This is a genomic window from Caloranaerobacter ferrireducens, assembly GCF_001730685.1.
Taxonomy (GTDB): Bacteria; Bacillota; Clostridia; order Tissierellales; family Thermohalobacteraceae; genus Caloranaerobacter; species Caloranaerobacter ferrireducens.
In genome coordinates, this window is sequence record NZ_MDJR01000003.1 from 1 (window position 1) to 230,686 (window position 230,686).

Genomic DNA, 230,686 nt, shown 5'->3' on the forward strand with positions numbered 1-230,686 from the left:
CTCTGGGCACCAAAGAAACTCCTATCGTACTATTTACGATAGGAGTTTTTTTATAATCCAACTGTGGATAATTTTAAATATAATTTTCGTAATGGATATAGGCAAAATCTTCCTTGATTTATTTAAATCGAAGATTTTGTTCCAATCCATTTTTTATTTCACTATATTTGTTAATATTTCACAAACAACATTTTGTAAGTTTTGTTTGATTATTTTATCTTCTATTTTTAGTAAAATATAGTTTTCTGGGATATTATAGTTAGTTTTATCTGTAGATGTAATATTGAAAGAGTAATCGTTTTTATTTAAATAATAACATTTTTTGTTATCTGTTAACATTCCGACATTAACAATGAAAGCTATATTTATATTTCCTTCATTTGTAATCCATTCAAGTTTGAAACCATCTTCATAGTATATATAGTTAGGTAGTGTGCATTTAGTTGTTATACCTGTAAGAGTAAAATTATTTCCTTTAATAGATATGTTATTTAAATCAAAACTAAAGTTAATATTATAATCATTAAAGTTAATAGTTAAGTTTAAATTACTTAAATTATCTATTGTTTCATATATCTTAAGTAACTTATGAAGATAGTAAATATCTTCATAGTTGTGCTTAAGAATTATTTTTTTAATTCTATCATCTTTTGTTTTTAAGTATTTAAAATACATTTTAACACTTTCTTTACCTGAAATTTTGTCTTCTCTATTAATTCCAAGATATTTTTCAACAGTTTTTAATCTGCAGTTGTTTAAACCTAGAACGTTTTTATATTTTCTTACTACTTTCAATAAATCGATACTTTTATTTATTTCAATTAAATATTCTAGTCCATATTGTTTAAGTTTACTATTAATGAAGGGTATATCAAATACATTGCCATTAAAGGTGAAAAATAAGTCAAATTGAATGATGAATTTTATAAATTCATTTAGAATTTCTTTTTCTTCTTCTAACGAATTAGCAAAAAATTGAGTAATTTTAATTTCATTATTTTTGAAATACATTATTCCTATTAAAATGATTTTATCTTTTTCACGATTGAACCCTGTTGTTTCAATATCTAAGAAACAGAAATTTTTATTGTATGTAATAGTTTTTAAATAATCAGGTATTTTTAATTGTTCTTGAAAAGAATTTGTGATAATTTCCATGTAAACCTCCTTAAGAATCAAAAATTAAACATATTTAAATAAAAAAGTAGAATAATGATATAACTACACTTTTATATTATAATATAGGTATAAGAAATTTTGGTATATGAATTTAAAAGGGGGATTTGGGCATGCCATTCGATGTTTATGATATTAATAATAGGCATATGGGGGTAATTACATCTTTATTTCCAAACAATACAGATATATTAATGGTTGGTATAACAAATTTGAAAATATCAGATATTGAGTTGGATTTAACTGGTCTAAAAAATTACATAGCAGAATTATATGGTTGTAAGAATATATTTGGGAAAATAAAAGAAGACAAGCTAGTTGAGACTTTACGAAATGTTTGGGAAAATAAATATAAAAGCTATGGGGAGTATAATGAAAAGTTACTTTTTAGGCTATTATTATTAGAACAGTTATGTGATATTGAAAGTTTTATTAAAATTGATAAAAGTAAAATTTATGGCTATTTATTATTAGACAGAAAAAATATTGAAATGAATGGCGAAAATATTATTATAAAAGAGAATATTGACTATATAGAAGCAAACGATGGACATAACGGAACTCCCATTTATGGTAAAGTAATTGATTATCCGATTATTACTGTTGAAAATATAGGGGTAGGAGAAGGCCTTTTATTACGAACTGATTTTTCACATTTTGGAGGTAGAAATCATATACACAAAACTAAATTCAAAATACTTTCAGGAAATGCAATTTTGCCTATAACCGTTCCTATAAGTTTGATGATAAAAAAAGATATGATAGTTCAAATTTATTTAGAAAAAAGAAATATAAAAAAAATTTTTTGTGATGGCGTATTTTATATGTATTATAATTTTTAAAATTAAGATAGAAATGAGGCTTTTGGCCTCATTTTTTCAAGTGGAGGTAGAATGATGAAAAATAAAGCTTATGAAAAAGAATTAATAAAAATTACTAAAGAGTACCTATATAAATACAAGAATGAAGGACTAGATAGTTACATAAATAATTTAAAGGGTATTCTTTATTATATAGGTAAAATAATTTTATCAATTGCATACTATAAATCAGAAAAAATAACAAAGAAAGATTTAAATAACATATTAAACAATAATTCTATAGAAAAACTCCCTGAAAAGTTTAAGGAATTTGAAATAACTTTTGGCGAGAAAGTGATGCTTACAAGCAAAGAGAAAGCTGAAATAGTATCTTTGTTAAATAAACTTGAGAACGAAGAATTGTGCGAATTTTCATTAGGCAAGCTTTATGAAGAACTTATAACGAGCAAAGAAAGAAAACAATTAGGACAGGTATATACACCAAAGAGTATTATAAAATATATGATTGAAGAAGGAATAAAAGAAGAATATATTATTGAAAATCCTTATTTTAAGGTGATAGATCCAGCTTGTGGCGGTGGTTATTTTTTAATTGAGGCTTATGAAAAGATTAAATTTATAATAAAAAATAATTATAAAGAAATAATTCGCAAAAATCCAGGAGTTAAAATGCATTTAGATAAGAGTGTACATGAATTTATATTAAAAAATAACATTTGGGGGACAGATATAGACGAATTTGCAGTATATATGACGACTATTTCGCTTTTATTAAAAGATACAACAGGTAATAGTTTTAGTTTGAATATATATAAGAGAGATATTTTATTAGATGAGGAAGAGAATTTATTTAAATTACTTTCAGATAAAAATTCTTTAAATGGTATTAAATTTGATTTAGTAATAGGTAATCCTCCCTATATAGGGCATAAAAAAATTAGTAAAATTTATAGGCAGAGATTAATACATTATTATTATGATGTGTTTTCTGATAAAGCAGATATTTCATTTTGTTTTATAAAAAAAGGATATGACTTATTAAAGGAAAATGGAAGACTAATTTTGATTACATCTAGGTATTTTATTGAATCTCCATCAGGAAAGTTTTTAAGGAAATTTATTAAGGATAGCTTTACTATAGAGTCATTAATTGACTTTAATGGATATAAAGTATTTAAAGGAATTGGAATAAGTCCACTAATAATAAAATGTATAAAAAGAAAGATGAATAATACGGAGTTTGATGTTTACAAGTTGAAGAAAAAGATAAATCCAAATGATGATTTTAATGTAGCAAACGAAAGTATTTATGAAAACTTTAAAGTAAAACTTATTGACTTAGATGATAAGGGGTGGATATTTATAAATCCTTTAGAAAAATTAGTTTTTCAGAAAATAGATTCTCAAGGAGACTATAAATTAGAGGATATTTGTGAAAGTTATCAAGGTATAATAACTGGTTGTGATGATGCATTTATTATAGATGCAGAAGAAGTTAATAAAGGTAATTTAGAGCATGATATTTTGAAGCCGTGGATAAAGAACAGTTATATACAGAAATACACAAGAACTGCAGTAAATAAATATATATTATATACGGATTCAATCAAGAATATAGACGATTATCCTAATACATTAAAGCATATATTGCCATATAAAGAGAGGCTAGAAAAACGCAGAGAATGTATAAAAGGTATTAGAAAATGGTATGAGCTTCAATGGGGTAGGAATTTAGAAGTTTTTAAGTCACCTAAGATAATTTTTCCATTCAAATCTGAATCAAGCAGGTTCATGATAGATTATGATAATTTATTTTGTAGTGCTGATGTCTATATTATAAAAATAAAAGATATATTCTTAAATGAAGTTACAATGGAGTATTTGACAGCTTTTTTAAACTCATCAATTTTTGAATTCTATTTTAAGACGGTTGCAAAAAAAGTAGGAGATAATATATATGATTTTTATCCTAATAAACTGATGAAATTAAAGATAAAGATAGAAGATAATGTTAGTTTTATTTCTGAAAAAGTTAAGAAAATAATAAGTTACTATAATGATATTAATCAATTAATAAAAAACAAATCAAATGCTGAAAGAGTTGAGGAGTTACAAACTAAAATATTTAAAGAGAAAGAGATAATTGATGAATACTTTTTTACACTATACAAATTGAAACCTGATGAAATTGAAATAATTAAGAATAAAATTTAATTTAACATTTAAAACAATTTTCTCATGTAACCCAATAGGGGGCGTATAAAATGTGTATTTTGAAATTAACCGAGTATAAAGCTGAAATAGCTGAAAAAATATGCATTGATAGATTTGAGAATGATCTAATGCTTGTATTAAATAATTTTAGTGAACATGATATCAAATTAACTATTCAATTGATTAAAAACAGCATAATAAAATTAGAAGAAAAAGGAGTTATTTTTGATTCAAGATTAATCAATCTTTACTGTACAATGAATTTAGGATTAGCTTGGAGCATGTATAGAAAAGGCAAAATAATCCAAAAAGAAGAGTCAGTAATAGGTAGAATTTTTGAAATTGATGATGTGGAACTAAAAGAAAAGTTGATATTTTATTTAACCGATCAAAAAAATTATAAATTGTTAATAGATGATATTTCATATAGATATTTTACTTTATATTTAAGTAGGCATATCGAGGATATAATGAGCAGAATGGAAGTAGGAGTTCATCCTAGTATATTGAATGAAGAGGACCTTAAAAACGTATTTCTTAATTTTCTTAAGAAATTTGGTGTAGATTTGTTAATTATGGGTATAATTGATGAGTATCAAAGATATAATGGTTAATTATATGTTATAATAAATATGAGAAAAGATATGGGAATAAAGTAGATATAGGTTGGCTGCGTAAAGGGGGGTTACTATGAAGAAAATCAAAGCAACTTTATTTATACTGGTCATAATTTTATTTTTTGTAAATTATAGTATTGTAATGGCTGGGACTTTTTATTTAGATATTTTTGGTCACTGGGCAGAATATACGATATTATGGGCTACTAATGAAGCCAACCTTTTTAATGGTTATCCTGATGGTACTTTTAGACCAGATGACAGTATTACTAGAGCTGAATATATTACAATACTATATAGAGCAGCGATGGAAAAGAAAATACTTAGTAATAATATTATAGGTGAAGAGAAAAATGATTATGAAGTAGCAAATGAAAGTACTGATAATACAGATATTAACAATGAAGTTGATGAAAGTAAATTTGTTGTAGCAGACGATAATGTTGATAGCACCAATAATATGCCTAAAGAAAATAATGAATATACTTTGCAGTATGATGACTTGGACAGTAATTTCTGGGCTTATAAAGAAATTTTATCAGTAGCAGAGTTTATTGATAAATATAGTGTTAATATGAAATTTAAAGATATTTTTCCTGGAAATAAGTTTGAGCCTGATAAATATATCACTAGGGAAGAAGCTGCAATTTTATCAAGTTTTTTTACTACACTATCAATAGATGAAAATACTAAGGAATTTATGGATATTGATCAAAACTATAAATACTTTGATATAATCAAAAATTTAGTAAATAATGGAATAATCGAAGGCTATGAGGACAGTACTTTTAGACCTTATAGGAACATAACAAGGGCTGAGTCGGCAACTTTAATAAAAAGAATATATTATGATATGGATTATTTAAGTGGAAAATATCTGAATGATATAGAACTTATTGATTATACTTTGGAAGATAACTTTAGTTTATTTGGAGATTACTACAATAGAGAATTAGATGACCAAGATATATTGTATAAGAAAGCTGTTTCAACATTAGAATATATTAATTTGATGGGTTATATCCCTTTTGAAGAACAGCATTTGTATCTTAAAGATCCAATTAAGGCGCTTAGAGATCTTAAAGAAGCTGGTTACTATAATATTGTAGGAGTTAATTACTATTTAATAAAATTTGATACTATAAGCGAAGAGGAGAAAGAAATGTTACTTCTTGAGCTTTTAGATAACTATCAATTAAGAGATGATATTGGCGATATTGAATCTTTATTAATTTTTAAAGAATGCTTGAATTATAATATTGAAATGGATAAATTAATAAGAGGCTTAGATAAGTGGTATGCTATTGCAGAAGAAAATATAACTAAATTAAATATACAATTTATAAAATCAAAAATATATGCCAATAACAATGATTATGAAAAAGCAATAGAAATATACGAACAAGATTTACCAACTGATGATATAGAGATTTTAAAATGTTTTATAATGAACAAAGCTTATTTACAATATAAAATAAATGAATTTGAAAATGCAGAATTTATTTTAAGAGACGGTTGGGAAGTTGTAAAGACAAATAGGCACTATCTTTCATATAAGAGTATGTATGATAAGGAGTTTATTGGAGCAATTAAAAAAATTCTTATGGTTCAGTCTGAATACTATTCTAAAATAATTCAGCAATAGAGATATACAAATATTTGAAAGGAAGATTCTATGTTTAGAGTACTTACTAAAGCAATTATCAGAAAAGGAGAAGAAGTTCTATTATTGAAACGAAAAGATGGTTCATTCGGGAGCGGATTATGGGATATTCCTGGAGGTAAATTAGAATTTGGAGAGTTTCCTAGAGAAAGTTTAGAAAGGGAAATCTTTGAGGAAACTTCGTTAAAGGTTAAAGTTATAAGACCATTAAGTATTAGTTCAGGTATTAATGAAACAAGGACTAAACAGTATATTACTATAGTGTTTTTATGTGATTATCAAGGTGGAGATATTAAATTAAATGATGAACATAGTGAATATGAATGGGTTAGTATAAATGAAATAAATGATTTTGAAAAGATTTATTATGTAGATGAAGCAATTAATGAGCTTTCATCTGACTAATGTGGCCTTTGGCCACTTTTTCTTTTTTGCAAAACTAAATAGCGAATGACTAAAACCAAAATAAACTGTTCCCTGTTAGATATACCCTGTTCTCTAACAAATCTTATTTGACATTACAGAAACTTTGAAATATTATAAAATTACAGAAAATTCTACAAGAGGTGATTTTTATGTTTGAAGATGTTAGCCAGGTAATTAGTTTTTGCGAAAAAGAAGGGATAAAAATAATTGATTTTAAAGTAGTAGATCTAGCAGGAAGATGGCATCATTTGTCGATACCAGTAGAAAGATTTGATGAAAAGATACTAGAAGATGGCATAGGTTTTGATGGGTCAAGCTATGGTTTTTTAAGTGTTGAAAAATCAGATATGATTTTTAAACCTGATATTAGTACAGCCTTTGTAGATCCATTTTGTGAAGTACCAACATTAAGTATGATTGCTGATATATATCAAATTACAGATAAAAGTGAGAGATTTCAATCAGACCCTAGATATATTGCCGAGAAGGCGGAAAAATACTTAAAAGAAACTGGGATTGCAGATGAAAATGTTATTGGTCCTGAATTTGAATTTTATGTATTTGATCATATATCATTTATTAACAAAAGTAATCATCAAGAGATATATATAGATACTGAACAAGCATATTGGAATAATGGCAACAAAGATTATCAAAATCTAGGATATAAAGTAGAATTTCAAAAAGGTTATCATGTAGATTTACCAAAGGATGTTACTAATGATTTAAGGTCTAAAATTACTAGACAATTAGAAGATTTAGGTATACCTGTTAAGTATCATCATCATGAAGTTGGAGGATCAGGCCAGGTAGAAATAGAAACTCAATTTGGTAGACTAAAAGAAATGGCAGACAAAACTTTGATTTTAAAATATGTGGTTAAGAATTTAGCTATGCAAGAAGGTAAGACTGTTACTTTTATGCCAAAACCTTTGTATGGAGAAGCTGGTAGCGGAATGCATGTACATATGCAACTTTTTAAAGAAGGTAAACCAATTTTCTATGATGAGAAAGGATATTCCGGATTAAGTGATATAGCTCTATATTATATTGGCGGTATTTTAAGACATGCTCCAGCAATACTTGCATTTACAAATCCTAGTACAAATTCTTATAAAAGGTTAGTTCCTGGATATGAAGCACCTGTTAGTATATGTTTTGCTACTGCGAATAGAAGTTCAGTAATAAGGATACCAGGTTATGCTAAAAAACCAGAGAAAAAGAGATTTGAATTTAGACCTTCAGATGCAACAGCTAATCCATATTTGGCTTTTTCTGCGCTTTTATTAGCAGGTATTGATGGAGTAATAAATAAAATAGACCCAGTAAAGGAAGGTTATGGACCTTATGATGTAAATATTTTTGATTTATCCGAGGAAGAAAGAAAGAAAATTAAGAGCTTACCAAAATCATTAGATGAAGCAGCTGACGCATTAGAAAAAGACCATGAGTTTTTACTTGCAGGTGGTGTTTTTACTAAAGAGCTTATAAATGATCATATAAAAAGAATTAGAGAAGAAGCAAGGAAAATAAATATTATTCCTCATCCTATGGAATATAGATTGTATTATGATTTATAAGCAGCATTAGATATGCTGCTTTTTTTCTTGAAATAGATTAAATATATAGTTAAACTATAAACATAGCATAAACGAAAGGAGAAGAAATATGAAAGACATAAAAGTTGAATCTGTAGATTTTAATGATTTAATAGGTGGTCAAACAGAAAATTATTTACATAATTTATATATTAATTTCTTGAAAGATGCTGGTATTATAGCTTTTTATGATATAGTTAGAGATATAATATTGATTAATAGATATATAGATGAGAAACAGGAAATATTTAAGAATCTTGAAAAAGAAGGAGAAGATGTTTTAGACTATTTTAAGAAGATTAATGATAAAGCATTAAACATAGAAATAATATTAGGTCTAAGTGATATTGAAGATAACTTAGGAGAAGAGTATTTTAGAAATTTTAAAGATAAAGTTGTTGATTTAATCAAATGTTTAAATAGTTATGCTACTGAGATGTCATATTCCTTAGAAATAGCTAATGAATTATTAAATAAAAAATTGATAGAAGAGAGTAATGACTATGAGAATATGACAGTAAATTTTGAAAAATTTTATAATGATATATTTAAATTCTTAGTAGCAGATAAAAACACATTACAGGAGAAAATTTCTGAAATTATACGATTAGTGCCTTTTAGAATATCTAAGCATAAATTTTATGATATTGTAAGAACTGCATTATTAGATTATTTAAAGGATTTTAGTGAAAGCAGCGTCAATGATTATATAGAAGAACTAAAGAGTATATTTAATGGTTCATTAAACTTACAATATGGAAAAAGCTTTGATCATTACTTTGCAAAGGCACAAGGTTATAAAAAATTTGATTTTAAATTTGTTGATTTAAAGGAAGTGGAAGCATTAAAAGGCGAAATTTCAAAATTGCTTTTAGAAATATATGATTTGACGACGATGTTAAGTAGACTTGGGGTAATAATAAATAAATTTATAGTTATTGAAAAGACTAAAAAATATTTAATTAAAGATTTAGATAGAGAAAACATAAAAAAAATAATAAAACAGCTTAAAGAAGTAATGAGTGAAAAAAATTTAGAAAAAGGCCAAGAATTATTATTAATTTGTGAAGAAAAAATTGACTATATAATTGCTTCTTTAAATGAATCAGTTAAATTGATAGAAGAAGCTGATAAAAAATTGATGAATGAGGATTATGAAGATTACTTGAATAGTTTTTACTTTGAAATGATAGAAGTTTTTTCTTACTTAAAGGATTCAGGTTATGAGAAAGTTAAATCATTAAATGCAGATGATTTTAAAACTGTAACCAATGATTATCTGGAACAGGCAGTTGATAGTTTTATTCAATATATAGATCGAAACCTAAAAGATATGGCAAACATTTATAGAAAGGTTAGAATGAGAAGATTATTAAGTACCTTAAATGAACAGTTCAGTAGTATGGAAGAGTTTTTCGAATATCTGGAAAACTCACTTGAAATAAATACCTCTAAAAAAGATTTACAATTGGCTTTATATAATATTGCCGAATTAATGTTAAGTTATGAACAAAATACTAGCTTTAAAAAAGACTCCGATTAAGGAGTCTTTTTTTATAAGCCGTAAGAAATTATATACCTTATTAAATTGTTGATAATTTTAAATATAATTTCCGTAATGGATATAGGCAAAATCTTCCTTGATTTATTTAAATTGAAGATTTTGTTTAACTTATTTTATGTTTATTTATAAATCTATTTGACCATAATAATAGTTGGATAGGAGGTGTTTTATGTCTTGTAAAGTCGGTATACCACAGGCATTACTTTATTATGAATATTATCCTTTGTGGAAAGAGTTCTTTACTGAATTAGGAGCAGAAATAGTATTATCTTCAAGTACAAATAAATCTATATTAAATGCTGGAGTGTCTAGTTGTGTTGATGAAGCGTGTTTACCTGTAAAAGTATTTCATGGTCATGTAGAGGAACTTAAGAATAAAGTTGATTATTTGTTTATACCTAAGTTTATTAGCGTTTGTAAAAAAGAATATTTATGTCCTAAATTATTAGGATTACCCGAAATGGTAAAGAATTCGATTGATAATTTACCAACAATAATAGATGTTGAGATTAATTTATTAAAATCGAATTCTAATTTGCGTAAGTCAGTAATAGAAATTGGTAAGTATTTTACATCTAATAATAAAAAGATAGACTTAGCTTTTAATAAAGCTATTAATAGATTTAATGAATATAGAAAGTTGTTAGCTAATGGAGTAATACCTATTGAAGCAATTAAAGTTTACAATAAATATATTAATAGCATTACAACGTTAAAAAATAGCAAATATAAAATTCTTGTTTTAGGACATTCTTATAATTTATATGATGAATTTTTAAGTATGAAACTTATTGAAAAACTGCAGAAAGAGAATATGAGAGTGATAACTCCAGATACTGTAAGTATAGATAAGATAAATTATTATGCATCAAAATTACCTAAAAGAATGTTTTGGAGTTTTGGAAGAAAGATTGTAGGTGCTTCTTTTTATTTAATTGAGGAAAATGCAGTTGATGGGATAATTTATATTTCTTCATTTGGCTGTGGTTTAGATTCTGTTTTAATTGATTTAGTTTACAGAAAGGCAAAAAAATTTAAGGTTCCATTCACATTAGTAACTCTTGATGAACATTCAGGGGAGGCTGGAGTTAATACAAGACTAGAGGCATTTATAGATATGATTATATGGAGGGACAATAATGAAAATCACATTTCCACACATGGGTAATACTTACATCGCAGTTAAAGCAATGCTTGAAGATTTAGGACTAGAAGTAATTGTACCACCAAAATGCAGTAAGCGTACACTTGAATTAGGTACCAAATATTCGCCAGAATCAATTTGTCTACCTTTAAAAATCAATATAGGTAATTATATAGAGAGTATAGAGAGAGGAGCAGATACAATATTAATAACTGGTAGTTGTGGTCCCTGTAGATTTGGCTTTTATTCAGTAATTGAAAAAGAGATTTTAAAAGATTTGGGATATGATATAGATATTATAGTATTTGATCCTCCAGATGGTAATTATAAAGAATTGATGAATAGCATAACAAAAGCAGTAAATACAAAGAATCCGATTAAGATATTAAAAAGTTTTAATAGGGGAAGAATTATACTGAAAGAAGTAGATAAATTATTTGAATTTTCAAATAAAAAACGTGCATTTGCTGTGAATAGTTATGAAGTAGATAGGATTATGCAAAAGTTCAGCGAAGATGTTCTAAAAGTCAAAGGTATCACAGAGACTAAAAAACTGATAAAAAGAACTTTTAAAGAGCTCAAAAAAATAGAGGTTGATAATACAAAACGTCCATTAAAAGTTGGAATTGTAGGCGAAATATATACCGTTATTGAGCCATATGTTAATTTAGATATCGAGAGAAAACTTGGTCATATGGGAGTTTGGGTAGATAAGTTTTTAACTCCATCCAGATGGGTAGAGCATAATCTTACACTTGGTCATTTAGGGTTAAGTGAAGAAAGGAAAGCTTGGAAGGCAGCAAAGCCGTACATAAGCACTCTAGTTGGTGGGCATGGAAGAGAGACTGTTGGAAGTACAATTATGTATGCAGAAAAAGGTTATGATGGTGTTATACAACTTTTACCATTTACTTGTATGCCAGAAATAGTGGCTGAAACAATACTTAAGACTGTTGGAAAGGATTATGATATTCCAATATTAACTCTGATAGTAGATGAGTTAACTGGGGAAGCAGGTTATATTACAAGACTGGAAGCGTTTGTTGATCTATTAAAGAAAAGAAGGGAGGAAAAGAAATTTGAAAGAGTGTTATCTAGGAGTTGATGTAGGTTCGGTAAGTACGAATATTGTTATTATAGATGAAAATAATGATGTTATAGCAAAAAAATATATAAGGACCAAAGGAAAACCAATAAAAGCTATTCAGTTTGGTTTTAAAGAAATAAAAGAGGAAATTGGTGAAATAGAAATAAAGGGTGTAGGAACAACGGGTAGTGGAAGATATTTAGCAAGTATATTAATAGGTGCTGATATTGTCAAAAATGAAATTACAGCTCATGCTGTAGCAGCATTAAATTATGTACCTGACGTTAAAACAATATTGGAGATAGGAGGACAGGATTCTAAAATTATTATTTTGAGGGATGGCATAGTAACTGATTTTGCTATGAATACAGTATGTGCAGCTGGTACTGGTTCATTTTTAGATAGGCAGGCTGCTAGATTGGGAATAGACATAAAAGAATTTGGCGAATTAGCTTTGAAATCAAATAATCCTATTAGAATTGCTGGAAGATGTGCAGTATTTGCAGAATCAGATATGATTCATAAGCAGCAATTAGGACATAATCAAGAGGATATTATAAATGGATTATGTGAGGCTTTAGTAAGAAATTATCTAAGCAATGTAGGAAAAGGAAAGGAAATACTTGCTCCAGTTGTATTTCAAGGAGGAGTCGCAGCAAATGTAGGAATAAAAAGGGCTTTTGAAAAAGCTCTTGATATGGAAGTATATGTACCAAAGCATTATGATGTAATGGGAGCGATTGGGTCAGCAATATTGGCTAGGGAAGAAGTCAAGTCAAAAGAAGTATCAAAGTTTAAAGGATTTGAAGTTGCTGATATTGATTATAAAGTTAAAGGGTTTGAATGTAATGACTGTGCGAATATGTGTGAAGTTATTCAAATATTGGCTGAAGATAAAGTTATAGCTAGATGGGGAGACAAATGTGGAAAATGGACGAATCTATCAGATATTAATTTACAGAGATTAGCGTAACCTGAGTTAAAAAACTCAGGTTTTTTCTTTATAATCCATAGGAAATTATATACCTTATTAAATTGAGGATGATTTTAAATATAATTTCCGTAATGGATATAGGTAAAATCTACATTGTAGTTGATTTTAAATTAAAGATTTTGTTCTAAAACTTTTAGTTATGATATAATAAAAATCAGTAAATTATGAAACAGATGAAAGGGAGTTATTATGGAAAAAAGAGCTACAGGTCATATAGGAAATACTCTGTTTAATGGTTTAAAAAGTGGTTTACAAACAACATTTTTTCTTTCAAAAATCATTATAACTGTTTATTTTATTATAACATTTCTAAAATATACACCTTTTATAGATTGGATTTCTAATCTTTTTTCACCTTTCATGAATATTTTCGGATTGCCTGGAGAAGCAGCTATAGTATTAGTTCTTGGAAATGTGTTAAATTTATATGCAGCTTTAGGTGCTGTATCTACTTTAACATTAACAGCTAAACAATATACAATAATAGCTGTAATGCTTTCTTTTTCTCACAGTCTATTTATGGAAACTGCTGTAGCCAAAAAAATTGGAATTAGTGTTTTAGGTGTTGTTTTATTAAGATTGACTTTAGCTATATTATCTGGAATTATGTTAAACTTGGTAATTTAGGAGGGGATCAAACTGGATATAATTTTGATATTTAAAGAAGCAGTTAATGGTAGTATTAATTCAATATTAACTATTGCTAAGGTAATAATACCTTTAATGATACTTATGGAGATACTTAGAGATTTTAAATTTCTTGATAAGTTATCTGATTTATTGAAACCATTAGCAAGATTTTTAGGATTATCAAAAAATTCTATTTTCCCTCTGTTAATAGGTTTGATTTTTGGCTTAGCATATGGGGCAGGTGTAATAATTAAATCTGCGAAAGAAGGCGAGTTACAGAAAAAAGATTTATATTTGCTTATGATTTTTTTGGTTTCTTGCCATTCAGTTTTTGAAGATACACTGCTATTCGTAGCGATTGGTGCTAACGGATGGTTACTTTTAAGCTTTAGATTAATTACAGCTATAATTTTAACTATAGCTGTAGCTAAAGTTTTTGATAAGTTATTCAAAACTCAAGAAGACACGATGAAAAGTTGAAGGATTTAAAGTAATATTATAGAAAATATAAATATGGTATTTGTTTAGTGTTATTTGAATTTTAAAAAGTGGGGGATAGTATGAGTATTATAAAAATTGATGAAGTTATACCAGGAATGGTTTTAATTGAGGATGTTGAAGATTTAGATACTGGTAATATATTACTTAAAAGTGGAACTGTTTTAAATAAGAAAAATATACTGCATTTAAAAAATATGAATATTAGTTACATAAATGTTCTTGAAATAACAGGTGAAATAAAAGAAGTAAATAAAAATAAACAGAAATCATTTATTAATAAATATGATAATTTAGCAAATAAAACAAAAAAGATTTTAAAAGATATAAAGTTAGGAAAAAAAATTATAGTTTCAGAAATAAGTGATGAAGTAGATGATATTATAGATGAAATAACTAATAGTAACAATATATTAGGTAGATTGAGACAAATCGAGCAGAGTGATGATTATACTTTTCAACATTCTTTAAATGTTTGTATGTTGTCAATTATGTTAGGTAAATGGCTGGGGTATACAGAGATAGAATTAAAACAATTAGCGATTTCAGGTTTATTTCATGATATTGGTAAGTTGAAAATATCAAAAGATATAATTGAAAAACCTAGTAAATTAAGTGAAATGGAATTTAATATTGTAAAAAAACATACTATATTTGGATATAATATTCTTAGAGAGACTGTAGGGATTAGTCAAAGCACAGCTTTTGGAGCTTTGCAGCATCATGAAAGAGAAGACGGTAGTGGATATCCTTTAAGGCTTAAGTCAGATAAGATACATGAATTTGGTAAGATAATTGCGATTTGTGATATTTTTGACGCAATGACTTCCAAAAGGGTATATAAAGATAAAAAATCACCGTTTAGGGTAGCTGAACTTATTGCTGAAAATAGATTTGGCGTTTTAGATGCAAGAATTTCTACTGTTTTTTTGGATAATATTTCGAAGTTTTATATAGGTAATTTAGTTAAGTTAAGTAATGGCTTTATAGGTGAAATTGTATATGTAAACAAAAATATTCCTACTAGACCAGTTGTAAAAGTAGAAAATGATTTTATTGATTTAATGAAAGTGAATGATATAGAGATAATTGATATTATAGAATAGAGGCTTAAGTCCTCTTTTTTTTAGCAGAATTAAATAGGAGGAATTTACATGAGAAATAAGGAGTTCTTAAGAAAAAAGTTACATCAATTAGATAATAAAGGCTATAAATTATATAAGGAAATACAAGGTGAATATGATTTTAATGATTTTATACTTTACATAGATTATGTGCAAGGAGATCCATTTGCTTCGCCGAGTAGAATGAGAGTAAGAATTCCTATTGAAAAAGCTAAGATACCAAAGAAATATTTCGATACTAAATATAAAAAAATAGCTTTAGAGGATTTTTTAATAAGAAGCTTTCATAAAGAAATTAAAAGCAGTTCAAAAGGGATTAGAGGAACTGGAAAGAGTGGTCTTATATATATAGATGTAGGAGGACAAGAAATATTAGAAAGAACAGCAGCTAAAGTAAATGAAAATTACATAGAAATAAGGTTTTTTGTCGGACTTCCTGCAAGGGGAAGAAAAATACTTGGAAAAATTGCAATTGAAATGTTATTTAATGAGATACCTAAAATAGTTGAAAACTCTTTAATATATGATAATTTTAATAAAACTTTGATGGTTGATTATGTGAATCTTATAGAAGATCAAATATTTTTGAGAGAAGAAATGAGAAAAAGAGGATTGATAACTTTTGTAGCTAATGATTCAATCCTACCAAGAGAAAGTGGTATAAGTGATAGACCTATGAAGGGTAGAAAAGTTATACCTTTCAAGTCACCAGAATCTTTAGAAGTAGAGTTTAATTTACCTAATAGGGGTCATATTAAGGGAATGGGAATAAAACGTGGTGTAACATTAATTGTAGGAGGAGGTTATCATGGAAAATCTACACTATTAAAAGCTATTGAAAGAGGAGTATATAATCATATACCAGGTGATGGAAGAGAGTTTGTACTCACAATAGAAGATGCTGTTAAAATTAGAGCTGAAGATGGAAGAAATGTTGAGAATGTGGATATATCACCATTTATTAGCAATTTGCCCTTTGGCTTGACAACAGAAGATTTTACGACTGAAAACGCTAGCGGAAGTACTTCGCAGGCTGCTAATATAATGGAAGCATTAGAAATAGGAACTAGTTTGCTATTATTAGATGAAGATACTAGTGCAACTAATTTTATGATAAGAGATGGAAGAATGCAAAACTTAGTTGCAAAGGAAAAAGAACCTATAACTCCTTTTATTGACAGAGTCAGACAATTATACGAGGAGATGGATATTTCTACAATACTAGTAGTTGGAGGTTCAGGTGATTATTTTGATGTCGCAGATTATGTAATTATGATGGAAAATTATGAACCAAAAGATGTAACCGATAAAGCAAAAAAGATTAGTGAAGAGTATAAAAGTTCAAGAAAGATAGAAGTGAATGGTGACTTTGGAAAAATAAAAAATAGAACTCCAATTAAAAAAAGTTTAGAAATAAAGGGAAAAGAGAAAATCAAAGCAAAAGGTATAGACAAGATTATGTATGGTAAAACTTTAATAGATTTATCCTTTATTGAACAGCTTGTTGATTCAAGTCAGACTGAGGCAATAGCAAATATTATTAAGTTTATTAAAAATAAGTACATAAATGATAAAACTCCTTTAACAGATATTATTAAAAAATTATATAAAGATATTGAAGAAAAGGGTTTAGATGTTATTTCTCCTAATACAGGAAGCCCTGCTGGAAATTTGGCTATGCCTCGTCCTTATGAAGTTGCAGCTGCTATAAATAGACTTAGAGTAATAAAAATGAAATAGGGCAATTAAATGCCCTATTTATATATGTCTTTTTCAAATATTTCTTTTATTTTATTCATGTCTTTAGTTATGCTTAAAGCTAACATTAGCTTAATTCTAGCTTTTTGACCTGGAAGGTTATTACCAAATATAGCACCTAATTGCCTAAGCGTTTTACCAGCACCAGGATATCCATAAGTGTCTAAAACTCTACCAGTTGGACATCTTGAGACAATAACAACTGGGATATCGTTTTCTATGGCTTTCTTAATACCTTCTACCATGTTTGGTGGAACATTTCCTCTACCTAAAGCTTCAATAACTATTCCTTTATATCCTGTTTCAATACAAAAATTAATAATGTCATCATCCATACCAGCAGCACATTTTATTAAAGCTACTTTAGGTTCGATTGAATCGGTTTCAATATGTTCATGATTTATTATATCCCTATAGAATATTACTTCATCATTGTCTACAATTCCTAAAGGTCCAAATTCTGGTGATTTGAAAGTGTTCAATGAAAGTGTGTTTGTTTTTGTTACTTCACTTGCAGCATTGACTTCATTATTCATAACTACAAGAACGCCTCTGCCTCTAGCTTCTTCAGATATAGCTGTACATATTGAAGCTGATAAATTGCTTGGGCCATCGTAACCTAATTCAGAACCATTCCTCATGGCTCCAACAACTATGATTGGTTTTTCAGATTTTATTGTTAAATCTAGTAAATATGCAGTTTCTTCTAAAGTATCTGTTCCATGAGTTACTACAACGCCTGTTATATCATCTCTTTTAATTGTTTCTTTTACTAATTTTGCTAATTCCATCATTTTATATGGAGTCATATGTGGCCCTGGAAGTTTAGCGAAGTTTATAATTTCAACTTCAGCAAATTTTTCAATATTTGTAACCATAGCTAAAATTTCTTCGCTTGATAATGCAGGGATTGCAGCATCAATACGAGGATCAATTTTCATCGAAATAGTACCGCCTGTAAAAATAACTGCAACTTTTTTCTTCATTTCGGTCCCCCCTAAAAAATAATGACAATACTATTTTACCATATACCAGTCCTACAAAGTATAAAAAGTTGTTTATTTAATAAAATTGAATAATTTTTTAATAGTTATAATTTCTTATGTGTATAAAAAAATAAAGCATAAAATTAAATTTTGATAATAGTATTATATAAACAGGCTGTTGGCAAATTTAGACTATTACCAAGTACCTATATAGAAAACAGTAAAGGATTGGTTAGTATGGTTTTTAGATTGAATTATCCTGTTGACAGTAAAAAAAGAGAAAATAAAAAAGAGGAAAAAGATTATGAAAGGATTCTGAGTATATATGAAAGATGTACTTATAATAAGAAAAAAACATTGATTAAAACACTTAAAACAATAAAAGATAAAGCAAAAAGGCTCTATAATTAGAGCCTTTTAGCACAAAATAATAAATGGGAATAGAGGTAATTGAGGTTACCAGGGGGATAACTACCTAAATTGTAACAAAATCCGACAAAATACGCAATATTTTTTGAAATTTTTTTAAAAAAAATTAATATATGATAAACAGAGTGTTGGCAAATTTGTGTTTTTGTATTTAGGTACTAAATACCGGACACTGTAATTGGCTATTTGTTGTTCGCTATTCGTTTTTCGAGTATTAATAGTCGATAGTCAATAGACTAGAAACTATTGACTATCAATTATTCGCTCTTTTTTCTTTTAAATTAAAATATATTTATATATAATATGGATATAGTATATGTTAGCAAGAAACTTATGATGAACGAGGTGATTTAATGGAAGTTTACTTAGACAATAGTGCTACAACAAGACCAAGAGATGAAGTTATTGATGCTATGATATATATGTTAAAAAGTGCATATGGAAATCCATCATCTTTGCATAGAAAAGGATTGGAAGCAGAGAAAGAAATAGAAAAATCAAGAAAGATAATTAGTAAATTTTTAGGTGTAGACAGTAAAGAAATCTTCTTTACTTCAGGTGGGACAGAAAGCAATAACATAGCTATACAGGGATTGATAAAAAAATATGCAAAGCGAGGAAAACATATCATAACTACCAAAATTGAACATCCATCAGTATTAAACATATTTAAACACTATGAAGAAAAAGGATTTGAAGTTACATACTTAGACGTTAACGAAAAGGGGATTGTTGACTTAAAACAGTTAGAAAGAAGTATAAATGATAAAACAATTTTAGTATCTATTATGATGGTTAATAATGAGATAGGAACAATACAGCCTATTAAAGAAATAACTGAAATAATTAAGAAAAAAAATAAAAGTGTAAAGCTGCATGTTGATGGAGTACAGGCTTTTGGGAAAATAGATGTACCGCTTAAAAACTTAGGAATAGATACTTTTTCTTTTAGTGGACACAAAATTCATGGACCAAAAGGTGTAGGCGGACTATATATTAGAAATGGTATTACATTAGAACCGATTATTTTTGGTGGTAATCAAGAAAAAGGTTTAAAATCAGGAACAGAAAATACACCAGGGGTTATAGGATTAGGTAAAGCTGTTGAAATTATTAAAAATAATTTTAAAGACGAAAAAAATTATATAAAAGAGTTGAAACAATATTTTATTGATAAAGTTGTAGAAAGAATTGATAATATTAAGATAAATAGCTATACTGATGATAGATGTGCTCCACATATAGTAAATATATCATTCATCGGAGTTAAAGGTGAAGTGTTATTGCATTATTTAGAAGAAGATGGTATATTTGTATCCACAGGATCTGCGTGTTCTTCACACAAAAAGGGAAGGAGTCATGTGCTTAAAAGTATAGGTTTAAAAGAAAAAGAAATTGAGGGAGCAATAAGATTTAGCTTAGCTTATTACAATACAAAGGAAGAAATTGAATACGTAGTTGATAAACTTGAAAAGTCAGTTAGAGACATAAGAAAAATTACAATGAGGTGATGAGATTTGCAAAGAATAGTGAGTATAAGTTTTGGAGAGATTGCCTTAAAAGGCTTAAATAGGTCATATTTTGAAAAGAAATTGTTGAATCAAATTAAGTATTCTATAAAGGGATTGGGTGCACCTAAGGTCTATAGAGATCAAGGGAAAATATATGTTATTACAGATGATGAAAATATAGATGATATAGTTGAAAAGCTTAAAAAAGTTTTTGGTATAGTTTATATAAGCCCAGGATATAGAGTCGAAAAAGATATGGAAAAAATGATTGAAAAAGCTATAGAGTCTGTTAAACAGACTATTGAACACAAAGAAGTTAGAACTTTTAAGGTTCAAGTGAAAAGAGCAGATAAAAGGTTTCCAATAAAATCAATGGACGTTGCCAGAGAAATTGGAGCTGCAATATTAAGAGAATTGAAAGTATTAAAAGTAGATGTTAATAATCCAGATTTATTAGTAAAGGTGGATATTAGAGATTATTGTTATATATATACAGATAAGATAAGAGGCTATGGAGGATTGCCAGTAGGTACTAATGGTAAAGCACTTTTATTATTATCTGGAGGAATAGACAGTCCAGTTGCAGGATTTATGATAGCAAAAAGAGGAGTTTCAATAAATGCAGTTCATTTTCATAGTTATCCATTTACAAGTGAGCGAGCAGAAGAAAAAGTTAAAAAGTTAGCTAGTTTACTAGCCGAATACTGTGGTAAGATGAAGCTTTATAGTGTAAATATTTTGCCTATACAAAGAGAAATAAATGAAAAATGCCCAGAAGATGAAATGACTATTATATCTAGAAGATTTATGATGCGAATAGCAGAAAGAATTGCTGAAAAAGAGGGAATAGATGCACTTATTACAGGTGAAAGCTTAGGGCAAGTTGCAAGTCAGACGATAAAAAGTCTTAATGTAACTAATTCAGTAGTAAAAAGACCTGTATTTAGACCTTTAATTGGTATGGATAAAGTAGAAATTACTGAAATTGCTATGGATATAGGTACTTATGAAACATCTATTTTACCATATGAGGATTGCTGTACAGTCTTTTTACCAAAACATCCAGTAACTAGGCCAAAATTAGAAGATATTGAAAAATCAGAAGAAGCGCTTGATATTGAGAGTTTGGTTGAAGATGCTATTGAAAAAATGGAAATAATCGAAATAAATTCTCAGGAAAATGTGGAGTAAATTTTAACAGCAAAATAATTTTGTTTAATTTCTGTAACGAATTATAAGAATAATCCTTATTAAAAAGTGTATAGAATAGCAAATATAAAGAGTAGACTGACTGTCTACTCTTTATATTTGTTCGATACTATCTCTGCGGTCAATATATAATTCAAACATTAATACATCAAAGAATAATTGGAATATGATAGATATTAATATACCTAAGATTAGCATAGCAGGTTTAATATTTGTGCTATTGAAGAAGTAAGGAAGACTAATCAATTTAGTATTTTTAAATAAAAATTTATTAGAACTTTTAAAGTTTAAACCTCTATTATTACCAGTAAAAATACTCTTCAATATTTCAATGAGTAAAATTATACCAAAATGTTTTTTTGCAAAATTTACACTTTTACTTAAAGCTTCAAAAATAGTACAGTCTTCATATATTATAATAACTTCCCACATACTTATGAAAATGAAAAAAACGAGTACCACTATAAACGCTATTATAACAGATATTATTTTTAATCCAGTTGAAATTAATATAATCATTGGTAAAATCAATACTAAACATAGAGCAATGGTTAGAGCAAAAATTGCAAGAAATCCTAAAAGTATTCTTAAAAAGAATTTTTTTGCACCAATAATAATATCGTTAATAGATGTATTCCCTTTTGTTAGCGATTGTTTAATCATATACATTTTACCTGTTTCTAAAAATAAGTTAATTAAAACAAACAGTATTATTACTACAGTAGTTCTTCCCATTATGTAACTAAAGTTATGAATAGCTATATTTTTTACCGACAAAATCCATAAAGCTAAAAAAATAGTAATTGCAATTTGTATAATTATTGGTGTAAATAGGATAGGTTTTGAGAAAATTTGTTTAAAACTTTTTTTGCTGTAGCCAAAAAAATTATCGTACATTGAAATCCCCCTTAAATTACTTATATATACTATTTTATTATATAAATCCATAAAATACCATAATGAATTTGATTTTTTTAATAAATTGATTTCAATAAGTGTTATATTATAGGAACGAAATCTTTGATTTAATAAATTATAAGGATGGTTTGGTTGAAATATATACAGATAGATTATAAAATATGATTAGTTTAAGTAAGGAGGTTTTCTATGGAACGCAGAAAAATAGGTATATTATTAATTCTATTATCATCACTATTCTTTGCACTAATGGCAGCTACAGTAAAATCATTAAATAATATTCCAGTAGCAGAAAAAATCTTTTTTAGAAATTTACTTGGACTTATTGTTGCAACATACATAATTCTAAAGAAAGGCAAGAAAGTATCTGGAAATAATAAGAAGTTATTATTCTTAAGAAGTATATTTGGATTATTAGGTGTAGCTTGTTATTTTTTTGCGTTATCAAAAATTCCTTTAGCAGATGCAGTAATACTTAATAAATTATCACCATTTTTTGTAATCATATTATCGTCGATTTTTCTAAAAGAAAGGTTTAATAAAATACAAATGTTATCTTTGGCAATTGCTTTAATTGGAGCTGCTTTTGTTATTAAACCACAATTTAGTTATACTATTATACCAGCTTTTATAGGTCTTTTATCTGCATTTTTCGCTGGTGCTGCTTATACAACAATAAGGCATTTAAGACATACAGATTCACCAGAAATTATAGTTTTCTATTTTACATTATTTTCAACATTAACTATGATACCTGTTATGAGTTCAGGGTATTTTGTTTTACCAACTTTAACTGAAATAATAAGATTAATTTTATTGGGGATATTTGCAACAACTGCACAATTTTTGATGACTAATGCATACAGATTTGCCCCTGCAGGTGAGCTTTCAATTTATACTTATATGAATATTGTTTTTTCTATGATATTGGGAATTGTAATTTGGTTTGAAATACCTGATATTCTTAGTTTAATGGGAGCTTTATTAATAATTACAGCTGGAGCAATTAATTATTTTTCAAATAAAAGAGGAAATGTTTTACAAAATTAAAAATGTATTTACTTACAAACAAATTTTAATTTAGTACTTACGTTGTATATTATTTTTCCAGCATCAAATACTAACAATGAGGTGATTGGATGATAAGGAAGAATAATATACAGCAAATTGAGTGGAAATTTGCAGATCCAGGTGTAGTAGAAGATATTCCAGAGCTAAAATTTAGACTTGAAGAATCTAGAAGTGAAAAAATTAAATCGCAAACTATATCAGGAACTGAAAATTTAATAAGTGCAGGTGCTACAGGAAGTAAACCAAAAGAAAGAGAGTGAAAGCTCTCTTTTTTTTGAACAAATTTGCAATGTTGAAAAAAATATAGTAAAATTATACAAAAACGATTTAGAATAGTTATATCTATTTTAGAGATAGAAGGATGTGGTTATATTGGGAAAGTAAGAAATGTAACAATAAAAGATGTTGCGAAAGAAGCTGGAGTATCAATTAGTACAGTATCTAGAGCTTTTAACGATTATAGTGATATAAAACCTGAAACACGAAAAAAGATACTAAAAATAGCTGAAGATATAGGGTATAGTCCAAGTCTTTTAGCTAGAGGGATTAGAACTACTAATAGTAGGAGAATAGCAATTGGTATAGAAGAATATGACGAGAAAAAACAAATTAATTCTTTTCTTTATAAAGTAATTATGGGTTTTAAGGAATACGCTTCTGAACAAGGTTATGAAGTTGTTTTTCTTCCTAATTTAACAAAGAATAATAAAAATAAATTACCTAAAATAGTACAGGATAACCATTTAGAGGGAATATTTCTAATGGGACTTAAATTAAGTGATGAATTTTACAAACAAGTTCTTAAAGGTGACATACCGTGTGTTCTATTTGATATCCCCATAAGTAAAGGTAAAGTAGGTTTTGTAGGAACAGATAATGTTAAAGGGACAGGTTTAGCAATGGACTATTTAATTCGTAATGGACATAGAAAAATTGCATTTATTAATGGTCATGAAAATGCATATGTAAGTCTTCAAAGATTAGATGGATATTATTTATCTTTAATGAAGAATGAAATTCCTATAGATAAGACTTTAATTTATTTTGGCGATTTTACTGAAAAAAGTGGTAGACAAGGGATTAGAAAATTATTTAATGAACATAATGATATAACAGCTGTTTTTGCTGCTAGTGATCTAATGGCTATAGGTGCAATTGCCGAATTAAAGGAGATGGGTAAAAAAATTCCAGATGAAGTTGAAGTTATTGGATTTGATGATATTGAATTAAGCTCTTATATAAGTCCTAAGCTCTCAACTATAAGACAAGATACTTATAAGTTAGGAGTCTCGGCTGCTACGCTCCTAATTAATATAATAAATGGTCAGCAAATAAACCAGATAGTTATAGAACCAGAATTAGTTTTAAGAGAATCTACTAGAAAAGAAAAAATATAAAAGCCCCTTGATGCGTTGAGAATCAAAGGGCTTTTATATTTTTTAAAAATTAATAATGTCGATTGTTAAACTATTAGTATCAGGTATAACTTTATCTGCTTCTTTTAGAATTTCCTTAGAACCAATACCAATAGCGTACATTCCAGCTTTTTTAGCAGCTTTTATGCCCGATTCTGCATCTTCAAATACAATACATTCATTAGGTTTTACACCTAAAGCTTCTGCACCTAAAAGAAATACCTCAGGGTTTGGTTTAGCTTTAGTTATTTTGTTACCATCAATAATAACATCAAAAATATCTGCCATTTTGATACTATTTAAGATAGTCATAGTATTTTTACTTGAAGATCCTATTGCAACTTTGATATTTGAATTTTTTAGTTCATTGATAAATTCTTTAACTTTTGGTAGTATTTCGGATTCATCCATTTTTGATATTAATTCTCTATACCAGTTATTTTTCTTTTCAGCTAATTTCAATTTTGTTTCTGTGTCAACCTTAACATTACCTAAATCAAGAAGTATCTCAAGTGATTCCATTCTGCTAACACCTTTTAATTTTTCATTATCTTTTTCAGTGAAATCAAAACCAAGTTCATTGGCAAGCTTTTTCCAAGCTAAATAATGATATTTTGCAGTGTCAACAATTACACCATCTAAATCGAATATACAAGCCTTAATTTTAACCATAAAAATTCCTCCTTTTCATAAAATCTTATCTTATTATATCAGAAACGATTTTGATATTAAAGAGTTATGTGTTCTTTTATGAAACTTAGGTGTAGACCTAGTTTATAAGAAAAAATATTTTTGTTGTTGTCAAATAGTAATGTTTGTTATATAATAAAATTACCGAAAACGTTTACGAAAATATTTTTGGAGGTATGACATGGAGAAAAAACTGTGGCTTATCGAACAGAATTATTATGATGTGAAAGATAGTCCGAAATACGAAACTATATTTACATTAGCAAATGGTTACAGGGGACTCAGAGGTTGGTTAGAGTTTTCTAAATATGGTTTTTGTGGTAATTTTATTGCAGGAGTATTTGATAAAGCTCAAGCTCAAGTTACTGAAATTGTTAATGCTCAAAATCCTTTAGTTTTTAATTTATATATTGATGATGAGTTAATTGACATTGACAGAAGTGAAATTTTATATTTTAAAAGATATTTAGACATGAAGAATGGGATACTATATACTGATGTAGAAATAAAAACACCGAAAGGAAAAATTACTAAAATATTTTCAAGACGATTTGTAAGTAGAAATAATGTACATAGATGGGGTGCTGAATATAAAATAACACCTGTAAACTATTCAGGTAAAATTTTTGTTGAGAATATAATTGATGCTACTGTAACTAACGGTAATTATCATCCAGCTGATAAAGCTAAACATATTAGAGTTAAAGAAAGCTATGATTTTAATCCAGGTATAGCTTTGGAAACTTGCACTATTGATAAGCACATAACTATAATAGAGGGAACAGCTATTAAAGTTTTAGACGAGTCAGCTTTAAGAAATAGAAAGTATGGAGTTTTTGGTGAAATAGTTAGAGAACTTTTAGAGTTAAGAGTAGAAGAAGGGAAAGAGTATACATTACAAAAATTTGGTGTAACATATACATCAAGAGATACAGATGATGCTCTTAAAGATATTTTAGCATGTGAATTAAAAAGCTTTTATGAACAGGGATTACAAAATGAAATAAGAGCTCATATTAAAGCTTGGCAAGAGATTTGGGATAAGATTGATATTGAAATAAAAGGAGATGACCTAGCTCAATTAGGTATAAGATTTAACATATTTCAATTATCTTCATCAGCGTATGACCAAGATGATAGAGTAAGTATTGCAGCTAAAGCACTGCATGGGGAAGGTTATAAAGGACATGTTTTTTGGGACACAGAGATTTTTATGCTTCCATTTTTTATATATACTCAACCTGAAATTGCACGAAATTTATTAATGTATAGATACAATACTCTAGATGGGGCTAGGAGAAATGCAAAGCTTAACGATTACGAAGGAGCTCAATTCCCATGGGAGTCAGCTGATGATGGTTTAGAAGTAACACCTAAGTGGGGAATGGATTATGATGGTAATCCGGTAAGAATATGGACTGGTGATGAAGAGTTCCATATCAACTCAGATATTGCATTCGGTATTTGGGAATATTACAGAGCTACAAGAGATAAAGACTTTCTAATAAATTATGGTATAGAAACACTTCTTGAAACATCTAAATTTTGGAAAAGCAGAGTAGAGTATAATGAGGAAAAGGATAGATATGAAATAAATAGAGTAATAGGCCCAGATGAATTTCATGAACACGTGAATAATAATTTTTATACAAACTATTTAGCTAAATGGAACATTGAAAAGACATTAGAGCTTGCTGAATGGTTAAAAAGAGAAGATAATAAGGTTTATAACGATTTACTTAATAAATTAGATATTAAGGAAGAAGATTTTAAAGAATGGAAAATAATAAAGGATAAGATTTATATACCATATTCAGAAGATGGGAAGCTAATCGAACAGTTTGAAGGATATTTTGATTTAAAAGATATAAAAATTACAGAACATGACGAAAATGGTATGCCTTTATGGCCAGATTTACAAGGTTATAAACTAGGACAAACTCAATTAATTAAGCAGCCAGATGTTGTTATGTTGATGCTCTTGTTAGGTGACGAATTTGACTTAGAAACAAGAAGAATTAACTATGAATACTACGAAAAAAGAACAATGCATAAGTCCTCATTGAGTCCATCAATGTATTCGATAATGGGACTTACAGTAGGGGATACACACAATGCTTATAAGTATTTTATGAAAACTATATTAACAGATTTAGAAGATAATCAAGGCAATGCTGAGTTTGGATTGCATGCTGCATCTACTGGTGGTTCTTGGCAAAGTGTAGTGTTTGGCTTTGGAGGATTACATGTAGATAAAGAACATCACCTTTGCCTAAATCCGTGGATACCAGAACATTGGGACGAATTAACTTTTAATATTACTTGGCAAGATGCTAAAGTGAAAATTGTAGTTACTCAGACTGAAGTTAGAGTAGTAAGCACAAAAGATATTGATGTTAGAATATATGATGAGAAATTGAAAGTTAATAAAAACAAAGAGTTGGTATATAGAAAATAATAGGTATTAAAACAGGTCGATAATTTAAATATTTTACAAATCGGGAATAATTTTTTATTTTTTAGTAATTTCTTATTCAGTAATTACATTAGGACCATTTATATGGAGGTAATAACTTCATTAAAACCAACTAGTGAAGTTAATAATTTTACTGTAAATCTATCAACATTATCTTTCGATAATTATATATTCTTATGGGAAAGATACCCTTTTGCAAGATGGACTTTTAACAGTTTAATAGTTGCTAGTATTGTTACATTAGGTAATTTACTGTTTAACTCAATGGCGGGATATGCATTAGCAAGAATTGATTTTCCTGGGGAAAAACTCTATATTTAGCTATACTAGCAATGATGATGGTACCTGGACAAGTTGTTCTGGTTCCTACCTTTATTTTGCTTACTAAACTAAATTGGATAAATACTTATCAGGGGCTAACGATTCCTTTTTTATGTAGTCTATTTGGGATTTTTTAATGAGACAATTTTTCTTAAGTATACCGAAGTCTGTTGAAGAAGCAGCTATTATAGATGGTCTTAGTAGGTTTGGAGTATTTTTTAGAATAGTGCTACCAATGGCTAAACCTGTACTTTCTACACAATTTATACTAATGTTTACAGGCAATTGGAATAGCTTTTTGTGGCCAAGTTTATTAGCTACTAGAGATAATATGTATACGCTACCAGTTGGTTTAAACTCTTTTTATGGACAGTATTTTCAATTTTGGGACCAAGTATTAGCTGGAGTTATGATACTTTCAGTGCCTGCAATAATCATTTTTTTGATTTCCCAAAGAAATTTTATAAAAGGGATTTCAACTACAGGGATGAAAGGTTAATGCTATTAATTTAGTTAAGTTAAAATAACTCTAGTCGTTTTTTTATATGACTAGAGTTTTATTATAATCCATAGGAAATTATAAACTACTTTAAATTGTGGATAATTTTAAATATAATTTCCGTTTATGGATTTCAACAAAATCTTCAATTGTGTTATAAGAAATTTTCAGAAAAATATTGACAATTAATAGATTTGTTGATAGAATAGTCTACGTAAAGATGTAAACGATTACATAAGGTGATGAAAATGAGTGTAAGTATAAAAGATGTAGCGAAAATATCAGGCGTTTCAGTAGCAACTGTTTCGAGAGTTTTAAATAAAAGTGGTTACGTGAGTGAAGAAACTAAAAAAAGAGTTTTAGAAGCAATAGAAAAGACAGGCTATAAACCAAATGCAATCGCTAGAAGTTTAAAAGTTAAAAATACTAGAACTATCGGTATAATGATACCAGATATCTCTAGTCATTTTTTTCCTGAGGTTGTTAGAGGGATAGAGGATATTGCAAATCTTTATAACTATAATATTATACTTTGTAATACTGATTTGGATAGAGAAAAAGAGGAAAAATATCTAGATGTTTTAGCAGAGAAACAGACTGATGGAATTATATTTATGAGCAATACGGTAACCGATACTTTAGCTGAAAAAATCAAAAAAACGGGAATTGATGTTGTTTTAATTTCTACTGATTATGAGGATATGCCATCAGTAACTATAAATAATATGAAAGCTTCAGAGGATGCAGTTAAATATATTATAAAAAAGGGATATAAAAAGATAGCCTTCATTGGTGGACCGATGGACGACCCAAATGCTGGTCTACCAAGATTTAATGGGTTTGTAAAAGCTCTTACAGAAGGTGGACTACTCCTAAATAGAGAGTATATATGTGAAGGTGATTATCGATTCAAGTCAGGCTATAAAGAAGCAAAAAAATTATTTAATTTACCTGATAGGCCTGATGCGATTTTTGCCGCTAGTGATGAAATGGCTTTAGGTGTTATAAAAGCAGCTTTTGAGATGAAAATAAGAGTGCCAGAAGATTTAGGTGTAGTAGGTTTTGATGATATCAATATATCTGAAATGTCATTTCCATCACTTACTACCATTGCACAGCCTTTATATGATATGGGGGCAATAGGGATGAGACTTTTAACAAAGATTTTAAATAAAGAGAAGATAGATTCTTATAAAATAACGTTGGAGCATAAACTTATAGTTAGAGAAAGCTGCTGAAATTTTTTTAAAGCATATGTAAACGATTACACAAAGGAGGGCATGAATTGAAAAGGTTCTTTAAAAAATATCATCTAGAAATATTGTTAATTCTACCTCTTGCTCTATACATTTTCTATTTTACATTAATTCCAATTTTACAGACTATTAAGATGGGCTTTACAAATCCTATAACAGGCAATTTAAGTCTAGAGAACTACAGATACTTGCTTGAGAGAGAAGATTTTAGAAAGGCATTTGTTAATACTTTTATAATATCTATCTTAGGTCTTATAATGCAGCTTGCAGCTGGTTTAATACTAGCACTTATGCTGAAAAAAGAGTTTAAAACTAAAGGAATATTTAGAGCAATAATTTTGACTCCTATGGGAGTTCCTACTTTGGTTTCAGGTGTAGCATTACTATATATATTCGATACTCAAGGATATTTTAATGAGTTATTATACAGGATTACTGAATGTTTGAAATACATTGGATTAATTGCTAATACGTACAGATTTGTTCCTATTGACTGGGCAAGTGGTGGTATAAGGACAATACTTATGATAGCATTCGGAGATATGTGGAAAGTAACTCCTATAGTAACTTTATTATTGTTAGCTGGATTAGAATCAATACCTTTAGATGTATATGAGGCAGCACAAATAGATGGAGCTTCCAAATGGCAAACATTTAAAAATATAACATTACCATTACTTAAACCATCTATTACAATGGCTGTAATTTTAAGATCAGTTGATTTGTTTAGAATTTTTGAACTTCCAATGATATTAGCAGGGAAAACAGTTCCTGTACTTGCGACATATGCATTTGAGGAATACCGTGTTTACAATAATCCAAATATATCTGGAGCTGTTTCAACTATTCTACTTGTTATTATAATGATATTTGTATTATTATATCTGAAATATGTCGATAAAGGTGAGGGATTAGCATGATGAGTTCAGTTAAAAAAGATAGATTAGGCAAAATTATTGATGCTTCTTTTTTCCCCCTTCTTATATTTTTTTCATTGATAATGTTAATACCTGTGTATATATTGGTTAAAGTTTCAATCAGTCAACCAGTAGATGTACTTACACAACATCCAACATTTTTAATTAGGAATTTTACTTGGGATCATTGGATAAAGGTATTAACTTCTGGTAAATTGTGGCCAGCTTTTAGAAAAAGTTTTACAGTAGCGACTTTAACTGCAATATTTGCAATAATTATAGCAACACCTGCTTCATATGTGATTTCAAGATTACCTAAAAAAGTAAAGTACGTTGTTATATTAGGACTTTTTTTCACTAGAATGTTTCCCAATGTGGGTATAGCTTTACCAATAGCTGTAAAGTTTTTGAAATGGAACCTTATGGATACTTATATAGGCCTTGTATTAGCTCACTTGATTGAACAATTACCTTTTATTACATGGATACTTGTAGGTACTTTTGAAGTTATACCTGTTGATTTAGAGAAAAGTGCAATGATTGATGGAGCTTCGAGATTAAGAGCTCTTATGAGTATAGTAATACCAAATGCAGCTCCTGGAATTGCAGTAGCGACTTTGTTTGTATGGCTGAATTCATGGAATGAATTTACTTATGCATTATATTTATCACTGTCTGAAAATACCTTACCTTTGCAAGTTTACTATTATGTTAATAGAGGTGGGTTCTTTCAAACTGCAACATATGCAACAATATTAACTATTCCTGTGGCTGTTGTTACTTATGCTCTACAAAGGTATCTTAAATCAGATTACCTTGGAGGAGCAATTAAATAAAAATATAAATATAAAAGGGGAGGATATTTATATGAATTTTAAAAAAGTAATTTCGTTATTTCTTATTATGGTACTTACTTTTGCAATTTTATCTGGATGTACAGGAACAAAAGAACAAGCTAGTAAAGGACAAAAAGTACTAAGAGTTAGTATGGCTCTAGGTGAATCAGAGTGGGAAGTAATGAAAAATAAAGTTTTCCCTATTTTTGAAAAAGAAAATAACGTTAAAATAGAAGCAGTACAAATTGAAGCTTCTGATCTTATTACTAAGCTAGAAGCTATGCATAAAGCAGGTAAGATGGAAATAGACATTATTACTCAAGACAATATGCAATTAGCACAACTTGTAGAGAAAGGATTAGTAGAAGACTTAAGCGAATACAGAGATATGATACCTGAAAATGTTATTAAGGCATTAATTCCAGTTGGTGAGTTTAATGGAAAATTATATTTTATGCCATATAGACCAAATGTTGAAATTAACTTCTATAACGAGAAGAAATTTAATGAATATGGAATTAAACCACCAACTAATTGGGATGAATTATTAAAAGTTGCAAAAACTTTCAAAGAAAAGGAAGGTATTGGTAGAGTAGCTATAAAAGGAACATTAGATGGGAATACAACTGTACAATTATTTGAATTCATAAGACAAGCTGGTGGAGATCCACTAGTACTAAATGATGAAGGTTCAATTAAAGCTTATACTTTCTTAAAAAAATTATGGCCTTATTTATCACCAGATAGCAAGAAAGCAGATTGGAATACTATGAACAAATACTTAGCAACTGAGTCTGTATATTATGGTGCTAACTGGCCATTTGGAGTTAATGTAATAGTTAGAGACGGTGGTAAAAAAGAAATAAAAGCACATGCTGGATTTGCAGGACCTGTGAAAAAGTCAAAAGTTCTTGGTGGAGAAGTAATAGGTATACCAGTAGGTTCACCTAATAAAGAATTAGCAGTAAAATTCATGCAATTCTTAATGAGCAAAGAAACTCAAGAATTATTAGTTACAGAGATGGGCTGGCCTTCATGCAGAACTGATGCATATGGTAAAGTAGAAGAGTGGCAAAAACCTTACTTTGAAGCAGTTAAAGAAGCTCTTAAAGTGTCACAGCCTAGACCAAATGTAACATATTGGGATACAGTTGATAAAGCTTTAAATGATGCATTCAGAGAAATTGTAATTGAAGGTAAAGATGTAAAAGCAACACTTGATAAATATGCTAAAGCTATTGCAGATGCTAAGAAGTAAGGGAAGGGGCATATCTTGCGATATGCCCATAGTATTGTTTTATTGCCAATATATGTAAACGATTACACATTCATAAGGTTAAAGCTATATTTAAAGTTTATATGTAATAAGAACTAGGAGAGGAGGCAAATTATGAGAGAGTTTCACAAAAATAAAACAGCAATATATGAATATGATGAATGGAGAATTATAGAAAAAGAATTTAGTGAAAAATTAAATCAGAGAAGTGAAACTATTTTTTCGTTAGGTAATGGTTATTTAGGTATTAGAGGTAATTTAGAAGAAGGTTATTCTGGTGACCCTAAAACTAGCTTGGTAGGTACTTATATTAATGGAATCTATGAATCAGAACCAATAATGTATGGAGAGTATCATTTTGGGTATCCTCTTTGGGGACAGACAATGATAAATATTACGGATTGGAGACTTATAAGCTTATGGATTGATGATGAAAAATTTGATATGTTAAAAGGTTCAATTAAGGATTATAGTCGTATCCTTGATATGAAAAATGGAAAACTTATAAGGGAGCTAATTTGGAAAAGTCCTAAGGGTAAGGAAGTATATATAAAAATAGAAAGATTTGTTTCACTTACAAATAAACACCTAGCCGTAATAAGATTTATGGTAAAACCGTTAAATTTTGATGGAGAGATTACTTTTATTTCTGAATTAGATGGAGATGTTAAAAATAAAAACTTAAGAGAACAAGCATTAAGAGTTATTGATAAATGGACAGATGGGAGATTAGGATATATTCAACAGAAAACTAATAGAACGGAATTTACTATAGGTTGTTCGATGTATAATGATTTTTATTGTAAAGATCAAGATATAGAATATTCGTTAGAAAAAATAGAGGAAGACAAAAAGATTGGAATTAAAATAGTTTTTAAAGGTGAAAGAAACCAAACATATATCTTGGATAAATATGTAAATTTCTACACTTCCAGAGATGTATCTGAAAATGAAATCATGAATTATGCTAAAGAAGGAGTTCTAGAGGCTAAGACCGCAGGTTACGATAATCTATATAATGAACATAGAAAATATCTGCTTAAATTCTGGGAAGATGCTGACATTAAGATAAAAGGAGATATAGCTTTACAACAAGGGATAAGATTTAACAGTTTTCAATTATTGCAATCTGTCGGAAAAGATGGCATTACTAATATAGGGGCAAAGGGTTTAACAGGTGAAGGATATGAAGGTCACTATTTCTGGGACTCGGAGATTTATATACTACCATTTTTCTTATACAGCAGACCAGAAATTTCTAAAGCTTTGCTAATATATAGATATAACACTTTAGACAAGGCACGTGAGAGAGCAAAAGAGATGAGAAGTAAAGGAGCATTATTCCCTTGGAGAACAATTAATGGTGAAGAAGCATCTTCATATTTCCCAGCATCTACAGCGCAATATCATATTGATGCAGATATAACATATGCTATTCATAAATATGTTGAAGCAACTGATGATATTGACTTTCTAATAAATTATGGAGCAGAAATTGTGTTTGAAACAGCAAGAATGTGGGCAGATAGAGGAGGATATATACCTCTTAAGGATAATAAATTCTGTATTAATGAAGTTACGGGACCAGATGAATACAAACCTTGTGTTGACAACAATTGCTATACTAACTATATGGCTCGTTTTAATTTGAATTATGGAGTATATGTTGCTGAACTGTTGAAAGCTAAATATCCACAAAAATATGAGGAGTTAAAGGAAAAGATCAATCTAAAAGAAGAAGAACTTGTAGAATGGAAAAAAGCAGCAGATAATATGTATTTACCTTATGATGAAAAGTTAGGAATAAATCCTCAAGATGATAGTTTTCTTTACAAAGAACCATATGATGTAGATTCGATTCCTGTTGAGGAAACACCACTGGTTACAAATTGGCATCAATTAAATATTATGAGATATCAAATATGTAAACAGGCTGACGTTATTTTACTAATGTTCTTGCTTGGAAATGAATTTGATATTGAGTTAAAAAAGAGAAATTATGATTTTTATGAACCTAAAACGACTCATGATTCATCTTTATCAGCGTGCGTATTTAGCATTATTGCTTCAGAGATAGGATACAAGGAACAAGCATATAATTATTTTATGCAAACAGCTAGAATGGATTTAGATGATTATAATAATAATGCACATGAAGGAATTCACACTGCTTGTATGGCTGGAACATGGGCAAGTGTTGTAAATGGATTTGCTGGGATGAGGGTATATAATAGTGAATTACACTTCAAACCGTATCTGCCTGAGAAATGGGAAAGTTATGAGTTTAGAATAAAATATAAGAATAGACAAATAAATGTTAAAGTTGAAGGAAACTTGACTACTTATAAATTACTTAATGGTGATAATATAGTGATTTGGCATAAAGGGAATAAGGTAGAGTTATCAAAAATGAAAGATGTAATTCTAGTGTGATTTTTAAGTAGAATGATGACAGTTTTTGCTAAAGGGGATAGATATCCCTTATTTTTTTAATGATTAAAAAAACTATTGCAAAGTTAAATTAATTGTATTATAATTAACCATGACAACGTTGTCATACAGAGGGACGAATAAACATAAAAATGGTAAATCGGGCGATTATTTCTGATACCATTAAAAATGATATAAAATTAATTATTGGGAAGATAATGAAATTCCATTTGTAATTATTGGTAAAGATGTTATTTATTCAGATGTTTGAAAAGAGAATATTGTATTAAACAGTATATTAATTATGACAAATATGACAACGAAAGACAAATTGATTTAGCCAATTATAATTGGCTATAAACTAAAAAGAAGGGAGAAGGGTTATGAAAAGAATACTATCGTTATTATTAGTTCTAACTATGATTTTTACTTTAACTGCTTGTTCTGGTAAAAATACAGCTGATGATGTTAAAAATCAAGATGTTAAAGCTAATGAGCCTGTAGAGATCAAAATGCAAATAGTTTGGGCTGAAGATTCAGGAAGAGGTATGGCAATAAGAGAAATATTAGATGAATTTGAAAAAGAAAATCCTGGAATAAAAGTTAAACTTCTTGGAGGAAGCCAAGAAGAACAAAAACTTTTAACTATGATTTTAAGTGGAGAAGCTCCAGAAGTAATTCAAGTGCCATATAGATATGTACAGGCTTTAGGTGGACAAGGTGCCTTTGTTGATTTAACAAAAGATTTTTCAAAGAATAAAGATAATTTTTATGAACAATTGTGGAATTTAGCTGAAGTTGATGGTAAATTATACGGATATCCATGGATGGGACATACTATTCAACTAGTTTATAACAAGACATTATTTGAAAAAGCTGGATTAACAAAAGCACCTGAAACTTGGGAAGAACTTTATGAATACGCAAAAAAATTAACAATTGACAAAGATGGTGACGGTAAAATTGACCAATACGGTATAGGGCTAGTAGGTAAACAACATCATGATATCACATGGTTGTTCAATATGTTTGCACATCAAGCAGGAGCAAAATTAGTTAAGGAAGAAAATGGTGAGTATAAGGTAGCTATTAATTCACCAGAAGGTAAGAAAGCATTAGAATATTATATAAAGCTTATAAGAGAGTGTGCTCCTCCAGATACAGCTAATAAAGCAGGTGGAGATGTTATGGCTGACTTTAGAAATCAAGTTACTGCTATGGAATTCCAAGGCCCTTGGGGAATAACAGATATTTGGAAAAATGGAAAGCCATTTGAAGTGTCAGCAGCACCAGTACCTGCTGGACCAGCTGGAAGAGCAGCTGATATTGGACCTTATATGTTGACAGTACCTGTTGGGGTTGAAGGTAAAAAATTAGAAGCTAGTAAGAAGTTGATAGAGTTTTTAGGAAGCAAAAAAGGTCAAGAGATGCTAATGAAGGGCGAAAAAGCAGATGATGGAAATTACTATCCATTTAGAGTACCAATTAGAAAAGATATGGAAGATACAGATTACTTCAAGAAACATCCTGAGTTTTTAGTATTTATTGAAGGGTTAAAATACCCAAGTATTTCTACACCTATAAAAGAGTGGGTAAAAGTTGAAGAGGAAGTATATAGAAGCCAGTTAAACAAAGCTGTAATTGGAGAAGTTAGCGTTGAAGAAGCATTGAAAAACATTGAAAAATTAGGCAATGAAATTCTTAAAAATCAATAAAAGAGGCACATTTTGTGTGTCTCTTTTATTGATTTACCTATTGGTTTTTAAATAAGGAAGGTGAGAACCATGAAGAAAGCATTTAATTTGGAAACTTTAAAATGGAAATTGAGGAAAAATGACTGGTCAGCTTATCTTTTTATTCTTCCTGCAATGATAATAGTTACAATGTTTATTTTATATCCTGCTATTTGGTCGCTAGTTTCAAGTTTTAAAGATGTAAAGCCATTGATGTTAAGAAATAGTGGGTTGTTTGAAGTGCCAGGGAAATGGATAGGATTTAAAAATTATTTGCTAACATTTAAAGATCATCTTTTCTTAAAGAGCGTTGTCAACACATTGTATTTTAGTGTTATTTTTATTCCTTTAACTATGTTCTGTTCAGTGGCTTTAGCAGTTTTACTTGATAGAAAAATTAAGGGAATTAATTTTATGAGGACAGTATTTTTTATACCATATGTTATTTCAATAATAAGTGCAAGTTTAATTTTTATGATGTTGTTTAACGGGGACAAAGGCTTAGTGAATGGTGTATTAAATTTATTAAATATTAAAGGGCCAAATTGGTTATCAGATACAAAATTAGCTATGCCAATAATTGCTATTATGTCATCTTGGAGAAGAATAGGTTATTTTATGCTTATATACCTTGCAGGACTTCAAAATATACCTAAAAGCTTATATGAAGCAGCAGATATTGACGGAGCATCAACTTTTCAGCAATTTCGTACTATTACTTGGCCACTATTAAGAAGAATAACAATGGTTGTATTTATTTTACTTCTAATAAACTGTTTCAATGTATTCCAAGAGATATTTGTAATGACAGGTGGAGGCCCTGCAGATTCAACAATTACGATACCTTTTTTAATATACAACGAAGCATTCAAATATTTTCATATAGGTAAGGCTTCAGCAATGTCATATATATTGTTCGTTGTAGTAGTAATTATAAGCTTAACTCAAAATAAAATTAATTCAAAAAAACTAGATTATTAGAGGTGTTACTATGAAAAGGAAAAAGGAGTTTTATGCTAAAGTTTCTCTTTATATATTAACAGTAATATTTTTAGTGCCTCTATATTGGCTTATTGTATCTAGCTTAAAGACAGATGCGGAGATTACAATGTTTCCACCAACGCTTTGGCCGCATCAAATAAATCTTAAAAACTTTCCTTATGTGTGGAAGTATTTGCATTTTACAAGGACATTCTTAAATTCATTAATAGTTTCAATATCAACTACTGTACTAATAGTTATTTTTTCAACTATGGCTGGTTATGCATTTGCAAAGAAGAAGTTTATAGGTAGTAAGTTTCTTATGACTGTATTAATCGGAACAATGACTATACCAGCTACAGTTTTACTGTTACCATTATTCTTTATAATAACTAAGCTGGGAATGTATGACAAACTTGTTAGTTTGATATTACCATTTGGAGTAACGGTATTTGGAATTTTCTTTATGAAACAATATATTGAAGATATACCAGATGCTTTAATTGAAGCTGCGAGGATAGATGGTTGTGGTGAATTTAAAATTTTCTTTACAATAATTTTGCCTTTATTAAAACCTGCTATAACTTCATTAGCAATAATCGAGTTTGTTAATAACTGGAACTCATTTACAATGCCATTAGTTTTGTTAAAGAGCCCAGAAAAATATACGTTACCGTTAAGGCTTGGTATGCTATCAAAAGAGACTGTTGCAATACCTTGGTCACAGATAATGGCAGCTAATGTTTTAACTATATTGCCAGTAGTTATAATTTTCTTATTGTTGCAGAAATATTTTGTTAAAGGTATTATGTCAGGTTCAGTAAAAGGTTAATTTTTGAGGAGGTATTACTTTGAATATAGCATTATGTCATTTCAGAGTTGGGGAAACAGATGGAGTTTCATTAGAGATGGAGAAATGGAAAAAAGTCTTAGAAAAAATGGGTCATAATGTTTATTTATTGGCTGGAAGTTTAGGAACAACTGAAGGTTATGTAATTCCAGAGTTGCATTATAAACATGAGTTAAATGACAAATTTGTAAGAAATGCTTACGATAGTCTTGTAGATTATAAAGATGAGGAAGATTTCAAAAAAGAAGTTATGGATTTTGCTAAAAAAATTGAGGATGGTTTAAAGAAATTTATTGAAGAATATAAAATAGAAGTCTTAGTTCCTAATAATATTTGGTCATTAGGCTGGGGTATACCAGCAGCAATTGCTATAAATAATGTTGTGAAAGAAATGGGTATAAAATGTGTTGCACATCATCATGATTTTTATTGGGAAAGAGAAAGATATTCTAAACCTACTTGTAAATTTGTTGAGGAAGTTTTAGAGGAATATTTTCCTCCTAAGCATAATTTAATAAAACATGTTGTTATTAATGAAATTGCAAAAGAAGAGATTAAAAAGAGAAAAGGATTAGATGCAACGATAGTACCAAACGTATTTGACTTTGATGTTCCTACTTGGAAAGTTGATGAGTATAATAAAGATTTTAGAAAAAGTATTGGTTTGAAAGATAATGATATATTAGTTTTACAAGCTACACGAATAACTGAAAGAAAGGCTATAGAGCTTGCGATAGATGTTGTTAGTGAACTTAAGAAGGAAGAAAATTTAAAGGAATTATATGAGAAGGGTTTATTTGATGGAAGAAAACTTGATGAAGAAAGCAGAATTATACTTGTTCTAGCAGGACTTCCTGAATCTGAAGGTAAATATGTTGAGTTGCTTAAGGAAAGAGCACATAAGAAGAATGTAGAACTTCTATTTATAAATGATGTTATAGAACATTCAAGATGCGAAATAGATGGAAAGAAATGTTATTCTTTGTGGGATGCATATGTATTTGCAGACCTTATAACTTATCCAAGTATTTTAGAAGGTTGGGGCAACCAATTTTTAGAAGGGTTATTTGCAAAAGTACCTATGATTGTATATGAATATCCAGTTTACAAAACAGATATAAAAGAAAAAGGGTTTAATATTGTATCTCTAGGTGATACACATGAGGTAAAAGATAATGGACTTGCAAGTATTGATGAAAGTGCCATTAAAAAAGCAGCTAAAGAATGTCTAGAATTACTTACAAATAGTGAGTATAGAAATAATTTTATTGAAGAAAATTTTAAACTAGGTAAGGAATATTTTTCATATAAAAGTTTAGAAAAAATACTTTCAGAACTTTTTTAAATGTTTAAGTAAGTGAAGTATAGCACTTAATTGAATAAAATGAGGTGGGATTATATGAAAAATAATATTATAGAAGAAAAAAAGAAAAGTATATTGGATAAACTTATATTTTTATACGGTAAAGAAAAAAGCAATGAGATTTTTGAAAATATAATAAAGTTAACTGAGAGATATCAAAATAATATCCATAATGATTCAGATAAAGAGTGGGTTAATGAAGAAGATGTTTTCTTAATTACCTACGGAGATAATATAAAAGAAGAAGGGAAAGGTGCACTTAAAACATTACATGAGTTTCTAAACAAATATTTAAAGGGTATAATTACCAATGTGCATATACTTCCTTTTTATCCATATTCATCAGATGACGGATTTTCAGTTATAGACTATTTTGAAGTAAATCCTGAGTTAGGTAATTGGGATGATATAGAAAATATGTCTAAAGATTTTAAATTAATGTTTGATGCAGTTATAAACCATATTTCAGCTAAAAGTGAATGGTTCCAAGGATATTTAAAAGGACAAGAAGAATACAAAAACTTTTTTATAGAAACCAAGCCTTGCGAAGAACTTTCAAAAGTTACTAGACCGAGAGCATTACCTTTACTTACTAAGTTTGAAACTTCAGAAGGTGAAAAATACATTTGGACAACTTTTAGTGAAGACCAAATAGATTTAAACTTTAAAAACGAAAAAGTACTATTAAAAATAATTGAGTTAATATTATTTTATGTATCTAAAGGAGCTAAAACACTTAGATTGGATGCCATAGGATATTTATGGAAAGAAATTGGAACAAGTTGTATACATTTAGAGCAAACACATAAAGTGATACAACTATTTAGGGATATACTTGATATAGTAGCACCAGAAACTATATTAATAACAGAAACAAATGTACCTCATAAAGATAATATAAGCTATTTTGGTGATGGGTATAATGAAGCTCAAATGGTTTATCAGTTTCCACTGCCACCATTAGTATTAAATGCATATCAAACAGGTAACGCTAGCCATTTATTAAAATGGGCAGATTCTTTAGAACAAATATCTGACAGAACTACATTTTTTAATTTCTTAGCATCACATGACGGTATAGGAGTAATGCCAGCTAAAGGTATTTTATCTGAAGAAGAGATAAATGAAATGGTAAAGAAAGCAAAAGAGTATGGTGGGTATGTATCATATAAAAATAATGGTGATGGAACTAAGAGTCCATATGAGCTTAATATAAATTATTTTGATGCACTTTCACATCCAGATGATGAAGAAGATATTAAAATAAAAAGATTTATGGGTTCACAAGCTATACTTCTATCGTTGATGGGAGTCCCAGCAATTTATATACACAGTTTATTAGGCTCAAAAAATTACAATGAAGGTGTAAAAGAGAGCGGTATATACAGAAGAATTAATAGAGAGAAGTTATTATTAGAAAAATTAGAAAAAGAGCTAAATGATAAAAATGCATTAAGAAATAAGATTTTCAGTAAATATGTGGAGTTAATCAGAATAAGAAAAGCAGAGAAAGCATTCCATCCAAACGCAAAACAAAAAGTAATTTTTGCAAATGAATTTGTATTTTCATTTGTACGAACTTCTTTAGATAATGAAGAAGCTATAATAGTATTAAATAACGTATCAAATGAAGAGCAAAAAGTTAAAATAGAGTTAAAAGAATATGGATTAGAGAAAGTAAATGTTTTAAGAGATCTTATATCTAAAGAAAAGGTTAATGTAGATAATGGAATAATAGAAATCACACTTAAACCTTATCAATTTATGTGGTTAAAAGGTTAAAAAAACCGTCTACCTCTTAAGTTTCAACTAGAGGTAGACGGTTTTTCTATAATCCATAGGAAATTATATATCTCGTTAAATTGTGGATAATTTTAAATATAATTTCCGTTTATGGATTTCAACAAAATCTACCTTGATTTGTTTAAATCGAAGATTTTGTTCATTAAGTAAACAAAGTTTACATGTAAACTTTATATACACTTTTGTGAAATGTTTAAATATCTATGTTTGACAAGATTGAAGAAATTAAGTGTAAATATTTTGTTCATAGAATAATTTTCAAAGCATTAGTTTAATAGCAAATAAGGGGGTTTATATTTGCTTTTAAGGTGTCAAAGTTATTTTAAAACTTGGCATAGAATTTGCTATTCCATTTAAGTAAAAAATTTTTTTTTAAACCCAAATGTTAAAATATTAACAAAAGCAAATTAAAATTTTATAAATTGAAGGAGGATAAAGAATGGATTTTCGTATTCCAAAAGAGCATGAAATGCTACGAGAAATGTATAGGGAGTTTGCTGAAAAGGAAGTGAAGCCTCTTGCAGAAGAAGTTGATGAAAAAGAAATGTTTCCAGTAGAGACAGTAAAAAAATTAGCTAAGTATGGTTTTTTAGGCATACCATTTCCTAAAGAATATGGTGGGCAAGGTGGAGATAATTTAGCTTACATTATGGCTGTTGAAGAAATATCGAAAGCATGCGCTACAACAGGAGTTATTGTATCAGCACATACCTCTTTATGCGCAGCACCGATATTTGAGTTTGGTACAGAAGAGCAGAAGCAAAAATATCTAGTTCCACTTGCGAAAGGTGAAAAGTTAGGAGCATTTGCACTAACTGAGCCAAATGCAGGTACTGATGCAGCTGCACAACAGACTAAAGCTGTATTGGATGGTGATTATTATATATTAAATGGTTCAAAAATTTTCATAACAAATGCTGGATTTGCAGATGTATATATAGTTATGGCAATGACAGATAAAAAGAAAGGGGTTAAGGGAATATCAGCTTTTATTGTAGAGAAAGATTTTGAAGGATTTAGTGTTGGAAAGAAAGAGGCGAAAATGGGTATAAGAGGTTCTTCTACATGTGAGCTTATTTTTGAAAATTGTAGAGTGCCTAAGGAAAATTTACTTGGCAAAGAAGGACAAGGATTTAAGATTGCTATGAAAACACTTGATGGTGGACGTATTGGTATAGCAGCACAAGCTTTGGGTATTGCTCAGGGAGCAATTGATGAAACTGTAAAGTATGTGAAAGAAAGAAAACAGTTTGGTAGAGCTTTAGCAAAGTTTCAAAATACACAGTTCAGTTTGGCTGATATGCAGACTAAAACTGATGCAGCCAGATTGCTTGTATATAGAGCAGCAAAGGCTAAAGATAACAACGAAAGCTATGGTGTATATGCAGCTATGGCTAAGCTCTTTGCATCGGAAATAGCAATGGAAGTTACAACAAAAGCTGTCCAGTTACATGGAGGTTATGGATATACAAGAGAATATCCAGTTGAGAGAATGATGAGAGATGCAAAGATAACTGAGATATATGAAGGTACTTCAGAAGTCCAAAGAATGGTTATTGCTGCTAGTATGTTAAGATAGGAGGGTTTTAAGGTGAGAATAATAGTTTGTATTAAACAGGTTCCTGATACTACTGAAGTAAGACTAGACCCAATAACAGGAACATTAATAAGGGAAGGTGTACCTAGTATAATAAATCCAGATGATAAAAGTGGATTAGAAGCAGCTTTGAGGTTAAAAGATGAAATTGGTGCTGAAGTAACAGTATTGACTATGGGACCACCACAAGCAGAAAAAGCATTGAGGGAAGCTTTAGCAATGGGAGCAGATAGAGCAATATTATTAAGTGATAGAGCGTTTGCAGGTGCAGATACTTGGGCTACATCCTCGACACTTGCAGCAGCTATAAGAAAGTTGGATTATGACTTGATAATCGCTGGAAGACAAGCTATAGATGGCGATACTGCCCAAGTTGGGCCTCAAATAGCAGAACATTTAGGGCTTCCTCAAGTCAGTTATGTAGCAGATTTAAAATTGGATAATGATAGATTAATTTTAAAGAGAATGTTTGAAGATGGATACTATTTAATTAGAGTAAAAATGCCTTGTTTAATAACTACTCTAAGTGAGATGAATACTCCTAGATATATGTCAGTAAGTGGAGTATTTGATGCTTTTAGAGAAAAAGAAATAATAAAATGGACTTTAAAAGATATAGATGTTGAACTTTCAAATATTGGTTTAAGAGGTTCTCCGACAAAAGTTAAGAAATCTTTTACGAAGGGAGCAAAAACAGCCGGTAAGGTATATGATGTGGATCCAAAAGAGGCTGCACAAATAATAGTGGAAAAGTTAAAGGAGAAGTTTTTTATCTAAATTTGGTATAGATTAAGGAGGGAGTACCTTGAATATTAAAGAATTTAGAGGTGTGTATGTTTTTGTTGAGCAGAGAGAGGGTGAAATTCAGAGAGTTTCATTGGAGTTAATTGGAAAGGGTAGAGAGATTGCAAAAAAAATAGGCGAGTCTGTTACGGCTGTTATACTTGGGTATAATATAAAAGACAAAATAGATACTCTAATTTACTATGGAGCTGATGAAGTTATTTATATAGATGATGAAATATTAGATGTTTATATGACTGAACCTTATACTAAAGCTTTAACAGAAGTAATAAAATCAAGAAAGCCAGAAATATTTTTAATTGGTGCTACGGCAATAGGTAGAGATTTAGCACCTAGAGTTTCAGCTAGAATACATACAGGGCTTACAGCAGACTGTACTTCTTTAGATATAGAAGAAGAAACTAGAAATCTTTTAATGACAAGACCAGCTTTTGGTGGCAATTTAATGGCTACAATTGTCTGTCCAGACCATAGACCTCAAATGTCTACAGTAAGACCTGGAGTTATGCCATTGCTTGAAAAAGATGAAAACAGAGTTGGAAAGATTGAAGAGTTTAAAGTTAATTTTTCTAAAGAAGATATAAATGTTGAAATATTGGAAATAGTAAAAGAGAAAAAGCAGAAAATAAAAATTGAAGAAGCAAGTGTATTAGTTGCAGGGGGAAGAGGTATTGGTAAACCAGAGAAATTTGAATTGCTTAAAAAACTTGCAGATAAGCTTGATGGATTAATTGCAGCCTCACGTGCAGTAGTTGATGCTGGATGGATTGATAGAGAACATCAAGTAGGACAGACTGGGAAAACAGTTAGACCTGATTTATATATAGCATGTGGTATTTCAGGAGCAATTCAACATTTAGCTGGAATGGAAGAATCAGATTTTATTATTGCAATAAATAAAGACCCTGAAGCTCCTATTTTTGAAGTTGCTGATATTGGTATTGTTGGAGATGTAAATAAAGTAATTCCTGCATTAATTGAAGAAATAGAAGCTGTGAAAAAATCAAAAGAAATGCAAAACTCTCTTGACTAAAAGTCAAGAGAGTTTTTTTATAGTAAAATTACTGATGTTTTGTTTTTAAAATGCTAATATGATATAATTTTAACAAAGTCTATTTATATAAAGGGTGAGAGTGCAATGGAATTTGCAAGTAGTTTTAGAGAAGTTTTTAAAAATATGACTGACGCAGTAATAGGAATAGATAAATTAGGTAATGTTGTTATAATTAATGAAGCTGCAAAGAAAATATTTGGATTTGAAACTATAAAAAAGAAAAAAATAGAAGATTTTATATTGAGTATTAAGCTCAATATAGTATTAGAAACTGGAAAAGAAGAACTAGAGAATAATTTTATATATAATGGAAGAAAATTTGTTTTAAACAAAATACCTGTATTTAAAGATGAAAAAGTTGAAGGAGCAATAGCTTTATTTCGTGAAGTTACAGATTATAGTAAATTGATAAAAATAATTAAAGAAGATAAAGTACATTTAGAAATACTCAATACAATTTTAGATGTATTAAATGAAAAAGTTGTTGTAGTAGATGAAAAAGGAATAATTACTATGATGAGTAAAGCATATAAAGAATTTATTGGTAGCCCTAACCCTGAAGGTAAGCACGTCACTGAAGTTATAGAAAATACAAGAATGCATATTATTTTAAAAACAGGAGTAATGGAAATTGGTGAGATTCAAGAAGTACAAGGTAATAAAATGGTAGCTATGCGTATTCCGATAAAAAAGAATGGAAAAGTAATTGGTGCTGTTGGAAAAGTTATGTTTAAAGATGTGAGTGATTTAGTTACTTTGACTAATAAAGTTAATAGATTAGAGCAAGAATTAGAATATTATAAGAGTGAATTAAACAAAGAAAGAACTGCAAAATATTCATTTAAAGATATAATTGGCAGTAGTGCTAGTATTCAAGCAGTAAAAGAATTGGCTATGAAAGTAGCAAAAACAGATTCGAACGTTTTGATTACAGGAGAAAGTGGAACAGGAAAAGAGCTTTTTGCACATGCTATTCATAATGCTAGTAAAAGATATTTAGGTCCGTTTATTAGAATAAATTGTGCTGCAATACCAGATGAACTACTTGAATCTGAATTGTTTGGATATGAAGAAGGTGCGTTTACTGGTGCTAAAAAAGGTGGAAAGAAAGGAAAATTTGAACTAGCTAATGGAGGGACGATTTTACTTGATGAAATAGGGGATATGCCTATCAAAATGCAGGCTAAACTTTTAAGAGTAATCCAAGAAAAAGAGATTGAAAGATTAGGAGGAAATGTTGTAAGAAATATAGATGTTAGAATAATAGCGTCTACAAATAAAGATTTGGAGATACTTGTAAAACAAGGATTATTTAGAGAAGATCTCTATTTTAGACTTAATGTAATGCCTATTAAAATACTTCCTTTAAGAGAAAGAAAAGAAGATATCAGTATGCTTGCAAAAAAACTTCTTGTAAAAGTATCTAGTAGACTAGGAAAATATGTGGAAGGTATTTCGGATGATGCAATAAAATGTCTTGAAAGTTATGATTGGCCTGGAAATATTAGAGAGTTAGAAAATGTTATTGAAAGGGCAGTAAATTTATTAGATTCAGATTTGATTATAAAGCCTGAGCATTTGCCTGAAAAAATAACTAAAAAAAGATCAAAGAAATACGTTTGTGAAGAAAAAAGTTTAAAAAAAATAATAGAAGAAATAGAGAAAGAAATTATTTTCGAATGTTTAGAAAAAAACAATTGGAATAAAAATAAAGTTGCTAAAATACTAGGAATTAGTAGAATTGGTTTATATAAGAAGATAGAAAGATATAATTTACAAAGTGTGCATTAGATAATTAGTTTATCTATTGAAATATATAAATATTAAGCGATAAAATAATTATAACTAATAGAATCAAGGGGAGGAGTTTTGTGAATAGAAAAAAAGTTTATATAACACGAAAAATACCTGATATAGGAATCAACCTTCTAAAGCAGCATTTTGAAGTTGAAATTAATATGGAAGATAGACCTTTAACTAAAGAAGAATTAATAAGCAATATTGAAGATAAAGATGCTGTGTTGTGTCAATTAACAGATTTGATTGATAAGGAAGTATATGATAGGGCTAAGAATGTAAAGATATTTGCAAATTATGCAGTAGGATTTAATAATATAGATGTTGATGAGGCTACAAAAAGAGGTATTATTATTACAAATACGCCTGGTGTGCTATCAGATGCAACTGCTGATTTAGCTTGGACTCTTTTATTAAGTGTTGCAAGAAGAATAGTTGAAGCTGATAAATATACTAGAGCTGGAAAGTTTAAATGTTGGTCTCCGACTCTTTTTTTAGGGCAAGATTTGGTTGGAAAGACTTTAGGCATAATTGGTGCTGGTAGAATAGGTAAGACGCTAGCTAAGAGGAGTATTGGGTTTGAGATGAAGATTTTGTATCATAATAGAAAAAGAGATGAGGAAATGGAAAAAATGTTTAATGCTAAGTGGGTTGATAAAGATACTTTGTTAAAAGAATCAGACTTCATTTCTCTTCATGTTCCACTTACAAAAGAAACTTATCATATGATTGGAGAACGTGAATTCAAATTAATGAAAGAGACTGCAATTCTAATAAATACAGCTAGAGGTCCTGTGGTAGATGAAAAAGCACTAGTAAAGGCTTTAAAAGAAAAAGAAATCTGGGGAGCGGGATTGGATGTTTATGAAAAAGAACCAGAAGTAGAGGAAGATTTAAAGAAAATGGATAACGTTGTTTTAGTGCCACATATAGGTAGTGCAACTATTAATACGAGAGATAATATGGCGAAAATAGCTGCAAAAAACATAATAGCTGTATTAAACAATGAAAAACCATTAACTCCTGTAAATGATATATAAGTTAAAATATAGGCTTAACAATATGTTAAGCCTATATTTTATCCTCCTAATGTTATGTCCTGTTTATCGTACCATTCAAGAGCTTGGTAAAAATGCTCTTCTCTAAAATCAGGCCAGTAATCATCAATGAAATAGAAGTCTGAATAAACTGTTTGTAAAGGTAAAAAACCACTTAATCTTTTTCTACCTCCCCAGCGTATAACTAGGTCTATTCTTGAAATATCTTTTGAATGCAATAAGCCTATTACATTATTGGAGATATTTTTCTGATTTATTAAATTTTTTATATCCCATTGCCAACCATAGTTAACTAAAAAATTAACTTTTATACCTCCTTTACCAAATGTTTTTCTATTATTAGTATAAGGCAGTAATTCTTTAGGAAACATAGGAGAATCAGTATTACCTACTACTAACAAAGAAGCATCTTTATTTGAAAGTAATTCTACAGCTTTTATACATGCTTTAGTAAACGCTCTAGTTTGTATTGAAGGCCTTTTAGTATTATCCACAGTAAAACCATAAAATGTAAGCTCTTTAACTCCTATTTTTTTGCATAATTCAAACACTTTAATACCAGGGTCAAGACCTTTTTCATAGCCCATTTCTTTTGAAAGTCCTTTCCCGACGGCCCATCTTCTATTTCCATCAGGAATTATTCCGATATGTTTTGGTATTCTCATAAGTTTACCTCCGATTTTAATTTCAATTCTATTATTGCCATTTAATAATAAACTATAATCAATTTCTTGAGTATTGGAGATTTTTTGGCAAGAATATTATTGTTATTTCTTATTTCATACTTTAAAATATTAATTAAGCAATTAAATCAATTTAAAAAACAGAAAGAGTGGATAAATTGTTTGGCTATGTAACACCATATAAAGATGAATTGAAAGTTAGAGAATACAATACATTTAAAGCATATTATTGCGGATTATGTAAGACTCTTGGAAGTGAATTTAATCAAGTAGTTAGATTTGGACTAAATTATGATTTTACTTTTTTAGGTCTTTTGTTATCATCTTTAGACGAAGAAAGAGACAAGATAAAATTTGAAGGCTGTATTGCTAATCCATTTAAGAAAAAGCCTATTATAGTGAAAAATAAAAATCTTAGTTATAGTGCTTATATTAGTGTTATTCTAGTTTATTATAAATTGTTAGATGATTGGAAAGATGAAAGAAATTTACTTTCTTTAATGGGTATGATACCCTTTATTTTTCCCAAAAATAAAGCTAAAAACGTTTTTGAAGATAAATATTTAGCTGTTGTAAATAATTTAGACAAGCTAGCAAAACTAGAAAAAGAAAAATGTGATATTATTGATGAGAGTGCTGATGTTTTTGGTAAGCTAATGGAAGAGATAGCTGCATCGCCGTTTATTAGTGATGATAGGACGATAAGAGTTTTAAGATGGCTTGGGTATAATTTAGGACGCTTTATTTACGTATTAGATGCATTTAATGATATTGAAAAAGATGTTAAAGAGGGGAATTATAACCCTATTCTTTTACAATATAAATATAACTTAGAAGAAGGATTAGAAAGTTTTATTAATAGAGTAAGAGAACCTATAGAATTTACTCTGACATTTACGCTAGACAATTTGGCAAAAAGTTACGAATTACTTGATATAAAATATAATAGAAGTATAATTGAAAATATAGTTTACATGGGAACAAGGCAGAAAATGATGCAGATTCTTAAGAAAAGGAGTTGTAAAAAATGAAAAATCCTTATGAGGTATTAGGTCTTAGAGAAGGTGCAAGTGAAGAAGAAATAAAGAGAGCATATAAGAGACTTGTGAGAAAATATCATCCAGACCAATATGTTAACAACCCTCTTGCTGATCTTGCTGAAGAAAAACTAAAAGAAATTAATGAAGCATATAACATTCTTATGAATAAAAGGAATAGAAATAATGAAGATAATAATAACTGGAATTACTATCGATATGAAAGCGATAGTTATAATGAGTTCAATAAGGTTCGCAGATTAATTGATATGGGAAGACTTAAAGAAGCATATGATATATTAGAAAACAGTACGAATAGAGGAGCAGAATGGTATTTCTTAAAAGGAGTAATATTGTTGAAAAAAGGCTGGTATGAGCAAGGATATCAGCATGTTAGGAGAGCTGTAAATTTGGATCCAAACAACGTTGAGTATAGAAATGTATTAAACAATATTTCTTTTAGAAATGAAACTTATAGAGATGTAGGGCGAAATATGGGTTATGGGGGCGATACTTCTCTTTGTGAAATTTGTCAGTGTTTAATATGTACTGATTGTTGTTGTGAATGTATGGGAGGAGATTTTATTACTTGCTGTTAATGGGGGCAAATAATATGAGTAATTCAAGCAAGTCAAAAAAAGTAGCTCTAGGTGGTATTGTTGTATTATTATCTGTTTTGTGCCTATATTTAGCTTCGATATTACCTACTAATAAAATTTTTTTCTTTTGTTTGAGTACTGTTTTTATCGCTGTTATTATAATAGAATTTAAAACTTACTTTTCATTAATAACTTATGGAGCTGTCTCTATTTTAGGATTTATAGTTATACCTAACAAATTAATAATGATACCATATGTAATTTATTTTGGGTATTATGGAATAATAAAATATTATATTGAAAAAATAAATAATATTTTAGTTGAATGGGTAATAAAAATAGTCCTTTTCAACTTATTTGTCTATGTAACTTATATAATTACAGTAAACTTATTTGTTAGTAATTTATATATAAAACTTCCAATATGGCTTATCTTATTGTTATTACAAGTATTATTTATTATTTATGATATATGTTATAGCTTAGCTATCAATTATTATAAATATAAATTAAGGAAGTTATTAAGGGTTTGATGTGAAATTAACATTGAGTATTTAAAATATTTATGCTATACTTAATCAGCAAAATTGAATAAGACAGTTCGAAACCATCCTGTCTTTAAACAAAACTACGGGCCAGCTACCGATATAGGTAGTTTTAATAGAGAGGGCACGTATGCCCTTTTTTTGTACTTTTTGGATTTAATTGTTTAGGAGGTACTTAAGATGAAAACAATAGGGATAACTACAACCGTTCCAATAGAAGTTTTATTAGCTGCTGGATACAGAGTTATTGACTTAAATAATCTTTTTATTACTTCAGAGGATTATGGAAAATATATAGAGATAGCAGAAAGAGATGGTTTTCCAAAAAGCTCATGTGCTTGGATTAAAGGTATCTATGGGGCAGTTTTGGAAAATGAGATTACTGAAGTAATAGGTGTAATAGAAGGAGATTGTTCAAATACTAAAGTGTTGATAGAAGTATTAAAACAAAAGGGCATAAAGGTATATCCTTTTTCATATCCACATAGTCATAGCTTAAGTGATGTAAAGAAAGCAATAAAAGATTTTATGTCTTTATTTGGAGTTTATGAAACTCAAGTTGAGTTAATCAGAAAAAGACTAAACGATATTAGAAAAATTGCAAAGAGGATAGATGAGCTTACGTATATAGAAGGAAAAGTAAATGGGTTTGAAAATCATTTATATCAAGTAAGTTTGAGTGATTTTAATGGAAATATAGACGAATTTGAGGAAATGCTATTAAAAAAATTGCATGAAATTGAAAAAAGAAGTCCAGTAATGAGGAAAGTAAGATTAGGGTATATAGGTGTACCACCTATGACTGGTGATTTATATGAATTTGTAGAGAAATTTGACTCACATATAATTTACAATGAAGTTCAAAGAGAGTTTGCTTTTCCAAGGGCTGAAAATGCTAAAGATATTTATGAGCAGTATTATGATTATACTTATCCATATGATATTGGGTTTAGATTAGAAAAGATAAAAGAAGAAATTAAGAAGAGAAAAATAGATGGTATTATACATTATACTCAAGCTTTTTGTTATAGAGCAATCGAAGATATTATTATAAAAAAAGAATTAGATGTTCCAGTTTTAAATATAGAAGGTGATAAATTAAATCATCTAGATGCTAGAACTAAATTTAGAATAGAAGCATTTTTAGATATGCTTAGTGACTTGAAGGGGTGCTGAAGTTGAGAATTTTAGGAATAGATTTAGGAAGTAGAGAAGTAAAGGTTGTGTTAATGGAAGATGAAAAGATAATAAAAATGTTTAAAGTTAGTACAATGTCTTTTTATAGAGATTATTGCAACTTTGATGGAAAGATAGTAGTAGACTTGCAAAAGCTTAGTATTAAAGATGTAGATATAGCAATTTCAACTGGATACGGAAGAAATAATACTGATTTAAGAAAGTTTGAGCCCATCAATGAAATAAAGGCTCATGTATATGGTGCAATTTATCAGAGTGGTTTAAAGGATTTTATTTTATTGGACGTTGGTGGTCAAGATGTTAAAATTGTGAAAGTTGAAAAGGGAATTATAAGTGATTTGGAGCTGAATGACAAATGTGCAGCTTCATGTGGTAGATATTTAGAAAATATGGCTAATGTTTTAGAGGTTTCTTTAGATGAATTATTTAAACATTATAAAGATCCAGTTGAGCTTAATTCAACTTGTGCAGTTTTTTCTGAATCTGAACTAATAGGGAAAATTGCAGAAGGAGTTAATTTAGAATCGCTATGTTCTAGTGTTAATTTTTCTTTATACAAGAGATTGAAGCCGCTTTTGACAAGATTTAAAGGCAGAAAGCTAGTACTTTCAGGTGGCGTAGCTCGTAATAGTGCACTAATAAAATACTTAAGTGCAGATTATGATGAAGTAATTTCATTAGATTATCCTCAGTTTAATGGTGCCATAGGCTGCTGTTATTATGGAAGAATAAGATCGAAAAAAGAATAGCAATTATGGATGATAAGAAAGCATAAATTATTGATAAAGCAAGACAAGTTCAAATAAGGAAAGTATAAATATATATCTATCCAATAGGCTGATAACTGGTGGCTGACAGCTAATAATCTGCAGCCATCAGTTATTTATTTTTTGTCATTTGATAATCGAAAAACAAATGGCGAAGTCGTTATATCTATTTATGTTATAATTATATTAACAATGATAATATTTCTGCATCTAGGGAGGTATGACAATGATGAAGTTTATAAAAGCAACAAAAATGAAACTTTTAGTATTAATCTTATTGATTGTATTTCTTTTTGGTTGTACTGGAGTTGATGTATCGAATCAAAATGTATCAAATAATAGCTATAGTTTATTAAAAGTTCATTTTCTTGATGTTGGGCAGGCAGATAGTATACTTATACAATTTCCTAATGGTGAGACTGCATTAATAGACGGTGGCAATAGAGAAGATGGAAGATTTGTAGTTGAATACATAGAAAAAATGGGTATTAGTAGGATTAATTATATTATTGCAACTCATCCACATGAAGATCATATTGGTGGATTGCCAGAAGTTATAAAAAGTTTCGATATCGGAAAAGTGTATATGCCAAATAAGACAAGTAATACAAGAATATTTAAAAACTTATTGGAAGAAATAAAAAACAAAGGTCTAAAGATTATACAAGCAAAAGGCGGCTTAAGTATTATAGATACAGAGGACTTGAAGTTTACAATAATTGCTCCAAATTCTGAAAAGTATGATGAAACTAATGAATATTCAATAGTAAATAAGTTAATTTATAAAAATACTTCTTTTATTTTTACAGGTGATGCTGAAAAGGATTCTGAAGAAGAAATGATAAAGCTAGGTTATAATTTAAAGGCAGATGTTTTAAAGGTTGGACATCATGGTGGTAGGACTTCAACAAATTATGAATTTTTAAAAAGAGTTAATCCTAAATTTGCGGTTATATCAGTTGGTAAAGATAATGATTATGGGCATCCTCATAAAGAAGTTTTAAAAAGACTAGATAAAATGGGAATAAAAGTATTTAGAACAGATGAATTAGGAACTATAATTGCAACTTCTGATGGATATAAAATCAACTTTAATAAAGAAATTGTGAAAAATAATGATGATGCAACAAAAAATGAAAGAGATAAAAAAATAATTTATATAGGAAATAAAAAAACAAAGGTTTACCATACTACAACGTGCAAAAGTTTACCAAAACAAGAAAACAGGGTAATATTCAATAGTAAAGAAGAAGCAGAAAAAGCAGGATATAGGCCTCATAAAAATTGTATAGAATAGGGGGTATTTTTATTAAGGGTATAATTGATAGATTTGAAGGAGAATATGCTCTAATTGAGCTAGAGAATTTAAAAGTTATTAATATACTTAAAGATAACCTTCCACAGAATGCTAAGGAAGGAGATGTAGTAGTAATTAAAGATAATGAGTGTTATATAGATATAGAAGAAACACAAAGAAGAAAGGAGCAAATAGAAAAAATTTTCGAAGATTTATTTGAAGGTTAGGGAGTGGAATTTATGGAAAATGTATTAAATATTATTAAAGATAAAACATTAACATTTGAGCAAAAAGTGTTACAGTTAGCAAGAGAAGCTGAAAATTCAATAAATGTATTAAATATTAGTTCTGAAGCAAAAGAGTTTATGGATAAAGGCATTATATGTGACTTGTTTGAAGGTAATGCACCTTATAGACCTAGATATATATTGCCTGATTATAAAAAATTTATGGAGAATGGCAGTAGATTTTTAGGTTTAAAACCTGCCGAAAATCTGTTGGAAGCTGTTAATAACCTATTGATTTTATATAAACATGTACCTTCAATAACATCGTTTCCAGTATATTTAGGTGAAATAGATAAATTATTAGAGCCTTATGCAGCAGATGAAGATGAAGAATATGTATTAAGTATAATAAAATTGTTTTTAACTCATATAGATAGGACTTTAACTGATTCTTTTGTTCATGCCAATATTGGGCCAGAAGCTACTAAGGTGGGAAGAGCGATATTAATTGCAGAAAGGGAATTAAGAAATGCAGTACCTAATTTAACGCTAAAATATAGTAAAGACACACCTAGAGATTTTGCAATAGAGGCTGTAAGAACTGGATTAGAGGTTTCTAAACCGTATTTTGCAAATCATAAAATGTTTCAAAAGGATTTTGGTGATAGATATGGAATAGCAAGTTGTTATAATGGATTGCCTATAGGTGGAGGAAGTTATACATTAGTAAGATTAAATTTAAAGCGACTTGCTGAAATAAGTTCAGGAATTGACGATTTTCTTAATAGAGTAATTCCTTATACAGTAAAATTAATGGTTGAAGTAATGGATGAAAGAATAAGATTTTTGGTTGAAGAAAGTAATTTCTTTGAAAGCAGTTTTCTTGTTGATGAAGGTTTGATTTTAAAGGATAGATTTACAGCAATGTTTGGAATTTTTGGATTAGCAGAATGTGTTAACATATTATTAAATGCAGTGGACAAAATGGAGAAATATGGTCATTCTGAAAAAGCTAATAATCTTGGTATTAAGATAATCGAGAAGTTAAATAAAGAAGTTAATAATTATCATAATCCATATTGTAAGATTACTAAAGGTAAATTTCTTCTACATGCACAATCAGGTATATCTTCAGATATAGATGCTAGTCCTGGTTGTAGAATACCAATAGGTGATGAACCAGAAATTTATGAGCATATTTTACAAGCATCTATGTTTCATAAGTATTTTCCATCTGGGATAAGTGATATATTTACTTTCGATAGTACAGCGAAAAATAATCCAGAATACGTATTAAATATTATAGATGGTGCAATGGAAAGTGGTTTAAGAATGTTTTCTTTCTATTGCAGTGATAGTAATTTGATAAGAATTACAGGATATTTAGTTAAAAAATCAGATATGGATAGGCTAAAAAATGGATGCCAAGCGCTACAAGATACAGTTTCTTTAGGATTGGAAGCAGTTGAAAAGCAAGATCTTCTAAATAGAAAGGTAAGAAGATATGACTAAAGGTTATGTAAATAAAATTTTACCCTTTAGCTCTGTGGATGGGCCTGGAAATAGAACGGTAATATTTTTGCAAGGTTGTAATTTTGATTGTTTGTATTGTCATAATCCAGAAACTATTAACTATTGTATAAATTGCGGAATATGTGTCTATAAATGTCCATATAATGCACTTAGTATAATAAATAATAAAGTTATATGGGATGAAAAGTACTGTAAAAACTGTGATTTATGTATAAAAACTTGCCCAAATTCAAGTTCACCAAAAGTAAAATTGATGACTGTAGACGAAGTAATTGATTTTGTAAGAAAAATGAAGCCCTTTATTTCTGGTGTTACTATTTCTGGTGGAGAGTGCACATTACAGTATAATTTTGTTAGTGAAATATTTAAGGAAACAAAGGAAATAGGATTAACTACTTTTTTAGATTCCAATGGTTATATACCTTTAAAAAATCTAAGATTATTAGTTGAAAATATGGATATGGCAATGATAGATCTGAAATCGTTTGATAGAGATGAGCATTTAAAACTTACTGGAAAAGATAATGAAACTGTAATTGAAAACGTAAAGTATTTAGCAAAGATTAATAAACTGTATGAGGTCAGAACTGTAATAGTACCAGATATTTTAGATAATTACTATAATGTTGATAATATAAGCAAATTAATAGCCAGTTTAAATCCAAATATAAGATATAAGATTATCAAATATAGACCAATCGGAGTACGTGAGGGAGTACACTGCTTTGTACCAGATGATGAGCTGATGGAGAAATTATTTAATATAGCATCAAGAAATGGATGTAAGAATGTAATTTTGATTTAAATAAAGCCATATCTAGTGATATGGCTCCGATTGCCTACAAAACCTTTGCTATATTAAATATTTGCACGGGTTTTGTTGACAATCTGTGGCAACTGAAAGCCGCTTGATGTTAGTTATGCTTTGAAAATTAAGTTTTAAAGAGATTTTTATAAATTAATCAATTGTAAATAAATTACCTAAGTTTATTATTTTAATTTTTTTAAAGTTATTATCGATTTTTTTAATAATGTTTTTTGTGTCAAATATTATTGGTGTACGCATCTTTTTTACTAATTTTACGTAATTAATATTCTTAAACTCGTTATGATCTGCTAGAAGTAAAATCATATCGGCATTTTCTATAGATTGATTAATTGTTGAGGTTGCTATAATATCTGTTTTTACATATGGATCATATATTGTAACGATAAAGCCCTCATTTTTGAGGAGTTCTATGATTTTTAATGCTGGACTTTCCCTAATATCATCAACATTACCTTTGTAAGCAATTCCAAACACAGCTATTTTGGGCTTATTTATGTCTTTTGTAAGTTGTTTAACTTGTGATACTATATAATAAGGCATATTAGAGTTAATTTCCCTTGCTAAAGAAATGATTCTTGCTAGATAAGGGGTTTTTTGGATGATAAAATAAGGATCAACAGCTAAACAGTGTCCACCTACCCCTGGGCCAGGTAGATGTAGATTAACCCTTGGATGTTTGTTTGCAAGTTTGATTACTTCAAGCACATTAATCCGCAGTTTGTTACAGATTTTAACTAATTCGTTCACTAAAGCTATATTTACGTCTCTAAAAGTATTTTCTATTAGTTTTGTCATTTCTGCAGTTTTTGCATCTGTTATTAAAATTTCTCCTTTAATAAAGGATTTATAAATTTCAGCTGCTTTTTTTGCACAAATTGATGTGCAACCTCCAATTATTCTGTTATTATTCACCAATTCGTCCATTATCCTTCCTGGGAGGACCCTCTCAGGACAATATGCTAAATATATATCTTTGCCAACATTAAAACCAGCTTTTTCTATGATAGGTTTAATAATATCTTCAACTGTATGTGGTGGAATCGTTGATTCAATAATTATAATATTTTCTTTTTCTATATATGGTATAATCGATTTTATTGCTGTTATTACAAAACTTAAATCGCAGCATTTATTTTTGTTAAGCGGAGTTGGAACGGATATAATAAAAATATCTGCTTTTTCAGGCTTTGTTTTGGCAACTAAACGTTTTTTAGCTACCATATCGCTTACAATGTTACATAATTTTGGTTCGTTAATATGGATTTTTCCTTTGTTAACTGTCTCAACAATCTCTTTATTTATATCAATGCCAATTACTTGATATCCATTTAATGCTAGAATTGCTGAAGTGGGCAATCCTATATAACCAAGTCCTAATACGCAAATTTTTTTCATAACAAACCTCCTTTTAGCATTTAGGGGCTTTTATAACTTATGGTAAATATAACACGAAAATAATAAATGCTATCCTACACAGTAACCTTGCTTTTATAATCCTCTATATTACTATTAATAATGATACATTCTTTTAACAAATCTTTGTTTTGAATTTTCCAAGTATGTTCATTAGTACAATTATGTCGAATATATACATAGTTAAATCTATCAGTAGAATAGATTTTGAAACTATTATTTATACAATTTTTTAAGAATTGTATATCCTCATTACTGGATTTGTTTGGAAATTTTACTTTGTTAAATATTTCTTTTTTAAAAGTTAGTGTTGATCCTTTAATGAATTTAGTGTACATATTTTCATTGTTTGGATGCTTTATTGCTAATATTTTACTATCTTCAAAATAAATATAATAAGAGCATTTACCGATTATTTCTGCGTCAGTATATGAATATGCATTAATGATATCAACGAGATAATCTGGAGCATAATAATCAGAGTCATCAAATTTTGATATTATTTCAAATTTTGACTGTTCAATTCCAAAATTTAAACATTCACCTGACGAAATTTCTTCATTCAATTGAAATACTCTAATATTTTCATACTGTTTTGCAATTTGTTCTGCTTCGCATAGGTTTATGTTATTATTGTTTAAAATAATTATTAACTCTTTTTTGACATATTTTTGTCTATTAAAATTTTCAATAATATTGCTAATAAAATCAAATCGTTTGGTACAAGTAATAATTGACACACCTGGATCATTCGTATTTATGGTATTAACACCAATAGATACTAAAATAGTCTTTAATCTATGTTTATAAGTATGTTTTTTAAAAATTTCTCTTTGACCAAGTAATGATAATTTATCTCTTAATTCTTTGTCTTTTAATAAAATCTTTAAATATTTTTTTGTATCTTCTTGCGTTTTGCACATTTTAACAATATTTGGGAAAAAAATTTCTATTCCTTTAGAATAACTACTAATAATATTAGTTCCGCATGCCAGTAATTCGAATACTCTTCTTGAAAACATTGTAGAGCTATTTTCAACTGAATTAACATTTAAAAACACATCGTATCTTTTATAGATTTTACTCATTTCTTTATAAGGGAGGCCCTTTATTATATACGGTTGGTACTCATAGGGGAATTTAAATAAACTATGTTTATTATTATAATTTCTATCGTAAATGTGCAAATCGTATTGGAAAGCTGGTTTTAAAATTATATTCATATATTCTTTTCTTTTTTCATGTCCTTTAGCATACCAAGAACCTGCAAAAGCAACTTTTCCAAGTTTTTCTGTATCTTTATTAATTGGATTGTGGATTTTAGGTTGTGCAGCAAATGGTAAAGTATATACATGGTTGTTTCCTATTAGCTCTTTATACTTAGGAATACTTTCTGCATCTGTGGTAAAAATATAATCGAAAAGCTTTGCAGCATTAATAAATCTTTTGAAATTTACAGGATCCTCTTTGTTCCAGAAAACTGTTGGAATTTTGTTTTTTTTACACCAATCAACTATTTTTTTTAAAGTAGTATCACCAAATCTGTGCAAATCAGCGATTTTGTTTATCCATTGATTATTAATACCATTCCATGCTGACTCTACTAATAAAAGGTCAGGTTTTTCACATTCTAGTGTATTTTTCCAATCATATACTCCTAAGGGGATAAGTTTGCATTCATATTTGAAACATTCGTAACTAATTTCGTCTAAAATACATGCTATTTTTAAATTTGGGTTAGTTATTTTACAAGCTTTGTTATACACAATATTTTTAGTTTTATTTTGATCTGAAATATTTTTTATTATATTTAGTTTTTTTTTAGTATTTCAACAAGTGAATAGTTGACAGTCTTTATCATTTTTATATTACGATTAGACATTTTTGCACCCCTTTCTGGAGTTTATTATAATTTTAAAGTGTTTGCTTGTTACTTACATTTAAAATGAGAAATAAATAAAGAAATGCTAGTTATAAATTTTTATTTCCTATCTTATTTATATGATTTTATTTATTTTATGTGAAGAAATTATGGAGGGGCGTATTATTTTGTATAATTGATAATTGTGGAATAAAACTAATAAGCTGACTATTAGCCTAGAGTGATTTTCAGAAGACTATCGATATTTTTTGAAACGAAGAAGTATGAAGAGAGGAAAATTGACGAATTAACATCAAACCATAAAATGTATTTCAAAATAATATGATTATATAAAGTAGTATCTTTTAATTCAACGTATGTTTGTACTAGGTTATCCAAGTCTAAATTAATTTGTTGGATTAATTTGTGTTTCCCATAAATTCTTTTAAAATTTCTTTTATTTTAAATTCGTCTATTATTATATCCTTATCTTTAACGAGTTTAAATGAGGTTGAATCATTGTTAGAATGAATAACGACAACATAATTAGCCTTATCTAAAATTTCATGAGGGACTTTAATAACATCTGTATGGCCACCAGGTAATTTATACCTTTTTCCTTCTATATAATCTTTAACTTTATATATTAACGTATAGAAAGGGGGAGAGGTAAAATGAATTTTTGCTAATCGGTTTTGTAGTGAATCATATAAATAACCGTTTTGGTTAATTAACGCTATAGTATTTTCTTTAGGCTTATATTCATGCAATTGTTGTATAAAAGATTTGTGATACATGTCATCAGAATCTAACCGTACCAAATATAAATATTCGTATCCCCTTATACATTCTAAAATTTGATAGCGGTGTTCACTTTGACTAACAAATTTAACGTTGTGTGGAAGGGTATCATAATTAGTAAGTGCTTGTTTCACTAATTCTCTCGTACTATCATCATATTGAATAAGGGCAATAAAATCCTGGTTAGTTTGAATTTTCAAGCTTTGCAAAGTGAACTTCATAAATATTAAGATTCGCTGGTTAATCCATTCTTTAGTTAATCTTTTATTACTAAATGTGCAGACATTGAATGGAATATCTATAATGATCTTTTTTCTATCCATATACTATTTCACCTCATATATTCAATTTTTTTATTTGGAGTAGATACTTAAATAGTTCCATTAATTAGTCAAATTCAATATTTTGGTTTCCTACTGTTTGATTATCAAATTTTAGACATTCAACCTTAAGAATGTTAATATTGTCTATTGTTGGCAATTGTTTGAGTTAGTATTTCAAAGTATTTTTTTCCAACTTTCTCTATACTGTACTTATCTTTAACTATTTTTTCTCCAATTTTTAATAAATTATTGCGTTTTTCAAGGTTATCTAAGAGTATAAAAATTTTTGAAATAGCTTCATTTTCATTATTTGCTTCGTATAGATAATAAGAAAGTTTATCATCTAATATTTCAGGTATAGCACCTACATTTGGCGCGACAACTGGGCATTTACATGCTAAGGCTTCTACTATTGTCATACCAAATGATTCATTCAAAGATGTGCTTATATATAAACCACCACTTTCAGCAGTTATAGAATATAGTCTTGGCATATCACTATATTCTACACGCGGTAACCATTTAAAATCATTAAATAAGTCAAAATAATTTACTTTACTCAATAGTTCATTTACTACTTTATCAGGTGCTGTATATCCACCAACTAACCAAAATTCACAATCTTGCCTTCTTTGCTTTATTGAATGAGCAATTGAAAGGAATGATTTCCAATTTTTATGATTATCCAGTTTCCCAACCCATAATATTATCTTTTTATTACTTTTTCTTTCTATTTTTTGGTATTTAAACAACTCAGTATCTAAGCAATTTTCTACAACATAAACAGGCTTAATATCATCAAATTTAAATTCGGATGAAATACGTTTTTTTAAATATTTTGATGGGGTAATTATCGCATCCATTGGAGCGTTTTCTCGTAAATCATTCAACGCTTTTAAATTAGATGTTGTTGTATGAACTTCATTTATTACTACACCATCAAAATTAGACATTTTGATTGCTTTATACACTTCATTTGTATCAATGACAATTATTACATCAAACTTGTTTTTATTTATATATTCAACTATAGCATCCAAATTTTCTAATATAGCTACATAGGGGTAGTTACCAAATGTAATTCTTACCCCATAGTCTTTTAAAAAACCAAAATGTGGCTCGCAAAACTTTTTAAGGTATTTTAGCCTATTTGCTAATTGTGTGCTAACTCCACCTAATATACCATATCTATATAAATAAAGAATTTTCATTATTAAACCTCCTTTTTTATATCCCATTATTTCTTGATATAAGCTTAATTAAATCTGGATTATCTAATGTTTTATTTCCCCAAATTAAAAATTGCTTAGCTCTATTTTCCCATCTATTATTTGCCAAAAACTTTTCTATAACTTTGACATCCATAGAAACGGTTAAAGCCTTCTGAATTTGCAAAATAAATTCATTAACATTATTTGCAATAAATACATATGGATAATCATGGATCTGTGGCATTCTAAAAGAAACAACTGGCAAACCTAATCCTAGATATTCATATACTTTAATTGGATCAACGGCATTACTAAGTTTACCAATTTTAAAAGGTATAATGGCAACTCTCCATTTTTTTGTAATTTCTCTTATCTCATTATGAATTTTCGGCCCCATATATTTGATATTAGATGGTAAATTTAAATTATTAGGCATATGATGACCTATTATTTCAAAAGTCCAATCAGTTTTTAATTTTGCTATTTTTATTAATGATTCCCAATCAAACCATGAATCTGTTAAATGTCCAAAATAACCGATTACTGCTTTTCCATCTCTAGGAGCTATTTTTATTTTACTGTCTTTTATAAATTTGCTATCAAACGCATTCGGGGATAATTGAATTATTTTGTTTTTAGTATAGTTCTGTATTTTCTTTTGTAATGGCCGAGAGATTGCACATACAATATCACAATTGTTAACTATATACTTTTCGGCATTAATATCGAACCATTTTGCTTGTTTTACTTTATGAAATTCTTCCCAATCATCTCTTACATCATATATAGTTACCCATCCATTCATATTAAGTTGGTTAACAATTCTTACCAAATAAGGATATGGAAACGATACAACAAATATCTTTTTCTTATCCTTAAAATTAAACTTGATTATTTCGTCCATATATTCTAGTGTTTTGTCAATAGGTGATTGAAACAACCTATTATCTGGATAACTAGGAATTTCTTCATTCTTATGCCATCTCCAATACGAAAAAAAAACTGGTACATTCATTTCTAATAAAGTTTTTGTTAGTTTGATTGGCCTGTTACCACGCAGTTCTTGAACGTAAGTTGTTCCAGAAAACATGAAAATAATGTATTTAAAATTTCCGTTTGCGATTTGTTTTAGATATTTATCTATTTTTTCTTTGAACTTATCAACATTTTTAGTTTGGATAATGTTATTTTTATTTTGTTTTCTTGAAATATTTTTTTTTATTAACTCATTAGGTGAATTATTAAGAGGTTTAGCTGGTATAAGTTTTCTATGTTGTTCTTTCTTTATTACATCATTATTTTTCAACTTGAATTTCCCCCTTCATTTCCCTTTTTAATTATTCTAATAAATGAATATTTAAACTGATGACCTCAAAATAGATATTTTCTATTATATAGTATGAATGAATATTTTTATTGTGTTATAAAGACTTTTATTAATAGTTTTTTAATTTTAAATTTAGTAATAATTGAGTGTAAATAGCTAATATAAGATTTGATAATGTTAGTATAAAGCCATGGAAAAATTAATTAAACAATATAGAATTAAGTTAAGTGAGACAACGAGTTCATATGAATAAAAGATATAAAAAGAATTCAAACAAATAATGTTTTAATTACAGACTGTAGGCAAAATAGCAAAGAATCTTTTGAATCAAAAAGGATTCTCTTTCTTTTATGTCTAATATAATATATGAAAATAAATATAAGAGGTGGAGGAAAAAAGCTAGGTAAACAAAAAGAAGATAACAGAAAACAAATACAAATGGTTTCAGTAGATGAAGTAGTTTCAGAAGATCACTGAGTACATTAAGAAAAAATTATTAAGAGAAATGATTAACGAAGGTAATCTAAGTACAGCAGAAGATCTTCATTCATTTCTAAAAGACCTTTTTAAGAATGCACTTCAAGAAATGCTTGAAGCAGAATTAGAAGTAGAATTATGCTATGCTAAAGGAGGCAGAAAAAACAAATAGACAAATAATCGTAGAAATGGATATACAGATAAAAAAGTAAAAACACAATTTTGAGAAATGGAAATAGAAATCTCAAGAGATAGAAATGGAGAATTTGAACCAATAGTAGTTCCTAAAAACAAAAGAGATATATCAGGAATAGAAGAAAAAGTAACATTTTTATATGTAAGAGGAATGTCAACAAGAGATACATGATCAAATAAAAGATATACATGGAATAGAAATATCAGCTGAAATGGTAAGTAAAATAACTGATAAATTAATGCTTAAAATAAAAGAATGACAAAATAGACCTCTTCATCCAATATATCTACTTGTATTTATGGATGCTATACACTATAAAGTAAGAGAAGATGGACAAATTTAAAAAAGCAGCTTATGTTGTATTAGGAATAAGTATCCATTTGCCATAAAAAGCTGGTATGCTAACTCGGATGTGTTATTATCTTTCTTTCAGATAAAGCTCTATACAAGATTCTTTATTTAGCAAGTCAAAACGTGATGAAAAAATGGACTGCCCGTTATAAAGACTGGGATATAGTAATTAATCAATTAATGATATTCTTTGAAGGAAGGATAGAACCATATCTTTAAAAATAACTAATAACTTTTAATTCAGACCAAAATTATAAAGGAAATTTTTTGAGTGTTATTTTAATAAAAAGCAAACTTTTTCTATCATACAATTTGCTTCCAAAATTATACAGTTTTATACATATTACCTTATAATTTTGGCAATCATAGAAATAAATTTAAATAGTATTTATTACTATTTAGTTAATTATTTCTTGTCAGATTGGAGTTGTACTTTCTTAAAGCACAAATTTATTTACAGATTCCTTTTTCAGGGAATTTAATGATTATATTACAAAACCCCTGCATATATTAAATATTTGCAGGGGTTTTGCCGACAATCTGAAGCCATATCTAGTGATATGGCTTATTTTTCTCTTATTCGAATCTTATTAATAACTTTCCTTACCCCTTCAACACTCATAGCCAATTCTTTTGCTATTTCTGCATCTCTTCTAGTTTGTGCATATCCAGATAATGAGGCAATACCTCCTGTAACTGTACAAGCAATATCTTCTCCACTAAAATCAGCTCTATTTAATTTATCTCTAATCATATTAGTTATAGTAACATCATCAATTACTCCTAAAGTAGAGATTTGTGTATTATTTACAACATCCTTTACACCTCTGACTTCAGAGGCAATTTTCATTGCAATATGTGAATCTTTTAATGTGTCTACATGACCAACTAGATTTACAACACCATCTTTTACCTTAACTCCAATACCATTTATTTTTTCAGAATAACTGTTATTACGAAGTCTGTCGATAACTTCTTTTTCGATATGCTTATCTGTAATTTGCCCTTCAATACCTATAGTTATGTTGTTTTCTACTTTTCTAACTCCGTCAATATTATAAGCGATTTGCTCTGCGTATTTTTTTTCTGCTAGTACATCAACAAATCCAGAAAGATGAACGACTCCATCTCTGCAGGTTACGTTAATATCCATACTAGATGCTTGCATTTTCTCTTCTAATTGGTCTTTGATGTAATCAACTAATAATTCATCTTTTGTAAGATTTTCTTTCTTATCTTTAATATTCAAATTAAACACCCCTTTTAAACTATTTATATTAGTTTTACACATCATTGATAGAAATATGAATACTTGCTATTGCTTATATGAATTTTTCAAAACATTGATAAAATTTATTGCTTTAGTATTTTGTATCTTATATAATATGATTATCTTGGGTTAATCAACTTATTTAGAAGGGGTGTATAAACGATGCATAAAATGACGACGGGAAGAACTAGGAAAACGATTCCGTATTTGGATACTATTATTTTTTTAGGAATTATTTCTTTATTTTTTGGCTATTTAGGGGCGAATATGGGAATTAGTAATATGTTTTCGACTATTATGTCAACAGCTTACAAATTACTAGTTGATACTGTATTTTATATTATGGCAATAGCAGTATTAACTGGAGCTTTTGGTAAGCTTGCAACTGAATTTGGTTTAGTTAAATTATTAAATAAGATATTTTCTCCTCTAATGAAACCTCTATTCAATATGCCTGGAGTAGCTTTTTTAGGAGTAATAACAACTTATCTTTCTGATAACCCAGCGATTATATCATTATCTAAGGATGATGATTTTTTAAGTTATTTTAAGAAGCATCAAGTACCCTGCTTATGCAATTTAGGTACTGCATTTGGAATGGGTCTTATAGTTACAACCTTCATGACAGGCTTAGGGTATTTCAAAGAGGCATTAATAGGAAATATTGGTGCTATAATAGGAAGTATTATTAGCGTTAGAATAATGGCTCACAGAACTAAAAAAGTATTACCTGAAGAGCCAGAAAAAGAGATAAAAAACAAGAAAGATATAGATATTGAAGATAATATTATAGAACATGCACAAGGCAGCTTTTTTGAAAGGTTTTTGACAGCTTTCTTAGAAGGAGGTAAGCTAGGCGTAGATATTGGACTTAGTATAATTCCAGGTGTTTTAGTAATTTGTACTGTTATAATGGTTTTAACTTTTGGACCAGCTGATCCTTCTATTGGATATCAAGGAAAGGCTTTTGAAGGAGTTAGATTATTGCCAAGAATAGGAGAGTTTTTGTCACCTATTATAAAGCCTTTATTTGGATTTAAGAGCCCTGAGGCTATAGCATTTCCTATAACTGCATTGGGGGCTGTTGGAGCAGCTTTAAGTCTTGTTCCAAAGTTTTTAGAAAGTGGTATTATAGGTCCAAATGAAATAGCCGTTTTTACTGCGATGGGAATGTGTTGGAGCGGGTTTTTAAGTACACATGTTGCTATGTTAGATGCATTGGGACATAGAAAACTTATATCAAAAGCGATAACGAGCCATGTAATAGGTGGTATTGCTGCTGGAATTTCTGCTCACTTAATTATTTTGCTTTTGAATTTCATATAAAAATGTTAGACAAGGTGGTAATATGATGCATGATTTAGAAACAGCAAAAAAAATATTATTTGAGAAAAATTATTCTCTAGTTGTAGTTAAAAATGGTGAAGTAATATTTGTAAGTAGAGAAAAAGGGATAAAACCACTATTAAGTGTTGTTTTAGAAAAAGAAGAAACTATAAAAGAAGGAAGTTTAGCTGATAAAGTTATAGGTAAAGCAGCAGCGATGCTTTGCATAAAAGCAGGGTTTACATCTGTTTTTGCAGATATTATGAGTGAAAGTGCTATTAAAACATTAAAAGAATCTAATATAAAATACGAATACAACACGAAGGTGCAATATATATTAAATAGAGATAAGAGTGATATGTGCCCTGTTGAAAAGATAGCTCAAAGTCATGAAGATACAGCAAAATTAATAGAAGAGGTAAAAAAGTTTCTTAATGTAATTATTGATAAATAATATATAATTGTATTATAATTATTGTGATGTCCTAAAAAGGGGAGATGATATGAAAATCGCAGTTGTAGATGGGCAGGGTGGAGGTTTAGGGAAGTCGATTGTAGAAAAGATTAGAAGTGAAATTAAAGATGATATAGAAATCATCGCATTGGGAACGAATTCTTTGGCAACCTCCAATATGTTGAAGGCAGGAGCTAATGCAGGGGCAACTGGTGAAAATGCTGTAAAGGTAATGAGTCAAAAAGTTGATATAATTATCGGGCCAATAGCAATATTGATTGCGAATTCTATGATGGGAGAAATAACTCCAGTAATGGCTGAAGCCATATCGACAAGTGAAGCAAGAAAAATTATTTTGCCTCTTAATAGATGCAATGTCTATATAGCAGGTACACAAGAACTAAATATCAATCAAATGCTTGATTATATTATTGAGGAAATAAATAAAGCTAGGAAGTAAAACCATGAAGGTAATCTTATAGAAAAGATTATTTTCATGGTTATTTTTTTAAGGAGGGATTGAATATGAATTTAAACAGTAAAACTAGAGAAATTGTTTTAGCAGGATTATTTATTGCCATGGGTATAGTATTACCATCTTTATTCCACTTAACAGGTATTAGTGGGAAAGTTTTCTTACCAATGCATATCCCTGCATTAATAGCTGGATTTTTTGTATCATCTCCAACTGCATTTATTATTGGTTTTATATTGCCTTATTTAAATTCAATGATTACAGGAATGCCACCTTTATTCCCAATAGCTTTGATTATGTCTTTTGAGATAGGGTTATATGGTTTAAGTGTATCTATTTTCAGTAAAAAAATGAAGCTAAATACTATTATATCTTTGATTTTAGCAATGATTACAGGGAGAATTGGTGGTGGATTAGTAGCTTATATTTTATCTGTTCTTTTCGGAGTAAAAATAAGAGCGCTTATGTTTGTTAAAGGATCGATATTAACAGGTTTACCAGGAATAATAATTCAACTTATTTTTATACCTATAATAGTGTTAGCTTTAAGTAAATACAGTAATAGAGAAATTACTGAAAATAATACCCTATAGTAGTTTTGCTATAGGGTATTTTTTATCGATAAAATATTTGAATTAACCGAAGTTATACTGTATAATAATTTAAAATTATTAGTTGGGGGGAGTTTACAATGATTAGATTGCTTAATAATGAGGATTATGACATACTTATGGAATATATTAAGAAAGAAAAAGAGTTAAATTTGTTTATTATAGGAGATGTTGAAAACTATGGATTCAATAATGAATTTCAGAAATTGTGGGGAGAATTTAATCAAAAAGGAGAACTAATTGGTGTTTTATTAAAATACTTTGAGAGCTTTATTTTTTATTCAAGAGATGAATTTGATGTTGAAGGGTTTTATAATATTATGAAGAATGAAGAATTTAAGTTGTTATCAGGAGAAAAATCTATAGTTGAAAAATTTGAAAAACTGCATAGCTTTTCAAAAAAAAGAGATACATATTTCTGTAAATTAGATAAAGGTTCAAAACTTGAAGAGAATGAGTTATTGGCTAATGTAAGAAAAGTAGAGTTAGAAAATGTTGATGAGATAGTTAAACTATACAAATTAATAGAAGAGTTTTCTAGAGACATATCTGAAGAATCTATAAGGAAGAAATTTGAGGATAATACAGGTAGAGGATACTATATAGAGGAAGATGGAAAAATGGTTTCAGTTGCGCAAACAACAGCTGAAAACAGTACTTCTGCTATGATAGTTGGTGTTTGTACTCATCCAGATTATAGAAAGAGAGGTTATGCAACAGCTTGTATGACTAAATTATGTAAGGCTCTTCTAAATGAAGGAAAAAGTTTATGCCTTTTTTATGATAATCCAAAAGCTGGTAGGATATACAAAAGGTTAGGATTTAAAGATATGGGAATTTGGACAATGTACAATAAATAAAGGAGTTTTTATATATGGATAAGCTTAAAGTAAAAGATTTTTTGAAGGCATATGAAATGGCAAAAAAAGTTTATATGATAAAAGAAGTATTGATAGATGAAATTGAAATAACTCAAATAGTAAGAGATTATTGTATACAGAATAAATGTGAACAATATGGTGCAAACTACATGTGTCCGCCATATGTTGGTGATATTGAAGATTTTAAAAAGAAGTTGAAAACATATAATGCTGGCTTTGTAGTTATAGTTAGAGATAATATAAATAATCCAAATGATATGGAAGAATTCTATAAGCCTGCTTATAAGCTTCATAAGATTATGTTGGAACTGGAAGAAGAAGCAAAAAAACTAGGTTTTGAAAATTCTTATGCTTTGATTGGTGGGAACTGTAAACTATGTAAAGTATGTAATGCAAAACTTGGTATCAAAGAGTGTAATTATCCTGATAAGGCTAGACCTTCTTTAGAAGCAATGGGCATAGATGTTATAAATACGTGCAAGAAAATAGGTATTAATATCGAATTTAAAAAAGATGAAGTTACTTGGGTTGGACTATTGTTAATATAATTTTGCAATAAATAAATGAGGGAAATATTCCCTCATTTTTTGTGTTTAAAAATAGAAAAAATTACATATAAATATTGGCAAATGCACATAAAAAATGTATAATATAAATAGCATATGCCATAAATAAAAGTAATAGAGGAGGTCATCTAATGGAAAATAAAATTAACAAAATAATTGCAGTAATGAGTGGCAAAGGTGGTGTTGGTAAATCCTTTGTATCAAGTTTACTAGCAGTAAATCTGAACAGAGAAGGATATAAGGTCGGAATAATGGATGCAGATATTACTGGACCAAGTATACCAAAGATCTTCGGTTTAAATAAAGTAAGAGCTCAGATAATAGATAAAAAATTACAACCAGTTGAAACAAAAACAGGGATAAAAGTTATGTCACTAAATCTATTATTAGAAGAAGAAAATAAACCTGTTATTTGGAGAGGACCGTTAATTTCTGGAACAGTTAAACAATTTTATGATGAAACCAACTGGGGAGAATTAGATTACTTAATAATTGACTTACCACCTGGAACTTCTGATGTAACACTTACTGTTATGCAGTCTATGCCTGTTGATTATATCGTTGTTGTTACATCACCACAAGACTTAGTTAACCTTATAGTTGAAAAATCAATTCACATGAGTAAGATGATGAATGTTCCTATTTTAGGTATTGTTGAGAATATGAGTTATGCTGTATGCCCTGATTGTGGTAAAAAAATAGAAGTATTTGGTAAGAGTAAATCTGAACAAGTAGCAAAAGAAATGGGATTAGATTTAATTGCAAAATTACCTATAAATTCAGGATTTACACAATTATGCGATGAAGGAAGAATAGAATTGTTCAATCATGAATTAGAAGAATTTGCAAGTTTAGGTACAAAAATTTTAGAAAAAATGTAGGAGGAATGAACTATGAAGGTGTGTTTTAGTAGTGAAGGTAAAAGCTTGGATAGTCAGCTGGATCCACGTTTTGGAAGATGCAAATACTTTATCATAGTAGATACAGAAACAAATGAGTTCAAAGTAGTTGAAAATGAGGGTTTTGTATCAGAACATGGTGCTGGTGTTTCAGCAGCTAATTTAGTTGTAGATGAAGGAGCAGATATTGTTATAACTAGAAATATTGGACCTAACTCAATGAAAATACTTACAAGTACTAAAATAAGTATTTATGAAGGTCAGGCAGATACAATTAAGGCTAATTTGGAACTTTTAAAACAAGATAAATTGAATGAAATAAAAGAACCTAAAAAATCACACTTTGGATTACAGAACAGGTGGGGAAGGTAAAATGAAAATATCTGTACTAAGTGGAAAAGGTGGTACTGGAAAAACTACAGTAGCTACTAATTTAGCTTATTATTTAAGTAAGAAAGGAAAAAAGGTTCAGTATTTAGATTTTGATGTAGAAGAGCCTAATGGTTTCATATTTTTAAAACCTGAAATAAAAAATACTTTTGAAGTAAAAGTTAAAGTTCCACAAATTGATGAATCTTCTTGTACACAATGTGGTTTATGTGCAAAAAAATGTAATTTTAATGCTTTAGCAGTTACTAAAAATGGTGTTTTAGTTTTTGAAAAAATATGTCATAGTTGTGGACTATGTAGCTTAGTATGTCCAGTAAATGCAATTACTGAAACCGAGAGAGAAATCGGTAAAATTGAAATAGGTTATACTAATAATCTTAAAGCAGTTAGAGGAGTTCTTAACATAGGAGAACCTATGGGCATACCAATTTTAAAGAATTTAAAAAAACTAATAACTCCTGATTATATAAATATTATAGATTCTCCACCTGGTAGTTCATGCAGCGTTGTGCATTCAGTTGAGGGGTCTGATTATGGGATTTTAGTTACTGAACCAACTAAGTTTGGATTACATGATTTAGAGATTGCAGCTAATGTTATACGACAATTAGGAGTACCATTTGGTGTAGTTATTAATAAATCTGATGAAAATGACTATATTATTGAAGAATTTTGTGAAAAACAGGGAATAGATATAATTGAGAAAATACCATTTGATAGGAGTATTGCCCAAAAGTATTCTAAGGGAGAATTACTTGAAGATAAAAGCTTTATAGAAGTTTTTGAAAATATTTTTTCTAAAATAATGGAGGTTTCATAAATGAAGCAGATAGTTGTAATTAGTGGAAAAGGAGGTACAGGTAAGACTACTCTTACTTCTTCATTTGCATATCTTGCTAAGAATAGAGATGTAGCTGATTGCGATGTGGAAGCTCCAAATCTTAATCTTATTTTAAATAATACTCCAATAAAAAGAGAATTATATATTGGAGGTAAAATAGCTTACATTGATAAAGAAAAATGTATTGAGTGTGGCAAGTGTAGAAGTATATGTAGATTTGATGCAATAAAAGAAAATTTTGAGATAAATGATATAAAATGCGAGGGATGTGGAGCTTGTGTTGAAGTATGTCCTAATGAAGCAATTAAATTAGTTGACGATGAAACAGGAGATGTTATTACAAGCTCTATTGAAGGTGGAAAATTTTCGTATGCTCAGTTAAGGATTGGCGCTGATGGTGCAGGTAAAGTGGTTACTAAGGTAAGACAGTCACTTATAAGTGACAAGGAGAAACCAGAGTTAGTCATAATTGATGGTTCTCCAGGTATTGGATGTGTTGTGATATCTTCACTTACAGGTTGTAATATGGCTGTAGTTGTAACTGAACCAACACAGTCGGGATTAGAGGACCTAATGAGAGTATTAAGTTTAGTAGACTATTTTCATATGAAAGCTTATGTGGTTATAAATAAATTTGATATTAACCTGGAAAAAACAAAAGAAATTGAAGATTTTTGTAATGAAAATAATTTTGAAGTTGTTGGTAAAATACCTTTTGATCCATATGTAAGTAAAGCAATAAAGAAAAGCAAACCAGTAGTACTATTTGAGGAAAGTATTGCTGGTAAGGAAATTAGAAAAATATGGAACATAATAAATGAAAAGATTAAGGAGGTAGAATAATGAGAATTGCGTTAGCTGTTGATGGTAATTATGTATCACAACATTTTGGCCATTGTGAGGGATTTGAATTAGTTGATATTCAAAACAATGAAGTAAAAAATAGAATTTTTGTTCCTAACCCAGGACATAGACCAGGGTTTTTACCAAAGTTTTTAAGTGAAAAAGGAGTTAACACTATTGTTGCTGGTGGTATGGGGCAAACAGCTCAAGCTTTATTTAACGAAAATGGAATAGATGTTCTAGTTGGCATTAGTGGCAGTATTGAAGAGGTAATAAAAAATTATATTAATGGTACATTAATATCTACAGATGAGGTTTGTGAGAGACATGAGCATCATGGAGAATGTGGTCATTAGGAGAATTTTATGCAAGGCAAAAGATTAAGTTATATAGAAAATATCCTAAAGGAAAATGGTTACAGGATAACTGAGCAAAGAAGAAAAATAATAAAATTGTTTCTAGATAATCCGAATAAGCATTTTCATCCAACAGATATTCATGCTTTTCTCATTGAACAAGGAGAAGCTGTGGGTATTGCAACAGTATACAGAAATATAAAAATCTTGTTGGATAATGACATAATAGAGGAAGTAACATTTAATAGTTCAAAATTATACGAACTAAAACTATTTTCAAGAAAAAGTATCCATGCACATTTTATCTGTTTAAAATGTAAAAGAGTATTAGATTATATCGATGTAGATACTTCACTTAAATTGATTAAAATAATAAATGAAATTGAGAGAAGATATGATTTTAAAATTGAGGATAGTGAGATTACATTCACAGGTTTTTGCAAAAAATGTTCAATTGATGAGTAAGTTTAAAAAGGCCCGATATTTATAGGGCCTTTTATTTCTATTAATATCTAAAAAAACCACCAGATAATATTAATGGTATAAATAATAAAATAATCCACCAGTAAGAACCATAACCATGACCACGTCTTTGCTCTTCGTTTTCTTTTTCATTTTCTTTTTCCTTTTCGATTTCATCAATTACTTCAACTGGTGGTATATAATATCTATATCTTCTAGGCATAAACCAAAACCTCCCTTAAATAACTTATATACGTAAATATTTATATTCTAATACATGGTATGTAAATAGAAAATGATTTGTTACTTAAGAAAAAAAACGGCTTTCGCCGTTTATGTAATAGTTTATATTTTTTCTCTGATTATGCTTTCAACTTCATCTTCATTAGGAAATCTTCCTAATTCTTTTTTTGAAAAAATCAATTCATCATTAAACTTAACTTCAAAAACTCCACCTGAAGAAGGTAGTAATGTTATAGACTTAATTTTATTTTTATGTTCCTTAAGTAATTTTTCTGTAAGGCTAACTGCCTTAGGACGATATCCTCAAGTAGTACAGTATTCAATACTTATTTTATTTTCCATATTAAAGACCTCCTTTTAGTTTTATTATAACTATAAAATTAAAACATATCAAACAAAATATTGAAAACAATGTAAAATATAGCTATTTTGAGTTTAAACTGTAATAAAGTTATATATAACAATTGAATAATTAGTCATTAAAAAATACATACTAATATTGAAAACTTGATTAAAATTGAAGGAGTGTCTATATGGATACAAAACCAAATTTTGAAGAAATAAAAAGAAGGTTTAAAAATGCAGATTTAGATGAGAAAATTAGGATTTATACAACAACTCAAGGACTTACTGTTGAACAGTTTAAAGAATTATTAAGAATGTTTCCTATACAGCATTTAGATAAATTAGAAAGAGCTATGGCATAAACCCGATTTTTCGGGTTTTTCAATTTTCCTTTTCTTTTTGTTGATTTTACCAAACTTTTTAGAGGTGGGAAATGGAGAGTATTATTTTAAATATTATAGATAAATTGGTTAGTGGTAATAAGTTATTTCTTTATTTATTTTTCTTTTTTTCACAATACTTACAAATAATTTTCCCACCATATCCAGGAGATATGGTATTGGTTATAGAAGGATATTTGTCTGAACTTGTACATTTAAACATTTATTTTATATTAACTATTGCATGGTTTGGAACTTTTTTATCATCTTTAATGTTATATAAACTTGGTGAAAAGGAAAAAGAAAAAATACTACATTCAAAATTTATTAAATTTATATTCAATACTAAGAAATTTCTAAAATTAAAAAACATGTTTAATAGGCATGGCCCTGCTGCTATTTTTGTAAGTAAGTTTATTCCTGGTATATATTCATTTACAGTCTTAATAGCTGGAATTTCTGAGGCAGATAAAAAGTTAACCTATCTTACAATTGGAATAGTTAATATTATTCATCATACGATGTTGATTGTTTTAGGGAAAATATTAAAAGAAAATTGGGTAATAATTATTAATGTACTAAAAACTTATAATAAATATGTTATTATTGCAATGATTATTTTTACACTTTTCTATGTACTACTTACACGAGTCAATAAAAAGAAATTTGTTTAGCAGAGGGAGTTTTTATGGAAAAATATACAAAGTTGTTTGCATTAATTTGTATTGTCTGCTTACCAATAACTATGCTACTTATGAATTTAGAAATAGCAACATTTGATATTAGTTTTTTTAAAGATAAATATGAAGAATATAATATAGAAAATGTAACGGGAATAAGTGAAGAGAATCTAATGTTAATTACAGAAAAGCTTTTAGATTATCTTAAAGGTAAAAGAGAAAATATTATTATTTTTACAGATGTAGGAGGTAAAATTGAGCAGGTCTTTGAAGAAAGAGAATTATTACATCTAAAAGATGTAAGAGAGTTATTTAGGAAAGAACATGTTACAAGAAATTTGACTTTATTGCTAACTGTAGTTTCATTAATATATATATTTTACAAAGATAAAAATAGATTAAAAAAGATTTTAGTTATTACATCTTCAATAGAACTGTTTTTAGTTGGAATGCTTTACATATTGATATATTCAGATTTCTATAAGTATTTTACTTATTTTCATAAAATTTTATTTTCAAATGATTTGTGGCTGCTTAATCCAAAAACGGATATTTTGATACAAATGTATCCGTTGGAGTTTTTTAGCAGTATTACTTATAGAATATTTGCATTGTTTTTATTAGAAAATTTAGGTTTACTATTAATAGCTTTATTGTTGCCAAGCAGAAAACAGTCAAATCATATAGGTGTTTAGCCTATATGTTTTTTTGTATAAAAATTTTGAAAGAGGATATGATTATTAAAAACTGATAAAGCAGGTGATTTGAATGGATATAACAAATGCTTTGAAAGTTACAAAAAAGCATATAGACAGTTACAGAAATAAAAAGAGGTTAAAAAAATATTACTTAGAAGAGATGAAAAAAGGAAAGTCATACTTGGCTATAGTTCTAGATGGAATTATGTTAAGACTTATAATTACTTTTGGTTTCTTTTTATATTTTTATATTAAGACAAATGACTATTTGTTTAGTTTTGTAGTTGCTGTTCAGTTCTTTATAATAGTAAACTTGTTATTATATCAAATTAGTACTGTTAAACTTAATAAAGTAATTAAAAGGACTAATGAAGTAGTTGCAAAAGAAGAAATTTTAAAAGATTTATTAAATAAAACTCCATATGAATTTATAGAGTACTGTTATGATGTATTAGAAAATGTAGGTTTGGAAGATTTAAAAATGTTACATCAAAGAGATATTGATATGATAGGCGATTTTAAGGGGAAAAGCATAGGGATTAAATGTTTACAATATGAAGATGATTATAAAGTTACAATAAAGGATGTTAAAGAGTTTTTCTTATCTTTAAAAAAACTTGATATAGAATCAGGCGCTATAATAACAACATCAACTTTTACAGAAGATATTAAAGACTTTTTACCAAAGTTACAAAAGCATATAAGAATTTATCTGCTTGATAAAGATAGCTTCGTTGAGTTAATTAAAAAAACAGAATTATATCCTAAAGAGCGAGAAATTGAAAAAATAATAATAAATAGGATACGAGATAGAAACAAAAAAATTAGAGAATATAGAAAAAACTTATTATCAAAAGGAAAATCTTCTAAATATATTTTTTTAGGTATTATGATATATTTTCTCGGTAGAGTTACAAACTATCAAAAATATTATAGTATTGTATCTTATTTTTTACTTATTCTTGGATTAGCTTCAATAATTAAAAACGTTATAATATTTTTTAGACCTGAAATAGAAAAAAATGAAGATAGCTTCATATGATATTTACAATAATTCATAATTGATATAAAATTTTAGTAAGGTCAATTGGTACAAATTACATCAATAAAGATTTAATGGAGGATTTATGGGAAAAGTACTTGCAGTTATGGGCAGTCCTAGAAAGCATAAGAATACAGATACTTTATTAGACAGTGTACTGGAAGGTATTAAAAAATGTAATGTTAATATTAGGAAAGTTTATCTTAAGGATTTGAGTATTAATCCGTGTGTAGGATGTGATTATTGTTCTAAAACAGGAAAGTGCTTTATAAATGACGATATGAACGAATTATACAGTGAATTTAATGAAAGTGACGGTATAATAATAGCTTCTCCTTTATATTTTAATACAGTTAGTAGTTTAACAAAAATAATGATAGATAGATGTCAAGTGTATTGGTCTAGTAAATTTATCTTAAAAAATCCAGCTATTGATGTAAATAAAAATAGAATAGGAATGTTTATTGCTGCAGGAGGAGCTCCTTATAAAGAAGGGCATTTTGATGCATGTATCCCTGTTATAGATTTATTTTTTAAAGCTATTAATACTAGGTATAAATATAATCTATTAGTTTCTGATACTGATCGTTTCCCTATATGGGAAAGAAAAGATATATTAAATAAAGGTTTTAATCTAGGGTTAAAATTTTTTGACTAGGAGGGTGTTAAATGGCTATAGTGGAAGTTACTATAGTACCTTTAGGTACAGGGGATACAAGTTTAAGTAGTTATGTTGCTAAATGTCATACTGTATTAGAGAAAGAAAAAGATTTGAAATATATGCTAACTCCTATGGGTACAATAATAGAAGGGGACCTTGATAAAATACTAGATGTAATTAGAAAAATGCATGAAGTACCTTTTGCTGAAGGTGCAAAAAGGGTTTCGACGCAGATTAAGATTGATGATAGAAGAGATAAAGAAACTAGTATGGAAAGAAAGGTTAAATCTGTTGAAAGCAAACTGAAATAGACCCTATGGGTCTATTTTTTAGTGATACAAAATCAGAAAGGAGTATCTTTAATGCTTAGATATCTTACAGGAGGGGAGTCTCACGGAAAGGGTCTAATCGGTATAATTGAAGGATTTCCTGCTAATTTAAAGATAGATATAAATTTTATAAACAATGAGCTTAGAAGAAGACAAATGGGTTACGGCAGAGGGGGCAGAATGAAAATTGAAAAAGATAAGGTTGAAATACTTTCAGGAATTAGAAATGGTAAAACTATAGGAAGTCCTATAACATTATTTATTAGAAATAAGGATTGGGAAAACTGGAAAGATATAATGAGTATAGAGGAAACCAACTTAGATGAAAATGAAATTGTTACCAGACCTAGACCAGGTCATGCTGATTTAGCAGGTGCTATTAAATATAATCATTTAGATATAAGAAATGTTTTAGAAAGAGCAAGTGCTAGAGAAACTGCAATTAGAGTAGCTATAGGCAGTATAGCAAAACAGTTTTTGAAGGAATTCGATATCGAAATATATAGTCATGTTACTCAAATTGGAAAAATTAAGATTGAGTCTGATGACATTTCAATAGATAAAATCAAGAATACAGATAATTCTCCTTTGAGAGTAATAGACAGTGAATTAGAGAAGAAAATGATTAATGAAATAGATAAAGCTAAAAAAGTAGGTGATACTTTAGGAGGAGTTTTTGAAATTATTGCAACCAATATTCCTATCGGTTTAGGTAGTCACGTTAATTGGGATAGAAAACTGGATGGTAAGATTGCACAAGGAATGATGAGCCTTCAAGGGATAAAGGGCGTAGAAATAGGCATTGGTTTTAGAGCTGCAGAATTATTTGGTTCACAGGTGCATGATGAAATATACTATGATGATAGATATAAAAGATATTCTAATAATGCAGGTGGTATAGAAGGAGGAATTTCAAATGGAAGTTCAATTGTTGTAAGAGCTGCAATGAAACCAATACCAACATTAAGAAAGCCTCTCAGAAGTGTAGACATGAAAACGAAGGAGGAATTTGAAGCCCAAAAAGAAAGGTCAGATGTTTGTGCAGTGCCATCTGCCAGTATTGTAGCTGAGAATATCTTAGCTTGGATACTAGCAAATGAAATCATGATTAAATTTGGAGGAGACAGTATAGAAGAAGTAAAAGACAACTATAATAGATATATTGATTATGTTAATAGTAGGTGATACTATGGAAATATTAAGTGTAGACCTGAAGGATAGAGGGTACAATATATATATTGATAAAGGAATTTTGAAGAATATAGACAATATTTTACTAGAATGTGGAGTAAGTGATAATGTTTTTATTATCACAGACCGTAATGTAGCCAAATACTATTTGGATATTTTACTATCAAAACTTAGTTCAAAAGTTATAGGTTATTATATTCTAGAGCCCGGAGAAGAAAGTAAAAGTATAGCTACTGCTAAAAAAGTATATGAAAAAATGCTTGAAACTAGATGTGACAGAAAAACTACTATACTTAGTCTTGGTGGAGGAGTTACAGGAGATTTAGCTGGTTTCGTAGCAGCAACCTTTATGAGAGGGGTTAACTTTATTCAGATACCTACAACTCTCCTATCACAAGTAGACAGCAGCGTTGGAGGAAAAGTAGGGGTTAATTTTAAGAATTACAAAAATATTATAGGCTCGTTTTATCAACCTAAAGGAGTAATAATAGATACAGAAACGCTTAATACTTTAGATGAAAGAGAGATTATCAGCGGTTTAGGTGAAGTTTTTAAATACGGTTTAATAATGGATTATGACTTTTTTTTATGGTTAAACGATAATTTGAATAGTATCTTGAATTTAGAAAATAACTATATTGTAAACATAGTGAAGAAATCTTTAAATATAAAAAAAGCTATAGTTCAAAAAGATGAGAAAGAAAATAATCTAAGGAAAATCTTAAATTTTGGTCATACAATTGGGCATGGTATAGAAACATTGGATAACTTTAAAACTTTTAAACATGGTGAGGCAGTAATATTAGGTATGATGTTAGAAAGCTTTATAAGTAGAGAAATGGGTTTGATAGATGAAAAATATTATACAGAGATAGTTTATAGTTTAAGTAGATTAGTGAATCCAGTAAAATTTTCAGATTTTAAGCAAAAGCAAATAATGGGTGCTATAAAGCATGATAAAAAAAATGAAAAAGGAAGGATTGTTTTAGTACTTCCTATTGGAAAAGGGAAAGTTAATATATATAATAATGTTGATGAAAAACTAATTGAAAGAAGTTTAAAGGATGGAGTAGTAATATGATTATAAAAGGTGGTAATTTATCAATTAAAGGAGAAGTAAAAGTTCCTGGAGATAAGTCAATTTCTCATAGGGCGATTATGATAGGTTCTATTGCAGAGGGCAAGACAGTAATACATAACTTTTTAATGGGAGAAGACTGTCTTTCAACAGTAGAATGTTTTAGAAAATTAGGGGTAAATATACATATTTCTGATGGAGAAGTTGTTGTAGAAGGCGTAGGCTTACATGGTCTTAAAGAATCAAAAGACATCTTATATGTAGGAAATTCAGGAACTACAATAAGATTAATTAGTGGTATTTTAGCAGGTCAAAATTTTTCAGTGGCTATTACAGGTGATGAATCAATACAAAAAAGACCTATGGATAGGATAATTAATCCTTTAAGGATGATGGGAGCAAATATTTCTGGTTTATCAGATAAATTTCCTCCTTTAAGAATTGAGCCGACAGAAAGTCTAAATGGAATTGAGTATAAACAACCAATACCTAGTGCACAAGTTAAATCTTGCATCCTCTTAGCAGGATTATATGCTAATAACGATACAAAGATTTTGCAACCAAGTATATCTAGAGACCATACAGAAAGAATGCTTAAATATTTTGGAGCTAATATAATAACAAATAATAATGAAGTATATTTAAAGCCTGGGAATAAACTTATGGGAAAAGAGGTTTATGTTCCAGGAGATATTTCATCAGCAGCTTTTTTAATAGTTGGAGCCTTAATATTAAAAGGATCTAAAATATTAATAAGAGATGTAGGATTAAACGAAACCAGATCAGGTATATTAGATGTCCTAATTAAAATGGGAGGAAAAATAAAAATATTAAATGTAAGAAATGTAAATAATGAGCCAATAGGAGATGTTTTAGTTGAATATTCAGAATTAAAAGGTATAGAAATAAAAGGAAATATGATACCTAGATTAATTGACGAAATTCCTATTATTGCAGTAGCTGCTACTCAAGCTAAAGGTACGACAATTATTAAAAATGCAGAAGAGCTGAAAGTTAAAGAAAGCAATAGAATTAAAGCAATAGTAAATGAGCTAAAAAAAATGGGGGCTAATATTGAAGAATTAGATGATGGTATGATAATAAACGGACCTTCTAAATTAAAACCAGCAAATCTTAGTACGTACAATGACCATAGGATAGCTATGTCGTTAAGTATTGCAGCTTTAAGTGCAGATGGAGATTCAAATCTACAAGAAACAGAGAGTATAAACATTTCTTTTCCAGATTTTTTTGAAACACTTAAATCTATAATAATACAAGATAAATAAGAAGACGCAGCGATAAACAAAAAATATTGAATAAAATGAGCGTTTTATTTGATTTTTACTAATAAAAGATTTATAATTTTAATGGTATATTTCATTTCCAAGGAAATAAGCTATAACTTTTGATGATTTTTTTATCAAAAATAGATTTATTGTTAAGAAGGAGGATTATTATGAAAAAAGAATTACCTATAGCTTTGTCAAACAGACATGTTCACTTAAGCAAAGAGCATATTGAAAAGCTGTTTGGAGAAGGATACGAATTAACTAAAATGAAAGATTTATCACAACCTGGACAATTCGCAGCAGAAGAAAAAATAGATATCGTAGGACCAAAAGGTACTTTAAAAGGAGTTAGAGTATTAGGACCTGCAAGAGGAGCTACTCAAGTTGAAATTTCACTTACTGATGGATTTAAGTTAGGAGTAGTGCCACCAGTTAGAAATTCAGGAGATTTAGCAGGAAGTCCAGGAGCAAAGCTAGTTGGACCTAAAGGTGAAGTAGAGTTAAAAGAAGGAATAATTGCTGCAGCAAGACATATACATATGCATACAGATGATGCAGAAGCTTTTGGAGTTAAGGATAAAGATATAGTAAAAGTAAGAGTAGGTGGACAAAGAGGATTAGTATTTGAAAACGTACTAGTTAGAGTGAGTCCTAAGTATGCTCTTGAAATGCATGTTGATGTTGATGAAGGAAATGCAGCAGGAGTTAAGAATGGAGATATGGTTGAATTAATAAAATAATAAATGTAGCAAAAAATATAATAACAAATGATATAGGAGGTAGATATAAATGAAAAACATAGCATCAATGATAGACCATACAATACTTAAGCCAGACACAACAAAGGACAAAGTAAAAAAAGTATGCGAAGAAGCAAGAAAATATGGTTTTGCTTCAGTATGTGTTAATCCATACTATGTAAAATATGTTAAAGAGCTTTTGGAAGGCAGCGAAGTTAAAGTAACATCAGTTATTGGTTTCCCTCTTGGAAGCAATATAAAAGAAGTAAAAGCATTTGAAGCTAGTCAAGCTATAAAAGATGGTGCAGACGAACTAGATATGGTTATTAATATAGGTGCACTTAAAGACAAAGAATATGATGTTGTTAGAGAAGATATAAAAGCTGTTGTAGATGCAGCTAAAGGAAAAGCTATAGTTAAAGTGATTATAGAAACATGTCTTCTAACTGAAGAAGAAAAAGTTATGGCTTGTAAATTAGCTAAGGAAGCTGGTGCAGATTTTGTTAAGACTTCAACTGGATTTAGCACAGGAGGTGCTACAGTAGAAGATATAAGACTTATGAGAGAGACTGTTGGAGAAGAAATGGGAGTTAAAGCTTCAGGTGGAGTTAGAGATATAGAAACAGCTAAAGCTATGATTGAAGCTGGAGCTACTAGAATTGGAGCAAGCTCATCTGTAGCTATAGTAGAAGGCACAAAGGTTGAAGGTAGTGGATATTAAAAATAGAATAACAAAATAAATAAAAATAATGAGGATAGATAGTAATTTTTACTAATCTATCCTTTTTTTATTAAAACTATTTTTTTATACTGATTCTACTGAATAAATACACATTTTTTTATTTGTATACTTCCTAGTGAAAATAATCCAATAAATAAATTTATAGAAGATATGACACTACCGAATTACTTATTTTAGTTTTGAGTAGTATTTCTATGATTAGATGTCTGATTATTTTATGTAATATATCGTCTTATTTCTTGTAGTGTGACGACAAATAGTTACGAGAACATAAAAAAATAAAGGAGTTTACAATTTAATAGAGAATATTTTCATTTGAAAGAAAATATTGTAATAAAGTACGTTAGTGAAAGAAGGATTTGAATTGAAATAAATAAAAAGCAACAGTGCATATATTTAGATATTTATTTGTGACATATATAAGCAGATTTTCATGAACAATTATTCGCAAATACCACTATATTGTATTATAATATGAACTCTAATTCGTGAAAAGGGAGTTATACGTAATTATTTTCTTGAAAAACAGTTTTCATTTAAGTTTTAATATTGGGGGGAACTAATTTGAAACGATTTTTATGTATATTATTAGTTACTATGATTGCAATACTTAGTGGATGTTCCGTAAGTAATGTAACTAAACAAGAAGAAATAAAAAATGAGAATAATATATTCTACACTGGACAAGGTGAGAAGTGGTTTGCTACTTATTCAATTTCAAAAGTGAATTCTTCATATTTTGAATCATTATATATTCAATATTTAGTTGATAGAACAACAATAGAAAAAAACAAAGAAGAACAAAACATAGGACCTATTGAATATAAACTAGTGGGGAATTCTATGAAATTAGAAAGTTCATTTCCTCAGAAGTTAAAGGGTATAGGAAATTTCCATACTGCTACTGAAATGAACGCTGAATTATTTAATACTGATTATGGTGATGAATTAATTTTAGAAATTAAGTGGAAAGATAAGACAGAAAAATTATATCTTAAGAAATTAAAATAAAATATTATCATTTAACGTGTATTAAATTACGACAGATTAGAATAACTACGTATAACATAGCATTCTCATCACTCTACAAAAATCATGCAGAGCGATAGAGAATGCTCAGACCGTTATCGGACATTTTAGATTGAGAAATTCTTTGGGAGGATGAAAAATTGCATGAAGTAGTTAATATTATTGATGAACTGTACAATCTGGAAGAAGGTGAAAAGGAGTTATTAGAGAAAAAATTAGAATTGATTATAAAGTTAGGATGCAATTCACTTATTAAAAATTTAGAAACAAATAGGAATAAATTAGATTTTATTACTGAGCTTAATATTTTATATCAGCTTGTAGTTGAATTACAAGAAAGTGAGGTCGATTTTGAACTAGTTTATGAAGAAGAAATACAATGTGGTTCACCAGATATAAAATTAATAATTGATGGTGTGAATTATTGGATTCAAGTAAAAAGGCTAAATCAACTTAAAAATGATGCCATAAACAGAAAGGTTATCAAACAAATTAGTGAAGAATTAAAAGAAATTAAGAAAAATTTGTTTTATAGCATTAAACATAGCGAATTTCTAGAGTTTAGCGATGTTAAACCATTCATTCAATGCGTTTTCAATAATGTTGACAAAATAGCTGATGGAGAAAAAATTAAATACAAAACAACAGATGGTAGATTTATTCAAATAGAGTTTTATAAACCTAACAGACTAAAATTCAAACATCTACAAGAAGGTTCTAATATGGGGACTATGAGATGTGTATCAGATGAAATAAATGAGCATATTAGAAATTCAACAAAAAAAGCTTTGAAGTCAATTGGATGGAATCATGATAATAATAACATAAACATAATAATGGCTGAAAGTACATCCTATGAAGACATTGATTTTGGAAATGCAATATTTGGTGATGAACAAATTATATATAATATCACGGGACAAAAGAGATGGAATAGGCAAGGAAACGGTTTGATAAGTGATCCTAATTTTAGTGAAAAGTTAAATTATTATGTAGCTCTATATAGTGTAGATAAAAAACTAATTACTAATTACGAGAAGCATTTATTCATAATTTCTGAATATGAGATTGATAAAACATGTGATTTGTTTGGAATAGATAGAATATACTATCCAGATACATATATTGATTCTTAACAGTTAGTATTTTTAGGTTGTTAAAAACGTCCGATAACAATATGTTCCAGCAAGGGTGCTGAGGGAAGTTTTTGGGGTCAAGCCATTGCATCACATTTCTTCGTCGGGTACAAAGCACCGCCAAGAAGTATTCCTTTAGGGTCCGACTCAGAAACGTCTGGAACTCAAACCGTTATCTGTAATACTCTAATTTAAAAACGTTGAGATAGAAGAAAAAACATATTAATTTACAAAGAAAGGTAAGAACAACTATGCAAGTTTTTGGGGAAAAGATAGAAGGAAAGAATTACAAAAATCGTGAAGGGGCTTATGGAATAGCAATTAATAAATTAAATCAAGTTGCCATAATACAAACATCTCATGGAGATTTTTTACCAGGAGGAGGTATAGAAAAAGGTGAAACTAAAGAGGAATGTTTGAAAAGAGAATTTATTGAGGAAACTGGATACAATATAGAAATTAAGCAACTTGTTTGCAGAGGTATTGAATATCGTTTTAGTCCCAAAATGAATAAATACTTAAAATTAATTGGATCATTCTATCTGATTAATTTAGAAAAAGATACAGGTTTAAGAAGTGAGGATGACCATGAATTAGTATGGAAGACAAAAGAGGAACTCGAAGAGAGCATGGGATTGGAGTATCAATTTTGGGCTATCCAAGAAACTTTTAAACTATTAAATATAGAAAAATCGTACTACAGATAACATGCTATTTGCAAACAGTCCATCAAAACATATGGACCGTCGCAAGATAGCTAAACCGTTATGTGAAATATTCGACTTTTTAAAAAGAGTAGTTTTTACTAATAATAGGAGGAAATTATGAGGGAAACAACAAAATTAATAATCAAAAATAAAATCTTTAGTAAAAAAAATATTGAGGATGTTGGCAACATATTTTTAAATGAATTTAAAAACTCATGTACAAGAAAGCATAGTGCTAAAATAGTTTTTACAATTAATTGCAGTGATAACACTATATATGAAAGTGATTCATTAAGTATTTTTGATAATGGTGGAATAATCGATATAAAAAAATAGAGTCAATAGAGTTTATGTATCATGATTACGATTCAAATAGATATATTTTCTTCTCAGTTACTGAAGGAAATAGTAATTCGCTAATTCGAATAAGTGGAGACGACTCTAGATGGGTAGGGAATATGTTTATCAAAATTAGTGAATATATGGAATCAGTAAAGCCACATGATAATTGTTTTATAACATATAAAGAACCAATGAGACATATCCTAGCGTTGGGTTTTGGTAAGATTTTTTTCTTTGTATTGAATGGAGCCTTGTCTATTTTCCTTCAACCTATTGGAAATCCAAGTGAAACTTTACTTAGAATAAGAGAAGTGGTGCAGAGTAATATTGTTATCTTTAACATAATAGCTAACTGGATAATCCTTTGGTTGTGGGGATTATCTGTTATTCCATTAATGTTCAATTATGTATTTAAATTTTGGCCAAGCATTGAATTTGATTTCGGCCCTGAACATCTGAAATCATATAAAATTCGTAGAACTCGATTAAGTATTTTTTTACTTTAGTCTTTGTTCCAAGTGTTTTAATGATTGTATATGACTTTTTTAAAAGCATATTTTAGTTTGATATAGAATTCATGATGGGAATTGTCGAATACATCACATAACAATGTGTTTGCACAAGGGTGCTCTAGAGAAGGAGAAGCTTAGGGTAGTGAGCACTACACCTTCTCGCTAACCGAGTCAGTCGTCGCATTAGGCTTCGCAGGCTCACAGCCATGAGCGGCTCCCTGTAGAGTTCAAAGGCGTCGCAAACACGTACCGTTATATGCAATTACCAACTCATTTCGGAGTATTCCTTTATGGAGTAAATAAATGAAGGTTTAAGACTTGGAAAAGGGGATTAATACATGGAAAGATTTATGATTGGACAATATGGAAACTTTAGTCATGAAAAACAAGTTAGAGATTTTAAAGACAATTTTTTTGGTATTGAAGCATGTTTATTTGAATGTGGTAGCGATATTCAAGAGTTGATTAGTACTGCTCAAAAAGGTCAATTTAATATTGGAGTACATTTTCCTTTGCGAACAGGAATTTGGCGACTAAGAGATCCCCAATTTTTATCTAAAGATGATGAAATAAAGAGAAGTTCTTATGAATACATAGAAAAAGAAGTAGATTTTTTGAAAGATATCAAGCCAAAATATATATTATTTCATTATCCTAAACCAGTTATATTAGATGAACATGTTGATTGGACGAATTGGCGTTTTGATGATAAAACTGAGTATTATTTTGAATCAGAATATTCTTTTGAAGAGTTCAGAATGAAAAGCGAGGAGTTCTTTAAGTGGCTTGATTATAAAGGTAAAAAGAATAATTTTATCCCAGTATTAGAATTAGATGCATTAAACAGATATATATATGATAGTGATTTGCTTGAAACCTTATTACAAAGATTTTCAAGTATTAGAATATGCCTAGATATAGGCAGATTACACTTACAGGATAAGCTTGACAAAAACTTTAGTGCGCTTGATGTTACTAGAAGATTTGCAAAGTATGCCGAAGCAATTCACTTGTGGAATGTCAAAGTAAGTAACAAGATAGAATTTAGTCACTATCCTGTGTTACCTAATCTTTCACCAGAAGATGGTTGGGCGGATGTTGAAACATATCTTAGAATTATAAAAGAAGAAAATAAAACATGCAAAATATTATTTGAACATAACTCTAAGTCAATAACAGATGAGGAACTTGAAAGTTGCTATAATTGGGTTAATAATTTACTAAATACATAAATTTTCCTAGGGTAAGGCTTTGGAGATTGAGTTGGTGACTGCACATAACACAGTGTTTGCGCAAGGGCGCTCTAGGGAATTAGAAGCCTAGGGCAATGAGCGCCATACCTTCTCGCTAACCGAGTCAGTTGCTGCATTAGGCATTCGCAGGCTCACAGCCATGAGCAGTTCATTGTAGAGCTCGAAGGCGTCGCAAACACGAGTACGTTATATGCAATAATATTTTAAACTTAGTGGGTATTCAAATATAAGGGGGAGGTATTAAAATGGAAATTAGTATCAGTTATGAGACAGTACCTAAAATGTTTGAAATTTGTAAAAAGCTTAAAGTAGGGAAATTAGAAAGAGAAGAATTGGAGGAAATTTTAGCCCATGATGATTATCAGATTGAATTAGATAGATATAATAAAGAAGCAAGTGAAAAGGGTAAATTTTCAAAAGAAGATTTTATATATTTTTTTATGAATATCTTCAGTTTAAGAGAATGTGATATTAAACAAGGTTTACTTAAAGCAAGATATAGTCATTTAAGAAATTTATTAGATAATGTAGAGTTCTATGAGAAGAAGTTTCAGGAAATAAAAACTATAACTGAAGAGGATGTATTAAGTGCATTAGAGTATACCAACAAAGGGTTACCAGAGGATGTTAGATTTGATAAATTAAATTTTATATTTTCTATTGGTTTAGGGCCGTCAGGAGGATGGTTTTATAAAAATTATTCTCACTTTGATATTATTCAGTTTTCAGAACTTGGGAAGGATATTATTCTTAATGGAATAGCTCATGAATGTCATCATATTGGGTTCAATAAAATGTTTGAAGATTTAGACATAACAAAAATTACACCAGAAGAATATTTATATCTTTTTTTAGCTGGAGAAGGGTTGGCAATAAAATATTGCAATAATGGTGAAGGGGTTCTAACTAAAAGAATATATAAAGATGAAGCTAATATTGGTCTAGACAAATTTACATGGGATTATTTAACAAATGATTTTAATAATATATTTGATAATTTTAAATCACAAATAAATAAGATAAGAAATAAAGAAATAAAAGATATTAATGAATTAAATGAATATATAAGCAAGTATTGGATGAATCGTCATACAGATGAACAAAATGAAAATGAGGTACCTAAACTTAAGCATTCGAGGAATTACTCATTTGGAAATGACATATGGGGACTAATACATGATGTATATGGGAGCCAGAAAGTTTTTGAGACTCTGAGAAATTTAAAACAATTTCCTAAAGTTTTCAACAGTGCATTAGAAAAAATAGGAAGAACAGACTTATCAATATAAGTTTTATTTGAATATTACCACATATAACAATATGTTTACACGAGGGGTTATTAGAGCAGGTTTATGGGGATTATACACCCACACCTTCTCACTGAGAACGAAGTTGCGCCAAGACGGCATTTCTTTGGGGTTCAGCTCGAAGGCGTCGCAAACACAAAAACGTTATACGTCATTATGAAAATTGGAGGACTAGGATGACTGAGAAAATTTGTGTACGATGTGGACAACCAGTTAAAAGATTTAAAGATGAGTATGAAGTATTTGAAAATATGCATTGGATATGCTTTCATTTTGAATTTGAACATGGAGAATATGATTTAGATGAACCATGTGATGATCCGAGTTGTCCTTGGAATATAAGAGAAGATTATAGTAAACAAAATTATGTTGAGTATGAGGAAAATTTAAACATTATTTCAATCGATAGGAAAAGTATTATAGCATTTGAAAAAATAGAAGAAGATATAAAGGGATTTGGAATAAATTTTAAAGTGATGATAAAAGATATTGATTTTGGTTGGATTATATCTGAAAATTGGATTGAGAAACATATATTTAATACTTTTATTGAAGAGCTGAAAACCTTGGGAGAAGAGAGAAAAGGAAAAGCTTTTTTACAAGGTATGAGCCCAAATGAACTAGAAATAAATATTGAGAATTATGATAATAGTGGTCACATTAAAGTTGATTACCTAATTAGTAAAAATAAGATAGGTTTAAGAGGGAGAAGAATCAATTCATGTATTAGAGGTGAATTTGAAATAGACCTATCACATCTTAAGAAATTAGTTAAGCAGAGTATTCGGATGAGATAGTAAAAAAACGACGTATAACACGCTATTTACGGATAGCCCACAAAAAACGTATGGACCATTGTAAATAGCCAAAACGTTATACGATAGTGGAGTTAAATATATACATTAGGAATTTACTTTTTTGAACTTAATTAATAGATCAATAAAAAGTTTGAAGTATTATAAATAACAAAAAGTCCTACGGTAATATGTCAAGAGAAAAAACAAATAAATTGGAAATTTTTTAAGACCGTTAAGTCAAAAAAGGCAACACTAAACTAGCCCAGTTTCGAATGGGATAAACTGGGAATATTTTGAAGGAAATTGTGCAGGCGTTAGCCTATCTATTCACCTTCCTTCTTGGCGAATAGAGTTGGTCTTTGCGTAGCAGCACATCGACCAGACGCACAAATTTTCTAGCAGTAAGAACGAGGGCTTTTTTGTGTTTGTGTTTTAAAGCTTCATCGTATTTTTTATGGTAAAAAGCATTAAATTCAGAATCATAACGTCTTACCGAGTTGGTAGCCTCAACAAGGTAGTAACGCAGATATCTGTTACCAGAACGAATGAGCTTAGTATCATCGGCCTTCAATTTGCCTGATTGGTGTTTAGGCCAAGTAAGTCCAGCATATTTAGCTAAAGAGGCTTGGTTCTTGAAGCGGTGAATATCACCAATTTCAGCTAAAATACCGGCAGAATAAACAGGTCCAATACCAGGAATGGACTGCAGCGTATTTGGAATGCCATCCATAAGTTTAGCAATAGATTTATCTAACTCTTTGATTTGTCTAGTAATTGAGCGAATGGACTCAATAGAAGTAGCTAAGAGAATATCAATAGAATCCTCAACGCACTTAGATAAACGGTAAGAAGATCTAGCAGCTTTCTGAATACATTTAGCAACTTTTTCAGGGTCATTAAAGCGTTTTTTTACCCTTTGAAGAAAGATAATCCGCTAAATCAAAGGTATCTATAGAGCTGATTTCATCAAGAGTAAACTTTTCAAGAAGTAACTCTAATATGGCATTGCCAAATACAGATGAATCAACTTCTTGCTTAAAGGCACTGCATTTAAAAAAAAGATTTTGGAGAAAATACTGTTTTTCTCTAGTAAGATTTTGAACAAGGTGAAACCTCATTCTAGAAAGTCTTTGTATGGCGATATTCTGCTCACTCTGGATAGCAGAAAGAGTGAGTCTGCCAAAGCGAAGGCGGTCAGCAATGATAAAAGCATCAACAACATCAGTCTTATCCAAATCAGGATAAGCTTCCTTAAAGTCTTTAATTAGCTTAGGATTAATAGTAAAGACTTTAGCATCAAGCTTTATAAGAGAAGGGTTTTGATTTAGATACATGGCAGGATGCCAAGAATAAACAGAAGTTGATTCCATGCCAATTTGAATAATAGGATTATGCACATTATCATTTAAAGATAGGATTTCTTTAACAATAGAATCAGTACCCGAAGGGTTATTAGGAGTGGTGAGTCTTTTAAGGACATTACCCTCACCATTCATAAAACAAACCTTTAAATCAAAAGAACTAACATCAATACCGACATAGAGTTTCAAAGGTATACTTCCTTTCGTAATAGGATTAGGGGGAACGGACTCTCCGGGATGTCCCTAGGGACTTTACCTATCAATCATCCTCGTGTATCAGAACTCACTCCGCCTAATGGGCTACCTGAATCTGCTAATTCAGCATTAGGTTACTCGGAGGGAACAGCCTACGAGTTAGAAGTTAAGGGTAAAGGCTAGGGAAACAGACTTAAGAAGTAGTCAAAGCTACAGGAGGAAGTATTTTCCCCAAATAATCCTTAAGACTATTATCTAGGAACATCACGGAAAGTCCAATACCTAAATAGAAAAAATATTAAATTTTCAAAGTTCAGAGTGAAATAGGGAATATCCACTACGTTTTAGTTAGTCAAGGTAGTATTTGTTTCGCAAATCTCCACAAACCATTTCGCTTAGTGAGAGTGCAAGCATAATGCTTAGCATCTGGTTAATTATTTTACTAAAGTGAAGAGCTACTAAGCAGATTAGTGATTATAAAAATTAATTTAATTATTGTTGATTATTTCAAGAATTTTACTGGAAATTTCTTTGAATTTATCATCTAAACATATTATACGAGGAGGATTAATAATGACAAATACCCAAGTAATTAATCAGATAAGAAAGATTGCCCGGATTTGGAGTTTACTACTTATTGTATTTGTCCTACTTATTTTGGGTAGCTATGCCTGGAATTGGATAACAACTGGAAAAGCGGATCCGCACGCAGTGGAGGATTATCCTCCCATAGAGAATCTACCTCCTCTTCTTGAGTTTCTGGGTGTTTTGGGATTAGCTATTGCTTGGCGTTGGGAGGGATTAGGAGGAATAATTGCAGTTATTTCTTGCTTAGCAGTGCTTCCGATGCTTTTGATCCATTGGCCAATCATTCATAACTTTCCTCGTTATCTTATAGCCCCTTATGGTACATGGTTGATAATCATGATTCCCGGAATATTATTTCTGATATGTTGGAGGCAGTCGAAAAGGAAGTAATTTTTAATGTTGCCCTAAATAATTAAAATAAAGAGGTTTAATTTTTCTTGAAATGTTTAAATTCTAATACTTAGATTGATTGAAGCTCATAATGATTGTAATATATTTGAGGGGAGGTTATATAGCTGAATCACATATAAATGGCAATTTCATCTAAAAAATAAAAAGAAAATGGGAAGTAAATATTTTATCAGGATATGAGTTAGTAAATAATCTCACGATGAAATTAATAGCAAAATGAATGCATTTTATGTAAATGATAACATGTGAAGAAAATGTTATTATACCTGATTCAAAAATCCAAAGCACATTATAAAGTAGCAAAAAATTTTTAAAATAAATAAACATTATGCTCCAATAATTTTTCACAAAAAATAGAAAAATATTTTCCCAATTACTTCTTTACTTTATGATAGAGCAGAATTGTTTTTACCTATGGAAAAGGTTACAAAAAAAGTTAAAGAGCTAGAAGCTATTGAGATATTATGTATTTTGAATCTTAGATTTCTAATGATTTAAAAGTTTTACAAAAATGAGTGTCGAATAGAGAACATAAGAATAAAAAAAGAATGTTTGAGAATCGATGAAATAACTAAAAATGGCATTAATACCATTACTTTTGCAAGAATTAAAAATAGGGCGATTAACTTTAAGGAAATTGTTATTAGTGAAATTGAAGATAAAGATTATTTTATTTAAAACCTATATTTGATGTTTAGCATAATCAAAAGAAACAGCTTCACCTTCGTATAACAGAGTATTACCGTGACGCCAAAGACCGGCTATCCGTTGGGACATGCCCTCTGGCGTGACTTTTGCAAATAGCAGCAAAAGACACGCCAGACCTTCGGTACGGGCACGTTGGGAACACAGGGAACGTCATGCGACATGTGGTAGACTGTGAAATAAGTAAGATTGTTTGGAGGGATATAGATTGGGAAAATATATTTTGTATAGCGATCAAATGTCAGCAGACAATGAAAAAGTACATATTAAAGTGAAACAGTTATTAGGAAATGGCAATTTATCTTTAGGATATATTCCTTCAACTGGAGATAAAGATCGAAAATATTTTAGTAATATAAAAGCATTTTATAAAAGCTATGGTATTCAGGAGTTTATATTTTTTGATTTAGACGAAGAATATGATGAGTCAAAGGTAGATGATCTATTATCATGTGATGTTATTCATTTATCAGGTGGAGACCCCATATTTTTATTAAACAATATTAAAAAAAGAAATTTTAAACCAGTTTTAAAAAAGTATGCTGATAATGGAATTATTATTGGAGTTAGTGGAGGAGCTTGTAATATTGGGGAAAATATATCACTGTTCAAGTTGTTTATAAGTAATCTTGATGAAGCATTAAGTAGTAGATGTCAACTTAATTCTCTAGGATTAGTTGACTTTGAATTTTTACCACATTATAACCGTTGGAATAAAGAATTTAAAGATAATGTAAAGGAGTATTCAAAACGGACTGGAAGTACAATTTATGCTTGTAATGATGGAGATGGAGTAATAGTAAATGATGGGGAAATTGAATTTGTGGGTAATATAATTAAGATAATTGATGGAAAAGAAATGTAAAGGGAACGGGCACACGATCACATAACATGAGATTTAAAGTTCCGCTATGCTGTATGCAAATTCATGAAAATTAGCCAGACCTAGATTAGGTTCATAAATTTTTTGAATCTCTGGTATGCCATGTAATAGATGTTTTTAATATATTTAGTATAAGTTTTGAGATTCTAAACTAAGAATAGATTTGTCAGGGGGGCAAATCAACTGCTGAAAAATATTCATAAAAACCTCAAAATAATTATAGATTATTGAAATATTATACCATGAGAGAAGTAGACAGCTAATAAGGATAAGAAAATAATTAAAGGAGTTGTTTTCATTCTAATTTTAAAATTATTTAACCCTATTGTAGCTATTTTATTAACATCAGTCTTATTTTTTATATCTCATTTGAGAACGTGGAAAATCAAATTTGTTTTGATAGGTTCATTAGTTTTAGGTTTAACATATGCCATAAGTGTTTATTTAACAAAGAGTATTTGGACTGCTATTATGATTCATAATTTAAATGTATTTGGATTTCTGATTTTAGTAAATAAGAGAAATATATTTAAAGAGGAATATGCTGGTTAATTAGAATTTTCATAAGCATTAATGCTTTAATATTTTTCAAACTATTACAGCAATTCTTACAACGAGATTTTACAAGTTAAGGAGGAGTAGTCAATGGGAGTAGATGTTAACAAATTAGAGAAATTAATTAATAAATGGCAGGAGATTTTAAGATTAAGGGATTGGGATATAAAACTAAAAATTGTTGATACAGAATGGAGAAAATCAGGAAATATAAAAATCGATATGGATGACAAAAAAGCAGTAATGCTAATTAATAGTAATCCAAAATTCACAAATCTTGAAGAGTTAGTTGTTCATGAATTATTACATTTAAAATTGTGGGGATTGGATCAAATGCTTGAAGGACTTATAATTCAAGTGTTTGGAGAAGACGAGGATGATATTAAAAAAGAATTTGCAATGAATCAATTTTTTTTGTTGCTTGAATCGACAGTCGCAGATCTTACGAAAGGTTTTTTGAAAGCGAATGGTTGTGAAGAAGAATTAAGCTTTGGAAGATTACAGAAATTGATAGATAATGAAATAGGTTGTTAGTGTGTGTTAAACTTTGAGGTACAGTGATTGTGCCAACTCCTAACACTGTATCTGCACAAGGGTGCACTGGAGTCAAGCTTTAGGGAGATGTGCACCACACCTTCTCACTGGATACGAAGCACCGCCAAGACGGTATTCCTATAGGGTCCAGTTCGAAGGCGTCGCAAACACGAGACCGTTATATGAAATCTGGGTAAGTTGATATAGGGGGAAATCTGAATGTATACGAAACAGTTTATCGAAGCTCTTGAGAATAGAAATATAGAGAAATTGAGAAGTATTCCAAAAAGTGATCTGCACAATCATGCGATCTTGGGTGGGAATCTTAAATATATAGAAGAATGGATTGGGAAAAAGATCCCAAGGTTAACAAAGAGAATCACAAGCATTGAAGAAATGGAAGCTTGGGTTGGCAAGAACTACATTCCATATGTGAAGGGAACGTTAGGTTTTGAAAAGGCAATAGAAGCAGCTTTTATACAAGCGAAAGCAGATGGAGTAATTAAATTGGAAATGAATATAGATGTCTATTTCAGACATCTCTATAATGGTTCGGCTGAAGAATTGATTAAAGCATTGAAGAGACTTCATCAAGAATATGCACCAGAGGTAAACTTTATCCCTGAACTGGGATTCAATCGGAGCGTTTCTCAAGAATTGTTAATCGAATGGTTTGAACCCTATCTTGATTATAATTATTTTAAGTCTGTGGATTTGTATGGAGATGAGTTCGCTCAGCCGGCAAGCAACTTAAAACAGTTGTATCGAATGGCGAAATCCAAAGGGTTGAAGTTGAAGGCGCATGTTGGAGAATTTGGAGATGCTGAGAGTATCCAAGAAACAGTCGAAGTCCTGGAGTTGGACGAGATTCAACACGGAATTAGCGCAGTCAAGTCAAAATCAGTCATGAACTTCCTGCAAAGAAATAATATTCAGTTGAACATTTGTCCAACAAGCAATTACATGTTAAGCAGAGTAGAGGAGATAAAGAACCATCCAATAAGAGAACTGTTTGATAACGGTATAAAGGTAACTGTGAATACAGATGATGTAATAGTATTTCAAAACGGTGTATCAGAAGAGTTTTTGCTATTGTATGATCAAGAAGTTTTTTCAGCAGAAGAATTAGATGTTATAAGAATGAATGGGCTACGGTGAAGGCTTGCCCTGACTTCACATGACAGAGTGGTTCCCAACAAAACCCATCTCGCTAACTGAGTCAGTCGCTGCATTAGTCATTCGCATAAGCAGTTCCTTACAAAGTTCGAAGGTGTCGCAAACACGAGACTGTTATATATCATACCTGTATAAAATTGTATCTATAATAGGGTTTTATAAAAGGAGTGTTTTGGATGGTAAAAAGAAGATAGAAGATTCTTTATTTTTTAGAAAAAAATAAAGGAGGAGTAAATTTGCGTAATATTAATTATAAATATATAGACGAATTTGATAAGAATGATTTAAAAGAATTATATGAAGATGCAGGTTGGACAACATATACTAAGGATTTATCTAAACTTATCAAAGCTATAAAACTTTCATTGATGACTATATCAGCATGGGATGGTGATAAATTAGTTGGTCTAATTAGAGTGGTTGGAGATGGTCAAACAATAATATATATACAAGATATTTTAGTGTTGGATTCATATAAAAGAAATGGAATAGGATCAAAACTATTGAGTCTCATATTAGACAAATATAAAGATGTACGTCAAAAAGTTTTATTAACAAATGATAGTGAAGAGACTAGAGGTTTTTATCAGTCAAATGGTTTTAACTCATGTGATCGAGGAGAGTTAGTTGCTTTTGTAAAATTTAACTAGATTAGAAAACTAACTGATATTTTTTATATAAATTTGATGCTATGTTAGAATATTTGGGAAATTCATTAAATATATTTAGTGCAATTGCATTAATCATTGGATTATCATATCTAATTCTTGCTGAAAGAGAACAAATGACAAAGAAATAAATAAAAACATACTAAGACTAACACTCTATAACATACCATTCTCATCACCCTACAAAAATACGCAGGGCTATCGAGAATGTTCAGACCATTAGATAGCATTTATATATTATAAAAAGGTTTAATCAAAAGGAAAACAAAGGAGGACTATTTTGAAGAAAATTAATATTAATAGTAAATCTATTAGAACATTGAGTTGGTTAATATTCATAGTTTATATTCTTGCTTTAACGAAAGTTATTTTATTTAAATATTCAATGCATATGATAATAAATATAGTAAAAGAAAATAATTGGACAAGATTCATAAGAAGGGTACAACACAACAGTAATTATTTACCATTAAAAAATATTTATCAATTATTTTTTTCAAAAGGAAATACAATGTATATTGTTAGAAATATAATAGGAAATATAATTGCTTTTATACCTCTTGGAACTTTATTACCAATTTTGAAAGAAAAAATGAGAAAGATTAATAGCATACTAATAGCTTCATTAAGCATTAGTATATCATTTGAAGTTATTCAATTATTATCAGGTATAGGTGATTTTGACATAAATGACTTAATATTAAATACAAGTGGTGGTTTGATAGGATTATCATTATACAATTTTTTATGCAGGTATTTTATAGATGATTGTCATTAATTTTGAGATATAAAAAATTAAAGTGTTTTGGAATTAAAAATATAACACCGTTTAGCATAGCATTCTTCTCATCCTACTACAAAAAAGTAGGACGAAAAGAATGCATAACTTATAATACAAAATCAAGAAAACTAGTTAAGAAAAGTGTGGTGGTTATATATGAGTAAAAGGTATTTAAACTATATATAGTAATGGTATTTTTTTACTTTTAGCTTATTTTACTTGTCTTTCTGAAAGAGCCATAAAAAATAACATTGTTAAATCAGAGGGGATATAAGTATGATATATACGTAAAAAATGAAGGATTAAAAATCACCTTACTTCGTATAACATGAGCTTGAGAGAAAGGAGATTCTCTAATTGATAATGATCGAGGAGTTAGAAAAGTTTGTTAAATCATTCTACAAAAATAAGGATATAATGCACGATTTATCGCATATAAAGAGAGTTCTTAAAGCAGCGAAAATGTTGGCAAGATATTATGACAATGAAATAGATATAGATTTAATCGTTTATGGTGCTTATTTTCATGGTATCGTTTATGAAAAAGAGAACCAGATAGCCGAATTTCTTAAATCTAAAGGTTTATCAAATGAGAAAATTAATAAAATACTTCAGATTTCTTGGGAATCGCAAAAGGAAAGGATTCCTGAAACCCTTGAAGGTAAGATTCTTCATGATGCTCATTTAATAGAGGGTGGCAGGACTTTCTTAGTCGTGAAATCTTTAATCACTGGAACTTTAAGAGGTCAAACTTTAGAGGAAACAATAGAATACATTGAGAAAAATATACTGGGTAAATTTACTTGTTATCTTCCAGAAGCACAAAATCTTTATGAGGATAAAGAGGAATTCGCAAGAAGATTTCTGAGAGATTTAAAAGAGAGTTTATAATAGGAATAGTTATGTTTTTTTTATAATCCATAGGGAATTATAATAAAATCTTATATTTAAAAAAATGTTGGTTTTATTGAAATTTTGTCTGGCATGCTTACATGCCAGGGTCGTTATAAACCTTATTAAATTGTAGATAATTTAATATACAATTTCCTTTTACGGATTTAATAAAATTATCTTTATAATTTAATTAAATCAAAGATTTTGTTCTTATTAAAAAAGAAGGGGGAATTTATTATGAAAAAAGTTATTGGAGCATGTGGGTGCATTTGCAGTGATTGCAGGATTTATGAAAAGGATTGTAAGGGATGTCATGCTATAAAGGGTAAGCCATGTTGGTTGCATGAAGTAGGACTTGATGTTTGTGATTTTTATGAATGTTGTGTAATGGATAAAGGGTTAGAACATTGTGGAGAATGTAGAGAAATTCCATGTAACAAGTTTTGGGAGAATAAAAATCCTGCATGGACTGAAGAGCAACACAAAAAAATTGTAGAACAGAGAGTTACTTTGCTTAAAGGATTAGCTCAGAATAAAATTTGATTTTAGAATTCAAATGGAGAATTTAAAATTTAGTTATTGGATGCACTTGGATACAGTTTCATGAAAATAAAATTTAAAATTGATTTAAGATTGAAGGGGGTAAAATGAGACAAGCAATTGACAGTATTACAGATTTCATTTTTATGGAGGATAAATTAGAAAGTGCAGACATAATATTGATACCCGGAGGAAGCCATAGACAATTGATGGAGCATACTGCAAAGTTATATCATAAGGGGTTAGCTAAATATATACTGCCTTCTGGTGAAGAATAGGATATATGAGGAAAATTTCAACAGGTGCAAGTTAGCTAAATATATACTGCCTTCTGGTGGTTATAATAGTAAAATACCTGAGTATAACTCAGAGTGGCAATTTTTATATGATATAGCTATAAATTTAGGAGTACCAAATGAAGCGATATTAAAGGAAGACAAAGCAACACATACATTTGAAAATGCAGAGTTTTCATATGAGGTTATTAGAAAACAGGGAATTAAAGTAGATAAAGCTATATTAGTTTGCAAAACATTTCATGCTAGACGAGCATATCTAACATACAAAACAGTTTTTCCACCTTCAGTAAAAATTATTGTATCTCCAGTGACAGATGGGAAGGATATTCGTAAAGATAACTGGTTTTTAGATGTAAACAAGACTAAAAGAGTTATGAGTGAGGTTATTAAAATAGGAAAATACTTTGAAAACCATATACCTAATTTGGCTAATAAATCAGAATGACTTTAGTATCAATATCAGCTAACATAGTAGTCCAGATATTTTGCAAGAAACATGTAAAATATCTGGACTATTCGAAATGTTAGGTAAAAGAGGAATATTTATAGTGATTTAGGGGGAAAGAACAGTGGGAAAGATAAATTACAATGATATTAGTAAGATATATGATGATGTTAGAGATGAAGAAATGACCATAATAAATAGTTTTTTAGATGAAGTTAAGATATCTGAAGCAACTAAAATTCTTGACGTTGGATGTGGTACAGGGAACTATACCAACATACTGCAAAAGATAACGAAAGCAGAAGTGTATGGGGTAGATGCATCAGAAGGAATGTTAGAAAAAGCTAAAGAAAAGAACCAACATATTATTCTAAAAGTTGGTTTGGCAACAGATATTCCGTTTGAAGATTGTATTTTTGACTTCGTGTATATGACGGATGTTATCCATCATATTAAAGATATAGATAAAATGTTTTTAGAATTTTATAGAGTTTTAAAAAATGGAGGTAAGGTCTGTATAAGTACACAGTCACATAGACAAATTGACCTTAGATATATGTCAGAGTTTTTTCCATCAACAGCTATTGTTGATAAGCAAAGATATCCAGATATAGAAGAAATAATTAGCTCAGCAAAGAAAAATGGATTTAGTTTTCTAAAGATTGAAATAATTAGCGAAGGAGAAGAAGTAGAGTTAGGAAATAAATTTTTAGAATTATTAGAGAAAAAAGGCTATTCGATGCTACATTTGATTTCGGATGAAGATTACCAAATAGGGTTGAATAGGGTAAAAAGTGAAATGAAGAATGGCCTTATCAAAAGAAAATCAGCGGGTGGGACTTTAGTTTGGTTAATTAAGAATGAAAAAATGTAACTTTGAGAAAAACTTCGTAGGTTTTTATTCGATACAAAATTTATTTTTTAGGAGATAATTTATTTCCACACGAAGATGAGGGGAATATTAGAGTTGTGGCAGTTGCAGATAGAGAAGGAGATATACATTGGATAGATTCTGATGACTTAAGAGTAATTGAGGTTGATGGCAATAAGATAGAAGATTTATTGTAATATTTTTTTTGAATCGTAAAGTTAGTATATTGAAAGTAAGAAAATCATAATGGAGGATCATATATGGATATTGTGTTCCTAATAATAGGATTAGCATTAACATTAATAGATATATTTTTGAAGATAAGAACTTTAAAAGAAAACATTTTTAAGAGAATATTTTTTATTGTATTTGGATTAGCTACTTTGTATTTTGTAGATAAGACATTCTTGTATATATCTACTAGAGCTATTTTTTGTGGTCTAATAATTGGAATTGTTTTTATGGGAATTCATATATTAGTAGCTAAAGGAGTTAAGCTAAAAAAAGAAAATGTGAACAAAGGATTAATCTATACTAGCTTATTAATTTATGGATTAGAATTACCAGCGGAAGAATTCTTATACCGAGGAATTATTTTTATTCCACTTTTAGAACTATTTCAACCTATTGTAGCTATCTCATTAACATCAGTCTTATTTTTAGGACTTCATTTAAAAACTTGGAACAACAAGTTTGTTTGGATAGGCTCATTAGTTTTGGGGTTAATATGTGCTATAAGCGTTTATTTAACAAAGAGTATTTGGACTGCTATTATAATTCATAATTTAAATGATTTTGGATTTATGACTTTAGTAAATAAAAAAAATATATTCAAAGAAAAGTATGCTGATTAGTTAGTTGAAATTTTTATAAATATTAATATTTTAATATTTTTCTTATTATATTCATAATTAAATTAACAAGGTTTTATAAACTCGGAGGGAAAGGGAATGGGAATTAGAATTAATATAATAATATTAATTATAGTAATGCTAATATTAGCTTTATTGAATGTTGGTTGCAGTAAAGAAACAAGAGGAATAGAAAATGAGAAAAACTACAAAAGTAGTATCTACCAAAATGTTAGCATAGGAAAAGAAAGTGAGAGATTAAATGTTTATGTAGACCCACGTATAGAACTTTTGTCAATAATTCAATATTTAGCAGATTTCAACAACAAAGACGGTATGATATACAACAAAGATACAACCTATAAAATAGATGTAGATAATTACTTTTCTCCATATAAAGATCATCGAGTAGTTTCTCTTTATGAGGAAATGACGAAATATGGATTTACTTTTGATATGCCACCAAAGATTATTTTATATTTAGACGATAAATATGAGGAACAGGAGAATAAAACAATACCTTATCATGAAGTTATATTAAGAGCTGGTGGTAGAAGTAAGACTAAAGAGTTTATTAGACAGATGGTAGATTTTAAAAACGAAACTAAATTTGATGACTTTCATAAAAATCATCAGGAATATTATCATAAGATAACTACAGACATACAGAATAAATTAAAGAGTAATAATTGTTTAGAAAATCTTATAGAGTATTATGGTGTAAAACAGAATAGTTATAATATAATAGTTGTTCCATTATATAGTGGTGCATATGGGATAAGAATACCAGGAAAAGATGAAAAATTTGATACTTTCTGTATTATACCACCTGTTGAAAATTCACAATATTTAACAAGCTTTGTTTGGCATGAGTTTAGTCATTCCTATGTTAATCCTTTAACTGAAGAAAGCAAAAATGAAGTTGATAAATACAAAGATTTATATACACCTATTTCTAATATAATGACAGAGCAAGCATATAGAACTTGGGAGACATGTGTGAATGAACATATTGTCAGAGCAGTAACTTTGAGGTTATGTTACAAGGTTTTTGGTGAGAAGTCTGCGAAAGAAGAAATTAAATGGCATAAAGAAAGGGGTTTTTTATATATTGACAAGTTATATGAAAAACTAACTGAATATGAAAATAATCGTGATAAGTATACAACTTTTAAAGAGTTTTATCCAGAGTTATTAAAAGTTTTCCAGGAATTATCAGAATAAGATTTAAGGGCTAATTTTTATAATAACTATCTATTCAATATATTTTTACAAGGGTACACTAGTGTATTTTATTTGTAGATTTTGAAGGTATTTCAAATATGCTACCGTATGAATTTCAAGAATGTTACTAGAAATGCAATCAAGATATTTCAGGGAAAAGGGGATTTTTTTATGGAGAAGAATATTAGTAATTTAGAAATAAGATTACCAGTAAAACGATTAAATAGAATTTTATCAATGTTACTTTTAGAAATGAAGGATTTATCAGATGAAGATAGAGATTTGTCAATTCGTTGGAATATAATGCACATGTATACCAGTTCACGAATTGGAAAAATTCAGCGCTTAAACGAGGGATAAATCCAGAAATAGCAGGAATAGCAGCAGCTCTTCATGATATTGGTGTAGTAAAGACAAAGAGACATAAAAATCATGCTGAAGCGGCAGAGAGATATTTATACGAAATTATTGAGCGTTATAATTTTATACATAGAGGCGATCTACCTCGAATTACTAAAGATGAAATAAATATAATTGTAAATGCAATAGTACAGCATAGTCAAAAAGAAATTATTTCAGATAATCCATTTGTTGAAATCTTAAAAGATGTTGATTCATTAGATAGATATTTAAATGGCGTAAAAACCGAAGGACCATATTGTGAAAGATGTATAAAAATATTGAAAGAAATTGGAATTTAAGATGTCCTATAAATATATTTATGGGGAAATTATGTGATATAGATTAGGAATTTAATTTCTTAGTAATCAGACATCTCCTAGAAATACTTATTTTAGTTATGAATAGTATTCCTAGGATTAGATGTCTGATTTTTTTATGCAATATATCGTCTTATTTCTTGTAGTGTGACGACAAATAATTACAAGAACATAAAAAAATAAAGGAATTTACAATTTAATAGAGAATATTTTCATTTGAAAGAAAATTTTGTAATAAAGTACGTTAGTGGAAGAAGGATTTGAATGGGATAAATATTAATAGAATAAGTAATAAGGAAATACAAGTCAGCTTTGCTTATGACAAGAAAAAATAAATAAAATTAAGAAAGTAAAAGGTAGAAGATGGGATGCTGAGAAAAAAAGCTGGATAATTCCTAATAAAGCAGATAGTATAAAGCATTTGATGAGATTATTTAGTGATGAAGTTATTAAATGGGGTAAATTGGGAATAACAATTATTAATTTTGATGAATTTCAAAATTTTGATACTAAGGAAATAACAAAGCAATTAGATTTGCAATTATCTATAAAAGGTTACAGTACTAAAACTAAGAAAGCTTATACAGGTCATGTAATAAGGTTTTTAAAATTCACGGACAAGAAACCAGAGGACTTAAATAGTACTGAATTCCAAGACCAAAAAAAGAAAAGAAACTACCGAACATACTAAGTCAAGAGGAAGTACTGTCAATTTTAAACTCTGTTAAGAACTATAAACATAAAGCAATATTATATCTAATATATTCTGCAGGACTTAGGGTAAGCGAGGTGGTTAATCTAAAAGTAGGAGATATAGACAGTGATAGGATGTTAATTCATATAAGACAAGGAAAAGGTAGAAAGGATAGATATAATGTACTTTCTAAAGCAGCCCTAGATGTGTTGAGGATATATGCGAGAATAGAAAAGCCGAAAGATTGGTTATTTCCTGGAGGCAATGAAAATACCCACTTAACAGAACGTTCAGTACAGAAGGTTTTTAATAATGCTTGTAAAATAGCAGGAATAAGTAAAAAAGCAACAGTACATACATTAAGATATTCATTTGCAACACACTTATTAGAAAGTGGTACAGATTTAAGATATATTCAAGAGCTTTTAGGACATAGAAGTAGTAAGACTACTGAAATATATACACATGTAACTAAAGCTAATCTTAGTAAAATTAAGAGTCCATTAGACAGTATTATGAAAAAATGAAAGGGGTGACGATGATAATGTAATAGAAATACATACATAAGCAAATTTTCACGAATAATTATTCGCAAACACCACTATATTGTATTATAATATGAACTCTAGTTCGTGAAAAGGGAGTTATAGAACATGAAAAAATAAAAAAAGGAGGAAAAATGAAAATAAGACATTGGATTGCAATATTAATAATAATATTAATTATTCCTTCTATAATTGATTGGCTAATTATAGGTAATAATCTACCTTCCAATATAACAAATGATTTATGGATAAACTTTTTGGGAAGTTACATAGGAGGATTATTCGGAGGTATTGCAACATTGTTTGCGTTCATTAAGAATATTGAATATAACAAGGATAAAGATCATGAACAACAGAAAAAATACGAAAATGATAAAAGATTAAGTTTACAGCCTTACATATTAGTATCTATAGTATCTGGAACTTCAAATATAAATCGTAAAATTAAGGCTACAGAAATTGAAGGAAAGACAGCAAGGGTTACTTTAATGGGTAGATTTCTAGAAATTAAGAATATAGGATTAGGTTCACTTGTTGATTTGAAATTTAATTCGAGTGATTTAAAAATAATAGAAAAGAATTTTAAATTTCCACACGGATTAAGTAAAGGACAAGAATTTATATTTATTTTAGATATAATTAAAGAACAAACTATGGAAAGAATCTTTACTATTGTAGTTACTTATAATGATATGTTAGGAAATAAATATAAACAGACTATAGAACTATGTGCAAATGCAAAGAATAATTTTATGGATATATTAAACATTAGTCGACCAGAATTATATTAATTTATCACGTCCTATAACATGCTGTTTACAAACAGTCCACTTAAAGATTGTGGACCATCGTAAAACAGCTAAACCGTTATACAAAATCAAGAAACTAGTTAAGAAAAGTGTGGTGGTTATATATGAGTAAAAGGTATTTGAAACTATCTATAGGAATGGTATTATTTTTACTTTTAGCTTATTTTACTTGCCTTTCTGAAAGAGCCATAAAAAGTAACGTGTTAAATCAGAGGGGATATAAGTATGATATATATGAAAAAAATGAAGGATTCAAATTTACCTTAAAAAAAGAATGGATAACAAAATTACTAGAAAGTGAAGAGAAAAAATATAAAGTTGATGTATACGTTTATGAAGATCAAGGCAGCAAAATAAAACTAGAGTCGCTTTACTCTAAAAGTATTGGTTTTATAAGCCTAGTTTTCAAAATTGAACCTAAATATAATATGATTTCAGGGGAGATTCCCTTGGTTAATGATATTAAATATTTGGATGGAGACATATCATACACAAGTATTAAGTTTAAAATAGATTATGAGGATGATGAAGGTAATGTTATTGAAGGAATAGGACGTTGGACTTTTACTGGAGAAAATAAATGGTTTGTTATTTCTATGGAAGAAAAAAATTTACCAAAAGAAGAATTGTTAGATTTAAGAGTATATCCTTTAAAAATACTAAAATATCGACTAGACATTTGAAAAAGGTGAGTTTTCTTGATTTTGTATATCGTGAGTTTGAGCGAAAATCTGCGAGCTCGAAGGTGGCGGAACACATCAATGTTATGTGAAAGAAAAAACTAGCTAAATACTCAAAATTGCATTCTATAGGAGGATATATTAAGAAAAAATTACTGCTATGCATGGTGTTAATAATAGTTATTTTACTAACATTTGTTTTTGCCAATCAGTATAAGCATAAGAGGATTGAAGCATGTATTAGCTTTGTATCTAAATCTTTAGAACATATTGAATGGAAGAAAAAAGATAGTGAAGTAGAGGTCTATAAAGTAATAAATGCCAACTTTAAAGAGCTAAATATGTTAATTATTGTAGATGAAAATACAATTTATGTTAATGTTGAAAGATGGTTATTACCAAACTCACACTATAAAATTGAGATAAACTTTTTTGATAAACAAAAAGGTTTTGTTATATATGAATGATTGTTTTAGAGAGTTATGGAGATTAAAGATAATAGTTTCCTATATATCTATTCTACTGGACCTGAAAAGTTTATCTTTTCTATCACATAACAAAGTGTTTGCATAAGGAGTTATTAGGGAAAGTTTTTAGAGTTAGCATACCCATACCTTCTCGTTAACCGAGTCGTCGCTGTATTAGGCGTTCGAAAACTCACAGCCATGAGCAGCTCTTTGTAAAGCTCGAAGGTGTCGCAGATACTTGATCGTTAGAGGATACATAATCTCAACTTGGGGGCTAGTTAGATGAAAAGATTTATGATAGGTCAATTTGGTAAGTATGATAAAAAAGCAGAATAGAGATTTTCGAGATGAATTCTTTGGAATTGAAGCATGTTTACTTGAGAGCAAAGAAGATATTGAAGCATTAATGAATTTAATTAAAAAAGATAGAATATCATTTGGAATACATTTTCCTTTAAGAGCTAATCAATGGAGATTAAGAGATCCACAATATTTGTCTCTCAATGACAATGTAAGAGTAGATTCATATAATTATATGGTTAATGAGTTTCAATACATAAGAAGATTTAAACCACATTATGTTTTGTTGCATTATCCTAAACCAGTAATTTTAGATGATAATGTAGATTGGACAAATTGGCGCTTTACAGATGACACAGAATATTATTATGCTTCAGAGTATTCATAAGATGAGTTTATAGCAAGAAGCAGGGAGTTTTTTAGATGGTTATCAAAACAAGGTGAAGAGCATAATTTTATTCCAGTATTAGAGCTTGATGCGATAAACAGATATATCTATGATACTACTTTACTTGAAGAACTATTGGATGAATTTAATAATATTAAACTATGTTTAGATATAGGAAGATTACATTTACAAGAAATGACAGATGAGAATTTTGATTCATTTAGATTTCTTGAAAAGTATACAAGATATGCAGAAGTGATTCACTTATGGAATGTTAAAGTTACAAGTAATCTTGAGAATAGTCATTATCCAGTATTGCCTAAACACTTAACTAGTGAAGGATGGGCAGATGTAGAACAGTATATGAAGATATTAATAGATGAGAACCAAGATTGTAAGATATTATTTGAGCATAGGTCAGATTTAATTAGTGATGATGAACTAGATGAGTGTTACCGATGGATAGATGAGTTGCTCACAGGATGTTGATTGTACATCCTCTAACATAAGCTTCCCTTCATCCTACGATAGAGAGTGTAGAACGACGGGAAGCTTAGGGGCGTTAGGCGACGTTTTTCAAAAAATAATTTATTAAAATAAAAAAAATGAGGTGTTGTAGAATAATGATTTTTTTTGATAAAAGTATTTGTAAAAAATGTGGTACATGTATATCGTATTTTGATGGATATTGTATGACACAGGATGAGGGCTATCCTATTATTGATTATGAAGTATGTAATCAATGTCAAAAATGTATCGCAATCTGTCCATATCAGGCAATAACAATGAATAATATACCGCCAACTAAAATCACAGATGAATTAATTAAAAGTAAAATTGGATATGATGAACTAATTTCTTTACTGAGGTTTAGACGTTCAACGAAAATATTCGCTAAACGAGATATTCCAAAAGATATTATAAGTAAAATAGCTAGTAGTGCTAAATATGCTCCAAATCAGAATAAAAATATTGATATTTTGGTTATCGATGATCCATCAATGATTCAAATAATTGACTTATGTGCGTTAAAATTTGTAAAACGATTATATAAACTTATGTTCTCCCTAAAGCCAATATCAAAATTTATTAGTATTTTTTTAAAATCAATCTATGTAATAAAAAAGAAAATGGAACGTGATTTGTATATAAATAAACATATAGTGAAAGAAAATACAAATGTTCTTTTGCTTGTCATTGGCAATTCTAAAGTTCCAACAACCGAAATGAGTGCACAATATTTATTAGCAACGATGATTTTAACAGCAGTTTCATTAAATGTGGGATGTACATTGATGGATTCGTTAAAATTAGCAATCAATAATAATAAGAAGATAAAAAACAAATTAGGAATTAAAAAAACTAATAAGGTTCTTGGTGTTTTAGCTCTTGGATACTCTAATGAAAAAATAGTAAATATACCTAATGGATATGAAATCAATTTATTTTGGAATAAATTAAATGATTAGCTGCCAAATAATGAAAAAACAAAAAAAGCGATCTCCTAACAGCGTTTTTACGGTTCGCATCTTTGGTGCTTACCGAAATACCTTAGGCACTTCGTAAATACGCGATACGTTATGTGGCAGAAACTGCGAATATATCTCAACAAGAGTAGGAGAATAAAAATGATACTAAATGCAATTTATATTCTAATTGATATTATTTTTTTAGTTTTAATTATTTTATCCTTTATATCAATTAGAAAGAATAAGTATAATGGAGATAAGTTATTTGAGACAAAAGATTTTTGGATATATAAACTAATGACACTAATGGGTATAGTTGTTATTACATTTTTGGGACTTTCTTTTATTAGAGAAGATTTAAATTACAATTTTAAATTTGAAAACATTGCTTTTTTGCTAATGTTTTTTTCACAGTGGATTACTTCTCCGAGAAGAATTATAGTAGATAATAAAGGCTTTTATTATATGACAAGATTTAATGGGAAGAGATTAATCTGTGAATTTAATAATATAGAGAGTTATAAAATATCTGACAAAGGTAAAATAAAACTTTATTCACATGATCAAATAAATATAGGCTTAATTGGTAAGATTGAAAAACAAGATGTAGATAAAATTAAGAAGATATTAAATGATAGAAAGATTAAATCAAGATAACTTTAGAAATATGTATTAAACTAATTAAATTATACTTAGAATGATTCTATCACATAACAGAGCACTTAAGATATACTACTAAGGACATGCAATACATCTTAAGTACTAGATACGTTATGTTAAATATCAAGTTTCAATTTGAGTAAGTCAAGTGAGTTCATGTTTTGAGAATAGGGATGGGTTATGAAATGAAAAGAAAGCTAGAATGGAATCGAATTAGAAATGCTGGCAAGATAGAATATATTATGAGGACTGTAATTTATTACGTTATTCTAAGAATAGGAATTTTTAGTATAGGTGAAATTCTTCAGATAATATTTGGAGTAACGGAAATAAAAATTACACGGTTATTAACTGATGGTGTATTTTTAATATTTGTATTTGTTATTTTAGGTATATTATATAGTTTATTAGAATGGAGCTTATATGAAAACATCTTGTGTGGAAAGTGGAATAAGAATATTAAGAAGATAAAACAAAGATATATAATTATCTATGGTGAATTATATTATGGGATTCCATTAGCATTATTAGAAATTTTCTGGGGAGGATATTTTACAATAGACGTTTATATTATAGTTTTTATAACTGTAATTATTATTGGGGTATGTGCAGGATGGATAATATGGGATAAGAATGAGCACGAATTCTTATATGAATGGATATATGAGTAGAAACAATTGTTTATATAAAGTGTTTTGTGTAAATAGTACAACTACACACTCACTTCATTATATAAATCAAGAAAATAGTGAAGAAAAGTGTGGTGGTTATGTATGAGTAAAAGGTATTCAAAACAATCTATAGGAATAGTATTATTTTTACTTTTAACTTATTTTATTTGATAAGCTAAAGCAGAAGTGGCTAAAACTTCTTTTAAAAATTCAAACTTTTCAGAATAGAATGGCTGATAATATAACCATTAGTGTGGTGCATATCTGCTAACAGATAGGCAAAATTTAATGATATAGATGTTTGGAGGAAATTAGATGATAAAAATTATTGATACATTCAAAGAATTCAAAGAAGTTTTTCAAAATAATTTAGATTTATCTATAGAAGAAAAAATTGAGTTATGGGATAAAGCATATATATGTAAATTTCCAGAACTTGAGAAGAAAATAAAAGAAGATTATGATTTAAATGGTTATAATTGGCGAGAAATAGCAAAAAGTAAGGTTTTTAATAATACTAAGAAAGATTATGAAAAAATGATGCAGGCATATAATAACATACTGCAAATTATTAATGGCATAAATAAAAAAGTTTTTGACATATTTAACTTAGATTTAGAACTGAATATAGTGTTATATTGCGGACTTTGTAATAGTGCTGGTTGGGTAGATAGATATAATGGTAAGAGAGCAGTATTTTATGGAATTGATAAGATTGCTGAACTTGAATGGCATACGATAGAAAAATTAGATCCACTTATAGCTCATGAGTTATGTCATGTTATTCATTTTGAATTAAGAGGTGAAGATGATTTACCAAAAGAAGTAGAAAAAAATAAATACAATATAGGAATTTGGAGAATATATGAAGAAGGATTTGCACAATTTTATCAAAACAAATTATTAGGAAAAGATGTAGATTCTAGAGGTAAAGAGTGGCTAAAAAAATGTAATGATAAGAAAAATGATTTAAAGAAATTATATGAACAAGCTCTGAAAGAAGAAGAAGGCACAAAAAGATTCTTTGGAGATTGGTTTAAAATTTTGGGTGTTAGTGATGCTGGTTATTTTTTGGGAGCAGAATTAATAAAAAAATTAGACCAGAAATACAGTATAAAGGATTTAGCACAATTAAATTTCAGTATAATTGAAAAAGAAGTCTTAGATTATTTACATGATGATAATTAAGTACTGCATAACAAGTAGTCTAGATATTTATTTGGAGAATAAAAAATATCGGGGCTACTTGAATCGCTAATTGAAGTGATTCGTAATGTTGCTTAATTTAGAAGAAACATAATGGGGGGAATTTACATGCAAACAATAGAAATAAAAAGATTAAGTAAGGAAGATATAGCACATCTTGCTCCATTAGCTCAAGAATATAGACAAGCTCATGAGACATTAAAATTCAAAGATGATTATAAAAACATTTTAATTAAATATTTCGAAGAATTATTGGAAGAAAAAGAAAAAGTAGCAATTTTAGCTAAAGTTAATGATGAAATAGCTGGCATCATAGTAGGTACTATAGATAATAATTCTAGATTGATGCTACCTGAGAAAATTGGATACATTCCATTATTAGTAGTATTGAAAAAATATAGGAGAATTGGTATTGGTAGCAAACTTACCAAAGAGCTAATTGGATGGTTTAAAGAAAAAGGTATCGATTTAGTTGAATTGTATACTTCAATCGCTAATAAAAATGCAAGAGAATTTTGGGAAAAGAATGGGTTTGGTATTAATCTTGAGAGAAGATTTAAAGAGATTTAAGAGAATATTTATGGTTATTTTTAATTATGCAGCATAGGAAAGATAATGATTGTTGGGGGTTTCCTAGAGGAGCAATTGAATTAGGAGAAAGCTATATATAAAGAGAGTAAAATCTACTGTTAGTAATGTAAATTGCTTAAAATAGGTTTATTGAAATAATTTGTAAAGAAATTTAAATATATTATATATTACTAATGTTATACCTGCTGAGACTAATGGACCGACAGGTATACCTTTAAATATAAAAAGACCTATAATAGAACCTAAAACGATAGGTACTGCAATTGAAGGATTTGAGGCTAGTAGTTCATATCCTTTGCCTGTAAACATAATGACTAGTGTAGATGTAATTATTGCTGATAATCCCATAGGTGATTTTATAGATATTAAGATGTCTTTTAGTGAGTATTTATCTTGTGCAATTGGAGTAAGTATACCTATTGTTAAAATTATTATCCCTATTTTTAGACCATTAAGTTCCAATTTTGGGAAATATGAATCTAGTTTTAAGAGCTTCATCAAAATAAGTAATGAGCTTGCTATTGCTAATGGATTATTTTTAATGAATAAACTCAAGGTTAGAATGATAAGTAATATAATATAACTTTGTTCCATTTTTATCACCTTTTTTAACAACTACTTGTTTGTGTTTATATCATTATATGTAAGTAAAAAAATATTAAGACGTTATTTTGTTTAAATAAGATATAAGAGAGTGTTTTTATGGATGTATTCCATCAGATAACAAAGTGTTACACATATCCTATTTTAAAGATATATGACATCAGTAACACTAAAGGCTTTGTGTCATATATTACTTTTGATATAGCAGCTTTTATATGGAAATATATATTTTATTTAGAATTTTAAAGGAGGAGAAAATATGTATGGAGTTATAGCATGTTTTGATAATCAAACAGAGAAATATTTTAAAAATTTATGGAAATTATTAGTTGAGAATGATATTTCCTATTATTCAGAAGAAGTAGAAGATAGAAGACCACATATTACTATTGCTGATTACAATAGGTTAGATGAAAAAAAGTTTATTGAAGATATGGACAAGTTCTATCGTTCTAAATCAGGAATTCAAGTTACTTTAAGTGTTTTAGGAACTTTTTTAAATTCAGGGACATTATTTGTAGCACCTACTTTATCCAAAGAACTGTTAAGCTTTCACAACGCTCATCATGAATATTTTAAACAGTATAACGATGAACCAAACTCATTTTACCTTCCTGGTAAATGGATTCCGCATTGTACTATTGCAAATAGATTAAGTCAGGAAAAACTGGTAGAGGCATTTAATTACTGTTCTCAAAATATAGGTGTTATCAAAGCACAAATAAGTGAAATATCTTTGATAAAAGTGAAATATGAAAACAATAAAAGTGTTGGGGTTTCTACTATTTTTTCAAAGAAGTTAAGATAGATTTTTAAATTGGTTATTAAAAAGGAAGAAATCATTGATTATATATGCCATGCTTTTGAAAGTAAGTGGTTAGAAGGGAGAGTTTATGATTAGATATTGTACTGATAAAAAAGTAGATTTTGAAAAATTAATAGAATTATTTAAGCAAGTAGGTTGGGATGATAAAACACGAGATATTAAGAGATTAAAAGCTATGGTAGATAATTCGCAAATAGTAGTTACAGCATGGAAAGATGAAGAAATGATTGGATTTGCAAGATGTGTAACGGATTTTGTATTTAATGGACAAATAAATAACGTTGTAGTTGATACAAGATATAGAGGAAAAGGGATTGGTAAAGAATTAATTAAGAAGATATTAGATAGTAGTAAACAAGTTACATATATTTTAAGAGGGGACCTAGAAAATGAAGGATTTTATAGGAAATTAGGATTTGAAGAAGCTCAACTTTCTTTTGTTTACAAACGGAAAGAATAAATATCATATGAAGAAGCTATGAATTTATTAAAATGTGATAGTAATTAGACTGCTTTATGGGAATTAGATAAAAGATTAGTTGAAAATAAAGAGGAGGAAAGATAATGGAGCATTTTATGAGACTTTTCGAAGAACCTTTTGAATTGATAAGGTCTAAGAAAAAAATTATAGAAATAAGACTAAATGATGAGAAACGACAAAAAGTAAAAATTGGTGATATAATTACTTTTTCAAAGTTACCCGATTGTGAGGAAAGATTAAGAGTAAAAGTTCTTGGATTATTACATTATTATACTTTTGAACAGCTATATGAGGATATACCTTTTAGTCATTTTGGATGTGAGGGAAAATCAATGAAATGGATGTTAGAAAAAACTTATGAAATTTATACTAAGGAGCAAGAAGAAAAATATGGAGCTCTAGGTATCAGAATAGAAGTGATTGAGTAAATTTGTATCTAATCTTGTCCCTATAGTTATATAAAAAATATTGAATGGTATTCAGGAATAAACAGAGAAAAATTATTTGATGTTTTGCTTGTTATGCTAGATGAAAACAGTTTAAAAAGACATAGAGACGGGAACATACTTGTGGACTTTGTTTACTAGCTTGCCTGGTAGGGAAATAGGTAATAACGTTCAATAATATTATATTACCTATACTCGACTGGTAATACAAAGTGTGTTATATGGCAGATAATGCAATTTTGAATTTAATATGGGAGTTAGGCTAAAGAAAGTTGAATATATTTAAGAAAAGATGCTGTGTTAAGGGGTGTATTTAATGAACAAGTTTTTAAGTAAAGGTAGATATTTTACTATTACGATATTAATATTTTATATTTTAATATTTATATTACCAACATTACTGGATGATAGGGATTTAGCTATTAAATTAGTATTTTTAATAGCTATTGGATATATTTCTTTAACAGCATTTATTATTGGTAAGTATAATAAAATTGAATTTTGGAGTGGTTATTATAAGGGGATGGTAGATGAAGAGAATATAGAGCTATATTGTAAATTATCCAATAAATATACACAACAACTTATGGTACCTTCAATGATATACTATGTTATAAGTATTATTTTTAATTTTAGTTTTAGAACAGATATTATTATTTTAATTATAGTTATAATAGCTTTTCCTATATGGCTAAAAATGAAGTTAGCACCATATCGCAATAAGAAATAATCATGTTAATATTTTATAAATGGGCATTTCAAATGCAATTTATAATTCAAATATAGATTAGAAAGAGGGAGTGGGGAAAATGACAGATTCACCAAATATAATAAGTAATAAGCAGAGTAAAAAAGAGTCTATAAATTTTTTATTGTATTCATTAGGGTTATTAGTATCACTTTTCGGAACGAATGTATATACGTTTACTATCGGTTTGTATGTACTTAAAGTAACAGGCTCAGGTTTATCTTTTGCAACCACGTTAGTATTGAGTACAATTCCAGTAGTCTTAATTAATCCTTTTGCAGGTGTGTTAGCTGATAAACTAAATAGAAAAATACTTGTAGTATCAATGGATTTAATTAATGGTATTCTTTTTATTGGATTATTTCTATTCAGCAAATATTATGGATTAAGTCTAGCAATAATTTATATTAGTACATTTATAAATAACTGTTTTACGGCAATTTTCAATGTCAGTATGGACTCAGCAATGCCCAATATTGTATCAAAGAATAATCTAATGAAGTTAAATTCCATTACGAAGATAATAATTTCTATTACTATGATTTTAGGACCAATGGTTGGTGGTATTTTCTTTGCATTGATTAATATTAAAACATTTATAGTTATAAATGGACTATCATTTTTACTTTCAGGAATCACAGAATTATTTATTGATTTTCAATATTGTAAGGAAAATGTTATAGAAGAAAAGAGCGAGAAACTTACATTTTATGAAGAAGTTAAGGAAGGATATAAATATATTTTAGGCAAGTTTGACATAGTTATGATGATAGCTATATTTATAATACTTAATTTTGCAATAGGATTTTCTATACAAGTTCCATTACCATTTGTTATTAATGACGTGTTAAAAATAAGCACAAAATACTTTGGAATTATTCAGAGTATGCTTGCAATAGGATTTATACTTGGGGCTTTAATAATAAACAGGTATGGAGAAAAATGGGTGCACTACAAAGTGATTGCTAACATGTGTATAATGATTGGTATTACTACTGTATTGATGACTATACCAGTATTTCCTGGAGTAAGTTTTAGTAGCGAAATTATTTTAGTTATTTATTACTGCTTTATTACGATGATATTAGGGGGCTCCATTTCTCTGATAGATATTACTGCAACTACATATTTGCAGATAATTATTGCAGACAATTTCAGAGGTAGAGTTATGAGCTTACAGTTTAGTTTAGTTAAAATAATCCTTCCACTTGCACTAATTTTATCAGGATTTGCTATAGATTTTATGCCAATACATGTTGTTTTACTATTTGGAAGTTTTCTAATATTTATGTCAGTAACTATATGGTATAGAAAATATTTGAGATATATAAATTTAGAGATAATTAATCAGTAATAGTTATTAGAAAACGTTAGTTAATGCTGTGTTTGTGATAATAAAGATTATAAAGGCGGGGCATTGAATGGAGAAGGAATTTAATTTATGTTTTTATTCGATTGCTAAGACTATTTGTTTTGATATTTTTATTATTATATTAGTGATTATTTTTACAGGAACAGAAAATTTAGATAATTTTTTAGAAGTAATAGTTCCTGTTTTATTGATTAGATGGGTTTTAGGTGTTGGAAATATTTACAAAATAAATATAGATAAAGATAAAATAATATGCCATTCAATTTATGGAAAGAAAATTATAAAATGGTCAGATGTTAAAAAAGTTGAATTTGATGAAATAAGAATGGGTAAATTTTCAAGTTTGGGATTTATTTTTTCTGTTAACAACAACCGAACGAAAAGGGTCAAAAAAAGAAGAATTTATATAAAATATCTCAATAAAAAAGTTGAAATAAAAAATACTATTAAAAAAATATGTGCAGTTAAAAAAATTGAATTTAAAGACCTTCTAAATGAATCTACAAACTAGTTGAGATTGAAATGTATTTAATAGATAACATAGGTTTATTCTTAAGAAATATATTAATTTTAGAGGTGAAGAAATGAAGAAATTCAAGGCAAAAATGCTTAATAAAAAAGCTTCTAATCCAAAAAACAAACCTGACAAGATTATTGAAGCTATCGGTTTAAAATTTGGGCAGAATATTGCTGATATTGGAGCAGGGGGAGGTTACTTTTCTCTCAAATTTGCTGAAATAGTAGGAGAGGAAGGGAAAGTTTATGCAGTGGATGTAAATCCAGAATTTATAGAATTTATCAAAAATCAAGCTAAAGAAAAGGATTTAAATAATGTTATACCAATTCTTGCGATTGAAGATAGATTAGAAATACCTAAAAATAGTTTGGATTTTATATTTATGCGCAATGTTACTCATCATATACCTAATCGAGTAAAATATTTTAGAAATTTAAAAGATTTCTTAAAACCAGATGGAAAGGTTATTGTTATAGAATATAAAAAAGGAAATTTTTTTACGTTTCATGGAATATTTAGACATGTTGTTCCTAAAGAAGTTATCATACAAGAAATGGAATATGCTGGATACCTATTAGAAAAGGAATTTGATTTTTTGCCTGAGCAACACTTTACAATTTATTCAAAGCAAGCGTAGACGATTTGTGAAGATGAAATTAGAATGGAAGCAAATTTATGTAAGTAAGTTATAACGTTGACAAATTACGAGACGTTACATGAAAAATGAAATAATTAGATTAAATTTAAAAAGGAAGGTGAAAATCTTGCGAGAAAGAAATATCGCTACTATTGCTTTAAAAGTAATGGCTATTTATATTTTTATTCAGTCAATTAAATATATTTCATATTTTATTAGTACATCATATTTTCAGTTTGTAAATCAAGATGTTGGAAAAAGTTTAATTACAAATATGATAATTGCAAGTTTAGCTCCTGCTATTATTCTTATGATTTTAGGATTGGTTTTATGGGTTAAGGCGAAAAAGATAGCTGAATATATGGTGATTTGTGAAGATATAGATGATAGAAGTGTAAATGTTGAAGAATTACAGTCAGCAGCATTTTCAGTTGTAGGATTGATAATTTTGGTAGATATAGTTAAAGACTTACCCAAATTTATATTTCAAATAATGAAATTTAAAGGTAGTTACATACTATTAAAATCTTCTACTGGATTAGAAATAAAAATTTCAATAGTTATAATGGTTATTAGATTTGCTATAGGGTTAATATTATTTTTAAAGTCAAGAGGAATAGTAGGATTGATTAAAGGTCTGAGAAAAGCAGGTTTAAATAGTATAGAGGAAAAAGAATAAGGAGAAGAAACTTCTAAAGATAATTATAATAACACTTTAAATATTGGAGGTAAGATATGCAAAATAGTATTTCAATATAGATTTGTGTATATTTAACATAAAATGCATATGGTTCTCGACCCAAAAAAATCATTACAGTTAAAGGGAGGACATTATGAAGAATATTATAAATTTTTTACGTAGTTTTGCTTTGTTATTTGTTTTTCTAATTTTTTTCAATACGATTATTTTTGCGATTGATGATTACAAAAGTATTAAATTACCTAGTGGAGAAATAGTTAAAATATCACGTGAGGAACATAAAACTGGATACAGATATGATATAGTTTTTTCAGACGGAAACACTTATTTTTATGAAGTTTATGGGAATCTAAGTACTGGAGGAGGTTCACCTAATCTTACCGGTGAACAAATGATTCATGCACAAGAAGCAATTAAGTTATACGAGCAAAAATATGGGTTACCGAAATCAGAGAAGAATGAATCATCAAGGAATCTTTTAGGTTTATTATTTATTGCTTTAGGTATTATTGGTATATTATCACCTAAAATTAGTTGGTATTTAAGTATTGGATGGAAACTAAAAGAAGCTGAACCAAGTAAAATTGCATTAGTGATTAATAGGATACTTGGTGTAATTCTATTCGTTGTAGGAATAATAACACTCTTTTGATTTATTATGTTTCTAAAAATATAAAGTAATATAGAATGATTTAGAAGTACATTAATTTAAGAAAAAACGTTATTAAAGAAATAAAAAATGTTGTATTAGAAAAATTTTAAATTTTAGGAGGCTAACTAATGAAGAAGGAAAAAGTTTCTTTAGTTGAATGTAGAACATATGATTATGAACTTGTTAAGAAATCAATAATTAAAAGCTTTGAAAATTTAGGTGGTATTGATAAATACATAAATAAAGGTGAAACAGTATTATTAAAATTAAATCTATTGATGAAGAAAAAACCAGAAGAAGCAACCACTACTCATCCAGTCTTCACAAAAGTTTTAGCAGAAGTGCTAATAGAATATGGAGCAAATGTTTTAATTGGAGATAGTCCAGGAGGACCTTTTAATTCAAGAGCATTAAGAGGTATCTATAAAGCTTGTGGGATAGAAGCTATAGCAAATGAAGTAAATGCTAAACTAAACTATAATACTAATGTTATGGAAGTGAAAAATGTTCAAGGCAGGATATTAAAAGGCTTAACAGTGACAGAAATGTTAAAAGATGTAGATAAAGTAATATCAGTTTCAAAATTAAAGACTCATGGAATGGCAATGTTTACTGGGGCAGTAAAGAATATGTTTGGAATTATACCTGGAGTTTTAAAAGCAGAATATCATTTAAAAATGCCAAATATAAAGGATTTTTCTGATGCTTTAGTTGATATTTGTTTATATTCAGATCCGATTTTATCTTTTATGGATGGAATTGTAGGAATGGAAGGGGATGGTCCTTCTGCTGGTGATCCTAGAGAAGTAGGAGTTATAATTTCATCAACAAGCCCTTATCATTTAGATGTAGTTGCTACTTCGATAATAAATTTAGAGCCAACTAAAGTTCCAACTATCCAAAGATGTGTTGAAAGAGGTATTTGTAAAGGTAATTTTGATGATATTGAATTAGTTGGAGAAAGGATTGAAAAATTTAGGATAGATGATTTTAGAATACCAGAAATCAAAAGTGTGAATATGGTAAGTGATAAAACTCCTAAATTCTTAAGAAACTTCATAAATGCTTGGTTAAGACCAAAACCTGTATTTATTCATGAAGACTGTGTTAGCTGTGGTGTTTGTGAAGAAAATTGCCCACCACAGGTTATTGCTATGGAAAAAGGTAAGCCTATAGCAAATTTAGACGAGTGTATTAGATGTTTTTGCTGTCAAGAACTATGTCCTAAAAAAGCAGTAAAAATTCATAGACCTTGGTTATTAGACAAACTTTCAAAGTTGTAGTATATGGTATTTGGATGCTTATAGCTTTAGATACTCATTTACTGTTTTTGGATGAATTAAAAGAGTTTTAAATATAGGTTGGTAAAAGGAAATATTGAGGCATGGAGAATATATTTTGAAAGATATTCTCAATGTCTTTTATTTTTTTATACTGTTTTTTATAATTCATAGGAAATTATATACCTTATTAAATTGAAGATTTTGTTCAAAATAACGGAAATTAAAATGAAATCTTGGAGGAATTTTCTATTAAATGAAGAAATTAAAAGGAATATTATTAATTCAAAATAGTTTTAATATTTTAAAACATAAAATTTAGTAAATAAAACTTAGTAACAATTATTTCAAACTAAAATTTTTATAGAAAGGAAGTTTGAAATGAATGGTTGGGAAAAAGCATATCAGAAAAAACATTCTGGAGAAATAAAACCTCATCCAGACCTTGTAAATGCTGAAAAACTCTTTAAAAAAAATAAAGTTAAAAAAGTATTAGATCTCGGATGTGGTGATGGACGACATTTGGTTTTTTTATCAAGAAAAGATTATAAGGTATATGGGTTAGATTATTCTAAGACTGCTTTAGAAAGATCAAAAAAATGGCTTACTAATTGTGGATTAGAAGCTGAAGAATTAATAGAAGCAGACTTTACAGATTTATCATGGAATGACTGTTTCTTTGATGCAGTAATTTCAACGCAGGTACTAGGTCATGGAAGAATAGAGAAAATAAAAAGAGCATTTTATGAGATATATCGCGTATTAAAATCTGGAGGTTATCTATTTATAACTGTACCAAAATATCCTCCTTTGAAAAATTGGAAAGATGGAAAATATAAAGAAATTGAAAATAAGACATATGTTCCACTTGAAGGTCATGAAGAAGGAATTGTGCATTATTTTTTTGAAGAAAGAGACCTAAGAGATATTCTTTCAGGATATGATATTTTAGATTTTAAAAAAGATGAAGCAACATATAAACATTATAGTGTGTTAGCAAGAAAAAGATAGAAACGGTATTTTGTTGTATTTACAGGCTATATTACAAGTCATGGAGCAATAGTCATTAAAGTAAATTAGAGGGGGGTTGTTGTCATGTTAGATAAAGTTATCATAAGGGAATACAAAAATTCTGATGAATTAAATTGGTTAGATGTTCATGCAAGTGTAATGGTTGATTCGTATGCATGGTGGATTGTTATTCATAAAAAGCCGACATATAAAAAAGAAGTAGTAGATTTAGTTGCAGTTATTGAAGATAAAATCATAGGATTTATAACAATAGAAATCAATTCAGACATTATCGATATTGTAAAAGGTGATTATGGATTTGTATGGGAATTTGGAGTACATAGAAATTATAGAGGAAATGGAATTGGTAAAAGATTGATTAATAAGGCACATGAAATTATGAATGATAGATATGGAATAAACAAAAGTATATGGTACTCACAAGATGAAAAAGCTCAAAGATATTATGAAAAGTTAGGAATGAGAGAAATAGAAAGGCATTGGCAATTTAGTGTTTATCCTACAGAAGCACAAAAGAAGTTGTTTGAAAAAGATAAATTTAACTGTTGGGCAATGCGAGGTTCATGTAATATTGAAGACTTCGAAGAAGTAAAACAAAAATTTAGAGTAATTGAGGAGGATGATGCACTAAAACCAAGAATTTGTATAGGATATGAGTATATATTGTAGAAATATTTTCTGGCTTGCAGTTGAATATGTTTATAAATAGTTGTAAATGAGGGGAGAAGAATTACTATGATATTTGAAACTTCAAATACATATGTATCTTTAATAGAAGAAGTAGATTTAAATAGAATACTTGAAATATATAATTCAAATAAAGATTTTTTGTTATCACATATGGATAAAGAATCAGTAGATATTGAATGGATTAGAAATGAATTAGATAATATGAGAAGTATTGGCTTTAATTCTTATAAGATTATTGAAAAAAGGTTTAATAGAACTATAGGTTTTGTCGAGTTTACAGCAAACAAAGAAAGTTATTTGTCCTTACTAATGATACATAGCGATTTTAAAGGTAATGGATATGGAAAAGAAGTTTTTTATGGATTAGAAAATTACTTGAAAGAAAATTTTTCTGATTCGATAAGAATTGATGTAGTAACAGATTTTGACTCGAGAGTTTTCAAATTTTGGAGTAAACTAGGTTTTCAAGTGCAAGAAAATATTATATTAAATTGGGCAGATAAAGAATTATCAGCTATTGTAATGAAAAAGCATTTGTAAATAATTTCATTTTATTATCTTTTTGGTTGGTAAAATAATAGTAATGAAAATAGAGTACTCTATTTAAGGTGAGTTTAGATGAAAGAAAGGAAGAAAAAATGATGAAAAGGTCAATAATTATTTTTCCTAAATTTAGAAATCTAGAAAAAATTGAAGAAATAAGAAAAAAATATGATCCACTTTATAATTGTATTAAACCACACATTACTGTTGTTTTTCCATTTGAAAGCAACATAAAAACAGAAGAACTTGAAAAACATGTTAAACAAGCATTGAAGGGTATAAAGCCATTTAAGATTAGGTTAAAAGGAATAACAGGAACAACTGATAATTATTTATTTTTAAATATAAAGGAAGGAAATGATAAAATAATTGAAATACATGACAAATTATATACAGGCATATTGGAGAAGTTTTTATATAGGAAAATTACATATATTCCTCATATTACTGTTGGGAAAGTAGAAGATGTTGAAGAATTTGAAATTGTACTTGAAGAAACAGAAAAAATACAAGATACTTTTGAAACAGTTGTGGAAGAAATATGTGTTGAATTGATAGATGAAAATGATAAGTCAAATATAGAGTTTACTGTTAAGTTGTAGATATATCTTTTTATGACAAAGATATGTGTGTATAAGTATGTGAAGGAGTGTGATAGTATTGTCTTATTGGGATAAATTTAAATTGCGTGAATTTGAAAATATAGATATTGCTAATAGAAAAGCAGATGAAATGCGCAACAAACTAATTAAAAATAAATTCGAAGCAGAACGTAGACCGTTGAAGTTAATAATTATAGGAATAAGTTCTATTATTGCATGGATAGTAGTTCCGGATTTATTAAATAACCCTTCAGTAAATAACATTATAAAATTATTATTATCTGGAGCTTTAATATTTGCATCCTTAGGAGTAATAGCTTTGCCCTATGGGGTATACAAACTGATTAAAAAGAAGTGAATTGGATAGTAGTTTTTGTTTGTAGTTAAGTAAATAAATAGGGTAGTGAAAAATGAGAAAATCTAAATTAGAAGAAAACTTCAATGTTATAATAGTGAAACTAGTAATATTGCAAAATCTAGGAGGCATTTATGATAATTGATTTACATAATCATTGTGAATTATCGAAAAATACTAATTTAAAAATAATTGATTATATTGAGAAAGCTAAAATTCTAGGCGTTTCAGTAGCAATTACTGAACATAATCACTTATATAATAGAAAAGGAGAAATTGATGGAGTGTCTATATACGCAGGAATAGAGATACTTAATGATTATGGCGATTTTATAGTATTTGGTGCACCTGAAGATTGTGTAAAACGAAGAAATAATATGATCGAACTTATAGAGTATATTCATAAATTTGGTGGAGTTATTATTGCAGCTCATCCATTCTCAGGATATGGGGTTTGTAAAGTTAATGAAAGAAAAATTGCAAATGAAATTATTGAATTAGTAGATGCAATAGAGGTATATAATGGAAAAGAAGAACGTGAGTTTTGGATACAAGCAGAAAAGTTAGCAAGAATTCACAAAAAACCATGTACAGGTGGTAGCGACGCTCATAATATTAATGATTTGTTTAAGGTTGGCACACAATTTGTTGATAGAATTGAGAGTATAAATGATTTAGTTAAAGCAATAAAAAGTGGGCGATGTGAGCCAGTATTAATAAATAATAGATCTATTTGAGGTAAATTTTCAAGTTCTGAAATAACTTCATAAGCTTTTTTTTAAAGCAGAATAAGGTCTTAAGAAATTGAAATAAGCTATAAACAAGGTAATAAAAACTACAGAACCTTTATTTGATTGAAAACCATAACTAGGGACGATAATAGGGGAGTGAAAAATGAGAAAATCAAAAATTAAAGTTTTTATATTTTTTATATTAATAATAAGCATTATTTTTTATGGCTGTTATGTAAATGAAGGAGTTAATGCAAAAAAAGATAAAAATACAAATGGTACAGATGACTATAAATTAAATATTGAAGATATAAAGTAGAATTACTCAGAAGAGGAAAAAATATTAAATATCGTAAAGATAAACGAAGATTATGTATTGGTTGAATCACAAAGAGAAACTTATTCAAATAAATTTGTATTATATAATTTAAAAACTGGTGATAGAGATATTATGCCGACTGGGATTGAATTTGTGAAATTAGAGAAGGTAGAGAATGAGAACTATATTGTTTTCTTATCGAGTGGAAAAAATAGTGAATGTGTTTTCAGAAAGTTTCCATATTATATAAGATGCATTAGGATAAAAAATGATATAGAGAGTACTAATGATTTTATAGCGCTAGAAGAGGATAAATACTTTAAGATAAATGAAACCATTTCAGCTGGAAGCAAAAATTGTTGTAGCCTTTCAGATATTATAGTAACTTTAGATGGTTTACAGGTATTATTTGAACCAATACCAGGACAAGAAGCTTTATTTTATGCAGCAGATACAGATATTCCTGAAACAATTATATATTATGATGAGGATAAAAAGCAAATGTTGATTGAAATGAAGGATACGCAGATAGGTAATAGTTTAAAAGAAATTAAAGAAATATCAACCAAAAAAAATAGATATATAAATTCGTTGAGAATTACTGAAAAGGAAAAGAATATTCAATTAATAGTAAACATTGAAGATTTTACAGAAGAATATATAGCAAAGATTAAGAAGATTCCTAGTGGATTACCGTTTTTTGAAATTAGATTTAGAAGTAAAAGGTGATAGTTGTTATTGATTTTGTATATTGATGGGGGTTTGATTATGAAAGTAGCTTTTTTAGATAGAGATGGAACAATAATAGAGGATTATGAAGATGAAAAATGGAAATATGTAAAAGACCCCGTATTTATAAAAGGGGCAATCAAGGCTCTTAAGGTCATGAAAGAAAAAGGATATGAGATTATTATAATAACTAACCAGTATTCTTTTTCTCATTATGCGATATTCAATTAGGTCAAAAATTAGGGATAAAAACATTTGGAATAAATATAGAAGTTGAAGGAAGAAATACAGTAAAAATTAGTTCTTTAAAAGATGTGATAAGATATTTGGAATAAGTGTTATAGTCTATCATATAAACGATTATAAAATAAAGATTAATTTATTTTGGAGTGATGAATATATGCCACAGGTTAAAATTCATATATCCTCATCTATTGAATTTGAAAACAAGTCATTATTAGTTAAAGAAATTCGTGAATCTATACCACAAGTATTAGGAATAAGTCAAAATATTGGACAAGTAATGTTGTATGAAAGTCCTAAAGAATGCAGAAGTATTCATGAAAGTAGAGATATTAATTTTGTTTTTGTTGAAACGACAATGTATCCTGGAAGAAGTAAAAAAATGAAAGAAAAATTAATGCAAAGATTTATTTTTCTTATACATAAATACACAGGAGTTGATAAAAAAGATATAATCTGTGTTATTAATGAAATACCACCAGAAAATTATTATGGTGGTACGTCTCACAAATATATTGAAGATTTTGAGAATAGTTGAGGAGCAAAGCATTCGGGGAAAATATATGCAGGATATGCTGATATTACAAATATAGAAGTAAATTTTCTTTGTAAATATAAGAATATTTAGTAAAATATATTAATAAAATTAGGTTTTAGGGGGTAGTGAGGATGTACGACAAGATAGCAAAGTTTTATGATAAATTGGGATGGAAGAATTATTCAGAAAGATTATGGAAATATATGTTTAGTTATTTTAAGGAAATAAATTTTAATCCTAGAACTCATTTAGATATTGCGTGTGGTACAGGAATATTGTGCATTAATGCAATGGAAGCTGGTATTAAATCAGAAGGATTAGATATATCAATACATATGATTAGAAAAGCTATTGAAAATGCAAAAGATAAAAATATGGATATTAATTTTATCCAAGAAGATATGAGAAGTTTTGAAATGAATAAGAAATATGACCTAATTACTTGTACATATGATGCAATAAACCATTTACTTACACTAGACGAGTGGTTAATGACATTTTCAAATGTTAAAAAACATCTTAATTATGGAGGAATTTTTATATTTGACTGTAATACATTGAGGGCTTTAAGAGAAAAATGGAACGGATTTCATATGCAGAAAGATAGTAATGGTAACTATATTATACAAAAGGCGATATTTTATGAGGATAAAGGACAAGCAAGTGCAACATTTACCGTATTTACAAAGGAAGATAGGGGGTTATATGATGGGTTTGAAGAGACATTTACCGAAGCTGCTTTTTATTCTAAAGATATAATTGATGCATTAAATAAAGCTGGTTTTACTGAAGTTAGTATTACAAATATGGAATTTAAAATGTTAGATGACCCAGATGGAGAATATAGAAATGTGTATGTATGCAAATAAAACTAAGGTCAAAACAAAGTCAGAGAGAATTATGTGTAAGATTAAATAATTAATTGAGAGAAAAAATATATAGTACTGTATTCTTTTAGAAAGGATGAAATAAATGTTTTCTGAATCAATAGCTGAGAGAATAAAAAAGATAGATAGAGAAGAATTAGAAGCAATTGCATTAATGGGTAGTTATGCACGAGGAGAAGCTTGTAAATATAGTGACATTGATATAGTATGTTTTTTAAAAGAAGGAAATGAAGGTAGATTACCTGATATAGAGATAGTTGATAGTAAATATCTTGTAATAAGTTATGTTACTAGAGAAGAAACAGATAAATGGTTTTGCGATCCTGAAAAAGCAACAGAATGCATTTCTGGACTAAGACAGTCAAAGGTAATATGGGACCCTAATGGATATCTTAGTTCATTGAAGAAAAGAGCAGAAGAATTTAAGTGGGACAGTTCACTTCAGGAAAAGGCAAATAATTATGCTAGTAGAGAACTTGTTTCATGGGTTGAGGAAGTACATAAAGCTCTTCAAGGTTTACTGTTTAATGATATAGGCAGGATGTTGAATGGTTTGTACGGGTTGACTTATGGACTATTTAAAGTTGTTCGAGTTCAAAAAGGTATATTATTAACAAGTGATAATTCTTTTTTTAAACAAGTAATCGACTATTTTGGAGAAGAATCTGAATTTGCTATTTTAGGTAAAGAAGCTTTTGGAATTGATAATACATTAGAAGTTCGGGAACGAGTAATATCAGGATTAAAACTATTTGATCTTATAACAGACATGCTTGTTGATATTTTGAATGATGATGATAAAGAGGCAATTTTGCTTGTAAAGGATGAAATTAGGAGAGAACTATGTAATAAACTAGAAAAATTAATGGATCAGTAAACAAAATTTTTGGTGTTGTTAGAAACAATATTAAACAGAATCATTAGTGTGCATGAGTTTGTATTACATAATACTGAATAGTAAGGTTCAGATTATTGGGGTTGGGAATTAAGTTAATTTCAAATTTTACAGTTGACAAGTAAGAAGGAGGAAGAGTAATGTTTGATGTATTTCCAAAAGAAATTTTGAATTTACCAGAAGCAGATATTCCTATAAAAGGTGTTAAAGCATATTTATTTCAAGGAGACAGTTATCAGATATTATTTATGAAGTTTAGTGAAGATGTTGAATTACCAGAGCATTCACATGGAAGCCAGTGGAGAATAGTTTTAGAAGGTAAAATTGAATTAGATATAGATGGAGAAAGAAAAACGTATGTAAAAGGAGATAGATATTATATTCCTAGTGGAGTGAAGCATTCAGGGAAGATATATGCGGGATATGCTGATATTACTTTTTTCGGCGAGAAGAATAGGTATAAGAAAAAGTAGAGTAAGATTGAGACTAATTTATGATAAATATTCAAATAAATATAAAGAATGGGGCAATTGGTTATATAAGAATATATATTTAGATGGAGGAAAGAGAAGTTTTAAAGAAAAGGTTAAGGCGTTAGACAATTTTATTTAATATTTTGTTAATATACTCTGGTATTATTAATAGATTGATTATGCATATTTACAATTTGATAGTGAATGTGCTGTGTAATATAATTTGTAATTCAAAAATTCAGTATTTAAAGGGGGATTATATGGATAGCAGAAAAAGAGAGTTAATGAAAATTTTAAAAATCCCAAAAGAGAGAAGATATACTGAATATGAAGTACTAGAAGAAAAGAAGTATGAAACTTATATCATAAGAAAAGTTAAGTATAAAGTATATGGTGAATATATTGAAGCATATATTTTAATTCCAAACAAAGAAGGTGTATTTCCTGGTATACTAGCAATACATCAAGATGGTGAAAGAAGACCTTATGAGTTTGGAAAAAGCGAAGTTGCTGGATTAGGGGGAGACAAAGAATTAGCATATGGATTAGAGCTCTGTTTGAGAGGATATGTTGTAATTTGTCCTGATAGATTTGGATTTGAAAGTAGAAGCTTAGCCAATTCAAAATATGCTGACATGTTTGAACATATAAAATTAGTAATCAAGATAGATTACAATGGAAAAGAAAGAGAAATAGATTTATCAGAAGATTTGTATAAGGGATATAAAGCAAACTATTGTTTAACACGAGGCAAGACTCAAATGGGGGTAGAATTGACTGAGCTTATGATAGCAATAGATATTTTAACAGGAATGCCTGAGGTAGATAGTGAAAGGATTGGAGTTATAGGTCATTCAGCAGGGGGGTTACTTGCAGTTTATTTAATGTATATTGATGAAAGAGTTAAAGTAGGATGCTCTTCTTCAGGAATAGCTTCTATAAAAAAGGATTTTTATCCAGATGAAGGTTTAAGAGCACTACAAGGATTTGGTAGTATTGCAGCCATTCCTGATATATTAGAATGGGGTGATATTGAAGATATACTGGAAGGATTAGCACCTAGACCTTTTATTGAATTATCATCTGATGTAGATAAAAAAGAGTATTTTAATAAAGCAATAAAAAAATATGAAGAAATGGGATGCAAAGAGTGTTTAGAATATGATTATTATAATGCTGGAGTACATATTTTTAGAAAAGATAAAAGAGAAAAGTGCTACAAATTTATAGATAAATGGTTAAAACAACAATAATCTGGGGGGAGTGAAGTTTGAAAGTATTAATACTATATTTTAGTGCTACAGGTAATACATATTTTATTGCGAATTTAATATACGAGAAATTTAAAGTAAATGGTTTTGAGGTTGAATTAGAATCAGTAGAAACTTTTTCTCCAGGTGATGTAGAAAAATATGATATTCTTATATTCGGTTTTCCTGTTTATGCTTTTGATATACCATTATTTTTGCAGAGTTATATAAATAATCTTTCACTTCCAAAGACTCGAGGTGTTATTTTATTTTCTACGATGGGGTTATATGGAGGTAATTCTTCGAGGAAAACATCTAAAAGATTTATAAAAAAAGGTTTTGTTCCATTAGGTTGTGAAGAATTTAAAATGCCAGGATCAGATGGGTTGGCTTTCATGAAGAAAGATTCAAAATTTGTTAAAAAAGTATTATCAAAAAATTATTCTGAATCTAGAAAAATTAAAGAATCAATAAACAAGATTTTTGATATTGTTAATAGTAATAATTTATCAGATGGATCACAAGAAAGAAATGCAGTAATACCGAGACTTAAAATAAGTGGATTAATTTTAGATGTTTTTATGAGATTATTTTTTAATCATGTTGAAAAAAAGATGAAAGGTAAATTTTGGGTTGATGATAGATGCACAAAATGTGGACTATGCAAAGAAATTTGTCCAGCAAAGAACATAAAAATAAGTGATGGCAGAGTTGAATTTTTGGATAAATGTTACTTATGTATGAGATGTGTCCATCAATGCCCAACTGAGGCTATTCAGATTGGAAAATCGACAGTAGATAAATTCAGATGGAAAGGTCCAGATATGCAATATAATCCGTATAAAATATTAAATAAGTAAAATTCTTAAATACTTTTTTCTATCCTCTAAACAATTTAAATTAAAAATAGGGGGAAAAATAATGTTTGAATTTAGAGAAATAGATGAAAAAATACGAAAAAAGGTATGCGATTTTATTGCAGAAAATTGGGGTTCACCAATTATAGTTTCCAGAGGTAAAAAACATTTTATTGATAAATTACCAGGATATCTGGTAATGAGAGAAAATGATATTATAGGACTTATTACCTATAATATAGTTAATGATGAATGTGAAATTGTTTCTTTAGATAGCAAACAAGAAAATTTGGGTATAGGAAGTAAATTAATTAACTTAGTAGTAGATAAAGCAAAAAAGAACAATTGTAGACGAGTATGGTTAATTACAACAAATGATAATACTAAAGCGATAAGATTTTATCAAAAGAGAGGATTTAACATGAAAGCACTTCATTTAAATGCAGTAGTTAAGTCAAGAAAAATAAAGCCCGAAATACCATTGTATGGCTTTGATAATATACCAATACTGCATGAAATTGAATTTGAAAAGATATTATAGTGGTTATTTGAATAAAACAAAATCTTCAACTTGAATAAATTAAGGAAGATTTTGCCTATATCCGTAAACAGAAATTATATTTAATTATTCACAATTTAATAAGGTTTAATAATTTCCTATGGATCATAAAAAGGCAGAATCATGTTTTTAGATTCTGCCCATTTGCACCTATTATACATTAAATCTAAATACTACTACATCTCCATCTTGCATTACATAGTCCTTACCTTCTAATCTTATCAATCCTTTTTCTCTAGCTTGGCTATATCCACCTACGCTTATCAAATCATCATAACTTATAACTTCTGCTCTGATAAAGCCTCTTTCCATGTCAGAATGTATTTTTCCTGCTGCTTGTGGAGCTTTAGTTCCTCTTTTAATAGTCCAAGCTCTAACTTCTTTTTCTCCAGCTGTTAAGAAAGAAATTAAGCCTAAAAGTTTATAACTTGCTTTAATAAGTTTATCTAAGCCAGATTCTTTTAATCCAAGTTCTTGTAAGAATTCTTTCTTTTCTTCATCATCTAGTTCTGAAATCTCTGCTTCGATTTTTCCACATATAGTGACTACTTCAGAATTTTCCTTCTTTGCGTATTCTTTAACTTTTTTAACATATTTATTATCTTCTTCTGATGTGATATCATCTTCTGAAATATTAGCTGCATATAATACAGGTTTGTATGATAGCAAATTTAATCCTTTAACAAATTTTTCTTCTTCTTCATCGAAGTCAAGAACTCTTACGGATTTTCCTTCTTCTAGAACTTCACGAATTCTGATTAAAATATCAAGTTCTTTTTGATAGGATTTATCACCTTTTAATAATTTTTCTGTTTTAGCTATTCTCTTATTAATTAATTCAAGGTCGGAAAGAATAAGTTCTAAATTAATAATTTCAATATCACGTATAGGATCTATATTTCCTTCAACATGAGTAATATTTTCATCTTCAAAACATCTTACTACATGAACAATAGCAGCTACTTCTCTTATGTGAGATAGAAATTTGTTTCCTAAACCTTCGCCTTTGCTTGCACCTTTAACAAGTCCTGCGATGTCATAAAATTCAATTGCAGTTGGAGTTACTTTTTTAGGATTTATCATTTCTGCTAATTTTTCAAGTCTTTCGTCAGGTACAGCAACTACACCAACATTTGGTTCTATTGTGCAGAAAGGATAATTAGCTGATTCTGCTCCAGCAGCTGTAATTGCATTAAAAAGAGTACTTTTTCCCACGTTCGGTAAACCTACTATTCCTAATTTCATTAATATCTTCCTTTCAATTGATAGTAATAAAATATAACTAATTTTAACAGACTAAATTATACAATAACTTTAAGAATACATCAACTAGAAGGAGGAAAAAGTATGGATAGAGATGTACAAATAAGTTCAATTATTTCTTTTGTAGATAACAATAGAGAGTCAATGGCTAGTAGAATGGTTTGTGCTAAAGTATTAGGTCAAAAAGATGGGAGAATAAATGATGAAATTGTAAAAGAGCTTCATGCTAGACTTCCTAGAGCTAAACAAGAAGTGATCGATGATTGTTTTGAAATAATTAAGTAAGTGATGTTTATTAATTAACAATTCTTTAACATTAATTTAACTTCATATCAACATAAGCAGAAAATTATTTAGCTATAATTAAGACGTAGTAAAAAACGTAGAAAAAAACGGAAAGGAGCACTGATATGTTAAGCAGAAAAACTAAAAAAGTTTTAGCTCTAACTTTAAGTTTATTAATGGTTATTTTTACATTTGTAGGTTGCGGTAGTAAATCACAAAATCAAGGAACAAATGATCAGGCAAAAGCTAATACAGATAAATTATCTGGAAAGATAGAAATAGATGGTTCTAGTACAGTTTTCCCTATAACTGAAGCTATGGCTGAAGAATTTCAGAAGATGTATAGAGATGTTAAAATAACAATTGGAGTATCGGGAACAGGTGGAGGATTTAAAAGATTTACAAAGGGAGAAACGGATATAAGTGATGCATCAAGACCTATAAAAGATAAAGAAGCGAAATTGGCAGAAGAAAATGGTATTAAATATAAGCAAGTTAAGGTTGCATATGATGGAATTTCAGTATTAGTTAATCCGCAAAATGATTGGGTTGATAATCTAACAGTTGAAGAGTTAAAGAAAATCTGGGAACCAAACAGCACAGTGAAAACATGGAAAGATATAAGACCTGAATGGCCAGATAAGGAAATAAGACTTTATGGTCCAGGAACTGACTCGGGTACTTTTGATTATTTTACAGAAGAAATTATTGGAGAAAGTGGAAAGGTTAGAACAGATTTTACAGCTTCAGAGGATGACAATGTATTAGTCCAAGGCATAGCAGGAGATAAGTATGCACTAGGTTATTTTGGATATGCTTACTATGTTGAAAATAAGGACGTGTTAAAGGTTGTACCTATAAATGGCGTAGAACCTACTACAGAAACAATTGAAAACGGCGAATATACACCACTTTCAAGACCGTTATTCATATATGTATCACAGGATTCATTTAATAACAAAGAACAAGTTAGAGAATTTGTTAAGTTCTATTTAAAAAATGCAAGAGATATTGTTCCAGAAACAGGTTATGTTCCATTAAAACAAGAAGCTTATGACAAACAATTAGAAGAATTATTGTCAGGACAGTAAATTAGATAATACTTTTAAAAATAAGGGCATTTTATGATGCCCTCTTTTTATTTGTACAATATATATTATTTAACAAACACTTAACATTAGGTTAACAGAAAATAAACTAAAGTATTAAACACTTAAATTATAATTATTATGTGATTTAGCAAAAGACTGGGGGTTTATTTATGAGTAAAATTACTAGTAGCAATAAAAAAAGTAATCCGTTAAAAAAGATATATATGATGGAAACAGTTATATCAAAGGTTTTATTTGCTTTTGTTATGGTTTCTATTGTAACTACTATTGGTATAGTATGGGTATTGTCTTATGAGACTGTTCAGTTTTTTCGTGAAGTATCTATAATTGAATTCCTAACTGGTACAGAATGGACAGCTTTATTTAGTCCACCTAAATATGGGGTTTTACCTTTAGTAGATGGGACATTGATGATAGCTTTCTTTTCAAGCATAATTTCAATACCTATTGGTTTAGGAAGTGCTATTTATCTAAGTGAATATGCTTCAAAGAAAACTAGGAAAATACTTAAACCAGTACTAGAGATACTTGCTGGTATTCCAACAATAGTTTATGGTTATTTTGCGTTAACTTTTATAACACCAGCAATAAGGAATATTTTTCCAGAAGCTAATATTTTTAATGCTTTAAGTGCAAGTATAGCAGTTGGTATAATGATAATTCCTATGGTTTCATCATTAAGTGAAGATGCGATGAATGCAGTACCCAACTCATTACGTGAAGGTGCTTATGCATTAGGATGTACTAGGTTTGAAGTAGCAACTAAGGTAGTTATTCCTGCAGCGTTATCTAGTATAATTGCTTCATTTGTTTTGGCTATATCGAGAGCTATCGGAGAAACTATGATTGTAACACTAGCTGCTGGTTCAACTCCTAAATTAACTTTAAATCCATTAGAGAGTATACAGACAATGACAGCTTTTATAGTACAGGTAGCTTCTGGTGATATAGTTCATGGTAGTGTGATGTATAAAACAATATTTGCTGTTGGAATGTTACTTTTCATAATAACGCTATTAATGAACATAGTATCTAAAATTATCATTAAGAAATACAGGGAGGAGTATTAATGACTAATCTTCAGAAAAGAAAGTTGCAGGATAAAATTTTCCACATGCTTGTATTGTTAGCAACTTTATTTGGTTTAGTTGTTTTAGTAATTCTATTAAAAGAAATATTAAGTGATGGATTAAAATGGATAAATATAGATTTTTTTAGAAATTTCGCTTCTAGATTTCCGAAGAAATCAGGCATTAAAGCTCCATTATTTGGGAGTTTGTGGATTATTGTATTGACTGCTCTATTTGCTTTTCCAATAGGAGTAGGTTCAGCTTTATATCTAGAAGAATATCTACCAAAGAACTGGTTAACTAATTTAATTCAAGTAAATATATCGAATCTAGCAGGAGTACCTTCTATAGTTTTCGGCATACTTGGATTAGGTATTTTTGTAAACACTTTAGGTTTTGGTAGAAGTATTCTATCAGGTGCATTAACATTAGCGTTATTGATATTACCTGTAATTATAGTTTCAGCTCAAGAAGCAATAAAAAGCGTACCGAAAGAACTTAAACATGGGGCATATGCTCTAGGATGTACTAAGTGGCAGATGATTACTGGCGTATTATTGCCTTATGCTATGCCTGGGATTTTAACAGGTACTATTTTGGCAATTGCAAGAGCATTAGGTGAGACTGCACCATTACTTATGGTAGGAGCAGTAACTTTTATAGCTTATACTCCTGAAGGGATATTTGATTCATTTACTACATTACCAATGCAAATATATAGCTGGACTTCAAAGCCAAAAGCCGATTTTCATCATATAGCAGCAGCAGCTATTATAGTATTACTAGTATTGTTATTAGGTATAAATTCATTGGCTATATATTTGCGTAACAGGTACCAAAATAGGATGTCAAGGTAATTTAAGGAGGGTTATAATGAATAAAAAAATTCAAGTAAAAAATTTGAACTTCTATTATGGAAATTTTCATGCGTTAAAGAATATAAATTTAGATATAGAAGAAAATAAGGTAACAGCCTTAATAGGACCTTCAGGTTGTGGGAAATCTACCTTTTTAAGAACGATAAACAGAATGAACGATTTAATTGAAGGTACTAGACACGATGGGGAAATAATATATGAAGGAAAGGATGTATATGCTCCTGATGTGGATGTTGTAGAATTAAGAAGAAAAATAGGTATGGTTTTTCAAAAACCAAATCCTTTTCCTAAATCAATTTATGAGAATATAGTGTTCGGACCAAAAAGACACGGAATAAAGAGTAAATCAAAACTGGATGAGATAGTAGAGAAGAGTTTAAAAGGTGCAGCACTTTGGGATGAAGTAAAAGATAGATTGAATAGTTCGGCTTGGTCTTTATCAGGTGGTCAGCAACAGAGACTGTGTATTGCAAGAGCTTTAGCTATGGAACCTGATGTACTTTTGATGGATGAACCTACTTCTGCATTAGACCCTGTAGCTACTTTAAGAATAGAAGAGTTGATAGAGGATCTTAAAAAGGAGTATACTATAGTTATAGTAACACATTCTATGCAACAGGCTGGCAGAATATCAGATAATACTGCATTTTTCTTAATGGGTGAGCTTATTGAATATGGTAGTACTAAGAAGATATTTACAAAGCCTGAGGATAAAAGAACGGAAGACTATATTACAGGTAGATTTGGTTAAGGAGTGGGATTATGAGAAAACATTTTGACCTACAATTAAAAGAATTACATGACTCTCTCTTAAAAATGGGGACTATGGTAGAAGAAGCAATAGATATAGCGATTCAATCTCTAATAGAACAAGATGTTGAGAAAGCAAAAAAGGTTATAGAAATTGATGATAAAATTGATGTTTTAGAAGTGCAAATAGAAGAAAAATGTTTAGATTTAATAGCTCTTCAACAGCCTATTGCAAGAGATTTGAGAAAAATAAGTACAATTTTAAAAATTATAACGGATCTAGAAAGAATTGGTGACCACGCAGTAAATATTGCTGAAGTTGTAATAAAAATAGGCAAAGAAAAGTTTATAAAACCACTAATAGATATTCCCAAAATGGCTGATATAGTGAAGAAAATGGTAAAGAACAGTTTAAACAGTTATATTAAAGAAGATCTAAAGTTGGCTAAAGAAGTAGCTCAAATGGATGAAATCGTAGATAATATCTATAAAGATATTTATATTGAACTGTTAGAGCTTTTAACTAAAAACAAGAAAAATATGCCTCAAACAATAAATTTATTGTTAATAGGTAGATATCTTGAAAGAGTAGCAGATCATACTACTAATATTTGTGAAAGAATTATATATATGATTACTGGAGAAAGAGTATCATATTAGTATTATATAATCATCTTATAATTAAGAGCGATTATATAACGATTGCGGCAGAACGGCAGAAAATCTTACCTCTTTGAGGGTTAGGTTTTCTGCCGTTTAAAGTTTCAAAAGAATTTAATTATTTAATATTCAGACTTTATGTGCAAGTTTAGAAATCGAAGATTTTTTTCTTTTTTGTTTAAAATTTTTGTATATGTAAATCCTATATTTAGGAGGTGATAAAATGATAAGAAGAAATAAATTATTAATCATGTTATTTATATTTACTATGATTATAACAGTATTTACGTATGGTTGTAGAGGAGCTGAGAAACCCAATTTACCAAGACCTAAACAAGGAGAAAGAAATATAATAGATAACGAAATCGAAAGAAAAGATTTAGAAGATGTTAAAGAAAAATCAGATAAGTCTTTATCTACAAGAGCAGAGAAAATTGCAGATAGTATTGTAGACTTGCCAGGTGTAGATGATGCAACTGTAGTAATAACTGGCAATACTGCATTGGTAGGAGTCGATATTGAGGAAGATTTAGAAGGGAAAGTTGTTACAGATTTGAAAAAACAAATAGTAGCAAGGGTAAAGCAAATAGATAAAAATATTAAAAATGTAACTGTAACTGCTGATCCTGATTTATTTGAAAGAATAGATGATATTGCTCAGGAAATAAATAGAGGTAGAGGTATGAGTGAGTTTGCAGATGAAGTGAAAGAGATTATACGTAGAATAACACCTAGTATGTAATAATCCGGTCAATTGACCGGATTTTAAATTTTTTATAATCCATAGGAAATTATAATAAAATCTTATATTTTTTAAAAATGATGTTGATTTTATTGAAACTTTGTCTGGCATGTTTACATGCCAGAGTCGTTATAAACCTTATTGAATTGTGGATAATTTTAAACATAATTTCTGTAATTTCTATTTTATTTCATAGGCTAAAGAGTTAAATATAGTATCAATGTATTTTAGATCTATATTCTTATCAGGTTTATATTTATTATAATTATGAATGGTTTTATAAATTGTAAGGTTTGGCTTTTTCTTTTCTTTTACAATGGTTTCAAGAGAAATTGTTAAAAACTCACTATTTAATATTCTAATGGTTAAACTTTCATAAGTTTTACTGTTTTCAAGCCGAATACTATAAGAAGTATCATTGTTATTATCAAAAATTCTTTCATTACAATTTGAAAGTTTAAAATTATCAAAATAAGCAATTATTTTATCTATTTTTTTTATGTCATTATCTTTTCTTACTGAAAATTTATGATAACCAGATTTTTTTATTATTATTAATTTATCAAATTGTTTATCCTCGCAATTTTTCAATATTAAATTACTTAATACATTAGAATGTTTATTTGGAAATAAATAATTTTTACTAATAATAATTAAGGCTGTAACAATCAAAAAAATTTCTAGCCAGATTATTATTTTTTTGCTCCTAGCTGGTTCCACATAATCACCTTCTTTAAAATGTGACAATTTCATTATACAAAAAATATGCAAACCTGTAAATTATTATCGTTTTATAAGTTTGTAATTTTCACTAAATTTTATCTTAAAGAATTATTTAACCACAAAATTATTTTAATTGGCAAAACATATTTTGTTGACTTTAATTTGATCTGCCTTGCATTTAAAAGGCTTAGTTCTAAACAAGACGTAAATATACATAAATTTATAAAAAAGCCTTCTATTATTTGTAGCTAATAGCAATTAGTTATTAATTGGCTATAGGCTATTAACAGTTAAACAATGAAATTTGCAAATAAATTCTGAATAAAGTAGGTGACGTTATGTCAGGTATTAATAGTTTAAATAAATTATTATTTTACATTATTATGTTTATTTTTTTTAGTGTATTGTTTTTTGTATATGATAATACTTTAGAAAATATCTTTTTGCTTCTTTCATTTATTGGTTTTATTAATATATTAGAACAGAGGAGAATTTTTAGATCTAAAAAGAACATATTTTTACTTATTAGTATAGTTTTAATAACTTATACCTTATCTATAGCATTTTTATTTACTCAGAGATATGATATGAAAATTAACAGTTTGAAAACTTATCGACGAAATGAGGATAAAGCTGTGTTATTAGTTGTTGAAGGTGAAAGCCCTGTATATAAACCTTCAAAAGCTATAACTAATATTTTGCTAAACGAAAGTTTTTTAAGCAAAATGAGTATGCCTTATCAATTATACAACATTAAGAAAAATTATCATTTGATAGGAAAGAGTGATTATAAGAGAAATGTACAAAAATTAGTTGAAAAATTAAAAGAAGAGCTTCCAGAAGAATATTATGTAAATATTGCTTATTTGAAAGATACAGAATATATAGAAGAAAAAATTTTTGATTCAGTTGCTAAAGGGTATTATAAGATAATAATAGTACCTATAATTGTTTCAGAAGGGAGTGAATTTACTGGATTAAAAAAGAGAATTGAAAAACTTAGATTATATAATTACAATGTGCAAATTAGATGGACTGAGCCTTTCTGGAATAGTGAATATTTAGCTATATCATATATAAGCAAAATTTCAAATAATATAGATGCAAAAAAAATAAAAGATACGGGAATAGTATTAATAGGTCAGGGAGAGTCTAATAAAAGTAATTTGATTAAATCTATAAAACAACAAATAATGTTTTCTAAAAAGGTAAAAACGTATCTAGTTGAAGAATTAGGGCTTGATGAAACTAAAATAAAAATAGCATGGTTTGATAAGTTAAAACCAGATTATGTTCAAGCGGTTAAAGAAGTGCTAGAATATGGAGTCGGTGAAGTACTTTGTGTATATTTAAAACCTACAACTACGAATATAGATAACAATATTATAGCTAATAAAATAAAAAGGAAAATAGATTTTCCAGAAGGTATTAAGATTAAAGTTATAGATGGTTTTTGTAATGATGAAAATATTATTAAAGAAATAAGAAATAGGATTAGATTAGCAGATATGAAAGTTTGGAACTAATAATAGATGGGAGGTTTGCATATTGTCACTAAAAAACATAAGAAAGAAAATTGATGAAGGAGTAAATTTGAATCTAATTACTACAGATAAATTTAAATCAAATTTAATCAGTGTCTATATTGTTAGACCTTTGTTGCGTAGTGAAGTAACTAAAAATGCATTATTACCAATGGTTTTAAAAAGGGGTACAAAAAATTATAAAACTTTTACAGATATACAGAAAAAATTAGAAGATTTATTTGGCGCAAATTTAAGCATAGATGTTACAAAGAAGGGGGAAAGGCAAGTAATTAGATTTACATTAGAAGGTCCAAATGATAAATATGTTTTAGTTAATAATTTAATTGAAGAAATGATTAAAATTTTAAATGAAATAATTAATAATCCTTTATTAGAAAATGGAAGTTTCTTAAATGAATATGTAAATCAAGAAAAAGAAAATTTGAAGAAGAAGATTGAAAGTAGAATAAATGATAAGAAAACTTATTCAGTAGATAGATGTATTGAAGAAATGTGTAAAAATGAGAAGTATAGTCTTTATAAACATGGTTATGTAGAAGATTTAAAGGATATAGACAGCCAGACACTATATAAGCATTATTTAACAGTTTTGAGATCAAGTCCTATAGAGGTATGTGTTGTAGGAGATATAGATATTGATGTAGTTACTAAAACTTTTATAGAAAATTTTGAGATAAAAAGGGATAAAGTTATTAACATACAGAGAGAAAGTGTAATAAAAGAGGTTCATACTAAGAATTTGGTTCGTGAAGAGATGGATGTTAATCAAGGAAAGTTAGCATTAGGGTTTAGAACTAATATACCGTATGAAGACAAGTTATATGAGCCTTTATTAATTATGAGTAATATACTTGGTGGTGGTCCTAATTCAAAATTGTTTATAAATGTGAGAGAAAAAGAAAGTTTAGCTTATTACATTTATTCAAGAGTATTAAAGTATAAATCATTGCTTATAATATCTTCAGGAATAGAATTTGCCAATTATCAGAAGGCATTAGATATAATAAAAGAACAAGTAGAAGATATGAAATTAGGTAAATTTTCAGAGACTGAAATTAAGCAGGCAAAAAAATCTTTAATAACTTCGATAAAATCTGTGAAAGATAATAATTTTTCTCTTTCTGATTATTACTTAAGTAATATACTTGCAAATGATGATAGAAGTATTGATGAAATAATCGAAAGATTGCAAAATGTGTCTAAAGATGAAATAGTAGAAGCTGCTAAGAAATTAAGTTTAGATACAATATATTTTTTAACTAAAAGGGAAAAGTAGGGAGGAATACTTTTGAAAACGGAAGTATTTACACATGATAAATTAAATGAGAAGCTTAATTTTGCAAAATTAGATATCGGTTTAAGTGTTTTTCATATACCTAAAAAAGGTTATATAGAGAAATATGCAATGTTCTCAACTAAGTATGGTTCAAATGACAATAAATTTGTTCCTGTTGGAGAATCTGAAGTGATAGAGGTACCTGAAGGAATAGCTCATTTTCTTGAGCATAAATTATTTGAAGAACCTACAGGTAATATATTTACAAAGTTTTCAGAGTTAGGTTCATATGTAAATGCATTTACTAATTTTAATCAAACATCATATTTATTTACATGTACTGATAAATTTTATGAAAACCTTGAGATTTTAGTGGAATTTGTACAGAACCCATATTTTACAGATGAAAATGTCGAAAAAGAGAAAGGGATTATTGAGCAAGAAATTAGAATGTATGATGATTCACCTAATTGGAAGGTATTTTTTAATTGTTTAAAAGGGATGTATCACTATCATCCAGTTAAGGTTGATATTGCAGGAACAGTTGAAAGTATAAAGAAAATTAATAAGGAGTTTTTATATAAATGTTATAATACGTTTTACAGTTTAGAGAATATGTTACTTGTTATGGTAGGAGACTTTGATTTTGAAAAAGCCTTAGAAGTTGTAGAAAATACTTTAAAGAACAGTAAGTCAAAAGGAGATTTGAATATAAAAAGGTTCTATCCAGAAGAGCCTAAAAATATTAAGGAAAGTATTTTAGAAGAGAGTTTGCAAGTTTCATCTCCACTGTTTAATATTGGATTTAAAGATATAGATTTAGGGTATGACGGCGATATGCTATTAAAAAAAGAAATTGAAACTAATATATTGCTAGACTTATTGTTTGGTAGAAGCTCTGAGTTATATCAAAAATTATATGAAAATGGTTTAATAAATAATACTTTTGGAAGCCAGTATGTTGGGTATAAGGATTATGGACATTCTATAATAGGCGGAGAATCAGTTAAACCTAAAGAAGTTCTGGAAATTATACTTAAACACTTAGAAAAAATTAAAATAAACGGTTTAAACGAAAATGATTATACAAGAATTAGAAAGAAATTTTTAGGTTATCATATTATGGATTTTGATTCGATAGAATTTATTGCTAATTCTTTTACATCTTATTATTTTAAAAATACATCTTTGTTTAAGTATATGGATATACTTGCAAGTATAAGTTTAGAAGATTTGCAGAAAAGATTAGATAAACATTTTAGAGAGGATAATTTTGTAATTTCAATAGTAAATCCATGATAATTTATTGATTGACTAATTAGATTTAGAAAAATATAATAGAAATATATGTTAGCTACTAGATTTCTAGTAGCTTCAATTTTATTTGAGGAGTGATTGTATGAATCCTGTTGCTTTTGAGATTTTTGGGATATCTGTTAGATGGTATGGGATTTTAATATCTTTAGGTATGTTACTAGGTACAGTAATAGCGGTTAAAGAATGTAGAAGGATTGGTTTTGATGAAGAAAAACTTATAGATTTGCTTATTTTTGCTATCCCTTTGGCTGTGATTGGTGCAAGAATGTATTATGTGATTTTTAATTGGCAGTATTATAAAGGAGATATTTTAAAGATAATAAATATTAGGGGTGGAGGTTTAGCTATTCATGGAGCTATAATTGTATCTGTTATAGTTGCTTTAGTCTATTGTAAAGTTAGAAAGATAAGTTTTTGGGAAATAGCGGATATAGTTGCTCCAAGTATTATTCTAGGTCAAGCTATTGGAAGATGGGGAAATTTTATTAACCAAGAAGCTTATGGAACTCCTACTGATTTGCCATGGGGAATCATTGTTAATGGACAAAAAGTTCATCCTACTTTTTTATATGAATCAATATGGGATTTTTCAGTATTTTTGTTTTTACTATGGTATAGAAAAAATAAAGCAAAAGTAAAAGGAGAAGTATTTTTGTTATATTTAATTTTATATTCATTTGCTAGGTTCTTTATAGAAGGATTACGAATTGATAGCTTAATGTTAGGACCTTTCAGAGTAGCACAATTGATAAGTATTGTAATTATAGCAAGTTCAATCATTTTATTTTATAAAAGAAGAAAAGGAATTTCAGTGTAAAATGTAAAAAAATTGGAAATTATTCTAAAAAATATAGAAAATAAGCGCAAAAAGATGATAGAAGTAGATAATTGATGTCTAATTTAAAATTTCTTTGTAATTTTGGATAAATTTGCATTGACATTTGGACGAAGGATGTAATAAAATGACATTACCTAATATTTTTCTTATGGTAGGAGTTGATATTATGACTTTAAAAGAGCAGATTGCTTATCTAAGGGACAAGCTTAATAAATCAATAAATGAAGACCAAAATTATGAAATTATATATGAATTAAGTGTCAAATTAGATAAACTGATAGCTCTTTTCTATTTAAATAAAGAAGAAAGTTTGAAAAATAATTAGTTTATTAGCGCTCCTACCACTTTAAACCACGTTTATTTAATTAGATAGTTAAACTATAATCAATAAAAAGTAGATAGTTTAAGGATAATAATGCGGCTTTTAGCCGCTTTTTTATTGTTTTAAAAATAACAAAATAAGCCTATTTAAATAGATCAGACTGTTGACAAACTTATCCTTTTAAATATTTATGAAAAGAACAAAATCTTCGATTTGAATAAATCAAGGAAAATTTTGTTGAAATCCATTACGAAAATTATATTTTAAATTACCCAGACTCTAATAAGGTTTATAATTTCCTTATGGATTATAAAAGCGAATGCTTGAAAGAATTTAGTTAAAAAACTAGGTGAAAATTTTGAAGAAAATCCGTATGCTTAACAGGATGTTAAGTCAGTATCCTACAAGACAGGATGTCTTGATTAGGTGCGTTAGGATTTTCTAAAAATTTGAGCTTTTAGTTTTTTCTAAATTCTTTCGCATGAGCGTTATTTTCATATATATTTTACTTTGTTAACAAGATTGCTATTTTAAATAGGTCCTATGTACTAGCATATTTTCAAAAAAATTTCAATTTGATAGCAGGAATTCAAAAAATATTATAGAAGATATAAATGTGGTTTAAAGTGGTAGGAAGTGGGGGCTTGTTCCTAATAATGGGGTGTAATGTATGTTTATTGGAGAATATCAACATTCAATTGACAAAAAAGGCAGATTAATAATACCAGCTAAGTTCAGAGAGGACTTAGGAGATTCCTTTATTTTAACTAAAGGATTAGATAACTGTCTTTTTGTGTACCCAAAAAGTGAGTGGAAGGTGTTAGAAGAAAAACTAAAATCACTACCACTAACTAGAAAGGATGCAAGAGCTTTTGTAAGGTTTTTCTTTGCAGGAGCAACAGAGTGTGAATTAGACAAACAAGGTAGAATTTTAATACCTAGCAATTTAAGGCAACATTGTAAGCTTGTAAAAGACGCTGTAATAATAGGCGTTTCAAATAGAGTTGAAATTTGGAGTAAAGAAGAGTGGATTTTATATAACGAAGATGAAGATTTAAGCTATGAAAATATTGCTGAAAAAATGGCTGAATTAGGTATTTAGTAAATATTAATTTTTTCAAAACTAATACTAATTCTTAGAAGATTTTCTATCTACAAAAGAAAAAGAATAGTAAAGAGGTGACTAAATTGGACTTTAAACATGTCTCAGTTTTATTAAATGAGGTTATAGAGGGACTTAATATTTGTGAAAATGGAATTTATGTTGATGGTACTATAGGAGGAGCTGGACATTCAAAGGAAATAGTAAAGAGACTAAAAAATGGACGTTTAATTGGAATTGATCAAGATATAAATGCTATACGTAAAGCAGAAGAAGAATTAAAACAATATATTGATAAAGTTACTTTAGTACATGATAATTTTAGTAATATTAGCAATATACTTAGTAGATTGAATATTAATGCAATAGATGGTATACTGCTAGATTTAGGTGTATCTTCGCATCAATTAGATGTAGCAGAAAGAGGATTTTCATATAAAAAAGATGCTTTCTTAGATATGAGAATGGACAGAACTAAAGATTTTAATGCATGGGATGTTGTAAATAAATATTCTGAAGATAAACTTTCAAAAATAATAAGAGAATATGGTGAAGAAAGATGGGCTAGTAGAATAGCAAAATTTATAGTTGAATATAGAAAAAATAATTCTATAGATACTACTGGACAGTTAGTAGAAATTATTAAGAAAGCCATTCCAAAAGGAGCAAGAAAAGATGGTCCTCATCCGGCTAAGAGGACTTTTCAAGCAATAAGAATTGAAGTAAATAATGAACTAGGTATTTTGAAACAGACCATTAAAGATATAGTTAAGGTTTTAAATAAAGGTGGAAGAATTTGTATAATAACATTTCATTCATTAGAAGATAGAATTGTTAAAGAAACTTTTAAGGAACTAAGCTTAGATTGTATTTGTCCACCAGAATTACCTGTATGCATGTGTGATAAAAAGAGAGAGTTAAAGATAATAACAAAGAAACCTATTTTGCCTTCTAGTGAAGAGCTTTCAGGAAACCCTAGAGCTAGGAGCGCTAAACTAAGAATAGCAGAGAAAGTTTAGTGTTCTAAACTGAAAAAGGGGTGAATAAATTTGTTAGTAGCAAAAAAAGAAAATAGCTTTGTAAAAAATGAAAATAGAATAAAAATAATTAACGAGAGAGAAAAAAGAAAATCGAAAAAATTAGTTTTAATGAAAATCAAAATGATTATGTTTTCTTTTTTGATTTTGGCTGTAGCTCTAGTTGTTTTATTAAGATATGCTCATATTACTAAAATGAGATACGATATAACTATGCTTGATAAAGAAATAGAAAAGTTAAGCAATCAAAAACAATACTTACTTATAGAGTTAGAAAAAATAAAAGAATCTAAATGGATAGAAAAAGAAGCAGAGCAAAGACTAGGATTAAAATATCCTACAAGTGACCAAACAGTATATGTAACTGTTGATGATTTATTTGATAATGAAATTGATGTAGCTGAAGATAAAGGGAATAATAACTATATATTCCTTAATGCCTTTAGAAATGTTGTTAATAAAATGTTTGGATATTTTCAGTAATATAAGGGGGAAAAATTGTGTCATCACCCACTATTTCTACAAAAAAAAGACTTATTGCAATGTTGTTATTAGTATCTATTGCTTCATTATCACTAACGATAAGACTAGGGTACTTGCAGATAGTTAAGGGTGAAGAACTGAAGAAGTTAGCTCTAGAACAATGGACTAGAGATATACCAGTTAAAGCCAAAAGAGGAGTAATATTTGATAGAAAAGGGAAAAAGCTAGCGATAAGTGTTAGTGCTGATACAGTATGGTGTAGACCAGCAGATATAAAAAATCCTAAAGAAACTGCAGAAATATTAGCAGAAGTACTCAATTTAGATGAAGATAATGTTTATAAAAAGATTACTAGTAGACAAAGTGTTGTTAAGATAAAGATGTGGATATCTAAAGATGAAGCAGATATTTTGAGAAGTAAAAAGCTAAGTGGAATAGAGATTGTAGATGATAACAAAAGATATTATCCGTATGGTAATTTTGCAGCATATATTCTTGGTTTTACTGATATTGACAATGTTGGTTTGTATGGTATTGAAAAGACATATAATAAATACTTAACAGGAACACCAGGAAGATGGATAAAAACAGCAGATGCTGTGGGAAGACAATTACCATATGCAAATGAAAAGTTATATGAACCTAAAGATGGTTTAAGTGTTGTTCTTACAATAGATGAGACTATTCAACATTTTGCTGAAAAAGCTGCTTTAGAAGCTTTAGTAAAAAATAAGGCCAAAAGAGTATCAATAATAATTATGGAACCTAAAACAGGTGATATATTAGCTATGGCTTCTAAACCAGACTATGACCCGAATAATCCTAGAGAACCTCTAGATGAAGATACAAAAAAACAGTGGGAAGGATTATCTCAAAAAGAGTTGATAAAAAAATGGTATGATATGTGGCGAAACTTTCCTATAAATGATGTTTATGAACCAGGTTCTACGTTTAAGATAATAACTGCTGCTGCAGGGTTAGAGGAAAATGTTGTTACACCTGAGAGCCAATTCTACTGTGATGGTTTTATAACTAGTGTTAAAGGAGCTAGATTAAAGTGTTGGCGATGGTATAACCCGCACGGTAGTGAAACTTTTGTGGAAGGAGTTCAAAATTCATGTAATGAGGTTTTTGTAGCTGTTGGTCAAAGGCTTGGTAAAGAAAGAATGTATAAATATATAAAAGCTTTTGGGTTTGGAGAAAAGACTGGTATAGAGTTAACTGGAGAACAATCTGGAATTATTCCGAGAGGTCCTGAATATATGAAAGAAGTTAACTTGGCTACTATTTCGTATGGACAGGGAATTGCTGTTACGCCGATTCAGTTAATCACTGCTATATCTGCAGTTGCAAATGGTGGAAATTTGATGAAACCTAGAATTGTTAAAGAATTAGTTGATAGTAAAGGTAATGTAGTTCATGAATTCAAACCAGTAGTAAAGAGAAAAGTGATATCAAAAGATACTTCTAAAACTTTACTAAGTATATTAGAAACTGTTGTTTCATCAGGTACTGGTAAAAAAGCTTATGTCCCTGGTTATAGAATAGGAGGAAAGACAGGTACAGCTCAAAAAGTAATAAATGGTAGATACGCTGAGGGCAAATACATAGCATCTTTTGTCGCTATTGCACCTGTAAATGATCCTAAGATTACAGTATTAGTTGTTATTGATGAACCTAGTAATGGTGAATATTATGGTGGTAGAATTGCTGCACCAGTAGCTGGTCAAGTAGTTAAGGATATTTTAAATTACTTAGATGTAGAACCACAATTTACAGAGGACGAGCAGAAAGATAATAACAAAAAAATAGTGACAGTACCTGAAGTAAGAAATTTAACTATAAAAGAAGCTGCAAATAAACTAAAGAAGTTTGGTCTTGACTATAATACAGAAACTTTAGATATTCAGAAAAATGCATTAGTAATAGACCAATTCCCATTACCAGGTACAAAGGTAAAGAAAGGTTCAATGATAGATTTGTATGTATATTCTAGAAGAAAAGAGGATAGTAAAATTGTTGTACCAAATCTTAAAGGTAAAACAATGGAGGAAGTTACAGAGCTTCTTAACAATCTAAATTTAAGATTTAAGTTTAAGGGAAATGGTGTTGCAAAAAGTCAGTATCCCGCAGCAGGTACTATGGTAGAGTTTAATTCTTTGGTAGAAGTTGAGTTTGATAAAGTAAATTAATAGATAGTAAAAGGCAACTTCAAACAATGCTGGCTTTGTTTGAAAGTTGCCTTTTAAGTAGACTAACAATATTTAAATATGATATTATCAATAAGTAACAAGGTGACAATATAGTAGTGAGGTGCAGAAAATGAAATTGACAGATTTAATTAAGGGATTAGAAATTGAAAAGTATAGTGGAGATTTAGATATAGAAATTTCTAAGATAGTATATGATTCAAGAAAGGCTGTAAATGATTGTGTATTTGTAGCTATAGAAGGTTATAAAACAGATGGTCATAATTATGTAAGTCAAGCAATTAGTAATGGTGCAAAAGCAGTAATATTACAAAAAGATATAAATATCTCTGAGAATGTTGTTAAAATATTAGTTAAAGATACAAGATGTTCTTTGGCTAGGATTTCATCGAATTTTTATAAAAATCCCTCAAAAAAATTAGAGTTGATAGGAATTACTGGTACTAATGGTAAAACAACAACAACTTATTTAATAAAATCTATTATGGAAAAAGCAGGTAAAAACGTAGGGGTAATAGGGACGATAGGAAATGTGATAAATGGCAAAGTTGTTAAGGCAAAGAATACTACGCCTGAATCTTTAGATTTACAAGAATTTTTCAGCTTAATGGTGGAAGAAAATATAGAGAGTTGTGTAATGGAGGTTTCATCACATTCTCTTGAATTAAAAAGAGTTGAGTACTGTGACTTTAATGTAGGTATTTTTACTAATCTAACGCCTGAACACTTAGATTTTCATAAGGATTTACAAAGCTATATGGCAGCAAAGGTTAAATTGTTTTATAAAACTAGGGATTATAATATTATAAATATAGATGATGAATACGGGAGAAAAATTAAAGATATTATACAAAAACTTGAAACACCAATTTTAACATATGGAATAGAAAGTAAGGCTGATATAACAGCTCATAATATAGAGTTTTATGCAAGTGGTGTTAAGTTTAATTTAATAACACCTAGTGGAAGTATTGATATAAGGTTAAATATTCCTGGCAAATTTAGCGTTTATAACGCTTTGGCAGCTGCATCTTGTGGTATTGCATATAACATAAAGTTAGAAGATATTAAAAAAGGACTCGAAGCAGTAAAAGGTGTAGACGGAAGATTTGAAGTGGTACCAACTAATACAGATTTTTCAGTTATAATAGATTATGCACATACTCCTGATGGTTTTAAAAAGGTATTAAGCACAATTGATCAGTTTGCAAAAGGAAGAAAAATAATTGTATTTGGTTGTGGTGGAGATAGAGATAAAGTGAAAAGACCTAAAATGGGAGAAATAGCTTCTCATTATTGTGATATCTGTATTATTACGAATGATAATCCAAGAACTGAAAATCCAATAGAGATAATTAATGATATTTTGAAAGGTATTAAAAATGAAGAGTGTGAATATGTAGTTATTGAGGATAGGAGAGAAGCGATACGTTATGCTTTAGAAATAGCAAGGAAAGATGATGTTATTTTATTAGCTGGCAAAGGACATGAAACATATCAGATTATTGGCAATGAAGTGTTGCCATTTGACGAGAAGAAAATTGTATTAGAATTACTTGGTGAATAAGAATAAAATAATGGATTGAACATATGCTGAAGAGAGGAGTAGACAAATGATGGATTATAAAGTAATAATTAAGGTTATTATTATTTCATTTGTAATTACTTTGATTTTAGGTCCGATATTAATACCTATTTTAAAAAGATTAAAGGTTGGACAAAATGTTAGAGGTGAAGGACCAAAAACACATCTTAAAAAACAAGGTACACCTACAATGGGTGGAATTATAATGTTAATTGCTTTGATTATTACTACTCTGTCATCAGGATTAGTAAATAGAGATATGATTATACTTTTAGTGGCTACTTTAGGTTTTGGTTTAATTGGTTTTATAGATGATTTTATAAAGGTAGTATTAAAAAGATCACTTGGATTAAGAGCTTATCAAAAGCTAATAGGTCAGATACTATTTGCAGTAATTTTAGCTATTTATCAGTCAAATACTTCGATTTTAGGGACTAAAGTTTTAATACCTTTTTTAGATAAAACTTTAGACTTGGGGATGTTTTATGTACCGTTTATTGCTTTTGTAGTTGTAGGTACTGTAAATAGTGTTAATTTAACAGATGGTTTAGATGGATTAGCTACTGGAGTAACATTAATAGTTTTAGCATTCTTTGGTATTGCTTCGGTGACTTTAGGTTTTAATAGCGTAGCTATATTTTCTGCTGCTTTGGCAGGAGCATGTTTAGGTTTTTTAAGATATAATGCACATCCAGCAAAGGTTTTTATGGGTGATACAGGTTCTTTAGCATTAGGAGGAGCTGTTTCTACTATCGCAGTACTTATGAATTTACCACTTATATTACCTATAGTAGGTGGTATTTATTTCGTTGAAGCGTTATCAGTTATCATACAAGTAGCTTCATTTAAACTAACAGGTAAAAGAGTATTTAAGATGAGTCCTTTACATCATCATTTTGAATTAAAGGGATGGAAAGAGACAAAAGTAGTAGTTGTGTTTTGGATTACAACAGTAATTTTGTGTTTAATAGGAATTGCTGGTATAATATAAAATTATTTAGTTAAAGTAGGTGATGCAATTGGAACTTAAACATAAAAATATTTTAATTTTAGGATTAGGTATTAGTGGCATTTCAACAGCAAAAGCATTAAATAAGCTAAATGCTAATATTATAATTAGTGATAAGAAGAAAGAGGATGAATTAAAGCAATATATCGATGAATTAAGAGATATCAAAGTTAAATATATTTTAGGCACTAATGATGTTGATTTGGATAATATTGATTTAATAATAAAAAGTCCTGGAATACCTTTGAATTTACCTACAATTAATAAAGCTGTTGAAAAAGGTATTGAAGTTATTACAGATATTGAGTTAGCATATAGAATTTCATCTAATCAATTTATTGCTATTACGGGTACTAATGGTAAAACAACTACCACGACCTTAATAGGAGAAGTTTTTAAGAATGCTAACGAGGTATGTCATGTAACAGGGAATGTTGGAGTAGGAATATTATGGGAATTAGTAAACTCTGAGGAAAATGATATTTTTGTAGTGGAAGTTAGTAGTTTCCAATTAGAGAGTACAAAATATTTTAAACCTAAAGCTAGTGTGATTATTAATATAACTCCTGACCATTTGAAATGGCATGGCTCATTTGAGAATTATATAAATGCAAAAAAGAAAATTTTTGCAAATCAGGATAAAGATGATTATACTATTCTAAACTATGACGATAAACTTTTAAGAGAAATATCAAATGAGGTTTGCTCAAATATTATATTTTTTAGCCAATGGCATGAACTAGAAAAAGGTGTATATGTAAAAGATAATAAGATAGTAGTAAATGATGGAAAGAAAACAATGCCTGTTATTTCATGTGATGAAATAAAGATACCTGGCAAGCATAATCTGGAGAATGCACTTGCTGCGGTTAGTGTAGGCTGGGTAATGGGAATAGAGTTAGAAGTAATTGCCGATACTTTAAGAAAATTTGAAGGGGTAGAGCACAGGCTTGAGTTTGTTGACGAAATTAATGGTGTTAGTTTTTATAATGATTCAAAAGCTACCAATCCAGATGCTGCAATAAAGGCTATTGAAGCTATAGAAAGTCCAATAATTCTTATAGCTGGTGGTTTAGATAAAGGGAATGAATTTGATGAATTTATAAATAGTTTTAATAATAAGGTGAAAGAGTTAATAGTACTTGGAGAGACAGCTATAAAAATAAAAGATGCTGCAATAAAATTGGGCTTTAGGAATATACATATAGTAGAAAATATGGAGAAGGCAGTCGAGAAAAGTTATGAATTAGCTAAAAGTGGTGATAATGTACTGCTTTCACCTGCTTGTGCTAGCTGGGATATGTATAAGAATTTTGAAGAAAGGGGTAATGATTTTAAGAGAGCAGTCAATAATTTGAGGGGGCTTAATAATGATAAAAAAGAGAGCCTGTGATTTTACTTTGATGATTGTAACTATCCTTTTAGTTTTTATTGGTATAATCATGGTTTTTAGTTCTAGTTATCCAGAAGCATATTATAAAATGAAAGACGGATACTTCTTTTTGAAAAAGCAGATGTTTTTTAGTGTACTTGGACTATTTGCTATGATATTTTTTATGAATTTTGATTATTGGAGATTACAGAAATTATCTAAATTAATCTTCTTGATAAGTATAATTTTAGGGCTATTGATTTTTACTCCACTGGGCACTGAATTTCATGGTGCAAGAAGATGGATAAATTTAGGATTTACAACTTTTCAGCCTTCAGAAGCTATAAAATTAGGTTCAATAATATATTTAGCTTCATATTTGGCTAGAAAAAAAGATAAGATAAAATCTTTCTTCAAAGGAGTAATGCCATCTCTTATTATTATAGGAATTGCTTGTGGATTGATAATTATTCAAAAAGATTTAAGTACTAGTGCTACTTTAGGATTAACACTTATGATTATGTTGTTTATTGCAGGAATGAGATTTTTACATTTAACATTTTTTGTGTTACTTGGACTAGGGGGAGTAGTAGGAGCTATTTTAAAGGAGGAGTTTAGAAGAAAAAGGATTTTAGCATTTCTAGATCCTTTTAAATATAAAGATACAGTTGGTTGGCAATTAGTTCAATCATTGTATGCTTTAGGTTCGGGAGGAATATTTGGTTTAGGTTTAGGAAAAAGTAGACAAAAATTCTTTTACATACCTGAACCATATAATGATTTTATATTTGCAATAATTGGTGAGGAACTTGGTTTTGTTGGATGTGTAACTGTGATAATATTATTTTTAATTTTAATATGGAGAGGAATTAGAATAGCTGTAAATGCAAGAGATTTATTTGGTTGTTTATTAGCTTCAGGCATAGTAGCTCTAATAACTGTTCAGTCGATGATACATATAGCAGTTGTTACTTCTTCTATACCTCCTACTGGGATACCTTTACCATTTGTTAGTTTTGGTGGTACATCGCTTTTAGTATTTATGTCAGCAATTGGTATACTACTTAATATTTCAAGATATACAGATTTAGATAGGAGTTGAAAATATGAAATTTTTGATTACTGGTGGAGGAACTGGAGGACATATCTATCCTGCTTTAGCAATTGCTAATAAAATAAAGAAAGAGATTCAAAATGCTACCATTTTATATGTTGGAACTGAGAAAGGCTTAGAAGCAGAACTAGTGCCTAGAGAAGGATTTGATTTCAAGGCGATACGTGTAAAAGGCTTTAAAAGAAAATTATCTTTAGATACTTTAGATTCAATAAAGACTTTACTAAAGGGACTTAATGATGCGAGAAAAATAATAAATGAGTTTCAACCTGATGTAGTTATAGGAACTGGTGGATATGTTTGTGGTCCTATAGTATTTATTTCAGCTTTAAAAAAAATACCGACGTTAATTCACGAACAAAATGCATATCCAGGAGTAACTAATAGGATTCTTTCTAGATTTGTTGATAAAGTTGCTGGAAGCTTTGAAGAATCTGTAAAATATTTCCATAACCCAAACAAAGTAACTATAACTGGAAATCCAGTTAGAGATGACTTTTTGAAAATTAATAAGAATAAAGTTAAGTCAACTGAAAAGATTAGTCCTCTTATTCTTTCTTTTGGAGGAAGTGGTGGACAGAAAAAATTAAATGAAGCAATGCTTGAAGTTATCCAGAAGAATATAGGGGGAAGAATGCAAATCATTCATGTAACAGGAAAGAGATTTTATGAAGACTTTATTAAGAGTTTAAATAAAAAAGTAGGTTCTATTGAAAGTTTGGAAGAAAATATTAAAGTAGTGCCATATTTATATGATATGCCTAATGTTTTAGCTTCTTCAGACCTTGTTATAACTAGTGCTGGTGCAATAACTATTGCAGAAATTACTGCTATAGGGGTTCCAAGTATATTAATACCAAAGAGTTATACAGCAGAGAATCATCAAGAATTCAATGCGAGAGCTTTAGAAAAACAAGGTGCGAGTGTTATGATTTTAGAAAAAGACCTTAATGGAGAAATATTAAATGAAAAGATAAATGAATTACTAAATGATAAAAACAAATTAGAATCTATGGCTCAGCAAAGTAGGAAATTAGCTAAGATAGATGCTACTGATAGAATTTTTAAAATGATTATAGATTTAATTAAGAAAAAATAGTATTTTGTAACACCTCTCAAGAATATGCATAAGATATTTATATATTGTTTTTCAAAAGACTTTATACATAGGCACGGTGCATATTCTGGAGGTGTAATTATGAGTAAGTATATTATAGAAGGTGGAAAAAGACTTGTAGGAGAAATTACTATAGGTGGTGCTAAAAACTCTGCATTACCTATTCTTGCTGCTTCTGTTATAACTAATAGTGTGAGTACTATTTTTAACATACCTAAAATTAGAGATGTAGATGTAATGGAACAAATTTTAAAATCGATTGGATGTAAAGTTAATAGAGTAGATGATATCATGACAATAGACTCAAGGCCTTTTTCGGAAATTAGGATACCTGAAGATTTAGTTAGAGAAATGCGCTCTTCAATCATTTTGATGGGAGCTATGCTAGCAAGATGTGGTCAAGTCGAAATATCTTATCCAGGCGGGTGTGACATTGGGCCGAGACCTATTGATTTACATCTTAAAGCTCTTAAAGAGCTTGGGGCAGATATTAAAGAAGCTCATGGATATATATATTGTTGTGCTGAGCAATTAAAAGGGTGTGAAATTCAATTAGATTATCCTAGTGTAGGAGCAACTGAAAATATTATGTTAGCTGCAGTTAGAGCTAAAGGAACTACAATAATCAGAAATGCAGCTAAGGAGCCTGAAATAGTCGATCTTCAAAACTTTCTTAATTCCGCTGGTGCAAAAATATATGGAGCAGGTACAAGTGCAATAAGAATTGACGGTGTTGATAAGTTACATGGAGTAGAGCATACAGTTATACCTGACAGAATAGTTGCAGGAACGTTTATGGTAGCTTCTGCTATAACTGGTGGAGAAGTTATATTAAAAAATATAGAAGTAGAGCATTTGAATTCAATAATAGCAAAACTTAGAGAAGCTGGATGTATGATTTACAATAATTGTACGACTTTAAAGATAATTGGTCCTAAAAGACCTAATGCTGTTGAATCTATTAGAACTTTACCTTATCCTGGATTTCCAACAGATATGCAAGCTCAAATGATAGCTCTTTTGTCATTAGCTAATGGAACAAGTGTGGTATGTGAAACTATATTTGAAAATAGATTTAAACATGTTGATGAATTAGTTAGAATGGGAGCCAAAATAAAAACGGAAGGAAGAGTAGCGATAATAAAAGGAGTCAAAGAGTTAACTGGTGCAAAAGTAACTGCAAAAGACTTAAGGGGTGGAGCTGCTTTAGTATTAGCGGGATTAGCTGCTAAAGGAACTACTATAGTCGAAAATATATATCATATTGATAGAGGTTATCAAGATTTTGAGAAAGATCTAGCATCTTTAGGTGCTGATATAAAGAAAATATTCTAGCAGCGTATTTGCTGCTTTTTAACTGATGGACAAGCTACAGGAGTGATTTAAAGTGACTGACAGTATTGAAAGAAAAATACGAAAAAAAAAGATAGGACTTATTACAATATTATTAATTTTTTTAATATCAATCTTTATTATTTTATCGACTAAAACGAGTTTTTTTGACATTTCAGAAATAGTAATTCAAGGAAATGATATTTTAGATGATGAAAAAGTTATTTTGGCTTCTGGTTTAAATTATGGGGAAAATATTTTTAAAATACGAACTCAAGAAGCAAAAGAAAATTTATTATCCCATCCATATGTAAAATCTGTAAATATAAAAAGACTTTTTCCTAATAAGCTGGTTATTACAATAAAAGAGAGAAAAGAATTTTTAGCTATACCTTATTTAGATTCATATATATACATAGATGATGAAGGATATATCTTGAATCTATTGGCTTATAGAAAGGAAAATTTATTAGAAATTGAAGGCGTTAATATTAATGATATTTCAATTGGCAAAAAAATTTCATTAGAAGATAATGTTAGTTTAGAAAAAATAATAGGTTTGATTCAAGATTGTAAAAAGATTGGTTTATATAAAGAAATAAAAAAAGTTAAATTAGATAATAAATCTAATACAGTAATTTATTTAAAATCGGGTGTTAAAGTTGCATTTGGATACCTAAATAATGTAAAATATAAATTAAGCTTTACTATTAAAATTCTTGATGATTTGAAACATAGAGGTATAAATAAAGGTACAATTTATTTTAATAAGGGAGATAGTCCTATTTTTATACCAGAAGGTAATTAGGAGGATAATCCATAATGAGAGAGTTAAAGAGTAAAATAGCATTTGCTTTAGTATGTTTAATACTAGGGATAATTATAGCAATACAATTTAAAACAGTTAATGAGACTGTAGGAAATGGGATTTTGCCAACTAAAAGTGCGCAACAATTGGCTTTAGAATTAAAAAAGTTAAAAGATGAGAAGGAAAAATTATTAGAAGAATTAAATAGCTTAGAATTTAAAGTAAAACAATATGAAAAAAATGCTGCTGAAGAAAATGTCTATATTAAAAATTTGATGAAAGAATTACAGAAATATAGGATGTTTGGTGGATATGAGCCAGTAAAAGGACCGGGTATAATAGTAATAGTAAATGACCCACCTATTGAAGTACAATTTGGAGACGATACTAGTATTATAGTTAATAATTATGACTTTTTGTTGGAAATAATCAGTAATCTAAATGCTGCAGGTGCAGAAGCAATTTCTGTTAACGAACAGAGGTATACAGGATTCACTGAGATAGTACCTGCTGGAAATCATCTTGAAATTAATGGTGTTTCATATGGTCCTCCTTTTATAATTAAAGCAATTGGTGAGCCTAAGATTTTAGAATCAGCTCTTAGGCTTAAAGGAGGAGTGATTTGGTATATGGAAAATTTATTTAATTTAGATGTGCAAATTAAAGAAGAAAAAAATATAGAGATACCTAGATATACAAGAATAAATGAATTTAAATATGCAAAGCCAATAGATAATGATACTGATTAAAAAATAAGGTGAGAAAAATGGATAAAAAATATATTGGCAATGTAACTATATTGATAGTTACTATTATTACTGGAATACTTTTTTCATTTCAATTTAAACAGGATATTGATGATTATACACTAGTATCTTTACACTCGATTAAAATGACAAAAAAGGAAATTAACAACTATAAGAGAGAAATTAGTAATTTAAAGAGATTAATAGAAGAGAAAAAAAGTGAGATAAATAATTATCATAAAGCTATCATAGATAAAGATTCTTTTGCTGAATTGCTTGAGCAAGAGATTAGAGATATAAGATTTGAAATAGGTTTAGAAGATGTTCAAGGACCAGGTATTATTATCAAAATGGAAGATAACAATAAAAAAGTTTCTTATGGAGAAAATGTAAATTATGATTTAGTACATGATTTAGATGTTTTAAAATTGATTAATGATTTAAATGCAGCTGGTGCTGAAGCAATAAGTATTAATGGACAGAGGGTTTTATCAAGGTCTGAAATAAAATGTGGAGGACCCATTATAACAATAAATAAACAAAGATTAGCTTCTCCATTTGTAATAAAAGCAATAGGAGATCCCAAGGTGTTGTATGCAGCTATAAATGCTCCTAATACAAATGGGTATATATTAAAAGAAGTTAGAAATATAAAAATACAGACTAGAATAAGTGATAATATTTTTATCCCAAGATATTGGGGTGATATTACTTTTAATCAGGCTAAGCCTATAGAAGAGGGTGAATAAAATGATTTTAGCACTTTTAGGTATTTTGATAGGTGTACTGATAGGATTTTATATACCTGTAACCTATTCAACGAGTTATTCACTATATATTTCAGTTGCAATACTAGCATGCTTAGATTCAGTTTTTGGGGGAATTAGGGCAAATTTAGAGCAAAATTTCGATACTCGTATTTTTGTTACAGGATTCTTTGGAAATGCAATACTAGCAGCATTTTTAGCTTATATTGGAGATAGATTAGGAGTGCCCCTTTACTATGCAGCTATTTTTGCATTTGGTAGTAGGTTATTCCAGAATTTTGCTATTATTAGGAGGATACTGATTAATAGGTAAAAAGGGGTTGAGCTTTTAAAGGGGGCGTAAGTATATGGGGAATGTTGTTACTTCGATAGATTTAGGCAGTTCAAAAATTTGTGTGATTATATCAGAAATAGATAGTAATGGACAATTGCAAGTTGTTGGTATAGGTAAAAGTAGATGCAAAGGCATAAAGAAAGGTGTTGTAGTAGATATAGAAGAAACTACTAAGGCTATACTTGAAGCTGTTACCCAAGCTGAAAATATGGCAGATCTTGAAATTTATGAAGCTTATATAAATATACCTGGTGGATATACAAAACTCATTAGAAATAAAGGAATTATAGCTGTATCAAGTGATGATAAAGAAATTTCTTTTGAAGATGTCAAAAGAGTTTTGAATTCAGCGACAATTGTATCAATACCACAAGATCAAAGAATTATTGATATAATACCTAGGCAGTACATAGTTGATGGATATGATGAAATTAGTGACCCTGTTGGAATGGTGGGAATCAGGCTGGAGGTTGAGGCAGACATAATTGTAGGCTCAACAACAACTGTACTAAATTTGGTGAAAAGTGTTAATAAAGCAGGTATAGAAGTGTTAGGAATTGTAATGGAACCTATAGCAACTTCTGAAGCTGTTTTAACGAAAGATGAGAAGGATTTAGGAGTTTTACTATTAGACATTGGTGCAGGAACGAGTGATTTTTCTGTTTTTAAAAATGGAACATTAATATATTCAAATATTTTACCTATTGCGGGGAATCATATTACTAATGATATATCAGTTGGACTTAGATTACCTTTTAATAGAAGTGAAGAGATTAAAAAGAAGTTTGGCGTTGCTTACACGAAGTTAGCTGATGATAATAATATTTTTGAAATAAATCCTTTAGGGTTTAGCAATAATTTAGAAGTTAATGAAATGCAATTATCAGAAATTATTGAAGCCAGAATAAGGGAAATATTTGAGATAATTAATACAGATTTAATAAAAAATAGAGTTAAAGATAAGATATTGACTGGTATAGTAATAACAGGTGGAGGTGTTAGTTATTTTAAAGGTGTGACTGAATTAGGGATAGAAGTTTTTGGATTACCTGTACGAATTGGACAACCTTATCAGATGGGAACTCAAGAACCTATTTTTTCTTCAGCAGTTGGACTTATAAATTATGGTTTCAAAAGGAAATTAAATTATTATATAGAATATAATAATGTAGAAATAAAGAAAAGTAGAGGTAAGAAAAGAAGTAAAAATACAAAAAGCGTAATGTCTATCTTAAAAACAATATGGGATGAGTATTTTTAAAAAACAATAGCGAAGGGGGAATTTGATGTTTGAATTTGATGTAGAAATGGATCAGTTTGCTTGTATAAAAGTAATTGGCGTAGGCGGTGGCGGAAATAACGCAGTAAATAGAATGATAGAGTCTCAAGTTAAAGGTGTTGAGTTTATTGCTATAAATACTGACAAACAGGCTTTACATACTTCAAAAGCTGAAATTAAAATACAAATTGGTGAAAAATTAACTAAAGGTTTAGGAGCTGGAGCAAATCCAGAGATTGGAAAGAAAGCTGCTGAAGAAAGTAGAAATGAGATTCTTGAAGCAATTAAAGGAGCAGATATGGTTTTTATAACTGCTGGAATGGGTGGAGGTACAGGAACGGGAGCTGCACCAATTGTTGCTGAAATAGCTAAAGAATTAGGAATATTAACAGTTGGTGTTGTAACAAAGCCTTTTATGTTTGAAGGTAGAAGAAGGATGCTTCATGCAGAAAAAGGTGTTGAAGAATTAAAATCTAGAGTAGATACATTGGTGACAATACCTAATGATAGATTATTACAAGTAGTTGAAAAGAAAACTTCAATAATGGATGCTTTTAGAATTGCTGATGATGTTTTAAGACAAGGTATTCAAGGCATATCAGATTTAATTGCTGTGCCAGGGCTTGTTAACCTTGACTTTGCAGATGTTAAGACTATTATGTTAGAACAAGGTTTAGCTCATATGGGAATTGGAAGAGCTAGTGGAGAAAATAGAGCTATTGAAGCAGCAAAACAAGCTATTCAGAGTCCTTTACTTGAAACTTCTATTGAAGGAGCTAAAGGAGTGTTACTTAACATTACTGGTGGAAGCAATCTAGGCTTATTTGAAGTAAATGAAGCTGCTGATTTGATTAAACAAGCAGTAGACCCAGATGCAAATATTATTTTTGGTGCAGTTGTTGATGAAAGTTTAAAAGATGATATTAAGATTACTGTTATAGCAACAGGATTTGATCATGCTAAAAAAGAAAGTCAAGCAAAAACTATAAATAAAAAATTCGAAGATAAAAATAATGTTAAAACAAATAGTGAAGTTAAACAATTTGATACAGATGATTTAGATATTCCAACCTTCCTAAGAAGGAGGAGTAAATAAACCCTTTTCTTAACAGAAAAGGGTTTTTTTCGACTTCAGTAAATGACAAATTTTTGAAAGATAATATTATATAATAGACATAAAAATGAGGACAACTGAATATTTGTAGATTAGAGGACCAATTAATTTGAGGGGGCAGTATTTTGTACGTATATGCTGAGTACCTTATTCTAGAAAATTTTATTATTAATTTCATTATATTATATGTAACTAAAAGATTTACAAGAACTGAAACATCAAGATTAAGATTAACTTTAGCTGCTTTGATAGGTGCTGTTTATACTTTAGTTGTATTTTATCCTAAGCTAAGTTTCATGGTTAATTTTACTATGAAACTAACTATTTCAATTCTTATTGTAATTGTAGCTTTTAATCCTATTACTTTTAAAAAATTTCTCAAGTTAATTGCAACATTTTACATAGTATCTTTTGTTTTTGCAGGTTCTGCTTTGGCTCTTTTTTACTTAATAGATGTAGACTCTTATATTGGTAATGGTATTTTTTATATAAAAGATTTTCCTATTAAAATACTTGCATTTGCAATAGTAACATCATGGATTTTGATTAAGTATACATGGAGTTATATACATGGAAAAATAAGCAAAGATAAAATACTAGTTCCTATTGCTATTTCATTGAAGGATAGGGAAGTACATATTATAGCACTTGTTGATACTGGAAATTCATTGAAAGATCCTTTAACAGATGCTCCAGTTATTATTGTACAGTTTTCGGCAATTAAAAATATATTGCCTGAAAAAACAAAAAAGCTTTTTGAAATGTATGACACAAAAGATTTGAGACTTATATTACCATTTTTGCAAGGACTGGGACAGGATTTAAAATTTAGAGTAATTCCGTTTAAAACAATTGGTCAAGAAAATGGAGTTTTATTTGGATTTAAACCTGATAGAGTAATTATAAAAGATCAAGATAAAGCTATAACAAATATTGTTATTGGGATATATAATGATAAGTTATCTAATGATGATAAATACGAAGCTTTATTACATCCAGAATTATTAAATTGATTTGGGGGTGGAGAAATTGGGATTTATTGTTAAAATGAAATTATTGATAAGAATATACTATATAAAATTGTTGAAGAAATTTGATTTATTAGATGAAAAAGCAATTTTCTATATTGGGGGAAGTGAAGTTTTGCCACCTCCATTGACCCCTGAAGAAGAAAAATACTTAGTTTCTAAATTGAAAGAAGATGAAACAGTAAGAACAATATTAATAGAAAGAAATTTAAGATTGGTTGTTTATATAGCAAGGAAGTTTGAAAGTACAGGAGTTGGAGTTGAAGATTTGATTTCAATCGGCACAATAGGTTTAATTAAAGCTGTTAGCACTTTTAATCCAGATAAAAAGATTAAATTGGCAACATATGCATCTAAATGCATTGAAAATGAGATACTCATGTATTTAAGAAGGAATAGCAAAACGAGAACCGAAATATCTTTTGATGAACCATTAAATATAGATTGGGATGGGAATGAACTATTGTTATCTGATATTTTAGGTACAGAGAATGATATGATATTTAAGTTGTTAGAAGAGGAAGTAGATAAAGAATTATTAAACGAGGCAATCAAAAAACTTTCAAAAAGAGAGAAGAAAATAGTTGAGTTAAGGTTTGGATTAAATAATGGAGAAGAGAAGACTCAGAAAGAAGTTGCTGATATGCTTGGTATTTCACAATCTTATATATCAAGGTTAGAAAAAAGGATTATAAAGAGATTAAAGAAAGAAATTAATAGAATGGTATAGTATTCTATGACTGGTATAAAAAACCAGTCTTTTTATATTTTTTTGTATAATAATTAAGCCTAAAGTCAATAATTTATTACAGGGGGCAAAACATCGAGGAAGGCAGGGAAAAATATGCATGTAAACAAAGTAGAAATTTGTGGAGTTAATACATCAGAGCTTCCCGTACTTACTAATGAAGAAATGAGAAAGTTATTTGATAGAATTCATGCAGGTGATTTAAAAGCTAGAGAAGAGTTTATTAAAGGTAATTTAAGATTAGTTTTAAGTGTTATTCAGAGATTCAATAAAAGAGGAGAACATGTAGATGATTTGTTCCAAGTAGGATGTATAGGATTGATTAAAGCTATAGATAATTTTGATTTAAGTCAAAACGTTAAGTTTTCTACTTATGCTGTACCTATGATAATAGGTGAAATAAGGAGGTACTTAAGAGACAACAACTCGATAAGAGTTAGTAGGTCCTTAAGAGATATAGCTTACAAAGCACTTCAAGTAAGAGATCAATTAATGAATAAGAATTCTAAAGAACCAACTATTACAGAAATTGCAAACGAATTAAAATTACCAAAAGAAGAAGTAGTTTTTGCATTAGATGCTATACAAGACCCAATATCTTTGTTTGAGCCAATATATCATGATAGTGGTGATGCTATTTATGTAATGGATCAAGTTAGTGATGAGAAAAGTGAAGATGAAACCTGGCTTGAAGGTATTGCTTTAAGAGAAGCATTAAGAAAATTGAATGATAGAGAAAAATTAATATTGAATTTAAGATTTTTTGAAGGAAAAACTCAAATGGAGGTAGCAGAAGAAATTGGAATATCGCAAGCTCAAGTTTCTCGACTTGAAAAGACAGCTTTAAGGCATATGAGAAAACTAATACAAATGAAATAATATTAGTAGCCTCCCTTCTTTAGTTAAATTAAAAGTAATATTTTTTCGCTTCAACTTATAAATATATGTTAGAACAATATTATTTTGTATATGTCTATTAAGAGTATTTATACCTTAAATTAATGGATTAAAAGAAAATAAAGAAGGTGAGGCTATGGTAAAAACTTCTGATTTGAAGGAAAAGGAAGTAATTAATGTAAGGGATGGTTCAAGATTAGGTCTTATATATGATATTGAAATTGACTTGAATAGGGGAGTAGTTGAAGCTGTATATATTCCTGGAAGTAGTAGATTACTTAGTTTTTTTGGGAGAAGTGATGAATATGTTATTAAATGGGAAGATATAATAAAGATTGGTAAAGATGTTATATTAGTGGATTATGATATAAACAGAAGTAGAATAAAAAGAGATTCACAAGAGTGAAGAATAACAGGTTACTTGAATAGACACATATAAAAAAATATAATATAATTTAATCAATGAAATGTTAAGGGGGTAATATAAATATGAAGTGTCCCTATTGCAGCTACTTTGAAACTAAAGTAGTAGATTCAAGACCGACGGATGAAGGACAAGCTATAAGAAGAAGACGAGAGTGCGTTAAATGTAATAATAGATTTACTACATATGAAAAGGTAGAAGAAATTCCTTTGATTGTAGTTAAAAAAGATGGAACTAGACAGGAGTATAGCAGAGATAAGATATTAAATGGTATTATAAGAGCTTGTGAAAAGAGGCCAGTATCTTTAAAGACTATGGAAAATATTGTTGATGAGATAGAAAAAAATCTCTATAATACATTAAAAAGAGAGATAAGTACTGAATGTATTGGAGAGATGGTGATGAATAAGCTTAAAGATATCGATGAAGTAGCTTATGTAAGATTTGCATCAGTCTATAGACAATTTAAAGATATAAACACTTTTATGGATGAATTGAAGAAGTTATTAGATGAGAAGAAATAAGTTTTTTTGTAAAGGTGAGACTTATGAAGTATAATAAGGGTTTTACTTTAGTAAGGGAAAAAGGTATTTATTATTATGTTATTGATAATTTCGAAAAAACGGGGTTAGTTAAACATTTATTTACAACAAGAATCGGTGGAGTAAGTTCTAATCCATATTATAGTCTTAATCTAGGTTTTAAAACTGGTGATGAAGTAAATAATGTAAAAAAGAATTTTTTAAAAGTTTTTGAAATAATCGATACTTGTGAAAAAAATGTAGTATTTTCTAATCAGGTTCATGGAACCAATATTCAAATTGTAGACGATAAACTACTTACAGATAACGTATATGATAGACTAAGTGATGGGGTTGATGGGCTAGTTACAAATGTTAAAAATATTACATTAGCAACTTTTTATGCAGATTGTGTGCCTATTTTTTTTCTAGATAAAGGAAAAAAAGTTGTTGGATTAGCTCATGCAGGATGGCGAGGGACTGTAAAAGGAATTGCTTGCAAAATGATTGATATATTAATTGAAAAATTTAATTCTCAACTTGAGGATATATTAGTAGGTATTGGGCCTTCTATTGGACAATGCTGTTTTGAAGTAGGAGAAGAAGTTTTCAAGGAGTTTGAAAAAGCTTATCCAGATATCATTGATAATATAACACAAAAAAATTCAGATAAATATTATATTGATTTATGGAAAACTAATAAACTAATACTAGAGAAAAAGGGGATTTTGCCTAGCAATATAACGATTAGTGGTTTATGTACAAGTTGTAATACTGATTTATTTTTTTCATATCGGAAAGAAAATGGGAAAACAGGAAGAATGGCAGCACTAATTAAGCTTATTTAATATAGTAGAGGTGAATATTATGGATAATTTAAAAAGAATTTTAGTAGTTGATGACGAAGAACATATAATAGAGCTTATTAGATTCAACTTAGAAACTAACGGTTATTATGTTATAGCTGCTAATGATGGAAATGAGGCTTTGAAGAAAGTTAAAGAGGAAAAGCCTGATTTGGTTATACTTGATTTGATGCTTCCTTCTATTGATGGGATAGAAATATGTAAAATTTTACGTAAAGATAAGGAAACTGAAAAATTACCAATTATTATGTTGACTGCTAAAAGTGAAGAAATAGATATGATATTAGGGCTTGAAATAGGAGCGGATGATTATATTACTAAGCCTTTTAGTGTAAGGGAGCTTTTAGCGAGAATAAAGGCTGTTTTAAGACGTACACAACAAAGACAAGAGAGAAGAGAAAATGTTATAAAAATTGGGGATATTACGATTGATGTAGAAAAGCATGAAGTAACAAAAAAGGGCAAAAAAATTGATTTGACATTAAAGGAGTTTGAACTTTTAAGAATTTTATCTGAAAAACGAGGAAATGTTTTAACTCGTAACTATTTATTAGATGAAATATGGGGATATGATTATTTTGGAGACACTAGAACTGTAGATGTTCATATTAGACATTTAAGAAGAAAAATAGAAGATGATGATAAAAATCCTCAGTATATACAGACAATAAGAGGTATAGGTTATAAAATGAAATAGAGGAGATGTAAATGCAAAAGAGAATTTTTGTTACCTTTCTAATGTTGATTTTAATAGGAATATTAACTACTGGGATGCTTTCTATAAGCTTAATGCGTGTTAATTATATCAGAAATATTGAGGATAAACTTATATCTAATTCGAAATTAATAGAAGTTTTTATTAAAGAGCAGGAAAATATAGATAAAATAAATTTTAATGAATTAGCTGATATATTTTCAAAGAAAATACAAGCTAGAATTACGTTTATTGATAAGGATGGTTGGGTAGTTGGAGATTCTGATGCAGACATTAACAAATTAGATAATCATGGTAATAGACCAGAAGTTATTAAAGCAAGACAAGGCAAAATAGGTATTAGTAAAAGATATAGTAAGTCATTAGAATATGAGATGGTATATGTAGCTATACCAGTAGATATAAAATCAAATAGATTGGATGTTATAAGACTTTCTGTACCTCTTAAAGATATTAGTGAATATTATAGTTTAATGTATAAATATATTTTTTTATCAATAATTGCTGGATTACTTGTTGCAATATTTGTAGGGTATAGATATGTAAGAAGTGTTACAAAACCTATTAAAGAGCTTACAATTGCAACAAGGAAAATATCAAGTGGTAATTTTGGAGAATTAGTAAAAGTAAGGGCTGAACATGAAATTGGGCTTTTAGCAGATAATTTTAATAAAATGAGCTTAAAATTAAGTGATACAATAAATGAGCTTTTAGATAAAAATACTAAGTTAAAAGCTATTTTATCTAGCATGATAAATGGAGTTATAGCACTAGATAATAATAAGAGAATTATTTTAGTAAATCCAATGGCTGAAAAAATGTTAGGGATAAAAGAAGCAGACGTGCGCAATAAGTATGTATTAGAAGTTTTAAAAGATTTAAATTTAGAAGAAAAGATATATGAGTTATTAAATACTAATATACAATCTAAGTTTGAGATAGAAGTTAAAGAACCTAATAGTAAAATATTTAATGTCTATATAAATCCGATTAAATTAACTAATGACCCTAATAGAACCATCGGTGTATTAGTAATAATACAAGATATAACAGATATAAGAAGATTGGAAAGAATGAGAAAGGATTTTGTAGCAAATGTTTCACATGAATTAAAGACACCACTAACATCAATAAGAGGTTTTATTGAAACACTTAAAAGTGGTGCTGTAGAAGATAAAGAAATTAGAAATAAATTTTTAGATATAATCGATATTGAAACGTCACGGCTTACAAATCTTATAGAAGATTTGTTGTTGTTATCACAAATAGAAAATAGCAATGAAATGACTAAAAAAGATGTAATAGATGTTAATAGATCTATTGAAGAAGTAATACAGATACTAGGTGGATTAGCGAATAAAAAGGGAGTAAGCTTGATTGAAAAGGTAAATAGGAATTTACCAAACTTAAGTGGAAATAGAGGTTGGTTTAAACAAATGCTTATTAATTTAATAGATAACGGTATTAAATATACTCCTGAAGGAGGAACTGTTACTGTTACGGCATATAGCACTAAAAATAGACTTGTAATTAAGATATCTGATACAGGAATTGGTATAGATGAACAGCATCTTTCAAGACTTTTTGAGAGGTTTTACAGAGTGGATAAAGCTAGGTCTAGAAAGGTTGGAGGAACTGGACTTGGATTAGCGATTGTTAAGCATATTGTTTTAGCTTTTAAAGGTGAGATAAGTGTAAAAAGTAAAGTAAATATAGGTACTGAATTTATAGTATCTTTTCCGTTGGATAAATTATAATTTTGGATTATTTATTTAAATATAGGAGAATAATTACTTTATTCTTTACAGCAGACATAATATATTTATGTCTACTAAAAAATAAAGCATAGTTTCTAACATTTTTTTAGAGTTAGAAACTATGCTTTATTTGATTTTGGTATATTTTTCAACTTTGCATAATTAATCTTACAAAAGGAAAAAAATACTTGACATTCCATATATATATATAATCTATATTAGATAATACATTATTATCATTAAATAATTTTAATTTTTTTAATAATTGTAGAATTCTGTAACAAACTATTAAAAATTTTTTGAGGGAGGTGGTAAGGTTTTGATATGAATTAAAATTTTTGACACTACGATTCAAGACAAGATGCTGTAGATTATGCTTATCAATACTATGATGTTTATAATACGGCTGAATACCCAGATTTGAATGATTTAGGTGGAGATTGTGCTAACTTTGTTTCTCAAGCAATACATACGGGTGGAGTACCAATGGATGATGAAGGTTACCATACAATGATAATTACGGATTATGGATATAATTCTAGTAATAAAAGAGACTTTTTAATGACATATCATACTAATGATAGAAAAGACAAACCATTGTCTTGGGTTGTTGAGCAATTCATGGAGTCTGGTGGGGACTATAAAGTAAAGTTTTTTAAAGTAAATTAGTTATTCTCAAAGATAAGAGGTGGAATATGAAGTATGCAATTACTATAATATCTCTATTTATTGCTACTGTATTACTATATTTAGGTTTTGCTCTATCTTTTTTTATTATATCTTTGCATTCAAATAAAGAAGTCGTTAAAAATCCATTTACGTATTACTATATAGCAAAAGTGAAATCATCTGAATGGAAAGGGCTGGGGTCGGTAAATCACACATATTTCTTTGATAAATTCATAGAAGAAAAAAATAAAAAGGGTTGGAAGTATATCCCAGAAAAGAGACTTGGTCGATTATTAGTTTTTGAAAAAGATGGAAAAATCAAAGGGATATCATATCCAAGATTTATAGGTATTAAATGGTAATAATAGTTAGTCAAAAGTAACGTTTAGTTTGACACATGTCATACAGAAATAGAACAGGAGATAGCTACAATGAAACTATAAATTAACTTCAATAGTGGGAAATTACTATATTACTGCTGAAGGGAGACCTTCAGCTTTTTTTAAGGTTTTTTGTTAATAGTTGGGGGAGGCATTCTTTAGAACACTGTCCTTTATTTATATAGAAGGTTATTTTGATATGATAAATTATTACGATAAAAAATAAAGAGATATGTGCATAATCTTTCAAGATTTCTAAAGTCGAAGGCATTATGTGCATTACGTTTTAATATCTTAATTTTATTTTTATATCTTTCAATATATTCATTAGTGTAAGGAAGATCAAATAAATTAATTATTTCATTAAACTAATTAAAAAGAACATTAGCACAAGAAATATATTTTTTAATATTGTTATTTCTAGCTATGTTAGTCCAGTTTTTAAGAAGTATTCTAACTTCATCTGCTGGTTTAGATTGAGTAAATTTATAACGTTAAAAATTTTTTTCACAAAATTTCTTTTAAATTTAACAATTTAGTCATATTATTATGTACTTATTGAATGCTTCCTTTTCAAATGTTGTAGGTAATTATATTTTAACGGGCGTTTTGAATAAGTACATTATTTTTTTGAAAAAAATAATGTTGGAGTTTACCATCCCAACATTATTATAGAACCTTTAAAAAGAATAGTAAAAAAAAATAAGGGAAACCTAAATTATAGATTTAAACATAAAGCTTGAATTAATAAATTTAAAACAATAACATAAATTGAAGTTTAGATATATTTAGAAGGTGGTAAAATGTTCAATTATAGTCATATAATAATTCCTTCAATAATGTTAGGGATTTTATCAAGAATATCTATGCTTAGAGTTGATCATAGACAATATCCAAGTTATCCTCAAGGAGTGTTCTCACATCTTACTTTAGGTATTGTAGCAGCAGGATTAGGTTCAGTTGCTTTACCTGCATTATGGGAGAAAGAATACGCTGCAGTTACATTTTTAGCTTTAGCAGCTCAGCAGTTCAGGGATGTAAGGAATTTAGAACGTCAAAGTTTAGACAACATAGAACCTACTGAATTAGTGGCAAGAGGTACCGCGTATATTGAAGATATTGCAAAAGCTTTTGAAGCTAGGAACTATATGACTATGCTGACATCTCTTATAGTAAGCATAGTAATATTTTTACTTTTTAAAGTTGGTGTTTCAAGGACACAATCAATTATTATTGGAGTAATAATTGGTCTAATTTCTATATATTATTTTAACAAAGCAATAGCCAGACAAACAGTTGGAGATATCGCAGATGTAGTTCCTGCAGAAATCAAATTTAAAGGGCCATTATTAACAATTAATGATGTTGTAATAATGAATATTGGTTTGAAGGAATCAAGAAAAATATACGAAGAAAAAGGTATAGCTGTGGAAATTATTCCACATGATGAAAATGGAATTGCAACATTAGCTAATTTAGGACAAAGACAGGCTATTCAGCATAATGCAGCGGCTTTATTAGGCATAAGGAAAGATGTGGATGAACCTGATTTTACACCTATAGCTAGAAGAGACCCTGAGACAGGGAATATTGTTATGGCTATTGTGCCTATGGAACCAGATATAGAATGTTTAATAGAAGCTGTGAAAAGAACAGTTGTATTAGAAAGTGCAAAAAGAAAACCTTTAGCTTCTAAAGCTGGAAGAAAAGCAGCTGATTAAGGAGTGGGAAAGATGGATGTAGGATTTAAAGAAACGATTTTAGCAGTTGTAACAACTAGAAAAGATACAGTTATAGGTGATAATGTACCAGTTTTTTATGTAAAAGACGAGGAAGAAAGAGAGAAAATTGCTCTTTTACTATCGAAAATAACTTTGGGGATGGTACACGATTTGGAAAATGGAGCTTATGTAATTGTAAGGCATTAAGTATTATGACATTTTATAGAGCATTTATATATGTTATAATTAAAGATGTTGCTAAAAATTTTTTGATTATATATAATTAATTGGTGATATGACATAGGCAAGAATAATATAGGTATGATATAATATTAATACCTAGTACTAATAATAGGTAATTATAGAGGGGATATTATGGAAATTAAAAATACAAATAGACACACAAATATTATCGAAGCAATTGAAAGTGGTAGTATTGCAGAAGAGTTAGGAATTGAAAGTGGAGATGTGTTGATATCTGTAAATGGATATCCAATAACTGATATTTTAGATTACAAATATCAGATTTCTGATGATTATGTTGAAATGACAATACAAAAGAAAAATGGAGAAATATGGGAACTAGAAATTGAAAAAGATACTAATGAGGATATTGGCATAATATTTACAAATCCCTTAATTGATAAAGCTAAGAGTTGTAGAAATAAGTGTATATTTTGTTTTATAGACCAATTACCTAAAGGGATGAGAGATACTCTGTATTTTAAGGACGATGATTCGAGATTATCTTTTTTACAGGGTAATTTTATTACGCTTACAAATTTATCTGACGATGAGATTGATAGGATTATATTTTATAAGTTAAGTCCAATAAATATATCTGTTCATACAACAGACCCTGAATTAAGAGTAAAAATGTTAAACAATAAAAATGCTGGTAGATTATACAATATATTGCAAAGGTTTAGTGAAGCAAATATAGAAATGAATTGTCAGATTGTTTTATGTCCAGGAATTAATGATGGTATATATTTAGATAGGACATTGGAAGACTTGGCAGTTTTATATCCAAACGTTAAAAGTGTTGCAGTTGTGCCTGTGGGTGTAACAAAATATAGAAAAGGACTATTTAAATTAGAAACATATAACAAGTATACAGCTGAAAAATTGTTAGATTTCATTAATAAAAAACAAAAAGAATATCTTAAAAAATTAGGTTCAAGGTTTGTTTTTGCTGCTGATGAATTTTATGTCCTTGCAAAAAAGGAAATACCTTTATTTGATGAATATGAGGGTTTTCCACAGTTAGAGAATGGTGTAGGATTGATGAGATTATTTTTTGAAGAAGTATGTAAAGCTTTAGCTCAAATAGATAAAGATATGCAATTAAATAAAAAATTTACTATAGCAACAGGCATGTTAGCTTATCCTTTTATGAAAGATGTTGCTGATTTAGTTATGAGTAAATTTAGAGATCTTAATTTACAAGTTGAACCTATAGGTAATAATTTTTTTGGAGAAACAATAACTGTATCAGGGCTTATAACTGGGACCGATTTAATTGGACAACTTACTGGAAAAGATTTAGGGGATGGACTAATAATTCCAAAATCTATGTTGAAACGTGACGAAAATATTTTCTTAGATGATATTACTGTGGAAGAAGTAGAAAAAAGATTAAATGTAAAAGTGATTGTTTTGGATGTTGATGGATATGAGTTTGTAGATTTCTACAAAAAATATGCGAGGTGATGTATATGGCAAGACCGGTTGTAGCTATTGTAGGTAGACCAAATGTAGGAAAATCTACTCTTTTTAATAGAATAGCAGGTAGAAGGATAGCAATTGTAGAAGATAGACCTGGAGTTACTAGAGATAGAATTTATGCTGAAGCTGAATGGTTAAACAAGTATTTTACTTTGATTGATACAGGAGGAATTGAGCCTGATACAGAAGATATAATTTTATCACAAATGAGAAGGCAGGCACAAATAGCAATTGATACTGCAGACGTTATTTTGTTTGTTGTAGATGGAATAGAGGGATTAACATCTACTGATAGAGAAGTAGCTAATATGTTAAGAAAATCTAAGAAGAAGGTATTACTAGTTTGTAATAAAATTGATACACCTATGACTCCAGATACGATTTATGAATTTTATGAACTAGGATTAGGTGATCCTATAGCGATATCAGCTTCACAGGGATTAGGAATTGGAGATTTATTAGATGCAGTAATTGAGCATTTTCCAGAGGATAAAGATACAGAATATGAAGAAGGTGTAATTAAAGTTGCAGTAATAGGAAAACCGAATGCAGGAAAATCATCTTTGATAAATAAAATTTTAGGAGAAGAGAGAGTTATAGTAAGTGATATACCTGGTACAACTAGAGATGCAATAGATACACCATTTCAAGTGGGAGAAGATAAGTTTGTTTTTATAGATACAGCTGGTATCAGAAGAAGGAAAAAAATTAATGAGAATGTAGAAAAATATAGTGTGATTAGATCATTAACAGCGATTGAAAGAGCGGATGTTTGTTTATTAGTTATAGATTCATTAGAATCTGTTACTGAGCAAGATGCTAAAATAGCGGGATATGCTCATGAAAATGGAAAAGCTACTATTATTATTATGAACAAATGGGATCTTGTTGAAAAAGATGATAAAACTTATTTAAGATATGAAAAGGAAATTAGGGAACGATTATCATTTATGTCTTATGCCCCAATATTATTTATTTCAGCAAAAACAGGACAAAGAGTTAATAGAATAATTGATTTAATAAAGAAAGTTTCTAACAATCATTCTATGAGAATTAGCACTGGTGTATTAAATGATATCATTGGTGAAGCAGTACTTATGAACCAGCCACCATCAGACAAAGGGAGAAGATTAAAAATATACTATGGTACTCAGGTAGGAATAAAGCCTCCGAAATTTGTTATTTTTATTAATGACATAGAGTTAATGCATTTTTCTTATCAAAGATATTTAGAAAATCAAATAAGGCAGACATTTGGCTTTGAAGGAACGCCTATTCAATTAGAATTTAAAGAAAAGGGGGATTAGATGTATAAAATCTTATTAGTACTATTATTGAGTTATTTAATAGGGAATATAAATACAGCCTATTTAATAGGAAAAATATTTGAAAACAAAGATATTAGAAATTATGGAAGTGGGAATGCAGGAGCTACAAATGCTTTAAGAGTTTTTGGTGTAAAGATAGCAGCTATAACATTTTTATTTGATTTATTAAAAGCAGTGATAGCAGTAATTTTAGGTAAAATGATTTTAGGAGAAACAGGGATGTTTCTTTCTGGTGTGAGTGTAGTTGTAGGTCATAATTGGCCAGTCTTATTGAATTTTAAAGGTGGGAAAGGCATAGCGTCAACCATTGGTGTAATGTTAGTTGTTAACTATAAGATAGCAATTATTTGTGTAGCTATTGGTTTGATTATTGTTATAAGATCGAAATATGTTTCATTAGGTTCAGTAATAACAATGGCTTTATTACCTATTATAGGACTAATTATAAATAGACCTTTTAATTTAGACTTCTTAATCTTTACATTAATACTATCTGTTATGGCTATTTATAGACATAAAGAAAATATATCACGATTATTGAAAGGACAAGAAAGAAAGATAGGTCAAAGGGTTTAAATGAGGAGGAATAGTAATGGAAGTGACTATTGGCGTTTTAGGGGGAGGTAGCTGGGGTACGGCTTTAGCTTTATTACTTGCCAATAAAGGCTATCATGTTGACTTATGGGTAAGAGATATAGATCAATGCAATTATATGAAAGAAGCTAGAGAAAATAAAAAGTATTTACCTAATGTTAAGCTGTCAGATAATATTAACGTTACTAATGATATAGAAGAAGCTGTTTATAGAAAAAATATAATTTTATTGGCTGTACCATCACATGCTGTTAGAGAGACAATCAAGAAATTTAAAACTCAATTGAAAGAACAGCCTATTTTAGTTAATGTAGCAAAAGGGATAGAAACAGATACTTTGCTTAGAGTTTCAGAGATTGTGAAACAAGAGTTGCCAACTATTGAGTACACTGTTATTTCAGGCCCTTCACATGCTGAAGAGGTTTCTAGAGATATACCGACAGCAGTAGTGGCTGCATCTACAAACAAAAAAACTGCTGAATATATTCAAGAAGTGTTTATGACTCCTAGGTTTAGGGTTTATACAAATCCTGATGTAATAGGTGTAGAACTTGGTGGAGCATTGAAAAATGTAATAGCTTTAGGAGCAGGTATATCAGATGGATTAGGATATGGAGATAATACTAAAGCGGCACTTATGAACAGAGGAATTATTGAAATTTCACGTTTAGGCGAAAAAATGGGAGCAAATAAAAAGACATTTGCTGGTCTTTCAGGAATAGGTGATTTGATTGTTACGTGTACGAGTCTTCATAGTAGAAATAGACGAGCAGGCATTAAAATTGGACAAGGAGCTAGTTTAGAGGAAGCAATTAAATCTGTAGGAATGGTAGTAGAAGGAGTAAGGACAACTAAGGCAGCATATGAACTATCTAGAAAATATAATGTAAAAATGCCGATAACGGAAGAAATTTATGGAGTGCTTTATGAAGGAAAAGATGTTAGATATTCTGTCTTTAATTTAATGATGAGAGATAAAAAACATGAGATGGAAGAAATTGTACAGGAAACGGGATTTAATTGGTAGGGACATCGAAAGGATGTCCTTTTTTTGTTAGCATGTCATATTATTTTAATCTTTTCATATATATATAATGTTAAGAACTAAGTCCAACTTCATATTTTTCTGAAAGAAAAATTATACTAAAAATGGAGATTCTTCAATATATTATATAAAGGGGGGAAAATGGATGAAGAATTTCGATATATACAAAGATATTGCTGAAAGAACGGATGGAGATATATATATTGGAGTTGTAGGACCTGTTAGAACAGGTAAATCAACGTTTATTAAAAGGTTTATGGAATTACTAGTTATACCAAATATAGATAATACATATAGAAAAGAAAGAGCTAATGATGAATTACCACAAAGTGGAGCTGGTAGAACTATAATGACAACTGAACCTAAATTTGTACCAAGTGAAGCTGTTGAATTAACTTTGAAAGATAATGTTAAGTTTAGGGTCAGAATGGTAGATTGCGTAGGATACATAGTAAAAGGGGCTTTAGGACATGAAGAAAATAATATGCCTAGAATGGTTACTACACCATGGTTTGAAAAAGAGATACCATTTGAAGAAGCTGCGGAAATAGGGACTAGAAAAGTTATAACTGATCATTCTACAATTGGATTAGTTATAACCACTGATGGTTCTATAACAGACATTGAAAGGTCTAATTATATTAAGGCTGAAGAAAGAGTTATTAGTGAATTAAAAGAACTTGATAAACCTTTTGTAATATTACTCAATTCAAGGCATCCAGATTTAGATAGTACAATAGCACTCAGAGAAAGTTTAGAGGAAAAATATCAAACACCAGTAATTGCAGTTGACTGTTTAAATATGTCTATAGAAGATGTAAATAATATTCTTGAAAAAGTATTGCTAGAATTCCCAATAAGAGAGATTAACATTAATCTACCTGGTTGGGTTGAAGGATTATCTAACAAACATTGGATACGTGAAAATATATTAAATTCAATTAAGGAAACTGTAACAGAATTATATAGAATTAGGGATATTACAAATACATTAGATAAATTTACAGATTGTGAGGCTATTAAAAATGCAACTATATCTGAAATCAAATTAGGTGAAGGAATAGCTAATATTGAAATGGATGTTGAAAATGATTTATTATATGATGTAATAAGTGAAATAACAGGTTATAAAATAGTTGGAGAACATCAGTTATTGGGATTAATTTCAAAACTTGCAAAATCTAAGAAAGAATATGATAAAATAGAAAGTGCGTTAAAAGACGTAAGAGAGAAAGGATACGGATTAGTACCTCCTAGCCTTGAAGAATTAGAATTGTATGAACCTGAAATTTTCAGGCAAGGTAATAGATTTGGAGTTAAATTGCGTGCAAATGCACCAAGTTTACATTTGATTAGAGCAGATATAACAACTGAAGTATCGCCAATTATTGGAACAGAGAAGCAGAGTGAAGAATTACTAAAATATTTACTAGATGAGTTTGAAAATGACCCTTCAAAAATCTGGGAATCAAATATGTTTGGCAAGTCACTACATGATCTGGTAAAAGAGCAGCTTCAGAGCAAGCTCAATATGATGCCTGATGATGCAAGAGCTAAGATTCAGAAAACTCTTCAACGTATTGTAAATGAAGGCGGTGGAGGGCTAATCTGTATCATAATATAATAAGATTATGATATAGATTACAAAATAAATGGGAAGGTTTTACCTTCCCATTTATTTTGTATGAAAATGGTCGGGATGACTGGATTCGAACCAGCGACCCCAAGTCCCCCAGACTTGTGCGCTAACCAAACTGCGCTACATCCCGAGAGTAATACATATTATACACATTTTTTTAGAATTTGTAAAGTTGATATAGAAATTATGATATACTTGATTTACAAACAGAAATAGGTCTTTAGTTATATTTGCATATGAATAACGCTTATTGTTAAAATAATAAAGGAAAATCTTAAAAGATGAAGAAATATAATATAAAGTTTTAGTGTGGTGATATTATGACTAAAGACAAAAGAAAACAAAAAAGAAGAAGACGAAAAAGGTTTAGGATTGGGTTGGTAATAATAGTAGTAATTTATTTATCGTTAAGAATGTTACCAACGTTTTGTGTAACAAATGCAGCTACAGTAATAGTTGAAGAAGGTAGTATTGATGTTTTTGAGAAGGCTAAAGGGATTATTTTTAAGAATGAAGTTGTATATAGGGCGACAACTAACGGTAAAATAATTTTTAATAAAAATGAGGGTGAGAAGGTTGGATTAGGGACTTTGATAGGACAAGTAGTAGCATCTGATAAGGCACATGAAATAGCGGAAGAATTGAATGTTATAAATAAAAGAATTGAGGAGTTAAGCAACAAGCTTAAAACACAGGAGATATTTTCAAGTGATATAGAAAAGAATCAGATTTTTATAGATGAAAAAATAGATATTTTGAGAAAAAATATTTTAGAAGGTAATTTTATTGAAATAAACCAAGTAGCAAAAGAGTTAAAATTAGATTTAGATAAACGTTCAGATTTGTTTGGTAACAATTCGTTAATAGCTAATGATTTGGACAAACTGTATGAAGTGCGTAAGAATTTACAGGACAGATTAAAAAATGCAAAAGCAAATTATTATTCAAAAAATTGCGGTTTAGTAAGTTATACTATTGATGGGTTGGAAGAAATTTATAGCTTAAAGAGTTTATCGAATTTCACTCCTGATAAGTTTAGAATTATAGAAAGGAATATACATAAAGTTAATAACGATTGGGAGGTTACTTCAGGTGAACCAATTTTTAAAATAATTGATAACTATAAATGGTACCTTGTAGTAAAACTAATGCCTGGGAGTAGTATAGATAGATTAAATGAAGGAAAAGATGTATATATAAAATTTATAGAAAAAAATGAAAAAATAAGAGGGAAAGTTTATAAAGTAAATAAAGGTAGTAATGAATACATAGTAATATTTGAATTTGATAGTTATCTATATAAGTTTTATAATGAGAGGTATATTGATGTTGAGATAATTACTGATACTTATTGTGGATTGAAAATACCTAAAAGTGCAATAGTAAAAAAAGACGGAATAGACGGAGTATATATTAAAGATATAAGTAGTATCGTAAAATTTAAACCTGTCAAAATAATAGGACAAAATGATAAATATGTAATTGTGGATGCAGGAAGTAAAATTAAAGCTGGTGATAGAGGAAAAATTGAAATAAATATTAATGGAAATTATGAAAAAAGATATACAATTTCTATTTTTGATGAAGTATTTATTAATGGTAAGAAAGTTAAAGAAGGACAGATTATAGATTAGAGGGAGGGGATTAAAATAATTAATATAAAAGCAAATTTAGAAGAAGTGTATAAAAATATTGAAGAAGCGGCTTTGAAAACTGGTAGAAGTCTAGAAGATATAACATTAATTGCTGTTACAAAAACAGTAGATGTTGATGTGATGAACGAAGCAATAAAGCTAGGAATTAATAATATAGGTGAGAGTAGAGTTCAGGAAATTTTAAGAAAGTATGATTTGATTAAAGATAGCCCTATATGGCATATGATAGGGCATTTACAAACAAACAAAGTTAAATATATTATTGATAAAATAGATTTAATTCATTCATTAGATAGGTTATCTTTAGCACAGGAACTGCACAAAAGAGCAGAGCAACATAATATTTTTGTAAATGCTCTTATTCAAGTTAATATAGCAGAGGAAGAAACAAAGTATGGACTTTATGGTGATGAAGTTATACCTTTTGTCGAAGAAATTATAAAATATCCTAAAATAAAGATAAAGGGTCTTATGACAATAGCTCCTTATACAGAAAATCCTGAAGAGGTCAGATATGTTTTTAGACAGTTAAAAGGACTTTCTGAGGAACTTAAAAAACGGGGATATCCAAATGTAGAGATGAAGTATTTATCAATGGGAATGACTAATGATTATAAAATTGCGATTGAAGAAGGTTCTAACATGGTGAGAATAGGTACAGGAATTTTTGGAGAAAGAAATTATTAGGAGGTATTATCATAATGTCAAATAAAAGTAATAAAATTATCAATAAGTTTAAATATATAATTGGTTTGGATGATTTTGAGGAAGATATAGTAGAAGATCCAATTGATCCGTTTATTGAAGAAGATTTACAGGTTAAAAAACGCGTTAACAATAGAATTGTAAGTATACATACAAATTTATCTATGAAATTAACGATTCATGAACCAAAAAAATATGAAGACGCACCTAAGATTATTGAGGACATAAAAAATAGAAAAACAGTTGTTATTAATCTAGAACATATGGATAGTGAGAGTAAAAGGCAAGTTTTTGATTTTTTAAACGGAGCAATTTATGCTTTAGAAGGGATTATTCAGAAAGTTGCAAAAGATATTTTTATTTTAGCTCCTAATAATGTAGAGATTAACGGAAATATAAAAGAACAATTGAAAAACAAAGGAATATTTCCGTGGCAAAGATAGTTAGAAGAGGTGTTGAATGTGTGGGTTTTAGAAAGATCTATAGATATATTTATAAACTTAATAGAAACATTGATTTTAGTAAGAATTTTTATGTCTTTTATAATTAGAGATTTAGGTAATCCTCTGTTTAACTTTATTTACCAAATTACAGAACCTATTTTAGCTCCTTGTAGAAATTTAATAAATAAATTAGGTATTAATACAGGTATGATAGATTTTTCGCCATTGTTAGCATTTTTATTCTTAGACTTAATCTCTTATATTTTAAGAACTATTTTATAACTAGATAGGTGATGTCATGTTTTTGAACAAAGCAAAATACTTAGAACATATTAGAGATCCAGAGCAAATAATAGTTATGAGGAAAATTTTAGATAAAATTGAAAAAGTATTAAAAAATCATGAAATTGTATATACTGACTTTTTAGATCCCTATCAAAGAAGATTAAGTCATTCAATACTTAATAGGTTTTCTGATTTAAATTATTTTGAAGAGGGTGGTCTTAAAGAGGCCGAAAGAAAATCGATTATAATATATCCATTTTATTTAATTAAGGAGGATATTGAAAATCCAATTGGTTCAATTAAGATAATTGGTAATTTTAAGAAAAAATTAAATCATAGAGACTATTTAGGTTCTATATTAGGATTAGGGATTAAAAGAGAAAAAATTGGGGACATATATTTACATGATGATTTTACGCAAATTGTATTACATAAGGATATTTTGGATTTTATTAAATTACATTTAAGTAAAGTTGGTAATCAGAATGTACAAGTTGAGGAGATAAGTTTAAATGAAATAAAACAAGGCACGATTGAATATATTGAAAAAAATGTTACTGTAAGCTCGTTAAGAGTGGATAATATTATTAGTGCAGTATACGATATTTCAAGATCAAAGTGTTTAATGTATTTTAATCAAAATAGAGTCAAAGTTAATTGGGAACCAATAAAGCAGCCATTTCATTTAGTTGATGAGACTGATATGGTTTCTGTAAAAGGTAAGGGTAGGTTTTTAATTTATAAGAATTTGGGGAAAACGAAAAAAGGAAGGTATAAATTAATAATAAAAATTTATGTTTAGTGGAGGTTTGGGTTATGTTAACACCTTTAGATATTCAAAACAAAGAATTTAGTAGAAGTATTAGAGGATATAAAGAAACAGAAGTTGATAGTTTTTTAGATGAAATTACTGTTGATTATGAAAAACTTTACAAAGAGAATATTGAGCTTAAAGATAAAATTTCTGCATTAAATGAGAGACTTGAACATTATAAAAATATTGAAAAAACGTTACAGAATACGCTAGTTGTAGCTCAAAATACTGCTGAAGAGGTTAGTTATAATGCTAAAAAAGAAGCAGAGCTTATTATAAAAGAAGCAGAAGAAAATGCAAGAAAGATTATTGAAGATGCACATAATGAAGTTGTTAAAATACAGAAAAAATATGAAGAAATTAAAAAAGAGTTATTGGTTTTTAAAACTAGGTTTAAGACTTTATTAAGTTCACAATTAGAAACGGTAGATATGTTTTTTAACGAAATTGATGAAAAATAATGAAAAATAATTGTTAATATTGACGAATTTTAGTTAATAATATATAATATCTTTAAAATTCTATATAGATAAAAACTATGAAAGGGAGAGTAGTTATTGTGGGATTTCAAGAGAGCTAGCGGTTGGTGTGAGCTAGTAATCCTGCTTTAATGAAAATCACCCTGGAGTTGACCTTCGAATTAAGTAGGGGGTTCCGGTAATCCGTTATTTAAATGAGAGACCATTTATGGTAATTTGGGTGGTAACGCGGAGTAACTTCGTCCCATTGGGATGAAGTTTTTTTGTTTATATAAACGACGGCGCATCTTAGTTAAAATAATTCGAAAATACATAGGAGGTGTTAGGATGGATTACAGTAAAACATTGAATTTACCAAAAACAGAATTTCCAATGAGAGCTAACTTACCAAAAAGAGAGCCTGATATTTTAAAAAAATGGTATGAAGAGGATATCTACAATAAAGGTCTTGAGAAGAATAAAGGTAATAAGAGTTTTATTTTACATGATGGTCCACCTTATGCAAATGGAGATATACACCTTGGTCATACTTTAAATAAGATTCTTAAGGATATAATAGTTAGATATAAAACGTTAAGAGGCTTTTATGCACCATATATTCCAGGTTGGGATACTCATGGCTTACCTATTGAATTAAGAGCGATAAAAGAGCTAGGTTTAAGTGTGAAAGAAGTTTCACCAGTTGAATTTAGAAATAAGTGTAGAGATTATGCACTAAGTCAAGTAGAAAAACAAAAAGAACAATTTAAGCGTTTAGGTGTAACAGGTGACTGGGATAATCCATACTTAACTTTAAAACCTGAATATGAAGCTCATCAGATAGAAATATTTGGAGAGATGGCTAATAAAGGATATATATATAAAGGATTAAAACCAGTTTACTGGTGTCCAAGTTGTGAAACTGCACTAGCAGAAGCTGAAATAGAATATAAAGATAAAGTATCACCATCTATTTATGTAAAATTTGAGCTTATTGATGATAAAGGTTTATTTAAAGACTACGTAGATAATTTAGAAAATGTTTATTTTGTAATTTGGACAACAACACCATGGACTTTACCTGCTAACTTAGCTATTTCTGTTGGACCAGAATTTGAATATTCTCTTGTAAAAGTTAACAATGAAGTTTATGTTATAGCTAAAGAATTGATTGAAAAGGTGACAAAAGAAATAGGCGTTGAGGAATATGAAATATTAGCTGATTTTAACGGTAAAATGCTAGAATATATGAAAACTAAGCATCCTTTTATCGAAAGAGAGTCAGTTGTTATATTAGGTGATCATGTAACATTAGATGCCGGTACTGGATGTGTTCATACAGCACCAGGACATGGTCAAGAAGACTTCTTGATTGGACAAAAATATAATCTGGGTGTATTGAATCCTGTAGATAATAAAGGACATTTTACTGATAAAGCAGGAAAATATGAAGGTTTATATTATGCAAAAGCAAACAAGGTGATACTTAATGACTTAGAAGAGAGTGGGCACTTAATTGCTAGAAATGATATTACACACTCATATCCACATTGTTGGAGATGTAAAGGTCCAGTTATATTTAGAGCTACTGAACAATGGTTTGCTTCAGTTGACGCATTTAAAAATGAAGCAATTGAGGCTGCGAAGAAAGTTGAATGGATACCTGGCTGGGGTGAAGAGAGAATTATTAATATGATTAAGGATAGAAACGATTGGTGTATCTCAAGACAGAGAATTTGGGGGGTACCAATACCTATCTTCTACTGTGAAGAATGTGGTAAGGAATTAATAAATGAAGAGACTATAGCAAAGGTTTCTTCAATTTTTAGAGAAAAAGGCTCTAATGCTTGGTATGAGATGGAAGCAAATGAATTACTTCCAGAGAATATAAAGTGTGAATGTGGATGTACTAAATTCAAAAAAGAAATGGATATAATGGATGTATGGTTTGACTCTGGTTCTAGCCATAAATCTGTTATTGAAGAATATGAAGAATTAACATATCCAGCAGATTTATATCTAGAAGGGAATGACCAATATAGAGGTTGGTTCCAGTCATCACTTTTAACGGCTATAGCTACTAAAGGAACTTCACCATATAAAAGTGTTATAACTCATGGTATGATAGTAGACGGTGAAGGTAAAAAGATGTCTAAGTCATTAGGAAATGGTGTTGATCCATTAGAAGTAATAAATAAATATGGAGCAGATATATTAAGATTATGGGTGTCATCTTCAGATTATAAGTCAGATGTAAGAATGTCAAATGAAATACTTAAGCAGATGTCTGAGGTTTACAGAAAGATTAGAAATACAGCAAGATTTATTTTAGGAAATCTATATGACTTCGAACCAGAAAAAGATGCAGTAAGTTATGATGAACTTTTAGAAATGGATAAATGGGCTTTGATAAAACTTAATAGATTGATTGAAAAAGTTACAAAGGCTTATGATAGTTATGATTTTCATGTAATTTATCATGCAATTCATAATTTCTGTGTTGTAGATATGAGTAGCTTCTATTTAGATGTATTAAAAGATAGATTATATACACTAAGAAGTGATTCAAAATCAAGAAGAGCTGCTCAAACTACAATTGATATAATTCTTAAAGCATTAGTTAAGATGATTGCGCCAATAATACCTTTTACAGCTGAAGAAATATGGCAGTTTGTTAAGGGTGAAGATGCTATTAGTATACATTTAACTGATTGGCCTGAGCCAAAAGCTGAATATTATAATGAAGCTATAGAAAGTAAATGGAATAAGATTATTTCTTATAGAGAGGATATAACAAAGGCTTTAGAAAAAGCAAGAAGCCAGAAAATAATAGGACATTCATTAAATGCTTTAGTTAAGATTTATGCTAATAGCGAAGATTACGAATTCTTAAAGAGCATAGAAGAAAAATTATCAGAGATTTTGATTGTTTCAAAGGTAGAAGTAAATGAAGATAAGGAAGTTGATGGAGACTATACAGCAGGAGAAAATAATGATATTAAAATAGTAGTTGAGCAGGCACCAGGACAAAAATGTGAGAGATGTTGGATATTTAGTGAGACAGTTGGTGAAAGTTCAGAACATCCAACAATTTGTGCAAAATGTGTGGCTAATTTAGAATAGTGAATAGAGGGTTTGTATGTAAATTGACATACAAGCCCTTTTTAAACACATAAGGAATTATAAATTGAGATTTTGCTTTTAAAAGGCTTTACATACTTGACATGAAAGTTAGAAATTATATAATAATAGAGAAAGTTATAAGTATATGCAAGCTAGGAGGAAGAAATATGAAAATTGGCATTATAGGCGCTATGGATGAAGAAATAAAGATTCTTAAAGACAAAATGAAAATAGATAAAGTTACAGAAAAGGCTAAAATGGAATTTTGTGAAGGGAAACTTAATGATAAAGATATTGTTTTAGTAAGATGTGGTATAGGAAAGGTAAATGCTGCAATTTGTACTCAGATATTAATTACATATTTTAATGTAGATTGTATTATAAATACTGGAGTTGCTGGTGCAATACATGATAGTTTGAATATTGGAGATATAGTTATTTCTACAGATGTAGTTCAGCATGATGTTGATGCAACAGGTTTTGGATACGAGTTAGGAGAAATTCCAAGATTAGACGAATATAAATTTAAAGCTGATGAAAGGTTAATAGATATAGCTAAAAAAGTAGCAGCTGAGGAACTTGTAGGACATAAGTTGTATGAAGGAAGAATACTAAGTGGAGATGTATTTGTGGCAAGTCCAGAGAAGAAAGATAAGTTATGGGAAATTTTCAAGGGCTATTGTGTCGAAATGGAAAGTGCAGCAATAGGGCAGACTTGTTACTTAAATAATATTCCTTTTGTTATTTTTAGAGCTATTTCAGATAAAGCTGATGGTTCGGCACATGTCAATTTTAACGAATTTGTTATTGAATCAGCTAAAAACTCTGCAGAAATTGTACAAAGAATTATAAGCCTCATATAACTATTATGGAGGAGTAATCATGGAATTACAATATATTGGCAAAAATCATGATGGTAAAAAAATTATAGATTTAGGTGATGGTATTAAAATTGGAGATGGAGATTTTTCAATTATTGCAGGACCATGTGCGGTTGAAAATGAAAAACAGATGGAATTAATTGGTGAAATGTTAAAGAGTTTAGAAATAAAATTGATTAGAGGTGGTGCTTTTAAACCGAGAACATCACCATATTCTTTTCAAGGCTTAGGGTTTGAGGGATTAAAAATTTTAAGAGAAATTGCTGTTAAATATAATTTAAAAGTTGTTTCTGAGATTATGGACCCTCGTGATTTAGAAAAAGCATTAGAATATATAGATATTATACAAATTGGCTCAAGGAATATGCAAAATTATTCTTTATTAAAAGAAGTAGGGAAATTAAATAAGCCTGTATTATTAAAACGAGGAATGACAGCAACAGTAAAAGAATGGTTAATGGCGGCTGAATATATTGCTTTAGAAGGTAATGATAATATTATACTATGTGAACGTGGTATTAGAACTTTTGAAAACTATACTAGAAATACGCTTGATTTGACAGTTGTGCCAATTCTGAAAACTTTAAGTAAATTACCAGTAATTGTAGATCCGAGTCATGGTACAGGTAGAAGGGATTTAGTTATTCCAATGACAAGAGGAGCTGTAGCAGTAGGAGCAGATGGTATAATGGTAGAAGTACATCCGAATCCTGCTGAAGCTTTATCTGATGGTTATCAGTCGCTTACTTTAGAACAATTGAAGATATTATGTAATGAAATTGAACAGATTAAAAAGTGTGTTAATAATTTATGATACTTAAAAAGGTAAGAACCAAAAATGGTTTTTGCCTTTTTTCTTTTTTAGATTTAAAGTAACTCCCTATAGAGTTTTACATAATATATAATAGGATATAATGATGGGAGTGGTAGTATGATGGATAAAATAAATAATTTAAATTCTGAAAATATTGATGTAAGTATAATAGAAAAAGAATGTCATAGGTATACAGATTATTTATTGTTTTTCTTTCTATTATTAGTTGAATTATGGGGTGGAGTATTCAAAAAGAATAGTCTTTTATTTTTCTATTTGTTGTTAGCTAGATATGGTCATTAATATAAGAATAAATTAGTTAAACAAGAATAATTTTGAAAAATTATTAATAAACTCTTATTGAAAAATTATAAATAATGTACAATAAAATTGGGTAAATTATTTGAAAGGAGATTATTATGCAAGAAAAAGAATTAGAAAAAAAGATACACGAGATAGCTCTGCAGCTTGAAAAGGCAAAAATAGCTGAATATGTTGATATTTTAAATAACAGAAGAAGATTATTATATATTAATTTTATTGGAGGATTAGCAAGAGGATTTGGAATGGCTGTTGGTTTTACAATATTAGGAGCATTTGTGATTTATCTATTACAGAAAATGATTTCTTGGAATTTGCCATTAATAGGTGATTTTATAGCAGATTTGGTAAAAATTGTACAAGAAAACTTGTAAGGAGGGTATGATGGACAAAAGAAGATTAGAGTATTTCAAAAAGTTACTCTTAGAAGAAAAAAATAAAATATTGGAAACAATAAGCAAAATGAATGAAAATGAGCCAAATACGTCTATGCAAGACTATTTTGACGAGCTATCAATGTATGACAATCATCCAGCGGATATTGGAACAGAGACATTTATGATGGGACAAATGATGAATCTAAAAAACAATGAACAGAATTTATTAATGCAAATCGAAGATTCATTAAATCGGATAGAAAACGGAACGTATGGAATTTGTGAAAAATGTGGTAAAAAAATAAATGAAGAAAGACTTGAGATAATACCTTATGCAAAGTTTTGCATTGAATGCGCAAATAGAGAAATTCCTTTAGAAAAAACGATGGATTATAGGCCTGTTGAAGAAGAAGTATTAGGATATCCTTTTGGAAGAAGTTATAAAGATGTAACTATAGAAGATGAAGTGGAATTTGACGGAGAAGATAGTTGGCAGGCAGTTGCTAGATTTAATGAAGTTAAAGGAGATCCATCATACAGTACAGGAGATAATCAAGGGGGATTCGATGAAAAAGAAGCAGGAATAGTAGAAGAAGTTGATAAAATATCAAATGAGTATTACAAAGGTCAGTTAAAGGATTTAAATAGAGAGGACATACCTGAAGAACAGAAAGAACAAGGTTAGGTGGACGCCTAACCTTTATTATTGGATTAGTCTTGTAAAATTGATAATAATATTTTACAATATTACATGGAACAAAATCTTCAAATTAAATAAATCAAGGAAGACTTTGTTGAAATCTATGAACGGAAATTATATTTTAATTTATTCATAAATTAATAAGGAATATAATTTCCTATGGATTATAAAAAAGTTATTGAGGAGGGGCAAATGTTTTATATAGTTACTATTATTCTTATTATGTTTGACCAATTAACTAAGCATTTAGCAGTTAAATTTTTATTGGGAAGAAGTCCAATTCCAATCATAAAAAATTATTTACAATTAAACTATGTTGAGAATTTTGGTGCAGCTTTTGGTATTTTGCAAAATAAACAATTATTTTTTATTTTCATTACTATTTCAGTACTAATTGGAATTATTATTTATGTCAAGAAATATACTAATCTTAGTAAACCAATGAAAATAGCTTTGACAATACTTTTTTCTGGTGCTCTAGGAAATCTTATAGACAGATTGCGTTTGGGTTACGTTATAGATTTTATAGATATTAAATTTGGAAAGTTATATGATTTTCCTGTATTTAACGTAGCAGATTGTTTAGTTGTTATTTCAACTATTATTATTGCATATTTAGTTTTGTATGATAAATATGAAATAAATGCGGAAGAGTGATTTTATGGAGATTATAGAACTAATTGTAGAAGATGATATAAGTGAAAGAATAGATTCATATTTGGCAAAAAAACTAGAGGAAGTGTCTAGATCATATATTAAGAAGCTTATTAAGGATGGGAACATAAAAGTTAATGATATGCAAATAAAACCTAAATATGTAGTTAATAAAGGGGATTTAATAACTATAAAATTACCAGAGCCTGAAGAGCTTGAGTTAATACCAGAGGATTTGCCAATAGAAATAGTTTATGAAGATGAAGATGTTGCTGTAGTAAATAAACCACAAGGTATGGTAGTACATCCTGCACCAGGGAATTATAGTGGAACTTTAGTTAATGCTTTACTTTTCCATCTAGAAAGTTTATCCACGATAAATGGAGTAGTAAGACCTGGAATTGTACATAGAATTGATAAAGATACTTCTGGACTTTTAATGATAGCAAAAAATGATTTCGCTCATATGGAGCTTTCTAAACAATTAAAAGAGCATTCAATAACAAGGATATATTATGCTTTAGTAGAAGGTAATATAAAAGAAGATAGTGGTACAATAAATGCTCCAATTGGGAGGCATCCTGTAGATAGAAAAAAAATGGCTGTTACAGATAGAAATAGTAAAAATGCGATTACACATTATAAAGTATTGGAAAGATTTGGACAATATACTTTGATTGAAGCAAAGTTAGAAACAGGAAGAACACACCAAATTAGAGTACATATGTCATATATAAAACATCCATTAGTTGGCGATCCAGTGTATGGGAGTAAAAAAAATAAATTTAAACAAGAAGGTCAATTATTACATGCTAAAGTTATAGGGTTTATTCATCCTCGCACTAAAAAATATATGGAATTTGATTCTGAATTACCTGATTATTTCAATAAAGTATTAAATATATTAAGAGGAAAAAATTATAGACACAATTAAATTATTATGATATAATCAGAAAAAAATAGTATCCTTTAAATCTGCCCAGAGAGGTTGATAAGGATTTACAATTTTTTTATTAGGGATTGTTGTAACTTCTTATCAACTGGATAAGAAGTTTTTTGTTTGTTAGGAGGTGAAAGTATGAAGACGAAGGCTGTTATAATGGATGAGAAAGCTATAATTAGAGCTACAACAAGGATTGCACATGAAATTATAGAAAAAAACAAAGGAGTAGAAGACTTAGTACTTGTAGGTATTAAAACTAGAGGAATTCCTTTTGCAAAAAGATTAGCAAAGAAAATTTTTGAAATAGAGGGTAAAGAAGTTCCTGTTTTAACATTAGATATTACTTTGTATAGAGATGATTTAACTGAAATAGATGTAAATCCTGTTGTCGAAATTACTGAGTTTGAATCTGATATAACTGGTAAAATTGTCGTATTAGTTGATGACGTGCTATATACAGGTAGGACTGTAAGAGCAGCGTTAGATGCACTTGTAGATAAGGGAAGACCAAAGAAAGTACAATTAGCAGTACTTATAGATAGAGGACATAGAGAATTACCGATAAGACCAGATTTTGTTGGAAAAAATGTTCCTACATCAAAGTTAGAGGTAGTAAGCGTCAAATTTGAAGAAGTAGATGGTGTTAATAAAGTTTTAATCGTTGAAAGGTAATATAATTAAATATATTAACCTTTTAATTCAGTCCAGTGAGGCTGAAAAAGGGAGATAGAGTTATCTCCCACAATAAAAAAAGGGAGGTATTTTTATGTTCAAAAGTGTACCAGAAAGTAAGAAGGAAAAAGAAAAACTAAAAAGGCTAGGAAGAAAGGGTGTTTTAGGGCTTCAGCATGTTATTGCGATGTTTGGAGCTACAGTATTAGTGCCAATACTTACAGGCTTAAATCCAGCTGTTGCATTGTTTTCAGCAGGGGTCGGCACATTAATATTTCATTTTGTAACTAAAGGTAAAGTACCAGTTTTTCTAGGGTCTAGTTTTGCTTTTATTCCTGTAATAAATGCGGTTGCAAACCAGTATGGAGATGTTAGATATGCACAAGGTGGTATTATAGCAGCAGGTGCATTATATTTAATTCTTTCAATACTTATATATGTTTATGGAGTAGATAAGATAAAAAGCTTTTTTCCACCTGTTGTAACAGGCCCGATGATTATAGTTATTGGATTGATTTTGAGTCCTGTAGCTATACAAATGGCTTCAAAAAATTGGTTGGTAGCTTCTGTTGTAGTATTTACTGTTATAGGGGTTTCAATTTTTTCTAAAGGATTTTTCAAAGTAATACCTATATTATGTGGAGTTGTAGTTGGATATATTTTCTCAGCCATTATTGGTATAATAGATTTTAAACCTATAGTAAATGCTAGTATAATAAGCGTGCCACAATTTACATCACCTAAATTTAGTATTAGTGCTATAGCAATGATTGCTCCGATAGTTCTAGCAGTTTTTATGGAGCATATAGGAGATATAACTACTAATGGTGCAGTAGTCGGTAAAAATTTCTTTGAAGATCCAGGACTTCACAGAACACTATTAGGAGATGGTTTAGCAACTATGTTTGCAGGTTTTGTAGGTGGGCCAGCAAATACAACGTATGGTGAAAATACAAGTGTATTAGCTGTAACTAGGGTATATGACCCATCAATTTTAAGGCTTGCAGCTTTTATAGCTATAGGATTAAGTTTTATAGGAAAGTTAGGTGCAATACTTCAAACTATACCTGAACCAGTAATGGGTGGAGTAAGTTTGATACTATTTGGTATGATTGCAAGTGTTGGAATAAGAACAATAACAAATGCAGAAGTAGATTTTTCAAGCAATAGAAATCTGATAGTATCATCTTTAATATTAGTTGCAGGAATAGGTACTGAGTTTTTAAGATCAAATCCAAGTTTTACAGGTGTTATAGGAATTAAAATAACAGATAATATACAGATAGTTGGTTTGAGTTTAGCAGCTTTAATTGGAATAATAGTAAATAAAATATTACCTGAAACTGTTGTAGAGGAGTAGCAAAATGCTACTCCTTTTTATGTGTAATATTTTTTATACAACTGGCATATAATGAAAAAGAATTTTGTAATCAACTGTTAAAAATAAATTAAAGTGGTGATTTTATGGGGATTAGGATTTTACTTTTTTTTCAAGAAATAAGCAATCCAATTTTAGATAAAATATTTATTTTTATAACTAATCTTGGCAGTGAGGCTTTTTATTTAATGTTTATTGCTTATATTTATTGGTGTATAAATAAAAAATTTGGAATAAAACTTTTTTCTGTGTTAGCTGTATCAATTTATAGTAATAATTTATTGAAGGTAATATTTCATACAGGCAGACCATTTTTACATAGTGAAATCCAAACACCCTATATACAATCTGCACCAGGAAATTCATTCCCTAGTGGACATACGCAAGGCTCTACTACATTTTGGTATTATATGATGAAAAAAGTTAGAAAAAAAATCATTTATATTATTGGATGGATTGTAATTATTTTAGTTGGTATTTCAAGGCTTTATTTGCGAGTACATTGGCCTATAGATGTAATCGGAGGATTAATATTAGGGATTTTAATTGTTTGGTTATTTCAATCAATATTAGATTATTTAAAAAAGCATGATAGTAAGCTAATAAATATAGGATTAATTACAATGTTAGTTTTGATGCATTTTTTTGCAATAACAGAAAGCAATATAAAAATGACGGCTTTACTTTCTGGTACTTTACTGGGTAGTTTTTTAGAAACTAAATACATAAATTTTAATGAATACAATTCATTTTTAAATCAGTTAGTAAAATATTTAATTGGACTTTTGTCTATATTGTTAATTAGAAGCTTATTTTTCACAATACTACCTATGAATATTTATTTTGTGTATTTAGGACACTTTATACTTGGAATATGTTTAACATTAGTGGTGCCATTATTATTTGTTATATTAGGGTTGGCTAGAAAAAAAGGATAGAATTTTATTCTACCCTTTTAATTTTATTTATTTCTTCAATTTTAGGCGTTACATATAAAGTATTATTATTTACATAAATCACCATACCTGGTTTAGAACCTTTTGGTTTTTTGACATATTTTCTCTCTGTATAATCAACAGGTACATTGCTTGACATTTTACCTTTACTATAATAAGCAGCTAATAAAGCAGCTTCTAAAATAGTTTCTTCTGGCACATTTTCTCCTTTAGATTTAACAATAACATGTGATCCAGGAATATCTTTTGTGTGAAGCCAAATATCATTTTTTTCAGCAAATTTTAAAGTTAAATAATCATTTTGTTTATTATTTTTACCTACATAGATATCATAGCCATCTGAAGAAATAAAATGATAAGGCTTAGATATAATTTTATTTGACTTTTTATTATTTTTATTACTACCTTTAATATATCCTTCTTTTATCAATTCATCTCTGATTTCTTCTAATTCATGGATATTAGAAGAATTCTCCATGCAAACTATGATGTTTTCTAAATATTTAATTTCTTCTTCAGCTTTATATATTTGTTCTTGTAAAGTTTTTTCTGCAACTTTAAGCTTATTATATCTTTTATAATATTTTTGCGCATTCTGTGCAGGAGTTAATTTAGGGTCTAATTTTATCTTTACTATTGAATAGTCTGGAGAATAGAAGTTTTCTAGCTCTACTTCATTTTGACCTTTTTCTATTCTATATATATTAGCTGTAATTAAATCGCCATAGATTTTGTATTTATCTTTAGATTTAGCTTCAAGTAATTCTTCTTTCAGCTTCGCAAGTTTAGTTATATTTCTTTCTAGTTTAGTATTTATAACTTTTCTAAGGTCACTAGATTTTTGTTTTAACCTATCTAATTTATCTCTAGTTAAATAGAATTCTTCTAAGGTTTGACTAATAGAAGAAAAATTTTTCTTTGTTAAATTTTTATATTGTGTTATATCGATAGATGAAAAAGCAACAACTTTATCTTTTTTGGTATCAATAATGATATTTGGAGTGAAGATATCTTTCTTTACTAAATCCATGATATACATGAATTCTCTTAACAGATTATTTATTTGAATTTCATCTAATTCACCTATTTTTGTACTGTCATCAATTTTAGCTCTATAACATATTTCTTTTGCGATTAATGGGCTTATTCCCATATAGTTTTTATATAAAAATTTGTAAGTTAATTCTCCTAGATTATTATTATTAATATTTTGTATAAAAGATTTTTCATCTATAGAAATTGGATTAATCTTATCTTGAGAAGGTGCTTGTGTATACTCGCAACCAGGCAGTACAATTCTTTTTGAGCTTATATCTGCACTAATCCTTTTAATTGCATCAATGATTCTATTGTTGTTTTTATCTACTAAAATGATATTACTATGTCTTCCCATTATTTCAACAATAAGTTGTTTTACTGACTTTACACCTAATTCATCTAAAGACTCTACTTCTATAACAATTATTCTTTCTAAAAAAGGCTGATAAATATTAATAATTCTTCCACTATGAAGATGTTTTCTAAGAAGCATACAAAACATAGGAGGATTAATAGGATTTTGCTTTGTGTGCTGAGTCAAATAGATTCTAGGATTATTACTGCTAGCTGAAATCAATAGTTTATAGTTTTTACTACTTCTAATATTTATTAGGATTTCATCTTTTTCAGGTTGATATATTTTATCAATTTTTCCAAAAAGAATTGTTTGTTTTAACTCGTTAATAATTGCTTTTATTACGATACCGTCTAGAGCCATATCAATTCCTCCACTTTATATGATAATATAAAGTATAACATTAAAAAAACTAAATATCAAAGTTTGCAATGTATAAGATTAATTTATTTAAATCGAAGATTTTGTTCTATTAAATTATTGTAACAATTTAAAGGTAAAAAGTCGAATTAGTAATATAATAATAATAGACTGCGGATTGTGTATGGAGGGATATTTATGCTTGAATTCACAAAAATGCATGGACTAGGGAATGATTTTATTATATTTGACAGTACGAAGCAAGAGTTACCAAACCATAATGAATTAGCAAAAAAGGTTTGTGATAGACATTTTGGAATAGGTGCAGATGGAATGATAGTAGTAGAACATTCGTCTAATTCAGATATTAAGATGCTTTTTTACAATGCTGATGGTTCGCAAGCTCCAATGTGTGGAAATGGTATTAGATGTTTTGCTAAATATGTTTTTGATAAAAGGCTAGTTACAAATAAGGAATTTGATGTTGAGACATTAGCAGGAATAATGAGACCTAGAATTACATCATCTGAAGAGAAAATTAGCTTTGTGGAAGTAAATTTAGGAAAAGCTTACTTTTCATCCAAAATAATACATGCGAATACTGATAAAGAAAAAATATTAAATGAAAGTATTGAAATTGATGGCGATACTTTTAGAATTTCAGCAGTTGTGGTTGGTAGTGTTCATGCTGTTATATTTGTCGATGATCTAGATAAAATAGATATAAATGCTATAGGCTACAAAATAGAAAATCATCAGTTGTTTCCAAACAAGATCAATGTAAATTTTTGCAAAATAATTGATGATGCTAATTTACAGGTATTAACTTGGGAAAGAGGAGTAGGACAAACACTTGCTTGTGGAACTGGTGCTGCATCTGCAGCTGTTATAAGTAATATATTACATAATACTTCTAAGAAAGTTAATGTTCATTTGTTAGGTGGTACAGTTGAAATAGAACAAAGGGACAATGAAGTTTTCATGACTGGTCCAGCTGAAGTTATTTGTCAAGGAGTTTATTATGAGAAGTAGTAATTGATATAGATTGACAACAGTGTAATTTATGGTAAAATTGATTATAATAACTTAGGAGGATGATACAGTGATTAAAAGCATGACTGGCTTTGGACGAGGTGAGAGTAGAGATAACGTAAGGCATTTTGTTGTAGAAATAAAATCAGTAAATCATAGATATAATGATATAATAATAAAAATGCCTAAACATTTGAATTATATAGAAGATAGAATAAGAAAGCATATAAAAAGTAAGATAAGTAGAGGAAGGATTGAAGTTTACATAAATTTAGAATATATAGATGAAAGTGGAATAAAAGTACAAGTCGATTTGCCTTTAGCGAAGTCATATAAAGAAGCAGTTGAAAACCTTAATGAGAAATTGTATATAAATGATAAAATAACAATTGATTTAATAGCTAAATTTCCAGATGTGATAAGAGTTGAAAAGAAAGAAGATGATGAAGATGAAGTTTGGTCTTGTTTGAAATATGGTCTTGAAGAAGCTCTTAATAAATTAATTGAAATGAGAATTCGAGAAGGTCAAGAGCTAGCTAAAGATATAAGGTTAAGAGCGAAAAATATTATAGATATAGTAAAAACTATAGAGGCTAGAAGTCCTGAAGTTGTTTTAGAATATAGAAATAAATTAAAAAATAGAATAGAAGAGTTGTTAGGAGATAGTTATGAGTTAGATGAAAGTAGACTTGCAAATGAAGTGGCTTTTTTTGCGGATAAAAGCAATATAGATGAAGAAATAGTAAGGCTTTATAGTCATGTTAATCAATTGGTTTCGACACTTGATGCAGATGTGCCAGTTGGTAGAAGATTAGATTTTTTAATTCAGGAGATGAATAGAGAAGCTAATACTATAGGGTCAAAAGCTTCTGATATTGTTATAACAAACAAAGTAGTAGAATTAAAAAGTGAAATTGAGAAAATAAGAGAACAAATTCAGAATATCGAGTAGAGGAGGATTTTTATGAGTATTACGTTAATAAATATAGGATTTGGAAATATAGTTTCAGCTAATAGAATTGTTGCAATTGTAAGTCCTGAATCAGCTCCAATTAAGAGAATAATACAGGAAGCTAGAGAAAGAGGAATGCTTATTGACGCAACTTATGGAAGAAGGACTAGAGCTGTAATTATTACAGATTCTGATCATATAATTTTATCTGCTGTTCAGCCAGAAACAGTTGCTCATAGACTAGAAAATAGAGAGGCACATGATGTAGATTCGATTAAGGAATAGAGAGGAGTAGACTATGAGTAAGGGATTATTGATAGTTATATCTGGACCTTCAGGAGCTGGAAAAGGTACTATATGTAAAGAGTTGTTAAGACGTAATAAGGATATAAATCTGTCTATATCAGCTACAACTAGAAAGCCGAGAAATGGCGAAATTGATGGAGTGAACTATTTTTTTATTACAAAAGAAGACTTTGAAGAAATGATTAGAAAAGAAGAATTTTTGGAATATGCGAATGTTTATGGGAATTATTATGGTACACCTAAAAAATTTGTATTAGATAAATTAGATGAGGGTAAAGATGTATTGCTAGAGATTGATATACAAGGTGCTTTGTCAGTAAAAAAGATATATCCTGATGGAGTTTTTATATTTATTTTACCACCTTCAATGGAAGAGTTAAGACAGAGGATTGAAAAAAGAGGTACAGAAACAGAAGAGTCTTTGAAAACTAGATTTAATAGTGCATATAAGGAGATAGCATATGTAAATGAATATGAGTATGCTGTTGTAAATGATGAAGTAGATAATGCTGTTTCAAAAATAGAATTTATAATTGAGGCAGAAAAATGTAAAGTCAAAAGACTTGGAGAAATAATAAAAAAATATGAGGAGGTATAGTATGTTATATCCTTCAGTTAATGACTTATTAAAGAAAGTAGACAGTAGATATACTTTAGTAATGATGATATCAAAAAGAGCAAGACAAATTGTAGATGGTGATGAACCATTAGTAAATACAGATTCGAATAAGCCGGTTACAATTGCTGTTCATGAAATTTATCAAGACAAAGTTGAATATTCAAGACCAGATATAAAGGGCATTAAATAACGGAGGGATGATATTGCTTTCGAATATTAATGTAGTTTTAGGTGTAACAGGTGGAATAGCAGCTTATAAAGCTGTAGATGTGGTTAGTAGATTGAAAAAATTAGGTGCAAATGTAGATGTAATTATGACAAAATCAGCTACGAAATTTGTTACACCTTTAACATTTCAATCATTATCACAGAATTTTGTAACTGTTGATATGTTTGCTGAACCAAAAAAATGGGAAGTTGAGCATATTTCATTAGCACAGAAAGCCGATATTTTTTTGGTAGCTCCTGCTACTGCTAATGTTATAGGTAAAGTAGCTAATGGGATTGCTGACGATATGTTAACTACGACTATTATGGCTACTAGGGCAAAAGTAATTTTTGCACCGGCTATGAATACAAATATGTATAGAAATCCAATATTTAAAGAGAATATGGAAAAATTGAAAAGCCTAGGTTATGAGTTTATTAAACCTGCTTCAGGAAGATTAGCATGTGGAGATTATGGTGAAGGTAAAATGGCAGAGCCTGCAGATATTGTCGAATATATAAAAATGCATTTTGCAAAGAAGACCTTATTAGATAAGAAAGTTATTGTAACAGCAGGACCTACTATTGAGAGAATAGATCCTGTTAGATATATAACTAATTTTTCAAGTGGTAAAATGGGATATGCTGTAGCTATTGAAGCTAAGAGAAGGGGAGCAGATGTAATTCTTATAAGTGGACCAACTAATTTGGACAAACCAGAAGGTATTAAAGTAGTAAGTATAAATACAACGATGGAGATGTTAAAAGCAGTTGAAGAGTATTTTGATGAGACTGATGTATTAATAAAAGCAGCAGCTCCATTAGATTATAGACCAGAAGTTGTGAGTGATAAAAAGATAAAAAAACAAGATGGAAGTCTTAATATTAAATTTGTTAGAAATCCGGATATCTTAGCTCATTTTGGTAAGCTAAAGAAAAAACAGATATTGGTAGGATTTGCTGCAGAAACAAATGATGTAATAGAAAATGCTATAAAGAAAATAAAAATTAAAAATTTAGATTTTATTGTAGCTAATGATGTTACAATGAAAAATGCAGGTTTTAGAAGTAATACTAACATTGCTACAATAATTGATAAGGAAGGTCATACATATAACTATCCACAGATGTCAAAAGAAGAATTAGCAAAAATAATTCTTGATAAAGTAGAAGAATTGTTGTCATGATATGTATTTAAGCTAGGTATTAGCTGAAAGCTATTTATCTAGCTTTTATCCATTATATTATTTATATATTTTCTTTTATTTTCTTTTTTTGAAAGGTTGATTATATGCATAAAAACAAATATGCTTTAATTGTGGTTGATAATACAAGTGCAAATACTGATAAAGTATTTACTTATGTCATTCCTGAAGAAATAATTAACTATGTAGAAGTAGGAAAAAGAGTTTTGGTACCTTTTGGTAAAGGCAATAGGTTATTAGAGGGACTAGTAATTGAGATAGTAGACGATATAGATTTTATTCCTAATAAATTGAAATCAATTAAGAAAGTAATTGATGATACGCCAATAATCTCAAAGAAGCTTATAGAACTTGGATTATGGATGAAGGATAAATATCTAGCTCAGTATATAGAAGTATTTAAGACAATAACTCCAACTGGTATTAGTAATAAAGTTATAAAATATATTAAAATTACAGAAAAATGTAAATATGCTTATAAAGGGAGCTTAGATGAAAAACAGAAAAAAATAATTGAATATTTATTTGAGTTAAAAGAATGTGAATTAAGTAAGTTAAAAGCTGACCTGCGTATAAAAAATATTAATATACATATAAAAGCATTAGAAGATAAAGGACTAATAGAATTATTTGATAAAATCAATACTGGTATAGGTAAGAAATATGAAAAGTTTGTAAAAAGGATTTTTGATAAAGATAAAACTACGGAAATAATAGATTCTTTAAGTAAGAATGCAGTTAAGCAAATTGAAGTAATAAAAATACTAAATGATGTAGAGTATATAAAATTGAAAGAATTAATGCTAAAGGCTAACTGCAGTTATTCTACTATTAAATCTTTATATTCAAAAGGACTAATTGAAATATTGGATATTAATGTCGATAGAAGTCCAATTAAAGAATATATTCCACCTTACAAGAAGGTAAGTTTAACTGAGTATCAGAAATTATGCTTAGATACTATTATTAATGATATATCTAAAGGTAATATAAATAAATTTTTGATACACGGCGTTACTGGTAGTGGAAAAACTGAGGTCTATTTGCAACTGATTGAGAAAATGCTAAGTCAAGATAAAGATTCAATTGTTTTAGTGCCAGAAATTTCTTTAACACCGCAAACTGTAGAGAGATTTGTAGGTAGATTTGGAAATAAGGTAGCAATTTTGCATAGTAGACTTTCTATTGGAGAAAGGTATGATGAGTGGAGAAAGATTAAGGAAGGTAAGGTTAAGATAGTTGTAGGAGCTAGGTCAGCTGTATTTGCACCTTTTAATAACTTAGGGTTAATAATTATTGATGAGGAGCATGAAAATAGTTATAAATCTAGTATGAATCCAAAGTATAGTGCTATAGAAGTAGCAGAGAAAAGATGTGATTTAGAAAATGCTGCTTTAGTTTTAGGGTCTGCGACTCCTTCGATTGAAACTTATTACAGAGCTAAAAATGGTGATCTTAAGCTGCTAGAGATGCCTACTAGAGTAAACAAAACTAAAATGCCAAGTATTGAAATTGTTGATATGAAGAAAGAGCTTGAAAAAGGTAATAAATCGATACTCAGTGAGGCTTTATTTAAGGCAATAAAAGACAATCTGCATAATAAAAAACAAACGATTTTGTTTTTGAACAGAAGAGGGTTTTCAACTTTTATATCTTGTAGAAAATGTGGGTATGTTGTTAAATGTTCAGAATGTGATATTTCAATGACTTATCATTTAGATAATAATGTTTTAAAGTGCCATTATTGTGGATTATCTGTTAAACCGCCAATTACTTGTCCTGAGTGTGGCAGTAGATATATAAAATACTTTGGAATAGGAACACAAAAAGTTGAAGAATATATTAAAAAAATATTTCCATCAGCTAAAGTGGCTAGGATGGATGTTGATAATACAACTAAAAAAGGTAGCCATGAAAGAATTTTAAATGATGTGAAAAACGGAGAAGTAGATATTTTAATAGGAACACAAATGATTTCGAAAGGGTTAGATTTTCCAAATGTAACTTTAGTTGGGATAATAGCTGCAGATATAAGTTTAAATTTGCCAGATTTTAGAGCATCAGAAAGGACTTTTCAATTAGTTACTCAGGTGAGCGGTAGAGCAGGTAGGGGTGATGTAGAGGGTAAAGTTATATTACAGACTTATGAACCTGAGCACTATAGTATTTTGGCATCAAAAGAACATAATTATAAGAAGTTTTATGACATGGAAATAAAAATAAGAAAAGAATTTAATTATCCACCTTATACAAGTATTATAAATATTGTATTAGGGAGTAAGGATGAGATTAAACTTAAAGAAGTATCTAAAGAGTTTTATTTTTGCTTAGTAAATGCATTGGAGAGAAGTTTTAGGAAAGTACGAGATGATTTAATCTTAGGTCCAAATCCAGCACCAATTTATAAAATAAGAAATAACTATCGTTATCAAATTATGATAAAATGTAGAGATGAAGAAATACAAATTGTTAAGAAAATACTTAAAGATCTAGTTATTAATAAAAAAAATGATAAGAAATTTAGGAATATAAAAATTAGTATTGATATAAATCCAACAAGTATAATTTAGGAGGGTGATATTATGGCAATTCGTCAATTAAGATATATAGGTGACCCAATCCTTAGAAAAAAGTCAAGAGAAGTAGCCAAAATTGATGAGAGAATAAAAGTATTATTAGATGATATGTTAGAAACAATGTATAAAAATGAAGGAGTAGGGTTGGCAGCACCGCAGGTAGGAATTTTAAAAAGAGTAGTTGTTATAGATATTGGTGAAGGGCCTATTAAATTAATCAATCCAGAAATTATATCAATGGAAGGTGAAGTTATCGATGTAGAAGGATGCTTAAGTGTTCCAGGAGAATCTGGAGAAGTTAAAAGACCTAATAAAGTTAAAGTTAAATATTTAGATGAGAACGGAAAAGAGTTAATGATTGAAGGAACAGGTCTTTTAGCTAGAGCTTTATGTCATGAAATAGATCATTTAAATGGTGTTTTATTTGTTGATAAAGTTATCCAAAAAAACAGATAGAGGTGTTAGTATGAAAGTGGTTTTTATGGGAACTCCAGATTTTGCAGTACCTACACTTAAAAGGATACATGAAAGTAAATATAATATACCTTTGGTAATTACTCAACCAGACAGACCTAAAGGCAGAGGAAAAAAACTAGCTTCTCCTCCAGTTAAGGTAGAAGCTGAAAAGTTAGGAATTAAAGTGTTTCAGCCAGAAAATGTAAATACAAAAGAGACTATTGAGTTATTGGAAAGTATATCACCAGATGTGATAGTGGTTGTAGCATATGGGCAAATTCTAAAAGAAGAAATCTTGAATTTACCTAAATATGGGTGCATTAATGTACATGCTTCACTACTACCGTATTATAGAGGAGCTGCACCAATAAACTGGGCAATTATTAATGGAGAAAAGAAAACGGGAATAACAACTATGTATATGGATAAAGGATTAGATACAGGTGATATGCTTCTTAAAAAAGAAATTTTAATAGGGGAAAACGAAACAGCAGGTCAGTTACATGATAGATTGAAGGAAATTGGAGCAGAATTACTTGTAGAGACTTTACATTATATTGAAAAGGGGCAAATAGAAAGGACCCCACAGGATAATAGTATAGCTACCTATGCTCCAATTTTAAATAAATCTATTGGGAATATAAATTGGGAAAAAACAGCTGTTGAAATTCATAATCTAGTAAGAGGCTTAAATCCTTGGCCTTGTGCCTATTTTGAATATAATAGCATGAAAGTCAAAGTTTTTGTTACAGAAGTTTGTAAAGAAACTAAAGAAGGTAATATAGGTCAAGTTGTGAAAGTTAATAATGAAGGAATTTATGTTAGTACAGCTAAAGATTGCTTAGTTATAAAAGAACTGCAATTTCCAAATAAGAAAAGAATGAAGGTTTCAGAGTATCTAAAGGGTAATGAATTTCCTACAGGTATAATATTAAAATAATTTGGAAGTGAATTACATGAAAAAGGATAAGTTTAGTTTTATATGCACATTATCAATATTATTTATAACTTTAATATTAATAATTTATTTTGGTTTTTACCTGGCATTTAGCAATTCAATTGATATATCAAGAATGGTATTGTTGATTGTTTCAATTATTTTAATATTTTTTACTTTTAATATTTTAATAGGGATATTATTGATCTATATTTTAACTACTGGTAAAAACTTATCGAATATAAGTTACCAATATCTAAAAAAAATGAATAAAGCTTTATTTCCAATTCTAGTTTTTATAGCTAAAGTATTTAAATTGGATAAGGATAGTATTAGAAGAGTTTTTGCAGATATAAATAATTTATTAGTAAAGACAAAGAATATTAATATAAATAGTGAAGATATTCTTATTCTTATACCGCATTGTTTACAAAGTTCAGATTGTAAGTATAAAATTACACATGATATAAATAATTGTAGAATGTGTGGTAGATGTGATATAAGTGATATATTAAAATTAAGTAGAGAATATAATGTAAAAACAGTTGTTGCTACTGGTGGAACTTTAGCTAGAGAATGGATTAAAAAGAATAGACCAAAAGCAATTATTGCTGTAGCCTGTGAAAGAGATTTAGCAAGTGGGATTAATGATGTAAGAAAAATACCGGTAATAGGAGTTATTAATAAAAGACCTAATGGACCTTGTTTTGATACTAGGGTTAATATAAAAAGATTAGAAGAAGCTATAAAATTTTATCTTAAGGAGGTTTAAAAATGTATCATTATGGATACTATGGAATAGATCCAACTTTTATATTAGTGTTACCTGCAATAATATTTGCTATGTATGCTCAAGCTAAAGTCCAAACAACTTTTAATAAGTATCTTAGTGTAGGGAATATTTCGGGATATACTGGAGCGCAAGTTGCAAGAATGATACTTGATAGAAATGGTCTTTATGATGTAAGAATTGAACTAATCGGAGGAAGACTCACTGATCATTATGACCCGAGAAATAAAGTTCTAAGACTTTCAAGAGAGGTTTATAGTGGAACATCGGTTGCTTCGATAGGAGTAGCTGCACATGAAGTTGGTCATGCAATACAACATGCAAATGGATATTTTCCATTAATTCTAAGAAACAACATTGCACCTGTGGCAAGTTTTGGAGCTAGATTTGTTTGGATATTAGTTTTTGCTGGATTTATTTTACATGCATATGGTTTGATTCAATTAGGGATATTACTTTATTTAGCGGTAGTAGCTTTTCAGATTATTACACTGCCTGTTGAGTTTAATGCAAGTCATAGAGCTCTTGTTCAGCTTCAAAATGGTATAATAACTTATGAAGAAGCAAGTCCAGTTAAAAAGGTTTTAAGAGCCGCGGCTTTAACATATGTTGCTGCTACACTAGTTGCAATTGGTCAGTTATTGAGATTGATAATATTAAGTAATAGACGAGATTAAAGGGGACAGCCCCTTTATTTTTTTGATGGAGGGAAAATACATTATGAAAAATTCAAGAGAAATTGCCTTGAAAATACTGTATGAAGTAGATGTGAAAAAAGCCTACTCTAGTATATCGGTAAATAAGAATTTGAGATCAAATATAAATGAACTAGATGAATTGTTTATTAGAGAATTAGTATATGGTGTATTAGAGAATTTAATATTTATAGATTGGATTATTAAAAAATATTCAAAAATTAGATTTAGTAAAATATCACCGATAGTGAAAGAAATTTTAAGAATGGGAATTTATCAGATAATTTTTATGGATAAAGTGCCAGATAGTGCTGCATGTAATGAATCAGTTAAGTTAGCGAAAAAATATAGCCATAAGGGAACTATTGGTTTTGTTAATGGAGTGTTGCGTACTATTTCTCGAAATAAAAATAATATTGAAATTCCTAATAAAGAGTTAGAGCCCATAAAATATCTTTCAATAAAATATTCACATCCAGAATGGATGATTAAAAGATGGGTTGAAGAATTTGGTTTTGAGTTTACTGAAGCACTATGTATGGCTAATAATAAAAAGCCTAAGTTAAATATAAGAGTAAACACATTAAAAATTAGTAGAGATGAACTTATGAAAAAATTCAATAATAAGGGTTTGGAAGTTTATGAGACTAAATATGCAGACGATGGGATAATAGTTGAAAATCCTATCAGAATCACTGATACAGAAGAATTCAATAAAGGGTATTTTCAAATTCAAGACGAAAGTTCAATGCTTGTAGGGCAGATACTGAATCCTAAAGAAGATAGTTTAGTTTTAGATGTGTGTAGTGCACCTGGAGGCAAAACTACCCATATAGCTCAGAAGATGAATAACAAAGGCAAAATTATTGCTAGAGATATACATGAACATAAACTTAAGTTAGTTGAGCAAAATGCAAAAAGGTTAGGCATCGATATTATTAATACGGAAGTTTTTGATGCTTTAGTGTTAGATACTGACTTAGTAGGAAAAATAGATTACTGTGTAGTAGATGCTCCATGCTCTGGATTTGGGTTAATAAGAAGAAAGCCAGAAATAAAATATAATAGAACTTTAGAAGATATAAAAGAGATTAATGAGATACAGTATAGTATTCTTAAAAATAGTAGCCGTTATTTGAAACAAAATGGTATTTTAGTATATAGTACATGTACAATAGAAAAAGAAGAAAATATAAGACTAATTAACAGATTTTTATCAGAAAATCCGATGTATAGACTTGTTCCAATAGAAGAAATTAAGTGCGATGATATAAAAATTAGCAGTAAAAATGGATATATTGAACTTTTTCCAAATATCCATGGAACAGATGGATTTTTTATTGCAAAATTGATTAAAATTTACTAGTAATCACTATACGATTAAATATGCTATAATAAAAAGATGGAGAGTAAAATTAGGAGGGATTTTTTGGATAAAAAAGATTTAAAATCTTTAACATTAGATGAATTAAAGAATTTATTTGAAAGTATTGGAGAAAAATCTTTTAGAGGCAAGCAAGCTTTCAAATGGATTCATCAGAGAATGATAAATTCAATAAACGATATAACTGAGTTTTCCAAAACATTAAAGGACAAGCTAAATTATGAATATAAAATAACTAAATTGCAAATAGTTAAAAGATTTGATTCAAAAATTGATGAAACAAAAAAATATCTTTTTTTACTTGAAGATGGTAATATAATAGAAAGTGTTATGATGAAGTATAAACATGGAATATCTGTTTGTATTTCTACACAAGTTGGTTGTAAGATGGGATGTTCGTTTTGTGCTTCCACAAAAGGTGGTTTTGTACGAAATCTTACACCAGGTGAGATTGTTGATCAAGTATATCAGATACAAAAGGACTTAGATGTTAAAGTAAGTAACATAGTTTTAATGGGAAGTGGGGAACCTTTGGATAATTTTGATAATGTAATAAAGTTTTTGGAGCTTATACATTGTAAAAGCGGACAAAACTTAGGATATAGACATATTACTCTTTCTACCTGTGGAATAGTACCTAAGATTTATGAGTTAGCGAATCTTAAGATACCTATTACATTATCAATATCATTACATTCGGCATTTGATAATGAAAGAAGAAAAATTATGCCAATAGCTAATAAATATACAATTAAAGATATATTAGATGCTTGTAAGTATTATGTTAGTAAAACAAATAGAAGAATTACTTTTGAATATACATTGATTAATGGTGTAAACGATTCTGTAAGGCATGCTAATGAGTTGACTAAATTACTATCAGGTATCTTATGCCATGTGAATTTAATACCATTAAATCCAATAAAAGAGGCTAATTTCAAGACTTCAAAAGATGCAAATGTGTTAAAATTCAAAGAGATACTTGAAAGTAGAAATATAAATACTACTATTAGGAGAGAAATGGGTGGAGATATTAATGCAGCTTGTGGTCAGTTAAGAAGAGATTATATGAATAAAGTATAAAGACAATTATTTTATTACACACAAAAATATAAGATTTTGTTTTTAAAAGTGAGGGGATAATATGGATGTTGGTTTTTGCACTGATACAGGTATAGTAAGAGAGATTAATCAAGATTCATACTATTGTTCCGATATTGATGAGTTACCGTTATTTGTTGTAGCTGATGGTATGGGTGGTCAAAATGCAGGTGAGGTTGCCAGTATGCTTGCAATAAGTACGGTAAAAGAGGTATTATATGAATTTAAAGATAAACTATTAAACAATGAAATTGAGATACCTTATTTTATTAATTTAGCTTTATCAAAAGCAAATTATAGAATTTACAAACAATCTTTAGAAAATGAAAAGTTTTCAGGTATGGGAACAACTATTACGTTGGCTTTTATTAAAAATAACAAAATATATATTGGTCATGTTGGAGATAGTAGAGCTTATTTGATTAGAAAAAATGATTTAATCCAGCTAACACAAGACCATTCTTTAGTAGCTGAGTTGGTTAGAAATGGAAGTATAACGGAAGAAGAAGCGATTAATCATCCGCAAAAAAATATTATAACTAGAGCTATAGGTACAGAAGAAGAAGTAAAGATTGATATAATTAGTAGAGATATTTTAAGTGGAGATATTATTATTTTATGTACTGATGGTTTATCAAATATGGTTAGTAATAAAGATATTTTGAGAGTAATGTTATTATCAGAGAATATGCAGGAAGCTTGTGACAAATTAACACATATAGCAAATGAACACGGTGGTTTCGATAATACTACAGTATTAGCAATAAGAATTGAATAGAAAAGAGGTGAGAATAGTGAAAGGTAAGCTTTTGGGAGATAGATATGAAATAGTTGAGAAAATTGGTAGTGGAGGTATGGCTTTAGTATATAAAGCTAAGTGTAGATTATTGAATAGATATGTCGCAGTAAAAGTATTAAGAACTGAATTTATAAATAATGAAGAATTTATTAATAAGTTTAGAAGAGAATCGCAAGCAGCTGCAAGTCTTTCACACCCTAATATTGTAAATATTTATGATGTAGGTGTAGAGGATGATATATATTATATAGTTATGGAGTATGTAAAAGGTAAAACATTAAAAGAACTTATTAGAGAAAAAGGGAAATTAAGTTATGAAGAAACTATTGATATAGCTATACAGATAGCTAGAGCATTAAGCCATGCTCATAAAAATCATATAGTTCATCGAGATATAAAACCTCATAATATTTTAGTGTCTGAAGATGGAAAAATCAAAGTTACAGATTTTGGAATAGCTAAAGCAGCTACTACTTCTACAGTTACTAATACTAGTAATGTAATTGGTTCTGTTCATTATTTCTCACCTGAGCAAGCAAGAGGAGGATATACAAATGAAAAATCAGACATATATTCTTTAGGTATAGTAATGTATGAAATGGTTACAGGCAGGGTGCCTTTTGAAGGCGATAGTCCTATTTCAGTTGCTATTAAGCATATACAAGAAGATATTGTTACTCCAAGACAATTTGTTCAGACTATTCCAGAAAGTTTAGAAAAAATCATTTTAAAATGTGTTGAAAAGGACCAAAGTTTGAGATACGATAGTGCTGAAGAATTATTAAAGGATCTTGAAAAAGCTAAAGAATCAAGAGATGGAAGTTATATAGAAATTAATAATTTTGATGATTCACCTACACGAGTAATTCCAGTGATAAAGGATGATATGCTTATGGATAAAAGAAGTAATAACAAGAATAAAAATAAAAATAAAAATAAAAAGAATAAGAATAAGTCAAATAAAGTAATAACAATTTTTGCGATATTATTAGCATTAATCTTTACTACTGCTTTAGCTGTAGGTTTTTTATACATTAAAGATTATTTGTTTGTTGAAGAAGTGGATGTACCTTTAATTATTGGTTTGCATGAGGATGTTGCAAAGCAGAAGATTGAAAGTTTAGGTCTAAAGTTTGTTGTTAAGAAAAGAGTTTATAATAAAGATTATAAAGAAGGATATATCATATCACAGAATATCGATCCTGAAGACAAGGTAAAAATAGGTTATCCAATAGAAGTAGTTGTAAGTAAAGGTGAGAAATTAGTAAGAGTGCCTGATTTACTTAATAAATATTCTAGTGATATTGAAGTGGCTTTAAGTGAAGTTGGTCTTAAAAAAGGTAATATTGATTATAAGTTTAGTGATATTTATCCTGAAGGGATAATAATTAGTCAAAAACCTGAACCATTATCAATGGTTCCAGAGGGTACTGAAATAGATTTTGTAATTAGTCAAGGGCCAGAAATAAGTTATGTAATTATGCCTAATCTAATTGGTTTAAATTTAGAAAATGCCAAGAGAGAAATTATATCTAAAGGATTTGTTTTAGGAGAAGTAAAATATGAGTCCAATAATGATATTCCAAAGGATTTAGTAGTATGGCAAAGCTATCCAGCAGGGGCTGAAGTTGAAGAAAATACTACAGTTGATTTAATTGTAAGTAGTGGGCCAAGCACGGCAGGACAGAATGATAATAATTTAACAGAAAATAATGAGGATATAAATGAAAAAGATCAAGTGGCTCAGGATGAACAAGATAATATACAAGAGCAAGAAAAAGTTTTGCAGTTAATTATTCCTCTTCCACAAGATAGGGAAAAAGTAGAAGTGAAAATATATAAGATACAAGGACAATCTAAAGAGGTTATATATAATAAAGTTCATGAAACCAAAGAAGAGCGAATATCTGTAACTATTTCAGGAAAAGGTGAGGTTAAATATGAAATATATTATGATGGAGAATTTTATGAACAGAAAGTTATTAACTTCTAAGGAGGTTAGTTAATGCTAGAAGGGATAATTATTAAAGGAATAGGAGGTTTTTATTACGTAAAGGTTGATAATAAAGTATATGAATGTAGAGCTAGAGGGGTTTTTAGAAAAAAGAAAATTACTCCATTAGTAGGGGATAGAGTAAGAATAAGAATTTCACGTGAAGATAATACAGGTTTTATTGAAGAAATTTTTGAAAGAAAAACTGAGTTATTTAGACCTCCTGTTGCAAATGTAAATCAAGTTATAATAGTTTTTGCAGCAAAAAGTCCAGATCCAAATTTATGGTTATTAGATAGATTTTTACTTCTAGCAGAATCTAAAGATTTAGATATAGTTATTTGCTTCAATAAAATAGATTTAATATCAAAAGAAGAATTAAATTTTCTAAATGGTATTTACTTGAATGCAGGATATAAAGTTATTAATACAAGTTGTATTTTAGGAGTCGGAGTTGATGAATTAAGATATACATTAGTAGATAAGATAACAGTTTTTGCAGGACCTTCAGGAGTTGGAAAATCAACCCTACTTAATAGTATACAGCCTGATTTGCAGTTAAAAACAGGGGAAGTTAGCCATAAGACTAATAGGGGCAGACATACTACTAGAAGAGCAGAGTTATTAGAGTTAGACGTAGGAGGTTGGGTGGTTGATACTCCTGGCTTTAGCTCATTAAATATTGATTTTATGAAAGAAGAAGATTTAGGTTTATATTTTAGAGAAATTAATGAGTTTAGTGGAGATTGTAGGTTTGTGGGCTGTAGGCATTATAAAGAACCTGATTGCTCTGTTAAGAAAGCGGTTGAAGAAAATAAGATTAGTAAGACTAGATATGATAATTATCTGATGTTTTTGGAGGAACTTAGGAAAAATAGGAGGTATTAGATATGGTTAAAATAGCACCATCAATTTTGTCAGCAGATTTCAGTAGATTAGGTCAAGAAATAAAGAAGGCAGAAGAGGGCGGAGCTGATTTAATACACCTAGATGTTATGGATGGGAGATTTGTACCTAATATTACTATTGGACCACCAGTTATTAAATATTTAAGAAAAGTAACTAAGTTACCTTTTGATGTCCATTTGATGATTGAAGAACCTGAAAGGTATATAAAAGAATTTGTTGATTCTGGAGCAGATATTATTACTGTGCATCAAGAAGCAACAGTACATTTACACCGAACTATCCAGCAAATAAAAAGTTATGGCATAAAAGCTGGTGTTGCATTAAATCCTTCTACGCCTCTTTCTACTATCGAATATATAATTGAAGATATTGATATGGTATTAATAATGACTGTAAATCCAGGCTTTGGTGGTCAAAAATTTATAAGTAATATGGAAACGAAAATAAGAAAATTGAGAGATTTAATAAACGAAAAGAATTTAAATGTTGATATTGAAGTTGATGGCGGCATAAAGTTAGAAAATGCAGATAAAGCTGTTAAATGTGGAGCAAATATCTTAGTAGCAGGTTCTGCTGTGTTTAAATCAGATGATGTTGCTGAAACGATTAAAAAATTCAAACAAGTTATTACTTTACAATATTAAATATTATTGTTATAATAAAGGCGAAAACTAAATATACCACTAGGGGAGCCTTTTCGGCTGAGAGGAAACTTTAAGTTTCGACCCTTTAACCTGAACTAGGTAATTCTAGCGTAGGGAATGTGGTTAGCTTTAACATTACCTATGTGGTAATGTTTTATTTGTGTTGCAGTTAAGGCTTCCATTATTTGCTATGGAAGTCTTTTATTTTTTTATAATCCATAGGGAATTATATACCTTGTTAAATTGTGGATAATTTAAAATATTATTTCCGTTTATGGATACAGGCAAAATCTTCTTTTTGATTTATTTAAATCGAAGATTTTGTTCTAAAATTAAAAAAGATTAAAGGAGGCATTTTTATGGAAAGAAGTATGAAAATTAGAATGTTAACAGAAGGAGGAGTTATGGTAGCACTTGCTTCAATTTTAAGTATGCTCAAGGTATACGAAGCGCCTTTTGGTGGTTCTGTAACCGCAGGTAGTATGATACCAATAATTATATTTGCTTTAAGATGGGGCATAATGCCAGGATTATTTGTAGGTTTAGTTTATGGTGTTATTCAATCAATATTAGGTCTTTACTTTGTACATCCTATTCAATATTTATTAGATTATCCTATAGCTTTTGCACTTTTAGGTTTAGCTGGTATTTCAAAATCTTTGAGTAATAAAGTAAAAAACAGATATTTAAATCTTTTTATAGGAGTTTTTATAGCTATATTTGGTAGATTTGTATCACATTTATTGTCTGGGGTTATATTTTTTGCAGAGTATGCTCCAGAGGGTATGAATCCATGGCTATATTCAGCAATCTATAATGGAAGTTATTTAGGTATAGAATTGATTATATCACTAGTATTAGTACTATTATTAAATAAACCAATCCAAAGATTAAATAGTTAACTTGGGAGGAAATATGAAAGCCTTAATAGTTTCAAGTGGGAATATGGAAAATCTTAATATAATAAAAAGGTTATGTGAAGATGTTGATTTAGTTGTTTGTGCTGATGGGGGTGCGGATTTAGTAGTAAAAGCAGACTGCATACCAGGCATTGTTATTGGCGATTTAGATTCTATAGAAAAAAACACATTGAATAGGTTAAAGGGCTATAAAGTTAAATTTATAAAATTCCCTACTAAAAAAGATAAAACAGATACTGAATTAGCAATTGATTATGTAATTGGAGAAGGTTTTAATGAAATAGTATTGGTTGGAGTTACAGGCACAAGATTAGATCATACTTTAGCTAACATATTTTTGTTATATTCTTTACTACAAAAAGGGGTTAAAGCTACTATAATAGATGATCATAATGAAATACTTATAACAAAGGATGAATTAGTTCTTTATAAAGATGAGAAAAAATATGTTTCAATTATTCCATTTAAAGGAGATTTGTTAGGCGTTACATTAAAAGGATTTGAATATGAAGTAGAAAAAAAGAATATTAAATTTAGTTCAACACTTGGCATAAGCAATATTTTAATATCTGATACAGGAGTTATTAAAGTAGAAGATGGAGTATGTTTAGTTATAAAGTCTATAGATTAAAAGCAGTATGCGACCTTTGGTCGCATTTTTGTTATCCAAAATATGTAGTAACAATATTTATTGTAATGAATAAAATATATTATAGTAGCCTTTAGGGAGTGGTTAATATGAGAAAAATATTTCTTAAGAAAAATATAAAACAAATAATTGGTGTTTTGCTTGCTGTTGTAGGTTCAATAATTGTGATTCAAGTTGTACCTATATCAGTATGGATTTTCTTTTTGGGGGTTTTATTGATTTTGATCGGATGGGTATTTTATAGAATGTTATAGAGGTGGTGCATTTGAAAAAAATAAAGAGAACGTTAATAATGGTTTTATCAGTTATTTTAATTAGCTTGATTTTCTATATGTTACCGAGCTGGGTTATATTATCATTTATTGGAATCAGCCTAATATGGATAGGCTGGTATTTGTATAGTACTTAACTAAATTAAAAGGCTTCCAACATTTAGGAAGCCATTTAAACTATAAAGCTCTTTCAACTTTACCTGATCTTAAACATCTAGTACAAACTCTTATTCTTTTTGGAGTACCATTAACAATAGCTTTTACTCTTCTGATATTTGGTAACCAAGTTCTTTTATTATGACGGTTAGAGTGGCTTACTTTGAAACCTGATACTTTTCCTTTACCGCACACTTCGCAAACTCTTGACATAAAAACACCTCCTCAGTTCTAGTACTAAAAAGCCCCTATAAAAACATTACTATTTTAACATAACAAGGATTATTTTTGCAATAAAAAGATGCAAATATACTAAGTTTAAATAGAAAAGTCTTTTAATTAAGGATTAATATTTAAATTATTTATATATTTAATAAATTTATAAAGACTCTAATATATTAATATACTAGACAATAAAATCTTCCTCAATTTATTTAAATCGAAGATTTTGTTCTAATTCCTTTTGAGTTATAAAAGTCAAGTTGAATAAGGCAAAATAATAGGGTATTATATATATATAATAGTTCTAAAGGAGGATTATAATGCCAGGTAAATTAAGTAATAAGTTTGGTTCAATAAATATTGATGATAATGTGCTTGCTATAATAGCAGGTTTATCTGCTATGGAGTGTTATGGCTTAGTAGGTATGGCAAGTCGAAATGCAACCGAGGGTTTGGTAGAGTTATTAAGAAGAGAGCATTTGACAAAAGGTGTAAAAGTTCATACTGAGGATAATAGAATTATTATTGATTTGTATGTTATAGTACAATTTGGAACAAAGATTTCAGTAGTTGCAAACAACATAATAGAGAAAGTAAAATATAATATTGAGAGCTTGACAGGTTTGACTGTAGAAAAAGTTAATATTAATGTTCAAGGTGTCAGAGTACAAAAGTAGGTTAAGGAGGTACTAAGATTGAAAATTGAATACATAGATGGAGTTTTGCTAAAAAATATTTTTATAGGAGCAGCAAATACATTAGAAAAAAATAAACAAGTAGTAGATTCTCTTAACGTATTTCCTGTACCAGATGGAGATACTGGTACAAACATGTCATTAACGATGCAGTCAGCAATAAAGCAGGTAAAGAGCCTAAATAGTGAAAAAATCGAAGATATTGCCAAAGCTGCTTCAAATGGTTCTCTAATGGGAGCAAGAGGAAATTCAGGAGTAATTTTATCACAGTTATTTAGAGGTTTCGCTAAAGGCTTAAAAGGTGTTGAAAGAATTGATGTAGAAATACTAGCTAAAGCTTTTAAATCAGCTTCAGACACTGCTTATAAAGCTGTAATGAAACCGATAGAAGGTACAATATTGACAGTAGCGAGAGAATGTGCAGAAAAAGCTTTAGAAATAGCAAAAAAAGAGAAGGATATTATAAAGTTTCTAGAAGAAGTGATTAAACATGGTGAAATAACTTTGAAAAAAACACCTGAAATGTTACCTGTTTTGAAACAAGCGGGTGTAGTGGATGCTGGTGGAAAAGGATTATTATATATTTTACTAGGTGCTTTAGATGTTATAACGATCGGTGATAGTGCTTTACTTGAAGATGATATAGATATCGAAGTAGAGGATAGTATTAATGTTGAAAGATTTGATGAAGATATTAAATTTGGTTATTGCACAGAATTTATTATTAATAGTGAAAACATGGATGTAAATAAATTCAAACAAGAAGTTATGGAACTGGGAGATTCTTTACTTGTTGTAAGTAATGACGAAGTTACAAAAGTTCACATTCATACAAATAATCCAGGGATTGTTTTAGAAAAAGCACTTGCAATAGGTGAACTAACTAATATTAAGATTGATAATATGAGATATCAACATAAAAATAGAATAATAGAAGAAGAGAAAGCTGTAGATTTGAGTAGAAAAAAATATGGTTTTATAGCTGTAGCTATGGGCGAAGGGATAGCAAATGTTTTTAAAGATTTAAATGTTGATTTTATTATACATGGTGGGCAAACAATGAATCCAAGCACTGAAGACATATTAAAAGCAGTAAGAAGTGTAAATGCAGAAAACATAATAATATTACCAAATAATAGTAATATTATTCTAGCGGCTAAACAAGCTAAAGAATTAAGTGATGAAAATATAGAAGTATTACCAACTAAGAGTGTACCTCAAGGAATTTCAGCTCTCTTAAGTTTTGATGAAGATTTGGAACTTGAAGAGAATATTAACAATATGATAGAATCTATTAAATCAGTAAAGACAGGACAAGTTACTTTTGCTGTTAGGGATACAGTAATAAATGATATAGAAATTAAAAAGGATGATATTATAGGAATTGGTGAAGGCGAAATCAGATCAGTTGGAAATGATATTACTCAAGTTTCAATTAATTTATTAAAAGATATAGTTGATGAAAATAATGATTTAATTACGATATTCTACGGAGAGGATATTTCTGAAGAAGAAGCAGAAGCTTTAGCAGAAGTTATCGAAGATGAAATTGAAGATTGTGATGTAGAAGTTGTTTATGGTGGGCAACCATTGTATTATTATATTTTTTCAATAGAATAATTACAATAGCTAAGTTTTACTTAGCTATTGTTTTTTGTTATAATCCATTTAAGGATTTCAACAAAATCTTCTTTATAATTTATTTAAATCAAAGATTTTGTTCTAATTCATATAGAAAGTAAAATTAGAGGTGAAAAGATTGAATAGCCTTAATACACCTATACAATTTATAAAAGGAGTAGGTCCTAAAAGAGCAAAACTATTAAAAAGGATTAATATAGAAACAGTTAAGGATTTACTTTATTATTTTCCAAGAGCATATGAAGACAGGAGAAAAACGGATAAAATAATAAATGTAAGAAATGACGAAAAAGCGAATTTGAAAGTTATTGTTGTAGGCTCACCTTCAGTGAAAAAACCAAGAAAAGGTCTTTCAATTGTTAAAATACCTGTTAGAGATGAAACAGGATTAGCTTTTTTGGTATGGTTTAACCAGGAATATATTAAAAAGCAGTTTAAAATAGGAGAAGTATTAAAGGTAAATGGAAAAGTGAAAAAAGTATTTAATGAAATACAAATTCAGAATCCTGTGTTCGAGAGAGAAGATGAAAATGATAAAATAGGAAAAATCATTCCTATTTATCCACTTACTAAAAAGTTAAAAAATAGCGATATGGTTAAACTAGTTAAGAAAGTATTAGATGAGTATTTGAATTGTATTGAAGATATAATGCCAGAATATATTAAAAAGAAATATAATTTATGTTCAATTTATACAGCAATAAGTAATATACATTTTCCAAAGGATAGATATTCATATATTGAAGCTAAGAAAAGACTTGTATTTGAAGAGCTTTTTATTTTGCAGTTAGGGTTAAGACTTATAAGAAATAGATATGTAGAAAATGCACAAGGGATTAAATTTTCACAAGTGACAGAAATAAATAAATTAATAGATTCTTTACCATTTAAGCTAACTAATGCACAAAAAAAGGTTTATGAAGAAATATGTTTAGATATGGAATCAAACAGACCAATGAATAGATTAGTACAAGGAGATGTTGGTTCAGGCAAAACTATTATTGCAGTATTAGCAATGTTTAAAGCAGTTAAATCAGGTTATCAAGCAGTTATGATGGCACCTACAGAGATTTTAGCAACGCAGCATTATGAAAATGTGAGTAGTTTATTAGAACGGTTTGGTATTAAAGTCAGTTTATTAGTAGGAAGTATGTCTAATAAGAAAAAAAAGGAAATATTAGAGAAAATAAAGGAAGGAACAGTTGATATTGTAATTGGTACGCATGCACTAATACAAAAAACTGTAGAGTTTCATAAGTTAGGGCTTGCAATTACTGATGAACAACATAGATTTGGAGTTAGACAAAGGTCAGCTCTTTCACAAAAAGGATTAAATCCTGATGTTTTAGTTATGACAGCGACACCAATACCAAGAACATTGGCACTAATATTATATGGGGATCTAGATATTTCTATTATTGATGAATTGCCACCTGGAAGGAAAAAAGTGAAGACCTATGTGGTAAATGCAAGTATGAAAGGCAGAGTATATGATTTTATTAAAAAAGAAGTAAACAAAGGTAGACAGGTTTATATGGTCTGTCCTTTGATAGAAGAGTCTGATACGTTAGATTTACAATCAGCTATAAAATTATATGAAGAGCTAAAAGATAACATTTTTAAAGATTTTAGACTTGGATTGCTACATGGGAAATTATCAGCTACTGAAAAGGATGCTATAATGACAAAATTTAAGAATGGAGAGATTGATATACTTATTTCAACAACAGTTATAGAGGTAGGAGTAAATATTCCTAATGCTAATATTATGGTGATAGAAAATGCTGAGAGATTTGGACTTTCTCAGCTTCATCAACTTCGTGGTAGAGTTGGTAGAGGTGAGCATCAATCATATTGTATCCTTATAAATGAAAGTAAAAGTAAAATTTCTATTGAAAGAATGAAAATAATGGAGAAATCCAATAATGGATTTGAAATATCAGAAAAAGATCTTGAATTAAGAGGACCAGGTGAGTTTTTTGGGACAAGACAACATGGGTTGCCTGATTTAAAAATTGCGAATTTATTTACCGATATTAAAATGCTGAAATTAGCACAAAAAGAAGTTTTTGAGATTCTAGAAGAAGATCCGTTTTTAGATTTACCTAAACATTCAAGTTTGAAGCAAAAGATTTATGAAATATTTGAAGAGAAGTTAAATGATATTTCCCTAAATTAATAAAATAACCTATTAGAAAGATGCATTTAGCATCTTTTTTGTTTTAAGTTGTGTATAGGACTTAATAAATATTTTTATAATCCATAGAAAATTATATTCCTTTATTTATTTATGGATAAATTTGAATATAATTTTCGTTCATGGATTTCAATAAAATCTACCTTAATTTATTTTAATCTAAGATTTTATTCCTAAGTTAGATAATTTTGTTTGTAAAAAAAATATAATATGCTAAAATATTATTATTAGAAGTAAGGAGGAATAATTTTGCGTGTAATTACAGGAACTGCTAAGGGTCATAGATTAAAGGTTCCTAAAGGTTTAAGTGTTAGACCAACTACAGATAGAATAAAGGAATCACTTTTTAATATTTTAGGAAATAATTTAAAAGATTGTGTAGTATTAGATTTATTTGCAGGCTCTGGTAGTATAGGTATAGAATTTTTGAGTCGTGGTGCTAAAGAATGTTATTTTATAGATAATAGTATTATAAGTATAAAAACTATAAAAGAAAATTTGATCAAAACAAATTTAATAGATAAGAGTTATGTTTATAAAAATACTGCTGAAAAAGCTATAAAAAAATTAGGAGCTAGAGGAGTAAAATTTGACTATATTTTTATGGATCCACCATATGAAAAAGGTTTAGTAATTCCGACTTTAGAAATTATAGCAGCTGAGAATTTATTAGAAGAAGAAGGTATAATAATAATTGAGCATGAGAGTAGATTAGATTTATTAAGCGAAATTATCTCGTTTGTAAAAGTTAGAGAAAACAATTATGGAAGTACTAAAATAACTTTTTATGGGCTTAGGAGGTAAATTAATGATTGTCGTATATCCTGGAAGTTTTGATCCTGTAACGAATGGGCATTTAGACATTATTGAAAGATGTTCTAAAAAGTTTGAAAAAGTTATTGTTGCAGTTTTAAATAATCCATCCAAAAAACCAATGTTTACAGTTGAAGAAAGAGTTGAACTTTTGAGAGCGGTTACTAAGGAATATAAAAATGTAGAGATTGATAGTTTTTCTGGATTATTAGTTGAGTATGTTAGAAAAAGAAATATATCATTTATCATAAAGGGTTTAAGAGCTGTTTCAGATTTTGAATATGAACTGCAAATGGCAATGATGAACAGAACTCTTGATAATAATGTAGAGACTTTATTTCTTATGACTAATAGTAAGTATTCTTTTTTAAGTTCTAGTTTGGTAAAAGAGGTTGCAAAACTAAATGGTGATATTTCCAATATTGTACCCAAAGAAGTAGAAAAAGCAATACTAAATAAGATAAAGGGGGCTTAGAAAATGGATGTTATTAAATTATTAGACGAGCTTGAAGATATTATAGATGGAAGCTCATCAATTCCTTTTGCTGGAAAAGTTTTAGTTGATAAAGAGGAATTATTAGAAATTATTAGAGAAATAAGAATAAAATTGCCGGATGAAATTAAACAAGCAGAATGGATAAAAGAAGAGAGACAAAGAATTTTAGTAGAAGCTCAGAATGAAGCTGATACAATTATTGATGAGGCTAGATTACATATAGAAGAGATGATAGAAAAAGATGAAATAACTAAAAAGGCTCAAGAAAGAGCGGAAGAGATTATAAATAAGGCTAAATCAAACGCAAAAGAGATAAGAATAGGCGCAAGAGAATATGCAGATGAATTGTTAAAAAATGTACAGGATAATCTAAAATCTATAATAACTACACTTGAAAAAAACAGAGAAGAATTAAGAGGGCTTAAATAAAGGCTTCTTTAAAGAGAAGCCTTTATAGATTTTTAGTTGTTTTTTTATAATCCATAGGAAATTATAAACTATATTGAAATGTGGATAATTTTAAATATAATTTCCGTAATGGATTTCAACAAAATCTACCTCAATTTATTTAATCGAAGATTTTGTTCCTTTTGATAACTGAAAGGCTAGTAATTAATGATATTAGTATAATTATTGAAAGTATAGATATTTGCAATATAGTAGAAAATTTAAAAATATCGAACCATTTTTCAAAAGAAGCAGTATCAGTGTAAGCATACGAAGCATAAACAGGTGTGTCTATCGGTAATTTTATAAAAATACTGCTTATTAAAACAGTATAAATACTAGCAAAGATACCGTGAAGCAGTTTTGATAACAAATATACACTGATTTTTAAGTCTGTCTTAGATATGAAGCTTGAAGCTTGACTATGTATTGATATGCCACTCCATGCAATGATAAAATTAATTGTTACTAGTTTTACTAAAATAGGAACAGAAGAAATACTGGCAATATTCTTACATCCAACAGTCATTTCTATCAGTCCCGAAATAAAAGCTTTAATTAGTTCTTTATTAGAAATGAATGGTATAAAAGAAATTATGCTACTTAATAGATTAATAATACCAGTAATATTTAATATCTCAATAATAACCGAATATAAAATGATAAATCCACCTATGATTAACATAGTATTAAAAGATTCTTTTACAGCATCTCCTAATATTAATCCAATACCTCTATTATCTTTTTTTCTAGCTAAAATTAACTCGTCAAAAGCTGTTTTAATTAAATTTTTTTTATTGTTGTTTATTACTTTTGGTTTATCAAGTTTAATACCATAATATCTAAAAAATAAACCTACTGTAATTGCCCCTAAATAATGTGGGATTGCAATCAAAAGCCCTAAATTTGGCATTTTTAACATACCTACTGCTACAGCACCTATCATAAATAACGGTCCCGAAGTGCTAGCAAATGAAATAAGTCTTTGAGCTTCAATTCTTGTTAAAACTCCTTGAGTTCTAAGTTTTGTAGTTAATTTTACACCAACAGGATATCCTGAAGTAATACTCATTGCAAATGGAAAAGCTGCTTCTCCAGGAAGATTAAAAATTGGTTTCATGATTGGACTTAAAAGAGTTCCTATAAAATTTACGACTCCCAGTCCTATTAAAACTTCAGCACTTATGAAAAAAGGAAGTAATGAAGGTAAAACGATATAAAACCATGTATTTAGACCGTCTATTGCTGCGTTAATTGTATTTTTTGGAAATATAACTAACGAAAAAATTATAAAGATTGTTATTAAAGCTGGTAAAATAGTTAATAAATATTTAGATTTTTTAATTGTGATTAATGTTAAAAATAGGAATAAAATAAAAAGTATTTGTGTCATAAATGACCTCCTATAAATGTTATGGTATATATATATTTGTTATAATATATTAATATGATAGTAGCATTTTAATTGAGTGGGGTGAGAAATTTGGGAGAAAAAAAGAAAATTGGTTTAGCTTTAGGTTCGGGCGCTGCTAGAGGACTAGCTCATATAGGGGTATTAAAAGCTCTCGAAGAAAATAATATAGAAATAGATATAGTATCGGGAAGCAGTGCTGGAGCTCTGATTGGAGCAGTATACTGTTGTGGTGTAAAATCTAAAATGATTGAAAATATAGCATTAAATATAGATCGTAAGTTATGGGTTGATTTAACTGTTCCAAAACGAGGGTTTATTAAAGGAAAGAAAGTAGAAGAGTTAGTTAAATTATTAACTGGAAATCGAAATATAGAAGATTTAGATAAAAAATTATCTATAGTTGCTACTGATTTAAAGACTTCTAGTGAATATGTTTTTACGAAAGGTCCGATTTACAAAGCAGTTAGGGCAAGTATATCAATACCGGGCATATTTGAACCTGTAAGATATGAAAATATGATATTAGTAGATGGTGGTGTAATTGATAGAGTGCCAGCATCAGTTGTAAAAGATATGGGAGCAGATGTAGTAATAGCAGTTGATGTTGGTTTCAGTGGTGAACCTGGCAGAATTAATCATATTTTTGATGTTATATTACAGTCAATAGATGTTATGTCAAGGCAAATATCAACAGATAAGATAATAGCAGCTGATATACTAATTGAACCTGATGTTTCACATATAAAGCCTTCAAGATTTGATAAGGTTGAAGAGTGTGTAGCTAAGGGGTATGAAGCAACAATGGAAAAGATGGAAGAGATAAAAAGAATTATAGAAGGAAAATAGATGGAGATTATCCATCTATTTTTATAATCCATAGGAAATTATAGACCTTATTGAATTATTGATAATTTAAATATAATTTCCGTTTATGGATTTCAACAAAATTTTCCTTAATTTATCTAAATCGAAGATTTTGTTATGTATGGGCTTATAAGATAGTCTAAATCAAATTTTTTACCGTTATAATTTGGTAGACCTAAGAAATAAATATCAGTTGCTCGTTTATCTATTTCAATAATTTTGTTTAAGTTATCGTCATTGATTTTTTTATAGTTAGCAAACTTTGTTATTATAGGGAATTTAGCTTTTTTTCTAGCTTTGTTAAGTAGAAATTTTCCTTTTTGATTAAAGCCCAGTACTCTAATATATAAATTATCTTGCAAATAAAGTTTAGAAAGAGTTTTTTTATCCAAGCCAATAATCATTTGCATAAGTAACCTTTGCAATCTTGTGTATGTATATCTTTTAGTTTTGATACAATCCAAGATATTTTTAACAGTTATGTTTTCTTTTATACAATTTAAAATTCTGTTTTCAAGCCCATTTTCAATATCAAATAGATCTATTAGACTTTCTTTATTAAATCTAGCTATATGGTATTGAATAATTTGTATATAATTTTCAATATTGTTGAAAGAACCATATTTGTTTAAAAATTTTTTTAAATGAGAATATGTAGCATTAGGAACAGCTGTTTTAATATTTTCTATTCCATTTGAGCTTCTAAAGATTTCATTACGAATTGCAGTGGCACTAGAAATTTTACCTGTCATGTTAATATCGTGATATTCTGCTTTTATTCTTTTTATAGTATAAGGTTTTATATTACTGTTTATTTTTTTTAAAGCTTTTAAGTATTCTATTGCTAAAATATTATTTGGACTTGAAATAATTTTGTTTATATTATTTGAGTTAATATTTTTTGATTTTAAGTAATCAGATACGGCTAAACTTCTTGCTTTCGGATAAGTGCATCCTGTTGATAGATATTTTTTTAGGAAATATTTAAATTCTTCTGTTTCATCTACAAGGATATTAGAAATTATGTCTAGTTCATTTAAATTGCCTACTTCACTTCCAAAGCATAAACAGTCTACAATGCCTAAACCATCCAAGATTTTAATTGAGCCGTAAGCGAAAAATTCTGCACTTTGTGAAGAATATATAGTAGGAAGTTCTATTACTAAGTCTATACCTGAATCAATTGCCATTTTAGCTCTAGTCCACTTATCTACTAAAGCAGGTTCTCCTCTTTGTACAAAATTGCCACTCATTATACTTATTGAATAATCGCAACCTGTTATTTCTTTAGATTTTTTTAAATGATAAAGATGACCATTATGAAATGGATTGTATTCTGTTATTAATCCTAGTACTTTCATAACATCCTCCACTTAATAATTTAAAATTTAACTTTATTTTAATATTTTAATTGCTAATAAATTATATCATACTTATTTTTTGAAAAAAATAGATATAAAAAGATATAAAAGTTCGAATTAAGTCAATAATATTAAAAATATAGCGTATTTGGTTGATTTTTTTCTTTAATTATAATAATATGAATATTGGTACAAAATCATTTTTAGGAGGTATGTTATGAAGATACTAGTTATAAACTGTGGTAGTTCATCTTTAAAATATCAGTTAATTGATATGACTAATGAAGAGGTTTTAGCAAAAGGTTTAGCTGAAAGGATAGGAATTGACGGCTCAAGAGTAAAACACAGAACAATAGGTAAAGAAGAAGTTATTATTGAGAAGCCAATGTCAAATCACAAGGTAGCTTTGGAAATTGTACTAAATGCACTTACAGACTCTGAGCATGGTGCTATTAAATCAATGGAAGAGATAAGTGCTGTTGGTCACAGAGTAGTACATGGTGGAGAAAAGTTCTCTGGTTCTGTAGTTATTGATGATGAAGTACTAAAAGTTTTAAGAGAATGTGCAGATTTAGCACCATTACATAACCCACCTAACATTATGGGAATTGAGGCATGTCAAGAATTAATGCCTAATACTCCTATGGTAGGTGTGTTTGATACAGCATTCCACCAAACAATGCCAAAGTCTTCATACATCTATCCACTTCCATATGAGCTGTATGAAAAGTATGGAATAAGAAAATATGGATTCCATGGTACATCACATAAATACGTGTCAAACAGAGCTGCTGAAATTTTAGGAAAGGATATTAATGAATTAAATATCATAACATGCCACTTAGGTAATGGAGCAAGTTTAGCTGCTGTTAAAAAAGGTAAGTCAATTGATACAAGTATGGGCTTTACACCATTAGAAGGTCTTGCTATGGGTACAAGATGTGGAGATATTGACCCAGCAATAGTAACATTTTTAATGGAAAAAGAGAATATGTCAACTAGTGAAGTAAATAACTTACTAAATAAAAAATCAGGTGTTTTAGGTATATCAGGTGTAAGCAGTGACTTTAGAGACATAGAAGAAGCAGCTGCTAAAGGAAATGAAAGAGCACAATTAGCCTTAGATAAGTTTACAAGCAGAGTTAAAAAATATGTAGGAGCATATGCAGCTATAATGGGTGGAGTAGATGTAATTGTATTTACAGCTGGATTAGGAGAGAATTCACCAGAAACTAGAGAAGCTGTTTGTGAAGGATTAGAATTTATGGGTGTAGAAATAGATAAAGAGAAAAATAAAGTAAGAGGTAAAGAAACTATTATAAGTACTGAAAATTCTAAGGTTAAAGTATTAGTTGTACCTACTAACGAAGAACTTATGATAGCAAGAGAGACTAAAGCTTTAGTATAGGCAGGATTTACCTGCCTTTAACTTATATTAAAATACTGTAATATAGTTCTTGACAAATGAGGTTTACCTTTATATAATAAAATCTGGCAACATTCAAGAGGTGAACATAATGAAAGTAGATATTTCAAAACTTCTCGATGGAACTGTTGAAGTAATTAATTTTTGTAAGAATGTTGATATACCTAGTTTAACAGTAAAAGGTAGAGAGATTGAGTTATTAGCTCCTGTGAACATAGATGGTGGAATATACAGGGCTGACGAGGATTTATTTATAAATGCGACAATTACTTATACTTATAAGGAGAATTGTGCTAGATGTCTAGCAGAATTTAGTAATAAAGTAAGTACAGTTCTGTTGGGAAGACTTGTTGAACAAGATAATAATGTTTCAGAAGAGGAAATTGATGAAATTTTAGTTGTATACAAAGAGAGCATAGTGGATTTACAAGAGTTTATAAATTCTGCTATTTTGCTTTCTTTGCCTATGAAGGCGCTTTGTAATGAAGCTTGTAAAGGGCTATGCCCTAAATGTGGTCAAAATTTAAATTTACAAAAGTGTAATTGCGAAGATGACTTTATTGATCCTCGTTTTGCAAAATTAAAAGAATTATTGGACTGACTTAAGGAGGTGTTATTAATGGCAGTACCAAAGCGTAAAGTATCAAAAGCTAGAAGAGATAAAAGAAGAGCATCAAATTTTAAGGCGTATGCACCAAATTTAGTTGAGTGCCCACAATGCCATGAACCAAAGTTACCACACAGAGTTTGCGGTTCATGTGGATATTACAAAAATAAAGAAGTTATAGAGGTTGAATAATTAGGATAGTGATTTAAATCACTATCTTTTTTTTATAATCCATAGGAAATTATAATAAAATCTTATATTTAATAAAAAAATCAATGTTGATTTTATTGAAACTTTGTCTGGCATGCTTACATGCTAGAGTCATTATAAACCTTATTAAATTGTGGTTAATTTTAAATATAATTTCCGTTTATGGATATAGGCAAAATCTTACTTATAATTTATTTAAATCTAAGATTTTGTTCTAATCTTTTGGTTACAATTTGAATCTTAAAAATACATAATTTTTAGGATAAGGGCTCTTAAATTTGCATTTTTTGTTTACAAAAGTTAAATCTAAAAATATAGACGATAAAATACTTGATTTTTTTTATACTATAATATATACTAACTATTAGTAATAGGTACTAAATACAAGTAATAACTCGAGGTGAAAAGATGGCTAATAAAAGGCTACCTAAAAAAGAAAGACAGAAAAGATTAAAAGAAAAACTAAAAGAAGATCCTTTTTTGACAGATGAAGAATTAATGCAAATTTTTAATGTTAGTATTCAGACTATAAGATTAGACCGTCTTGAACTAGGTATACCTGAGTTAAGAGAAAGAATAAAAAATGTGGCTGAACTTAACTACTCTAAAGTTAGGGCAATCGGAGGAACTGAAATAGTAGGAGAGTTAGTAGATTTAAAATTAGGGAAAAGTGGAATTTCAATTTTAGAAACTAATAATGAGATGGCATTTAAAAAAACAAATATCATAAGAGGTCATCATATATTTGCACAAGCTGAGTCTCTTGCTATGGCTGTTATTGATGCAGATGTAGCACTAACAGGAGTTGCCAATATTAAGTACAAAAGTCCAGTTTATGCTGGACAAAAGCTTATTGCAAAAGCAGAAGTTGTAAGGATAAGAGGAAATAAATATTTTGTACATGTTTTTACATATGTTGGACAGGAACAAGTTTTTAGGGGTAAGTTTATTTTAGTATCGATAGAATAAGAAGGAGGGGGTAATATGAGAATAATAGTTGATGCAATGGGGGGAGATAAAGGTCCTGAAGTAACAGTAAAGGGTTGTGTAGATGCATTAAATGAAGTAGATGTTGAAATTGTATTAGTTGGTAAAGAGGAAATGATAAAAGAGCAATTAGCTAAACTGGAATATAACGGGAATAATATTAGCATTGTTAATGCGGATGATGTAATAACAAATGATGATAAACCAGTTATGGCAATAAGAAGAAAGAAAAATTCTTCAATGGTAGTTGGCTTGAAAATGGTGAAAGATAAAGAAGGAGATGCTTTTATTTCTGCAGGCAATACAGGTGCTTTGTTAACTGGAGGTTTGCTAGTTGTAGGACGAATCAAGGGTATAGAGAGAGCAGCATTAGCTCCTGTTTATCCAACTAAAAAAGGAATTTCTTTATTAATAGATGCTGGTGCGAATGCAGATTGTAAACCAAAATATCTACAGCAATTTGCTTTAATGGGAAGTATATACGCAGAGAAAGTTTTAAACAAGAAAAACCCGAAGGTTGGATTAGTTAATATTGGTGTAGAAGAAGGAAAAGGTAATGAGTTAACTAAGGAAGCTTTTGAGTTATTATCAAAATCATCACTAATAAATTTCTATGGTAATGTTGAAGCTAGAGATATTCCAGAAGGTTTAGTTGATATTCTAGTGTGTGATGGTTTTGTAGGGAATGTTATATTGAAACTAACAGAAGGGTTAGCATACTCTATTTTCTCAGCACTTAAGGAAGAGTTTTTAAGAAATCCTATAACTAAACTAGGAGCACTATTACTTAAACCAGGGCTTAGGAATTTTAAGAGTAAATTAGATTATACTGAGTATGGTGGAGCACCTCTATTAGGGGTCAAAGGTGGAGTAATCAAAGCTCATGGTAGTTCTGATGCAAAAGCTATTAAGAATGCAATTAAGCAAGCAAAAACTTTTGTAGAAAATGATGTTTTAAAGCTAATAGAGGAAAGCATATCTGATTTAGGAGGTAACAATGATTTTGAATAAGAGTAGGTCGGTTGGAATAATAGGTACAGGTAGTTTTATTCCAGAAAAGGTTTTAACAAACTATGATTTAGAAAAAATTGTGGATACAAGTGACGAATGGATTAAGACAAGAACAGGAATCGTTGAAAGAAGAATTTTGGATGATGATAAAGCGACTTCATATATGGCAACAATAGCTGCAGAAAGAGCAATAGACGATGCTGGGATTAAGAACGAAGATATTGATATGATAATTGTAAGTACAGTAACGCCTGACATGGCATTTCCTTCAACTGCATGTATAGTTCAGGATAAATTAGGATGTACTAATGCAGCTGCATTTGATTTAGAGGCAGCTTGTTCTGGATTTTTATATGCATTATCAATAGCTTATGCATATGTTAGTTCAGGGCTTTATACAAATGTTTTAGTTATTGGTGCAGAAACATTATCAAGAATTGTGGATTGGACTGATAGGAATACTTGTGTATTATTTGGAGACGGAGCAGGTGCAGCTGTTGTAAGTACAGTGCCAGAAGGTATGGGTTTTTTGGGTATTAAATTAGGCGCAGACGGTAGTGGTGGAAAGTATCTTACACAACCTGCAGGAGGTTCTAGATATCCTGCAACACACGATACAGTAGAGAAACGACTTCATTACATCAAAATGGAAGGGAATGAAGTATTTAAGTTTGCTGTTAGAGCTATGGAAGAAGCGGCAAAAAAGGTCATTGAAATGAGTGGTCTCAAGCTAGAAGATATAGATTATCTTATTCCACATCAAGCCAATATCAGAATTATTGAATCGGCAAGAAAAAGATTAAAGCTTGCTAAAGATAAAGTATATGTTAATTTAAACAAATATGGGAATATGTCATCGGCTTCAATCCCTGTTGCATTAGATGAAGCAATTAAAGCTAATAAAATAAAAAATGGTGATAATATCTTACTAGTTGGTTTTGGTGGAGGATTAACTTGGGGTTCATGTATTATTAAATGGCATAAAAACCAGGAGGTGTAAAATGTTTCAAACTGTAATTTGTGATTTATTGAATATCAGATATCCAATTATACAAGGCGGTATGGCATGGGTTGCAACATCAGAGCTTGCTGCAGCTGTATCTAATGCAGGTGGATTGGGGATAATTGGATGCGGCAATGCACCTGTTGATGTAATAGAAGAGGAAATATTTAAGATAAAAAAAATGACATCAAAACCATTTGGTGTTAATGTTATGTTGTTGTCCCCTTATGTTAATGAAATTATGGAATTATTATATAGAGAAAAAGTTCCTGTAATAACAACAGGAGCAGGGAATCCTGGTAAATATGTAGGTAGATTTAAAGAGATTGGTACTAAAATACTACCTGTAGTTCCTTCAGTTGCTCTTGCCAAAAGAATGGAAAAAGTTGGCGCAGATGCGTTGATTGTTGAAGGTACTGAAGCGGGTGGTCATATTGGAGAACTTACTACAATGGCTTTAGTGCCTCAGGTTGTTGATGCAGTTAATATACCTGTAATAGCGGCTGGAGGTATTGCTGATGGTAGAGGTTTCGTCGCAGCACTAGCTTTAGGTGCAAAAGGAGTACAGATCGGTACAAGATTTGTTTGTACTAAAGAGTGTATAGCACATGAGAATTATAAAAAAATGATACTTAAAGCTGGAGATAGAGATGCAGTAGTAACAGGGAGAGTTACAGGTCATCCTGTGAGATCTATTAGGAATAAACTTACTAAAAAATTTATAAAGTTAGAAAAAGAAGGTGCAGATAAAGAGATAATTGAAAAGTTAGGGGTAGGGACGTTAAGAAATGCTGTTCTAAATGGAGATATTGAGAACGGCTCTGTAATGGCAGGGCAGATTAGTGGATTAATTAAAGAGATTAAAACTTGTAAAGAAGTTATAGAAGATATAATTGCTGAGGCTAAAAAGGTTAAAGAGAGTTTATAGGAGTGATAAAATGAGCAGAATAGCATTCATTTTTCCAGGGCAAGGAGCTCAATATGTTGGAATGGGAAGCGATATTGTTAAAAATTATAAAGTTGCATCAGAAATATTTGATATAGCAAATGAAAGTTTAGGATTTGATTTGAAAAGGCTTTGTTTTGAAGGCCCTAGTGAAGAGTTAGTTAAAACTGAAAATACTCAACCGGCTATTTTAACTACTTCAATTGCTATATTAAAAGTAGTTGATGAATTAGGTTTAAAGGCTGAAATAACTGCTGGATTAAGTTTAG

The 230,686-nt window shown here is 28.9% G+C and carries 248 protein-coding genes, 1 tRNA gene, 4 pseudogenes, 1 riboswitch and 1 other annotated feature (1 of these 255 cut by a window edge); of the genes and pseudogenes, 231 read left to right on the plus strand and 22 right to left on the minus strand.

Annotated elements, in window-relative coordinates; genetic code table 11:
• Window positions 1-153 precede the first annotated feature (153 nt).
• The gene (locus BFN48_RS06060) at window positions 154-1,158 is read right to left on the minus strand and encodes a ribonuclease H-like domain-containing protein (RefSeq protein ID WP_069650017.1); all 1,005 of its coding nucleotides are present in this window, start codon (window positions 1,156-1,158) and stop codon (window positions 154-156) included.
• Window positions 1,159-1,289: 131 nt separating this feature from the next.
• Here BFN48_RS06060 and BFN48_RS06065 point away from each other — a divergent pair, with 131 nt between their 5' ends.
• The 14 genes from BFN48_RS06065 (at window position 1,290) to BFN48_RS06130 (ending at window position 17,296) form a co-directional block, all read left to right on the plus strand.
• Complete coding sequence (locus tag BFN48_RS06065; protein WP_069650018.1) at window positions 1,290-2,018, plus strand: hypothetical protein; 729 nt, start codon at window positions 1,290-1,292, stop codon at window positions 2,016-2,018.
• A 54-nt stretch (window positions 2,019-2,072) separates the two neighbouring features.
• Window positions 2,073-4,211 carry an N-6 DNA methylase family protein gene (locus BFN48_RS06070; protein ID WP_242863226.1) on the plus strand — a complete coding sequence of 713 codons (2,139 nt, stop codon included), beginning with the start codon at window positions 2,073-2,075 and terminating at the stop codon, window positions 4,209-4,211.
• 50 nt (window positions 4,212-4,261) lie between these two features.
• Entirely contained in the window at window positions 4,262-4,825 is a 564-nt protein-coding gene (locus tag BFN48_RS06075; RefSeq protein WP_069650019.1) for a hypothetical protein, read from the plus strand.
• A 76-nt stretch (window positions 4,826-4,901) separates the two neighbouring features.
• Window positions 4,902-6,473, plus strand: coding sequence for an S-layer homology domain-containing protein (locus BFN48_RS06080; protein ID WP_069650020.1), 1,572 nt, complete (start codon window positions 4,902-4,904; stop codon window positions 6,471-6,473).
• Between the two features lie 30 nt (window positions 6,474-6,503).
• Window positions 6,504-6,896 carry an NUDIX domain-containing protein gene (locus BFN48_RS06085; protein ID WP_069650021.1) on the plus strand — a complete coding sequence of 131 codons (393 nt, stop codon included), beginning with the start codon at window positions 6,504-6,506 and terminating at the stop codon, window positions 6,894-6,896.
• Window positions 6,897-7,066: 170 nt separating this feature from the next.
• Window positions 7,067-8,497: a type I glutamate--ammonia ligase gene (gene glnA / locus BFN48_RS06090; RefSeq protein WP_069650022.1), complete on the plus strand. Its 1,431-nt coding sequence runs from the start codon at window positions 7,067-7,069 to the stop codon at window positions 8,495-8,497.
• Window positions 8,498-8,585: 88 nt separating this feature from the next.
• Complete coding sequence (locus tag BFN48_RS06095) at window positions 8,586-10,058, plus strand: hypothetical protein (protein WP_069650023.1); 1,473 nt, start codon at window positions 8,586-8,588, stop codon at window positions 10,056-10,058.
• 190 nt (window positions 10,059-10,248) lie between these two features.
• Window positions 10,249-11,247 carry an acyl-CoA dehydratase activase-related protein gene (locus BFN48_RS06100; protein WP_069650024.1) on the plus strand — a complete coding sequence of 333 codons (999 nt, stop codon included), beginning with the start codon at window positions 10,249-10,251 and terminating at the stop codon, window positions 11,245-11,247.
• Window positions 11,219-12,328: an acyl-CoA dehydratase activase-related protein gene (locus BFN48_RS06105; protein ID WP_069650025.1), complete on the plus strand. Its 1,110-nt coding sequence runs from the start codon at window positions 11,219-11,221 to the stop codon at window positions 12,326-12,328. The genes BFN48_RS06100 and BFN48_RS06105 overlap by 29 nt, the downstream gene beginning before the upstream one ends.
• Window positions 12,303-13,283, plus strand: coding sequence for an acyl-CoA dehydratase activase (locus BFN48_RS06110; protein WP_069650026.1), 981 nt, complete (start codon window positions 12,303-12,305; stop codon window positions 13,281-13,283). Before BFN48_RS06105 ends, BFN48_RS06110 begins: the two co-directional genes overlap by 26 nt.
• Before the next feature lie 210 nt (window positions 13,284-13,493).
• The gene (locus BFN48_RS06115) at window positions 13,494-13,931 is read left to right on the plus strand and encodes a nucleoside recognition domain-containing protein (protein ID WP_069650027.1); all 438 of its coding nucleotides are present in this window, start codon (window positions 13,494-13,496) and stop codon (window positions 13,929-13,931) included.
• A 24-nt stretch (window positions 13,932-13,955) separates the two neighbouring features.
• The gene (locus tag BFN48_RS06120) at window positions 13,956-14,414 is read left to right on the plus strand and encodes a nucleoside recognition domain-containing protein (RefSeq protein ID WP_242863227.1); all 459 of its coding nucleotides are present in this window, start codon (window positions 13,956-13,958) and stop codon (window positions 14,412-14,414) included.
• 80 nt (window positions 14,415-14,494) lie between these two features.
• The gene (locus BFN48_RS06125; RefSeq protein WP_069650029.1) at window positions 14,495-15,538 is read left to right on the plus strand and encodes an HD-GYP domain-containing protein; all 1,044 of its coding nucleotides are present in this window, start codon (window positions 14,495-14,497) and stop codon (window positions 15,536-15,538) included.
• A gap of 48 nt (window positions 15,539-15,586) precedes the next feature.
• Window positions 15,587-17,296: an ABC-ATPase domain-containing protein gene (locus tag BFN48_RS06130; protein ID WP_069650030.1), complete on the plus strand. Its 1,710-nt coding sequence runs from the start codon at window positions 15,587-15,589 to the stop codon at window positions 17,294-17,296.
• A 14-nt stretch (window positions 17,297-17,310) separates the two neighbouring features.
• Here BFN48_RS06130 and BFN48_RS06135 read toward each other — a convergent pair whose 3' ends face one another.
• Window positions 17,311-18,300, minus strand: coding sequence for an asparaginase (locus BFN48_RS06135; protein ID WP_069650031.1), 990 nt, complete (start codon window positions 18,298-18,300; stop codon window positions 17,311-17,313).
• 150 nt (window positions 18,301-18,450) lie between these two features.
• On the opposite strand from BFN48_RS06135, the gene BFN48_RS12435 reads away from it, so the two are divergent.
• The 3 genes from BFN48_RS12435 (at window position 18,451) to thiI (ending at window position 21,431) form a co-directional block, all read left to right on the plus strand.
• Window positions 18,451-18,711: a hypothetical protein gene (locus tag BFN48_RS12435; RefSeq protein ID WP_176718837.1), complete on the plus strand. Its 261-nt coding sequence runs from the start codon at window positions 18,451-18,453 to the stop codon at window positions 18,709-18,711.
• 371 nt (window positions 18,712-19,082) lie between these two features.
• Window positions 19,083-20,240 (plus strand): cysteine desulfurase family protein, encoded by a 1,158-nt coding sequence (locus tag BFN48_RS06140; RefSeq protein WP_069650032.1) that lies wholly within the window; start codon window positions 19,083-19,085, stop codon window positions 20,238-20,240.
• A 6-nt stretch (window positions 20,241-20,246) separates the two neighbouring features.
• Complete coding sequence (gene thiI / locus BFN48_RS06145; protein WP_069650033.1) at window positions 20,247-21,431, plus strand: tRNA uracil 4-sulfurtransferase ThiI; 1,185 nt, start codon at window positions 20,247-20,249, stop codon at window positions 21,429-21,431.
• Between the two features lie 111 nt (window positions 21,432-21,542).
• Here the strand turns inward: thiI and BFN48_RS06150 are convergent, their stop codons facing one another.
• Window positions 21,543-22,346, minus strand: a complete 804-nt coding sequence (locus BFN48_RS06150) for a hypothetical protein (protein ID WP_069650034.1) — start codon at window positions 22,344-22,346, stop codon at window positions 21,543-21,545.
• 210 nt (window positions 22,347-22,556) lie between these two features.
• Between BFN48_RS06150 and BFN48_RS06155 the strand changes: the two genes are divergently transcribed.
• From BFN48_RS06155 to BFN48_RS06165, 3 genes are all read left to right on the plus strand, one after another.
• Entirely contained in the window at window positions 22,557-23,417 is an 861-nt protein-coding gene (locus BFN48_RS06155; protein ID WP_069650035.1) for a DMT family transporter, read from the plus strand.
• Between the two features lie 89 nt (window positions 23,418-23,506).
• On the plus strand, window positions 23,507-23,698 hold the full coding sequence (locus BFN48_RS06160) for a hypothetical protein (protein ID WP_069650036.1): 192 nt from the start codon (window positions 23,507-23,509) through the stop codon (window positions 23,696-23,698).
• Window positions 23,699-23,833: 135 nt separating this feature from the next.
• A complete protein-coding gene (locus BFN48_RS06165; protein ID WP_278287314.1) occupies window positions 23,834-24,835 on the plus strand; it encodes a LacI family DNA-binding transcriptional regulator in 1,002 nt (333 codons plus the stop codon).
• A 42-nt stretch (window positions 24,836-24,877) separates the two neighbouring features.
• Here the strand turns inward: BFN48_RS06165 and pgmB are convergent, their stop codons facing one another.
• Entirely contained in the window at window positions 24,878-25,525 is a 648-nt protein-coding gene (pgmB, locus tag BFN48_RS06170) for a beta-phosphoglucomutase (RefSeq protein ID WP_069650038.1), read from the minus strand.
• A gap of 199 nt (window positions 25,526-25,724) precedes the next feature.
• Between pgmB and BFN48_RS06175 the strand changes: the two genes are divergently transcribed.
• The 18 genes from BFN48_RS06175 to BFN48_RS06255 all read left to right on the plus strand — a co-directional run bounded on the left by BFN48_RS06175 (window position 25,725) and on the right by BFN48_RS06255 (window position 48,576).
• Window positions 25,725-28,001 carry a glycoside hydrolase family 65 protein gene (locus BFN48_RS06175; protein WP_069650039.1) on the plus strand — a complete coding sequence of 759 codons (2,277 nt, stop codon included), beginning with the start codon at window positions 25,725-25,727 and terminating at the stop codon, window positions 27,999-28,001.
• A gap of 102 nt (window positions 28,002-28,103) precedes the next feature.
• Window positions 28,104-28,340: an ABC transporter permease family protein gene (locus BFN48_RS12650; protein ID WP_242863229.1), complete on the plus strand. Its 237-nt coding sequence runs from the start codon at window positions 28,104-28,106 to the stop codon at window positions 28,338-28,340.
• Window positions 28,341-28,476: 136 nt separating this feature from the next.
• The gene (locus BFN48_RS12655; protein ID WP_242863230.1) at window positions 28,477-28,839 is read left to right on the plus strand and encodes a carbohydrate ABC transporter permease; all 363 of its coding nucleotides are present in this window, start codon (window positions 28,477-28,479) and stop codon (window positions 28,837-28,839) included.
• 242 nt (window positions 28,840-29,081) lie between these two features.
• On the plus strand, window positions 29,082-30,077 hold the full coding sequence (locus BFN48_RS06185; protein WP_278287315.1) for a LacI family DNA-binding transcriptional regulator: 996 nt from the start codon (window positions 29,082-29,084) through the stop codon (window positions 30,075-30,077).
• 47 nt (window positions 30,078-30,124) lie between these two features.
• A complete protein-coding gene (locus tag BFN48_RS06190) occupies window positions 30,125-31,015 on the plus strand; it encodes a carbohydrate ABC transporter permease (protein ID WP_069650041.1) in 891 nt (296 codons plus the stop codon).
• A complete protein-coding gene (locus BFN48_RS06195) occupies window positions 31,012-31,848 on the plus strand; it encodes a carbohydrate ABC transporter permease (protein ID WP_083238832.1) in 837 nt (278 codons plus the stop codon). The genes BFN48_RS06190 and BFN48_RS06195 overlap by 4 nt, the downstream gene beginning before the upstream one ends.
• Window positions 31,849-31,879: 31 nt before the next feature.
• On the plus strand, window positions 31,880-33,106 hold the full coding sequence (locus BFN48_RS06200) for a sugar ABC transporter substrate-binding protein (protein WP_069650042.1): 1,227 nt from the start codon (window positions 31,880-31,882) through the stop codon (window positions 33,104-33,106).
• Window positions 33,107-33,238: 132 nt separating this feature from the next.
• Window positions 33,239-35,557 (plus strand): glycoside hydrolase family 65 protein, encoded by a 2,319-nt coding sequence (locus BFN48_RS06205; RefSeq protein ID WP_069650043.1) that lies wholly within the window; start codon window positions 33,239-33,241, stop codon window positions 35,555-35,557.
• A gap of 380 nt (window positions 35,558-35,937) precedes the next feature.
• Entirely contained in the window at window positions 35,938-37,269 is a 1,332-nt protein-coding gene (locus BFN48_RS06210) for an ABC transporter substrate-binding protein (RefSeq protein ID WP_069650044.1), read from the plus strand.
• Between the two features lie 69 nt (window positions 37,270-37,338).
• On the plus strand, window positions 37,339-38,268 hold the full coding sequence (locus BFN48_RS06215; RefSeq protein WP_069650045.1) for a carbohydrate ABC transporter permease: 930 nt from the start codon (window positions 37,339-37,341) through the stop codon (window positions 38,266-38,268).
• A gap of 10 nt (window positions 38,269-38,278) precedes the next feature.
• Window positions 38,279-39,100 (plus strand): carbohydrate ABC transporter permease, encoded by an 822-nt coding sequence (locus tag BFN48_RS06220; protein ID WP_069650046.1) that lies wholly within the window; start codon window positions 38,279-38,281, stop codon window positions 39,098-39,100.
• 19 nt (window positions 39,101-39,119) lie between these two features.
• Complete coding sequence (locus BFN48_RS06225; protein ID WP_069650047.1) at window positions 39,120-40,463, plus strand: glycosyltransferase family 4 protein; 1,344 nt, start codon at window positions 39,120-39,122, stop codon at window positions 40,461-40,463.
• A gap of 54 nt (window positions 40,464-40,517) precedes the next feature.
• Window positions 40,518-42,263 (plus strand): alpha-amylase family glycosyl hydrolase, encoded by a 1,746-nt coding sequence (locus BFN48_RS06230; protein ID WP_141706130.1) that lies wholly within the window; start codon window positions 40,518-40,520, stop codon window positions 42,261-42,263.
• Between the two features lie 460 nt (window positions 42,264-42,723).
• On the plus strand, window positions 42,724-43,863 hold the full coding sequence (locus tag BFN48_RS06235; RefSeq protein ID WP_069650048.1) for an acyl-CoA dehydrogenase: 1,140 nt from the start codon (window positions 42,724-42,726) through the stop codon (window positions 43,861-43,863).
• A gap of 12 nt (window positions 43,864-43,875) precedes the next feature.
• Complete coding sequence (locus BFN48_RS06240; protein WP_069650049.1) at window positions 43,876-44,658, plus strand: electron transfer flavoprotein subunit beta/FixA family protein; 783 nt, start codon at window positions 43,876-43,878, stop codon at window positions 44,656-44,658.
• 34 nt (window positions 44,659-44,692) lie between these two features.
• Complete coding sequence (locus BFN48_RS06245; protein WP_278287316.1) at window positions 44,693-45,718, plus strand: electron transfer flavoprotein subunit alpha/FixB family protein; 1,026 nt, start codon at window positions 44,693-44,695, stop codon at window positions 45,716-45,718.
• Window positions 45,719-45,823: 105 nt separating this feature from the next.
• Complete coding sequence (locus BFN48_RS06250; RefSeq protein ID WP_069650051.1) at window positions 45,824-47,530, plus strand: sigma-54 interaction domain-containing protein; 1,707 nt, start codon at window positions 45,824-45,826, stop codon at window positions 47,528-47,530.
• A gap of 80 nt (window positions 47,531-47,610) precedes the next feature.
• Window positions 47,611-48,576: a 2-hydroxyacid dehydrogenase gene (locus BFN48_RS06255; protein WP_069650052.1), complete on the plus strand. Its 966-nt coding sequence runs from the start codon at window positions 47,611-47,613 to the stop codon at window positions 48,574-48,576.
• 38 nt (window positions 48,577-48,614) lie between these two features.
• Here BFN48_RS06255 and uppS read toward each other — a convergent pair whose 3' ends face one another.
• Window positions 48,615-49,259, minus strand: a complete 645-nt coding sequence (uppS, locus tag BFN48_RS06260) for a polyprenyl diphosphate synthase (RefSeq protein WP_069650053.1) — start codon at window positions 49,257-49,259, stop codon at window positions 48,615-48,617.
• Between the two features lie 167 nt (window positions 49,260-49,426).
• On the opposite strand from uppS, the gene BFN48_RS06265 reads away from it, so the two are divergent.
• The 9 genes from BFN48_RS06265 to BFN48_RS06305 all read left to right on the plus strand — a co-directional run bounded on the left by BFN48_RS06265 (window position 49,427) and on the right by BFN48_RS06305 (window position 57,284).
• Window positions 49,427-50,308: a DUF5685 family protein gene (locus BFN48_RS06265; RefSeq protein WP_207644704.1), complete on the plus strand. Its 882-nt coding sequence runs from the start codon at window positions 49,427-49,429 to the stop codon at window positions 50,306-50,308.
• The gene (locus BFN48_RS06270; protein WP_069650055.1) at window positions 50,305-50,913 is read left to right on the plus strand and encodes a J domain-containing protein; all 609 of its coding nucleotides are present in this window, start codon (window positions 50,305-50,307) and stop codon (window positions 50,911-50,913) included. Before BFN48_RS06265 ends, BFN48_RS06270 begins: the two co-directional genes overlap by 4 nt.
• A gap of 14 nt (window positions 50,914-50,927) precedes the next feature.
• Window positions 50,928-51,446 carry a hypothetical protein gene (locus BFN48_RS06275; RefSeq protein ID WP_069650056.1) on the plus strand — a complete coding sequence of 173 codons (519 nt, stop codon included), beginning with the start codon at window positions 50,928-50,930 and terminating at the stop codon, window positions 51,444-51,446.
• 192 nt (window positions 51,447-51,638) lie between these two features.
• A complete protein-coding gene (locus BFN48_RS06280; protein WP_069650057.1) occupies window positions 51,639-52,634 on the plus strand; it encodes a 2-hydroxyacyl-CoA dehydratase family protein in 996 nt (331 codons plus the stop codon).
• Between the two features lie 2 nt (window positions 52,635-52,636).
• The gene (locus tag BFN48_RS06285; protein ID WP_069650058.1) at window positions 52,637-53,404 is read left to right on the plus strand and encodes an acyl-CoA dehydratase activase; all 768 of its coding nucleotides are present in this window, start codon (window positions 52,637-52,639) and stop codon (window positions 53,402-53,404) included.
• A gap of 244 nt (window positions 53,405-53,648) precedes the next feature.
• Window positions 53,649-54,719: an MBL fold metallo-hydrolase gene (locus BFN48_RS06290; RefSeq protein ID WP_069650059.1), complete on the plus strand. Its 1,071-nt coding sequence runs from the start codon at window positions 53,649-53,651 to the stop codon at window positions 54,717-54,719.
• On the plus strand, window positions 54,707-54,946 hold the full coding sequence (locus tag BFN48_RS06295) for a DUF3006 domain-containing protein (RefSeq protein ID WP_242863231.1): 240 nt from the start codon (window positions 54,707-54,709) through the stop codon (window positions 54,944-54,946). The genes BFN48_RS06290 and BFN48_RS06295 overlap by 13 nt, the downstream gene beginning before the upstream one ends.
• Window positions 54,947-54,958: 12 nt before the next feature.
• Window positions 54,959-56,458, plus strand: a complete 1,500-nt coding sequence (locus BFN48_RS06300; protein WP_069650060.1) for a YjjI family glycine radical enzyme — start codon at window positions 54,959-54,961, stop codon at window positions 56,456-56,458.
• Window positions 56,451-57,284, plus strand: a complete 834-nt coding sequence (locus BFN48_RS06305) for a YjjW family glycine radical enzyme activase (RefSeq protein ID WP_069650061.1) — start codon at window positions 56,451-56,453, stop codon at window positions 57,282-57,284. Before BFN48_RS06300 ends, BFN48_RS06305 begins: the two co-directional genes overlap by 8 nt.
• 153 nt (window positions 57,285-57,437) lie before the next feature.
• Here BFN48_RS06305 and BFN48_RS06310 read toward each other — a convergent pair whose 3' ends face one another.
• The 5 genes from BFN48_RS06310 to BFN48_RS06330 form a co-directional block, all read right to left on the minus strand.
• Window positions 57,438-58,703, minus strand: coding sequence for a nucleotide sugar dehydrogenase (locus BFN48_RS06310; RefSeq protein WP_069650062.1), 1,266 nt, complete (start codon window positions 58,701-58,703; stop codon window positions 57,438-57,440).
• A 74-nt stretch (window positions 58,704-58,777) separates the two neighbouring features.
• Window positions 58,778-60,487 (minus strand): glycosyltransferase family protein, encoded by a 1,710-nt coding sequence (locus BFN48_RS06315; RefSeq protein WP_242863232.1) that lies wholly within the window; start codon window positions 60,485-60,487, stop codon window positions 58,778-58,780.
• 514 nt (window positions 60,488-61,001) lie between these two features.
• Complete coding sequence (locus tag BFN48_RS06320) at window positions 61,002-61,706, minus strand: glycosyltransferase (protein ID WP_069650063.1); 705 nt, start codon at window positions 61,704-61,706, stop codon at window positions 61,002-61,004.
• Window positions 61,707-61,840: 134 nt separating this feature from the next.
• On the minus strand, window positions 61,841-62,917 hold the full coding sequence (locus tag BFN48_RS06325) for a glycosyltransferase family 4 protein (protein ID WP_069650064.1): 1,077 nt from the start codon (window positions 62,915-62,917) through the stop codon (window positions 61,841-61,843).
• 16 nt (window positions 62,918-62,933) lie between these two features.
• Window positions 62,934-64,223, minus strand: coding sequence for a glycosyltransferase family protein (locus BFN48_RS06330; protein ID WP_069650065.1), 1,290 nt, complete (start codon window positions 64,221-64,223; stop codon window positions 62,934-62,936).
• Between the two features lie 526 nt (window positions 64,224-64,749).
• On the opposite strand from BFN48_RS06330, the pseudogene BFN48_RS12115 reads away from it, so the two are divergent.
• Window positions 64,750-65,487: pseudogene (locus BFN48_RS12115) on the plus strand (transposase).
• A gap of 346 nt (window positions 65,488-65,833) precedes the next feature.
• Here the strand turns inward: BFN48_RS12115 and BFN48_RS06340 are convergent.
• A complete protein-coding gene (locus BFN48_RS06340) occupies window positions 65,834-66,517 on the minus strand; it encodes a BON domain-containing protein (protein WP_176718838.1) in 684 nt (227 codons plus the stop codon).
• A 183-nt stretch (window positions 66,518-66,700) separates the two neighbouring features.
• Here BFN48_RS06340 and BFN48_RS06345 point away from each other — a divergent pair, with 183 nt between their 5' ends.
• From BFN48_RS06345 to BFN48_RS06400, 12 genes are all read left to right on the plus strand, one after another.
• Complete coding sequence (locus BFN48_RS06345; protein ID WP_069650066.1) at window positions 66,701-67,864, plus strand: CD0519/CD1768 family membrane protein; 1,164 nt, start codon at window positions 66,701-66,703, stop codon at window positions 67,862-67,864.
• Window positions 67,865-67,889: 25 nt separating this feature from the next.
• Window positions 67,890-68,318: a DUF1893 domain-containing protein gene (locus tag BFN48_RS06350; protein WP_069650067.1), complete on the plus strand. Its 429-nt coding sequence runs from the start codon at window positions 67,890-67,892 to the stop codon at window positions 68,316-68,318.
• 49 nt (window positions 68,319-68,367) lie between these two features.
• Window positions 68,368-68,778 carry a DUF3842 family protein gene (locus tag BFN48_RS06355; protein ID WP_069650068.1) on the plus strand — a complete coding sequence of 137 codons (411 nt, stop codon included), beginning with the start codon at window positions 68,368-68,370 and terminating at the stop codon, window positions 68,776-68,778.
• A gap of 65 nt (window positions 68,779-68,843) precedes the next feature.
• Window positions 68,844-69,386 carry an ECF transporter S component gene (locus tag BFN48_RS06360; protein WP_069650069.1) on the plus strand — a complete coding sequence of 181 codons (543 nt, stop codon included), beginning with the start codon at window positions 68,844-68,846 and terminating at the stop codon, window positions 69,384-69,386.
• Between the two features lie 98 nt (window positions 69,387-69,484).
• Window positions 69,485-70,264: a GNAT family N-acetyltransferase gene (locus tag BFN48_RS06365; RefSeq protein WP_069650070.1), complete on the plus strand. Its 780-nt coding sequence runs from the start codon at window positions 69,485-69,487 to the stop codon at window positions 70,262-70,264.
• A 14-nt stretch (window positions 70,265-70,278) separates the two neighbouring features.
• Window positions 70,279-70,833 carry a DUF2284 domain-containing protein gene (locus BFN48_RS06370; RefSeq protein ID WP_069650071.1) on the plus strand — a complete coding sequence of 185 codons (555 nt, stop codon included), beginning with the start codon at window positions 70,279-70,281 and terminating at the stop codon, window positions 70,831-70,833.
• Window positions 70,834-70,982: 149 nt separating this feature from the next.
• Complete coding sequence (locus BFN48_RS06375) at window positions 70,983-71,732, plus strand: Mrp/NBP35 family ATP-binding protein (RefSeq protein WP_069650072.1); 750 nt, start codon at window positions 70,983-70,985, stop codon at window positions 71,730-71,732.
• A 12-nt stretch (window positions 71,733-71,744) separates the two neighbouring features.
• Window positions 71,745-72,122, plus strand: a complete 378-nt coding sequence (locus tag BFN48_RS06380) for a NifB/NifX family molybdenum-iron cluster-binding protein (protein WP_069650073.1) — start codon at window positions 71,745-71,747, stop codon at window positions 72,120-72,122.
• A 1-nt stretch (window position 72,123) separates the two neighbouring features.
• Window positions 72,124-72,960, plus strand: a complete 837-nt coding sequence (locus BFN48_RS06385) for an ATP-binding protein (protein ID WP_069650074.1) — start codon at window positions 72,124-72,126, stop codon at window positions 72,958-72,960.
• The gene (locus BFN48_RS06390; protein ID WP_069650075.1) at window positions 72,961-73,824 is read left to right on the plus strand and encodes an ATP-binding protein; all 864 of its coding nucleotides are present in this window, start codon (window positions 72,961-72,963) and stop codon (window positions 73,822-73,824) included.
• The gene (locus BFN48_RS06395) at window positions 73,824-74,180 is read left to right on the plus strand and encodes a NifB/NifX family molybdenum-iron cluster-binding protein (protein ID WP_069650076.1); all 357 of its coding nucleotides are present in this window, start codon (window positions 73,824-73,826) and stop codon (window positions 74,178-74,180) included. The genes BFN48_RS06390 and BFN48_RS06395 overlap by 1 nt, the downstream gene beginning before the upstream one ends.
• A 9-nt stretch (window positions 74,181-74,189) precedes the next feature.
• The gene (locus tag BFN48_RS06400; protein ID WP_069650077.1) at window positions 74,190-74,645 is read left to right on the plus strand and encodes a Fur family transcriptional regulator; all 456 of its coding nucleotides are present in this window, start codon (window positions 74,190-74,192) and stop codon (window positions 74,643-74,645) included.
• 40 nt (window positions 74,646-74,685) lie between these two features.
• Here the strand turns inward: BFN48_RS06400 and BFN48_RS06405 are convergent, their stop codons facing one another.
• Together BFN48_RS06405 and BFN48_RS12780 are read right to left on the minus strand one after the other, a co-directional pair.
• Complete coding sequence (locus BFN48_RS06405; RefSeq protein WP_069650078.1) at window positions 74,686-74,865, minus strand: hypothetical protein; 180 nt, start codon at window positions 74,863-74,865, stop codon at window positions 74,686-74,688.
• 122 nt (window positions 74,866-74,987) lie between these two features.
• Window positions 74,988-75,176, minus strand: a pseudogene (locus BFN48_RS12780) (SelT/SelW/SelH family protein); the annotation flags it as partial.
• 242 nt (window positions 75,177-75,418) lie between these two features.
• Between BFN48_RS12780 and BFN48_RS12440 the strand changes: the two are divergent.
• The 19 genes from BFN48_RS12440 to BFN48_RS06495 all read left to right on the plus strand — a co-directional run bounded on the left by BFN48_RS12440 (window position 75,419) and on the right by BFN48_RS06495 (window position 91,146).
• Window positions 75,419-75,592 (plus strand): hypothetical protein, encoded by a 174-nt coding sequence (locus BFN48_RS12440; protein WP_176718839.1) that lies wholly within the window; start codon window positions 75,419-75,421, stop codon window positions 75,590-75,592.
• A gap of 71 nt (window positions 75,593-75,663) precedes the next feature.
• Window positions 75,664-76,284: a DedA family protein gene (locus BFN48_RS06410; RefSeq protein WP_069650079.1), complete on the plus strand. Its 621-nt coding sequence runs from the start codon at window positions 75,664-75,666 to the stop codon at window positions 76,282-76,284.
• A gap of 14 nt (window positions 76,285-76,298) precedes the next feature.
• Window positions 76,299-76,985 carry a TIGR01906 family membrane protein gene (locus BFN48_RS06415; RefSeq protein ID WP_069650080.1) on the plus strand — a complete coding sequence of 229 codons (687 nt, stop codon included), beginning with the start codon at window positions 76,299-76,301 and terminating at the stop codon, window positions 76,983-76,985.
• A 73-nt stretch (window positions 76,986-77,058) separates the two neighbouring features.
• Entirely contained in the window at window positions 77,059-78,030 is a 972-nt protein-coding gene (locus BFN48_RS06420; RefSeq protein WP_069650081.1) for a restriction endonuclease, read from the plus strand.
• Window positions 78,031-78,115: 85 nt separating this feature from the next.
• Window positions 78,116-78,688: a flavodoxin family protein gene (locus BFN48_RS06425; protein ID WP_069650082.1), complete on the plus strand. Its 573-nt coding sequence runs from the start codon at window positions 78,116-78,118 to the stop codon at window positions 78,686-78,688.
• 11 nt (window positions 78,689-78,699) lie between these two features.
• Window positions 78,700-79,002: an MTH1187 family thiamine-binding protein gene (locus BFN48_RS06430; RefSeq protein WP_054871870.1), complete on the plus strand. Its 303-nt coding sequence runs from the start codon at window positions 78,700-78,702 to the stop codon at window positions 79,000-79,002.
• Window positions 79,003-79,053: 51 nt separating this feature from the next.
• A complete protein-coding gene (aroC, locus tag BFN48_RS06435; RefSeq protein ID WP_069650083.1) occupies window positions 79,054-80,205 on the plus strand; it encodes a chorismate synthase in 1,152 nt (383 codons plus the stop codon).
• Window positions 80,189-81,292 (plus strand): 3-dehydroquinate synthase, encoded by a 1,104-nt coding sequence (gene aroB, locus BFN48_RS06440; RefSeq protein WP_083238837.1) that lies wholly within the window; start codon window positions 80,189-80,191, stop codon window positions 81,290-81,292. The genes aroC and aroB overlap by 17 nt, the downstream gene beginning before the upstream one ends.
• A complete protein-coding gene (gene aroA, locus BFN48_RS06445; RefSeq protein ID WP_069650085.1) occupies window positions 81,289-82,578 on the plus strand; it encodes a 3-phosphoshikimate 1-carboxyvinyltransferase in 1,290 nt (429 codons plus the stop codon). The genes aroB and aroA overlap by 4 nt, the downstream gene beginning before the upstream one ends.
• 170 nt (window positions 82,579-82,748) lie before the next feature.
• A complete protein-coding gene (gene pduL, locus BFN48_RS06450; RefSeq protein ID WP_069650086.1) occupies window positions 82,749-83,321 on the plus strand; it encodes a phosphate propanoyltransferase in 573 nt (190 codons plus the stop codon).
• A 49-nt stretch (window positions 83,322-83,370) separates the two neighbouring features.
• Window positions 83,371-84,042 (plus strand): deoxyribose-phosphate aldolase, encoded by a 672-nt coding sequence (gene deoC / locus BFN48_RS06455; protein ID WP_069650087.1) that lies wholly within the window; start codon window positions 83,371-83,373, stop codon window positions 84,040-84,042.
• Between the two features lie 585 nt (window positions 84,043-84,627).
• Entirely contained in the window at window positions 84,628-85,074 is a 447-nt protein-coding gene (locus tag BFN48_RS06460; RefSeq protein WP_069650088.1) for a hypothetical protein, read from the plus strand.
• A gap of 158 nt (window positions 85,075-85,232) precedes the next feature.
• Window positions 85,233-86,228 carry a hypothetical protein gene (locus tag BFN48_RS06465; protein ID WP_069650089.1) on the plus strand — a complete coding sequence of 332 codons (996 nt, stop codon included), beginning with the start codon at window positions 85,233-85,235 and terminating at the stop codon, window positions 86,226-86,228.
• Window positions 86,229-86,479: 251 nt separating this feature from the next.
• Window positions 86,480-86,935, plus strand: coding sequence for an NUDIX domain-containing protein (locus BFN48_RS06470; protein ID WP_069650090.1), 456 nt, complete (start codon window positions 86,480-86,482; stop codon window positions 86,933-86,935).
• 117 nt (window positions 86,936-87,052) lie between these two features.
• Complete coding sequence (locus tag BFN48_RS06475; RefSeq protein ID WP_069650091.1) at window positions 87,053-87,271, plus strand: hypothetical protein; 219 nt, start codon at window positions 87,053-87,055, stop codon at window positions 87,269-87,271.
• Between the two features lie 14 nt (window positions 87,272-87,285).
• A complete protein-coding gene (locus BFN48_RS06480) occupies window positions 87,286-87,783 on the plus strand; it encodes a hypothetical protein (protein ID WP_069650092.1) in 498 nt (165 codons plus the stop codon).
• Window positions 87,784-88,127: 344 nt separating this feature from the next.
• Window positions 88,128-89,021, plus strand: coding sequence for a hypothetical protein (locus BFN48_RS06485; protein WP_069650093.1), 894 nt, complete (start codon window positions 88,128-88,130; stop codon window positions 89,019-89,021).
• 266 nt (window positions 89,022-89,287) lie between these two features.
• Window positions 89,288-90,331, plus strand: a complete 1,044-nt coding sequence (locus BFN48_RS06490; protein ID WP_069650094.1) for a DUF5700 domain-containing putative Zn-dependent protease — start codon at window positions 89,288-89,290, stop codon at window positions 90,329-90,331.
• Between the two features lie 194 nt (window positions 90,332-90,525).
• The gene (locus tag BFN48_RS06495) at window positions 90,526-91,146 is read left to right on the plus strand and encodes a hypothetical protein (protein WP_069650095.1); all 621 of its coding nucleotides are present in this window, start codon (window positions 90,526-90,528) and stop codon (window positions 91,144-91,146) included.
• 319 nt (window positions 91,147-91,465) lie between these two features.
• On the opposite strand, the pseudogene BFN48_RS06500 reads toward BFN48_RS06495, so the two are convergent.
• Window positions 91,466-92,696 (minus strand): annotated as a pseudogene (locus tag BFN48_RS06500) (IS110 family RNA-guided transposase).
• Between the two features lie 579 nt (window positions 92,697-93,275).
• On the opposite strand from BFN48_RS06500, the gene BFN48_RS06505 reads away from it, so the two are divergent.
• From BFN48_RS06505 to BFN48_RS06615, 28 genes are all read left to right on the plus strand, one after another.
• Window positions 93,276-93,680: a DUF7670 domain-containing protein gene (locus tag BFN48_RS06505; RefSeq protein ID WP_069650096.1), complete on the plus strand. Its 405-nt coding sequence runs from the start codon at window positions 93,276-93,278 to the stop codon at window positions 93,678-93,680.
• Between the two features lie 573 nt (window positions 93,681-94,253).
• Window positions 94,254-94,379: a hypothetical protein gene (locus BFN48_RS12785; protein ID WP_278287311.1), complete on the plus strand. Its 126-nt coding sequence runs from the start codon at window positions 94,254-94,256 to the stop codon at window positions 94,377-94,379.
• 235 nt (window positions 94,380-94,614) lie between these two features.
• Window positions 94,615-95,271: a Type 1 glutamine amidotransferase-like domain-containing protein gene (locus BFN48_RS06510; protein WP_069650097.1), complete on the plus strand. Its 657-nt coding sequence runs from the start codon at window positions 94,615-94,617 to the stop codon at window positions 95,269-95,271.
• Between the two features lie 297 nt (window positions 95,272-95,568).
• Window positions 95,569-95,841 (plus strand): CPBP family glutamic-type intramembrane protease, encoded by a 273-nt coding sequence (locus tag BFN48_RS12125; protein ID WP_341419457.1) that lies wholly within the window; start codon window positions 95,569-95,571, stop codon window positions 95,839-95,841.
• Between the two features lie 93 nt (window positions 95,842-95,934).
• Window positions 95,935-96,378, plus strand: coding sequence for a hypothetical protein (locus tag BFN48_RS06515; RefSeq protein ID WP_069650098.1), 444 nt, complete (start codon window positions 95,935-95,937; stop codon window positions 96,376-96,378).
• Between the two features lie 219 nt (window positions 96,379-96,597).
• A complete protein-coding gene (locus BFN48_RS06520; protein WP_069650099.1) occupies window positions 96,598-97,536 on the plus strand; it encodes an amidohydrolase family protein in 939 nt (312 codons plus the stop codon).
• 254 nt (window positions 97,537-97,790) lie between these two features.
• Window positions 97,791-98,204 (plus strand): GNAT family N-acetyltransferase, encoded by a 414-nt coding sequence (locus BFN48_RS06525; protein WP_069650100.1) that lies wholly within the window; start codon window positions 97,791-97,793, stop codon window positions 98,202-98,204.
• Between the two features lie 298 nt (window positions 98,205-98,502).
• On the plus strand, window positions 98,503-99,000 hold the full coding sequence (locus BFN48_RS06530; protein WP_069650101.1) for a VanZ family protein: 498 nt from the start codon (window positions 98,503-98,505) through the stop codon (window positions 98,998-99,000).
• Window positions 99,001-99,360: 360 nt separating this feature from the next.
• A complete protein-coding gene (locus BFN48_RS06535; protein WP_141706131.1) occupies window positions 99,361-99,894 on the plus strand; it encodes an HD domain-containing protein in 534 nt (177 codons plus the stop codon).
• Between the two features lie 240 nt (window positions 99,895-100,134).
• Window positions 100,135-100,440, plus strand: a complete 306-nt coding sequence (locus BFN48_RS06540) for a DUF3795 domain-containing protein (protein ID WP_069650102.1) — start codon at window positions 100,135-100,137, stop codon at window positions 100,438-100,440.
• Window positions 100,441-100,544: 104 nt separating this feature from the next.
• The gene (locus tag BFN48_RS12565) at window positions 100,545-100,715 is read left to right on the plus strand and encodes a hypothetical protein (RefSeq protein ID WP_207644705.1); all 171 of its coding nucleotides are present in this window, start codon (window positions 100,545-100,547) and stop codon (window positions 100,713-100,715) included.
• Window positions 100,705-101,181 (plus strand): YdcF family protein, encoded by a 477-nt coding sequence (locus BFN48_RS06545; RefSeq protein ID WP_207644706.1) that lies wholly within the window; start codon window positions 100,705-100,707, stop codon window positions 101,179-101,181. Before BFN48_RS12565 ends, BFN48_RS06545 begins: the two co-directional genes overlap by 11 nt.
• A 124-nt stretch (window positions 101,182-101,305) precedes the next feature.
• The gene (locus tag BFN48_RS06550) at window positions 101,306-102,055 is read left to right on the plus strand and encodes a class I SAM-dependent methyltransferase (protein ID WP_069650103.1); all 750 of its coding nucleotides are present in this window, start codon (window positions 101,306-101,308) and stop codon (window positions 102,053-102,055) included.
• Between the two features lie 257 nt (window positions 102,056-102,312).
• On the plus strand, window positions 102,313-102,906 hold the full coding sequence (locus tag BFN48_RS06555) for a CPBP family intramembrane glutamic endopeptidase (protein ID WP_069650104.1): 594 nt from the start codon (window positions 102,313-102,315) through the stop codon (window positions 102,904-102,906).
• A 96-nt stretch (window positions 102,907-103,002) separates the two neighbouring features.
• Window positions 103,003-104,127 (plus strand): DUF4932 domain-containing protein, encoded by a 1,125-nt coding sequence (locus BFN48_RS06560; RefSeq protein WP_069650105.1) that lies wholly within the window; start codon window positions 103,003-103,005, stop codon window positions 104,125-104,127.
• Window positions 104,128-104,420: 293 nt separating this feature from the next.
• Entirely contained in the window at window positions 104,421-104,828 is a 408-nt protein-coding gene (locus tag BFN48_RS06565; protein ID WP_207644707.1) for an HD domain-containing protein, read from the plus strand.
• A gap of 442 nt (window positions 104,829-105,270) precedes the next feature.
• A complete protein-coding gene (locus tag BFN48_RS12665; protein ID WP_242863233.1) occupies window positions 105,271-105,537 on the plus strand; it encodes a phage integrase N-terminal SAM-like domain-containing protein in 267 nt (88 codons plus the stop codon).
• A gap of 56 nt (window positions 105,538-105,593) precedes the next feature.
• Window positions 105,594-106,067 (plus strand): tyrosine-type recombinase/integrase, encoded by a 474-nt coding sequence (locus BFN48_RS12670; protein ID WP_242863240.1) that lies wholly within the window; start codon window positions 105,594-105,596, stop codon window positions 106,065-106,067.
• Between the two features lie 152 nt (window positions 106,068-106,219).
• Entirely contained in the window at window positions 106,220-106,876 is a 657-nt protein-coding gene (locus BFN48_RS06575) for a hypothetical protein (RefSeq protein ID WP_069650106.1), read from the plus strand.
• Between the two features lie 122 nt (window positions 106,877-106,998).
• The gene (locus BFN48_RS06580; RefSeq protein WP_069650107.1) at window positions 106,999-107,577 is read left to right on the plus strand and encodes a hypothetical protein; all 579 of its coding nucleotides are present in this window, start codon (window positions 106,999-107,001) and stop codon (window positions 107,575-107,577) included.
• Between the two features lie 161 nt (window positions 107,578-107,738).
• On the plus strand, window positions 107,739-108,041 hold the full coding sequence (locus BFN48_RS06585; protein ID WP_069650108.1) for a hypothetical protein: 303 nt from the start codon (window positions 107,739-107,741) through the stop codon (window positions 108,039-108,041).
• A 307-nt stretch (window positions 108,042-108,348) separates the two neighbouring features.
• Window positions 108,349-108,729, plus strand: coding sequence for a hypothetical protein (locus tag BFN48_RS12130; RefSeq protein WP_083238840.1), 381 nt, complete (start codon window positions 108,349-108,351; stop codon window positions 108,727-108,729).
• Window positions 108,730-108,864: 135 nt separating this feature from the next.
• Window positions 108,865-109,218 (plus strand): hypothetical protein, encoded by a 354-nt coding sequence (locus BFN48_RS12135; RefSeq protein WP_083238841.1) that lies wholly within the window; start codon window positions 108,865-108,867, stop codon window positions 109,216-109,218.
• 134 nt (window positions 109,219-109,352) lie between these two features.
• The gene (locus BFN48_RS06595; protein ID WP_069650109.1) at window positions 109,353-110,198 is read left to right on the plus strand and encodes a nitroreductase family protein; all 846 of its coding nucleotides are present in this window, start codon (window positions 109,353-109,355) and stop codon (window positions 110,196-110,198) included.
• A gap of 159 nt (window positions 110,199-110,357) precedes the next feature.
• Window positions 110,358-110,855, plus strand: a complete 498-nt coding sequence (locus BFN48_RS06600; RefSeq protein ID WP_069650110.1) for a hypothetical protein — start codon at window positions 110,358-110,360, stop codon at window positions 110,853-110,855.
• A 188-nt stretch (window positions 110,856-111,043) separates the two neighbouring features.
• Window positions 111,044-111,529, plus strand: a complete 486-nt coding sequence (locus BFN48_RS06605; RefSeq protein WP_141706133.1) for a hypothetical protein — start codon at window positions 111,044-111,046, stop codon at window positions 111,527-111,529.
• A 315-nt stretch (window positions 111,530-111,844) separates the two neighbouring features.
• Window positions 111,845-112,717: a DUF2268 domain-containing putative Zn-dependent protease gene (locus BFN48_RS06610; RefSeq protein WP_069650112.1), complete on the plus strand. Its 873-nt coding sequence runs from the start codon at window positions 111,845-111,847 to the stop codon at window positions 112,715-112,717.
• Between the two features lie 126 nt (window positions 112,718-112,843).
• Window positions 112,844-113,305 (plus strand): GNAT family N-acetyltransferase, encoded by a 462-nt coding sequence (locus BFN48_RS06615; RefSeq protein WP_069650113.1) that lies wholly within the window; start codon window positions 112,844-112,846, stop codon window positions 113,303-113,305.
• A 147-nt stretch (window positions 113,306-113,452) separates the two neighbouring features.
• Here the strand turns inward: BFN48_RS06615 and BFN48_RS06620 are convergent, their stop codons facing one another.
• Entirely contained in the window at window positions 113,453-113,920 is a 468-nt protein-coding gene (locus tag BFN48_RS06620; protein ID WP_069650114.1) for a DUF441 family protein, read from the minus strand.
• Window positions 113,921-114,188: 268 nt separating this feature from the next.
• On the opposite strand from BFN48_RS06620, the gene BFN48_RS06625 reads away from it, so the two are divergent.
• The 27 genes from BFN48_RS06625 (at window position 114,189) to BFN48_RS06745 (ending at window position 132,273) form a co-directional block, all read left to right on the plus strand.
• Complete coding sequence (locus tag BFN48_RS06625) at window positions 114,189-114,737, plus strand: 2'-5' RNA ligase family protein (protein ID WP_069650115.1); 549 nt, start codon at window positions 114,189-114,191, stop codon at window positions 114,735-114,737.
• 85 nt (window positions 114,738-114,822) lie between these two features.
• Window positions 114,823-115,215 carry a GNAT family N-acetyltransferase gene (locus BFN48_RS06630; protein WP_069650116.1) on the plus strand — a complete coding sequence of 131 codons (393 nt, stop codon included), beginning with the start codon at window positions 114,823-114,825 and terminating at the stop codon, window positions 115,213-115,215.
• A 104-nt stretch (window positions 115,216-115,319) separates the two neighbouring features.
• A complete protein-coding gene (locus BFN48_RS06635) occupies window positions 115,320-115,664 on the plus strand; it encodes an ASCH domain-containing protein (protein ID WP_069650117.1) in 345 nt (114 codons plus the stop codon).
• Window positions 115,665-115,998: 334 nt separating this feature from the next.
• On the plus strand, window positions 115,999-116,412 hold the full coding sequence (locus BFN48_RS06640; protein WP_069650118.1) for a hypothetical protein: 414 nt from the start codon (window positions 115,999-116,001) through the stop codon (window positions 116,410-116,412).
• Between the two features lie 79 nt (window positions 116,413-116,491).
• Window positions 116,492-117,784: an MFS transporter gene (locus tag BFN48_RS06645; RefSeq protein WP_069650119.1), complete on the plus strand. Its 1,293-nt coding sequence runs from the start codon at window positions 116,492-116,494 to the stop codon at window positions 117,782-117,784.
• Window positions 117,785-117,851: 67 nt separating this feature from the next.
• Window positions 117,852-118,313 carry a hypothetical protein gene (locus BFN48_RS06650; RefSeq protein ID WP_069650120.1) on the plus strand — a complete coding sequence of 154 codons (462 nt, stop codon included), beginning with the start codon at window positions 117,852-117,854 and terminating at the stop codon, window positions 118,311-118,313.
• 73 nt (window positions 118,314-118,386) lie between these two features.
• The gene (locus BFN48_RS06655; RefSeq protein ID WP_069650121.1) at window positions 118,387-118,956 is read left to right on the plus strand and encodes a methyltransferase domain-containing protein; all 570 of its coding nucleotides are present in this window, start codon (window positions 118,387-118,389) and stop codon (window positions 118,954-118,956) included.
• Window positions 118,957-119,035: 79 nt separating this feature from the next.
• Window positions 119,036-119,635, plus strand: a complete 600-nt coding sequence (locus BFN48_RS06660; RefSeq protein WP_069650122.1) for a hypothetical protein — start codon at window positions 119,036-119,038, stop codon at window positions 119,633-119,635.
• A gap of 154 nt (window positions 119,636-119,789) precedes the next feature.
• On the plus strand, window positions 119,790-120,308 hold the full coding sequence (locus BFN48_RS06665) for a DUF6199 family natural product biosynthesis protein (protein ID WP_069650123.1): 519 nt from the start codon (window positions 119,790-119,792) through the stop codon (window positions 120,306-120,308).
• A 128-nt stretch (window positions 120,309-120,436) separates the two neighbouring features.
• Window positions 120,437-121,591 carry a DUF362 domain-containing protein gene (locus BFN48_RS06670; RefSeq protein ID WP_069650124.1) on the plus strand — a complete coding sequence of 385 codons (1,155 nt, stop codon included), beginning with the start codon at window positions 120,437-120,439 and terminating at the stop codon, window positions 121,589-121,591.
• Window positions 121,592-121,969: 378 nt separating this feature from the next.
• Window positions 121,970-122,599: a class I SAM-dependent methyltransferase gene (locus BFN48_RS06675; protein WP_069650125.1), complete on the plus strand. Its 630-nt coding sequence runs from the start codon at window positions 121,970-121,972 to the stop codon at window positions 122,597-122,599.
• Between the two features lie 84 nt (window positions 122,600-122,683).
• Window positions 122,684-123,289 carry a GNAT family N-acetyltransferase gene (locus BFN48_RS06680; protein ID WP_069650126.1) on the plus strand — a complete coding sequence of 202 codons (606 nt, stop codon included), beginning with the start codon at window positions 122,684-122,686 and terminating at the stop codon, window positions 123,287-123,289.
• Between the two features lie 66 nt (window positions 123,290-123,355).
• On the plus strand, window positions 123,356-123,850 hold the full coding sequence (locus BFN48_RS06685; protein WP_069650127.1) for a GNAT family N-acetyltransferase: 495 nt from the start codon (window positions 123,356-123,358) through the stop codon (window positions 123,848-123,850).
• Between the two features lie 68 nt (window positions 123,851-123,918).
• Entirely contained in the window at window positions 123,919-124,455 is a 537-nt protein-coding gene (locus BFN48_RS06690; protein ID WP_242863234.1) for a 2'-5' RNA ligase family protein, read from the plus strand.
• 58 nt (window positions 124,456-124,513) lie between these two features.
• A complete protein-coding gene (locus tag BFN48_RS06695) occupies window positions 124,514-124,813 on the plus strand; it encodes a hypothetical protein (protein WP_069650129.1) in 300 nt (99 codons plus the stop codon).
• Window positions 124,814-124,944: 131 nt separating this feature from the next.
• Window positions 124,945-125,547 (plus strand): PHP-associated domain-containing protein, encoded by a 603-nt coding sequence (locus tag BFN48_RS06700; protein WP_069650130.1) that lies wholly within the window; start codon window positions 124,945-124,947, stop codon window positions 125,545-125,547.
• Between the two features lie 157 nt (window positions 125,548-125,704).
• Window positions 125,705-125,860: a hypothetical protein gene (locus tag BFN48_RS12445; protein WP_176718841.1), complete on the plus strand. Its 156-nt coding sequence runs from the start codon at window positions 125,705-125,707 to the stop codon at window positions 125,858-125,860.
• A gap of 57 nt (window positions 125,861-125,917) precedes the next feature.
• The gene (locus BFN48_RS06705) at window positions 125,918-126,589 is read left to right on the plus strand and encodes a hypothetical protein (RefSeq protein WP_069650131.1); all 672 of its coding nucleotides are present in this window, start codon (window positions 125,918-125,920) and stop codon (window positions 126,587-126,589) included.
• A gap of 39 nt (window positions 126,590-126,628) precedes the next feature.
• Window positions 126,629-126,820, plus strand: a complete 192-nt coding sequence (locus BFN48_RS06710; protein WP_069650132.1) for an HAD family hydrolase — start codon at window positions 126,629-126,631, stop codon at window positions 126,818-126,820.
• Window positions 126,821-126,989: 169 nt separating this feature from the next.
• Window positions 126,990-127,370: a tautomerase family protein gene (locus BFN48_RS06715; RefSeq protein ID WP_069650133.1), complete on the plus strand. Its 381-nt coding sequence runs from the start codon at window positions 126,990-126,992 to the stop codon at window positions 127,368-127,370.
• A gap of 131 nt (window positions 127,371-127,501) precedes the next feature.
• Window positions 127,502-128,239, plus strand: coding sequence for a class I SAM-dependent DNA methyltransferase (locus BFN48_RS06720; protein WP_069650134.1), 738 nt, complete (start codon window positions 127,502-127,504; stop codon window positions 128,237-128,239).
• 103 nt (window positions 128,240-128,342) lie between these two features.
• Window positions 128,343-129,134 (plus strand): nucleotidyltransferase domain-containing protein, encoded by a 792-nt coding sequence (locus BFN48_RS06725; protein ID WP_069650135.1) that lies wholly within the window; start codon window positions 128,343-128,345, stop codon window positions 129,132-129,134.
• Between the two features lie 158 nt (window positions 129,135-129,292).
• Window positions 129,293-129,625: a cupin domain-containing protein gene (locus BFN48_RS06730; RefSeq protein WP_069650136.1), complete on the plus strand. Its 333-nt coding sequence runs from the start codon at window positions 129,293-129,295 to the stop codon at window positions 129,623-129,625.
• 7 nt (window positions 129,626-129,632) lie between these two features.
• Window positions 129,633-129,764, plus strand: a complete 132-nt coding sequence (locus tag BFN48_RS12790; protein WP_278287312.1) for a hypothetical protein — start codon at window positions 129,633-129,635, stop codon at window positions 129,762-129,764.
• A gap of 121 nt (window positions 129,765-129,885) precedes the next feature.
• Window positions 129,886-130,878 carry an alpha/beta hydrolase family protein gene (locus BFN48_RS06735; RefSeq protein ID WP_069650137.1) on the plus strand — a complete coding sequence of 331 codons (993 nt, stop codon included), beginning with the start codon at window positions 129,886-129,888 and terminating at the stop codon, window positions 130,876-130,878.
• Window positions 130,879-130,895: 17 nt separating this feature from the next.
• A complete protein-coding gene (locus BFN48_RS06740; protein ID WP_069650138.1) occupies window positions 130,896-131,735 on the plus strand; it encodes an EFR1 family ferrodoxin in 840 nt (279 codons plus the stop codon).
• Window positions 131,736-131,796: 61 nt separating this feature from the next.
• Complete coding sequence (locus tag BFN48_RS06745) at window positions 131,797-132,273, plus strand: GNAT family N-acetyltransferase (RefSeq protein ID WP_069650139.1); 477 nt, start codon at window positions 131,797-131,799, stop codon at window positions 132,271-132,273.
• 171 nt (window positions 132,274-132,444) lie between these two features.
• Here the strand turns inward: BFN48_RS06745 and ychF are convergent, their stop codons facing one another.
• Window positions 132,445-133,536 (minus strand): redox-regulated ATPase YchF, encoded by a 1,092-nt coding sequence (gene ychF / locus BFN48_RS06750; RefSeq protein WP_069650140.1) that lies wholly within the window; start codon window positions 133,534-133,536, stop codon window positions 132,445-132,447.
• Between the two features lie 102 nt (window positions 133,537-133,638).
• Between ychF and BFN48_RS06755 the strand changes: the two genes are divergently transcribed.
• From BFN48_RS06755 to BFN48_RS06785, 7 genes are all read left to right on the plus strand, one after another.
• Window positions 133,639-133,839, plus strand: a complete 201-nt coding sequence (locus tag BFN48_RS06755; protein ID WP_069650141.1) for a hypothetical protein — start codon at window positions 133,639-133,641, stop codon at window positions 133,837-133,839.
• A gap of 125 nt (window positions 133,840-133,964) precedes the next feature.
• Window positions 133,965-134,930, plus strand: coding sequence for a PstS family phosphate ABC transporter substrate-binding protein (locus tag BFN48_RS06760; RefSeq protein WP_069650142.1), 966 nt, complete (start codon window positions 133,965-133,967; stop codon window positions 134,928-134,930).
• Window positions 134,931-135,100: 170 nt separating this feature from the next.
• Window positions 135,101-136,021, plus strand: coding sequence for a phosphate ABC transporter permease subunit PstC (gene pstC, locus BFN48_RS06765; protein WP_069650143.1), 921 nt, complete (start codon window positions 135,101-135,103; stop codon window positions 136,019-136,021).
• Window positions 136,021-136,878 carry a phosphate ABC transporter permease PstA gene (gene pstA / locus BFN48_RS06770; protein WP_069650144.1) on the plus strand — a complete coding sequence of 286 codons (858 nt, stop codon included), beginning with the start codon at window positions 136,021-136,023 and terminating at the stop codon, window positions 136,876-136,878. Before pstC ends, pstA begins: the two co-directional genes overlap by 1 nt.
• Window positions 136,879-136,894: 16 nt before the next feature.
• Window positions 136,895-137,650: a phosphate ABC transporter ATP-binding protein PstB gene (gene pstB / locus BFN48_RS06775; protein ID WP_069650145.1), complete on the plus strand. Its 756-nt coding sequence runs from the start codon at window positions 136,895-136,897 to the stop codon at window positions 137,648-137,650.
• 11 nt (window positions 137,651-137,661) lie between these two features.
• Entirely contained in the window at window positions 137,662-138,309 is a 648-nt protein-coding gene (phoU, locus tag BFN48_RS06780) for a phosphate signaling complex protein PhoU (protein ID WP_207644708.1), read from the plus strand.
• Window positions 138,310-138,532: 223 nt separating this feature from the next.
• Window positions 138,533-139,051, plus strand: coding sequence for a YhcN/YlaJ family sporulation lipoprotein (locus tag BFN48_RS06785; RefSeq protein WP_069650147.1), 519 nt, complete (start codon window positions 138,533-138,535; stop codon window positions 139,049-139,051).
• A gap of 180 nt (window positions 139,052-139,231) precedes the next feature.
• Here the strand turns inward: BFN48_RS06785 and BFN48_RS06790 are convergent, their stop codons facing one another.
• Entirely contained in the window at window positions 139,232-139,771 is a 540-nt protein-coding gene (locus tag BFN48_RS06790; RefSeq protein WP_069650148.1) for a hypothetical protein, read from the minus strand.
• A gap of 341 nt (window positions 139,772-140,112) precedes the next feature.
• Here BFN48_RS06790 and BFN48_RS06795 point away from each other — a divergent pair, with 341 nt between their 5' ends.
• From BFN48_RS06795 to spoIVA, 38 genes and pseudogenes are all read left to right on the plus strand, one after another.
• Window positions 140,113-141,300, plus strand: coding sequence for a CbiX/SirB N-terminal domain-containing protein (locus BFN48_RS06795; RefSeq protein WP_069650149.1), 1,188 nt, complete (start codon window positions 140,113-140,115; stop codon window positions 141,298-141,300).
• Window positions 141,301-141,322: 22 nt separating this feature from the next.
• The gene (gene yfmF / locus BFN48_RS06800) at window positions 141,323-142,597 is read left to right on the plus strand and encodes an EF-P 5-aminopentanol modification-associated protein YfmF (protein WP_069650150.1); all 1,275 of its coding nucleotides are present in this window, start codon (window positions 141,323-141,325) and stop codon (window positions 142,595-142,597) included.
• 12 nt (window positions 142,598-142,609) lie between these two features.
• The gene (gene yfmH / locus BFN48_RS06805; RefSeq protein WP_069650151.1) at window positions 142,610-143,896 is read left to right on the plus strand and encodes an EF-P 5-aminopentanol modification-associated protein YfmH; all 1,287 of its coding nucleotides are present in this window, start codon (window positions 142,610-142,612) and stop codon (window positions 143,894-143,896) included.
• 100 nt (window positions 143,897-143,996) lie between these two features.
• Entirely contained in the window at window positions 143,997-144,731 is a 735-nt protein-coding gene (lgt, locus tag BFN48_RS06810) for a prolipoprotein diacylglyceryl transferase (protein ID WP_069650152.1), read from the plus strand.
• 145 nt (window positions 144,732-144,876) lie between these two features.
• On the plus strand, window positions 144,877-145,077 hold the full coding sequence (locus BFN48_RS06815; RefSeq protein WP_069650153.1) for a Spo0E family sporulation regulatory protein-aspartic acid phosphatase: 201 nt from the start codon (window positions 144,877-144,879) through the stop codon (window positions 145,075-145,077).
• A gap of 667 nt (window positions 145,078-145,744) precedes the next feature.
• Entirely contained in the window at window positions 145,745-146,176 is a 432-nt protein-coding gene (gene mraZ, locus BFN48_RS06820) for a division/cell wall cluster transcriptional repressor MraZ (protein WP_069650154.1), read from the plus strand.
• 86 nt (window positions 146,177-146,262) lie between these two features.
• On the plus strand, window positions 146,263-147,195 hold the full coding sequence (gene rsmH, locus BFN48_RS06825; protein ID WP_069650155.1) for a 16S rRNA (cytosine(1402)-N(4))-methyltransferase RsmH: 933 nt from the start codon (window positions 146,263-146,265) through the stop codon (window positions 147,193-147,195).
• Window positions 147,196-147,225: 30 nt separating this feature from the next.
• Entirely contained in the window at window positions 147,226-147,696 is a 471-nt protein-coding gene (locus BFN48_RS06830) for an FtsB/FtsL family cell division protein (RefSeq protein WP_069650156.1), read from the plus strand.
• Window positions 147,697-147,713: 17 nt separating this feature from the next.
• A complete protein-coding gene (locus tag BFN48_RS06835; RefSeq protein WP_069650157.1) occupies window positions 147,714-149,888 on the plus strand; it encodes a stage V sporulation protein D in 2,175 nt (724 codons plus the stop codon).
• A 130-nt stretch (window positions 149,889-150,018) separates the two neighbouring features.
• On the plus strand, window positions 150,019-151,473 hold the full coding sequence (locus BFN48_RS06840) for a UDP-N-acetylmuramoyl-L-alanyl-D-glutamate--2,6-diaminopimelate ligase (RefSeq protein WP_069650158.1): 1,455 nt from the start codon (window positions 150,019-150,021) through the stop codon (window positions 151,471-151,473).
• Window positions 151,474-151,519: 46 nt separating this feature from the next.
• Window positions 151,520-152,482 (plus strand): phospho-N-acetylmuramoyl-pentapeptide-transferase, encoded by a 963-nt coding sequence (gene mraY / locus BFN48_RS06845; protein WP_069650159.1) that lies wholly within the window; start codon window positions 151,520-151,522, stop codon window positions 152,480-152,482.
• 28 nt (window positions 152,483-152,510) lie between these two features.
• Window positions 152,511-153,893 (plus strand): UDP-N-acetylmuramoyl-L-alanine--D-glutamate ligase, encoded by a 1,383-nt coding sequence (murD, locus tag BFN48_RS06850; RefSeq protein ID WP_069650160.1) that lies wholly within the window; start codon window positions 152,511-152,513, stop codon window positions 153,891-153,893.
• The gene (spoVE, locus tag BFN48_RS06855) at window positions 153,871-154,974 is read left to right on the plus strand and encodes a stage V sporulation protein E (RefSeq protein WP_069650161.1); all 1,104 of its coding nucleotides are present in this window, start codon (window positions 153,871-153,873) and stop codon (window positions 154,972-154,974) included. Before murD ends, spoVE begins: the two co-directional genes overlap by 23 nt.
• A 4-nt stretch (window positions 154,975-154,978) precedes the next feature.
• The gene (murG, locus tag BFN48_RS06860; protein WP_069650162.1) at window positions 154,979-156,085 is read left to right on the plus strand and encodes an undecaprenyldiphospho-muramoylpentapeptide beta-N-acetylglucosaminyltransferase; all 1,107 of its coding nucleotides are present in this window, start codon (window positions 154,979-154,981) and stop codon (window positions 156,083-156,085) included.
• Window positions 156,086-156,184: 99 nt separating this feature from the next.
• Window positions 156,185-157,438, plus strand: coding sequence for a UDP-N-acetylglucosamine 1-carboxyvinyltransferase (gene murA / locus BFN48_RS06865; protein WP_069650163.1), 1,254 nt, complete (start codon window positions 156,185-156,187; stop codon window positions 157,436-157,438).
• Between the two features lie 52 nt (window positions 157,439-157,490).
• Complete coding sequence (locus BFN48_RS06870) at window positions 157,491-158,243, plus strand: cell division protein FtsQ/DivIB (protein ID WP_069650164.1); 753 nt, start codon at window positions 157,491-157,493, stop codon at window positions 158,241-158,243.
• 14 nt (window positions 158,244-158,257) lie between these two features.
• Window positions 158,258-158,992, plus strand: a complete 735-nt coding sequence (locus BFN48_RS06875) for a DUF881 domain-containing protein (RefSeq protein WP_069650165.1) — start codon at window positions 158,258-158,260, stop codon at window positions 158,990-158,992.
• 17 nt (window positions 158,993-159,009) lie between these two features.
• On the plus strand, window positions 159,010-159,738 hold the full coding sequence (locus BFN48_RS06880; protein ID WP_069650166.1) for a DUF881 domain-containing protein: 729 nt from the start codon (window positions 159,010-159,012) through the stop codon (window positions 159,736-159,738).
• A gap of 1 nt (window position 159,739) precedes the next feature.
• On the plus strand, window positions 159,740-160,069 hold the full coding sequence (locus tag BFN48_RS06885) for a small basic family protein (protein ID WP_176718842.1): 330 nt from the start codon (window positions 159,740-159,742) through the stop codon (window positions 160,067-160,069).
• 34 nt (window positions 160,070-160,103) lie between these two features.
• Window positions 160,104-161,351: a cell division protein FtsA gene (gene ftsA / locus BFN48_RS06890; protein ID WP_069650167.1), complete on the plus strand. Its 1,248-nt coding sequence runs from the start codon at window positions 160,104-160,106 to the stop codon at window positions 161,349-161,351.
• Window positions 161,352-161,376: 25 nt separating this feature from the next.
• Window positions 161,377-162,465 (plus strand): cell division protein FtsZ, encoded by a 1,089-nt coding sequence (ftsZ, locus tag BFN48_RS06895; RefSeq protein WP_069650168.1) that lies wholly within the window; start codon window positions 161,377-161,379, stop codon window positions 162,463-162,465.
• 143 nt (window positions 162,466-162,608) lie between these two features.
• Window positions 162,609-163,496, plus strand: coding sequence for a sigma-E processing peptidase SpoIIGA (gene spoIIGA, locus BFN48_RS06900; RefSeq protein WP_069650169.1), 888 nt, complete (start codon window positions 162,609-162,611; stop codon window positions 163,494-163,496).
• 7 nt (window positions 163,497-163,503) lie between these two features.
• A complete protein-coding gene (sigE, locus tag BFN48_RS06905) occupies window positions 163,504-164,241 on the plus strand; it encodes an RNA polymerase sporulation sigma factor SigE (RefSeq protein ID WP_278287319.1) in 738 nt (245 codons plus the stop codon).
• A gap of 114 nt (window positions 164,242-164,355) precedes the next feature.
• Window positions 164,356-165,138: an RNA polymerase sporulation sigma factor SigG gene (gene sigG, locus BFN48_RS06910; RefSeq protein WP_069650171.1), complete on the plus strand. Its 783-nt coding sequence runs from the start codon at window positions 164,356-164,358 to the stop codon at window positions 165,136-165,138.
• Between the two features lie 154 nt (window positions 165,139-165,292).
• Complete coding sequence (locus tag BFN48_RS06915) at window positions 165,293-165,562, plus strand: YlmC/YmxH family sporulation protein (protein ID WP_069650172.1); 270 nt, start codon at window positions 165,293-165,295, stop codon at window positions 165,560-165,562.
• 83 nt (window positions 165,563-165,645) lie between these two features.
• The gene (gene nrdR, locus BFN48_RS06920) at window positions 165,646-166,104 is read left to right on the plus strand and encodes a transcriptional regulator NrdR (RefSeq protein WP_069650173.1); all 459 of its coding nucleotides are present in this window, start codon (window positions 165,646-165,648) and stop codon (window positions 166,102-166,104) included.
• A gap of 23 nt (window positions 166,105-166,127) precedes the next feature.
• Complete coding sequence (gene pgeF / locus BFN48_RS06925) at window positions 166,128-166,949, plus strand: peptidoglycan editing factor PgeF (RefSeq protein ID WP_069650174.1); 822 nt, start codon at window positions 166,128-166,130, stop codon at window positions 166,947-166,949.
• Window positions 166,950-166,968: 19 nt separating this feature from the next.
• The gene (locus BFN48_RS06930) at window positions 166,969-167,664 is read left to right on the plus strand and encodes a response regulator transcription factor (protein WP_069650175.1); all 696 of its coding nucleotides are present in this window, start codon (window positions 166,969-166,971) and stop codon (window positions 167,662-167,664) included.
• An 11-nt stretch (window positions 167,665-167,675) separates the two neighbouring features.
• Window positions 167,676-169,439, plus strand: coding sequence for a two-component system histidine kinase PnpS (pnpS, locus tag BFN48_RS06935; RefSeq protein WP_069650176.1), 1,764 nt, complete (start codon window positions 167,676-167,678; stop codon window positions 169,437-169,439).
• A 363-nt stretch (window positions 169,440-169,802) separates the two neighbouring features.
• Window positions 169,803-170,108: pseudogene (locus BFN48_RS06940) on the plus strand (amidase domain-containing protein); the annotation flags it as partial.
• Window positions 170,109-170,134: 26 nt separating this feature from the next.
• Window positions 170,135-170,470 carry a hypothetical protein gene (locus tag BFN48_RS06945; RefSeq protein ID WP_069650178.1) on the plus strand — a complete coding sequence of 112 codons (336 nt, stop codon included), beginning with the start codon at window positions 170,135-170,137 and terminating at the stop codon, window positions 170,468-170,470.
• An 821-nt stretch (window positions 170,471-171,291) separates the two neighbouring features.
• The gene (locus BFN48_RS06950; protein ID WP_069650179.1) at window positions 171,292-172,209 is read left to right on the plus strand and encodes a YIEGIA family protein; all 918 of its coding nucleotides are present in this window, start codon (window positions 171,292-171,294) and stop codon (window positions 172,207-172,209) included.
• Window positions 172,210-172,221: 12 nt separating this feature from the next.
• Window positions 172,222-172,416: a capping complex subunit for YIEGIA gene (locus BFN48_RS06955; RefSeq protein ID WP_069650180.1), complete on the plus strand. Its 195-nt coding sequence runs from the start codon at window positions 172,222-172,224 to the stop codon at window positions 172,414-172,416.
• A gap of 168 nt (window positions 172,417-172,584) precedes the next feature.
• Window positions 172,585-173,922 carry a DUF512 domain-containing protein gene (locus tag BFN48_RS06960; RefSeq protein WP_069650181.1) on the plus strand — a complete coding sequence of 446 codons (1,338 nt, stop codon included), beginning with the start codon at window positions 172,585-172,587 and terminating at the stop codon, window positions 173,920-173,922.
• Window positions 173,923-173,927: 5 nt separating this feature from the next.
• Window positions 173,928-175,244, plus strand: coding sequence for a ribosome biogenesis GTPase Der (gene der / locus BFN48_RS06965; RefSeq protein ID WP_069650182.1), 1,317 nt, complete (start codon window positions 173,928-173,930; stop codon window positions 175,242-175,244).
• Entirely contained in the window at window positions 175,245-175,841 is a 597-nt protein-coding gene (gene plsY, locus BFN48_RS06970; RefSeq protein ID WP_069650183.1) for a glycerol-3-phosphate 1-O-acyltransferase PlsY, read from the plus strand.
• Window positions 175,842-175,863: 22 nt separating this feature from the next.
• Complete coding sequence (locus tag BFN48_RS06975) at window positions 175,864-176,886, plus strand: NAD(P)H-dependent glycerol-3-phosphate dehydrogenase (RefSeq protein ID WP_423230245.1); 1,023 nt, start codon at window positions 175,864-175,866, stop codon at window positions 176,884-176,886.
• A 163-nt stretch (window positions 176,887-177,049) separates the two neighbouring features.
• Window positions 177,050-178,528: a stage IV sporulation protein A gene (gene spoIVA / locus BFN48_RS06980; RefSeq protein ID WP_069650185.1), complete on the plus strand. Its 1,479-nt coding sequence runs from the start codon at window positions 177,050-177,052 to the stop codon at window positions 178,526-178,528.
• A 67-nt stretch (window positions 178,529-178,595) separates the two neighbouring features.
• On the opposite strand, the gene BFN48_RS06985 is transcribed toward spoIVA, so the two are convergent.
• Window positions 178,596-178,673, minus strand: a tRNA-Pro gene (locus tag BFN48_RS06985).
• A gap of 190 nt (window positions 178,674-178,863) precedes the next feature.
• Here BFN48_RS06985 and BFN48_RS06990 point away from each other — a divergent pair.
• From BFN48_RS06990 to BFN48_RS07070, 17 genes are all read left to right on the plus strand, one after another.
• A complete protein-coding gene (locus tag BFN48_RS06990; RefSeq protein ID WP_069650186.1) occupies window positions 178,864-180,177 on the plus strand; it encodes a biotin/lipoyl attachment domain-containing protein in 1,314 nt (437 codons plus the stop codon).
• Window positions 180,178-180,222: 45 nt separating this feature from the next.
• Window positions 180,223-180,885, plus strand: a complete 663-nt coding sequence (locus BFN48_RS06995; protein WP_242863236.1) for a YggS family pyridoxal phosphate-dependent enzyme — start codon at window positions 180,223-180,225, stop codon at window positions 180,883-180,885.
• Window positions 180,886-180,899: 14 nt separating this feature from the next.
• The gene (locus tag BFN48_RS07000; protein ID WP_069650188.1) at window positions 180,900-181,346 is read left to right on the plus strand and encodes a cell division protein SepF; all 447 of its coding nucleotides are present in this window, start codon (window positions 180,900-180,902) and stop codon (window positions 181,344-181,346) included.
• Window positions 181,347-181,364: 18 nt separating this feature from the next.
• Window positions 181,365-181,628 carry a YggT family protein gene (locus BFN48_RS07005; protein WP_069650189.1) on the plus strand — a complete coding sequence of 88 codons (264 nt, stop codon included), beginning with the start codon at window positions 181,365-181,367 and terminating at the stop codon, window positions 181,626-181,628.
• 16 nt (window positions 181,629-181,644) lie between these two features.
• Window positions 181,645-182,433 (plus strand): YlmH family RNA-binding protein, encoded by a 789-nt coding sequence (locus BFN48_RS07010; RefSeq protein WP_083238846.1) that lies wholly within the window; start codon window positions 181,645-181,647, stop codon window positions 182,431-182,433.
• A gap of 14 nt (window positions 182,434-182,447) precedes the next feature.
• Window positions 182,448-182,906, plus strand: a complete 459-nt coding sequence (locus BFN48_RS07015) for a DivIVA domain-containing protein (protein WP_069650190.1) — start codon at window positions 182,448-182,450, stop codon at window positions 182,904-182,906.
• A gap of 68 nt (window positions 182,907-182,974) precedes the next feature.
• Window positions 182,975-183,174 (plus strand) — a binding site (T-box leader).
• A gap of 77 nt (window positions 183,175-183,251) precedes the next feature.
• Window positions 183,252-186,026, plus strand: a complete 2,775-nt coding sequence (ileS, locus tag BFN48_RS07020; protein WP_069650191.1) for an isoleucine--tRNA ligase — start codon at window positions 183,252-183,254, stop codon at window positions 186,024-186,026.
• Between the two features lie 167 nt (window positions 186,027-186,193).
• Complete coding sequence (locus BFN48_RS07025) at window positions 186,194-186,889, plus strand: 5'-methylthioadenosine/adenosylhomocysteine nucleosidase (protein ID WP_069650192.1); 696 nt, start codon at window positions 186,194-186,196, stop codon at window positions 186,887-186,889.
• A gap of 19 nt (window positions 186,890-186,908) precedes the next feature.
• Window positions 186,909-187,721, plus strand: a complete 813-nt coding sequence (locus BFN48_RS07030; RefSeq protein WP_069650193.1) for a bifunctional 3-deoxy-7-phosphoheptulonate synthase/chorismate mutase — start codon at window positions 186,909-186,911, stop codon at window positions 187,719-187,721.
• Between the two features lie 120 nt (window positions 187,722-187,841).
• Entirely contained in the window at window positions 187,842-188,024 is a 183-nt protein-coding gene (locus BFN48_RS07035; protein ID WP_176718843.1) for a hypothetical protein, read from the plus strand.
• Between the two features lie 116 nt (window positions 188,025-188,140).
• Entirely contained in the window at window positions 188,141-188,416 is a 276-nt protein-coding gene (locus BFN48_RS07040; protein ID WP_069650195.1) for a DUF5665 domain-containing protein, read from the plus strand.
• A 10-nt stretch (window positions 188,417-188,426) separates the two neighbouring features.
• Complete coding sequence (locus BFN48_RS07045; protein WP_069650196.1) at window positions 188,427-189,104, plus strand: TraR/DksA C4-type zinc finger protein; 678 nt, start codon at window positions 188,427-188,429, stop codon at window positions 189,102-189,104.
• A 207-nt stretch (window positions 189,105-189,311) separates the two neighbouring features.
• Window positions 189,312-189,776 carry a signal peptidase II gene (gene lspA, locus BFN48_RS07050; protein WP_069650197.1) on the plus strand — a complete coding sequence of 155 codons (465 nt, stop codon included), beginning with the start codon at window positions 189,312-189,314 and terminating at the stop codon, window positions 189,774-189,776.
• Between the two features lie 4 nt (window positions 189,777-189,780).
• On the plus strand, window positions 189,781-190,707 hold the full coding sequence (locus BFN48_RS07055) for an RluA family pseudouridine synthase (protein ID WP_069650198.1): 927 nt from the start codon (window positions 189,781-189,783) through the stop codon (window positions 190,705-190,707).
• 144 nt (window positions 190,708-190,851) lie between these two features.
• Window positions 190,852-191,388, plus strand: coding sequence for a bifunctional pyr operon transcriptional regulator/uracil phosphoribosyltransferase PyrR (gene pyrR / locus BFN48_RS07060; protein ID WP_069650199.1), 537 nt, complete (start codon window positions 190,852-190,854; stop codon window positions 191,386-191,388).
• A 94-nt stretch (window positions 191,389-191,482) separates the two neighbouring features.
• Complete coding sequence (locus tag BFN48_RS07065) at window positions 191,483-192,748, plus strand: uracil-xanthine permease family protein (protein ID WP_069650200.1); 1,266 nt, start codon at window positions 191,483-191,485, stop codon at window positions 192,746-192,748.
• Between the two features lie 104 nt (window positions 192,749-192,852).
• On the plus strand, window positions 192,853-193,704 hold the full coding sequence (locus BFN48_RS07070; RefSeq protein ID WP_069650201.1) for a phosphatase PAP2 family protein: 852 nt from the start codon (window positions 192,853-192,855) through the stop codon (window positions 193,702-193,704).
• 4 nt (window positions 193,705-193,708) lie between these two features.
• Here BFN48_RS07070 and BFN48_RS07075 read toward each other — a convergent pair whose 3' ends face one another.
• Window positions 193,709-195,478, minus strand: coding sequence for an Rqc2 family fibronectin-binding protein (locus BFN48_RS07075; protein WP_069650202.1), 1,770 nt, complete (start codon window positions 195,476-195,478; stop codon window positions 193,709-193,711).
• A 195-nt stretch (window positions 195,479-195,673) separates the two neighbouring features.
• Here BFN48_RS07075 and dapF point away from each other — a divergent pair, with 195 nt between their 5' ends.
• From dapF to BFN48_RS12450, 20 genes are all read left to right on the plus strand, one after another.
• A complete protein-coding gene (gene dapF / locus BFN48_RS07080; protein WP_069650203.1) occupies window positions 195,674-196,507 on the plus strand; it encodes a diaminopimelate epimerase in 834 nt (277 codons plus the stop codon).
• Window positions 196,508-196,577: 70 nt separating this feature from the next.
• The gene (locus tag BFN48_RS07085; protein ID WP_069650204.1) at window positions 196,578-197,459 is read left to right on the plus strand and encodes a YicC/YloC family endoribonuclease; all 882 of its coding nucleotides are present in this window, start codon (window positions 196,578-196,580) and stop codon (window positions 197,457-197,459) included.
• A gap of 12 nt (window positions 197,460-197,471) precedes the next feature.
• On the plus strand, window positions 197,472-197,744 hold the full coding sequence (gene remA, locus BFN48_RS07090) for an extracellular matrix/biofilm regulator RemA (protein WP_054870349.1): 273 nt from the start codon (window positions 197,472-197,474) through the stop codon (window positions 197,742-197,744).
• A 13-nt stretch (window positions 197,745-197,757) separates the two neighbouring features.
• Complete coding sequence (gmk, locus tag BFN48_RS07095; protein ID WP_069650205.1) at window positions 197,758-198,363, plus strand: guanylate kinase; 606 nt, start codon at window positions 197,758-197,760, stop codon at window positions 198,361-198,363.
• 1 nt (window position 198,364) lies between these two features.
• The gene (rpoZ, locus tag BFN48_RS07100) at window positions 198,365-198,574 is read left to right on the plus strand and encodes a DNA-directed RNA polymerase subunit omega (RefSeq protein WP_069650206.1); all 210 of its coding nucleotides are present in this window, start codon (window positions 198,365-198,367) and stop codon (window positions 198,572-198,574) included.
• Between the two features lie 13 nt (window positions 198,575-198,587).
• Window positions 198,588-199,778 (plus strand): bifunctional phosphopantothenoylcysteine decarboxylase/phosphopantothenate--cysteine ligase CoaBC, encoded by a 1,191-nt coding sequence (gene coaBC / locus BFN48_RS07105; protein ID WP_069650207.1) that lies wholly within the window; start codon window positions 198,588-198,590, stop codon window positions 199,776-199,778.
• 104 nt (window positions 199,779-199,882) lie between these two features.
• Complete coding sequence (gene priA, locus BFN48_RS07110) at window positions 199,883-202,366, plus strand: primosomal protein N' (protein WP_069650208.1); 2,484 nt, start codon at window positions 199,883-199,885, stop codon at window positions 202,364-202,366.
• A gap of 12 nt (window positions 202,367-202,378) precedes the next feature.
• The gene (gene def, locus BFN48_RS07115) at window positions 202,379-202,828 is read left to right on the plus strand and encodes a peptide deformylase (RefSeq protein WP_069650209.1); all 450 of its coding nucleotides are present in this window, start codon (window positions 202,379-202,381) and stop codon (window positions 202,826-202,828) included.
• A gap of 10 nt (window positions 202,829-202,838) precedes the next feature.
• Window positions 202,839-203,768, plus strand: coding sequence for a methionyl-tRNA formyltransferase (fmt, locus tag BFN48_RS07120; RefSeq protein ID WP_069650245.1), 930 nt, complete (start codon window positions 202,839-202,841; stop codon window positions 203,766-203,768).
• Between the two features lie 16 nt (window positions 203,769-203,784).
• Window positions 203,785-204,537: a DUF116 domain-containing protein gene (locus BFN48_RS07125; RefSeq protein ID WP_069650210.1), complete on the plus strand. Its 753-nt coding sequence runs from the start codon at window positions 203,785-203,787 to the stop codon at window positions 204,535-204,537.
• Window positions 204,538-204,539: 2 nt separating this feature from the next.
• Entirely contained in the window at window positions 204,540-205,232 is a 693-nt protein-coding gene (locus tag BFN48_RS07130) for a zinc metallopeptidase (protein WP_069650211.1), read from the plus strand.
• 43 nt (window positions 205,233-205,275) lie between these two features.
• A complete protein-coding gene (rsmB, locus tag BFN48_RS07135; protein WP_242863237.1) occupies window positions 205,276-206,616 on the plus strand; it encodes a 16S rRNA (cytosine(967)-C(5))-methyltransferase RsmB in 1,341 nt (446 codons plus the stop codon).
• A 63-nt stretch (window positions 206,617-206,679) separates the two neighbouring features.
• Window positions 206,680-207,717 (plus strand): dual-specificity RNA methyltransferase RlmN, encoded by a 1,038-nt coding sequence (gene rlmN / locus BFN48_RS07140; RefSeq protein ID WP_176718844.1) that lies wholly within the window; start codon window positions 206,680-206,682, stop codon window positions 207,715-207,717.
• Window positions 207,718-207,778: 61 nt separating this feature from the next.
• Window positions 207,779-208,513: a Stp1/IreP family PP2C-type Ser/Thr phosphatase gene (locus BFN48_RS07145; RefSeq protein WP_069650214.1), complete on the plus strand. Its 735-nt coding sequence runs from the start codon at window positions 207,779-207,781 to the stop codon at window positions 208,511-208,513.
• A gap of 16 nt (window positions 208,514-208,529) precedes the next feature.
• Window positions 208,530-210,527 (plus strand): Stk1 family PASTA domain-containing Ser/Thr kinase, encoded by a 1,998-nt coding sequence (gene pknB, locus BFN48_RS07150; protein WP_069650215.1) that lies wholly within the window; start codon window positions 208,530-208,532, stop codon window positions 210,525-210,527.
• Window positions 210,528-210,539: 12 nt separating this feature from the next.
• Window positions 210,540-211,415, plus strand: a complete 876-nt coding sequence (gene rsgA / locus BFN48_RS07155) for a ribosome small subunit-dependent GTPase A (protein ID WP_069650216.1) — start codon at window positions 210,540-210,542, stop codon at window positions 211,413-211,415.
• 2 nt (window positions 211,416-211,417) lie between these two features.
• A complete protein-coding gene (rpe, locus tag BFN48_RS07160; protein ID WP_069650217.1) occupies window positions 211,418-212,080 on the plus strand; it encodes a ribulose-phosphate 3-epimerase in 663 nt (220 codons plus the stop codon).
• Between the two features lie 31 nt (window positions 212,081-212,111).
• Window positions 212,112-212,215, plus strand: a riboswitch (TPP riboswitch).
• Window positions 212,216-212,439: 224 nt separating this feature from the next.
• On the plus strand, window positions 212,440-212,982 hold the full coding sequence (thiT, locus tag BFN48_RS07165) for an energy-coupled thiamine transporter ThiT (RefSeq protein WP_069650218.1): 543 nt from the start codon (window positions 212,440-212,442) through the stop codon (window positions 212,980-212,982).
• 13 nt (window positions 212,983-212,995) lie between these two features.
• Complete coding sequence (locus tag BFN48_RS07170; protein ID WP_069650219.1) at window positions 212,996-213,631, plus strand: thiamine diphosphokinase; 636 nt, start codon at window positions 212,996-212,998, stop codon at window positions 213,629-213,631.
• 107 nt (window positions 213,632-213,738) lie between these two features.
• On the plus strand, window positions 213,739-213,903 hold the full coding sequence (locus BFN48_RS12450; RefSeq protein ID WP_176718845.1) for a hypothetical protein: 165 nt from the start codon (window positions 213,739-213,741) through the stop codon (window positions 213,901-213,903).
• A gap of 195 nt (window positions 213,904-214,098) precedes the next feature.
• Here the strand turns inward: BFN48_RS12450 and rpmB are convergent, their stop codons facing one another.
• Window positions 214,099-214,290 (minus strand): 50S ribosomal protein L28, encoded by a 192-nt coding sequence (gene rpmB, locus BFN48_RS07175; protein ID WP_069650220.1) that lies wholly within the window; start codon window positions 214,288-214,290, stop codon window positions 214,099-214,101.
• Between the two features lie 329 nt (window positions 214,291-214,619).
• On the opposite strand from rpmB, the gene BFN48_RS07180 reads away from it, so the two are divergent.
• The 6 genes from BFN48_RS07180 (at window position 214,620) to BFN48_RS07205 (ending at window position 220,570) form a co-directional block, all read left to right on the plus strand.
• Window positions 214,620-214,976 (plus strand): Asp23/Gls24 family envelope stress response protein, encoded by a 357-nt coding sequence (locus BFN48_RS07180; RefSeq protein ID WP_069650221.1) that lies wholly within the window; start codon window positions 214,620-214,622, stop codon window positions 214,974-214,976.
• 18 nt (window positions 214,977-214,994) lie between these two features.
• Window positions 214,995-216,614 (plus strand): DAK2 domain-containing protein, encoded by a 1,620-nt coding sequence (locus BFN48_RS07185; RefSeq protein WP_141706136.1) that lies wholly within the window; start codon window positions 214,995-214,997, stop codon window positions 216,612-216,614.
• A gap of 139 nt (window positions 216,615-216,753) precedes the next feature.
• Window positions 216,754-218,814 (plus strand): ATP-dependent DNA helicase RecG, encoded by a 2,061-nt coding sequence (gene recG / locus BFN48_RS07190; protein WP_069650222.1) that lies wholly within the window; start codon window positions 216,754-216,756, stop codon window positions 218,812-218,814.
• 267 nt (window positions 218,815-219,081) lie between these two features.
• A complete protein-coding gene (gene rsmD / locus BFN48_RS07195; protein WP_069650223.1) occupies window positions 219,082-219,636 on the plus strand; it encodes a 16S rRNA (guanine(966)-N(2))-methyltransferase RsmD in 555 nt (184 codons plus the stop codon).
• Between the two features lie 4 nt (window positions 219,637-219,640).
• Window positions 219,641-220,120, plus strand: a complete 480-nt coding sequence (gene coaD, locus BFN48_RS07200; protein WP_083238847.1) for a pantetheine-phosphate adenylyltransferase — start codon at window positions 219,641-219,643, stop codon at window positions 220,118-220,120.
• Window positions 220,121-220,123: 3 nt separating this feature from the next.
• A complete protein-coding gene (locus tag BFN48_RS07205; protein WP_069650225.1) occupies window positions 220,124-220,570 on the plus strand; it encodes an ATPase in 447 nt (148 codons plus the stop codon).
• A 139-nt stretch (window positions 220,571-220,709) separates the two neighbouring features.
• Here the strand turns inward: BFN48_RS07205 and ylbJ are convergent, their stop codons facing one another.
• Complete coding sequence (gene ylbJ / locus BFN48_RS07210) at window positions 220,710-221,981, minus strand: sporulation integral membrane protein YlbJ (RefSeq protein ID WP_069650226.1); 1,272 nt, start codon at window positions 221,979-221,981, stop codon at window positions 220,710-220,712.
• A gap of 81 nt (window positions 221,982-222,062) precedes the next feature.
• Here ylbJ and BFN48_RS07215 point away from each other — a divergent pair, with 81 nt between their 5' ends.
• The gene (locus BFN48_RS07215; protein ID WP_423230244.1) at window positions 222,063-222,848 is read left to right on the plus strand and encodes a patatin-like phospholipase family protein; all 786 of its coding nucleotides are present in this window, start codon (window positions 222,063-222,065) and stop codon (window positions 222,846-222,848) included.
• Window positions 222,849-222,964: 116 nt separating this feature from the next.
• On the opposite strand, the gene BFN48_RS07220 is transcribed toward BFN48_RS07215, so the two are convergent.
• On the minus strand, window positions 222,965-224,227 hold the full coding sequence (locus tag BFN48_RS07220) for a nucleotidyltransferase (protein ID WP_069650228.1): 1,263 nt from the start codon (window positions 224,225-224,227) through the stop codon (window positions 222,965-222,967).
• Between the two features lie 217 nt (window positions 224,228-224,444).
• Here BFN48_RS07220 and BFN48_RS07225 point away from each other — a divergent pair, with 217 nt between their 5' ends.
• From BFN48_RS07225 to fabD, 8 genes are all read left to right on the plus strand, one after another.
• Window positions 224,445-225,635, plus strand: a complete 1,191-nt coding sequence (locus tag BFN48_RS07225) for an acetate/propionate family kinase (RefSeq protein WP_069650229.1) — start codon at window positions 224,445-224,447, stop codon at window positions 225,633-225,635.
• A 109-nt stretch (window positions 225,636-225,744) separates the two neighbouring features.
• On the plus strand, window positions 225,745-226,254 hold the full coding sequence (locus tag BFN48_RS07230; RefSeq protein WP_069650230.1) for a YceD family protein: 510 nt from the start codon (window positions 225,745-225,747) through the stop codon (window positions 226,252-226,254).
• An 18-nt stretch (window positions 226,255-226,272) separates the two neighbouring features.
• Window positions 226,273-226,452: a 50S ribosomal protein L32 gene (gene rpmF, locus BFN48_RS07235; protein ID WP_054870322.1), complete on the plus strand. Its 180-nt coding sequence runs from the start codon at window positions 226,273-226,275 to the stop codon at window positions 226,450-226,452.
• Window positions 226,453-226,878: 426 nt separating this feature from the next.
• Complete coding sequence (fapR, locus tag BFN48_RS07240; RefSeq protein ID WP_054870321.1) at window positions 226,879-227,439, plus strand: transcription factor FapR; 561 nt, start codon at window positions 226,879-226,881, stop codon at window positions 227,437-227,439.
• Between the two features lie 15 nt (window positions 227,440-227,454).
• On the plus strand, window positions 227,455-228,468 hold the full coding sequence (plsX, locus tag BFN48_RS07245; RefSeq protein WP_069650231.1) for a phosphate acyltransferase PlsX: 1,014 nt from the start codon (window positions 227,455-227,457) through the stop codon (window positions 228,466-228,468).
• Window positions 228,461-229,468, plus strand: a complete 1,008-nt coding sequence (locus BFN48_RS07250) for a beta-ketoacyl-ACP synthase III (RefSeq protein WP_069650247.1) — start codon at window positions 228,461-228,463, stop codon at window positions 229,466-229,468. Before plsX ends, BFN48_RS07250 begins: the two co-directional genes overlap by 8 nt.
• Window position 229,469: 1 nt before the next feature.
• Complete coding sequence (gene fabK / locus BFN48_RS07255) at window positions 229,470-230,399, plus strand: enoyl-[acyl-carrier-protein] reductase FabK (protein WP_069650232.1); 930 nt, start codon at window positions 229,470-229,472, stop codon at window positions 230,397-230,399.
• Between the two features lie 10 nt (window positions 230,400-230,409).
• Window positions 230,410-230,686 carry the beginning of an ACP S-malonyltransferase gene (gene fabD / locus BFN48_RS07260; RefSeq protein ID WP_069650233.1) on the plus strand. The gene runs 668 nt beyond the window's last position, so 277 of the gene's 945 nt are visible here — the first part of the coding sequence; it begins with the start codon at window positions 230,410-230,412; its stop codon lies off the right edge, out of view.

Bases quoted from the DNA above. Each gene is read 5' to 3' on its own strand.
- BFN48_RS06060 (WP_069650017.1), bottom strand. From the start codon at position 1,158: ATGGAAATTATCACAAATTCTTTTCAAGAACAATTAAAAATACCTGAT.
- BFN48_RS06065 (WP_069650018.1), top strand. From the start codon at position 1,290: ATGCCATTCGATGTTTATGATATTAATAATAGGCATATGGGGGTAATT.
- BFN48_RS06070 (WP_242863226.1), top strand. From the start codon at position 2,073: ATGAAAAATAAAGCTTATGAAAAAGAATTAATAAAAATTACTAAAGAG.
- BFN48_RS06075 (WP_069650019.1), top strand. From the start codon at position 4,262: ATGTGTATTTTGAAATTAACCGAGTATAAAGCTGAAATAGCTGAAAAA.
- BFN48_RS06080 (WP_069650020.1), top strand. From the start codon at position 4,902: ATGAAGAAAATCAAAGCAACTTTATTTATACTGGTCATAATTTTATTT.
- BFN48_RS06085 (WP_069650021.1), top strand. From the start codon at position 6,504: ATGTTTAGAGTACTTACTAAAGCAATTATCAGAAAAGGAGAAGAAGTT.
- glnA (WP_069650022.1), top strand. From the start codon at position 7,067: ATGTTTGAAGATGTTAGCCAGGTAATTAGTTTTTGCGAAAAAGAAGGG.
- BFN48_RS06095 (WP_069650023.1), top strand. From the start codon at position 8,586: ATGAAAGACATAAAAGTTGAATCTGTAGATTTTAATGATTTAATAGGT.
- BFN48_RS06100 (WP_069650024.1), top strand. From the start codon at position 10,249: ATGTCTTGTAAAGTCGGTATACCACAGGCATTACTTTATTATGAATAT.
- BFN48_RS06105 (WP_069650025.1), top strand. From the start codon at position 11,219: ATGAAAATCACATTTCCACACATGGGTAATACTTACATCGCAGTTAAA.
- BFN48_RS06115 (WP_069650027.1), top strand. From the start codon at position 13,494: ATGGAAAAAAGAGCTACAGGTCATATAGGAAATACTCTGTTTAATGGT.
- BFN48_RS06125 (WP_069650029.1), top strand. From the start codon at position 14,495: ATGAGTATTATAAAAATTGATGAAGTTATACCAGGAATGGTTTTAATT.
- BFN48_RS06130 (WP_069650030.1), top strand. From the start codon at position 15,587: ATGAGAAATAAGGAGTTCTTAAGAAAAAAGTTACATCAATTAGATAAT.
- BFN48_RS06135 (WP_069650031.1), bottom strand. From the start codon at position 18,300: ATGAAGAAAAAAGTTGCAGTTATTTTTACAGGCGGTACTATTTCGATG.
- BFN48_RS06140 (WP_069650032.1), top strand. From the start codon at position 19,083: ATGGAAGTTTACTTAGACAATAGTGCTACAACAAGACCAAGAGATGAA.
- BFN48_RS06150 (WP_069650034.1), bottom strand. From the start codon at position 22,346: ATGTACGATAATTTTTTTGGCTACAGCAAAAAAAGTTTTAAACAAATT.
- BFN48_RS06155 (WP_069650035.1), top strand. From the start codon at position 22,557: ATGGAACGCAGAAAAATAGGTATATTATTAATTCTATTATCATCACTA.
- BFN48_RS06160 (WP_069650036.1), top strand. From the start codon at position 23,507: ATGATAAGGAAGAATAATATACAGCAAATTGAGTGGAAATTTGCAGAT.
- pgmB (WP_069650038.1), bottom strand. From the start codon at position 25,525: ATGGTTAAAATTAAGGCTTGTATATTCGATTTAGATGGTGTAATTGTT.
- BFN48_RS06175 (WP_069650039.1), top strand. From the start codon at position 25,725: ATGGAGAAAAAACTGTGGCTTATCGAACAGAATTATTATGATGTGAAA.
- BFN48_RS12650 (WP_242863229.1), top strand. From the start codon at position 28,104: ATGGAGGTAATAACTTCATTAAAACCAACTAGTGAAGTTAATAATTTT.
- BFN48_RS12655 (WP_242863230.1), top strand. From the start codon at position 28,477: ATGAGACAATTTTTCTTAAGTATACCGAAGTCTGTTGAAGAAGCAGCT.
- BFN48_RS06185 (WP_278287315.1), top strand. From the start codon at position 29,082: ATGAAAATGAGTGTAAGTATAAAAGATGTAGCGAAAATATCAGGCGTT.
- BFN48_RS06195 (WP_083238832.1), top strand. From the start codon at position 31,012: ATGATGAGTTCAGTTAAAAAAGATAGATTAGGCAAAATTATTGATGCT.
- BFN48_RS06200 (WP_069650042.1), top strand. From the start codon at position 31,880: ATGAATTTTAAAAAAGTAATTTCGTTATTTCTTATTATGGTACTTACT.
- BFN48_RS06205 (WP_069650043.1), top strand. From the start codon at position 33,239: ATGAGAGAGTTTCACAAAAATAAAACAGCAATATATGAATATGATGAA.
- BFN48_RS06210 (WP_069650044.1), top strand. From the start codon at position 35,938: ATGAAAAGAATACTATCGTTATTATTAGTTCTAACTATGATTTTTACT.
- BFN48_RS06215 (WP_069650045.1), top strand. From the start codon at position 37,339: ATGAAGAAAGCATTTAATTTGGAAACTTTAAAATGGAAATTGAGGAAA.
- BFN48_RS06220 (WP_069650046.1), top strand. From the start codon at position 38,279: ATGAAAAGGAAAAAGGAGTTTTATGCTAAAGTTTCTCTTTATATATTA.
- BFN48_RS06230 (WP_141706130.1), top strand. From the start codon at position 40,518: ATGAAAAATAATATTATAGAAGAAAAAAAGAAAAGTATATTGGATAAA.
- BFN48_RS06235 (WP_069650048.1), top strand. From the start codon at position 42,724: ATGGATTTTCGTATTCCAAAAGAGCATGAAATGCTACGAGAAATGTAT.
- BFN48_RS06250 (WP_069650051.1), top strand. From the start codon at position 45,824: ATGGAATTTGCAAGTAGTTTTAGAGAAGTTTTTAAAAATATGACTGAC.
- uppS (WP_069650053.1), bottom strand. From the start codon at position 49,259: ATGAGAATACCAAAACATATCGGAATAATTCCTGATGGAAATAGAAGA.
- BFN48_RS06270 (WP_069650055.1), top strand. From the start codon at position 50,305: ATGAAAAATCCTTATGAGGTATTAGGTCTTAGAGAAGGTGCAAGTGAA.
- BFN48_RS06275 (WP_069650056.1), top strand. From the start codon at position 50,928: ATGAGTAATTCAAGCAAGTCAAAAAAAGTAGCTCTAGGTGGTATTGTT.
- BFN48_RS06280 (WP_069650057.1), top strand. From the start codon at position 51,639: ATGAAAACAATAGGGATAACTACAACCGTTCCAATAGAAGTTTTATTA.
- BFN48_RS06290 (WP_069650059.1), top strand. From the start codon at position 53,649: ATGATGAAGTTTATAAAAGCAACAAAAATGAAACTTTTAGTATTAATC.
- BFN48_RS06300 (WP_069650060.1), top strand. From the start codon at position 54,959: ATGGAAAATGTATTAAATATTATTAAAGATAAAACATTAACATTTGAG.
- BFN48_RS06305 (WP_069650061.1), top strand. From the start codon at position 56,451: ATGACTAAAGGTTATGTAAATAAAATTTTACCCTTTAGCTCTGTGGAT.
- BFN48_RS06310 (WP_069650062.1), bottom strand. From the start codon at position 58,703: ATGAAAAAAATTTGCGTATTAGGACTTGGTTATATAGGATTGCCCACT.
- BFN48_RS06320 (WP_069650063.1), bottom strand. From the start codon at position 61,706: ATGGATAGAAAAAAGATCATTATAGATATTCCATTCAATGTCTGCACA.
- BFN48_RS06325 (WP_069650064.1), bottom strand. From the start codon at position 62,917: ATGAAAATTCTTTATTTATATAGATATGGTATATTAGGTGGAGTTAGC.
- BFN48_RS06345 (WP_069650066.1), top strand. From the start codon at position 66,701: ATGCATAAAATGACGACGGGAAGAACTAGGAAAACGATTCCGTATTTG.
- BFN48_RS06350 (WP_069650067.1), top strand. From the start codon at position 67,890: ATGCATGATTTAGAAACAGCAAAAAAAATATTATTTGAGAAAAATTAT.
- BFN48_RS06355 (WP_069650068.1), top strand. From the start codon at position 68,368: ATGAAAATCGCAGTTGTAGATGGGCAGGGTGGAGGTTTAGGGAAGTCG.
- BFN48_RS06360 (WP_069650069.1), top strand. From the start codon at position 68,844: ATGAATTTAAACAGTAAAACTAGAGAAATTGTTTTAGCAGGATTATTT.
- BFN48_RS06365 (WP_069650070.1), top strand. From the start codon at position 69,485: ATGATTAGATTGCTTAATAATGAGGATTATGACATACTTATGGAATAT.
- BFN48_RS06370 (WP_069650071.1), top strand. From the start codon at position 70,279: ATGGATAAGCTTAAAGTAAAAGATTTTTTGAAGGCATATGAAATGGCA.
- BFN48_RS06375 (WP_069650072.1), top strand. From the start codon at position 70,983: ATGGAAAATAAAATTAACAAAATAATTGCAGTAATGAGTGGCAAAGGT.
- BFN48_RS06380 (WP_069650073.1), top strand. From the start codon at position 71,745: ATGAAGGTGTGTTTTAGTAGTGAAGGTAAAAGCTTGGATAGTCAGCTG.
- BFN48_RS06385 (WP_069650074.1), top strand. From the start codon at position 72,124: ATGAAAATATCTGTACTAAGTGGAAAAGGTGGTACTGGAAAAACTACA.
- BFN48_RS06390 (WP_069650075.1), top strand. From the start codon at position 72,961: ATGAAGCAGATAGTTGTAATTAGTGGAAAAGGAGGTACAGGTAAGACT.
- BFN48_RS06395 (WP_069650076.1), top strand. From the start codon at position 73,824: ATGAGAATTGCGTTAGCTGTTGATGGTAATTATGTATCACAACATTTT.
- BFN48_RS06400 (WP_069650077.1), top strand. From the start codon at position 74,190: ATGCAAGGCAAAAGATTAAGTTATATAGAAAATATCCTAAAGGAAAAT.
- BFN48_RS06405 (WP_069650078.1), bottom strand. From the start codon at position 74,865: ATGCCTAGAAGATATAGATATTATATACCACCAGTTGAAGTAATTGAT.
- BFN48_RS12440 (WP_176718839.1), top strand. From the start codon at position 75,419: ATGGATACAAAACCAAATTTTGAAGAAATAAAAAGAAGGTTTAAAAAT.
- BFN48_RS06410 (WP_069650079.1), top strand. From the start codon at position 75,664: ATGGAGAGTATTATTTTAAATATTATAGATAAATTGGTTAGTGGTAAT.
- BFN48_RS06415 (WP_069650080.1), top strand. From the start codon at position 76,299: ATGGAAAAATATACAAAGTTGTTTGCATTAATTTGTATTGTCTGCTTA.
- BFN48_RS06420 (WP_069650081.1), top strand. From the start codon at position 77,059: ATGGATATAACAAATGCTTTGAAAGTTACAAAAAAGCATATAGACAGT.
- BFN48_RS06425 (WP_069650082.1), top strand. From the start codon at position 78,116: ATGGGAAAAGTACTTGCAGTTATGGGCAGTCCTAGAAAGCATAAGAAT.
- BFN48_RS06430 (WP_054871870.1), top strand. From the start codon at position 78,700: ATGGCTATAGTGGAAGTTACTATAGTACCTTTAGGTACAGGGGATACA.
- aroC (WP_069650083.1), top strand. From the start codon at position 79,054: ATGCTTAGATATCTTACAGGAGGGGAGTCTCACGGAAAGGGTCTAATC.
- aroB (WP_083238837.1), top strand. From the start codon at position 80,189: ATGTTAATAGTAGGTGATACTATGGAAATATTAAGTGTAGACCTGAAG.
- aroA (WP_069650085.1), top strand. From the start codon at position 81,289: ATGATTATAAAAGGTGGTAATTTATCAATTAAAGGAGAAGTAAAAGTT.
- pduL (WP_069650086.1), top strand. From the start codon at position 82,749: ATGAAAAAAGAATTACCTATAGCTTTGTCAAACAGACATGTTCACTTA.
- deoC (WP_069650087.1), top strand. From the start codon at position 83,371: ATGAAAAACATAGCATCAATGATAGACCATACAATACTTAAGCCAGAC.
- BFN48_RS06470 (WP_069650090.1), top strand. From the start codon at position 86,480: ATGCAAGTTTTTGGGGAAAAGATAGAAGGAAAGAATTACAAAAATCGT.
- BFN48_RS06475 (WP_069650091.1), top strand. From the start codon at position 87,053: ATGAGGGAAACAACAAAATTAATAATCAAAAATAAAATCTTTAGTAAA.
- BFN48_RS06480 (WP_069650092.1), top strand. From the start codon at position 87,286: ATGTATCATGATTACGATTCAAATAGATATATTTTCTTCTCAGTTACT.
- BFN48_RS06485 (WP_069650093.1), top strand. From the start codon at position 88,128: ATGGAAAGATTTATGATTGGACAATATGGAAACTTTAGTCATGAAAAA.
- BFN48_RS06490 (WP_069650094.1), top strand. From the start codon at position 89,288: ATGGAAATTAGTATCAGTTATGAGACAGTACCTAAAATGTTTGAAATT.
- BFN48_RS06495 (WP_069650095.1), top strand. From the start codon at position 90,526: ATGACTGAGAAAATTTGTGTACGATGTGGACAACCAGTTAAAAGATTT.
- BFN48_RS06505 (WP_069650096.1), top strand. From the start codon at position 93,276: ATGACAAATACCCAAGTAATTAATCAGATAAGAAAGATTGCCCGGATT.
- BFN48_RS06515 (WP_069650098.1), top strand. From the start codon at position 95,935: ATGGGAGTAGATGTTAACAAATTAGAGAAATTAATTAATAAATGGCAG.
- BFN48_RS06520 (WP_069650099.1), top strand. From the start codon at position 96,598: ATGTATACGAAACAGTTTATCGAAGCTCTTGAGAATAGAAATATAGAG.
- BFN48_RS06540 (WP_069650102.1), top strand. From the start codon at position 100,135: ATGAAAAAAGTTATTGGAGCATGTGGGTGCATTTGCAGTGATTGCAGG.
- BFN48_RS12565 (WP_207644705.1), top strand. From the start codon at position 100,545: ATGAGACAAGCAATTGACAGTATTACAGATTTCATTTTTATGGAGGAT.
- BFN48_RS06555 (WP_069650104.1), top strand. From the start codon at position 102,313: ATGGATATTGTGTTCCTAATAATAGGATTAGCATTAACATTAATAGAT.
- BFN48_RS06560 (WP_069650105.1), top strand. From the start codon at position 103,003: ATGGGAATTAGAATTAATATAATAATATTAATTATAGTAATGCTAATA.
- BFN48_RS12665 (WP_242863233.1), top strand. From the start codon at position 105,271: ATGAGATTATTTAGTGATGAAGTTATTAAATGGGGTAAATTGGGAATA.
- BFN48_RS06575 (WP_069650106.1), top strand. From the start codon at position 106,220: ATGAAAATAAGACATTGGATTGCAATATTAATAATAATATTAATTATT.
- BFN48_RS06580 (WP_069650107.1), top strand. From the start codon at position 106,999: ATGAGTAAAAGGTATTTGAAACTATCTATAGGAATGGTATTATTTTTA.
- BFN48_RS06585 (WP_069650108.1), top strand. From the start codon at position 107,739: ATGGTGTTAATAATAGTTATTTTACTAACATTTGTTTTTGCCAATCAG.
- BFN48_RS06595 (WP_069650109.1), top strand. From the start codon at position 109,353: ATGATTTTTTTTGATAAAAGTATTTGTAAAAAATGTGGTACATGTATA.
- BFN48_RS06600 (WP_069650110.1), top strand. From the start codon at position 110,358: ATGATACTAAATGCAATTTATATTCTAATTGATATTATTTTTTTAGTT.
- BFN48_RS06605 (WP_141706133.1), top strand. From the start codon at position 111,044: ATGAAAAGAAAGCTAGAATGGAATCGAATTAGAAATGCTGGCAAGATA.
- BFN48_RS06610 (WP_069650112.1), top strand. From the start codon at position 111,845: ATGATAAAAATTATTGATACATTCAAAGAATTCAAAGAAGTTTTTCAA.
- BFN48_RS06615 (WP_069650113.1), top strand. From the start codon at position 112,844: ATGCAAACAATAGAAATAAAAAGATTAAGTAAGGAAGATATAGCACAT.
- BFN48_RS06620 (WP_069650114.1), bottom strand. From the start codon at position 113,920: ATGGAACAAAGTTATATTATATTACTTATCATTCTAACCTTGAGTTTA.
- BFN48_RS06625 (WP_069650115.1), top strand. From the start codon at position 114,189: ATGTATGGAGTTATAGCATGTTTTGATAATCAAACAGAGAAATATTTT.
- BFN48_RS06630 (WP_069650116.1), top strand. From the start codon at position 114,823: ATGATTAGATATTGTACTGATAAAAAAGTAGATTTTGAAAAATTAATA.
- BFN48_RS06635 (WP_069650117.1), top strand. From the start codon at position 115,320: ATGGAGCATTTTATGAGACTTTTCGAAGAACCTTTTGAATTGATAAGG.
- BFN48_RS06640 (WP_069650118.1), top strand. From the start codon at position 115,999: ATGAACAAGTTTTTAAGTAAAGGTAGATATTTTACTATTACGATATTA.
- BFN48_RS06645 (WP_069650119.1), top strand. From the start codon at position 116,492: ATGACAGATTCACCAAATATAATAAGTAATAAGCAGAGTAAAAAAGAG.
- BFN48_RS06650 (WP_069650120.1), top strand. From the start codon at position 117,852: ATGGAGAAGGAATTTAATTTATGTTTTTATTCGATTGCTAAGACTATT.
- BFN48_RS06655 (WP_069650121.1), top strand. From the start codon at position 118,387: ATGAAGAAATTCAAGGCAAAAATGCTTAATAAAAAAGCTTCTAATCCA.
- BFN48_RS06660 (WP_069650122.1), top strand. From the start codon at position 119,036: ATGAAAAATGAAATAATTAGATTAAATTTAAAAAGGAAGGTGAAAATC.
- BFN48_RS06665 (WP_069650123.1), top strand. From the start codon at position 119,790: ATGAAGAATATTATAAATTTTTTACGTAGTTTTGCTTTGTTATTTGTT.
- BFN48_RS06670 (WP_069650124.1), top strand. From the start codon at position 120,437: ATGAAGAAGGAAAAAGTTTCTTTAGTTGAATGTAGAACATATGATTAT.
- BFN48_RS06675 (WP_069650125.1), top strand. From the start codon at position 121,970: ATGAATGGTTGGGAAAAAGCATATCAGAAAAAACATTCTGGAGAAATA.
- BFN48_RS06680 (WP_069650126.1), top strand. From the start codon at position 122,684: ATGTTAGATAAAGTTATCATAAGGGAATACAAAAATTCTGATGAATTA.
- BFN48_RS06685 (WP_069650127.1), top strand. From the start codon at position 123,356: ATGATATTTGAAACTTCAAATACATATGTATCTTTAATAGAAGAAGTA.
- BFN48_RS06700 (WP_069650130.1), top strand. From the start codon at position 124,945: ATGATAATTGATTTACATAATCATTGTGAATTATCGAAAAATACTAAT.
- BFN48_RS12445 (WP_176718841.1), top strand. From the start codon at position 125,705: ATGAGAAAATCAAAAATTAAAGTTTTTATATTTTTTATATTAATAATA.
- BFN48_RS06710 (WP_069650132.1), top strand. From the start codon at position 126,629: ATGAAAGTAGCTTTTTTAGATAGAGATGGAACAATAATAGAGGATTAT.
- BFN48_RS06715 (WP_069650133.1), top strand. From the start codon at position 126,990: ATGCCACAGGTTAAAATTCATATATCCTCATCTATTGAATTTGAAAAC.
- BFN48_RS06720 (WP_069650134.1), top strand. From the start codon at position 127,502: ATGTACGACAAGATAGCAAAGTTTTATGATAAATTGGGATGGAAGAAT.
- BFN48_RS06725 (WP_069650135.1), top strand. From the start codon at position 128,343: ATGTTTTCTGAATCAATAGCTGAGAGAATAAAAAAGATAGATAGAGAA.
- BFN48_RS06730 (WP_069650136.1), top strand. From the start codon at position 129,293: ATGTTTGATGTATTTCCAAAAGAAATTTTGAATTTACCAGAAGCAGAT.
- BFN48_RS06735 (WP_069650137.1), top strand. From the start codon at position 129,886: ATGGATAGCAGAAAAAGAGAGTTAATGAAAATTTTAAAAATCCCAAAA.
- BFN48_RS06745 (WP_069650139.1), top strand. From the start codon at position 131,797: ATGTTTGAATTTAGAGAAATAGATGAAAAAATACGAAAAAAGGTATGC.
- ychF (WP_069650140.1), bottom strand. From the start codon at position 133,536: ATGAAATTAGGAATAGTAGGTTTACCGAACGTGGGAAAAAGTACTCTT.
- BFN48_RS06755 (WP_069650141.1), top strand. From the start codon at position 133,639: ATGGATAGAGATGTACAAATAAGTTCAATTATTTCTTTTGTAGATAAC.
- BFN48_RS06760 (WP_069650142.1), top strand. From the start codon at position 133,965: ATGTTAAGCAGAAAAACTAAAAAAGTTTTAGCTCTAACTTTAAGTTTA.
- pstC (WP_069650143.1), top strand. From the start codon at position 135,101: ATGAGTAAAATTACTAGTAGCAATAAAAAAAGTAATCCGTTAAAAAAG.
- pstA (WP_069650144.1), top strand. From the start codon at position 136,021: ATGACTAATCTTCAGAAAAGAAAGTTGCAGGATAAAATTTTCCACATG.
- pstB (WP_069650145.1), top strand. From the start codon at position 136,895: ATGAATAAAAAAATTCAAGTAAAAAATTTGAACTTCTATTATGGAAAT.
- phoU (WP_207644708.1), top strand. From the start codon at position 137,662: ATGAGAAAACATTTTGACCTACAATTAAAAGAATTACATGACTCTCTC.
- BFN48_RS06785 (WP_069650147.1), top strand. From the start codon at position 138,533: ATGATAAGAAGAAATAAATTATTAATCATGTTATTTATATTTACTATG.
- BFN48_RS06795 (WP_069650149.1), top strand. From the start codon at position 140,113: ATGTCAGGTATTAATAGTTTAAATAAATTATTATTTTACATTATTATG.
- lgt (WP_069650152.1), top strand. From the start codon at position 143,997: ATGAATCCTGTTGCTTTTGAGATTTTTGGGATATCTGTTAGATGGTAT.
- BFN48_RS06815 (WP_069650153.1), top strand. From the start codon at position 144,877: ATGACATTACCTAATATTTTTCTTATGGTAGGAGTTGATATTATGACT.
- mraZ (WP_069650154.1), top strand. From the start codon at position 145,745: ATGTTTATTGGAGAATATCAACATTCAATTGACAAAAAAGGCAGATTA.
- BFN48_RS06840 (WP_069650158.1), top strand. From the start codon at position 150,019: ATGAAATTGACAGATTTAATTAAGGGATTAGAAATTGAAAAGTATAGT.
- mraY (WP_069650159.1), top strand. From the start codon at position 151,520: ATGATGGATTATAAAGTAATAATTAAGGTTATTATTATTTCATTTGTA.
- spoVE (WP_069650161.1), top strand. From the start codon at position 153,871: ATGATAAAAAAGAGAGCCTGTGATTTTACTTTGATGATTGTAACTATC.
- murG (WP_069650162.1), top strand. From the start codon at position 154,979: ATGAAATTTTTGATTACTGGTGGAGGAACTGGAGGACATATCTATCCT.
- murA (WP_069650163.1), top strand. From the start codon at position 156,185: ATGAGTAAGTATATTATAGAAGGTGGAAAAAGACTTGTAGGAGAAATT.
- BFN48_RS06875 (WP_069650165.1), top strand. From the start codon at position 158,258: ATGAGAGAGTTAAAGAGTAAAATAGCATTTGCTTTAGTATGTTTAATA.
- BFN48_RS06880 (WP_069650166.1), top strand. From the start codon at position 159,010: ATGGATAAAAAATATATTGGCAATGTAACTATATTGATAGTTACTATT.
- BFN48_RS06885 (WP_176718842.1), top strand. From the start codon at position 159,740: ATGATTTTAGCACTTTTAGGTATTTTGATAGGTGTACTGATAGGATTT.
- ftsA (WP_069650167.1), top strand. From the start codon at position 160,104: ATGGGGAATGTTGTTACTTCGATAGATTTAGGCAGTTCAAAAATTTGT.
- ftsZ (WP_069650168.1), top strand. From the start codon at position 161,377: ATGTTTGAATTTGATGTAGAAATGGATCAGTTTGCTTGTATAAAAGTA.
- sigG (WP_069650171.1), top strand. From the start codon at position 164,356: ATGCATGTAAACAAAGTAGAAATTTGTGGAGTTAATACATCAGAGCTT.
- BFN48_RS06915 (WP_069650172.1), top strand. From the start codon at position 165,293: ATGGTAAAAACTTCTGATTTGAAGGAAAAGGAAGTAATTAATGTAAGG.
- nrdR (WP_069650173.1), top strand. From the start codon at position 165,646: ATGAAGTGTCCCTATTGCAGCTACTTTGAAACTAAAGTAGTAGATTCA.
- pgeF (WP_069650174.1), top strand. From the start codon at position 166,128: ATGAAGTATAATAAGGGTTTTACTTTAGTAAGGGAAAAAGGTATTTAT.
- BFN48_RS06930 (WP_069650175.1), top strand. From the start codon at position 166,969: ATGGATAATTTAAAAAGAATTTTAGTAGTTGATGACGAAGAACATATA.
- pnpS (WP_069650176.1), top strand. From the start codon at position 167,676: ATGCAAAAGAGAATTTTTGTTACCTTTCTAATGTTGATTTTAATAGGA.
- BFN48_RS06945 (WP_069650178.1), top strand. From the start codon at position 170,135: ATGAAGTATGCAATTACTATAATATCTCTATTTATTGCTACTGTATTA.
- BFN48_RS06950 (WP_069650179.1), top strand. From the start codon at position 171,292: ATGTTCAATTATAGTCATATAATAATTCCTTCAATAATGTTAGGGATT.
- BFN48_RS06955 (WP_069650180.1), top strand. From the start codon at position 172,222: ATGGATGTAGGATTTAAAGAAACGATTTTAGCAGTTGTAACAACTAGA.
- BFN48_RS06960 (WP_069650181.1), top strand. From the start codon at position 172,585: ATGGAAATTAAAAATACAAATAGACACACAAATATTATCGAAGCAATT.
- der (WP_069650182.1), top strand. From the start codon at position 173,928: ATGGCAAGACCGGTTGTAGCTATTGTAGGTAGACCAAATGTAGGAAAA.
- plsY (WP_069650183.1), top strand. From the start codon at position 175,245: ATGTATAAAATCTTATTAGTACTATTATTGAGTTATTTAATAGGGAAT.
- spoIVA (WP_069650185.1), top strand. From the start codon at position 177,050: ATGAAGAATTTCGATATATACAAAGATATTGCTGAAAGAACGGATGGA.
- BFN48_RS06990 (WP_069650186.1), top strand. From the start codon at position 178,864: ATGACTAAAGACAAAAGAAAACAAAAAAGAAGAAGACGAAAAAGGTTT.
- BFN48_RS07000 (WP_069650188.1), top strand. From the start codon at position 180,900: ATGTCAAATAAAAGTAATAAAATTATCAATAAGTTTAAATATATAATT.
- BFN48_RS07010 (WP_083238846.1), top strand. From the start codon at position 181,645: ATGTTTTTGAACAAAGCAAAATACTTAGAACATATTAGAGATCCAGAG.
- BFN48_RS07015 (WP_069650190.1), top strand. From the start codon at position 182,448: ATGTTAACACCTTTAGATATTCAAAACAAAGAATTTAGTAGAAGTATT.
- ileS (WP_069650191.1), top strand. From the start codon at position 183,252: ATGGATTACAGTAAAACATTGAATTTACCAAAAACAGAATTTCCAATG.
- BFN48_RS07025 (WP_069650192.1), top strand. From the start codon at position 186,194: ATGAAAATTGGCATTATAGGCGCTATGGATGAAGAAATAAAGATTCTT.
- BFN48_RS07030 (WP_069650193.1), top strand. From the start codon at position 186,909: ATGGAATTACAATATATTGGCAAAAATCATGATGGTAAAAAAATTATA.
- BFN48_RS07035 (WP_176718843.1), top strand. From the start codon at position 187,842: ATGGATAAAATAAATAATTTAAATTCTGAAAATATTGATGTAAGTATA.
- BFN48_RS07040 (WP_069650195.1), top strand. From the start codon at position 188,141: ATGCAAGAAAAAGAATTAGAAAAAAAGATACACGAGATAGCTCTGCAG.
- BFN48_RS07045 (WP_069650196.1), top strand. From the start codon at position 188,427: ATGGACAAAAGAAGATTAGAGTATTTCAAAAAGTTACTCTTAGAAGAA.
- lspA (WP_069650197.1), top strand. From the start codon at position 189,312: ATGTTTTATATAGTTACTATTATTCTTATTATGTTTGACCAATTAACT.
- BFN48_RS07055 (WP_069650198.1), top strand. From the start codon at position 189,781: ATGGAGATTATAGAACTAATTGTAGAAGATGATATAAGTGAAAGAATA.
- pyrR (WP_069650199.1), top strand. From the start codon at position 190,852: ATGAAGACGAAGGCTGTTATAATGGATGAGAAAGCTATAATTAGAGCT.
- BFN48_RS07065 (WP_069650200.1), top strand. From the start codon at position 191,483: ATGTTCAAAAGTGTACCAGAAAGTAAGAAGGAAAAAGAAAAACTAAAA.
- BFN48_RS07070 (WP_069650201.1), top strand. From the start codon at position 192,853: ATGGGGATTAGGATTTTACTTTTTTTTCAAGAAATAAGCAATCCAATT.
- BFN48_RS07075 (WP_069650202.1), bottom strand. From the start codon at position 195,478: ATGGCTCTAGACGGTATCGTAATAAAAGCAATTATTAACGAGTTAAAA.
- dapF (WP_069650203.1), top strand. From the start codon at position 195,674: ATGCTTGAATTCACAAAAATGCATGGACTAGGGAATGATTTTATTATA.
- remA (WP_054870349.1), top strand. From the start codon at position 197,472: ATGAGTATTACGTTAATAAATATAGGATTTGGAAATATAGTTTCAGCT.
- gmk (WP_069650205.1), top strand. From the start codon at position 197,758: ATGAGTAAGGGATTATTGATAGTTATATCTGGACCTTCAGGAGCTGGA.
- rpoZ (WP_069650206.1), top strand. From the start codon at position 198,365: ATGTTATATCCTTCAGTTAATGACTTATTAAAGAAAGTAGACAGTAGA.
- priA (WP_069650208.1), top strand. From the start codon at position 199,883: ATGCATAAAAACAAATATGCTTTAATTGTGGTTGATAATACAAGTGCA.
- def (WP_069650209.1), top strand. From the start codon at position 202,379: ATGGCAATTCGTCAATTAAGATATATAGGTGACCCAATCCTTAGAAAA.
- fmt (WP_069650245.1), top strand. From the start codon at position 202,839: ATGAAAGTGGTTTTTATGGGAACTCCAGATTTTGCAGTACCTACACTT.
- BFN48_RS07125 (WP_069650210.1), top strand. From the start codon at position 203,785: ATGAAAAAGGATAAGTTTAGTTTTATATGCACATTATCAATATTATTT.
- BFN48_RS07130 (WP_069650211.1), top strand. From the start codon at position 204,540: ATGTATCATTATGGATACTATGGAATAGATCCAACTTTTATATTAGTG.
- rsmB (WP_242863237.1), top strand. From the start codon at position 205,276: ATGAAAAATTCAAGAGAAATTGCCTTGAAAATACTGTATGAAGTAGAT.
- BFN48_RS07145 (WP_069650214.1), top strand. From the start codon at position 207,779: ATGGATGTTGGTTTTTGCACTGATACAGGTATAGTAAGAGAGATTAAT.
- rsgA (WP_069650216.1), top strand. From the start codon at position 210,540: ATGCTAGAAGGGATAATTATTAAAGGAATAGGAGGTTTTTATTACGTA.
- rpe (WP_069650217.1), top strand. From the start codon at position 211,418: ATGGTTAAAATAGCACCATCAATTTTGTCAGCAGATTTCAGTAGATTA.
- thiT (WP_069650218.1), top strand. From the start codon at position 212,440: ATGGAAAGAAGTATGAAAATTAGAATGTTAACAGAAGGAGGAGTTATG.
- BFN48_RS07170 (WP_069650219.1), top strand. From the start codon at position 212,996: ATGAAAGCCTTAATAGTTTCAAGTGGGAATATGGAAAATCTTAATATA.
- BFN48_RS12450 (WP_176718845.1), top strand. From the start codon at position 213,739: ATGAGAAAAATATTTCTTAAGAAAAATATAAAACAAATAATTGGTGTT.
- rpmB (WP_069650220.1), bottom strand. From the start codon at position 214,290: ATGTCAAGAGTTTGCGAAGTGTGCGGTAAAGGAAAAGTATCAGGTTTC.
- BFN48_RS07180 (WP_069650221.1), top strand. From the start codon at position 214,620: ATGCCAGGTAAATTAAGTAATAAGTTTGGTTCAATAAATATTGATGAT.
- coaD (WP_083238847.1), top strand. From the start codon at position 219,641: ATGATTGTCGTATATCCTGGAAGTTTTGATCCTGTAACGAATGGGCAT.
- BFN48_RS07205 (WP_069650225.1), top strand. From the start codon at position 220,124: ATGGATGTTATTAAATTATTAGACGAGCTTGAAGATATTATAGATGGA.
- ylbJ (WP_069650226.1), bottom strand. From the start codon at position 221,981: ATGACACAAATACTTTTTATTTTATTCCTATTTTTAACATTAATCACA.
- BFN48_RS07220 (WP_069650228.1), bottom strand. From the start codon at position 224,227: ATGAAAGTACTAGGATTAATAACAGAATACAATCCATTTCATAATGGT.
- BFN48_RS07225 (WP_069650229.1), top strand. From the start codon at position 224,445: ATGAAGATACTAGTTATAAACTGTGGTAGTTCATCTTTAAAATATCAG.
- BFN48_RS07230 (WP_069650230.1), top strand. From the start codon at position 225,745: ATGAAAGTAGATATTTCAAAACTTCTCGATGGAACTGTTGAAGTAATT.
- rpmF (WP_054870322.1), top strand. From the start codon at position 226,273: ATGGCAGTACCAAAGCGTAAAGTATCAAAAGCTAGAAGAGATAAAAGA.
- fapR (WP_054870321.1), top strand. From the start codon at position 226,879: ATGGCTAATAAAAGGCTACCTAAAAAAGAAAGACAGAAAAGATTAAAA.
- plsX (WP_069650231.1), top strand. From the start codon at position 227,455: ATGAGAATAATAGTTGATGCAATGGGGGGAGATAAAGGTCCTGAAGTA.
- fabK (WP_069650232.1), top strand. From the start codon at position 229,470: ATGTTTCAAACTGTAATTTGTGATTTATTGAATATCAGATATCCAATT.